The sequence below is a fragment of the Micromonospora sp. HUAS YX12 genome (assembly GCF_040215685.1).
Lineage (GTDB): Bacteria > Actinomycetota > Actinomycetes > Mycobacteriales > Micromonosporaceae > Micromonospora > Micromonospora tulbaghiae.
The window spans coordinates 681,677-905,582 of record NZ_CP157974.1 but is presented as its reverse complement, the minus strand read 5'-3'; the positions used below and the strand labels follow the sequence as shown (position 1 = coordinate 905,582).

The window sequence follows — 223,906 nt, the reverse complement described above, 5'->3', positions numbered from 1 at the left end:
CACTACGCCGAGTCCGCCTCGCAGTTCAAGCGCAACGTGGTGGTCGGCAACTACATCTACTCGCTGCTGCTGGGCATGTCCGTGCCGGACGTCAGCGGCAAGGCGATCGCCAACCTGGAGATCGAGTCGCTGCGGCACGTCGCGCCGACGTTCCACGGCGACACCATCTACGGCGAGACGACGGTGCTGGACAAGCGGGAGTCGGCCTCGAAGCCCGACCGTGGCGTGGTCGCTGTCGAGACCCGCGGCTACAACCAGGACGGAACGCTCGTCTGCGTGTTCCGCCGCAAGGTCATGGTGCCGAAGAAGGAGTACGCGGCCGCCGCCGTCCCGGACGGCGTCGACCCGGAGCGTCCCAGCTTCCCCGAGCCGCGCTGACCAGGCGTCCGTCCGGCCACCGGGCCTCGTTCTCCGTTCGGCGGGGACGGGGCCCGGACCTCGTCCGGGGGCATATGCTCGGGCTGGAGGTTCCCATGAGCCACTCCGTAGCCGGAGAGCCGCCTTCCGCCGGTCGCCGCGCCGCACCGCTCACCACCGCCGCCTACTCGGCGGCCGAGTGGGACCTGCTGACCGACCTGCCGGGCCGCGTCCTCGTCGCCGCCGCCTCGCCCGGGCCCGGGCGCCCGCCGCGCGGTGTCGCCGCCGGTCTGGCCGGCCTGGACGCGGTGGCCGCCGGCCGGGCCTTCGACAGCGATCTCGTCCGCGCCGTGGTGGCCGCGATCTACGCCCGCCACGACGGGACCACCGAGCGGGACGAGCGCCTGACCGACCTGGTCGACCTGCTGGCCGCCGCCCGGGCCGCGGCACGGGTGCTGCGCCGCCGGGCCGACCCGGCCGACTCGGCGGCGTACCGGCAGTGGGTGGAGTCGGTCGCCGCCCGGGTGTGCCGGGCCGGGGAGACCACGCCGAGCCCCGCCGACACGCGCTTCCTCGACCGGCTGGGCGGCGCGCTCGACCTGCGCTGACCGGTGACGCCGCCGGGCCGTACCCTCTGCAGACCGTGACCGACGACCAGCTCGACGTGGGTGTGGGGCCCTGGCCCGGTGACCCGCCGGACGACCCGCGCTACGACCCGGAGCTGCTCGCGACCGGGGACCGGCGCAACGTGGTGGACCGCTACCGCTACTGGCGGCGCGAGGCCGTGGTGGCCGACCTGGACCGGCGCCGGCACGACTTCCACGTGGCGATCGAGAACTGGCAGCACGACTTCAACATCGGCACCGTGGTCCGCAACGCCAACGCCTTCCTCGCCGCCGAGGTGCACATCGTCGGACGACGGCGGTGGAACCGGCGGGGCGCCATGGTGACCGATCGCTACCAGCACGTCCGGCACCATCCGACGATCGAGGAGTTCGTCGCGTGGGCGCGCGACGAACAACTGCCGGTGGTCGGGATCGACAACCTGCCCGGCTCCCGGCCGATGGAGACGGCGGTGCTGCCGCGCCGCTGCGTGCTCCTGTTCGGCCAGGAGGGGCCGGGGCTGTCGGCGGTGGCCCGGTCGGCCTGCGACGCGCTGTTCTCCATCGCCCAGTACGGCTCGACCCGGTCCATCAACGCGGGTGTGGCCAGCGGCATCGCCATGCACGCCTGGGTCCGGTCGTACGCCGGGCCGCCGCCGGACTGAACGCCGCGTGGGTCCACCACCGGACGGAAATCCCACACTCGTCCGCCCGCCCCGCTTGACGCCTCGCGAGTCCGGGGCGACGGTGAGGGTGTGACTGTCGCGGTGAGTTGTCCGAGATGCGCGGGCCCGGTGCGCGAGCCGGACCTGATGCACGCCGAGCACCGGTGCGTACGCTGCGGCCCGGTCGCGCCGCTGCACGTGCCGGAGCACATCAGCGCCGAGATCATGGCCAGCGTGGTGGACCGGGTGGCCGCCGACCCCGACCCGGCCGACCGGCTCCGGATGCCGCTGTGGTGCCCGTGGCCGCTCCCGCCGGGCTGGACGCTCACCGGCGTGGCCTGGGCGGGCGACGACCGCGCGGGCGTACGGGCGACGCTCGTCGCCTGCGCCGGACCGGCCCCCCTGGACGGTGGGCCGGCCGACCTGATCTTCGTCGCCGAGGAACCCGGCGTCGGCCTCGGATCCCGCTTCGCGGGACTGCCCGGACCCGACCCCGGCCCGCAGGTGGAGGAGGCGCTCACCGATCCCGGCCCTGGTCATCCCGAGCGGCTGCCGCACGCGAAGATCCGGGTGGGCGGCCATCCGACTCCACTGTGGCTCGTCCGCTCCGAAACGGATCGAAGCGCGTACGCCGGCGAGGCTCGGGGAATGTGGCTCCATGCGATAGCCTGGCCGGCGAGTGCGGGTCACCTCCTCGCGGAAGAAGTCGTGCTGCACGACCTCACCGAGTGGACACCGCCCGAACTCGTGTACGGCGCACCGTCTCCGTACCTGCACGGGCGGGCCTGACCGGCTCGCCACGGCGAGTCCGGGAGCGGACGCAGATATTCACGGTAAGACACCATGCTGATACTCTGGGTGCCGCTGCGGTAAACGGACCCGGCGCCGCGCGAGAGGATGGCCCGCTATGGTCAAGAAGGTCCTCACCTGGGCCGGCATCGCATTCTTGATCTTCTTTGTTGCGTACCGGCCCAACTCCGCCGCCGACGTCTTCAAGTCTCTCGGCGGCGGCATCATGGACATCGCGCAGGGCTTCGGCGACTTCTTCACCAACCTCGTCGCCTAGCCGCCCATGGGAAGCCCCTCCGGTCCACCCTTCGACCCGGACGACCCCGACCGGGCACGCCGGGAGCGCGACACCGAGCCGATTCCCCGGATCGACCCGGACGACCCGGCCGGTTACGGCCCCGGCCCGTACGCGGACGCGGACGACGCCGGCTACGGCAGCGCGTACGCCGGTGAAGGGCGGTCCGGCCGGGCCTGGGCGCGTGACCCGGACGGCTTCCCGGACCAGCCGATCTCCGAGGACGAGCTGGCCGGGCTGCGGTCCGACGCCTCTGGCATGGCACCCCGCCGGGTGCTGCCGCTGGAGGACGAGCCCAGCTCGCTGGTGGCGCGTTACCTCTTCCCCACCGAGCGCTACCGGGGCGAGTGGAAGCGGCACTGGATCCACCTCACCACCCCGATCATCGTCGGCGTGGCGGCCACGTTCGTGCTCGGCTACCTCTCCGGCTTCCTCGCCGGGCGGGACGTCGGCGCGTTGACCACCGTCGCCGTGCTGCTCTGGTTCGCCGTGATGGGCTGGGTCGCCTGGAGGGTCGCCGACTGGTGGTACGACCGGTTCATCCTGACCAACAAGCGGGTGATGGTGGTCAACGGGATCATCACCAGGCAGGTCGCCATGATGCCGCTCACCCGGGTCACCGACATGAAGTACGAGCAGAGCCCGACCGGCCGCGCCCTCAACTACGGCACGTTCGTGCTGGAGTCAGCCGGCCAGGAACAGGCGCTCCGGGTGATCAAGAACCTGCCCAACCCGAACGAGCTCTACCTGCGTGTGGTCGAGGAGATGTACGAGCCGCAGGCGGTCGAGGCGCGGCTGGGCAAGGAGGCCGACGAGGCCAAGGCCGACGACGGAGCCTGAAACTTTTCGTCCGAACATCGGATGAACTGCACACCTTCCGCCATCGACCCGACCGGCCCGGCCGTGGCATTCTGCCAGGCAGGACGGGGGGAGATGAGCGTGGTGAGCAGAGATCCGCTGGAGGAGGAGTTCCGCGAATTCGTCGCGGCCCGGTCCGGCGCACTGCTGCGCACCGCGTATCTGCTCGCCGGTGACTGGGCCACCGCCGAGGACCTGCTCCAGACCGCGCTGACCAAGACCTACCTCGCCTGGAAGCGGCTCGGCGGGATCGACGCCATCGAGCCGTACGCCCGCCGCGTCATGGTCAACACGTCCACCAGTTGGTGGCGGCGCCGCTGGCACGGCGAGCGCCCCACCGAGGTGCTGCCGGAGCGCGCCGGTGTCGACGAGATCGAGCAGCAACTCGACCGGGACGCGCTCTGGCGGCACCTCCAGGCGCTGCCGGCCCGGCAGCGAGCGGTGCTGGTGCTGCGCTTCTACGAGGACATGTCCGAGGCGCAGACCGCCGCGCTGCTGGAGATCTCCCCGGGCACGGTCAAGAGCCAGACCTCCCGGGCGCTGAACACGCTGCGCCGCCGGCTCGGCTCCGAGGCGGCCCTGAGCCTGCCCACGCCGGCCGACGCGACCCCGTCCGCCCCGACCGCGCCCGCCGCGGCCGGCCGGTCCGTCCCGCCGGCCCGGGGCGCCGAGCCGACGCGTACCCCGGCGCGCCGGCCTGCCGCCCGGGTGCCCCGACCGGTCCCACCCGCGACTCCGGTCCGGCCCGCCGTCCCGATCCCGGCGGAGAGCCGATGAGCGGCACCCGGCACGACGCTGACAACCGGACGGGCAGCCCGGAGCGTCAATTCCCCGTGAGCGACGACGAGCTGGAGCGGGCGCTGCGGGAGACCCTGACCCGCCGCGTCGCGACGTCCCGCCCGCTGCCCGTCGACCCGGCCGGGGAGATCCTGCGCCGGGCGCGGCGCACGGGCCGGCGGCGTACGCTCACCGGCCTGGCCCTGGCCGGGGTCGCCACCGTGTTCATCACGGCCGGGGTGGCCCAGTTCAGCGCGTCCGGCGGCGACGGCGGCACGCCCACAGTGGTGCTCGGTGATCCGCCCGTCCTCTTCCCGTCCCCGGCGCCCTCCGGGCCGTCCTCGATCACCCGTTTCGGGCCGGTCCGCGCCGAGCTCGACCTGCTCGTCGGTGACCGGCTGGACACCAGCGGCGGCGAACGGCGGCAGCTGACCGGTGTGAGCGGCGTCGAACGGGCGCAGCGGATCCACGACCAGGAGGGCTGGCTGCTCACCTCGGCGGCCACCGTCGCCGGCCGTACCCTCTGGTGGGTGCCGGTCGGTGGCGCCGCGCCGCAGGTCATGCTCGCCGCCGCGGACGCGGTGGCGGTCTCCGCGGACGGCCGCCAGGTCGCCTGGCGGGACGGCACGGACCTGATCGCCGCCGGTGTGGTCGCCGGCCAGCTCATCGCGCCGGTCCGGATCGCCGCGCCGGACGGCGCCGTGCCGGTCGGCTTCGCCGGCGACGCCGTGCTGATCCAGCAGCCCGGCGACGGCGGGATGAGCGTCTGGGACCGCGCGCTGGGCGGGCAGCCGGGCCCGGTGAACCCGGACGTACGCACCGTCTACGGCACCCGGCCCGACGGCCGGGTGGTCGCCCTGGTCGCCGCCGGCCGGGACCAGCAGCGCTGCCTGGCCCTGCTCGACCCGGCCCGCGACCTCGCCCCGGTGCGTACCGGATGCGGCCCGAAGCTGGCCATCGACGGACTCGGCGCCGTCTCCTTCGACGGCCGGTGGCTGCTCGCGAACGGCACGTCGCGCACCGCCCTCCTGGTGGACCTGACCGACCCGGCCGGCCCGGTCACCCACCCGGCCGGCCCGGTGCTGGCCGGCGGCGTGGCCTGGACCCGGGGCGGCGTGGCGCTGCACGTGGACGCGAGCGGCGGGCTGGTCCGGGTCAAGCCCGAGCGGGTGCTGGCCGGTGACCGGCCCACGGCCTCGAAGGTCGAAGGGCTGGCACCGGAGGACCACCCGGTGGTGGTGGCCGACGTCCCCACGGTGCCCGACGGGGCGTAGCGTCGGGCGGGTGAGCGTCCCCGCCCGCATCGACCTGCACACCCACTCCACCGCCAGCGACGGCACCCTGACCCCCGCCGAACTGGTCCGGGCCGCCGCCGAGGCCGGGCTCGACGTGGTGGCACTCACCGACCACGACACCACTGCGGGCTGGGCGCCGGCCGTCGCCGCCCTGCCGCCCGGCCTCACCCTGATCCGTGGCGCGGAGATCTCCTGCCGGTGGTTCGGCGCCGAACCGGCGATCCCGCTGCATCTCCTCGCCTACCTGTTCGACCCGGCCGAGCCGCACCTGGCCGCGGAGCTGGCCCGGGTCCGCCGGGCCCGCGAGGAACGCGGCGAGCGCATCGTCCGGCTGCTCCAGGCCGACGGCATCCCGGTGAGCCGGACGGAGATCCTGGCCGGCGCGGGCGGCGGCACCGTCGGCCGCCCGCACATCGCGCAGGCGCTGATCCGGGCCGGTCTGGTCGCCACCACCACCGAGGCGTTCGGGCCGGACTGGCTCGGCGAGCGGTACCGGTTGCCGAAGGACGACATCGAGGTGTTCCAGGCGGTGGCGCTGGTCCGGGCGGCCGGCGGAGTACCCGTCTTCGCCCACCCGAAGGCCAGCCGGCGCGGCCGGATCGTGCCGGACGAGCTGATCGCGGACCTGGCGGCGGCCGGCCTGGCCGGGCTGGAGGCCGACCACGAGGACCACGACCAGGCCGAGCGGGAGCACGTCCGCGGGCTCGCCGCCGACCTGGGACTGCTGGTCACCGGCTCGTCCGACTTCCACGGCACGCACAAGACCGTCCGGCTGGGCGCGCACACCACCGGGCCCGAGGCGTACGAGCGGATCGTCGCGCTGGCCCGCGGGGTGACCCCTGTCGCTTCAGGCTGAAGCGCTCCGGCGGCACGGCTACCGTGTCCGCGTGGATCTCAAGCTCTTCGGCGAGGTCTTCGTGACCCTGCTGGTGATCGTCGACCCGCCCGGAATGATGCCCATCTTCCTCGCGCTGACCGGGCCGCTGCCCGCGCGCGACCGGAACCGGGCCGCCTGGCAGGCCGTGGCGCTGGCGCTCGGGGTCATCGTGATCTTCGCGGTGGCGGGGCAGACGATCCTGGCGTACCTCCACGTCGATCTGCCCGCGCTCCAGGCGGCGGGCGGCCTGCTGCTGATCCTGGTCGCGCTGGAGCTGCTGACCGGCAAGGCGGACGACCCGAGCAACCAGGTCACCTCCAACATCGCGCTGGTGCCGCTCGGCACCCCGCTGCTCGCCGGGCCGGGCGCCATCGTGGCGACCATGCTGTTCGTGCAGCAGGCCGGCGGTGCCGTCGACTACCTCGCCATCGGGCTCGCCATCGTCGCGGTGATGGTGACCGTCTGGGTGGTGCTGCGCTTCTCCGGCGGGATCGTCAAGGTGCTGCGGCCCGGCGGCATCGAGGTGCTGACCCGGATCGCCGGCCTGCTGCTGGCCGCCATCGCCGTGCAGCTCATCGCCGACGCGATCGCCGCGTTCGTGACCCAGTACCTCAACAACGCCTGAGCGGGTCCGTCCGGTGTCGTACCCGGATGGCAGGATTCTCCGTGTGCGACGACCGTCAGCAGCCGGCCCCACCGGCTCCCGGGCTCCCCGACCCCGCGCCGAGCAGTCCGAGCAGCTCGGCTTCGAGGGCATGCCGGAACGCCTGTTCGTCTGCACCCCGAGCAAACTCGGCGCGTACGCGGACTGCCCACGCCGATACCGCTACGCCTACGTGGACCGGCCCGCGCCGCCGAAAGGCCCGCCGTGGGCGCACAACTCGCTCGGGGCGAGCGTCCACACCGCGTTGAAGAACTGGTACGCGCTGGCCCCCGACCGCCGCCGCCCCGAGGTGCTCGCCACCCTGCTCAAGGGCACCTGGGTCCGCGAGGGCTACCGCGACGACGAGCAGGAGCGCGACGCCTTCCGGCGGGCGCTGACCTGGCTGGAGAGCTACGTGGCGGGCCTCGACCCGGCCGACGAGCCGGTCGGCGTGGAGCGGGTCGTCGCGGTCAAGACCGCGGTGCTCGCGTTCAACGGCCGCACCGACCGGATCGACTTGCGTCCCGGCCCGGACGGGCGGCCCGAGCTGGTCATCGTCGACTACAAGACCGGCCGCGCCGGCCTCGACGCCGACGACGCGCGCGGCTCGCAGGCGCTCGCGCTCTACGCGTACGCGGCCGAGCGGGTGTTCCGCAAGCCGTGCCGCCGGGTCGAGCTGCACCACCTGCCCAGCGGCACCGTCGCCGTCCACGAGCACACGCCGGAGTCCCTGCACCGGCAACTCACCCGCGCGGAGGACACCGCCCGCGACATCATGGCCGCCGAGCGCGCGGTGGCCGACGGCACCGACCCCGACGCGGCGTTCCCCACCGAGCCAGGCCCGCGGTGCGGCTGGTGCGACTACCGGCGTACCTGCCCGACCGGCGCGCAGACCCCGGGCAAGGAGCCCTGGTCCGCGGTCGAGCGGTTCGCCGACCCGGAGTGAGTGTGCGGCACTGTCAGGCCGCGGCCAGGCGGGCGGCCCGCTCCTTGGCGGCCTGTTGCAACGGGCCCTCCCGGTAGCGCCGGGGCACCGCGGCCAGCGCCAGTCGCAGCGCCCGCGCGCTCAGGTCCGCCGACAGGGCGGTGGTGGGCAGGCCCAGCCCGCCGTAGAGCCGCAACGCCCACGGCGGCAGCATCCCCAGCGCGGTGGCGGCGATCCCGAAGTACGCCCAGCGCGGCGGCCCCAGGTTCAGGCCGACCCGCGCCGGCAGGCTGAGCTTCCACGGGATCGGCGGCGCGGTCAGGAACAGTGCGGTCTCGGCCGCCTCCCGGGTCATCCGCAACTGCGGGCGTACGTCCCGGTAGTAGTCAGCCACCTCGGCGGCGGTCCCCGGTACGTCGTCCGGGTCCAGCCCGACCAGGGCCGCCGACCGGCGCTGCTCGGCGTAGTAGCCGTCCACCTCGTCGTCGGTGAGCGCCAGACCGGCCCGCCGGGCGGTGCTGACGAACGACTCCACCTCGGTGACGTGCACCCAGCGCAGCAGCTCCGGATCGTCGACGCGGAACTCCGCACCGGTGAACGGGTCGGTCGCGCGCATCCGGGCCTGCCGCGTACGCAGCCGTCGCCCGGCCGCCTCCGCCTCGGCCGTGGTGCCGTAGATCGTCGTCGCCACGTACGTCGCCGTGCGGACCAGCCGCCCCCAGGCGTCGGTGCGGTAGGCGCTGTTCTGTGCGACGCCGGCCATCGCGCGGGGGTGCAGCGCCTGGAGGTAGAGCGAGCGCAGGCCGGCGACGATCAGGATCGGTTCCTCGTGCACCTTCCACGTGACCGATCCCGGACCGAAGAGGCCGAGGTCTTCGGTGTCCACCGATCAAGAGTGCCACGCCTCGTCGCCGGCCGTCGGCGGTGCGGCGGCCGTCCTCGGCGCTCGGGTCAGTCGTCGGCGGAGCGGCGGGACTGGCAGGCCGGGCAGAGGCCCCAGAAGGTCACTTCCGCCTCGTCCAGCTCGAAGCCGTGCGCCACGTTCGGGTCCAGGCAGGGGGCGCTGCCGACCGCGCAGTCCACGTCGGCGATCTCCCCGCAGCCCCGGCACACCACGTGGTGGTGGTTGTCGCCGACGCGGGCCTCGTACCGCGCGGGACTGCCGGCCGGCTCGATCCGGCGGGACAGCCCGGCCCGGGACAGGGCGCCGAGCACGTCGTAGACGGCCTGGGTGGAGACCGAGTCGATCCGCCGGCGGACCCGCCGGGTGATCTCGTCGACCTCCAGATGACCGCCGGCGGAGAGCACGTCCAGCACGGCGAGACGCGGCCGGGTGACCCGTAGGCCCCTCGACCGGAGCAGCTCCTCACCTGTGGACATGGGTCCATGACAGCACGGGGCGGGCGGGCCGACAAGCGAGCGTTGTTCACCCGTGGCCGGGGCCACAGATGAACCGGCGCCGCCGCGCGCGCGTGTATCGAGGAAGGCGGCGTCACGCCGTACGCTGAGCGCGCCAAACCACCCACTCGCCGGAGGTGTCGGTGTTCAGGGAAATCAACGGTCTGCCGGTCCACGTGCTCGTCATCCACGCGGCGGTGGTGCTGGTGCCGCTGCTGGCACTGCTCGCCGTCGGGTACGGGGTGCTGCCCCGCTGGCGGCACCGCCTCGACTGGGCGGTCGCGGCGCTCGCCGTGGTCACCCCGATCGTCGCCTGGGTGGCGACCGAGTCCGGCGAGGAGTTGGAGGCGGCCCTGCGCGCGAAGGGCTACCCGCCGGACCGGCTCCAGCAGATCAGCGAGCACGCCGAGTACGGCGACACGCTGTTCTGGTTCGCGCTCGGGCTCGGCGTCGCCGCGCTGCTGCTCGTGCTGTCGACGAGCCGCTTCGTCGCGGGCCGGAAGCTGCCCCGCTGGCTCCCGGTGGTGCTCACCGTCGTGGTGGCAGTGCTCGCGGTCTTCGCGCTCGTGTACGTCTACTGGACCGGGGACAGCGGCGCGAAGATGGTCTGGGACGGCGTCGTCTGACCGGTACGGCTCAGAACAGCACCCGCGAGCACAGCAGGCAGGTGAGCAGCACCAGCACCACGGCGACGGCCGCCCCGATGCCGTAGGTGAGCCGCTGCGCCCGCTGCTCCGCCTGGTCCATCGCGGCCATGTCCTGCGGCGGGAGCCGGCGGGGCGGTGACGGCTGCACGTGTACCGGTGGGCGCCAGCCGGGCGGCGGAGGCGTGCTCGGCGGCGGGCCGGCGTACCCCGAGGGAGGCGTGCCACCACCGGGCGGGCCACCACCGGGCGGGCCCGGCCATGCGCCGCCGGCCACCGTCCAGCCGTCGGCCGCCTCCGGCCGGGCCCACGGGCTGTCGGTGGCCGCCTCGCGTGACCACGGGCTGGCGTTCCCGGCCGCTTCCGGCGTCCCCGCTGTTCCGGCCGCCTCCGGAGTGTCCGCCGCTCCGGCGGCGCCGGTGGAGGCTCCGGCGGTGTCGATCCCGCCGGTGACGGCCGGGTCTGCTGCAGGAGTGCTCGGCTCCGGTTGGTCCGGGCGTCGCCAGGTCTCGTCGTCAGGGCTGCCACCGCTCGGCGTCGTCACGCCGTCCGACGCTACCAACGCCCCGGCCGGTCGGCCGCCCGACGCGTCGATCACCGCCACCCCGGCCCCTCGCGCCCGGTGGATGGCGTTCCGACGGCTTCCGGCCCGGTACGGCCGGGCCCGGGACGATCCGGCCGGTCCTGGGGAGCGAGCCGGCGGCCCGTTCGGCGGTATCGTTGCTGCTCGTGACCGACCCCGCCATCCGGACACCGCGCGACGACGACGATCGCGTGGTCGACCTCAGCGACGACCTCGTGGTGCTGCCCGAGCAGACCAGCGACGACACCGACCGCGGCTGGGGCGAGCGCCCCGGCGGCAACGACGACTGGCTGCTCGCCGAGCGCCCCCCGCACTGGGGCTGATCGCGTCAGCCGCGTACCACCACGGCGAAGCGACTGCCCTCCGGTAACCCGACCGCCCGCCGGGCCTGCTCGGGCGGCAGCGCCAGGTAGAGCGCCGAGGAGCCGTCGACCGCTCCGGTGGCGCCGACCACGTCGAGCACCAGCGCGCGCGGAGCCAGCAGCGTCGGGTCGGGCGAACCGCCGGCCGGCACGACGAGCAGGTCGACGCGGGCACCCGGGCGCAGCACCGCGAGCGCGGCCGGCTCGGCCAGCCGGATCGGGACGCCCACCGCGCCGGCCGGCAGGGCGCGGATACCGCCGGACGGGGAAGCCGTCGCCGGGGCGGACGGCAACACGCGGGGTGGCGGGCAGGACGGCGGCGTCTGGAGCACCGCCGCGGCCAGCCCCAGCAGCACCGCGACGAGCGTCACCCGGAGCAGCGTCCGGCGCCGGGGCAGCCCGCGCCAGCGGACCGGCCGCAACGTCGCCTCGCCACCCGTCACCGCTGCCTCCCACCGCCGGCCAACCGTCCGACCGCAGGCTAGGCCCGGCCTCCCACCGCTCGCCGCCCCGCGGCTCGCGCCTGTGGATAACCCGCCGTCCTGTGGAAAACAGCGAAAGTGGCCGCCCCCGAGCGGGGACGGCCACGTGTCGCGCAGAGAAGGCTGCGTCAGGAGGAGCTGGACGCCGCCGGCGCCTTGCCGGCAGCCGACCCGGACCCCGACCCGGAACCGGACGAAGAAGACGATCCGGACGACGAGGACGAGGACGACGAGGAGTCCGACGACGACGAGGACGAGGACGACTCGGACTTGGCCGGCTTGCTCGTGGTCGAGGTGCCGTTGTCGGAGCCGGACGAACGGGAGTCCGTGCGGTAGAAGCCGGAGCCCTTGAACACGATGCCCACCGAGTTGAAGAGCTTTCGCAGCCGCCCCTCACACGCCGGGCACTCGGTCAGCGGGTCGTCCGAGAAGGACTGCACCGCCTCGAGCTGGTGGCCGCACGCGGTGCAGGCGTACTGGTACGTGGGCACGTTCTCCTCCGGATCTTCGGCACGGCCTGTTGGCACTCGTGGTCTTCGAGTGCCAATGGTGCGTCATGACCCCCGGGTTCGTCCAGCGGAAGCGCCCGGGCCCACACCCGGGACCGCCACCAGCCCGTCCGCCGGGGTGATCACACAGTGCACCGGGTGGTCGTGCGGCAGGGCGGGCACCGCCTCGACCAGCTCGCCGTCGTGCAGCAGCGCCACCGTCGGCACGGTGGCGGGCAGCCGGGCCAGCGCGCGGTCGTACGAGCCGCCGCCCCGGCCCAGCCGCACTCCCCGGCGGTCCACCGCGACCGCCGGCACCACGACCAGGGCGGCTCCGGCCACTGCGGTACGCCCCCGGGGCGGTGCGGTCGGCTCGCGCAGCCCCCGGCCGGCGGCGCGCAACGACTCCGGGCCGGTGTACGGGGCCCAGTCCAGGTCCAGGTCGTCGCGGAGCACCGGCAGCAGCAACTCGGCGTCGGGCGGCAGCGCGGCGCGCAGCACGTCCGGCAGGTCGTCCCCGCCGGGCTCGGAGGCGACCGGCACGTACGCGCTCATCCTGGCCGGCCGCAGCCGGCGTACCAACGTCACCAGCTCGGCCTGGACGGCGGCCGCCGCCACCGCGCGGTCGGCCGCGGACAGCGACCGGCGCGCGGCGAGTAGCGCGATGCGCATCTCCCGCTTCGCATCGTGCGCTTCATCCGAAAATTCCGGCACGCAACACTCCTGACGCAACGCTTGCCTAATGGTCGCTCTGTGTCAGCATCGCACCAAGGGAGCGGAACTTCCGGGGGGAAGATTGACGCTACGCGGGCGGTTGACGGCGGCTTTCCTCGCGGTGGTCCTCGGCCCCGTCCTGCTCGGCGCGTTCTTCGCCGGGGCCACGCTCAGCGCCGTCGACCACAGCCGCGCCACCGAGCGGCTGGGCCTGGCCGCGGCCGGCGTCCGTACCTCGATCGACGCCCTCTGCCAGCAACTACGCGCGGCGGCCGACGCGGTCGCGCTGGTCGGCGAACCGGCGGCCCGGTCGCGCGCGGCCGACCAGGTGGTCGCCCGGGGCCTGGCCGCCGCCGTGCTGATCGCCGACGCCGCCGGCCGCACCACCTACGCCACGGCCGGCGAGCCGGCCGGGCGCTGGCAGGACTGCGCCGGCGCGCCCGCCACCGGAGTCGCGGCGCTCTCCGCCCAGGTCGGGCTCCGCGACCCGGCCGGCACCGACCTGGGGGCGGTCGCCGCCGCCCAGCCCGTCGACCGGGCCTTCGTGGCGCGGCTCGCCGCCGTGACGGGCGTCGGGGTCACCCTCCTCGACGACCCCGGCGGCATCACCCACACGACCGAGGACCAGGGGGTACGCGCAGCGGTGCTGGCCGCCGCCGGCAAGGCGGACGGGAATCGGGTGACCGGTACCGGCGACGGCCGGTACGTGCGGCGGGTCGGTCCGTCTCCCGGTCAGCCGCTGCCGCTGGTGCTGTCGGTACCGGGGGAACGTGCGCCCGGCCTGTACGGGGCGCTGATCGCCGCCGTCGCGCTGGCCGCCCTGCTCGCAGTGCTCGCGGCCTGGCGGCTGGCCCGGGTGACCACCCGGCCGCTCGGTGAGCTGGCCGGCGCGGTGGACCGGGTGGCGCGCGGCGACCTGACCGCCCGGGTGCCGGTGCGCAGCCGCGACGAGATCGGGCGGCTCGCCAGCGCCTTCAACCGGATGACCCGGGAGACCGGCACCTACGTGACGGCGCTGACCAGCAGCCGCGACCAGCTCCGCAACCACCTCGCGGTGCTCGGCGACACGCTCGCCAGCACGCACGACCTGCAACGCATCCTGCGGGTGATCCTGGACAGCGCGATCGCCGCCACCGGCGCCCGGGCCGGCGCGGTGCTGCTGGTCGACGGCGAGGGCGTCCTCGTCGGCCGGTGCGTGGAAGGGCTGACCGGGCGCTGGCCGACGGGCGACCCGGCCGACCCGGCGACGCTGCGGGTGCCGGTCGGCGCCGGGGTGCTCGGCGCGGTGGCCGCCACCGGCGAACCGCTGCGCGGACGGTGGGCGCCGCCGGACACGCCGACCGGGGAGCCGTCCTGCGAGACGTACGTGGCGGTGCCGTTCGCCACCCCCGGCGCCGCCGAACCGCGCGGCCCGGACCGGCCCGGCCACCCGCCCGCCGACGGCGACCCGCCCGGCTCGGCCTGCGCGGCGCTCGGCGTGCTCGTGCTCTACGACCGGCTCGGCGGGCACGAGTTCCACGACGACGACGTGGTCACGCTGCGGACGTTCGCCGGGCACGCGGCGGTCGCGGTGGAGAACGTCCGGGTGCACGAGGAGGCGCAGCGGCTCTCCCTCACCGACCCGCTGACCGGGCTGTGGAACTACCGCTACCTGCGCGAGTCGATCCGCCGCGAGGTGGAGCGGGCGAACCGGTTCGGCCGGATGCTCAGCGTGCTCGCGCTCGACCTGGACCGGTTCAAGAACGTCAACGACACCTGGGGGCACGCCGCCGGGGACGCCGTGCTGGTCGAGTTCGCCCGCCGGGTGCGCGGCGTGATCCGCGAGGTGGACCTGGCGTTCCGGCAGGGCGGCGAGGAGTTCGTGGTGCTGCTGCCGGAGACCGACGCCCGGGGCGCCACGATCGTCGCCGAGCGGCTCGGCGCTGTGGTACGCGACCAGCCGGTGGCGGTCGAGGGCAGCGGCGACGAGCCGGTGCGGGTGCCGGTGACCGTCTCCATCGGCATCGCCGTCTACCCGGACCACGCCGCCGGCGGCCAGCAGGTGCTCGACGCCGCCGACGACGCGTTGTACGCGGCCAAGGCCGCCGGACGTGACGGCTACCGGCTCGCCCCGGCGCCCGATCCGGTGCCCACCCAGGAGATCCCGGTGGTGGCCGCCGGTGCCGGCCCACCGGACGGGCTGCCCCGGGCCGGCGCGGCGGACCCGGCGGGCACCGTCCAGGGCGGCGCGTCTTCCGGTCCTCACCCGCCGCGGCAGAGCCGTGGCCGATAGTCTCGCGACATGTCGGAGCACTCAGCGAACCCCTCAGCGGCCCCCGGTCGCTCCCGTGCGGTCAAGGCCGTCATCCCGGCCGCCGGCCTGGCCACCCGGTTCCTGCCGGCCACCAAGGCGGTTCCCAAGGAACTGCTGCCGGTCGTCGACCGCCCGGTGCTGCAGTACATCGTCGAGGAGGCCGCGCAGGCCGGCATCGACGACATCCTGCTGATCACCGGGCGCGGCAAGACCTCGATGGTGGACCACTTCGACCGCCGGCCGGACCTGGAGGAACGGCTCGCCAAGAAGCCGGAGCTGCTGGCCGAGGTCAAGCGCACCGAGGAGCTGGCCGCGATCTACACGGTCCGCCAGCCGGAACAGCTCGGTCTCGGGCACGCCGTCGGGTACGCCGAGTCGCACGTCGGCGACGCGCCCTTCGCGGTGCTGCTCGGCGACGAGTTCGTCAAGCCCTCCGAGCCGCTGCTGCCGGCCATGCTGGAACTCCAGGCCCGCACCGGTGGCGTGGTGCTCGCGTTCTTCGAGGTCGACCCGGCCGAGACCAGCCGCTACGGCATCGCGTCGGTCGAGCCCGCCGAGTCGGAGTACGCCGACATCGCCGAGGTCGTCAAGGTCACCGGCATGGTGGAGAAGCCCAGCCCGGAGGACGCCCCGAGCAACCTCGCTGTCCTCGGCCGGTACGTGCTTCCCGGGAGGATCTTCGACGCGATCCGGCGTACCGAACCGGGCAGCGGCGGCGAGATCCAGCTGACCGACGCGATGGAGCTGCTGCGTACCGAGGGGGTGCCGGTGCACGCCATCGTCTACCGGGGCACCCGCTACGACACCGGCATGCCGCTCGGCTACCTCCAGACCGTGGTGCAGATCGCCGCCGAGCGGGAGGATCTGGGCGCCGAGTTCCGCAAGTGGCTGACCGAGTTCGTCAACAACGGCGACGAGACGGTCACCGCCGCCGTCCTCGACGGCATCCGCGGCGCGTCCGGCGGTGCCGATACATGACCGCGACGGCCGACGCCGAGGCGGCCGCGAACGAGTTGACGCCGCTCGCCGACTACCTGGGCAGTGTGCTGCGCAGGTTACGCGCGCTGCCTCCGCTCGACCTCGACCTGACCCAGGCGTACGGCAACGTGCTCGCCGAGGACGTGGTCGCCCCGCACTCGTACCCCGCCTTCGACCAGGCGGCGGTGGACGGGTACGCCGCGCGCTGGGAGGACATCTCCGGTGGGAGTCGGGGGCCGGGCTACGTCCCGGCCCCCTCCGGTATGCCCGGCGGCCGCAGCATCCGCCTCAACGTGGTGGGTGATCTGGGCGCGGCGAGCTGGCGGCCGGTGCGGCTCACCCCCGGCTCCTGCTTCTCGGTGGCGGCGGGGGCGCCGCTGCCGATCGGCGCGGACGTGGTCGTCCCGGTGGAGTGGACCGACCAGGGCATGGCCGCCGTCGAGATCTTCCGCGCCCCCAAACGGGGGTACGGCCTGCGCCGCGCCGGGGAGGAACTGGTCGCCGGCACGCTGCTCGCCCGCGCCGGCGCGTACGTCTCACCGGCCCTGGTCGCGGTGTTCGCCGCCACCGGCATCGGGCACGTGGTGGTACGGCCCAGCCCGCGCGTGGTCATCGTGGCCACCGGCGACGAACTGGTGGACGTGGGCCGGGGCAGCCAGCCCGGGCAGGTGGTGGACACCAACTCGCACGCGCTGACCGCGGCGGCGGCGGAGGCGGGCGCGCTCGCGTACCGGGTGGGGATCTGCGACGACGACCCGGAGGCGCTGCGCGGCCTGCTGGAGGACCAGACGCTGCGCGCCGACCTGATCATCACCACCGGCGGCACCGGCACCGGCCCCGGTGACATGGTCCGCCGCATCCTGTCCCGCCGCGACGGCGGGCGGGCCGGGCCGGTCGCCTTCACAGAGGTGGCCCTCTATCCCGGAACGGCCCTCGGGTTCGGTACGGTCGGCGCCGAGGAGGTGCCGGTGGTGTGTCTTCCCGGTGAGCCCGGCGCGGCGCTGATCGGCTTCGAGGTGCTGGCCCGGCCGGCCATCCAGCTGCTGGCCGGCGCCGAGCCGGTGTTCCGGCCGAGCGTCCGCGCGCACCTGCTGGAGACGGTCTCGTCCCCGGTGGGGCTGCGCGAGTTCCGGCCCGCGCACGTGGCCGAGCGGCGCGGCGGCGGGTACACGGTCCAGCCGCTCGCCGGTGGCCCGTACACGCTCTCCGGCCTGGCCGAGGCGAACGGCCTGCTGGTGCTCGGCGAGCGGGTCACCACCGCGGCTGCGGGGTCTACCGTGGATGTGCTCCTGCTGGACCGGCGCCGGTGAGCGCGAGGAGTGAGCTTGCGAGCCCCGCAGTCGCGAACGAAGGGCTGACTCGGTGAGGTTCCGGCGGGCGCCGGGGTGGCCGGCGGTGCTGGTGGACGGTCCGGTGGTGCTGCGGCCGTACCGGCGTTCGGACGCCACCGCCTGGTCGGAGATCCGGCGCGCCAACCGGGAGTGGCTGGCGCCGTGGGAGTCCCATGTGCCCGGCGGCTGGTACGAGACGAACTCGCCCTCCGCGTTCCGCCTGGTGCACGCCGACCAGCGCAAGTCCGCGCGTACCGGTGAGGGCATGCCGTTCGCGGTCTGCCTGCGCGAGAACGGGCAGGAGCGGCTGGTCGGCCACGTCAACATCGGCAGCATCGTGCGGCGGGCGTTCTGCTCCGGGTACGTGGGCTACTGGGTGGACTCCAGGGTGGCCGGTCGAGGCGTGATCCCGACGGCTGTGGCGCTCGCCGTGGACCACGCGTTCGGGCCGGGCGGCCTGCACCGGATCGAGGTGAACATCCGGCCGGAGAACCTGCCGTCCCGGCGGGTGGTGGAGAAGCTCGGCTTCCGCGAGGAGGCCTATCACGTGCGCTACATGCACATCGACGGCGCGTGGCGCGACCACATCGGATACGCGATGACCGGCGAGGAAGTGGTCGCCGAGGGCGGGCTGCTGGCGCGGTGGCACCGCGTACGTGACAACCGCCGCTGAGGCGAACGCCCGGCGCGGCGCACTGTGAACCGGGTCGGCGGCCCGTAACCTCAAGTAACTGCAAGCTGTGGCAAGCGCTGCCCGCCCGCACGAAGTGTGCCGTAAACGACGGTCGACGGAAGAAGTTGCGGCGGTGTGACGCTCGCCGGAGAACTTTGGTGACGGGAGGGGTGAGGGTGCCCACGTCGGTGCTCCTCGCCGTCCTCGCCGCCGCCGGTCTGCTCGCCCTCGCTCCGGCGCTGGTCCGCCGGTACGACGCCACCGAGCGGCTGGTGGCGGAGCGGGCGCAGTCGACGGCGCGGGTGCTCCAGCGCCGGCGTCGGCGGCGCACCGTGCCCGGGCGGCGACCGCTGCACCCGCCGCGCTCCCTCGTCGTGACCCTCAGTGAAGACTCCGACACGGGTAGTCTCGCCCGCCCGGTCTCCGCGCCACCGCTGCGCCGTCGCTCCGGGCGGCTCCGGCCGGTCTCCGCGGTGCCGGCCCAGTCCCGCCGACGGCACCCGCCCCGGCGGCGGCACACCCCGGCGATCTACCGCCGGCGCCGGGTGCTGGCCGCGCTGCTGCTGCTCAACCTGGTCGAGCTGGGCGGCGTGGTGCTCGTCGGACCCGGGTTCTGGATCAGCGTCTCGGTCACCGGCACGCTGCTCGTGGCGTACGTCGTACACCTGCGGCAGCGCGCCCTGGCCGAGCGCCGGCGGCGGCGCGCGGACGCCCGCGAGGCGGCCTGGCTCGCCGCCCGCCAGGCCGAGGTGCGCCGCGAGCAGGCCCGGCGCGCGGCGGCCCGCCGGGAGGCGCAGCGCCGGCTGGCCGCCCAGCGCGAGGCGGTCCGGCGTACGGCGATGGGGCTGGACCGTCCCGCGGACCTGCCGCCGGCGGCGAGCGGCGGCTCGGTGTCCTACCGGCGCGCGGGCGGCCTGCGCGGACGCCCCTACCAGTCCGGCCGAGGCGCCTGACCCGCTCGCCCGCCCCGCCGGCGCTCGGCTCGGTGGCGATCTTGGAAGAATCGGGCCCCTCCGAGGGCCGCCTTCTTCCAAGATCTACATGGGCGGTGGGGTGGTTCGCGTCGTGGGGGCGCGACCTGTTAGCCTTGTCGCCGACCCACCCGGTGAAAGCTGGGTGGGACCGACGCTGGTTCGCCAGCGGAGGGGCTGTGGCGCAGACCGGTAGCGCACCTCGTTCGCATCGAGGGGGTCAGGGGTTCAAATCCCCTCAGCTCCACCCAGTTCAAAGGCCGTCTCCGCCAGTCGGAGACGGCCTTTTTCGAACCCGCACGGCAGCCGCCGACGTCAGTCGAACAGGTCGTCGAGCGCCTTCTGTTCGAGGTCGCGCCAGCGCTGGGCGTCCTTCAGCGCCTTGGCGATCTCCTTCTCGTCGAGGTGGTGCGCGCCCTCCTCGCGGATGCACGCGACGCTGAACGGCCCGCCGACCGACGGCGAGGTCCGCTCCAGCGACTCCAGCACCCGTACCACGCCCACCACGCCGTACTCGACGGTGCGCGTGGTCATCCGGAAGTGGGACAGCAGCGCGCCGGCCTGCTGGGCCATGGGCGCGCCGGAGCCGATGGCGTGGAAGCCCACGTCCTCGTAGCGGCCGATGAGCCCGTTGGGGTTGATCTCCACGATCCACGGCCCGCCCTGGCTGAAGCCGGCCGCGAGCAGGTACGCCGACACCCCGCCGCCGGTGCCCTCGCCGGGCACGTCCGGGATGTAGTTCTCGTAGTGCTTCTTGAAGACGGGCAGGACGCGCTCCTGCAACTCGTCGCCGATGTCGGGTGCTTCGAGGATGGCGGTGGCCGAGTCCTGGAGGAGGGGGCGCAGGTCGTTGAGTACTCCCCGCGCGCCGCTGCCGCCCCAGGCGGCGCAGTCGCCCAGCGGGTGCAGCTTCTGGGCGGGGAAGCTCAGACCGCGGTCGCTCTCGGTGATCTGGGAGTCCGCGCCGATCACCACCCCGTCGCTGCAGACAACGGCGAGTACGACGGTCATTGGGGCCTCCTGGGCAGGGGGTACGGGGTCGGGCGCGAGGTACCCGGCACCCCGCCTGCCTACACCCCGACGAGGGTTGGCCCACTCGTGGAGTGGACTGTCGGAGGGCTGCGAAATGCGTCTGACTGGTGCGCGCACTTTCAGCGGTTGATACCGAGCGGGCGTCGGATCGGCATCAGACGGGTGGGCGGCTCCGATAAAGGCGCCATCCGACGAATCCGGCCGGCTGCAGCTCGTACACTCCGCGCTCAGGGTGCCGCCGCTATGAGGTGTGAACTCCACGGTGATCCTGGTGGTGCGTCCATGACGGTCGACGTCGACGACGGTGGCGTCAGTGGTGACGCCGCGGTTTGCGAGGCCAATCGCGGTCGTGTAGCACCGACGTCGACGGTGGTGGCTCCGCTCGGAACGGTTACTCGCTGAGGGCGGCCGGCGCGGTGACGATGTCGCCCAAGACGGCCAAGAGGCGCTCCTGCTCGTCGGCGGGTAGACCGAACCGTGCGGACGAGAGTTTCGCGGCGTACGGCGCGAGAGTGTCGAGATCGGCAAGCTGTTGCCGTACCTCCGCAAGCACCTCGGCGTCGGAGTCGACCGGCTCGGCACCGGTGTAGTCCTCAGACGCCAGCTCCATGCGGTATTCGACGGCGTCGATCGCCCGACCCGCGACGTACGCGGCGAAGACCGGCTCTCCGTGGAGGTAGCACTCAGCGGCGAAGAGGGTCGCCGCTGCGGGGTCGTCGTCGGCGTCGTCTGGGCCCTCCTGTCCGTCGTTGTGGCAGTACTCGCTCCGATAGAACTCGCCGAGAGTGATAGCGATCGGCTTGAAGGCGGTCCGATCGCCGGCGGCCGCGCGCCATATGAGGCCGAGGAGCGGCCGTAGGCTGCGTGTGAATGGCAGCCCTTGCGGGTCCAGTCGCATCAGCCGCTCCGCCGTTATGGCGGCGAACGCGACCGCCGTACCAGCGTCGGCCGCCAGCAGCCGCGACCGCACCTGCTGGCTCAGGATCTGCCAATCCGACACGCCAACCTCCGAACACCGATCCGGGCTAGGGTGCGACCGGAACCTGCGGCACCGGACGGTACGCGGACTCGGCGACTCGCGCTACGCGTAGAGATTGTTGTCGTAGCCGGACTACGGGAAGGCTGCCGCCCGTCGGCGGCGACGCGGTCGAGTGGCCGGCCGGATGCGTTACGGCGGCGGCTCGTGGAAGTAGACGGTGGCCGACCACCAGTCACCGTCGGCAGTGATCTCGTTCTGGACGACGACGTCCTGCACCTCGATGCCCGGCCGTTGTTCGATGCTGTCGGCGATGCGGCGTAGCAACGCCGGGACACTGTCCTGGCCCGGACCCACCGGGTTGGCCTGCGAGAAGTGCTTGATGGTCCACGACCGCGGTTCGGACGGCATGGCGGCAGTCTGCCAGTGCCTCCGTCTCAGATGACGCCGGCGGCGAACAGGCCGGCGTAGCGGTCCAGGTACAGCGGCCAGCCCTGGTCGTGGCCGACGCCGTCACGAACCGACTCCCAGCCCGGACCGTGCCGGTCCAGGTTGCGGTGCTCCAACTCGACCCGGGTCCGCTGCGGTGTCTCGGCGATGAACCGGACCTCGACCTCGCTGGCGTTGTCCAGATCCTGTTCGAGCTGCCACACCGGGCTGATGTCCCAGCTGAAGACGAGCCGGTCCGGCGGCTCGAAGACGAGGATTCGCGCCCAGGCGCACTCACTGCCGTCCTCGCTGCGGTCGTAGATGTGCCCACCGGCCTTCGGCTCGAACACCGTCTCCGCGATCGGCGACGGCAGCAGGTTGTGCTCCTTCGGCTTGAAGTCGCCGAACCGTTCCGTGAACACCGCGAAAGCCCGCTCGACCGGCGCGTCGACCACGATCTGCCTCCGCACGACCGCATCCGCTCCACTCATGATTCCTCCTCGTAAGGACGCTCGGCGACGTCCTTGAAGCCGTCCAACGCGCGGCTCCAGTAGGTGTCGAGCTGATCTCGTAAGGCGGCCACGCCGGCGGGATTGAGCCGGTAGACACGCTTCGTGCCCGCCGTACGGTCCGTCACGAGGCCGGCGTCCTTCAGCACCCGCAGATGCTGCGACACCGCCGGCCGGCTGACCGGCAGCACCGCGGCCAGCTCGCCGACCGCCCGTGGCTGCTCCGCGAGACACGCGATGATCGCCCGTCGCGTCGGGTCGCCCAGGGCGTCCCACCCGTCCTCGATTCGGTAAGTGGCCACGAACGGTAAGCTACGACTTACCCTTGGCCTCCGTCAAGCCCCTGAAAGGCGTTCCGGGCGCAGTGGTCACTGTTGCCACAGGAACGCTGCCGTAGCGCATGACCGGCAGCGGAACCCGTACCCGCAGCCACCGCCACCGAAGTTGAAACCGGTGCGGTGATCGTGGCCTTCCTCAAGCTGAACGACGAACGACATGGGCAGAGCGCAGGCGGGACAGGCAGGCGTCTGGTCGAACTGGAGCCACGCCGGCGCTCCGCCGAGCTGCCCGAGGACGTCTCGGAGCGGTCGGCCGGACTCGCTGCGCCAGTGCTCGCGCGCCTCGTCGTAGCCGGCGGAGTCCGTCACAGGCACGTAGGTGACGGCGGATGTCTCCGGCGCCAGGACGGTGTCGCCGGAGGGTGCGGCGGACGGGGTCAACTCCCCAAGGGGAAAGACGAACGCGCGATTGCCGCCGGCGGTCGCATCCCACTCGTCGCACAGGCCCGGATCGTTCTGGCACATGAAGATCGACAAGAGTGCGGCGTCGGCCGCGTCGATGTCGTCGAGTCGGACCTGGGCCAGGAACTGCATCGGTCCGTCGCACTCGTCGCACAGTGGCCAGTCGAAGCCCGCAGGCACGAGCGGAACACCGCCGGTACGTGTGCCGGGCGCATCCGGCGCCGTGTCACCGCTATGGATCATCAGAACCGTCACGCGGCGCAGCGTATGGGAGTGCCGCCATTTCGCGCCGCGCGGATGTGCCCGGGGCCGGCACCCGGCCGGGCGGCCGGCTGACATCGTGCCCGCTGGTAGCCTGACGCCTCCCCACGAGAGGCGGAGTCGGCCCGGTGCTCAGGATGGTGCTGCGGAGGTCGGTCGCGGCGGGCGCCGTCTGCGTGGTGGCCGCGTGCGGACCCTCGACCGCTGTTCCAGCGGATCGTTCGGCGGGCGAAGGTGTCCCCTCCACGGCCCAGGCGGCCGGCACGCCCGCCGCCGGGAAGCCGTCCGCGATTCCGGCGACCGGCGGATCCGGCTACTCCGCGACGTTGTCGGCGCGGCTGGTGACCACGGACGCGCTGCCACCAGGTTTCACTGTGGACGTCGCGACGGTCATGGCCTCGGATGCGGGCCGGCAGCGCCCCGGTCCCGAGGTGCCCTGTGCGGACATGATTCCGCTGCTGTCGGCCACCCGGCTGACCGGTACTCCGTCGGCGATGGCCGCTGCCACAGTCAGCTCGGCCGAGGGCCCCGACTACCCGTGGGTGGCGAACGAAGTCATCAGGACGTACGCCGACGACGGCGCCCGAGGGGCGATGGCGGACCTGCGGACGTTCATCGGCCGGTGCCCCACCGTCGCGTCACCGAGCCAGGACGGAGGAAGCTACCGTTTCGCGGTGGCACCGGGGCCGCGACTTGGTGACGAGAGCATGCGCGTCGTCTCCAGCACGACTTCCGGATCGATCACCCTGGAATGGGACAGCATCCTCGTCCGGATCGGCACCACCCTGGTGATCGTTCATGAGCAGGGCAACGAGCCCGGCGGCGACGACCACCTCACCCGGCTCGCCGAAGCCGCGCTTCGCAGCTACCAGACGACCGGACCCTGAACGCCCTCGGGCGATCGGCGGCAGCTCACCTGGTCGAATCGACCATAGCCTCCGTGCCGGAACGCGCGGGCCTCGAAGAACAGGCAGGCGCGCCAACTCGTCCACGTACCTGCTCCCGGTGGTCGGATGGCCGACGCCACAACCGCCGGGCATCCCGGTCAGCCGCGGCGGAACGTCCGGCGGTAGGTGTCCGGCGGCACGCCGACGGTGCGCTGGAAGTGCCGGCGCAGCGTCGTCGCCGTACCCATGCCGGACGCCTCGGCGACGGCGTCGATGCTGTCGCCGGTGTTCTCCAGCAGCTCCTGTGCCCGCCGGATGCGCTGCGTGGCCAGCCACTGCGACGGCGTGGCGCCGGTCGCGGCGGTGAAGTGCCGGACCAGGTTGCGGGTGCTCATGTTCGCCTGGCGGGCGAGGCCGGCGACGGTGAGCGGGCGGTCCAGCCGCGCCAACGCCCAGGGGAGCAGCGCGGCGAGCGGGTGGTCCTCACGGGCCGGGACCGGGGTGGTGACGTACTGGGCCTGGCCGCCCGCGCGGTGCGGCGGCACCACCAGGCGGCGGGCGACGGCGTTGGCGACTGTCGAGCCGTGGTCGCGGCGGATCAGGTGCAGGCACAGGTCGATCGCGGCGGCCTTGCCGGCGGAGGCGAGCACGTCGCCGTTGTCCACGTAGAGCACGTCCGGGTCGACCTGGACGCGCGGGTAGCGGGCGGCGAGCGCGCCGGTGTGCGCCCAGTGGGTGGTGGCGCGCAGCCCGTCGAGGATGCCGGCGGCGGCGAGCACGAACGCGCCGGTGCAGAACGAGACCATCCGGGCGCCCGCCGCGTGGGCGGCGCGGACCGCGTCGACCAGATCGGCGGGCGGCTCGGCGTCGGTGTCCTCGATCGCCGGGACGATCACCGTGTCGGCGCGGGCCAGGTGTTCCAGCCCGTGGTCGGGCGTGACGGCGAACCGGCCGACGCCGACCGGGCCGGGGCCGCAGACCACCAGGTCGTACCAGGGGTCGGCCAGGCCGGTCGGGTCGCGGACGAAGATCTCGCAGGCCGCTGCCAGCTCGAAGTGCAGCATCCCGTCGGTGGCGGCGAGCGCGATCAGGGTCATGTCCGAAACTGTACGGGCATTGGCGTTTGCGCCACTGGCCCGGCCCCGGGATCCCGGCGAGGATCGTCTCAGTCGATCTTCGAGGGGGAACATCATGCGGGTGGCGGTGTTCGGGGCGTACGGGCACACCGGGCGGTTCGTGGTGGCGGAGCTGCGGGAGCGGGGATACGAGCCGCTGCCGGTGGGGCGCGACGCGGGGAAGCTGGCGGCGGCGTTCCCGGGGGCGGAGCAGCGGGTGGCGTCGGTCGACGACCCGGGCTCGCTGGACCGGGCGCTGGCCGGGGCGGCGGCGGTGGTCAACTGCGCCGGGCCGTTCGCCTCGACCGCCGGCCCGCTGATCGAGGCCGCGTTGCGGGCCGGGATCCCCTACGTCGACGTGGCGGCCGAGATCGAGGCGAACCGGGACACGTTCGCCCGCTACGCCGAGCGTGCCGAGGCCGCCGGTGTCGCGGTGGTGCCCGCCATGGCGTTCTTCGGCGGGCTCGGTGACCTGCTGGTCACCGCCGCGATGGGGGACTGGACGGCGGCCGACGAGGCGCACGTCGCGTACGGGCTGAGCAGCTGGCACCCGACGGCCGGGACGGTCGCCTCCGGCGCCGTCTCGCGCGAGCGCCGCGACGGCCGGCGGGTCCGTTTCACCGACGGGCGCCTGGTGTACGCCGACGGCGACCTGCCCCGGCTGGACTGGGAGTTCCCGGCGCCGCTCGGTGTCCGGCCGGTGCTCGGCGAGTTCACCATGGCCGACGTGGTGACGGTGCCGAGCCACCTGGACATCCCGGAGGTGTGCACGTACATGACCGCGAACGCGGCGGGGGATCTGGCCGCCGGGGACGCGCCGGTCGCTGTGGACGAGCGTGGCCGGTCGGCGCAGACGTTCACGGTCGACGTGGTGGTACGCGCGGGTGACGTCCGGCGGCGGGTGGTGGCCCGCGGGCAGGACATCTACGCGATCAGCGCGCCGCTGGCGGTCGAGGCGGTCCACCGGATCCTGACCGGGCGGACGCGGGCGAAGGGCGTCGCCTCGGCCGGCCGGATCTTCGACGCGCCCGATCTCCTGCGCGCGCTGTCGGCGCACCTCACGGTCGGGACGCTGCCGGCCGCCTGATGCGCCCTCGACCTTCCGCATCCACACCTACCGATTGACAATGTTTGGAATCCAAACTTACTCTCGCGCTGGGCGGGTGCGCGCCCCGCCTTCCCCGTCCACGCGCCCCACCCACCACGAAGGAACCACCATGTTCCGCTCTCCCCGTACCGCCCGACTGCGGGTCGGCCTGGTCGCGGCGACCGCCGCCACGCTCGTGGCCGGCACCGCCGTGATGGCGACGAACGCCCAGGCGGCGGCCGGCTGCCGCGTCACCTACACGACCGCGAGCCAGTGGCCCGGCGGGTTCACCGCGAACGTCGACGTGACGAACCTCGGTGACCCGATCAACGGCTGGAACCTGCGCTGGACGTTCCCGTCCGGCCAGCGGGTCACCCAGGCGTGGAGCGCCACAGTCACCTCCTCCGGCGCCGACGTCACCGCCACGAACGTCGGCTACAACGGCGCCATCGCCACCAACGGCAGTGTCTCGTTCGGTTTCAACGGCTCCTGGTCCGGCGCGAACACCGCGCCCACCGCGTTCTCCCTCAACGGTGTGGCCTGCACCGGCGGCGTCGGCGGGACCACCCCGCCGCCGACCACCACGCCGCCGCCGACCACGCCGCCCCCGCCCACCACGCCACCGCCCACCACCCCGCCGCCGGCCGGCAACGCCATGGCCGCGGTCGCCGCCATGCAGCCCGGCTGGAACCTCGGCAACTCCTTCGACGCGGTCGGCGCGGACGAGACCGCCTGGGGCAACCCGCGGGTCACCGAGGCGCTGCTCGACAACGTTCGGGCGCAGGGCTTCAACAGCATCCGCATCCCGGTGACCTGGAGCAACCACCACGGCGCCGCGCCGAACTACACGATCGACGCGGCCTGGCTGAACCGGGTACGCGAGGTGGTCGGCTGGGCGCTCGCCGACGGCTTCTACGTGGTGCTCAACATCCACCACGACTCGTGGCAGTGGATCAACACGATGCCCACCGACCGCGCAGGCGTGCTGAACCGCTACAACGCCCTCTGGACCCAGATCGCCGCCGCGTTCAAGGACTCCTCCCCGAAGCTGACCTTCGAGAGCGTCAACGAGCCGCAGTTCACCGGCAGCTCCGGCGACGCGCAGAACGCCACGCTGCTCAACGAGCTGAACACCTCGTTCCACCGCATCGTCCGCCAGTCCGGCGGGAACAACGCCACCCGGCTGCTCGTCCTGCCGACCCTGCACACCTCCGCCGAGCAGGCCCGGGTGGACGAGCTGGTCAGCACGTTCAACACGCTCGACGACCCGAACCTGATCGCCACCGTCCACTTCTACGGGTACTGGCCGTTCAGCGTGAACGTCGCCGGGGGCACCCGGTTCGACGCGACCGTCCAGCAGGATCTGACCGACCAGTTCGACCAGGTCTACAACGCCTTCGTCACCCGCAACATCCCGGTGATCATCGGCGAGTACGGGCTGCTCGGCTTCGACCGCCACACCGGCACCATCGAGCAGGGCGAGAAGCTCAAGTTCTTCGAGTTCCTCGGCCACTACGCGCGCAGCCGCAAGCTGACCACCCAGCTCTGGGACAACGGCCAGCACTTCGACCGGACGTCCTTCGTCTGGAAGGACCCCGAGCTGTTCGCGCAGATCAAGTCGAGCTGGACCACCCGCTCCGGCACCGCGTCCAGCGACCAGGTGTACGTGCCGCGCACCGGCTCGATCACCGCCAAGAGCCTGACGCTCAACCTGAACGGCACCACGTTCCAGGGGCTGCGCCAGGGCACCACCGACCTGGTGAACGGCACCGACTACACGGTCTCCGGCAGCACCCTGACGCTCACCGCGTCGGCGCTGACCCGGCTGGTCGGCTCCCGCGCGTACGGGGTGAACGCCAACCTCCAGGCCCGCTTCTCCGCCGGCGTGCCGTGGCGGATCAGCGTCATCACGTACGACCCGCCGGTGCTGTCGAACGCGACCGGCACCACCGCCGCGTTCACGCTCCCGGCGCAGTTCCGCGGCGACCAGCTCGCCACGATGGAGGCGAAGTACGCCGACGGCAGCAACGCCGGGCCGCACAACTGGACCTCGTACAAGGAGTTCGACGTGACGTTCGCGCCGAACTACACGGGCAACACGATCGCGCTGAAGCCGGAGTTCTTCGCCGAGGTCAACGACGGCCAGCGGGTCACGCTCACGTTCCACTTCTGGAGCGGCACGAAGCTGACCTACTACGTGACCAGGTCCGGCAGCACGGTCACCGGCACGGTGAGCTGACCGCGACTGCACGGCTCGCGGCGGTGGGCATCGGCACCGCCGCGAGCCGCGCCTGGCACGGGTTTCCGCCGGACCGATGACTTCCGAGGCCGGCTCCGGTCGACAGAGGCATGAAGACGCTCACTCTCCAGACGCCCGAGGTCGACCTGGTCTACGACGTCCACGCCCCCACGGCGGCCGAGACCGGGCACCGCCCCCTGTTCATGATCGGCCAGCCCATGTGCGCCGACGGCTTCACCACGCTCGCGTCGTACTTCCCGGACCGCACAGTCATCACGTACGACCCGCGCGGGCTCGGCCGCAGCGTCCGCAAGGACGGCCGCAACGACTCGCTGCCCGAGGTGCAGGCCCGGGACGTACGCGATATCGTCGACGCCCTCGGCGCGGGCCCGGTCGACATGTTCGCCAGCAGCGGCGGCGCGGTGACCGCGCTCGCCCTGGTGGCCGCGTACCCGGACGTGGTGACCACGCTGGTGGCGCACGAGCCGCCGCTGGTCACGCTGCTCCCCGACGCCGAGGCCGCCGGCCGGGCCATGGCCGCCTGCCAGGAGGCGTACCGGAGGAACGGCTGGGGTGCCGGCATGGCGGCGTTCATCGCCATGACGTCGTGGCGGGGCGAGTTCACCGACGACTACTTCGCCCAGCCCGCGCCGGACCCCGCCGCGTTCGGGATGCCGGCCGAGGACGACGGCAGCCGGGACGACCCGCTGCTCTCCGACCGGTCCGCGGCGGTCACCGTCTACCGGCCGGACGTCGACGCGCTGCGCGCCGCGCCCACCCGGGTCGTGGTGGCGGTGGGCGAGGAGTCGGCGGACACGCTCACCGCGCGGACGTCGGTGGCCACCGCGGAGCTGCTGGGCGGACAGCCCGCGGTCTTCCCGAGCCACCACGGCGGATTCCTCGGCGAGGAGATGGGCCACGCCGGGCAGCCGGAGGCGTTCGCGCGCCGGCTGCGGGAGATCCTCGACGCCTGACCGCGGCGGCGCCGTGTCGCGGATGCCCGCGACGGCTCAGGCCCGGCACACCTCGGTGAGCATCGCGGGGTAGGGCCCGGCCGGTGTGCCGGGCCCGGCCTGGTCGGCGGGGACGACGTTCTCCATCCGCAGCCGCAGGAGGGCCGGGTCGGCGGTATCGAGGACGATCCGCCACCCCCAGCCGCCGCCGTACTCGGCGGTCAGCTCGACCGCCGACCCGTCCGCCGCGCCGGTGAGCGTCATCGGGGTCGGCTGCTGGTGCCACGAGTCGCCCCACCAGGCGACGAGCGAGCCCGGCCGGTCCCCCGCGGCGATCACCAGCAGGCCGTCCTGCGGGCCGTCGTCGGGGTGGCTCCACGAGTACGAGACGGTGGTGAGGTGCCCGCCGGCCGGGGTGGCGACTGTGAGCGCGGCCGGTGACTCGGCGAGCGGATCGGCGGGCATCAGCCGGAAGCCGTTGGTGCCGACCCAGGAGCCGGTGACGTCGGTGAGAACCATCGTCCCAGGATAGGAACCACCCCCGACACTGCTTCTCCACGCCGGTCGGGGAGATCTTGGAGGGATTTGGGCCCCCATGAGGGCCGTTTGCTTCCAAGATCTCTGGTTGGGCAGGATCAGGCGGAGAAGCTGTCGTCGGCGTCGCGGGCGTCCGCCTGGATGTGCTCGCCGGGGCGCCTGCCCCGGATCTCGTCCTGTTCGCGTACCCGGTCCGCTTCGGCGTGTTCGTCCCGGTTCAGGTCACCGAGTCGCGCCCGGGCCGGACCGGCCAGATCCTCCAGGTCGTTCTTCGCGCGTTCGACGCTCATGCCGCCTCCCCGGATCGTCGCGTGGCGGCCCTCGCCGCCTGCCGCGTCGCGTCCCCGCTGACCCGGCCGGCAAACCGACCGCCCCCGGACCGGTTGGGCCACGCGACCAGCCGCTGCGCCGCCGCGGCCCGAGCCGGCTGCGCCGCTTCGACCCGGGCCCGGCTGCGCCGGGTGGCTATGCGGGCGGCATGTTCGCGGTCAGGTCCTCGGCGTGCCGCAGCGTGTCGGCCAGCGCGTCGCGCGAACCGTCGTCCAGCGGGATCGAGCGGGCCTGCCGCACCAGCTCCCGCGCGGACTCCGGCTCGCCGAGTTGCAGCGCCAGCTCCGCCCGGTAGACCAGCGCCTCCACCTGGACGGCCGGGTCGTCGGCGGCCTCCGGGCGGGCCAGCGCGCCGTCGAGGATCCGCGCGGCCTGCTCGGGATTGCCGCGCGAGTCGGCCTGCACCACCGCGTTGCGCAGCGTGCGGGCCAGGCCGCCCCGGTCGTCGGTCTCCGGCGGGGTGGACCGGCCGACGAACCGGATCCAGTTGCCGCCGGGGTCGACGATGCTGAACCCGAAGTGGCCCTCCTGGTTGCTGCGGGGGCGGGGCCGGGTCATCCGGGGCACGCCGGACACGAGCATCTTTCCGTACGTGGCACGCATGCCGTCCGCGAAGGCCCGGTGGATGTCGACCAGGTCGTCCACCACCACCAGGCAGGAGCCGTAGGAGTCGGCGGGATCGAACTGCGGCATCCCGAAGAAGTGCAGATGGAGATCCTCCCGCCGCAGCGTCAGGTACGGGTTCGGGCGCTCCTGCCGGTACGTGACCTCGAAGCCGAGGGCCTGGTAGAAGGGCGCCACGTCGTCCAGGGAGCGGCAGGGCAGCAGCGGGATCGTCGTCTCGTTAGTCATGCTCCGAGCCTGGCGACCGGGGGCCGGCACGCGCACATGGAAATGTCCGATCGGCTGCCGGCGCTGCCCGAACGGACACGGGGCCGGTCCGCTGTGGACCGGCCCCCGTGCGGGGTATCGCGTGGGTCAGGGCTTCCAGGAGCCGGCGGAACGGAAGCGGTGCTTGTATTCGACGACGCCGTTCTGGTCCTTCACGTCGAAGATGAGCTGCCCGCTGCGCTTGGACCCCTCGGGCAGGTTGGTGCCCGAGGTCATCAGCTTGCCGCAACCGGAGAATGCGCCGCCGATGCCGCTCTCCTCGGTGCCGTCCGCGGCGACCCAGGTGAAGTAGAACGGGTTGATCGAGCCGGTGCCCTTGGTGATCTCGGCGGTCACGTCGGCGATCAGGAACATGCCGTTCTTCGGGCCGGGCATGACCTCGCTGCAGGCGGCGTTCTTGGTCCGGAAGTTGCCGACGGTGATCTCGATGGTGCCGCGGTCGTCGTTGACGACCAGCTTGTCGCCGGCCGGCATGTTGAACGTCTTGTCGTCGGTGTTGCCCGGCTGCGGCGTGCCGGTGGGAGCGCCCGTCGGGGTGTCACCTGTGGGCTGGCCGTAGGTGACGCCCGGGGTGGGCAGCGAGTCGATCGCCTCCTGGGTCTTCTTCGCGCCGCTGTAGATGGCGAAGATGCCGCCACCGCAGCACAGCAGCAGCAGGATCACCGCGATGACGCCGACGGTGATCCAGACGTTCTTGTTCGACTTCTTCGCCGGCGGACCGAACGGCGCTCCGGGCGGCGGCGGGTACGCGCCACCACCGGGCGGCGGGTAACCGCCCGGCGGCGGGTAGCCACCCGGGGGCTGGTACGTGGCACCCGGCTGCTGGTACTCCGCCCCCGGCGGCGGGTAGGCGGCACCCGGCGGCTGGTACGCCCCGCCCGGCGGCTGGTACTCGCTGCCCGGCGGCGGGTACGGCGCGCCGGAGGTGGGCGGCGCCGGCGGGAACGCCTCGGTGGGAGCGGGCGCGGGCGGGTACTGCTCGCCCGGACCCGGCTGCGGCGGGTAGGGCGCGCCCGAGGTCGGAGCGGGCGGCGGCGCGTACGGGCTGCCCGGCACCGGCGGCATCGGGGCGGTGGGGAACGCCTGCGTCGGCGGTTCCTGCGGCTGCTGGTTCGGGTCCGGTGACTCGGACGGAGGCTGAGGCTGGCTCACCGTACTCCTTGGGGCGCCTTCGGAATTTTCAGTCGGAACGACGGTACAAGCCGGGCACAACCCGCCCGGCAGTGCCTCATCGAGGTGGCAGGACGGCCGCGGTGCGGACCAGGTCGTCGTCCACGGCGAACCGTCCGGTCACCGCTGACGGCGGATCGGGCACCGGGGCGGCGGCGATCCGGGCCGGCGCGATCTCGGCGTGGAACGTGCCCGCCTCCGGGTCGAGCACGACGCGCGCGTCGGCGAAGCCCAGCCACGTTCCGACCAGCGGGTGCCAGACCTTGTAGACGGTCTCCTTCGCGCTGAACAGCACGGTCGGCCAGGGCGTGCCGGGCGGCAGCCGGGCCAGGTCCGCCTCCTCGTCGGGGCGGCACACCTTCCGGCGTACCCCCGGGGAGAGCGGCCGGAAACGCTCGGCGTCGATGCCGACGGCGCGGACGTCGGTGGTGCGGGCGGCTGCTGCCGCGCAGTAGTCGCGGGTGTGGGTGATCGCGCCGACCACGCCGGGCGGCCAGATCGGGGCCCGGTCGGCGCCGGCCGGCACCGGCGTGGCGGGCAGGCCGAGCGCGCTGAGCGCCCGGCGGGCGCAGACCCGCCCGGCGGTGAAGTCGCGGCGACGCCCGGGCACCGCGCGCTCACCCAGGGCGGCCAGCTCGGCCGGGAGCAGGTCACCGGCCCAGTCGGCCGGGCCGGCCACCGCCACGGCGACCTCGGCCGGAAGCAGATCACGCACGAGAGGTGGATGACGGGGACACGCGGTGAACGTACCGTAACGCTTGGGCGTGCCGCTGCGCTGAAGGAATGTTGCGGGGAGGCAACCGGTCCATCACCACCATTCCTGACTCGGAAGGAGCGGCCGATGACGCCTGGCGCGGAGGTTTCGGGAAGTACCGGCGGCGAGCACGTGCCGGTGACCCCCGACTGGACCTGCGGCTCGTGCGGTGACGACTGGCCCTGCGCCACGAAACGTCATCACCTGCTGCGCGAGTACCAGGTGGACCGGGCGTCGTTGAGCGTCTATCTCGGGTCCTGCCTCGCCGCGGCGACGCAGGATCTGCGCTCCGTGCCGGTCACCGCGCTCCAGGACCGGTTCATCGGCTGGGTGCCGCGCGGCCCGCGTACCGCTGAGGCGTGAGCGCGTCCGGTGGCCGCCGCGTCGGGTTCGCGGCGGCCACCGGCTGCGGTCCTCAGGGGCGGCGGGGCCGCCGGGTGAGCCCGAAGCCGGCCACGCCGGCCACGGCCGCGAGTACGCCGCCCACAGTGGTCCACACCCAGCGCGATCCGGCCTCGGGGAGCCAGCCGGTCAGGTCGATCTCCTCGTCGGCCACCGGCTCGGGTGCCGGCTCGGCGGTGAGCACGGTGCCGGCCCTGGTGTTGGGCACCAGTGGCGCGGCCAGTTCGCCGTCGTCGCCGGACGCGCCGCCGGAGTCGGTCGCGCCGACGAGCATCTCCACGTCGATCGGCAGACCCAGGTCGGGTTCGGGCAGGTCGGTGACGGAGAGCCGGATGTAGTAGGTGCCGGGCAGCGGGTCGCCCGACCACGGCTCGGCCCACGGCCGTACCCGGCGCAGCGTGCAGCCCAGCGCGACGCTCGTCGCCGACGCGTCGGCGGTGGGGGTCTGCGCGCCCGCGGTGCACGCCTGCCGGCGGCGCAGCCCGTCGAAGACCTCGACGGTCCAGGTGGACGCGCCGCTGCGTGGCTTCGGGAACGTGACGGTGGCGGTGACCTCGTGCACCTGCCCGGCGTCGGCGCGGAACGACCAGTACAGGTGGTCGCCGGTCGACGCGCCCACCTGCACCGGCTGACCGGCGGTGACGGTCGTGGCGGTGAGGAACGAGGTGCCGGCCTTGGTCACCGTGGTCGCGCCCGGTGACGGGCTGGGCGCGGCCAGGCCCGCCGCCGGGGTGAGGGCGAGTCCGACGGCGGTGGTCGCCGCCGCGGCGCGGATCAGCGTACGCATGCTCAGTTCGTCCTCCACGTGTGCACCCACCAGCGGGTGAGCAGTCCGGCGACCAGCCCGGTGAGCAGTCCGGCGAGCGTGAGCAGGAGCAGCAGCACCCAGCCGCGGCCGAGGTCCGGCCCGTCCGGCGCGGGGGAGGCGTCCACCACGTCGACGGTCAGCTCCACCGGCATGCCGGGACGGGCCTGGGTGCCGGGCTTGGCCGCGAACGAGTTGCTGACCACCAGGCAGACGGTCCGTACCGCCTGCTCCGCGCCCGGCGTCGGCTCGGCGCTCGGGCCGTCCTCCTCCTCCCCTTCGGCGGCCGACCAGCGCAGCCCGGCGGAGACCACGTCGGTACGCCCGCTGCCGGCGTCGACGCCCCGGACCAGTTCCCGCCCGTCCGGCGCGGTGGCGCGCAGCAGCACGCCGTAGTCCGGGTTGACCGGCCGGTCCAGCGCGACGCTCACCGAGGCGCGCAGCTCCTGCCCGGGACGCACCGGCACCCGGTACCAGCGGTGCTCGGAGAACGCCTCCCGGTCGCTGTAGACGCCGGGGGCGAGCATCGGGGCGCCCTCGCACGCGGTGCCGCCGCCGACCACCGCCGGGGCGGCCGTGTACGTGTCCCGGGCGCGGTCGACGAGCTGCTTGATCCGGCCGGTCAGCTCGTCGGCGCTCTGTGCGGCGGTGTAGGTGCCCCCGGTCGCGCCGGCGATGCAGAGCAACTGCCGGCGTACCTTCTCGTCCGGCGCCAGGCCGAGCGTGTCGACCACCAGGCGGGTGCCCTGGGCGGCCAGCTCACGGGCCACCTCGCACGGGTCGGGCGGCGCGCAGGTGTCCTCGCCGTCGGTGATCAGCACGATCCGGCGGGCGGTGCTGCCGGTGCCCAGGTCCTGTGCGGCGGAGCGCAGCGCCAGCCCGACCGGGGTGAAACCGGTCGGGCGCAGCCCGGCGACTGCGGCCTTGGCCTGGGTACGGTCCACCGGGCCGACCGGCACGATCTGCTGGGTGTCCAGGCAGCCCTGCTTCTTGTCCTTGCCCCGGTAGGTGGCGCCGAGCACCCGGATGCCGAGCTGTGTCTCGTCCGGCAGGGCGTCGACCACCTCGTTGAACGCCTGCTGCGCGACGGAGATCCGGCTGCGGCCGTCGATGTCGCGGGCCCGCATCGACCCGCTGACGTCGAGGACCAGCTCGACCTTGGGTGGTTCGGCGACGGGCTCGGTGGTCTCGTCGTCGGCCCCGGCGGGGCTCGGCCCGATCAGCGCGGCCGCCGCCAGCAGTCCGATGAGGACGGCCGTCGATCGTCTCTTGTTGATCACCGGGCGAAGTGTAGTGAGATCCACTTTGGAAGATCATCCGGGTCCGAGGTGCCCGCCGGGACGCCTTTCCGGCGTCGGCCCGACCCGTCATGTCGGCGCGCTGCCACCCACCGTTACCTGCACCATGTAAACCTTTCGGCCGGTGGTGCACTCGTCGGAAATCTGACCGGCCCGCACCCGTTGTGCCGTTGCCGGAGTGTGGTTAAGCTCTGTCTTGCGCGCCCCAATCGCCCGCTTCCCCCGTGGCAGGCGATCGGGGCGCGCTTCTTTGTGCCCGGCGCCGCGCAGCATCCCGCGCCCCGCGTCAGATCCAGCGGCCGTCCAGCCACATCCGCGCCGACCAGTCCGCGTACGGCAGCACCCGGCCCACGAAGATCGGGTAGAAGTACGCGAAACAGAGCGCCACGAGCAACACGTACGCGCCCGCGATGATCCCGCCCACCAGCCGGCGGTCGTGGACCTGTTGCGGGTCCGGTGGCGCGGCCGTGTTCGTCGCCGGCGCCGGGGTGGCGATCGCGCCGAGCACGTAGACCACCGCGAGCACCAGGAACGGCACCGCCGGCGCGGCGTAGAAGGAGAACATCGTCCGGCCGTCGAGGGCGAACCAGAACCAGGGCAGCAGGCCGGCGGCGACGCTGAGCAGGATCGCGCCCGCCCGCCAGTCACGCCGGGCCAGGCCGAGCCAGGCGGTCGCGGCGATCGCCGGCAGGAACGACCACCACAGCAGCGGCGTGCCCAGCAGCAGCACCTCCGAGGCGCAGCTCGGCGCGCCGCAACTGCCGTCCCCGGACCAGTGGAACGCCACCGGACGGCCGAGCAGCAGCCACTGCCAGGGCCAGGACTGGTACTTGTGCGGGTCGTCGAGCTGGGTGTGGAAGCCGTACGCGGCCTTGTGGTACTCCCACAGGTTGATCAGCGCCCCGATGAACGGGGTGTCGCTCAGCTCCGGGTTGTTCGGGTAGCGCTCCGCCAGGCGGTAGTAGCCGTCCTGCCCGAGCAGCCAGCCCGACCAGGTCGCGACGTAGGTAACGAGTATCAGCGCACCTGCGGCGAGCAGCCACGGCAGCTCGTCGAGCACCGCGTCGCGCCACGGCCGGCGTACCCCGGACGAGCGGCGGACGCCGACCTCCCAGAGCAGCACCAGCAACGCGAACGCCGGTACGAAGTAGAGCGCGCTCCACTTCACCGAGCAGGCGCAGCCGAGCAGCACCCCGGCCGCCAGCCGCCACCACGGCCAGTCCCGCCAGCCCGACGACGGCCGCCCGGCCTTACCCGGCTGGGTCGGGTCGAGCCCGTCCTCCAGCGCCCGGGCCCAGCGCCGCCGCCGGGCGTCCCGGTCGAGCACCAGCGCGCCGAACGCGGCGAGCACGAACAGCAGCAGGAAGATGTCGAGGATGGCCGTGCGGGACAGCACCAGGTGGTAGCCGTCGAGCGCGAGCAGCAGGCCGGCCGCGCAGCCGAGCACCGTGGAGCGGAACATCCGCCGCCCGATGCGGACCAGCAGCAGCACCGACAGCGTGCCGGCCACCGCCGCGCCGAAGCGCCAGCCGAACTCCGGCGACGTGGTCATCAGATGGCCCGGCACCGAGACGCCGCTGTCCGCGTCCTGGTAGCCGAAGGCCCACTCGCCGATGCCGATCATCCACTTGCCCAGCGGTGGATGCACCACGTACGAGGGGCCGTTGTCCTTGTAGTTCCACTCGAAGCCGCGGTCGATCAGCCCGTACGCGTCCTTGGCGTAGTAGGTCTCGTCGAAGATCTTCCCGGGCGGGAAACTGAGCCCCACGAAGCGCAGGATCGCCGCGATGGCCACCACCACCGCTGTCGCCAGCCACGCCTGACCTCGGCCGATGCGGTCGTCGACGGTGGCGAGGCGGCGCCGCACGGCGGCGGGGAGCCCGCGCCCGGCGCCGTCGCCCGGGTCGGTGGTGGAAGGGTCCGGGTTCGCGCTCTGTGCTGTCGACGCACTCGTCACCCGGCGATCGTAGGCTGCGAGGGTGCCCGGTGGCGTCCGTCGTCTCCGAAATTGGTACGACCATCGATGAGGGAGCGCACGCCGTGGGGGAAATGTCCGAGGTAGGACGGTTGGTGTTGCTCGGCGCGCCGCTCGGCAACCCGGCCGACGCGTCCGCCCGGTTCCGCGAGGTGCTGGCCGCCGCCGACGTGGTCGCCGCCGAGGACACCCGGCGGCTCACCCGGCTGGCCCGCGACCTGGACGTGACGGTGCCCGGCCGGATCGTCTCGTACTTCGAGGGCAACGAGGAGCGGCGTACCCCCGAACTGGCCGAGGTGCTCACCGCCGGCTACACGGTCGCGCTGGTCACCGACGGCGGTATGCCGAGCGTCTCCGACCCCGGGTACCGGCTGGTCCGGGCCGCGCTGGACGCCGGGGTGCCGGTCACCGCGGCGCCCGGGCCCAGCGCGGTGACCACCGCGCTGGCGCTGTCCGGGCTGCCCTGCGACAGGTTCTGCTTCGAGGGCTTCCTGCCCCGTACCCCCGGCGCCCGCCGCTCCCGGCTGCGGGCGCTCGCCGCCGAGGACCGCACGCTGGTGTTCTTCGAGGCGCCGCACCGCATCGCCGGGGCGCTCGCCGACCTGGCCGAGGCGTTCGGGCCGGACCGGCCCGCCGCGCTCTGCCGCGAGCTGACCAAGACCTACGAGGAGGTCGTCCGCCGGCCGCTCGGCGAACTGGCCGAGTGGGCCGCCGAGGGCGACCCCCGGGGCGAGATCACGCTCGTCGTGGCGGGCGCCCCGGCCACACCGGCGGTCCGGCCGGACGACGAGACGCTGCGCGCCGCGGTGGCCGAGCGCGAGGCGGCCGGACTGTCCCGCCGGGACGCGATCACCGAGGTCGCCACCGCGTACGGGCTGCGGCGGCGGGAGGTGTACGCGGTCGTGCACAGCTGAAAGGAAGGGCCCCTTCTTAACGCCTGCGGTAGAGGAAGGGCCCTCTCTTAACGCCTCACCTCACCAGGCGGCGGCGAGGAAGCCGACGGTGATCAACGCCGGACCGGCCAGTGCCAGGCCGACCGCCCAGCGCCGCTGTCGTTCGTCCGCGAGCCGGGTCGCCCCGGTCCACCTGGCGATCCCGGCGGCGCAGCCGGCCACCAGGGCCAGCCCCAGTAGCCAGCGCAGGTGCCGTCCGGCGCCGGTGTCCGCGTAGGCGGTGTACCCGTCCGGCCCGGTCATCCGCGCGCGCAGCGAACTGCCGGTGTCGGTGCGGCCGGCCGGTACGCCGCTGACGCGTACCCCATGGGCCTGGAACCGGTCTCCGTCGGCGGAGAAGATGCCCCGGCAGCGCTGGGTGAGCCCGCCGCCCGCGCACTCGGTGATCATCACGGTGCCGCCGGTCGAGTGCCCCACCGCCAGCCACAGCGGCCCGGCGCTCACCCAGGCGAAGAACGCGGCGAGCAGGCTCAGCGTCAGCAGCACCGCCAGGCCGGCAGGCGGGCTGGGCGGTGCGGCCGGGCGGGCGCGTTCCCGCCGCGCGGGCGCCCGGCCGGGACGTGGGCGCGGCTCGTCACGCAGCGGCGTGCCGTCCCAGTGCACCTCCTCGATCGGCGCCCAGCCGCCGGACGTGGCGGCCTCGCGCTGCCAGCGCGGCTGGCGTACCGGCACCCGGTTCGGCACCGCGTCCACCGGCGCGCCGGTGGTCGGCTCCACCTCCACCGGCGGGTCCGCCGGGTCGAGCCGTGGCTGCGGGGCGACGGGCCCGCCGGGCGGCGTCGGCCGCGCCGCCCGCCGGGTGGCGGCCGCCGACGGCTCGGGTGCCGCTGGTCTGCTGGTCACGATGTTCATTTCACACCGGTACGTCTGACTTGTCGGGCAGCTCACGCCGCGTGTCGGCGACAAATCGGACGTACGGTCGGAGCGCACACCCCGTTGGTTCGCGGCACGCCCGCGGCAATCACTAGGCTTGCTGCTCATGAGTCACGTTCTCGCCGCGGTCGCCTGGCCCTACGCCAACGGCCCGCGCCACATCGGCCACGTATCCGGATTCGGCGTTCCCTCCGACGTCTTCTCCCGGTACATGCGGATGGCCGGTCACGACGTGCTCATGGTCTCCGGCACCGACGAACACGGCACCCCGATCCAGGTGCAGGCCGACGCCGAGGGGGTCACCCCGCGCGAGCTGGCCGACCGCTACAACCGGGTGATCGCCGAGGACCTGCGGGCGCTGGGCCTGTCGTACGACCTGTTCACCCGCACCACCACGCGCAACCACTACGCGGTGGTGCAGGAGCTGTTCACCGGTCTGTACCGCAACGGCTACATCGTCCCGAAGGTCACCACCGGGGCGATCTCCCCGTCCACCGGCCGGACGCTGCCCGACCGCTACATCGAGGGCACCTGCCCGATCTGCGGCTACGACAGCGCGCGCGGCGACCAGTGCGACAACTGCGGCAACCAGCTCGACCCGATCGACCTGATCGACCCCAAGTCGAAGATCAACGGGGAGACGCCGGAGTTCGTCGAGACCGAGCACTTCTTCCTCGACCTGCCCGCCCTGGCCGACGCGCTGCGGCAGTGGCTGGACACCCGCGAGGGCTGGCGCCCGAACGTGCTGCGGTTCTCCCGCAACCTGCTCGACGACCTCCAGCCCCGGGCCATCACCCGGGACCTGGAGTGGGGCGTGCCGATCCCGCTCGACGGCTGGCGCGACCGCCAGGACAAGCGGATCTACGTCTGGTTCGACGCGGTCATCGGCTACCTGTCCGCGTCCATCGAGTGGGCCCGGCGCACCGGTGACCCCGAGGCGTGGCGCAGGTATTGGAACCCGAAGGACGGCGAGGGCCCGGCCGTCTCTGCCAGCGGAGCTGGCGGTGACGCCCGCTCCTACTACTTCATGGGCAAGGACAACATCGTCTTCCACTCGGTGATCTGGCCGGCGCTGCTCGGCGGCTACTCCGGTGCGGGCGCCCGCGACGGCGAGCCGGGCGAGCTGGGCCGGCTCAACCTGCCCACCGAGGTCGTCTCCAGCGAGTACCTGACCATGGAGGGGCGGAAGTTCTCCTCCTCCCGCAAGGTGGTCATCTACGTCCGGGACTTCCTGGAGCGCTACGACGCCGACGCGCTGCGCTACTTCATCGCGGTGGCCGGCCCGGAGAGCAACGACACCGACTTCACCTGGGCGGAGTTCCTGCGCCGCAACAACGACGAGCTGGTCGCCGGCTGGGGCAACCTGGTCAACCGGTCGGTGTCGATGGCGGCGAAGAACTTCGGCGCGATCCCGCCGGTCGACCCGGCCGGGCTCACCGAGGCCGACCAGGCGCTGCTGGACACCGCGAAGGCCGGCTTCGCCGTGGTCGGCGACCTGATCGCCCGGCACCGGCAGAAGCAGGCCATCGGCGAGGCCATGAAGGTCGTCGCCGAGGCCAACAAGTACCTCTCCGAGCAGGCACCCTGGAAGCTCAAGGGCGAGGACGACAAGCCCCGGATGGGCACCATCCTGCACGTCGCGCTCCAGGTGGTCAGCGACGCCAACACGCTGCTGACCCCGTTCCTGCCGCACTCCGCGCAGAAGATCCACGAGCTGCTCGGCGGCACCGGCGTGCACGCGCCGATGCCGGTCATCGAGGAGGTCGACGACCTCGACGGCGGGCCGTCGTACCCGGTGCTGACCGGTGACTACACGGTCGGGGCGCGCTGGGAGTCCGTACCGCTGGAGGTGGGCCGGCCGCTCGCGGCGCCGAAGCCGGTGTTCCGCAAGCTCGACCCGTCCATCGTCGAGGAGGAGCTGGCCCGCCTGGCCGGCTGAGCACACGCGCGAACCGCCGCCCGGGGTGAAGACCCCGGGCCGCGGTCGTCCGCCAGGTCAGGCCGTCGCCATGCTCGGCTTGCCGATGAACTCCATGATGGCCTTGTTGACCTCGGTGGGATGGGTCCACGGCGTGCCGTGCGGCGCGCCCTTCAACGTGACCAACGTGGCGTCGGACAGCATGTTCACCAGCCGCTGGCCCGTCACCGGGAACGGCAACACGTTGTCCTTGTCGCCCTGGATGATCAGCACCGGCACGTCGATGTTCGGCAGGTCACCGCGGAAGTCGGTCTGCCAGGCGTCCACCGAGTCGTGGGTGCCCTTGGCCGACGCCTGCGCGCCGATCTGCCAGTGCGCGCGGTACGCCTCGTCGCTGACCAGCTTCCCCCGGTTCTCGCTGGCGTTGAAGAACGCGTCGCAGAACTGGGTCAGGTAGGCGAACCGGTCCTGGATGATCGCCTTCTGGAACCCCTCGAACATGCTCTTGTCGACGCCCTCCGGGTCGTCGGGCGCCTTCAGCAGGTACGGCGCCAACGGGGCCATCATGACCGCCCGGTCCACCCGGTCCGACCCGTACGCGCCCAGGTAGCGCGTCACCTCACCGGTGCCCATGGAGTGCCCGACCAGGATCGCGTTGCGCAGGTCCAGCTCGGTCATCAGCACGTCCAGGTCCGCGGCGAACGTGTCGTAGTCGTAGCCCATGGCCGGCTGCGCGGAGTTGCCGAACCCGCGCCGGTCGTACGTGATCACCCGGTATCCGGCGTTCAGCAGCGGACCGCTCATCTTCTCCCAGGTCGCCCCGTTGAACGGGAAACCGTGGATCAGCACGATCGGCTGACCGGAACCGTGATCCTCGTAGTACAGGTCGATGGGTGCGGAGTTCTCCGTACCGACGGTGACGAAAGGCATCTCGGGATTCCCCCTCGCGCGGGTTTACGGACCCCCCACGCCTTCCCGACCTGCCCCCGCCTATTCGTGCCGGGCCGGATAGGGCAGGTCCACCACCCGGTCGTCGGTCAGCTCGGCGCCGGGCGCCCAGACCTCGTACACGCCGCGTTCCAGACACTGCGCGCCGGTGCCGGCCACCGCGTCCGGATCCGGACAGCGCAGCCGCAGTCGCAGCCAGCCGCCCTCCTCCCGCAGCACCAGGCACGGCACCCCGCGCCAGGCCGCCGTGCGCACCCGCCGGGCCGCCTCGTCCACCGGGTACCGGGCCGCCCGGGTCATCGCCAGCACCCGGAACCCGCCCGGCTGGTCGGCCACCGCCTCGTACTCCGAACCCGCGTACGTGCCGACGAGCCGGGTGGAGCGCGGCGCCTCGCCGGTCGGCACGTACTCCTGGTCGGCGGCCAGGCCGGGCACCGCGGCGAGCAGGTGCCGCCACTGCGGGCCGGCCAGGCGCAGCCAGCCCCGCTGCTCCGCCTGGTAGGTGTAGAGCACCACCTCCACCCCCTCGGCCGGGTAGGCCAGCAGCGTGGCGTTCGCCGGCATCGGCAGGTCGGCGAACTCCCGGGTGACGAACTCCGGTACGAGCTGCCCGTTGCTCGGCACGAACCCGGTACCCAGCACCGGCGGCCCCTGCCGGTCCCGGGGCGGCAACGCCATGAGCCCACGGTGCGCCGCGCCGACCGGCACGTCGTAGTCGGCCGGGTCGGCGGCCCGCCAGCGCAGCGCGTACGCCACGTCGCCGCCCTCCGAGTCGCCCCGCAGCACCGCCATCCCGGCCGGCGTCCGCAGGTGCGCCACGTCGTGCTCCCGGTAGCAGAAGCCGTGCGGCAGCACGCCCCGCACGTAGCCGGCGAGCTGCCGGGCGGAGAGCACCTTCACCATCCGGGTACCGGGCCGGATCACCGCCGACGCCCGTACCGCGGCGAGCGTCGGATCGGCAGCCGCACCCGGCTGCTGGCTGAGCTGGTGCACGTACGCCCAGCCCCGGTCCCGGTGCAGCGGCATCAGCAGCGGCGCGTCCGTGTCGTCGGCCGGCCCGGCGCCCCCGTGCACCGCGTCCACCTCGGTCGCGTGCACGAACCGGCGCCACGGATAGCCGTTGCCGGGCCGGGGACACCACTCGAACCCGGGCGCCTCGTCGGCGCTGCACAACTCGTACGCCGCGTCCCGGGCGATCTCCTCGGCCGGATGCACCCGGCCACCGTACGTCACGCGCAACCCGGCCCGGTCGGAGGCGGGCCCGCCGGCCTGGTCGGTGACGGTCACTCCCGGACGTTAAGCCCGCCAGATGTGGGGCACGTGAACAGCCGGTGGCGGTCCGGGAACGCCGCACCGGGCCGGTGTGTGATGCTGGCCGCGATGACCGAGCAGACCGAGACCCGCAAGCAGCGCGCCGCCCGCCGGGCCGGGGAGTTCCCGCCCGCCCCCGAGCCGCTGCCCGTACCCGTGCTGGACAGCCACACCCACCTCGACATCACCGTCGGCGAGTTCGGCACGCCTCCCGGCGGCGCCCCCGGCGACGACCCGGTGGCCGCCGCGATCGACGTCGCCGCCCGGGCCGGCGTGGACCGGCTCGTCCAGGTCGGGGTCGACGTCGACTCGTCCAGGTGGAGCGCCGACGTCGCCGACCGGTACGCCCCGGTGCTCGCCACCGTCGCGCTGCACCCGAACGAGGCGCCCCGGCTGGCCGACCTGGACGAGGCGCTGCGCGAGATCGAGACGCTCGCCGGCCGGGACCGCGTCCGGGGCGTCGGCGAGACCGGCATGGACTTCTTCCGTACCGGCGACGAGGGCCGGGCCGCGCAGGAGGAGAGCTTCCGGGCGCACATCGCCATCGCCAAGCGGCACGGCAAGGCGCTCGTCATCCACGACCGGGACGCGCACGCCGACGTGCTGCGCATCGTCGACGACGAGGGTGCCCCGGACGCCGTGGTCATGCACTGCTTCTCCGGCGACGCCGACTTCGCCCGCGAGTGCGTCCGGCGCGGCTTCCTGCTCAGCTTCGCCGGCACCGTCACGTTCGGCAGCGCCGCCGCGCTGCGCGAGGCCGCCGCCGTCACCCCGCCCGCGCAGATGCTCGTCGAGACCGACGCGCCCTACCTCACCCCGATGCCGTACCGGGGACGGCCCAACGCGTCGTACCTGATCCCGCTGACGGTCCGCTTCCTCGCCGAGACCACCGGCACCGACCTGGACGAACTCTGCGCCACCATCTCCGCGACCGGCGACCGCGCGTTCGGGCCGTGGTGAGAGGATGCCCGGCGTGACCGGACTCCTCGGCCCGGCGGAGATCCGGGAACTCGCCGCGCGCCTCGGCGTCACGCCGACCAAGAAGCTCGGCCAGAACTTCGTGCACGACCCGAACACCGTGCGCCGGATCGTCACCACCGCCGGGCTGACCCCGGACGACGTGGCGCTGGAGGTCGGCCCCGGGCTCGGCTCGCTCACGCTCGCCCTGCTCCCGGTCGCCGCGCACGTGCACGCGGTGGAACTCGACCCGGCGCTGGCAGCCGCGCTGCCGGAGACCGCCGCCCGCTTCGCCGGCGAGGCCGCCGGGAGGCTCACCGTCCACCCGGCCGACGCGCTGCGGGTCACCGCCGCCGACCTGGCCGGCCCGGCGCCGACCGCGCTGGTGGCGAACCTGCCCTACAACGTCGCCGTGCCGGTCGTGCTGTACCTGCTCGCCGAACTGCCCACGCTGCGCCACGGCCTGGTGATGGTGCAGAAGGAGGTCGCCGACCGGCTCGTCGCCGGTCCCGGCTCCAAGGTCTACGGCATCCCGTCGGTCAAACTCGCCTGGTACGCCCGCTCCCGCGCCGCCGGAAAGGTGCCGCCGAACGTGTTCTGGCCGGTGCCGAACGTCGACTCCGGCCTGGTCGCGTTCACCCGGCGGGAACCGCCCCGGCCGGACGTACCCCGGCAGGCGGTCTTCGCGGTGGTCGACGCCGCGTTCGCGCAGCGCCGCAAGACGCTGCGGGCCGCCCTGGCCGGCTGGGCCGGCGGCGCCGACCGGGCCGCCGCCGCGCTCACCGCCGCCGGTGTGGATCCGGGCGCCCGGGGCGAATCGCTCACCGTCGAGCAGTTCGCCGCCATCGCCGCGTCGGCCCCGGACGCCCTCGGCGGCGAGCAGTAGGCTGGCGCCGTTGCCCGACCCTGCGCCGAGGAGCTGACCGTGCCGAAGCCGTTCGACATCCGCCCACGTCCGGTGGAGTCCACCCGGTGACCGAGGCATGGCGACCGGAGGACGAGGACGGGCAGCGGCGCGGCGCCAGCGGGCCGGTCAAGGTGCGGGTGCCCGCCAAGGTCAACCTGCATCTCGGTGTCGGGCCGCTGCGGCGTGACGGCTACCACGAGCTGAACACCGTCTACCACGCGATCTCCATCTACGACGAGCTGACCGCCCGTCGCGGCGACACGCTCACCCTCACCATGGAGGGCGAGGGCGCCGGAGAGCTGGCACTGGACGACACCAACCTGGCGCTGCGCGCCGCGCACGCGCTCGCCGGCTACGCGGGTGTCGCCCCGCACGCCCGGCTGCACCTGCGCAAGCAGATCCCGCTCGCCGGCGGGCTCGCCGGTGGCAGCGCCGACGCCGCCGCCGCGCTCGTCGCCTGCGACACACTCTGGGGCACCGGGCTGTCCCGCGACGAACTGGCCGGCATCGCCGCCGACCTCGGCTCCGACGTGCCGTTCCTCATCCACGGCGGCACCGCGCTCGGCACCGGCCGGGGCGAGGCGGTCAGCCCCGTGCTGGCCCGCCCCACCTCCTGGCACTGGGTGGTGGCCATCGCCGACGGCGGCCTGTCCACCCCGGCCGCGTACCGGGAACTGGACCGGCTGCGCGACGCCGGAGCCGCCGGCACGCCGCTGGGCAGCACCGACGCGCTGCTCGCCGCGCTGCGCCAGCGCGACCCGCGGGTGCTCGCCGCCACGCTCGGCAACGACCTCCAGGACGCCGCGCTGACCATGCGCCCGTCGCTGGCCGAGACGCTCAAGGCCGGTGAGGCGGCCGGCGCGCTCGCCGGCATCGTCTCCGGCTCCGGTCCCACCTGCGTCTTCCTCGCCACCGGCGAGGCCGACGCGGTCCGGATCGCCGCCGAGATCACCGCCGCCGGGGTGTGCCGGGAGGCCCGTGTCGCGCACGGCCCGGTCGCCGGCGCCCGCGTCGTCTGACGCCCCGTACCCTTGACTCAGGCGTCCCGGGCCCCCGGGACGCCTGAGTCATGAAGGGTGGGTCAGTGGCCAACATCGTCAACCTGGACCGGGTGTCCAAGGGGTACGGCGCCGCCGGGCCGCTGCTCACCGACGTCTCGCTCGGCCTCGACGGCGCCGACCGGGTCGGTGTGGTCGGCCTCAACGGCGCCGGCAAGTCGACGCTGCTGCGGCTGCTCACCCGCACCGAGGAACCCGACGACGGCCGCGTCACCCACCGCCGCGACCTGCGGGTGGCCTGGCTGCCGCAGCGCCTCGACCTGGCCCCCGACCTCACCGTGCGGGACGTGGTGCTCGGCACCGCCTGGCTCGGCGAGAGCATGGGCGCCGAGCACGAGTGGGCCGGCGACGCGGGCGTGCGCGCCATCCTCGACGGCCTCGGCATGCCCCACCTCGGCCTGGACACGCCGGTCGGCCCGATGTCCGGCGGGGAACGCCGCCGCGTCGCGCTCGCCGCGCTGCTGGTCCGCGACGCCGACCTGCTCGTCCTCGACGAGCCCACCAACCACCTGGACGTCGGCGGCGTCGACTGGCTGGCCCGGCACCTCGTCACCCGCAAGGGCGCGCTCGTGGTGGTCACCCACGACCGCTGGTTCCTCGACGCCGTCTGCACCACCACCTGGGAGGTCGCCGACCAGACCGTCCGGGCGTACGAGGGCGGCTTCGCCGCGTGGACGCTCGCCCGCGTCGAGCGGCAACGCGTCGCCGCCGCCACCGAGGCCCGCCGGCAGAATCTGCTCCGCAAGGAGATCGCCTGGCTGCGCCGGGGCGCGCCGGCACGCACCTCCAAGCCCAAGTTCCGCATCGACGCCGCGAACGCGCTCATCGCCGACGTGCCGGAACCCCGCGACACCATGTCGCTGCAACGGCTCGCCACCGCCCGGCTCGGCAAGCAGGTGTACGACCTCGAACACGTCCGGCTGCACGCCGGCCCGAAGGAGATCCTGCACGACACCACCTGGCAGGTCGGCCCCGGCGACCGGGTCGCGATCCTCGGCCGCAACGGCGCCGGCAAGACCACCCTGCTGCGGATGCTCGCCGGGGTGACCGGCCCCGACGGCGGGCGCTTCGCCGCCGGGCAGACCGTCCGGCCCGCGTTCCTGTCCCAGGAACTCGCCGAACTCCCCGGCCACCTGCGTGTGCTGGAAGCGGTCGAGGAGGTGGCCCGCCGGGTGCAGTTCGGCGACCGGGAGATCAGCGCCTCCCAGCTCGCCGAGATCTTCGGCTTCGACGACAGGCGGCTCTGGACCCCGGTGAGCGACCTCTCCGGCGGCGAGCGCCGCCGCCTCCAGATGCTGCGGCTGCTCGCCGGGGAGCCGAACGTGCTCCTGCTCGACGAGCCCACGAACGACCTGGACACCGACACGCTCGCCGCGCTGGAGGACCTGCTCGACTCGTGGCCCGGCACGATCGTGGTGGCCAGCCACGACCGCTACCTGATCGAGCGGGTCACCGACGTCGCGTACGGCATGTTCGGTGACGGCCGGCTGGTGCACCTGCCCGGCGGCGTCGACGAGTACCTCGCGCGCGCCGCCGCGGTCGGCGGCCCGGCGCCCGCCGACCTCACCCCGGCCACGGCGGCGGCGGCGCGCGAGGGCATGTCCGCCGCCGAGGTACGCGTGGCGAAGAAGGAACTCAACCGGCTGGAGCGGCAGATCGCCAAGCTGGAACAGAAGGAGGCGGGCCTGCACGAGCAGCTCGCCGCGAACGCCACCGACTACGCCCGGGTCGCCGAGCTGGACGCCCAGCTCAAGGAGGTACGGGCCGAGCGGGACCGCACCGAGGAGACCTGGCTGGCTCTCGCCGAGGAGCTTCCGGCCGGCTGACCTGCCGCCGGGGTGGGGGGTGTGCGGCGTCACTGACCGGCGTACGGGACAATCACCGGTGGAACCCTCGTCCGAACGGTCTTTTGGAGACGCAGAGATGGCCCACACCCCCGTCAACCACCCCGCGCGGCCGATCTACCGGGCGATCGGCGGGCTCGTTGGTCTGTACTTCGTCGTCTTCGGCGGCCTCGGCATCATCGCCAGCGCCGGCAACGAATTCCTCGCCCAGGACGACACCAAGATCCTCGGCCAGGGCACCAACATGGCGTTCTCGCTGCTGTCGGTGCTGATCGGCGTCGTGATCCTGGTCGGCACCGCGATCGGCCGCAACCTCGACGTGGCGATCAACCAGTGGCTGGCCTACACGCTGATGGTGATCGGCCTGGCCGCGCTGGCGTTCCTGCAGACGGACGCCAACATCTTCAACTTCTCGATCATGACCGACGTCGTGGTCCTGACCCTGTCGCTGGTGCTCCTGATGGTCGGCATGTACGGCAAGGTCGGCTCCGACGACGAGCACGAGGCCTGGCAGAAGGCCCGCCTGGTGCTCTGATCCCGCCTCGTACCGAAGGCCCGGCGCAGCGCGCCGGGCCTTCGGTGTTCTCCGGACGCGAGCGGACACCCCGGGCGACAATTGCCCCGAATCAGTCACAGGGCTGGAGGGCATCATGGCGCACTTCCCGGTGAACCACCCCGCGCGGCCGCTCTACCGCGTGCTGTCCGGGCTCATCGGCCTCTACATCCTGGTCTTCGGCGTCTTCGGCGTCTTCCAGACCTGGGGCGAAGGACTGTTCGGCCGGGACGGCGACTGGGCGCTCGGCCTGCGCACCAACCTGGCCTTCTCGCTGGTCTCGGTGGTCTTCGGCGCGATCCTGCTGGTCGGCGCGTCCCGCCGCGACAACCTCGGCCACTACATGAACCTCACCGCCGGTGCGGTCTTCCTGGTCACCGGCATCCTCATGATGTCGGTGCTCCAGACCCCGGCGAACTTCCTCAACTTCTCGATGTCGACTGTCATCGTGTCGCTGCTGTTCGGGCTGGTCCTGCTCGCCACCGGCCTGTATGACAAGGTCGGCACACCCGAGCACGCCGAGGAGGAGCGGCAGCGCCGCTACCACCCCATCGGCGAGCGCTGAACGCGGCTGTCGTCGTGCGCTGAACGCGGGGGTCGTCGTGCGCTGAACCGGCGGTCGTCGTGCGCTGGACCGGCTTCAGCCCCGGGGGATCGGACCCGGCTTCGACTCCAGGTGCGACAACCCGTTCCAGGCCAGGTTCACCAGGTGGGCCGCCACCGTCTCCTTGCGCGGCTTGCGCACCTCCAGCCACCAGCGGCCGGTCAGCGCCACCATGCCCACCAGCGCCTGGGAGTACAGCTCCGCCAGCTTCGGGTCGTACCCCCGGATGGAGAACTCGCCCGCCAGGATGTGCTCCACCTGGTGCGCGACGTCGTTCATCACGCTGCTGAAGTTGCCCGTCGCCGACATCAGCGGCGACTCCCGGACCAGCACCCGGAACCCGCTGGTCTCCTCCTCGATGTAGGTCAGCAGCGTCAGCGCGGCCTGCTCCAGCAGCTCCCGCGGGTTGCCCGCGGTCAACGCCGTGGTGATCCGGTCCAGCAGGGCGCGGACCTCCCGGTCCACCACCACCGCGTAGAGCCCTTCCTTGCCACCGAAGTGCTCGTAGACCACCGGCTTGGAGACCTTGGCGCGCGCCGCCACCTCCTCGATCGAGGTCGCGTCGAAACCGCGCTCGGCGAAGATCTGCCGGGCGATCGAGATCAACTGCTCGCGCCGCTGCGTCGCGGACATCCGCACCCGGGAGGGCTTCGCCGCCGGCACGGTCCGCCGACGGGCGCGTTCGCTGCCGGAAACGTCGGTCACCCGTCCATCCTGCCAGGCGCGACGCTCGCGGTCAGACCGACCACTGTCGTACGTGTGTTCTAATCTACGCCGGTGACCGACCCCCTCGCCGCCGAGGCGCGGCGTCTACGTGTGGACGAGCAGCTTTCCGTCGCCGAGATTCGGGCTCGCCTGGGCATCGGCCGCGACCGGGTGTACGCGCTGCTGCGCGGCATCCCGCCGCCGGAGTGGACCCGCCGGCCGCGAGCCCGGGACGACGCCCGTGCCGAGGCCCTGCGGCTGCGCGCGGCGGGCCGGTCGGTCGACCAGATCGCGGCGCAGCTCGGGGTGGCGAAGTCGACCGCCTATCAGTGGGTGCGGCACCTGCCACTGAACCCGGACGACGCGACGGCGGAGCGGCGCCGCGAGCACTCGAAGGCGATGACGGAGGCGCGCTGGAGCGCGTACCGGGAGGCGCGGGACGCCGCTCAGGCCGCGGAGCACGCCCGCGCCGCCGGTGTGGTCGGCGGTCTCGGCGAGCGGGATCTGCTGATGCTGGGCGCCGCGATCTACTGGTGCGAGGGAGCCAAGTCCAAGCCCTGGCGGCCCCAGGGCCGGTTGGAGTTCGTCAACAGCGATCCCGGGCTGCTCGCCCTGTTCCTCGCGTTCCTGGCCTGCTGTGGGATCGAACGCGACGTGCCTGCCTATCGGCTCCTGATCCACGAGTCCGCCGATGTCGCGGCGGCGGAACGCTGGTGGGTGGAACGTCTGGCCCTTCCGCCGGAGCGGTTCGGCCGGGCGACCCTCAAACGGCACAATCCGGCGACGGTGCGGCGGAACAACGGCGCGGACTACCGGGGCTGCCTGGTGATCACCGTTCCGCGCAGCCGGTGGCTCTACTGGCGCATCGAGGGCGTGATGGCCGGGGTCGGGCGCGCGGTGGAGCAGGCGCGAGATGAGTGATCAGCCTGATGCCACCGGTGGCGCCGGCCGGCGTGCGGCGCTGAAGGGCGCGGCACATCGCCTGCGCGACGAGGGCTGCACCGTCGACGAGATCGCGGACCGGCTCGGCGTCGCCAAGTCGACCGCCTATCGCTGGGTGGGGCACATACCGCTCGACGTCTCCTCCGACGCCGCGGCGCAACGCCGTCGTGTGGCCGGCGCGCGGCGTGCGCTCAGTTGGGCGGAGAAGCGGGCGCTGCGCGAGGCGGCCGAATGCGAGGCGCGGAGGCGGGCGGCCGAGTGGGTCGGGGTGCTCGCGTCGCGGGAACTGCTACTCGTCGGCGCGGTGCTCTACATGTGCGAGGGCACGAAGAGCAAACCGGGCAACACCCGATACGACCTGACGTTCACCAACAGCGACATCCGCCTGGTGGAACTGTTCGTCCGCTTCGTCGAGACGACAGGGCGAAGCCGCCATGAGCTGAGATATCGCGTGGCCATCCACGAGAACGCGGACGCCGAGGCGGCCGGTCGATGGTGGGCGGCTGAGCTGGGCGTGGACGTCGGTTGCTTCCAGCGGCCGACGTGGAAGAGACACCATCCCCGGACCACGCGGACCAATGTCGGGGCGGAGTACCGGGGGTGTCTCGTCGTGAGAGTGCCGCGGTCGCGCGACCTGTACCTGTGGATGACCGGTGTGGTGGAGGGCATGGTCGCGGCGTCTGCCCCCGATCCGAGACCTCCCGAGGTGGACGGCACCCGCTAAGCTGTCTGCGTCCCTTCGGCCGTGGTGTAACTGGCAACACCCAAGATTTTGGTTCTTGTGTTTCAGGTTCGAATCCTGGCGGCCGAGCAATTCCAGGTATAGGTGCCCTTCTTGGGGTACGCGGCAACCTACGGGCTGCTCTGGTTAGCATGACCGCGAGACTGTCGCCGTCCCGACGGGAGCCACGTCGTGTCCCAGCCCCACCTCCGCACCGTTGTCGTGCTCGCCGCCGGTGAGGGCAAGCGGATGAAGTCGTCCCTGCCCAAGGTGCTGCACCCGCTGCTCGGCCGTACCCTGCTCGGTCACGTCCTCGCCGCGGCCGGCCCGCTGGGCGCGGACCGCACGGTGGTCGTCGTCGGCCACGGCGCCGACCAGGTCCGGGAGCACCTCTCCGAGATCGCCCCGGGCGCCACTCCGGTGCTCCAGGAGCGCCAGCTCGGCACCGGGCACGCGGTCCGCATCGCGCTGGACGCGGTGCCGGACGCCTCCGGCACCGTCGTGGTGATCAACGGGGACGTGCCGCTGCTGCGGCCGGAGACGGTCCAGGCGCTCGTCGAGGCGCACGAGGACGCCGCCGCCGCGGCGACGGTGCTCGCCGCCGAGGTACCCGACCCGACCGGCCTGGGCCGGATCGTGCGGGACGTGCAGGGGCAGCTGGAGCAGATCGTCGAGGAGCGCGACGCCACCCCCCAGCAGCGCGCGCTGCGGGAGATCAACGCGGGCATCTACGCGTTCGACGCGGCCCGCCTGCGGGAGGCCCTGGGCAAGCTCTCCACCGACAACGACCAGGGCGAGGAGTACCTGACCGACGTCTTCGCGCTGCTGCGCGACGCGGGCGAGCCGGTGGCTGTGCACTGCGCCGCCGACCACGTGGAGACGCTCGGCTGCAACGACCGGGTCGAGCTGGCCGCGCTGCGCCGGCTGCTGCGGGACCGGGTGAACGAGGGCTGGATGCGGACCGGGGTCAGCATCCTCGACCCGCACACGACCTGGATCGACGTGACGGTGACCGTCGAGCGGGACGCGGTGATCGACCAGAACACGCAGCTCCAGGGCGCGACGGTGGTCGGCGAGGGCGCGCTCGTCGGCCCGGACACCACGCTCGCCGACACGGTGGTGGGCGCGGGCGCGAGCATCGTGCGCAGCCACGCGCTCGGCGCCGAGGTGGGCCCGCAGGCGAGCGTCGGCCCGTACGCGTACCTGCGGCCGGAGTCGCGGCTGGGCCGCAAGGCGAAGGTCGGCACGTTCGTGGAGACCAAGAAGGCGTCGATCGGTGACGGGTCGAAGGTGCCGCACCTGTCGTACGTGGGCGACGCGACGATCGGCGAGCACAGCAACATCGGCGCGGCGACCGTCTTCGTCAACTACGACGGGGTACGCAAGCACCACACCACCATCGGCAGTCACGCCCGTACCGGAGCGGACAACATGTTCGTGGCGCCGGTGCGGGTCGGCGACGGCGCGTACACCGCTGCGGGTTCGGTGATCACCGGGGACGTGCCGCCGGGCGCGATGGCGGTGGCGCGTGGTCAGCAGCGCAACGTGGAGGGCTGGGTGCTGCGCAAGCGGGCCGGTACGGACGCCGCGGAGGCGGCGCGGCGGGCCGGTGAGGGTGCGTCGGACACGGGCGGCGCCGCAAGCGAAGGTGACTGAATCCACGGGGATCGGCGGGCCGTGGGTGGATCGCTGAACCGGGGGCATACTGCAACCGAACAGTCCCCGGCCCCACCGCCGCCGGGCACCACCGACATACGGGAGCAGACGGGCCCATGGGCAGCATCGTCGCCGAAAACCGCAAGAGCCTGATGCTCTTCTCCGGGAGGGGTTTTCCGGAGCTGGCCAAGGAGATCGGTGAGGTGCTCGGCGTCGCGCCGACGCCGGCCGACGCGTACGACTTCGCCAACGGCGAGATCTTCGTACGGTACAAGGACTCGGTCCGTGGTTCGGACGCCTTCGTGGTGCAGTCCGTGACGCACGGCGTGAACACCTGGGTCATGGAGACCTTGATCATGGTCGACGCGCTGAAGCGCGGTTCGGCCAAGCGGATCACCGTGGTGCTGCCGTTCTACCCGTACTCGCGGCAGGACAAGAAGCACCGTGGCCGGGAGCCGATCTCGGCGCGGCTGATCGCCGACCTGCTGAAGACCGCCGGCGCGAACCGGATTCTGACCGTGGACCTGCACACCGCGCAGATCCAGGGCTTCTTCGACGGCCCGGTGGACCACCTGTTCGCGATGGACGTGCTGGCCGAGTACGTGGAGCACAAGTACGCGGGCCGGCCGATGACGGTGGTCGCGCCGGACTCGGGCCGGGTACGTGTGGCCGAGCGCTGGACCGACCGGCTGGGCGGCTGCCCGCTGGCGTTCATCCACAAGACCCGCGATCCGCTCAAGCCGAACCAGGTGGTGGCGAACCGGGTGGTCGGTGAGGTCGAGGGCCGGGTGTGCCTGATCGTGGACGACATGATCGACACCGGTGGCACCATCACCAAGGCGGCGGACATCCTCAAGGAGCAGGGCGCGGCGGAGATCGTGGTCGCCTCGACCCACGCGCTGCTGTCCGACCCGGCGACGGAGCGGCTGAAGAACAGCCCGATCAGCGAGGTCGTGGTGACGAACACGCTGCCGCTGCCGTCGGAGAAGCAGCTGGACAAGCTGACCGTGCTGTCGATCGCCCCGCTGCTGGCGCGGGCGATCCGGGAGGTCTTCGACGACGGTTCGGTGACCACCCTGTTCGGTGGTCTGAGCTGAGCACGCCGGTCCGGTCGCCGGGGAGTCTCCGGCGGCCGGGCCGATGCCCTGCGTAACCGGCCCGGCGGTGATATGGGGGACTGCCGGAGAGCCGGGAATTCCCTCGGGTAGACTGGTGCGGTTGCCACGGCGAGGGTGCCCGGCGGGCTGCTGACAAGCACCGCACGGAGGCGCCGTCATCGACGCGGTGCTCCGGGCGGTCGTTCATGACCCTAGCCCCAGCGAGCCCCTCGCCCCAGCACCGCCAGACGACAAGCCGCCGCAGCGAAGCATCAGGAGTTTCCCCGTGTCCGAGGTAAAGATCAGCGCCGAGCCCCGTACCGAGTTCGGCAAGGGTGGTGCCCGTCGTACCCGCCGGGCCGGCAAGGTGCCCGCCGTGCTGTACGGCCACGGCGAGAAGCCCAAGCACATCGCGCTTCCGGCGCGGGAGTTCGCCGCGGCGATCCGTAAGGGTGGCGCGAACCAGCTCTTCGCGATCGAGGTCAGCGACGGCACCCAGGTGCTGGCGCTGCCGAAGGCGATCCAGCGTGACCCGATCAAGGACACCTTCGAGCACGTGGACCTGCTGCTGGTCCGCCGCGGCGAGAAGGTCACCGTCGAGGTCCCGGTCCAGCTGACCGGTGAGGCCGCGAAGGACACGCTGATCGTGCACGACCACGACACGCTGTCGGTGACCGCCGACGCGACCAAGGTGCCGGATCACCTGGAGGCGTCGATCGAGGGCGCCGAGCCGGGCACCACGATCACCGCCGCCGACGTCCAGCTGCCGTCCGGCGTCGAGCTGGCCACCGACGAGGAGACCGCTGTCGCCTCGGTGACCGCCGCTCCGACCGCCGAGCAGCTCGAGGCCACCCTCCCCGAGGTCGAGGAGGCCACCGAGGAGGCCGAGGCCGAGGTCGGCGAGGAGACCGCCGAGGGTGCCGAGGGCGCTCCGGCCGCCGAGGGCGAGGAGGCCCCGGCCGAGGCGAGGACCGAGGCCTGACCGGTCCGCAAGGCTGTGCGACAGGCGTCCCCGGTTCCCGGGGGCGCCTGTCGGCGTATCGGGACGGCTGGTCGGGCAAGCGAGCGGGAAGGGGCGTCGGGTGACGGACGAGGCGGGGCCGTGGCTGGTGGTCGGCCTGGGCAACCCCGGCCGGGAGTACGCGAACAACCGGCACAACGTCGGGTTCATGGTGGCGGACCTGCTGGCGGCCCGGGTGGGCGCGACGTTCGGGCGGCACAAGCGTGCGATGGCCGAGGTGGCCGAGGGGCGGCTGGGGTTCGGCGGCCCGAAGCTGGTGCTGCTGAAGCCGTTGACGTACATGAACCTCTCCGGTGGTCCGGTCGCCGGGCTGGCGCAGTTCCACAAGATCCCGCCGGCGCGCGTGATCGCGGTGCACGACGAGCTGGACATCCCGTACGGGCAGGTGCGGGTGAAGTGCGGCGGCGGCGAGGGCGGGCACAACGGCCTGCGCTCGATGTCGAAGTCGCTCGGCACCAAGGACTACGTGCGGGTGCGGTTCGGCATCGGCCGGCCGCCGGGCCGGCAGGATCCGGCTGACTACGTACTGTCGGATTTCTCCCCCGCGGAGCGCAAGGAGCTGGAGTTCCTGGTGGACCGCGCGGCGGACGTGGTGGAGTCGGTGGTTCTCAAGGGTGTGGAGCCGACGCAGAACCTCTACCACGGGGCCTGACGGGCGGTCGGTAGTCTGCGCCTGGGGTGACCGGGAGCGAAGGCGGGTGACGGGAGCATCATGGGCAGTCCTCCGATGATCGACGGCGGGTTCGCCCGGTGGCTGGCGTCCCGGGCCGGTCAGGCGCTGACGGCCCTGCGCGCGGAGATGGGCTTCGCCGACGCGGGCGCGCTCCGGTCGGCCGGCGACAAGGTCTCGCACGACCTGATCCGGACCGAGCTGGCGAAGTGGCGGCCGGCGGACGCGGTGCTGTCGGAGGAGGACGAGAGTTCGCGGCTGGCCTGGACGGCGGAGGTGACCGACGAGGCGCTGTCGCGCCTGACCGCGGACCGGGTCTGGATCGTCGACCCGCTGGACGGCACCCGGGAGTACGCGGAGGAGGGGCGCGCGGACTGGGCGGTGCACGTCGCGCTCTGGTCGCGTAACGCGTCGGCACCGCACGGCCTGGTGGCGGGCGCGGTGGCCCTGCCGGCCCAGCACCGGGTGCTCGGCACCGACCACCCGCCGGCGTACCCGCCGATGACTGTGGAGGCGGCCACCAGGGGCGGCGCGCGGGTCATCCGGTTGGCGGCCAGCCGTAGCCGTCCGCCGGTTTTCCTGACCGACCTGGCAGAGGACGTCGGCGCTCATCTGGTTCCGATGGGCTCGGCGGGCGCGAAGATCGCCGCCGTGGTCACCGGTGAGGTCGACGCGTACATCCACGCGGGCGGTCAGTACGAGTGGGATTCGGCCGCTCCGGTCGCTGTGGCGACGGCCACCGGTCTGCATGCTTCCCGGATCGACGGTTCTGCGCTGAAATACAACGGGGCCGACCCGCGCCTACCGGATCTGCTGGTCTGCCGCAAGGATCTCGCGAGTCGGTTGCTTGCAGCGTTGCAGCGGCATTCCGGGTAACCTGAGCGTTCTTCTTCACGAGTCCGACCTGAAAGGTCTGGAATCCGATGTACGGATCCGAGCGAATCGAGTTCGTGTCATGACGTCCCCCGTCGCGTACCAGGTGTCGCACCTCGACGCGCTCGAGGCGGAGAGCATCTTCGTGATGCGTGAGGTCGTCGCCGAGATGGAACGGCCGGTGCTGCTGTTCTCCGGCGGCAAGGACTCGATCGTGATGCTCCGGTTGGCCCAGAAGGCGTTCGCGCCGGCCAGCATCCCCTTCCCGGTGATGCACGTGGACACCGGGCACAACTTCCCCGAGGTGCTCGACTACCGCGACCGGCGGGTGGCCGAGCTGGGCCTGCAGCTCATCGTGGCGAGCGTGCCGGAGGCGCTGAACAAGGGCCTGGTCCGCGAGTCCGCCGACGGCATGCGCAACCGGATCCAGACGCCGGTGCTGCTCGACGCGGTGGAGAAGCACCGCTTCGACGCGCTGTTCGGCGGCGCCCGGCGCGACGAGGAGAAGGCGCGGGCCAAGGAGCGGGTGTTCAGCTTCCGCGACGAGTTCGGCCAGTGGGATCCGAAGAACCAGCGTCCGGAGCTGTGGGCGCTCTACAACGGCCGGCACCACCCGGGCGAGTCGATCCGGGTGTTCCCGCTGTCGAACTGGACCGAGCTGGACGTCTGGCACTACATCGCGCGGGAGCAGATCCCGCTGCCGTCGATCTACTACGCGCACGAGCGCGAGGTGATCGAGCGCGACGGCATGTTCTACGCGGTGAACGAGTTCTTCCGGGCCCGCGCCGGTGAGCAGCCGTTCAAGGCCCAGGTGCGGTACCGGACCGTGGGTGACGCCTCCTGCACCGCGGCGGTCCGCTCGGACGCCGACACGGTGGAGAAGGTGATCGAGGAGGTGGCCGCCACGCGGATCACCGAGCGCGGCGCGACCCGCGGCGACGACCGGGTCAGCGAGGCCGCCATGGAGGACCGCAAGCGAGAGGGCTACTTCTGATGAGCGTCGAGACCCTGGCCCCGGCCGAGAGCGAGACCGCGCGGCCGATGGACCTGCTGCGGTTCGCCACCGCGGGCAGCGTCGACGACGGCAAGTCGACGCTGATCGGCCGTCTGCTCTACGACACGAAGTCGCTGTTCAGCGACCAGCTCGCCGCCGTCGAGGCGGTCAGCGCGGCGCGGGGCGACGAGTACACGAACCTGGCGCTGCTCACCGACGGCCTGCGCGCCGAGCGGGAGCAGGGCATCACCATCGACGTGGCGTACCGCTACTTCGCCACGCCGCGGCGGAAGTTCATCATCGCCGACACCCCGGGGCACATCCAGTACACCCGGAACATGGTCACCGGCGCCTCCACCGCCGACCTGGCGCTGATCCTGGTGGACGCGCGCAAGGGCCTGGTGGAGCAGTCCCGCCGGCACGCGTTCCTCTGCTCGCTGCTGCGGGTGCCGCACCTGGTCCTGTGTGTGAACAAGATGGACCTGGTGGACTGGTCGCAGGAGGTCTACGAGCGGATCGCGGACGAGTTCACCGCGTTCGCCGCGAAGCTCGACGTGCCGGACCTGACCGTGGTGCCGGTCTCCGCGCTGCAGGGCGACAACATCGTCACCCGCTCGGAGAACATGCCCTGGTACGAGGGCCCGTCGCTGCTGCACCACCTGGAGCGGGTGCACATCGCCTCGGACCGCAACCTGGTCGACGTGCGGTTCCCGGTGCAGTACGTGATCCGGCCGCAGTCCACCACCGTCACCGACTACCGGGGCTACGCGGGCCAGGTGGCCTCGGGCGTGCTCAAGCCGGGCGACGAGGTGATGGTGCTGCCGTCGGGCTTCACCAGCCGGATCGCGGCGGTGGAGACCGCCGACGGTCCGGTGGACGAGGCGTTCCCGCCGATGTCGGTGACGGTCCGGCTGACCGACGAGCTGGACATCTCCCGCGGCGACATGATCTGCCGGCCGAACAACGCCCCGATGGCCGTGCAGGACATCGAGGCGATGGTCTGCTGGATGGACGAGACCCGGCCGTTGCAGGTCGGTGGCAAGTACGCGATCAAGCACACGACCCGTTCGGCGCGGGCGATCGTTCGCGGGCTGCACTACCGGCTGGACATCAACTCGCTGCACCGCGACGAGACGGCCGCCGAGCTGAAGCTCAACGAGATCGGCCGGGTCCGGCTGCGGACCACGGTTCCGCTGCTCGCCGACGAGTACCGCCGCAACCGCACCACGGGCGGCTTCGTGATCATCGACGAGTCGACGAACCGCACGGTCGGCGCCGGCATGATCGTCGAGGCCGGCTGACCCTGGTTGTAAGGAAGGGCCCCTTGTTAACAGTGAGCTGTTAACAAGGGGCCCTTCCTCTACCGCAGGCGTTAATAGGGGGCCCTTCCTTACACCTCAGCCCAGGCGGGTGACGCCGCCGGCCGGCAGGACGGTGAGCGTGCCGGGGGCGGTGAAGCCGCGCTCGGCGTACGCGTCGGCGACGGCGGCGGCCACCGCGTCGGCGGCGCCGGCGTCGACCAGGGCGAGCACGCAGCCGCCGAAACCGCCGCCGGTCATCCGCGCGCCGTACGCCCCGGCGGACAGCGCCGCCTCGACCGCGGTGTCGATCTCCGGCACGGTGATCTCGAAGTCGTCGCGCATGGAGGCGTGCGAGGCGGTCAGCAGCGGACCGGTGTCGCGGACCCGGCCGGCGCGCAGCAGTGCGACGGTGTCGAGCACCCGCTGGTTCTCGGTCACCACGTGCCGGACCCGGCGGCGGGTCTCGTCGTCGTCGAGGCGGGCCAGCGCGGCGTCGAGGCCGGCCACGTCGACGTCGCGCAGCGCGCTCACCCCGAGCGTCGCGGCCGCCCGCTCGCAGCTGCGGCGGCGGGCCGCGTACTCGCCGTCCGCGTGCCGGTGCGGCGCCCGGCTGTCGACCACCAGCACGGCCAGCCCGGCACCGTCCAGGTCGAACGGGATCTGCTCGATCTCCTCGGTGCGGCAGTCGAGGAACAGGGCGTGTCCCGCCCGGCCGCGGATCACCGCGGACTGGTCCATGATCCCGGTGGGCGCGCCGACGTAGTCGTTCTCGGCCCGCTGGGCGAGCCGCGGCCACCGCCCGGCGGGCAGGTCGAGACCGCCGAGGTCGACCAGCGCGGCCAGCACCGCCGACTCGATCGCCGCCGACGAGGAGAGCCCGGAGCCGACCGGCACGTCGGAGGCGACGGCGAGCCGCGCGCCCGGGACGTCGTGGCCGTCGGCGCGCAGCGCCCACACCACCCCGGCCACGTAGGCGGCCCAGCCGTCGACCCGGCCGGGCTCGTCGGCGTCCGCCGGTCCGAACTCGACCGGCTCGTCGTCCAGCTCCGACCAGACGGTCCAGCGTCCGCCGGGGGCGGGCGCGGCGGCGACCACGGTACGCAGCGGCAGCGCGAAGGGCAGCACGAAACCGTCGTTGTAGTCGGTGTGCTCGCCGATCAGGTTGACCCGTCCGGGAGCCGCCCAGCGGCCCGCCGGCTCGGCGCCGTACCGCTGCCGGAAGCCGGCCGTGGCGCGGTCGGCGACCGGCGTGCCCGGCTCACTCCTCGCGCTCACGCCGCCTGCCGCGTGACGTGCTCGCGGTAGAACGCCCAGGCGTCGCCGACCATGTCGTGCAGGGTCGGCTTGGCCGGCGTCCAGCCCAGCTCGTCGCGGGCCAGCGCGGAGGACGCGACCAGCTCGGCCGGGTCGCCCTCGCGGCGGGGGGCAACCTCGACCGGCACCGGGTGTCCGGTGACCTCGCGGACCACGTCGACCACCTGCCGGTTGGTGAAGCCGTTGCCGTTGCCGAGGTTGTAGATCCGGTGCCGGCCCGGGGTGGCCGCGTCCAGCGCGAGCAGGTGGGCGCGGGCCAGGTCCTCGACGTGGATGTAGTCGCGTACGCAGGTGCCGTCGACTGTGGGGTAGTCGTCGCCGAAGAGCTGGAGCTTCTCCCGCCGCCCGGCGGCCACGTCGAGCGCGATCGGGATGAGGTGCGTCTCCGGGTCGTGCCGTTCGCCGATGGCCAGCCCGTCGCGCAGGTACGCCCCGGCGACGTTGAAGTAGCGCAGCGAGACGGCGGCCAGGTCGTGCGCGATCGCCTCGGAGGTGAGCGCCATGTCGACGGCCAGCTTGGTCGCGCCGTAGGTGCTGGTGGGGGCCTTGACGGCGGTCTCCGGGATGGGCAGCTCGGTCGGGTTTCCGTAGACGGCGGCGGTGGAGGAGAAGACCACCCGGGGCACCCGGGCGGCGCGGACGGCGTCGATGAGCGCGATCGAGCCGACCGTGTTGGTGTGCCAGTACAGCTCGGGGCGGATCATCGACTCACCGGCGGCGATCAGGGCGGCGAAGTGCAGCACGCCGTCGAACCCGGCGTCGGGGGTCAGCACCCGGACGGCCTCGTGCACCGGCAGTTCGACGTGGGTGGCGTCGGGGGCGAGGGCTTCCCGGTGACCGGTGCGCAGGTCGTCCAGCACGGTCACCTGGTGGCCGTGGTCGAGCAGCATCCGGGTCACCACGCTGCCGATGTAGCCGGCGCCGCCGGTGACGAGCAGTTTCACGTCGGTCCTCCTGCCTGGGCCGCGTCCCGCGGCGGCCGTCACGTGATCACCCTACGGCCGGGGGCTGTGTCGCGGCTGTCGAGTCGAGCCCGCCTCTATTCCATCATAATCCTTCACGATTGAACAGATCCGCACATTGGGCCGAGCGTACGGTGACCGCTGTCTACCATCCTTCTCATGCGGGAGGGTGGTGGTCCCGGGCCCCGGCGGCGACCGTCGGGGCGGCCCCGACGCGAACCCGGCCCGCTGGCCCGTACCGTGGCCCGTCTCGTGGTGCGCGGCGCCGACGGCGCCACCCGCCTGGTCACCGCCCTGCTCGGGGCCAGCCCCACCGCCGGCCGGGAGCGGATCAGCGAGGCCGAGCTGCGTGACCTGGTCGCGGCGAACACGCTGCTCGACGCGGACGAACGGCGGATCATCGACGAGGTGCTGGTCGCCGGGGCCCGGCTCGTCCGCGAGGTGATGGTGCCCCGCACCGAGGTGGTCTTCCTCAGCGCGGCGCTCCCGCTGGCGCAGGCCCAGCGGCTGGTCCGGGCCGACCCGCACACGCGCTACCCGGTGGTCGACGGCACCCACGACGACGTGGTCGGCATGGTGCACCTGCGGGACGTGCTGCTTCGCCCGGAGGCGGACCGGCCGCTGCTGGTCGGCGACCTGGTCCGGGAGGTGAAGCGCCTGCCGGACAGCAAGCGCGTGCTGGCGGCGCTCACCGAGATGCGCCGGGAAGGCCACCACCTGGCCGTCGTCGTCGACGAGTACGGCGGCACCGCCGGCATCGTCACCTGCGAGGATCTGGTCGAGGAGTTGGTCGGGGAGATCCGGGACGACGAGCACGGCCCACTCGAACCGGAACCCGCCGGCCTGCCCGCCGTCGTCGACGGCCGGCTCAACCTGACCGACTTCGCCGAGCGCACCGGGGTGCCGCTGCCCGCCGGACCGTACGAGACGGTGGGCGGGTTCGTGATGGCCGCCCTGGGCCGGTTGCCGGTGGCGGGCGACGAGGTGCCGGTGGCGGTCGACCCGGCCGCCGGATCGGTTCCCGCCGATCCGGCGGGCTGGCTGCTGCGGGTGCTCACACTCGACGGCCGGCGGGTGTCCCGCCTGGCGGTCTCCGCCGCGCGGCTGCCCGAGCCCCGGCGTGAGGTGAACGGTCCGCTTCCGCCCGTACCCGCCCGATCCACCGGCCCGTCATGACGGACGCCGGGGCTTGCTGACAGAATTGCCGCCATGTCCGACGTACCCGCCCGCCCGCGTGTCTTCTCCGGCATCCAGCCGACGGCCGACTCGTTCCACCTCGGCAACTACCTGGGCGCGCTGCGGCACTGGGTGGCGTTGCAGGACAGCCACGACGCCTACTACTGCGTCGTCGACCTGCACGCGATCACCGCCGGGCACGACCCGAAGGTGCTCAAGCGCCGCAGCCGGGTGGCCGCCGCACAGTTGTTCGCGCTCGGCCTCGACCCGGAGCGCAGCACGCTGTTCGTGCAGTCGCAGGTGCCCGAGCACTCGCAACTGGCCTGGGTGCTCGGCTGCATCACCGGCTTCGGCGAGGCCGGCCGGATGACGCAGTTCAAGGACAAGTCGCAGAAGCAGGGCAGCGAGCGGGCCAGCGTCGGCCTGTTCACGTACCCGATCCTCCAGGCCGCGGACATCCTGCTCTACCAGGCGAACGCGGTGCCGGTCGGCGAGGACCAGCGGCAGCACCTGGAACTCTCCCGCGACCTGGCGCAGCGGTTCAACTCGCTGTTCGGCCGCACCTTCACCGTGCCCTCCCCGCACATCGTGAAGGACACCGCGAAGATCACCGACCTCCAGGATCCGACGGCCAAGATGTCGAAGTCGTCGTCCTCACCGGCCGGCATCATCGACCTGCTGGAGGATCCGGCCCGCTCGGCCAAGAAGATCCGCTCGGCGGTCACCGACACCGGCCGCGAGGTCGTCTTCGACGCCGAGGGCAAGCCCGGCATCACCAACCTGCTCACCATCTACTCCGCCCTCTCCGGCCGCTCCATCGACGACCTGGTCGCCGCGTACGACGGCAAGGGCTACGGCGACCTGAAGAAGGACCTCGCCGAGGTGGTGCGGGAGTTCGTCACGCCGATCCAGGAACGCACGAACGCCTACCTGAACGACCCGGCCCAGCTCGACAAGCTGCTCGTGCGGGGCGCGGAGAAGGCCCGGGCGGTGGCCGCCGGGACGCTGCGGGACGTGTACGAGCGGGTCGGCTTCTTCCCGCCGGTGCGGTCCGAGTAACGGCCCGGACGGGCGGGAACGGGTGACGCAGCCGGTGGCCGGAGGGGTGGCGCGCGACGTGGCGGGCAGTGACACGGCGCCGGGCGGCGCGGACACGATCCAGATCGGGATCGCTGTCGATGTCCCCGAGCCCTGGGGCGGGATGCTCACCCGCCGCCGGGTCGAGGCCGGTGACCCGCTCGCCGTCCCCGCGCACGTCACCCTCCTCGGGCCCACCGAGATCCCGGTACGCGCGCTGCCCGCCGTCGAGGAGCACCTGGCCCGGGTCGCCGCCGCGCACCTGCCGTTCACGCTGCACCTGCGCGGCACCGGCACGTTCCGCCCGGTCACCCAGGTGGTCTTCGTGGCGGTGGCGGCCGGGATCAGCGAGTGCGAACTGCTGGCCGCCGCGATCAACTCGGCCCCCGAGCTGCGGCGCGAGCTGCGCTTCCCGTACCACCCGCACGTCACTGTGGCGCAGGACGTGCCGCCCGAGGTGCTCGACAAGGCGTACGAGGATCTGGCCGACTTCTCCGCGTTGTTCCAGGTGGAGGCGTTCACGCTGTTCTCGCACAGCGGGGCGACCCGGTGGCGGCCCCGCCGCGACTTCCGGCTCGGCGGCCGGAGCTGAACATCCGACCGGCCGGGGCCCCTCCGCCACGGGCGGAGATCGGCGAGGATGACGGGGTGAACGTCTTCGGCCGGATCGAGGCGGCGGTGGGGCGCCGCATCGACGCGGCCCGGGGCCGCTCGTCGGTCTTCGACCACGTCTGGCGGGCCGGGACGCTCTACACCGACCTGCTCGCCGGGCGGCTCGCCGCCGCCATCGCGTACTACGGCTTCTTCGCCGTGTTCGCGCTCGCGCTCGTGGCGTACTGGATCTTCGGCGCGGTGCTGCGGGACAACGAGGAGGTCAGCCGCGGCGTGGCCCACTTCCTGGAGGAGAACCTGCCCTTCCTCGACCCGGCGCAGATCGCCGAGAGCAGCGGCACCGTCGGCGTGGTCGGCCTGGTCATCCTGGTCTTCACCGGCATCGGCTGGGTGGAGGCGATCCGCTCCTCGCAGCGGCTGATGTACGGCTTCAACCAGCAGCCCGGCAACCTGGTGGTGCGGCGGCTGGTCGACCTGGGCGTGCTGGTCGCGGTCTTCGTGCTGCTGTTCGTCTCGATCGCCGCCGTGGACGCGCTGGAGTCGCTGCTGCGCTTCCTGCTGCGCAGCACCGGCTCGGTGGGCCTGACCACGATCAGCGCGGTGCTGAGCGTGCTCGTCAACGCCGTGCTCGCCGCCGCGCTGCTGCTGGCCGTACCCCGGCTGCGGATGAGCCGGCGCCGGCTGCGCCCGGCGGTGCTGACCATCGCCGTCGGGATCACCCTGCTCAACACGGTGGGGCGCTACTACGTGGTACGCACCGAGCGGAACCCCGCGTACACGGTGGTCGCCACCGCCGTCGGCCTGCTGCTCTACCTCTACCTGCTCAACCAGCTGGTGCTCTTCGGCGCCGCGCTCGCCGCCACCAGCCGGTACGGCCGCGTGGTGGACCTGGCCGAGGGCGGCGCCCGGGAGGTGGACGTGGAGGCGGACGTGCTCGACGAGGAGACCGAACCGGGAACACCGGGGGGAGCGGGATGAGCGCGCGCATCCGGATCGACGCCGAGTCGGCGGTGCCGCCGTACGAGCAGGTGCGGGCGCAGTTCGCCGCGCGCATCGGCGACGGGCGGCTGCCGGTGGGCACCCGGCTTCCGGCGGTGCGGCAGCTCGCCGCCGACCTGGGGCTGGCGGTGAACACCGTGGCGCGGGCGTACCGGGAACTGGAGGGCGCCGGCCTGGTGGAGACGCGTGGCCGGCACGGCACCGTGGTCGCCCCCGGCCGGGACGACGCCACCGACCGGCTCCACCGGGCCGCCGCCGAGTACGCCGAGCAGGCGCGTCGCCTGGGCGTACCGCCGGAGCGGGCGGTCGCCCTGGTCCGTGCGGCGCTGGACGCCGGCACGCGTGGCTGAGCGTGGTCCCCGAAGCGGGGAGAGTCCGATGATTGCGTTCCCCGGGCCGATGCGCGACGACCATGATGGGCCGGTGGGCGCACTCGTGACACTGGACCTGCCGGACGACTCCCCGATCCGGGGCCTGCCGTGGATCATCACGTTCGGCCCGCTCGGCGCCGAGGACGACTGGGAGCCGGTGGTCTGCGGCCCGTACGAGCGACCGCACGCGCTGGCGCTGGCCGAGGCGGTGGTGGCCGACGAGCAGTTGATGGCGGTGGTGGAGCCGCTGCTCCCGGCGCTCACCCCGGAGGAGATCCGCAGCGAGATCGCGGCCGCGCAGATCGCCGCCGAGGACGAGGCGGCGCAGATCGACCAGGCGGACCTCTACGGCGACTTCGAGGACGTCATCGACGAGGAACTGGAACTGGCCGCCGAGCGCGAGCCGGAGCCCGAGCCGGCGAAGGCGCCCGACCGGGAGGAGATCCGGGCCGGGTTCGCCCGGATCGCCGCGCTGCTCACCGCCAAGGGCGGCTGAGAACGCGCTCGCTCCCCGATGGACTCCGGCCCCCCGGGAGCGCACTCCCGAGGGGCCGGGGCCACCTCACCCCCCACCACAAGGGGTCGGCAGCCCAGCCGCCCGTCGGCGCGGGGCACAACGGACGGCCAGGTCGTTGGCGGGTTACCCGGCTGAGCGCCGTTCGAACCACGCAGCCGCGTCCACCGGCAGGACGTGCCCGTCGCCCCGCTCGGTGAGTTCGGCGCTGGCGACCAGCGGGCGGCCGTAGCCGCTCACCGTCACGTCGGCGCCGCTGATGTTCACCACGCACGTCACCTCGGCGGCCCCGGCGGTGCGCCGGAACGCCAGGACACCGGGCTCGGTCTCCAGCCAGGTGATGCCGTCCAGGCCTGCCAGCGCCGGGTGCTCGTGCCGGATGCGCAGCGCGGTCCGGTACAGCTCCAGCGTCGAGCCGGGCACCCCGGCCTGGGCGGCCACCGACAGCGACCGCCAGGTCGCCGGCGCCGGCAGCCAGCTCAGCTCGCTGCCGTCCGGCCCGAAGCCGTACGGGGGCAGTTCGCCGCCCCACGGGATCGGCACGCGGCAGCCGTCCCGGCTCTCCCCGGTACGCCGGAACGCCGGATCCTGACGCAGCTCGTCGGGGAGGTCCAGCACCTCCGGCAGACCCAGTTCCTCGCCCTGGTAGACGTACGCGCAGCCGGGCAGCGCGAACATCAGCAGCGCGGCGGCGCGGGCGCGGCGCAGGCCCACCTCGCCGTCGCCGTACCGGGTGACGTGCCGCTGCCGGTCGTGGTTGGAGAGCACCCAGGTGGTCGGCGCGCCCACGATCGTGGACTCGGCCAGCGCCGTGTCGATCACCTTGCGGAACGAGTCGGCCGACCAGGTGGCGTCGAGGAAGTCGAAGCTGAACGCCTGGTGCAGCTCGTCCGGGCCGATGTAGCGGGCGAGGCGCTGCGGCGTCTCGGCCCACGCCTCGGCGACCGCCATCCGGCCGCCCGGGTAGCTGTCCAGGATCGGCCGCCAGGCGCGGTAGATGTCGTGCACCTCGTCCTGGTCGAAGTACGGCAGCCGGCCCTTGCCCAGCAGCTCGGACTGGCGCTGGCCGGTGGTCATCGAGTTGAAGCCGACGTCCGGCAGGCCCTCGGCCTTGATCATCCCGTGCGCCACGTCGATCCGGAAACCGTCCACGCCCCGGTCCAGCCAGAAGCGCAGCACGTCCTCGAACTCGGCCCGCACCTCCGGGTGGCGCCAGTTCAGGTCGGGCTGGGCCGGGTCGAACAGGTGCAGGTACCACTGGCCGTCCACCACGCGCGTCCAGGCCGGGCCGCCGAAGATGCTCTCCCAGTCGTTCGGCGGCAGCTCGCCCTGCTCGCCCTTGCCGTCGGCGAACAGGTAGCGCTCGCGCTCCGGCGAGCCCGGTCCGGCGGCGAGCGCGGCGGCGAACCACGGGTGCGCGCTGGAGGTGTGGTTCGGCACCATGTCGACGATGATCCGCAGGCCGAGCGCGTGCGCGTCGGTGATCATCTCGTCGAAGTCGGTCAGGTTGCCGAACAGCGGGTCGACGTCGCGGTAGTCGGCCACGTCGTAGCCGGCGTCGACCTGCGGCGAGGTGTAGAACGGCGTCAGCCAGAGCGCGTCCACGCCGAGGTCGCGCAGGTACGGCAGGCGCTGCCGGATGCCCTGGAGGTCACCCACACCGTCGGAGTTCGCGTCGGCGAAGCTGCGGACGTACACCTGGTAGACGACAGCGGACCGCCACCAGTCGTCGTCGGCGGTGCGTGGGGTGGTGCTGGGGGCGGAGGTCATCGCTGTCGATCCCGTTCTGTGGCGGCTTCTGGTGCGGCGCAGGGGTGTCTGAGCAGAATGCCGCCATCGCACTGCAAGAGTCAAGCATTCCTTGCGCAAGAAATGACAGCCATCACCCGCCACCGCCCCGGACCCCTCTCCCGAATCCCGGGACACCCACCCCCGCCCCCGCCCGCGAGCGGTGATCAAGGAGTTCGTGTCCCGGCTGGAGATCGACTCGGACACAAACTCCTTGATCAACGGAGGAGGGGCTGGAGGGGGCGCGGGGAGTGGGGAGTGGGGACGGCCGGGGGCGGCTCGCGTGATCATGAAGTTGGCGGCCTTCGCCGTCCGATTTGTCGCCGTCAACTTCATGATCGACGCGTCGGGAGGCGGCTGGCTCGGAGGGTGAGGGTGGGGGTGAGGGTGGGGGTGAGGGTGGGGGTGAGGGTGGGGCGGGGTGGGGGTCAGGCGGGGATGGGGAGGGAGGGGGTGGGGGAGGAAGGGGTGGCGGGGCGCTGGCGCTTCGGGGGGTCTACGGGGCGGGCCACCGCGGTCGAGCCGCGTACCACCAGTTCGGGCCGGAACAGGTACTCGGAGTTCGGGGAGGGGTGGCCGTTGATCTCGTCGACCAGGGCGCGCACCGCCGCCACGGCCATCGCGGCGACCGGCTGGCGCACCGTGGTCAGCGGCGGGTCGGTGAACGCCATGAGCGGGGAGTCGTCGTACCCGACCACGGAGATGTCGCCGGGGACCGACAGCCCGCGCTGCCGGGCGGCCCGGATCGCGCCGAGCGCCATCAGGTCCGAGCCGCAGACCAGTCCGGTGACGCCGCGCTCGATGAGCCGGCCGGCGGCCGCCTCGCCGCCCTCGACGCCGAACAGGGACAGCTCCGTCAGCTCGGTCAGCTCGTCCTCGCTGATGTCGGTCAGGCGCCCCATCGCGGCCTTGTAGCCGGCGACCTTGCGCTGCACCGGCACGAACCGGTCCGGGCCGGTGATCAGGCCGATCCGCCGGTGCCCGAGCGCGACCAGGTGGGCGACGGCGAGTTCGGCGGACTCCCGGTCGTCGCAGGAGACGAACGGCGCGGGGATGCCGGGCGCGTACCCGTTGATCATGACGATCGGCAGCGGCCGGGCCAGCAGCGTGCGGTAGCGGTCGTGGTCCGCGGCGGTGTCGGCGTGCAGGCCGGAGACGAAGACGATGCCGGAGACCTGACGGTCCAGCAGCATCTCCACGTACTCGTCCTCGCGTACCCCGCCCGGGGTCTGCGTGCAGAGCACCGGTGTGTAGCCGGTGGGGGCGAGCGCGGACTCGATGATCTGGGCGAACGCCGGGAAGATCGGGTTGTCCAGCTCCGGCACGACCAGGCCGACCAGCCCGGCGCTGCGCTTGCGCAGCCGGGCGGGGCGCTCGTAGCCGAGCACATCGAGGGCGGTGAGGACGGCCTGGCGGGTTTCGGGGGCCACGCCGGGGCGGTCGTTGAGCACCCGCGACACCGTGGCCTCGCTGACTTCAGCCTGTTGGGCGATGTCGGACAGTCGAGCGCGCATGTGCGGCACTTTAGCCCAACGGCAAAGTCTTGCGTACACTTCTGCAATCCCTTCCATTCTCTGCAACCTCTTGCTAACGTCCCCGCAACATGCGAGAGCAGCGGCGCAGCACCCTGGCGCCGGGAAGCAAGAAATTTCAGAGGTTTCCACTGGCGGGCCGCCCTTCCCCCGGCGGGCCGCCATGACGACAGGAGTACCGATGCGCATCCGTACCGCGGGTGTGGTCGCCGTCCTCGGCCTGGCGCTCGCCGCCTCCGGCTGTGGTGACAGCGGCAGCGACAAGCCGGCCGCCGACGAGTCCGCCAAGGCGACCGGCGGCAAGCTGGTCATCTGGGCCGACGACAAGCGCACGGCCGCCCTCAAGCCGTTCGCTGAGGAGTTCGGCAAGGAGAACGGCGTGACCGTCGAGGTCCAGGCCGTCTCCAAGGACCTGCAGACCAACTTCGTCACCGCCTCGCAGCAGGGCAGCGGCCCGGACGTCGTGGTCGGCGCGCACGACTGGATCGGCAACCTGGTCCAGAACGGCGCCATCGACCCGGTGCAGCTCCCGGCCGAGCAGAAGGCCGGCTTCAACGAGACCGCCGTCAAGGCCGTCACGTTCAACGGCCAGCTCTACGGCGTGCCCTACGCCACCGAGAACATCGCGCTGATCCGCAACACCGAGCTGGCCCCCGAGGCGCCGAAGACGATCGAGGACCTGGTCGCCGCCGGCAAGAAGCTCAAGGCGGAGAAGAAGGCCAGCGAGATCCTGTGCCTCCAGTCCGGCCAGAACGGCGACGCGTACCACATCTACCCGCTCTACACCTCGGGCGGCGGCTACCTGTTCGGCACCGCGGCGAACGGCGACTACGACCCGAAGGACCTGGGCGTGGGCAAGCCGGAGTCGATCGCGGCCTTCCAGAAGATCGCGAAGCTCGGTGAGAAGGGCGACGGCGCGCTGAAGCGTTCCATCACCCCGGAGAACGCCATCTCCACCTTCACCGGCAGGAAGTGCGCCTTCCTGGTCTCCGGCCCGTGGGCCGTGGCCGACGCCAAGAAGGCCGGCATCAAGTACGACATCTCCGCGGTCCCCGGCTTCGCCGGTGGCAAGGAGGCCCAGCCGTTCGTGGGCGTCCAGGCGTTCTACGTGGCTGCCAAGGGCAAGAACAAGGCCCTGGCCCAGGAGTTCGTCACCAACTACGTGACCAAGCCCGAGCTGGCCGTCGCGCTGTACAAGGCCGAGCCGCGCCCGCCGGCGCTGACCGCCGCCTTCGACCAGGTCAAGGGTGAGGACGCGGACCTGGCCAAGTTCTCCGAGGCCGGCAAGAACGGCCAGGTGCTCCCGGCGATCCCGGCCATGGCCGCGATCTGGGATCCGTTCGGCAAGGCGGAGGCCGCCATCATCGGCGGCGCCGACCCGGCCAAGACGATCACGGCCGCCGGCAAGACCATCCAGGGTCAGATCAAGTAATGAGCGCGCCGCTGTCCGGCCCGGGGTCTGCACCGCAGGCCCCGGGCCGGGAGCCCGTACGCCGTGGGCTCCCGCGCACGTCCCGTACCGCGCGGCAACACGCGCCGATCACCGCGACCGGCCTCGTCGTCAAGGTGGTCCTGCTCGGCCTGGTGGCCGGGATCGCGATCTGGGCGGCCTTCCCGCTCATCGAGGCCGGACACTGGATCGCGCTGGGCGTCCTGGCGGTCACCACCGCCGGCCTGTTCTACCTCTACCTGAGCCGCCGGCACATCCCGGCCAAGTACCTGGTCCCCGGCACGCTCTTCCTGATCGCGTTCCAGGTCTTCCCGGTGCTCTACACCGCGAGCACCGCGTTCACGAACTTCGGCGACGGCCACCGCGGCAGCAAGGACGACGCGATCGTCGCCGTGCAGACCGCCTCGGTGAAGCAGGTGCCCGGCTCGACCGAGTACAACCTCACCATCGCCACCAAGGGCGACCCGGCGACCGGCTCCCTGACCTTCCTGCTCAGCGACCCGAAGAGCAAGGAGGTCTTCGCCGGGGACGCGGACGGGCTGCGCAAGCTCGACGCCGCCGACGTCGAGGTGAGCAGCCTCAGCGGCAAGATCACCGCCGCGGACGGCTACACCCTGCTGAACATCGGGCAGGCCAGCAGCCGCAGCGACGCGGTCACCGCGCTCATCGTGCCCACCGACGAGGGCGCCATCCGCTCCAACGGCCTGACCCGCGCGTACGAGGGCAAGGCGATCCGGGCGTACGACGCCGTGTGCGACTGCGTCAAGGACAGCGAGACCGGCAAGACGTGGACCGCCGACGAGAGGTCCGGCTCCTTCGTCGCCGCCGACGGCGAGCGCCTCGCCCAGGGCTGGAAGGTCGACGTCGGGCTGAAGAACTTCGCCACGGTGCTCACCGACAGCAACATCTCCGGCCCGTTCTTCGGCACGCTGGCCTGGAACTTCGCGTTCGCGATCGGCTCCACCGGGCTGACGTTCCTGCTCGGCATGGGCATCGCGCTCGCGCTGCACTCACCCCGGATGCGCGGCACCAACCTCTACCGGATGGTGCTGATCCTGCCGTACGCCATGCCGTCGTTCGCCATGCTGCTGATCTGGCGGGACATGTTCAACACCGACTTCGGCCTGCTCAACGACCTGTTCGGGCTGAACGTCGACTGGTTCGGCGGCAACTGGTCGGCCCGGATCGCGGTGCTGCTGGTGCAGTTGTGGCTCGGCTACCCGTACATGTTCCTGGTCGCCACCGGCGCGTTGCAGGCCATCCCGCGGGAGCTGACCGAGGCGACCTCGGTCGACGGCGCGTCGCCCTGGCAGTCGTTCCGGGCGGTCACCCTGCCGCTGCTGCTGGTGGCGCTCTCGCCGCTGCTGATCGCGTCGTTCGCGTACAACTTCAACAACGTCAACGCGATCCTGTTCACCACCGAGGGCGGCCCGTTCGCGCCGGACAACCCGACGAACGGCGCCACCGACCTGCTGATCACCTACACGTACCGGCTCGCGTTCGGCGCACAGGGCGCCGAGTTCGGCCTGGCCGCCACCGTCTCGATCTTCATCTTCGCGATCGTGGCGACGGTGTCGGCGATCAGCTTCCGGCGGACCCGCAAGCAGGAGGAGGTGTACTCGTGACCATCATCGCGGAGACGCCCACGACCACCCGCAGGCCGGCCCGACGCTCGCGCGGCCGCTGGTTCGCGCAGGTCGGCTGGCGGCACCTGGTCGGACTGCTGGCGGTGGCGTTCAGCCTCTTCCCGATCCTGTTCGTGATCTCGGCGGCGTTCAACCCGCTCGGCACGCTCTCCTCCACCGAGCTGCTGCCGACCGGCGCGTCGCTGGAGAACTTCACCAGCCTGTTCGACAAGACGGCGTTCGGCCACTGGTTCCTCAACTCGCTGCTGCTGGCGGGCGTGGCCAGCTTCGCGTCGATCTTCCTGTCGTCGCTCGCGGCGTACGCGTTCTCCCGGATGCGCTTCGCCGGGCGCCGGGTGGGCCTGCTCGCGCTGCTGCTGATCCAGATGTTCCCGCAGTTCCTGGCGATCGTGGCGATCTTCCTGATCTTCACCACGCTCACCGACCTCTACCCGGCGATCGGGTTCAACACCCCGTGGGGCCTGTTCCTGCTCTACATGGGTGGCGCGCTGGGGGCGAACACCTGGCTGATTAAGGGCTTCTTCGACACGCTGCCGAAGGAGCTGGACGAGTCGGCGACCATGGACGGCGCGTCACACGTGCAGGTCTTCTTCCGGATCATGCTGCCGCTGGTGGCGCCGATCCTGGCGGTGACCGGCCTGCTCGCGTTCATCGGGTCGATCAACGAGTTCATCATCGCCAACGTGTTCCTCACCGAACCCGAGTCGAAGACCCTCGCGGTCGGCATGTTCGGCCTGGTCGCGGGCGAGCGCAACAACAACTTCGGGATGTTCGCGGCGGGCACGCTGCTCACCGCGATCCCGACGGTGCTGGTGTTCCAACTGCTCCAGCGCTACATCGTCTCCGGACTCACCTCCGGAGCGGTCAAAGGATAAGCCGGAGGGGTGGCCGCTCGCCGTCGTGGGCGAGGCAAGTGGTGCCACTCCGCACGCTGCGGCAAGGGCGTCGTTGACGTACACCGGAGCGGTTCTCGGGCGGACCGCCGCGGTCGGGTGAAACCGGCCGCGGCGGGTGCCCGCCCCCTCTCCCTGTCGGTACGACGCGAAAGGCAGCACCATGTCCCTTCAGCCGCACCACGACGGCTCCGCCACCTACGTCCCGGAGCAGGAGCCCGCACTCGGGCAGACCGTGCCGGTCTTCGTCCGGGTACCGGCCGGATCCGGCGTCTCCCAGGTGCACGTGCGCACCACCGGCGACGGCGAGCCGCGCTTCGCCGAGGCGCGGATCGACCGCACCGACGGCGGCGACGTGTGGTGGCGGGCCGACGTCGAGGTCCGCAACCCGGTCAGCAACTACCGCTTCCTGCTCGACGGCGAACGCGGCACCCCCCGCTGGCTCAACGCGGCCGGGCTGGCCGGCCACGACGTGCCGGACAACGGCGACTTCAAGCTGGTCAGCTACGCCCCGCCGCCGGCCTGGGCCCGCGACGCCGTGATCTACCAGATCTTCCCGGACCGGTTCGCCCGCTCGGCCGCCGCCGACGGCCGGACCGCGCCGGACTGGGCGATTCCGTGCGACTGGGACACCCCGGTCATCGGCCGCGGCCCGGAGACGCCCCGCCAGTTCTACGGCGGCGACCTCGACGGCGTCACCGACCACCTGGACCACCTGGACCGGCTCGGCGTCAACACCGTCTACCTCACTCCGGTCTTCCCGGCGCGCTCCAACCACAGGTACGACGCGTCGAGCTTCGACACCGTCGACCCGCTGCTCGGCGGCGACGCGGCGCTGGCCCGGCTCGCCGACGCGGTGCACGCCCGGGGCTGGCGGCTGCTCGGCGACATCACCAGCAACCACACCGGCGACGCCCACCACTGGTTCACCGCCGCCGTCTCCGACGTGAACGCGCCGGAACGCGAGCTGTACTACTTCGACCTGCCCGGCTACGACGACTCCAACTCGGCGCGTCTGACGCCGCGCGGCGACTTGGAGCCGTCGGACTACGAGTCGTGGAACGGGGTGAAGTCGCTGCCGAAGCTGAACTGGGGCAGCGCGGAGCTGCGCCGCCGGTTCGCCACCGCCGAGGACTCGCTGCTGCGCCGCTGGCTGCGCCCGCCGTACGGGCTGGACGGCTGGCGGGTCGACGTGGCGAACATGACCGGCCGGCGCGGCGCGGACGCGTACACCCACGAGGTGGCGCGGCTGCTGCGCGAGGTGGTGGCCGAAACCCGCCCGGACGGGCTGCTGCTCGCCGAGCACGGCCACGACCACACCGGAGACCTGGACCGCGACGGCTGGCACGGGACGATGAACTACGTCGGCTTCACCGACCCGGTCTGGTCCTGGCTGCGCCACGGCGACGACCCGGTGCCGAACTTCCTCGGCACCCCGGGCGGGGTACGGCGGCGCGACGCCGCCGCAGTGCTCGCCACCATGAACACCTATCGGTCGCTGGTGTCCTGGCGGTCGTACACGCACTCGTGGCAACTGCTCGGCTCGCACGACTCGGCCCGGATCCGCACCGTGGTCGGCGACGCGGCCCGGCAGGAGGTGGCGGCCGGACTGCTCGCCACCATGCCCGGCACGCCGGTGGTCTTCGCCGGGGACGAGCTGGGCCTGACCGGCACGAACGGGGAGGGCTCGCGTACCCCGATGCCGTGGCACCGGCCGGAGAGCTGGGACCGGCGCACGTTCGACGCGTACCGGTCGTTGCTGACGCTGCGCCGCGACGAGCCGGCGCTGCGGAACGGCGGCCTGCGGTGGGTGCACGCGGACGCGGACACGCTCGTCTTCCTGCGCGAGGCGCCCACGTCGACGGTGCTGGTGCTGGCGAGACGCGCCGCCGGCACTCCGGTCCGCCTGACCGGCGTGGGAGCCGGAGACAACGTCTACGGCAACGCCCCCGCCCTCCACCCCGACACCGAGGGCGCGGTAACCCTCCCCGCCGACGGCCCCACGTTCCAGATCTGGCGCCTGCGCTAGACCCGACGCCCTCCTCGCCCCGTCGATCTTGCGGTTCCGGCCCGTGTCGCGCGGCTTTCGTCCCGGATGCCGGGGCGGTAACTGCAAGATCACGAGTGAGGTCGGCGGGGCGACTACTACGGAGTGTCGTTGATGGGGGAGGATGGGCGCGTGGAAGCTCTTCGACTCATCCTTCTCTACGTCCATCTGGTCGGTTTCGCGCTGCTGCTCGGTGGTGCGATCGCCCAGTACGTCACCGGCCGGCTGCGGATCAACGCCGCCATGCTCTGGGGCGCGATCATCCAGATCCTCACCGGCATCGGGCTGTCCGCTCCGCTGCGGGACGGGGACGAGCCGGCCCCGGCGAAACTTGTTACCAAGTTGGTGCTCGCGCTGCTCATCTTCGTCATGGTCTTCTTCTCCCGTAAGCGGGAGACCGTCAACCGTGGCCACTTCCTCGCGATCATCGGGTTGACGCTGGTCAACGCGGCCGTCGCGGTGTTCTGGCGTTAGTTCGCCAGCAGCCGGGGAAGCTCGGGAAAACGGACGTTCGCGACACCACCGCGCGCGCCTACCGGCCGGATAAGTGACGTGCCCCACGCAAGGGTTACACCGGGGTAACGGACGCTCAACAGTCGTGCACGATTGTCGGCCGGTGGGTGGGCGCGGGCGTACGCTCCCGTCCGTAACGTGGGACGCCGGCGGCACACCGCAGGCCGGCGAAGGGCTGCACGCCGTGCACGACGCGGTGTGCAAGGGGAAGGAGACGTCTTGCGCTCTGTGCGTGGGATGCGGATCGCCTCCGTCATTGCGGCGGGTGGACTCGTGCTGGGCGCTGCCGCGTGTGGTGAGGCTCCGGACGACGACAACAACGCCGGCGGCGACGGCGGCAAGAAGTTCAGCGCCTGCATGGTGACCGACGTCGGCGGCGTCGACGACAAGTCCTTCAACGCCTCGGCCTGGAAGGGTCTGCAGGAGGCGCAGAAGGAGAACGACAAGATCGACATCAAGTACGTCCAGTCGAAGGCCGAGGCGGACTACGAGGTCAACCTGACCGGGTTCGTCAACCAGAAGTGCGACTTCATCCTGGCCGTCGGTGGCCTGATGTCGGACGCCACCAAGGCGGCGGCTGAGAAGAACCGGAACCAGCAGTTCGCCATCGTCGACGCCAACCCGGGTGTGTCGAACGTCTACCCGATGCAGTTCGACACCGCGCAGGCCGCGTTCCAGGCCGGCTACCTGGCCGCTGGCATGAGCAAGTCCGGCAAGGTCGGCACCTACGGCGGCCTGCCGATCCCGCCGGTCACCATCTTCATGGACGGCTTCGCCGACGGCGTGGCGTACTACAACAAGGCCAAGAGCAAGAACGTCCAGGTGCTGGGCTGGGACAAGGCCACCCAGAAGGGCTCCTTCGCGAACTCGTTCGAGAAGCAGGACGAGGGCAAGAAGGTCTCCGACGCGCTCGTCGCGCAGGGCGCCGACATCGTGATGCCGGTCGCCGGTGGCGCCGGCCTCGGCACCACCTCCGCGGCCAAGGCCTCGGGCGGCAAGTACTCGGTCGTCTGGGTGGACATCGACGGCTGCGAGAGCACCCCGGACTGCTCGGCGATCCTGACCACGGTCGTCAAGAACATCCCGGACGCCGTCAAGGAGGCCGCGCTGAAGGCCGCCGGTGGCGAGAAGCTCGAGTCCACCCCGGGCTTCGTCGGCACGCTGGCGAACAACGGCGTCTCCATCGCGCCGTACCACGACTTCGACAGCAAGGTCCCCGCGGACCTGAAGGCCGAGGTCGACAAGATCAAGGCGGACATCGCCGCCGGCACGATCACCGTCACCTCGAAGGCTCAGCCGACCAAGTGACAGTTCCGCCGGCCGCCGCGGTGCGATCATCGGCAGCGGGGGCCGGCGGGCACCAGGTTTGACGATCCGGCCGTCCCGGCGCAACGGGGGAAGGTACCCGAGCGCCGGGGCGGCCGATCACCTTGAATCCCCCGACCATCCCCCACCCGGCGTGGTGGCGGCGCGGCAGGTCGCTACGCTGCACCATCGCTCGCACTCCAGGAGGTTGCGCTGAGACTCGAACTGCGCGGCATCACTAAACGGTTCGGTGATCTGGTCGCCAACGACCACATCGACCTGACGGTGGAGCCTGGAGAGATTCACGCCCTGCTCGGCGAGAACGGCGCCGGCAAGTCGACCCTGATGAACGTGCTCTACGGCCTCTACCAGCCGGACGAGGGCGAGATCCTGGTCGACGGCAAGCCGCTGAAGCTGAAGGGCCCGTCCGACGCGATCGCCGCCGGAATCGGGATGGTGCACCAGCACTTCATGCTGGTGCCGGTCTTTACCGTGGCTGAGAACGTGATGCTCGGCGCCGAGCAGGTCAAGGGGCCCTTCGCCGGCATCCTCGACCGCCGGCGCGCCCGGCGCGAGGTCGCCGAGGTCTCCGAGCGGTACAACCTGCGGGTCGACCCGGACGCGGTGATCGAGGATCTGCCGGTCGGCATCCAGCAGCGGGTGGAGATCATCAAGGCCCTCACCCGCGACGTCGACCTGCTGATCCTCGACGAGCCCACGGCCGTGCTCACGCCGCAGGAGACCGAGGAACTGCTCACTGTCATGCGGTCGCTCAAGGCCGCCGGCAAGTCGATCGTGTTCATCACCCACAAGCTGGGCGAGGTGAAGGCGATCGCCGACCGGATCACAGTGATCCGGCGCGGCAAGACCGTCGGCACGGCCGAGCCGAGCGCCAGCCGGGACGAACTGGCCGCGCTGATGGTCGGACGCAGCGTCCGGCTGACCGTGGACAAGAAGCCGGCCACCCCTGGTAAGCCGATCCTGGAGATCTCCGGCCTGGTCGTGGACGACGACCGGCAGGTACGCGCGGTCGACGGCGTCGACCTGACCGTGCACGCCGGTGAGGTGCTCGGCGTGGCGGGCGTGCAGGGCAACGGCCAGACCGAGCTGATCGAGGCGATCATGGGCCTGCGCCCGGTGCTCGCCGGCACGATCAGCCTCGACGGCGAGCCGACGCACGGCTGGTCGACCAAGAAGGTGCTCCGCGCCGGCGTCGGCTACGTGCCGGAGGACCGCAGCGTGGACGGCCTGGTCAAGGAGTTCTCCGTGGCGGAGAACCTGGTGCTGGACATCTACGACCGGCCGCCGTTCGGCAAGGGCCTGTCGCTGAAGCCCGACGCCATCGCCAAGTCGGCGCGGGAGCGGATCGAGCAGTTCGACGTCCGTACCTCCTCGGCCGACGCGGCGGTCGGCACGCTCTCCGGCGGCAACCAGCAGAAGGTGATCGTGGCCCGGGAGCTGTCCCGGCCGCTGAAGCTCTTCATCGCCGCCCAGCCCACCCGGGGCGTGGACGTCGGCTCGATCGAGTTCATCCACAGCCGGGTCATCCGCGAGCGGGACATCGGCACCGCGGTCATGGTGGTCTCCAGCGAACTGGACGAGGTGATCGGCCTGGCCGACCGGATCGCGGTCATGTACCGCGGCCGGATCATCGGCATCGTCGGCCCGGACACCCCGCGCGAGGAGATCGGCCTGCTGATGGCCGGCATCACCCCGGACGCCGCCACCCCGGACGCCGCCACCGCGACCGAGGACGGCCCTGGCAACGAGGACGAGGCATGACCAACCCGAACCCCGTCTCGGGCTCACCGGACAAGGAGCCGGCGACCGAGGCGCAGGAGTCGCTGAGCGAGGCCCGGGCGACGCCGACGCAGCCGGCCGGTGACACCGAGCAGACGGTGCCCGCCACCGCGACCGCGGAGAAGCCGGCCCCGGGCGGAGAATCCCGCCCGAGCGCGGGCCGGATGTTCCTGGACAACCTCTGGGCGGCCAACACGCTCACCGTGACGGTGCTCGCGGTGCTGCTGGCCATGGTGGTCGGCGCGGTGCTGATCATCGTGTCCGACCCCGAGGTGCTCGCCACCTACGGCTACATCACCGCCCGTCCCACCGACGCGCTGAACGCCAGCTGGACGGTGGTCAGCGAGGCGTACGCGAACCTGTTCAAGGGCGCGATCTTCGACCCGGACGCGGTCGGCTTCACCGCCGCCCTGAGCCCGATCTCGGAGACCCTCACCTACGCCGCGCCGCTCGTCTTCACCGGCCTGTCGGTGGCGCTGGCCTTCCGCGGCGGCCTGTTCAACATCGGCGCCCAGGGCCAGGCGACGATCGCCGTCATCCTGGCCGCCGTGGCCGGCTTCGCGCTGCCGCTGCCGCCCGTCGTGCACCTGCTGGTGGCACTGATCGCCGGCGCGCTCGGCGGCGCGCTCTGGGGCTTCATCCCCGGCATCCTCAAGGCACGGGCCGGCGCGCACGAGGTGATCAACACGATCATGCTCAACTACGTGGCGGTCTACTTCCTGTCCTGGATCATCGTCCAGAACGGGGTGCAGAACCCGAACCGGTCGGACGCGATCAGCAAGCCGGTCGACTCCTCCGCGCAGCTGCCCCGCCTGCTCGGCGACGACCTGCGGGTGCACGCCGGCATCCTGCTCGCGGTGGCGGCCACCTGGTTCATCGCCTGGCTGCTCAACCGCTCCACGCTCGGCTTCGAACTGCGGGCCGTGGGCGCGAACCCGGACGCGGCCCGGACCGCCGGCATCAGCGTGACCAAGACGTACGTGCTGGTGATGGTGTTCGCGGGCATGCTGGCCGGTCTGGGCGGCTCGACCATGGTGCTCGGCACCACCGCGACCGCGCTGACCCCGCTGGTGATCGCGCAGATCGGCTTCGACGGCATCCTGGTCGCGCTGCTCGGCCGCGTGAAGCCGTGGGGCGTGCTGCTGGCCGCGCTGCTGTTCGGCGCGCTCCAGGCCGGCGGCAACCGGATGCAGTCGTACTCCGGCATCTCGCTGGAACTGGTTACCGTGCTCCAGGCGCTCATCGTCATCTTCATCGCCGCGCCTGCCCTGGTGAAGACGATCTTCCAGCTCCGGGCGGCCCGCGCCGCCCGGTTGCAGACGAGCCTCGCGAAGGGCTGGTGAGCATGTCCACCACCGCTGTCCCCGAGGTCGCCGTTACCGCGGTCGACGAGGGTTTCTGGACCCGTAACCGGAAGATCGGCGCGGTCCTGCTGGCGCTCGGCGTGCTCGCGGCGGTGCTGTTCGGCGCGCTCGCGACCGACCAGCACGCGCGCTTCACGCTCAGCGAGACCGAGGGCGGGGCCGCCCTGGAGATCAACGGTACGGTCGGCGCGATCCTGTTCGGGCTGATCACCGCCGGAGCCGGAGGCGCCCTGCTGGCCGGTGTGCCCAAGCGCTGGTTCACGCTGCTGCTCGGCGCCGGGCTGGTCGCCTTCGTGCTGAGCTTCCTGTGCTGGCAGGTCTCGGCCGCGCCCGAGGGCCGCAACTTCATGCCGCTGGTGAACGTCGTACGCGGCACGTTCATCCTGGCCCTGCCGCTGATCTTCGGTGCGCTCGCCGGTGTGCTCTGCGAGCGCTCCGGCGTGGTGAACGTGGCGATCGAGGGCCAGCTCCTGATGGGCGCCTTCTCCGGCGCGCTGTTCGGCAGCATGTCCGGCAGCGTCTGGGTCGGCCTGGTGGCCGCCGCCATCGGCGGCGCGTTCATCTCGCTGCTGCTGGCCGTGTTCTCCATCCGCTACCTGGTCGACCAGGTGGTCATGGGCATCGTGCTCAACCTGCTCGCGGTCGGCATCACCGGCTTCCTCTACGAGCGGCTGATGCAGACCGACGCGGCGAAGTACAACAGCGCGCCCCGGTTCAGCAACTGGGAGATCCCGCTGCTGTCCGACATCCCGCTGATCGGCCCGGCGCTGTTCCGGGGCAACATCTTCCTCTACCTCGGCCTGCTGCTGGTGCTCGTCATCCACCTGGCGCTGTTCCGTACCCGGTGGGGCCTGCGGACCCGCTCGGTCGGCGAGCACCCGACCGCCGCGGACACGCTGGGCGTGAAGGTGCTGCGGCTGCGCTACCGCAACGTGATCCTGGCCGGTCTGGTGGCCGGCGTCGGCGGCGCCTCGTACACCCTGGCGCTCTACTCGTTCACCAAGAACATGATCGGCGGTAAGGGCTTCATCGCCCTGGCCGCACTGATCTTCGGCCGGTGGAGCCCGACCGGCGCGCTGCTCGCGGCGCTGTTCTTCGGCTTCGCCGACCAGCTCGCCACCTACCTGGGCGCGATCGGCAGCAGCATCCCGAGCCAGTTCCTGGCGATGCTGCCGTACCTGGCGACGATCCTGGCCGTGGCCGGGCTGGTCGGCAAGGTCCGGGCGCCGGCCGCCGACGGCAAGCCGTACATCAAGGGCTGACCGCCCGCCGCGACACGGTGCCCGGCGGGGCGACCCGCCGGGCATCGTCGTCTCCGGCCGCGCTCGCGACCGATCGGCGTGAATTGGGCAGAATGGGAGTCGTGATGGAGATCGACTGGGAGCGGTTGCGTACCGCCGCCACCGAGGTCATGCGGCACGCGTACGTGCCGTACTCGAAGTTCCCGGTGGGTGCCGCCGCGCTCGTCGACGACGGCCGGGTCGTCGTCGGCTGCAACGTGGAGAACGCCGGCTACGGCGTCACGCTCTGCGCCGAGTGCGGCGTGGTCTCGCAGCTGCACGCGACCGGCGGCGGCCGGATCGTGGCGTTGTCCTGCGTCGACGCCACCGGTGAGCCGCTGATGCCGTGCGGCCGGTGCCGGCAGCTGCTCTGGGAGCAGGGCGGGCCGGAGTGCCTGGTCGAGGCGAAGGGCGGGCCGCTGCGGATGGCGGAGCTGCTGCCGCACGCCTTCGACGTGGCCGACATCGAGGCGGTGACCGGCGAGCATCCGGTGCCCGTGGTGCCGGACCGGCTGGCCGCCTGGCGGGGCCGGGGCACCGTGTTCGTGCACCCCGACCTGTCGGCCGGGCAGCAGGTCTGGACGGCGTACTGGGAGCGGTCGTCCGGTGACACCGCGGACGCCGAGACCGGCGTGCTGGAGGAGGGCTCGACCTGGGACGACCCGGCCGAGGCGATCGAGTGGGGGCTGGCGCGGACGCCGCGCGTGGTGGTGGTGGACGCCTCGGGCACGATCTTCTGGGCTGGTGAGGGTGAGCCCCCTTCGGAGATTCCGGTTCGTTGGGGTTGAGTCGGTTGACGTGGGGCTGAGGTGGGGGCCTGGGCCGACCGCGCCCGGCTCCGGGCGGTCAGGCTTGATCCCTCCGCCGGGCGCGGTCGGCCCAGGCCCGACGTGGGCACCGTTCGCGGCGAGTGCGCCCGGCGATTGTTGATCTATTGATGGGAACTCAAAGGTGAGTGCTTTCACGGCGGTTGACGTCATCCGGGCCAAGCGGGACGGGGGTGTGCTGAGCGACGGGCAGATCGACTGGGTGGTCGACGCGTACACCAAGGGCCTGGTCGCCGACGAGCAGATGTCGGCGCTGGCCATGGCGATCCTGCTGCGCGGCATGACCGCGCCGGAGATCGCCCGGTGGACGGCCGCCATGATCGCCAGCGGCGAGCGGCTCGACCTGTCGCCGGTGTCCCGGCCGACTGTGGACAAGCACTCCACCGGCGGCGTCGGTGACAAGATCACCCTGCCGCTGACCCCGCTGGTGGCCGCGTGCGGCGCGGCGGTGCCGCAGCTGTCCGGCCGGGGCCTGGGCCACACCGGCGGCACGCTGGACAAGCTGGAGTCGATCCCGGGCTGGCGGGCGGCGCTCACCAACGACGAGTTCATCGCCCAGCTCCGCGACGTGGGCGCGGTGATCTGCGCGGCCGGCGACGGGCTCGCCCCGGCCGACCGCAAGCTGTACGCGCTGCGCGACGTCACCGGCACGGTCGAGGCGATCCCGCTGATCGCCAGCTCGATCATGAGCAAGAAGATCGCCGAGGGGACCGGCGCGCTGGTGCTCGACGTGAAGGTCGGCTCCGGCGCGTTCATGAAGAACGCCGACGACGCCCGCGAGCTGGCCCGCACCATGGTCGATCTGGGCGGTGCGCACGGCGTACGGACGGTCGCCCTGCTCACCGACATGTCCACCCCGCTCGGCCTGGCCGTCGGCAACGCGGTCGAGGTGACCGAGTCGGTGGAGGTGCTCGCCGGTGGCGGTCCGGCCGACGTGGTGGAGCTGACGCTGGCGCTGGCCCGGGAGATGCTCGACGCGGCCGGCCTGCCGGACGCCGACCCGGCCGCGGCGCTGCGGGACGGCCGGGCGATGGACTCCTGGCGCACGATGATCCGGGCGCAGGGCGGTGACCCGGACGCCCCGATGCCCGTCGCGAACGAGGTCGAGGTGGTCACCGCCACCGAGGACGGGTGGGTCGCCGAGGTCGACGCGTACGCGATCGGGGTCGCCGCCTGGCGGCTCGGCGCGGGCCGGGCTCGCAAGGAGGATCCGGTGAGCATCCCGGCCGGCGTGGTGCTGCACCGGCGTCCCGGTGACCGGGTGCGCGCCGGTGACCCGCTGTTCGAGCTGCGTGCCGAGCACGCCGAGCGGATCCCGGCCGCGCTGGCCGAGGCACGCCGGGCGGTACGCGTCGCGCCGGCCGCGCCGGACACGGCGCCGCTGGTCGTCGAGCGGATCGGCTGACCGGGGACGGCCATGGTGCCGGCCCGCCCGGAGCCGCTATCCTCCCAGGCCAGGGGGGATCGGCCGGCGACGAGCCGAGGTGAGCAGACAGGGGCTTGACCGTGCGCGTACCCGCTCCCGATCCCCGGGCCGTCCGGGAGGCGAGCCTGGACGAGTTGTCCCGGCTGGGTCTTCCGCTGCCGCCACCGCAGTTCCCGCTGGTGTGGGAGCCGGGCGACGAGATCGAGCTGCGTCCGACCCCGGAGGTCGAGGCCCGGATCGCGGTGCTGCACGTGATCCTGGCCCGCTGCTTCGGGATGCCCGCGCAGGCGGCGACGGGCTGGCTGCTGGAGTCGCACCTGGTCGACTCGGTGACGCCGCCGGAGTGGCAGTTCGTGATGGGCGGCCGGGGCGACCACCGGTCGTTCGTGCTGCACCACGACGCCCTGTTCTCGCTGGCCTGGGTGCTCGGACTGGCCAAGGAACTGGACCCGACGGTGCCGGTGGACGAACGGCTGGTCGAGCGGATGCCGAACCTGGTCGCGGGGGAGACGTTCGGCCAGTGGCGGGCCCGGATCCTGGCCGCGCCACAGCATCCCGGTGACGCCGCGGCGCTGCTCGACCTGCACTACTGCCTCGACTGGGCGTACCTGGAGACCGAGAAGGCCGGCCGCGCGCTGCCGGGGCTGGTGGACGCGAACGCGATCGGGCAGCGCCGGTGGGCGCTGGAGTGGGCGGTGGTGCTGCGCGGGCCGTACCACGACGAGCCGCCGGGCTGGGAAGAGGTCGACCTCTCCACCTGAGGCGGGTCAGCGCGGGCGGTGCACGCCGAGCCGGACCGAGAGCGTCACCGGCACCGGCTCGGGCAGCGCGGCGATGCGCGCGGCGAGCCGTTGCGGGTCGGCGTGCCAGGCGCTCGGTCCCATCCCGACGAGCGTGGTGACCTCGGCGCGGGTCAGCGCGAGCCGGGCCCGGTGCCCGGTCGCGGACTCCTCGGCGAAGTGGGCGCCGAGGCTGCCGGCGACCCGGTCGGCCTTGTCCGGGTCCACCCGGAGCAGGTCCAGCGCGTCGACGAGTTCGGTCAGGTGGTCGGCGGCCGGGGTGACCACCAGCAGCGCGCCGCCGGGGTCGAGCACCCGGTGGAACTCCGGGCCGTTGCGCGGCGCGAACACGTTCAGCAGCACGGCGGTGGACCGGTCGGCCAGCGGCAGCCGCTGCCAGGTGTCGGCCAGCGCGGCGGCGGCCCGCGGGTGCGCCCGGGCCGCGCGGCGCAGCGCCGGCTTGGAGACGTCGAGGGCCAGGCCGGCGGCGTCCGGCAGCGCCGCCAGCACCGCCGCGAGGTAATGCCCGGTCCCGGCGCCGGCATCGACCACCAGGGGGTACGGGTCGAAGCCCGCGACGCGTACCGCTGTGCCGGCGAGCGCGGCGGCGACGGTGTCGTAGTGGCCGGCGGCGAGGAAGCCGGCGCGGGCGGCGACCATCTCGGCGCTGTCGCCGGTGTGCGGGGCGCGGCCGGCGAGCAGGTTCACGTATCCCTGCCGGGCGATGTCGAAGCTGTGCCCGCGCGGACAGCGCAGGGCGCGCGCGGTGCCGGCGGTGGTCTCGGTGAGCGGTTCGGCGCAGACCGGGCAGCGCAGCCGGGCGAGGATGTGATCGTCCACGGCTCAGCCCTCCGCTTCCGCGCGGCCGGTGGGGCGGCCGGTGAGGTGGCCGATCACCCGTTGGCTGAGCGTGCCGAGCGCGGACAGCTCGCCCGGGGTGAGCCGGTCGATCAGGTGCCGGCGGACGGCTGCCACGTGGCCCGGCGCGGCGGCCTCGACGGCCTGACGCCCGGCCGGGGTGAGTACGACGACGGAGCCGCGGCCGTCGGTGGCGCACTCCTCCCGGGTGACCAGGCCGCGTTGCTGCATCCGGGAGATGTGGTGGGACAGGCGGCTGCGGGACCAGAGCATCCGGTCGGCGAGTTCGCTGAGCCGGAGCCGTTGTTCCGGCGTCTCGGACAGGTCGCTGAGGACGTCGTAGTCCGGCTCGGAGAGACCGGCGTCCTGCATCAGCTCCCGCGCCAGTTCGAGGTCGAGCAGGCGGCGCATGCGGCGGTAGCCGCGCCAGGCGCGGTCCTCCTGCTCGTCGAGCCAGCGCGGTTCGTCCATGCGCCGATCCTACCGGTGTTGTTGACATGTCACCAAGTTGCGGCCTAGGTTGATGACATGTCAACCAAACTGCCGTCCCGGCTGGTGCGGCTGTTCGCCGGCCTGGCCCTGTTCGGCGTCAGCGTCGCGCTGATGGTCCGCGCCGATCTCGGGCTCGCGTCCTGGGACGTGCTGCACCAGGGCCTCGCCGACCGCACCGGCCTGCCGATGGGCCTGCTGGTCAACGGCGTGGCGCTGCTGGTGCTGCTGCTGTGGATCCCGCTGCGGCAGCGCCCGGGCGTCGGCACCGTCGCGAACGTCGCGCTCGTCGGCCTGGCCCTCGACGCGACGCTGGCCCTGCTGCCACCGGTCGACCCGCTCGCCGGCCGGATCGGCCTGCTGGTCGCGGGCGTCCTGCTCAACGGCCTCGCCACCGCGCTCTACCTCGGCGCCCGGCTCGGCCCGGGTCCGCGGGACGGGTTGATGACCGGCCTGGCCGCCCGCGGCCTGCCGCTCGGCCCGGCCCGCACCGGGATCGAGGTGACGGTGCTGGCGGCCGGGTGGCTGCTCGGCGGCGTCGTCGGCCCCGGCACCCTGCTCTACGCGATCGGCATCGGGCCGATCGTCGCCTGGTTCGTTCCCCGGCTCACCGCCCCGGCCGCCGCCCCGACAGGAGTGACCTCACCATGCCCCGCCTGAACGTCGTCGTCGCCAGCACCCGCCCCGGCCGGGTCGGCCGTCGCATCGGTGACTGGTTCACCGCGGCCGCCATCCGCCACGCCGGCTTCGACGAGGTACGCCTGGTCGACCTGGCCGAGATCGGGTTGCCCTTCCACGACGAGCCGCACCACCCGTCCGAGCGGGTCTACCTGCACGAGCACACCCGCGCCTGGAGCGCCGAGATCGACGCCGCGGACGCCTTCGTCCTGGTGATGCCGGAGTACAACTACGGCTTCAGCGCGCCGCTGAAGAACGCGATCGACTACCTCTACCACGAGTGGCAGCACAAGCCGGTGGGCTTCGTCAGCTACGGCATGACCTCCGGCGGCCTGCGCGCGGTGCAGATGATCAAGCAGGTGGTGACCACGCTGAACATGACCCCGGTCAACGACCAGGTGGTCGTCTTCCTGCGGCAGGCGCTGGACGAGTCGGGCGAGCTGCGACCCGACCCCGGTCGTGAGGAGGCCGCCGCGCAGATGCTGGACCAGCTCGCCCGGCTGGCCGCCGCGCTCGCGCCGCTGCGGGTCAACGCATGAGCGTCCGGCTCTGGGAGCTGTTCGGCGAGCGCGGGCGCGGGGTGCTCGTCACGCTGCGCCGGGACGGCCGTCCCCAGCTGTCCAACCTCGACTACCTGGCCGAACCGGGCCTGATCCGCTGCTCCACCACCGGCGACCGGGCCAAGGTGCGCAACCTGCGCCGCGACCCCCGGGCCGGCTTCCACGTGACCACCGCCGACGGCGGGGCGTACGCGGTCGCCGAGGGCACCGTGACGCTCACCCCGCCGGCCGCCGCCACCGACGACGCGACGGTCGGCGAGCTGGTCGAGGTCTACCGGCGGATCCGCGGCGAACACCCGGACTGGGCCGACTACCGGGCCGCCATGGTGGCCGACGGGCGGGTGGTCCTGCGGCTCGCGGTGGAGCGGGTGTACGGCTGGCGGCCCTGACCGGCCCGGTCCACCGCCGCGCCCGCACCGGGGGTGACTAGGGTCTGAGCATGGTCGCAATCTCGTACGAGGACATCGTCAAGGTCCCGAAGGCGCTGCTGCACGATCACCTCGACGGCGGCCTGCGGCCCGCGACGATCGTCGAGCTGGCCGCCGAGGTCGGCCACGAACTGCCCACCACCGACCCGGCGGCGCTCGGCGTCTGGTTCACCGAGGCGGCGAACTCCGGCTCGCTGGAGCGCTACCTGGAGACGTTCGCGCACACGGTGGCGGTCATGCAGACCGCCACCGCGTTGCGCCGGGTCGCCCGCGAGTGCGCGCTGGACCTGGCCGCCGACGGTGTGGTCTACGCCGAGGTCCGGTTCGCGCCGGAGCAGCACCTGGAACAGAACCTGACCCTGGACGAGGTGGTCGACGCGGTGGTCACCGGGTTCCGGGAGGGCAGCGCGCTGGCCGCCGAGGCGGGCACCCCGATCCGGATCGGCACGCTGCTGACCGCGATGCGGCACGCGGCCCGCTCGCAGGAGATCGCCGAGCTGGCCGTACGGCACCGCGACACCGGGGTGGTCGGCTTCGACATCGCCGGCGCCGAGGCGGGCTTCCCGCCCACCCGGCACCTGGACGCGTTCGAGTACCTCCAGCGGGAGAACTTCCACTTCACCATCCACGCCGGTGAGGCGTTCGGCCTGCCGTCCATCTGGCAGGCGATCCAGTGGTGCGGCGCCGACCGGCTCGGCCACGGCGTACGCATCGTCGACGACATCACACCGGGCAACCCGCCGGTGCTGGGCCGGCTGGCCGCGTACGTGCGGGACAAGCGCATCCCGCTGGAGCTGTGCCCGTCGTCGAACGTGCAGACCGGTGCGGCGGCCTCGATCGCCGACCACCCGATCGGTCTGCTGCGCGACCTGCGGTTCCGGGTGACGGTGAACACCGACAACCGGCTGATGAGCGGCACCTCGATGTCGCGGGAGATGGCGCTGCTGGTGGAGGCCTTCGGCTACGGCTGGAAGGAACTCCAGTGGTTCACCATCAACGCGATGAAGAGCGCGTTCATCCCGTTCGACGAGCGGCTGCGGATCATCGACGAGGTGATCAAGCCGGCGTACGCCGAGCTGATCGGCTGATCAGGACTGGCGGGGGTGGCCGGAGAGCAGGGCGGCCACCCCGCGCAGCACCTGCCCGGCCCGGGCCGCCTCGGCGCCCAGCCCGGTCTGCCGGCGCAGCACGGCCGGCTCGGCGCGCAGCAGCGCGACCCCGCGCCGGAGCAGCACCCGGGGCGCCTTGCGCTGCTCGGCGAGATCCCGGGCGAGGCGGCGCAGGAACGTCGCCCCGCGCGGGCGGCGCAGCGCGTACGCCCCGGCGAGCAGCCCGAGTCGCCGGCACTCGGCCACGATCTCGGCCGCGAAGATCCCCTCGGCGACGAAGATTGGCGATCCGTCGACATCGAATGGCCGGGTGGCTACCCGACGGTCTTCGCCGATCGCATAAACCGGCACTTCGGCCTTGCCCTCACGAGCCAGTCGGGCGATTGTTTGCACCGCCATGTCCGCATCCCAGGACAAGGAGGACTCCCAATCCACCTGTCCGTTCCGACGCGGACACGTAGGGTCATCGCCGTCCTTGTAGAAGTCGTCCAGGCAGAGCACCGGAAGTCCGGTTCGCTGGGCTATGTATGACTTTCCCGACCCGGAGGGGCCGGCGAGCAGGACGACGCGATGCGGATGTTCCATTACCTTCAGTGACTCCGGGCAGACGGATTGCTATCAAATTGCATCAACATCTCATCACACCTCCGGTGAGGGACAACCTGGTCTTTCTCTTTGCGGAGCGGCGTGATGGAATCTCGGAGGTCCGACCCGCCGGGTCGGTCGCTCGGCGTTGCCCTCAGGGTGGCGCGGGGCGCGGTAATGCGAGGGCGGTGACGTGAGCAAACGGCCAACGACGGCGGGCTCCTTCCTGTCGCGGCTGCGCCAGCCGATGAGTCGGCTGCGCGACATGCCGATCTGGTCCAAGCTCGGTCTGATCATGATCGTGCCGACCATCGCCACGGTCGTGGTGGGCACCAGTGGTCTGGTCGACCACCTGGAGACGCTCAACAATGCCAACCGGGCGGGGGATCTGGCCAATCTGATCGGCTACTCGGGTGACCTGGTCGACACCGTGCAGGACGAGCGGGTCGGCGCCGTGCTCTTCCTCGGCGCGAAGGAGTTCCAGACCCGGGCGCAGTACCAGGAGGGTTACAACCGCGCCAACCAGCGGGTGGATCAGGCGAAGTCGCCCTACCTGCGGCAGCGTGGCGAGATCGACGACCTGCCCCGCAACTTCGTCGGGCTGCTGGACACGATCGACACCCAGCTCAAGGATCTTCCGGCGACCCGCAGCCAGGTGATGAACGGCAAGCTCAAGATCAATGACGCCGACCAGGCGTACCGGCAGCTGATCGAGGACCTGCTGGCGATCCGCGACTCGGCCACCCAGCTCGCCGGCAACAACGACCTGAGCGACCGGATGCGCGCGGCGGCCGCCGTGGCCCGGCAGAAGGAATACCTGACCCAGCGCCGGGTCGTCGTCCACCAGGCGCTCACCCAGAACCAGTACACCGCCGCGCTGCGCGAGCAGTTCATCGCCAGCGGCACCGGCCAGTCGCAGTCGCTGGCGACCTTCCAGTCCGTCGCCACCGAGCCCGACAAGCTGTTCTACGAGCAGACCGTCTCCGGGCCCGACCTGCGCAAGGCCGACCGCTTCACCAGTTTCGTCTCGGGCAACAACAACGGCTCGATGGAGAACGCTCCGTTCGGGGCGGACCAGTGGGACCAGACCATGGTCGCCAACGCCAAGCTGATCCGGACCGTGGAGTCCCGGCTCGACGGCAACGTGGTCCGGCAGGCCGACGCGCTGCGCTCGGACACCCAGCGCCAGGTGTTCCTGGAGACCGGCCTGCTGCTCACCATGCTGCTGCTGGCCATCCTGTTCGCGTACCTGGTGGCCCGTTCGATGGCCCGCTCGCTGCGCGACCTGCGCCAGGGCGCCCTGGCGGTGGCCCAGTACGGGCTGCCACAGGCGGTCGCCCGCCTGCGCGACCCGCAGGTGACCGGCCAGCTCTCCCCGGTGCAACTGGCCAACCAGATCGCCGAGCCGCTGCCGGTGCGCAGCAAGGACGAGTTCGGCCAGGTGACCGAGGCGTTCAACGCCGTCCACCTGGAGGCCGTCCGGACCGCCGCCGAGCAGGCCGCCCTACGGGCGTCGGTCGCGACCATGTTCGTCAACCTGGCCCGCCGCTCGCAGATCCTGGTCGACCGGCTGATCGGCCACCTCGACCGGCTGGAGCGCGGCGAGGAGGACCCGGACCGCCTGGCCGAGCTGTTCCAGCTCGACCACCTGGCCACCCGGATGCGCCGCAACGACGAGAACCTGCTGGTCCTCGCCGGCGCGGACTCCACCCGTGTGCAGCGCGAGCCCGCCGCCCTGATCGACGTGCTCCGCGCCGCCCAGTCCGAGGTCGAGCACTACACCCGGATCGAGTTCGGCGTGATCGACCGGGACATCGAGGTCGCCGCCCACGCGGTCAACGACCTGGTGCACCTGGTCGCCGAGCTGTTCGACAACGCCACCGCCTTCTCCCCGCCGGACTCCCAGGTCATGGTGGAGGCCCGGCGGGTCGGTGACCGCGCCTCCCTCTACGTGGAGGACCGCGGCATCGGCATCAGCCCGGAGCAGCTCCGCGACCTCAACGAGCGGCTGGCCACGCCGCCGCAGGTGGACGTCGCGGTCTCCCGGATGATGGGCCTGGTCGTGGTCGCGCGGCTGGCCGCCCGGCACGGTGTCCGGGTCGAGCTGCGACCGGGCGCCGACCGGGGCACCGTCGCCGACGTGACGCTGCCCACCTCGGTCCTGGTGCCGCGCGCCCTGGCCGGCCGTGCCCAGGGTGCGCCGGCCCTGCCTCCCGCCGCCTCACAGCAGGGCGGACCGGCGCCCGCCTTCGGCGCCCTGGCCGCCTTCGGCAACAACAACCCGCCGAGCCTGCCGCCGGCGCCGCACCCGGGCTCCTCGGGCAACCAGGTCACGCTCGGTGGACGCGCCTTCGACCCGGCGCCGCGCAACGGCTCGGGCACCCCGGCGAACGCCGGTGGCGGCCGGGCGATGCCGGCCTGGTCCGACCTGACCGGCGCCAACCCGTCCGGTGGGGACGGCGGTTTCGGCTCCCGGACCTCGAACGGCCAGGGATTCGAGTCGCTGCCGCAGCGGCGCAACCCGGACGAGGGTGACCCGGGCACCAGCGGCCAGCAGCCGGCGATCCCGCGCCAGCTGCCGAGCAGCCCGGAGGCGCGGCCCTACAGCCCGCCGCCGGTCTCCGCGCCGCCGGTCCCGCCGGTGTCCGCGCCGCCGCTGCCCCCGGTCTCCGGCGCACCGGTCTCCGGCAACCCGCTGCCGTACCGCCCGGTCTCGGCCGCCCCGGTCTCCGGTGACCCGTTCTCGGGCCGTCCGGTCTCCGCGGCGCCGGTCTCCGGCGACCCGCTGCCGTACCGCCCGGTCTCGGCCGTGCCGGTCTCCGGGCACCCCGTGTCGGCCGCGCCGGTCTCCGGACAGCCCGCCGCCGGTCACCCGGCCTCCGCGCCGCCGGCCAACCAGCCGCAGGCGCGCCCGATGTCCGCGCCGGGTGTCAGCGCCCCGCCGGTCTGGCCCCCGGTCGCGCCGACGCCCGCTCCGGCGGCGCCGGAACGGCCGGCGAGCGGCATGGACATGACCACCGAGCTGCCCCGGGTGCCGCGCACGGAGATGCCGGCCACCCCGCAGCCGACGGCCGGCCAGCCGTCCGCCGCTCCGGCCGGCCAGCCGTCCGCCGCTCCGGCCGCGAACCGGCCGTCCGAGGCCCGGCCCGCCACCCCGGCGGCACCGGTGTCGCGGCCGGCCACGCCGCAGCAGCCGGGCAACCGCCAGCGGTACGCGGACGAGACGATGGAGCTGCCGATCTTCCGGGAGCTGGAGTCGGCGTGGTTCCGTACTCGCCGCCCCGGGCCGAACGAGGAGTCGGCGGCACCGGCCGCGACGACCAACGGTGGCGCCGCCGCCACCCAGCAGTTCGCCAAGGTGGACACGGCCGGCCGGCCCGTGCCGCAGACGACACCCGCAACGACAGGTAACACACCGATGGCACACACTCCGACGGCCGGCGGAGCACCGCGTGACAACGGCGCGGCGAACGGGAACGCCCGTCCCGCGTACACCGGCGGGTTGCCCACCCGGCAGCCGGCCGCGCCGCCGCAGCCCTCCTCCCCGTGGCAGACCGCGGCCGACGACGGCTGGCGTGCCGCCTCGGCGGCCACCGAGGTGCCGGTCGAGGAGACCACCCAGAAGGGCCTGCCGAAGCGGACGCCGATGGCGCAGCTCGTGCCGGGCAGCATCGACAAGCCTTCTGCGTCGGTGCAGCGGCGCACACCGGAGGGGGTCCGGGGCCTGCTCTCGGCCTACCATCGGGGCGTGCAGCGCGGGCGTAACACCGACAGCAACACGACCGGCCCGGAGGGCACTCCGGGCGGGCAGCAGTCCTCGCAGTCTGACTCAGGCCCGGTGGCCGGGAGCGGGCAGAAGGAGCAACAAGGATGACTACTACGCAGGATCTCGGATGGCTGCTCGCCAACTTCGCCGACCGGGTGCCCGGTGTGGCGCACGCGGTCGCGGTCTCGGCCGACGGCCTGCTTCTCGCCTCGTCCCGTGACCTTCCGCGGGACCGCGCCGACCAGCTCGCCGCGATCGCGTCCGGTCTGGTCAGCCTCACCCAGGGCGCGGCCCGCTGCTTCGAGGGCGGGGCGGTGTTGCAGACAGTCGTCGAGATGGACAACGGCTTCCTGTTCCTGATGTCCATCTCGGACGGCTCGTCGTTCGCGGTGCTGGCGGCGCGGAGCTGCGACGTCGGTCAGGTCGGGTACGAGATGGCCCTGCTCGTGGACCGGGTGGGCGACGCCCTGACGCCGCAGCCGCGTACGGCTGTGGGAATGATGGGCTGAATGACGCGCTGGCCGGTGGGTCAGGTGCGGGAACAACTACGACAGCGACGGATGTCACCGGGACGAGCCGGTGCCGGGTGCGAGGGAGGTGAGCGGCGAAATGGCGGATCGTGACGAGCCGACCGGCGCGTTGGTCCGACCGTACGCCGTTACCCGCGGTCGTACCCGTCCCCGGCTCGACATCGCCCTGGAGGCACTCGTCGAGACGACGGTGCGCGGCCGAGCAGTTGCCACTGGCAATGGTGGCGGTCGTGAACACCAGTACATCGCCGCGCTGTGTGACGGACGTGTGCAGTCGCTCGCCGAGATCGCGGCGCGGATGCAGCTTCCGCTCGGCGTGGCCCGGGTGCTCATCGCCGACATGGCGACGGACGGCCTGGTCGCGGTCCACGAGCCGACCATTTTGGACGACTCCGACGACGCGGTGGGCACTGAACTGCTGGAGAGGGTGCTGAGTGGACTTCGCAGGCTCTGACATGTCGCACCGGCCGCCGGCCCCGAGCGGCCGAGTGACGTCGGCGAAGATCGTTATCGCCGGTGGGTTCGGCGTCGGCAAGACGACGCTGGTCGGCTCGGTCTCCGAGATCACGCCGCTGACCACCGAGGCGATCATGACCTCCGCCGGTGTCGGCGTCGACGACACCCGGCAGGTGCCGGGCAAGACGACGACCACGGTGGCGATGGACTTCGGTCGTATCTCGATCGACCGGGATCTGATCCTGTACCTGTTCGGTACGCCGGGTCAGACGCGGTTCTGGTTCATGTGGGACGAGTTGGTCCGGGGTGCGATCGGCGCGGTGGTGCTCGTCGACACCCGGCGGCTCGCCGACTGCTTCGCCGCCATCGACTTCTTCGAGCACCGGCGGCTGCCGTACCTGGTGGCCATCAACTGCTTCGACGGCATGCAGTACCACGATCCGCAGGACGTCCGGGACGCGCTGGCGATCTCCCGCGACGTGCCGGTGGTGCCGTGTGACGCCCGGAACCGGGAGTCCACGAAGCACGTGCTGATCTCGCTGGTCGAGTATGTGCTCACCATGCGGCGCTCGCGGGCCGTCGCGCCCGCCTGACCGACGCGCGGAAGCGCCCGGCGGCCTCAGGGCCACCGGGCGCTTCCTGCCGTCTGAGGGCGGACACGGTACGCGATCGCCCGGTGACCCTCCACGCGGGACGATCGCCGGGCGACGCTCGCGGTCAGGCGTACCGGGTCCAGGTGCCCCGGAACACCCGGTACACGCCGAGCGAGTCGGGCTCCATGCCGCCGTGCCGGTCGGCGCGGAACGCGTACCCGCCGGCGATGCCCTCGACCGTCTGCGCCTGGAGGAGGGCCCGCAGCCGGCCCCGGTCGAGGCTCGTCGCCATCCGCGCCGACGTGGCGAGGAGCTGGAGCGCGTCCGAGGCGTACGGGGCGAAGTCCGGGCTGACGCCGTGCCGCTGCGTGTAGCGGTTGGCGAAGTCCCGGCGGGCCAGCTGCGCCGTCGTGGTGGCGGTGGCCGCTGAGACGTCCAGGCAGGCCGGGTGCACCGCGTACGCGCCCTCCACGGCGGCGGCGTTCGCCCCCTGGACGGTGTCGTCGGCGACCGCGCCGGCGTCGAAGAAGATCGGGCCGCGGTGACCGGCGGCGCGCAGCTCCCGTGCCGCGACACCGGAGTCGGGCGCGGTACCCCAGACCACCACGCCGTCCCGCTGGCTGCCGGCGACGCGCTCGGCGGCGGCACGGAAGCGGCGGCCGGTCGCCGGCAGGCGTACCGTGCGGGCCAGGTCGGTGCTGCTGTCGGCGAGCGCCTCCCGCATCGCCCGCACACCCGAGTCGCCGTGCACGCCGTCGGCGGCGAGCACCGACACCCGCCGGATCCGCTTGGACTCGAACAGCTCCGCCAGGCGGCGCGCCATGTCGACGGCGTCCGGGGTCAGCTTGTAGGTGAACGTGCGCTCGTCCAGCGGCAGCACGATGCGGTCACCGTAGCCGAGCGACAGGAAGGGCGTCTTGACCCGCTGGGCGGCCACCGCGAGGGCCATCGAGGTCTCGCCGAGCACGCCGCCGATGAGCGCCTGCGCGCCGGCCCGGGTAAGGTCGGCGGCGTGGCGGGCGGCGACCTCGGGATTGCTGCCGTTGTCCAGGACCTGGAGCCGGACCGACCGGACCAGGTTCCCGACCGGTACGCCGGTGCGGTTCAGCGAGTCGGCGGTGAGTTGCAGGGCCTGCCGCTGGGCGACGCCGAGCAGCGCCCCGGCGCCGGTCAGCTCCAGACTCGCGCCGACGATCAGATCCTGGTCGCTCGGCGCGCTGCTGGACGGGCCGTCGTCCGGCCGCTGGCCCTGCGGCGCGCAACCGGCGAGCAGCAGGCTCCCGGCAGCGGCGGCGAGGACGCCCCGCCGGGTGAGCACAGTGGAGTCGAACGCCGGTGTCGCCAATGGAATCGCCTTCCCACCCCGGCGAACAGGCGCCGCCGCTGGTCCGCCGGGTATGTTCCCGGCCGGTCCAGCTCAGCGTCAAATCGTCCCGGTGTGGGATGGAACACCCCGGCGGGCCCGGTCAGGAGCGGTAGCCCGCCGAGCGGTACTCGTACTCCCGGTCGTCGTCGCGGTCACCGGTGTCGCGGGTGAAGTCCCAGCCGCCGGCCGCCTCACGGCCCGGACGGCCGCCCACGGCGAAGCCGCCGATCTCCTGGCCGCGCCGCCAGCCCCGGAAGTATCCGGTGGTGTTCTCGGCGAGGCTCGCCGCGTTCCGCACGATCCGCAGCGGACGCTCCTCGCGCAGCGGGGAGCCCGGCACCAGGTTGGCCTGCGGCACGCGCTTCGGCAGCCCGGCCTTGGTCTCCGAGCCGACGGACGGGCGGGCCGCCTGCTCGGCCGCCTGCCAGCCGGTGTCGGCGGTGGTCGACCAGTCCAGGTCGGCCTCGTCGCCGTGCCCGACGAACCAGGCGGACTTGGCCTGCGCGAAGATCAGCAGGTCGCCGTCACCCTCGTCGGAGACCGGCGGCGGCCGGTGCTCCTTCGGGGCCGGACGCCGCTCGGCCGCGGCGGGAAGCGGGACGCGACCCGGGTCGCCCTGGTCGACCAGACGCAACGGCGGCGCGTCCAGGCCGGGGTCGGACGGCCGGCTCATCTCGTCGCGCAGCGCCCGGTCCGCCAGCGGCGGCGGCTCCACCAGCCGCAGCATCGGCGGCTCCTGCGGCAGGTCGTCGGCGAGCCACGGCGGCGTGACCCGGCCGGGGTCGCTCGGCGCGTCCACGCCCCGCCCGTACGAGTAGGTGGTGCCCTCCCGCTCCCGCGCGGTGTCGTCCTCGTTGTTCACCAGCGGCCAGTTCGCCCGGGAGCCCGGCGGCGCCTCCGGCGCGGGCGGACGCGGGGCCTGCACCGGGATGCTCAGGTCGGTGGCGCTGAACCCACCGGTCGGCGGTTCCGGGTTCTGGTTCGTCTTGGGCCGGGGCGGGATGACGGTGCGCTGGCGCTCGGCCCGCGCCTTGTTGATCGCCGCGGTGGTGAGCGTCGGGCGGAACGGCTCGCCGGCCTCGGCGGGCGGCACGGCGCCGCGCGGGGACGGGGCGATCGGTGTGATCCCGGGTGGCGGCGGGGGCGGCGCGGAGATCGGCCGGTTGGTGGGGCCGTCCACCCGCGACGGCAGCGGCGCGCCGGTCGGCTCGGGCCGCGCCGGGGGAGCCGAGGACGGCCGGCCCAGTGCGGCCGCCGGAGCGACGGGCGTGACCGGGGCCGGGGCGATCGGCGGCGGCGTGACCGGCGCGGGTGCGACCGGTGGCGGGCCGAGCGGCCGGGGCGTCGTCGTGGCGGCCGGACCGGACACCGGCTCCGGACGGCTGCGCCGCCCACCGGGGACCGGCTCGGGTCGGCCGCGACGACCGGCCGGCTCGGGTGCGCCGGCCGGCTCGGGACGACCACGGTGGGGCTCGGCGATCGGCTCCGGCTGGATCGAGCGCACCGGACGCAGGTCGGCCGCCGACGTCGGGGCCAGCTCGTCGACATGTTCGCCCCTTCGGGCGGCGGCCCGTCGGCCGGTCGCGGGGGCGGGAGCGGTGCGTTCGGCGAGCGCGCCGACGAGCGCGTCGCAGCCGGCGTCGCAGGTCCGGACCGAGGCGACGGCCTGGCGCACGGTCTCGGCGACGGCCGCGGTGAGCGTGCGGTTGACGGTGGCCCGCCGGGGCGTCTCGGAGATGGCGACGCGCAGCGCGGTCACCGCGTCGGAGACGGCGTCGGCGTCGGCCACGCCCTCGCCGGCCAGGTGCGCGACGACCGCGTCGGCGGTCAGCGCGCCGTCCCGGCCACCGCGGCCCGCGGGGCCGGTGAGCATCCCCGGCTCGGGCAGCGCGTCGAGGACCGCCAGGGCGACCCGGTCGGCAGGATCCGGGTAGGCCCGCAGCGCGGCCGGGTAGAGCTCGCGGAGCACCTCGCGCAGCGTCACCGCCGCCGAGTGCCGGCCGCTCGCCAGCGCCGCGTGCGCGGCCAGAACCTGCGTGTATCCGGCGAGTTCACGCGGCGCCGGGAGGGTCACCGCGGAGAGCGCGCCGGCCTGGAGCGCGCGGGCCAGCCCGACCGCCCGGCGCTCGGCGGGCGGGGACTGCATCTCCTCCAGGGAGTCGTCGTCGGCGAAGCGCTCGGCGAAGTCGTCGACCGAGTCGTCGTCCGCGATCGCCAGCGGCCGGCCGGCGGCGCTCAGCAGCGAGGTGACGATGTGGTCGTCGCTGTCCGCGGCGATGGCCGCGCCGCTCGGACCGCCGGACCGTTCCACCAGCAGCGCGACCAGCCGGGCGTAACCGGCGGGATCGTCACCGATCTCGCAGACGTACAGCAGACGGCCTGCGTCGTCGACCACAGCGGACGTCAGCGTCGTTCCGGCCGAAGCCGTTCGGTCGGCCGGATCTGCCGAGGCCAGACCGCAGTACACGCGCACGAGCGCCACGGCGTCGTCCTCCTCCCGGGACACAGGTCTTGCACTGCCAGAGACTGATGCTCCCCGCTCCGGGTCAGTCGCGCCAGTCCACAACCGCAGAGATCTTGCCGACAATGGTGCGCCAACCCAAACTTGCGGTTTGTGCCCCGATTTTCTTCAACCGGCGACGACCCAGGAAACCACCGACGCCACCGTTGACGGAAGCGCGCAGCGCCTCGTCCAGGTCGTCCAGGCTGGAACCGGCGGAGAGCATGTCGAGCACGGCGGGCAGCCGCAGGGCGTAGGCCAGGTCACGGGCGATCTCACCGGCTTCGATGAGCAGCTCGTGGTCCCACGCGTCGTGGCCGCCGCGCAGGTTCTCCACCACCAGGTCGAGCTCGTACGTGTCCTCGTCCAGCGGGGCGATGTCGGCCGGCTCCAGCCGTTCGGACAGTTCATTCCAGCTGTCCAGCTGGGACAGGTCGTTGGGCGCACCGGAACGGATGAAAGTGACCAATGACTCCGGGGTCTTGAACAGCAGGAGCCGGCCCTTGTGGGTGAGGAAGACCGGCACCTCCTCGTCGCCCGCCTCGTCCTCGTCGTCCTCGTCCTCGGCCTCGTCGGCCTTGTCGTCGTCCGAGGCGTCGGCCTTGTCCTTGCGGCGGGCCTTGGCGTCCTTCTCCTCGTCCTCGTCGTCCTCCTCGGCGGAGAGGGCGGCGAACTCCTCGTCGAGGATCACCACCTCCTCGTCCTCCTCGGTCTCGACGACCTGGCGACGGGCCAGGAACGGGTCGTCCTGGTCGCGCTCGGCGACGTCGGTCGGGGTCAGCTCGCGCGCCGGCCGGTACGCCCGCAGCGTGAATCCGGTGCCGGAGGGCAGAGCGATCTCCACCGGGTCGATCCGCACCTCGTCCCAGAGCGCGCGGTCGGCCGGCGGGCGGTCCTCCTCGACCTCGTCGGCCGCGGCGGCGGCGTCGGTGTCGTCGAGCTGGGGCTCGTCGGCGTCGGGCCGTTGGGGCGACTGGCGGGCCACGCTGACCTCCGTGTGCGTTCGGGTTGCCCACCCGGCGGCGTCGCGCCGTCGAGTGACTCTGCGCACATACCCTAGTGGGCGACGGTTCCGACCGGGAGTCGCACCCCTTGGCGTCGTGGCGGCGCGACAAGTAGCGTTGCTACGCATGAAGGCGCAGGCGCTGCACGGACACCTGGACGCGCTGCTGCTCGCCGTGCTGGAACGGGGCGCTCTGCACGGCTACGCGATCATCGAGGCGTTGCGTGCCCGCAGCGGCGGCACGCTGGATCTGCCCACCGGCACCATCTATCCGGCGCTGCGCCGGCTGGAGCGGGCCGGGCTGGTGGCGAGCACCTGGAGCACTGTGAACGGCCGGGAGCGCCGCACCTACGAGCTGACCGATGCCGGCGGCCGGGCGCTCGCCGGGGAGCGGGCCGGCTGGCGCGAGTTCAGCGCCACCGTCGGGCGGTTCCTCGGCGCGGACGAGCCACCCACCGCACCGGCCTGACCGGGCCCGGCCGGCAGCCCGGGGCCCGCACCGAGCCGCCCGAGGGCCGGCCAGTGGGCGGGCCGAGTCGCTCAGCCGGCCAGCCGGCGGTCGGCGAGCACCCAGCAGCGGGCCGCCCGGGCCAGGGCGAACCAGGCCGCCGAGACCACCACCATCCCGATGATCAGGGGAGGCCAGGTGAGCGCGGCGTCCCACAGCCCGATCGACCAGCCGAACAGCGCGCCCCCGGCGACCGCGCCGAGCAGCAGGCTGCCGGTCAGACCGAAACCGACCAGCCGCGCCGGGCGGACGAGCCGCGGTGACCCCCACCGGGCGACGAGCGGGCCGACCAGCAGCGCAGCCAGCGCCAGCGCGGCGACCACGCCCCAGATGCCGTTCAGCGCGGCGGAGAGCAGCAGGTAGCTCTGTGGCGGCGGCGGACCGCCGCTCCAGCTCGACCCCTGCCAGGTCAGGTCGCCGGCGGCGATGAGCACCACCGCCACCACGAGCGTGCGCAGCGCCAGCCCGCGCAGCGCGCCGACGGCCAGCTCGGCCTGGAAACCCGGCACGAGCTGGGCGTCGCTGCCGAACTCGGCGACCGCCCGCCGCTGCGCCTCCGCCCGCGGCAGGCCCCCTTCCCGGTACGCCTCGACGGCGTCCTCCAGCGCGTGCCGCGCCTCGGTCAGCAGGTCGGCCTTGAGCCGGTCCGGCCCGTGCAACCGCGTGGACAGTTCGTGCAGCCGGCGGTCGACCACTGCCTCCTCATGCACCCGCATGCGGGTAAGCCTGCCACCGACGGGCGACACCCGCGTCAGGGAAAACCCCGATCGGCCGGGCGTCAGGGCGTGATCGCCAGGTAGCCGCGCTCGGCCGCCTCCTGGCGCAGCCACTGCTCCCGGTACCAGCCGGGGCGTGCCACCAGCTCGTCGTGCCGGCCGCGCTGCACGACCCGGCCGCCTTCGAGCACCACGATCTCGTCCAGCCCGGCCAGACCGCTGAGCCGGTGGCTGATCAGCAGTACCGAGTGCCCGGCCGGGGTGGCGGCGAGCGTGGACTCCAGCACCGCGTCGGCCGCCGCCGGGTCGAGCCCTTCGGTCGGCTCGTCGAGCACCAGCACCGGCGGGGCGGCCAGCAGCGCGCGGGCCAGCGCGAGCCGCTGCCGCTGCCCGCCGGAGAGCTGCCCGCCCTGCTCGCCGACCACCGTCTCCCAGCCGTCGGGCTGCTCGCGTACCCAGTCGAGCAGGCCGGCCGCCCGGGCCGCGGCGGCCAGGTCCGCCTCGGTGGCGTCCGGCCGGCCGAGGAGCAGGTTCTCCTTGACCGTCGCGTGGAAGACGTACGCCTCGGCGAGCAGGCCGCCGACCACCCGGGGCAGGTGCTCGGCCGGGATCTCGGACACCGGCACGCCGCGGGCGGTGACGCGGCCGGCGTCGGGGCGTACCGCGCCGGTGAGCACTGCGGCGAGCGTGCTCTTGCCGGCGCCGCTCGGCCCCACCACCGCCACCCGGCGGCCGGCCGGCAGGTCGAGGTCGAACCCGGCCAGGGCGGGGGCGGCACCGGCCCGGTAGCGGACCGTCACGTCGGAGAACCGCACGTCGTGGCCGTCGTTCCCGGGCTCCGGCGTGGTCTGCGGCGTCGCCGTGGCCGGCTCGGTGAGCAGGTCGGCGACGCGGGCCAGCCCGGCCCGCAGCTGGGTGCGCTGGCGGGCCGCCGCGACGAGCGCGAGCGCCACCTCCACGGCGGCGAGCGAGCCGACCGCGAGGACGCCGACGAGCACGCCACCGACCTCGGCGCGCAGCGCCACGACCACCACGGCGGCGGCGGTGAGGCCACCGACGAGGACACCGAGCGCGTCCACCGCGAAGCCGGTCGCGGCGAGCCGGCGTTCCAGCCGGGCCAGCCGTCCGGCCCGCTGGTGGGCGGCGGCGAGCGCGGCGCCGGTCGCCCCGAACGCGGCCAGGTCGGCGGCGCCGTGGGTGAGGTCGACCGCGTCCACGGCGAGCGCGCCCCGCAGCGGGGCCACCTCGTCGGCGGCGCGGCGGGTGATCCGGGTGGCGAGCGCGGGCAGCGCCACGCCTGCCACGAGCAGGCCGATCGCGAGCACACCGGCGGCCGGTGGCGAGATCAGCGCGGCGATGCCGACCGCGAGCACGCTGACCAGTGCCGCCGCCGCTCCCGGCACGAGGACGCGCAGGAGCAGGTCCTGGGCGGCCTCCACGTCGGAGACCAGCCGGCTCAGCGCGTCCCCGGTACGCCGGCCGGTCTCGCGCCGGGCGGCGAGCGTGGCGAAGACGCGGGCCCGTACATCGGTGATCATGCGGAGTACGGCGTCGTGCCCGGCGAGCCGTTCGGTGTACCGGAACACGCCCCGGCTGACCGCGAGCGCCCGGACCGCGACGATGGCCACCGTCAGCCGGTCCAGCGGAGGCCGGCCGGCGGCGCTCATCAGCAGCCAGGTGGCGGTGGCCATCAGTGCCAGGCCGGCGAACTCGGTCGCGGCGGCGAGCAGTCCGGCGCCGAGCAGCCGGCTCAGGTACGGCCGGGCCAGGCGCAGCACCGCCCGCTCGGCGCCGGTACGGGCAGGTGCGGGCGGTTCCGGCGAGCCGGAGGGCGCGACCGGTACCCCGGTCGGCCCGGCCGGCTCGCGGCCCACCGGCGTCACGCCGTCGGCGGCGGTCACCGGGCCACCACCGGGCAGGCGGGGGAGACGGCGCTCATCGGGAGACTCCCGGGCCGGTGGCGGTCGCGTGCAGCTCGGTGACCCGGCCGTCCTCGACGCGCAGGATCCGGTCGGCGTCGGCGAGCAGCGCGGGCCGGTGCGCGACGAGCAGCGCGGTACGTCCGGCGACCAGCCGCCGGGTCGCGTCCAGCACCACCGCCTCGCTGGCGCTGTCCAGCCGCGCGGTCGGCTCGTCGAGCAGCACGATCGGGGCGTCCCGGAGGAACGCGCGGGCCAGCGCGACGCGCTGCCGCTGCCCGCTGGACAGCCCGTGGCCGCGCTCGCCGAGGCGGGTGTCCAGCCCGTCGGGCAGGGCGTCGACCACCTCGTCCAGCGCGGCGCCGGTGACCGCCGCGGCGAGCGCGGCATCGGGGGTGTCCGGTGCGCCGAGGCGGATGTTGTCGGCGAGCGACCCGGCGAACAGGTGCGCCCGCTGCGGCACCCAGGCCAGCTCGCGCCGCCAGGCGTCGAGGTCGGCCCCGGCCAGGTCCACCCCGTCGACGGTGACCCGGCCGGAGGTCGGGGCGACGAAGCCGAGCAGCAGGTTGAGCAGCGTGCTCTTGCCCGCGCCGCTGGGCCCGATGATGGCCACCCGGTCGCCGGGCCGGATGGTCAGCGTGACGTCGCGCAGCGCGGTCGTCCGGTCGTACGCGACCGTCACGTCCTCGAAGCGGATCTCGCCCCGGCCGCCCGGCGCCGGACCGCGGGGCCCGGTGGTGGTGGCGGGTGCGTCGCCGGCGGAGAGCGTGAGCGCCTCGTCCAGCGCGGTGAGCCCTTCCATGCTGGCGTGGAACCGGCTGCCCGCGGCCCGCAGCGGCAGGTACGCCTCCGGGGTGAGCAGCAGCACCAGCAGCGCGGTGGAGAGCGTGATGCCGCCGCCGAGCAGCCGGATGCCGATCGGCACCGCGACCAGCGCGACGGAGAGCGTGGCTACCAGTTCCAGCACCAGCGCGGACAGGAACGCGATCCGCAGCGTCTTCATGGTGGCCTGGCGGTGGCCGTCGGCCATCCGGCGTACCACGTCGACCTGGCCCCGGGACCGGCCGAACGCGCGCAGCGTGGGCAGCCCGGCCACCATGTCGAGGAAGTGCCCGCCGAGCAGCGACAGCCGGCGCCACTGCCGTTCGGTGGCGGCCTGCGCCTGCCAGCCGAGCAGCGCGCCGAAGATCGGGATGAGCGGGATGGTGAGCGCGATGATCAGCGCCGAGCTCCAGTCGGCGAACACGATCCGGGCCAGCACCGCCACTGGCACCGTGACGCTCAGCACGAGTTGCGGCAGGTAGCCGGTGAAGTAGGGGTCGAGCGCGTCCAGACCGCGCCCGGCCAGGGTGGCGAGCTGCCCCGCCCGCTGGCCGGCGACCCAGGTGGGGCCGTGCCGGCCGACCGCGCCGAGCAGATCGGCGCGCAGCGCCGCCTTGACCGTCGCGGCGGCCCGCGCCGCCACTGCGCCCTGCGCCCAGCTCACCAGCGCCCGCCCGGCGACCGCGGCCACGAACCCGGCCAGCGCCGGCCGGTGCAGCCGCCCGTCGAACGCCGTGGCCAGCAGCGTCGCCAGCGCGGTGGCCTGGGCGATCACCAGCAGCGCGGTGAGCCCGCCCAGTACCGCGAGCACGGCGAGGTCGCGCCGGGCCGCGGGGACCCGACGCAGCAGACGCGGGTCGAACGGGCGGCGGCTCACCAGTACACCGGTGCCCTGCCGTCGATCCGTCCCCGGAACACCCACCAGCACATCGCCTGAAAGCCTAGTAGGGCCGGCAGGAGCGGCAGCGCGAGCCATCCCAACAGCGCCAGCGTCGGGCGGCTGGCGGCCGCCTCGGCCACTGTGAGCGACGCCGCCGGGTCGGTCGTGGAGACCAGGATCCGGGGCCAGAGCGCGGCCCCGACCAGCGGCGCGGGCAGCGCCAGCGCCGTCGCGGTCGCCGCGAAGGCCACCCCGGCCCGGCCCCGCCGCAGCGCCGCGCGGGCCGCCAGCAGCGTCACCACGAGCGCCAACGGCAGGAGTACGGCCACAGCCGGGCGCGCCACCGCGGCGCGTACCCGATCGGAGAGCAGCCCCAGGACGGTGACCGAGGCGACAGCGGTGAGCGCGGCGGGTACCAGGCCGCTCGCCAGCCGGGCGAGCGCCGGGGCCTCGGCGGCGGGCAGCCGGAGCGTGAGGAACGTCGCACCGTGCACCGCGACCAGCGCGAGCAGCGCCAGCCCGGCGGCGGCGACGAACGGGGTGGCGAGATGACCGGCACCGGCCACGTGGCCGTCAGCGCTCAACGGCACGCCTTGGAGCAGCCCGGCGAGCACCGCGCCCCAGCCCAGCGCGGCGAGCACGCAGCCGGCCACCACCACCCGGTCCCAGCGGGCGCGAGCGGTGGCGGAGGCCGGGCGGCTGCGCAACTGCACCCCGGCGGTCACCAGCACCACCCCGGTCAGCGCGGCGAGCACGGCCGGGTAGAAGCCGGAGAGCAGCTCACCCTCCAGCCGGGGGAACGCGCCGAACAGGATGCCGACGGCGGCCACCAGCCAGACCTCGTTGCCGAGGAAGAACGGCCCGAGCGCGGTGAGCGTGGCCCGGCTGCCCGGTGCCGGGCCGCGCCGGGCCAGCAGCAGGCCGACGCCGTAGTCGTAGCCGCCGAGCACGAGGTAGGTGGCGAAGAAGAGGCCGAGCAGGGCGTACCAGGCGAGTTCCACGGCGGGCTCCCTCAGACGAACACGGGCTGGTGGTGGGCGTCGGTGTCGGGCGCGGGCGGTCGGCCGAGCGCGGGGTCGCGCGCCCCGCGGGCGGCGTGCCGGGCCAGCAGCACCCAGTTGGTCACCGCGAGCGCGCCGAGCAGCAGGCTGAACCCGATCAGCGAGGTGAGCATCAGCGCGGGCGAGACCGGTGAGACGGCCTGCGCGGTGGGCAGCAGCCCGTACGCGGCCCATGGCTGGCGGCCGACCTCGCGGGCGATCCAGCCGAGCAGCATCGCGACGAAGGGCAGCGGCAGGCCGAGCAGGATCAGCCAGAGCGGCACCTTCAGCCGGATGATCCAGTCGCGCCAGAGCAGCGGCAGCAGGAGCCAGAGGGCGCCGAGCGTGAAGCCGATCAGGATCATGAAGCCGAGGCCGACGTCGGAGAGCACCGGCGGTTCCCAGTCGCCGGGGCCGAACCGCGCGGTCCAGTCGGCGACGAGCGCGTCCCGGTCCGGCCCGCCGCCGAACTTGGTCGGCTGGAGCTGCCCGACCGGGCCGAACTGGGCGAAGCCGAAACCCTGGAGCAGGCTGACCGAGAGCGCCGCGGTGACCAGGCCTAGCCGCAGCGAGGTGCGGAAGAGCGCGTAGTCGGGGGTACGCCGGAGCAGGTGCCAGGCGCTCACCGCGGCCATCAGCAGGCCGCCGGTGACCAGGCTCGCCGAGACGACGTGGCCGAACGCCATGCCGAACGTGGGATTGGTGAGCAGCGCGCCGAAGTCGGTGAGGTGGGCCACGCCGTCGCGGACCTCGTACCCGACCGGGTTCTGGAGCCAGGCGTTCGCCACCATGATCCAGAAGGCCGAGGCGTACGCGGTGATCGCCACGCCCCAGAGCAGCGCCAGATGCACGCCGCGCCGCAGCCGGTGCCACCCGAAGATCCACATGCCGAGGAACGTGGACTCCAGGAAGAACGCCACGAGCGTCTCGATGGCCAGCGGCGCGCCGAACACGTTTCCGACGTAGCGCGACAGCCCGCTCCAGTTCAGCCCGAACTGGAACTCCATCACGATGCCGGTGGCGATGCCGAGCACGTAGTTGATCACGTAGAGCTGGCCCCAGAACCGGGTCAGCCGCTCGTACACCGGCTTGCCGGTCAGGTAGCCGGCCGTCTGCAGCCCGACCAGCAGCGTGACCAGGCCGAGCGTGACCGCCACGAACAGGAAGTGGATCGAGGTGGTGGTGGCGAACTGGAGGCGGGCGAGGAGCAGCGGGTCCACTGTCGTCCTCCCATGGGTTGGCTCTCTTGTCGTAGCCAACCTACACGTAGCCTAGCTACCTATAGGGGTGCGCGAACCCGGAGAAGTCCCGTAGGGGGCGAGGTCAGCTCAGGAACAGGGCGAACGGCAGGGAGACGAGCGTGCCCGCGACGGCCAGCGCCATCGCGCCGAGCACCCGCGGCGGGCGGTCCGCGACGAGCAGCCGCTGCACCCGTACGTCGAGGTCGCGGTCGCCGAGTCCGAGCGTGCCGGCCGGCTGGACCCGGTGCCCGGCGGCGGCGAACCGGCGCAGCGCACCGGCCAGCGGCGCCTCCGCGTGCAGCTCCCGGGCCTTGTCGTCGGCGCGCATCTCGACCAGCAGCGCCACCCGCGCGTGCGCGTCCCGCACCCACTGGAACCAGGGCAGCGCCCGGCACAGCGCGGTGAACGGCAGCAGCACCAGGTCGTGCCGCTCCTGGGCGTGCGCCCGCTCGTGGGTGAGCACCGCCGCCAGCTCGGCCGGGTCGAGCAGGTCGAGCGTGCCGGCGCTCACCACCACCCGGGGACGCACCCCGGGCAGGCAGTACGCCGCCGCGCTCGGGTGGTCGAGCACCAGCGCGCCGGGCACCGTGGGGTCACGCCGGGCCACCAGGTGCAGCAGCTCCCGGTGCCGGCGCTGGGCGCGGACCGCGCCGTGCAGGCTGCGTACCGTCGTGGTGAGCAGCACCGCGCCGATGCCGAGACCGACGCCGACCAGGCTGAGGTGCACCGCGCCCACCCCGGCCGGCAGCGTGCCGTGGGCCAGGTCGTCGGCCAGGGCCAGCAGCGCGTGCCCGGTCGCCCGGTCGTACGCGTCGAGCCCCAGCGCCATCGGCAGCCCCATGGCGGACAGGCCGAGCGCCAGCCCGACCGCCTGCCAGCAGATGATCGCCACCCGGGGCGCCCGCCAGGTCCAGCGCGCGGCGGCGAGGACCTGCGCGGTCAGCCAGCAGGCCAGGACGATCGCGGCGAAGTGCAGGGCGTACGCCACGGCAGCCGCCCTACCGGTCCGTCGCCTCGTCGAGCGCCGGCCGGCCGGGCCGGGGGTTCTCGACCCGGCCGGCCGGTCCGTCCTCGGCTGTCGCCCCGGCCTCGGCGCCGAGCGCGGCGCGGAGCACGTCCGCCTCCGTGCCGGTGACCGAGCGGGCGAAGCGCACGAGCGCGGCGTCCCGGCTGCCGCCGAGGTCGAGGGCTTCGAGCATGAGCTGGGCGATGTGCGCCTCGCGGGTGGCGGCCGGGCGGTAACGCCAGGCGCGCCCCTCCCGCTCGCGCTGCACCATGCCCTTGCCGGCGAGCCGGTCGAGCACTGTCATCACAGTGGTGTAGGCCAGTTCCCGGCCGTCCAGGGCGTCGGCGACCTCGCGCACCGTCACCCCGCCCGACGAGGCGGGCGCCGCGTCCCACAGCACGTCCATCACCGCACGCTCAAGGTCCCCCAGCCGAGTCACCCGGCAATCCTACCCCCGGTAGTAGATCCCTTCCGACCCCCGGGGACCGCCCGGGTCAGACGCCCTTCGGGTGCCAGACCGTCTTGATCTCCAGCAGCGTGGTCATCCGGGTGATGCCGGGGTCGGCGTACCAGTCGTGGTCGGCCGGAGCCGGCCGCAGCACCCGCTTGAGGTTCTCCGCGGCCCTGATCTCCAGGTCGGCCGCCAGCTCGGCGTCGGCGACGCCGGTCAGGTCGATCGCGTTGACGTCCATGTGCGCGGCGAGCGTCGGCACGGTCTCGGCCAGCCGGCCGGTGAGGATGTTGACCACCCCGCCGGGCAGGTCGGAGGTCGCGAGCACCTCGGCCAGCGTCACCGCCGCCAGCGGCGCCGCCGGGGAGGCGGCCACCACCACCGTGTTGCCGGTCACGATCGCCGGGGCGATCACGCTCACCAGGCCGAGCAGCGCGGGCTCCTCGGGGGCCACCACCGCCACCACGCCGCTGGGCTCCGGCGCGGACAGGTTGAAGTACGGGCCGGCCACCGGGTTCGCCCCGCCGTACACCTGGGCGATCTTGTCGGACCAGCCCGCGTACCAGACCCAGCGGTCGATCGCGGCGTCCACCTCGTCGGCCGGGACGCCCAGGGCCACGAACTGCTCGCGCCGGCCCTCCAGCATCTCGGCGACCCGGTAGAGGATCTGACCCCGGTTGTACGCGGTCGCCCCGGCCCAGCCCTTCACCGCGGCGCGGGCGGCCACGACCGCGTCCCGCGCGTCCTTCCGGGAGGCAAGAGACACGTTCGCGGATTGCACGAGATACGACCGTCCCGACTCGCTGCGCGGGAACTTCCCGCCGATGAAGAGCTTGTACGTCTTGCGTACCGCGACCCGCTCAGACATTGAGGTACCCCTCCAGCCCGTGCCGGCCGCCCTCGCGACCGTAGCCCGACTCCTTGTAGCCGCCGAACGGCGAGGTCGGGTCGAACTTGTTGAACGTGTTGGCCCACACCACGCCCGCGCGCAGCCGGTCGGCCAGCCACAGGATCCGGGAACCCTTGTCGGTCCAGATCCCGGCCGACAGCCCGTACGGCGTGTTGTTGGCCTTCTCGACGGCCTCCGCCGGGGTGCGGAACGTGAGCACCGACAGCACCGGGCCGAAGATCTCCTCGCGGGCGATCCGGTGCGCCTGGGTGACGCCGGTGAAGATGGTCGGCGCGAACCAGAAGCCGCGCTCGGGCAGCTCGCACGGCGGCGACCAGCGCTCGGCGCCCTCGGCGGACCCGGCGTCGGACAGCTCCCGGATCCGGGCGAGCTGTGCGGCCGAGTTGATCGCGCCGATGTCGGTGTTCTTGTCCAGCGGGTCGCCGACCCGGAGCTGGGCCATCCGGCGCTTGAGCGACTCCAGCACCCGGTCGGCGACCGACTCCTGGACCAGCAGCCGGGAACCGGCGCAGCAGACGTGGCCCTGGTTGAAGAAGATGCCGTTGACGATGCCCTCGACGGCCTGGTCGATCGGGGCGTCGTCGAAGACGATGTTGGCGGCCTTGCCGCCCAGCTCCAGCGTGAGCTTCTTGCGGGTGCCGGCGACCGCGCGGGCGATGGCGCGGCCGACCTCGGTGGAGCCGGTGAACGCGACCTTGTCCACGCCCGGGTGCTCGACCAGCGCCCGGCCGGTGTCACCGGCGCCGGTGACGATGTTCACCACGCCGGCCGGCAGGTCGGCCTGCTGGCAGATCTCGGCGAACAGCAGCGCGGTGAGCGGGGTGGTCTCGGCCGGCTTGAGCACCACCGTGTTGCCGGCGGCCAGCGCCGGGGCGATCTTCCACGCCAGCATGAGCAGCGGGAAGTTCCACGGGATGACCTGCGCGGCCACGCCAAGAGGCTGCGGAGTCGCGCCGCTGTGCTGGCTCGTCGGCCTCCGGCCGAACCCGGCGTGCTCCAGCTTGTCCGCCCAGCCCGCGTAGTAGAAGAAGTGCGCGGCGACCAGCGGCAGGTCGACGTCGCGGGACTCCTTGATCGGCTTGCCGTTGTCCAGCGACTCCAGCACGGCCAGCTCGCGCGAGCGCTCCTGGATGATCCGGGCGATCCGGAACAGGTACTTGGCCCGGTCCCGGCCCGGCATCGGACCCCAGACCTTCTCGTACGCGCTCCGGGCGGCCCGGACCGCGCGGTCCACGTCGTCGGCGCCGGCCTCGGCGATCTCGGCCAGCACCTCCTCGGAGGCCGGGTTCACCGACTTGAAGCTGCCGCCGGAGGCCGGGTCGACGAACGCGCCGTCGACGAAGAGCCCGTACGAGGGCTTGATGTCCACCACCGAGCGGGACTCGGGGGCGGGTGCGTATTCGAACATCGCGTTCAGTCCAGGGTGAAGTAGTCGGGGCCGGCGTAGACGCCGGTCGTCAGCTTGGTGCGCTGCATGAGCAGGTCGTTGAGCAGGCTGGACGCGCCGAACCGGAACCAGTCCGGGCTCAGCCAGTCGGCGCCGACGGTCTCGTTGACCATGACCAGGTACTTGATCGCGTCCTTGGTGGTCTTGATGCCGCCGGCCGGCTTGACGCCGACCTGACGCCCGGTGGCGGCGCGGAAGTCGCGCACCGCCTCCAGCATCACCAGCGTCACCGGCAGGGTGGCCGCGACCGGAACCTTGCCGGTGGAGGTCTTGATGAAGTCGCCGCCCGCCAGCATGGCGAGCCAGGACGCGCGCCGCACGTTGTCGTACGTGGCCAGCTCACCGGTCTCCAGGATGACCTTGAGGTGGGCGTCCCCGCAGGCTTCCTTGGTGGCCACGATCTCGTCGTAGACCTCGGAGTAGCGCCCGGCCAGGAACGCGCCCCGGTTGATCACCATGTCGATCTCGTCGGCGCCCGCCTCGACCGCCGCGCGCACGTCGGCGAGCTTGATCTCCAGCGGGGCCTGGCCGGACGGGAACGCGGTCGCCACGCTGGCCAGGTGCACGCCGCTGCCGCGCAGCACCTCGGCCACGTACGGGACCATCGACGGGTAGACGCAGACGGCGCCGACGTGCGGGCAGCTCGGGTCGGCCGGGTCGGGGCGCAGCGCCTTGGCGGCCAGCGCCCGCACCTTGCCCGGGGTGTCCGCCCCTTCGAGGGTGGTCAGGTCGACCATCCGGATCGCCAGGTCGATCGCCTCGGCCTTGGCCGTGGTCTTGATGGAGCGGGTGCCGAGTTGCGCCGCCCGCTGCTCCGCGCCGACCTGGTCCACGCCGGGCAGGCCGTGCAGGAAGGTCCGCAGAGCGGTCTCGGATCGTCCCAGCTCGGTGAGGTCCGACCGGGCCGACGTCGTTGTCGCCGTCATGCCCCGAATAGTACGCACCCAGGAGTCGAGTGATCTTGCCCACAGGCGACCAGTCGTGAGCGTCATACGTGAGCGGTGTCGCTGGTCGTACCGCACCCGCCGTGCGCCGGGCCGCCAAACGGTAGGTTGAGCGATCGTGGACGTACACGTCATTGACCATCCGCTCGCCCAGACGCGGCTGACCGCCATGCGGGACGCCCGGACCGACTCGTCGTCGTTCCGGGCCGCGCTGCGCGAACTCACCACCATGCTGGTGTACGAGGCCGCGCGCTCCTTCCCGGTCGAGAAGTACTCGATCCAGACTCCGGTCACCGCCACCGAGGGCACCCGGCTGGCGAACCCGCCGCTGCTGGTGCCGGTGCTGCGGGCCGGTCTCGGCATGGCCGACGCCGCGCTCGGCCTGCTGCCCGAGTCGTCGATGGGCTTCGTCGGCCTGGCCCGCGACGAGGAGACGTACGAGCCCCGCGCGTACATGGAGTCGCTGCCGCGCGACCTCAGCGGCCTGCCGGTGCTGGTGCTCGACCCGATGCTCGCCACCGGCGGCTCGCTGGAGCACTGCTGCCGGCTGCTCGCCGACCGCGGCTGCACCGACATCACAGTGCTGTGCGTGCTGGCCGCCCCGGTCGGCATCGAGCGGCTGGAGCGCTCCGGGCTGCCGCTGCGCCTGGTCACCGCCTCGATCGACGAGGGACTGAACGACTCGAAGTTCATCGTCCCCGGCCTGGGCGACGCCGGTGACCGCCAGTTCGGCGGCATGCCCCGCTTCTGACCCGGGTGTCCGGGGATCCGGTTCGACCCGGCGACCCCGGATCCGGCGATTCGGCGGAGAGGGCCCTTTCTCGCTGGGAAGGGGCCCTCTCGGCGTGAATCGGGCGGCCCCGGCGAGTCGATGCGCGGGGGTGCGGGGAGGCGCTAGCGTTCCGGGCCATGACTGGTGTTGCGCTCGCCGAGGAGCTGCTGCTCCTCGCGTATGACGACGAAACCGGCAAGGCCACCATGCCGCGGATCAGCCTGGACCTGGGCATGGCCGCCGCGGTGCTGGTCGAGCTGGCCCTGGCCGGACGGGTCGCGTACGCGGACGGGAACCTGGCGGTGGTCGACCCGGCCCCGACCGGCGAGCCGATCGCGGACGCCGTCCTCGCCAAGATCGCCGCGGACACCCCGCACACGCCGTCGTCCTGGGTGCAGCGACTGCGGCACGGGCTGCGCGACCGGATCCTCTCCGACCTCTGCGGCCGGGGCGTGGTGCGGGACGTGGACGAGACCGAGCTGGGCTTCATCCATGTGCATCGCTACCCGGTGGCCGACGCCTCGGTCGAGGCGGACATCCGGCGGCGGCTGGCCGACGCGCTGACCAGCGGGCAGCTCCCGGACGAGCGGACCGCCGCGCTGGCCACGCTCGTCGCGGTGCTGCGGATGGAACCGGCGCTGGGGCTGACCGGCCCGGCCGCCGAGGACGCCGGCCGGCGCCTGGAGGAGATCGCGGCCGGCGCCGGGTTCTCCGGCACGGTGAGCCTGGACGACAGCGTGGTACGCCCGTCGATCAGCCTGGTCGTCGCCGCGCTGGGCCAGGCCGTCGACGCCGCCCTCGGCAAGCGGTAAGGAAGGGCCCCCTCTTAACGCCTCAGGTAGAGGAAGGGCCCCTTGTTAACGCCAGGCGTTAACAAGGGGCCCTTCCTTGCATCGGTGGTCAGAGGCCCAGGGCGGCGGCGATCTCGTTGCGCAGCTCGGCCACGGCGGCCCGCGCGCGCTGCCGGGCCGCCGGCACGTCGCCGCCGCTCACCGGCTCCACCACCTCCAGGTACGCCTTGAGCTTCGGCTCCGTGCCCGAGGGCCGGATCACCACCCGGGCCGCGCTCGTGCGCAGGATCACCACGTCCGCGTCGGGGAGCAGGTCGGACGCCTCGGTCACCGGCTGCCCGAGCAGCGCGGTCGGGGTGGCCGCCCGGATCCGGGCCATCGAGTCCGCGATCACCCGCAGGTCCTCCACCCGGACCGAGAGCTGCTCGGTGTGGTGCACGCCGAACTCGGCGGCCAGCTCGTCGAGCCGGTCGAGGAGCGTACGGCCCTCGGCCTTGAGACCGGCGGCCAGCTCGGCGACAGTCAGCGCGGCGGTGATGCCGTCCTTGTCGCGTACGTGAGCCGGCGCGACGCAGTAGCCCAGCGCCTCCTCGTAGCCGTACACCAGCGGCTCCCGGCCGCCGCCGGCCCGGACGATCCACTTGAACCCGGTGAGCGTCTCGTCGTAGGGCAGGCCCCGGGCCGCCGCCATGGCCCGCAGCAGCGCCGACGACACGATCGTGGTGGCGTACAGGCCGGTCACGCCACGGCGCATCAGGTGGTCGGCGAGCAGCGCGCCCACCTCGTCGCCGCGCAGCATCCGCCAGGATCCGGCGTCGCGTACCGCCACCGCGCAGCGGTCCGCGTCCGGGTCGTTGGCGATCGCCAGGTCCGCGCCGGTGCGGTCGGCGAGCGCGACCAGCAGGTCCACCGCGCCCGGCTCCTCCGGGTTGGGGAAGCTCACGGTCGGGAACGCCGGGTCCGGCTCGGCCTGCTCGGGCACCATGCCGGGCACGCCGAAACCGGCGCGGGCGAACGCGGCGGTCAGCACCGCGCCGCCCACCCCGTGCAGCGGCGTGTACGCCACCTTGAGGTCCCGTGGTCCGGCCGGGTCCACCACCGCGGCGGCCCGCTCGACGTACGCGGTCACCAGGTCGTCGCCGAGCACCTGACCGGCCGGGCCGAGCGGCACCGCCGCGAGCGGGCCGACCGCCCGGATGGCCGCCTCGATCCCGGCGTCGGCGGGCGGCACGATCTGCGCGCCCGCGCCCAGCTCACCGCCGAGCTGCGCGCCCAGGTAGACCTTGTAGCCGTTGTCCTGCGGCGGGTTGTGGCTGGCGGTGACCATCACCCCGGCGACCGCGCCGAGGTGCCGGACCGCGAACGCCAGCACGGGCGTGGGCAGCGGCCGGGGCAGCAGCAGCGCCGGGCGGCCCGCACCGGTCGCCACCTGCGCGGTGCGCTCGGCGAACGCACGGGAGCCGTACCGGGCGTCGTACCCGATCACCAGCGGACCCTCGCCGCCCTGGGCGGCGAGCCAGCCGACGAGCCCGGCGGCGGCCTGGGTGACCACGGCGAGGTTCATGCCGTTCGGCCCGGCCCGCAGCGGGCCGCGCAGCCCGGCGGTGCCGAAGGTCAGCGGGCCGGCGAACCGGTCGGCCAGGTCGGCCGCCGTGCCGGGCAGCCCGTCGAGGACCGCGCGCAGCGCGTCGCGGTCGGCCGGGTCGGGGTCGTCGGCGAGCCAGCGCTCGGCTCGTACGCGAAGGTCGTCAAGGTCAGTGGGTTCCGCCGCCATTGCCTCATGAAAGCACGGCGGCGGATCACCACTGGCCGTCGGCCTCGACTCAGTTGGCCGCCGTGAGCTGGAACGAGCCGGCCATCGCGTCGAAGATCGGCTTGCTCTCGGCGAACGTGGCGTCGCTGGACGAGAGGTAGAACGAGTAGACCTTGCCGCCCTGGACCACGCCCCGCCACACGCCGTGCCGCTTCTCGTCGCCCTCGCCGCAGGTGTACTCGAACTCGGCAGCCGGCTTGCCGGCCAGCGTCGTCTCGGTCATCGCGAGCTGTTCGTAGGGCTTGGCGCACGACTTGCTCTTGTCGCGGAGGTTGCGGGAGGCGAACTCGGCCCAGCTGACCGATGTACCGCCCCAGTTCTCGGCCAGCAGCCGCACCTTGCGGCTCTCGTCCTGCGGGTCGACGTAGTCGACGAAGACGCCACCGGTCTTGCGGTCCCAGCCCTTCGGCACCTGGACGGTGATGCCCTTGACGGTCTGCTCCTGCATCTCCACCGGCGAGGCGGCGGCCGAGTTCGACGGCAGCGCGCCCACGATCGGCGGGGGAGCGTCGTCGCCGCCGCTGGTCAGCGCGATCACGCTCACCAGCAGCACCACGGCGAGGCCACCGGCGGCGGCGAGCTGGACCTTGCGCGGCCACGCCTTCACCCGGCCCAGCAGGCCCTTGCCGGTGCCGAGTGCGCCGCCACCACCGGCGGCGGCCGGTGCGGTGGCCGGGGTGGTCCACGCCTGGCCGGTGCCGGGCACCGACCACTGGTTGCCGCCGTACACCGGCTGGGTGGCGTCGACGGTGCGGCCGTAAGCGGCCGGTACCGCCTGGGTCGCGTCCGCTCCGGCGCCCTGGCCGAGCCGGACCGTGGCGTCCGGAGAGATGCGCTGGGTGGCCTCCGGCGTGCCCGGCCCGGACATCGCGCCGGTCGGGGTGTGCAGCGGGCCGGCCAGCGCGTCGGCGCTGGTCTCGTCGAGCGCGGCGGCGCCCGCCGCGGCCTTCTCGGCCTTGGGCCGCCCGCCGCGGCGCAGCGCGGCGAGGCGGTCGGTGAGCGACTCGTCCGGGCCGATCATCGCCCGGCCGCCGATCTGCCCGCTCGGCTTCGGCTCCGCCGCGATGGCCGGCGGCGTGGTCGGGCGCGGAACCGGCACCACCGCGTACGGGTCGGTGACGGAGTTGACAGCGGTAGCGGTGCTGGTCAGCGGCCCGGCGAGCAGCTCGCGCAGGTTGGCCCGGGCCCGGTGCACGTCCATCCGGCGGGCCGGATCCTTCTCCAGCAGCCCCATCAGCACGCCGGTCAGCGGGCCGCTGCGCTGCGGCGTGGCGGGCGGATCCTCGACGACGGCGTGCATGGTCTCGATCGGGTCGCCCTTGTCGAACGGGGGCCGGCCCTCGACCGCCGTGTAGAGCGTCACGCCGAGCGAGAACAGGTCGCTCGGCGGCCCGAACTCCTGGCCCATGGCCCGCTCGGGCGAGATGAAGTGCGGCGAGCCGAGCACCATGCCGGGCGTGGTGAGCTGCACGTCGGTGGGCATCCGGGCGACGCCGAAGTCGGTCAGCACGCAGCGGCCGTCGGTGCAGATCAGCACGTTCGCCGGCTTGACGTCGCGGTGCAGCACGCCGATGGCGTGCGCCACCTCCAGCGCGCCGAGCAGCGCGATCCCGATCTTGGCGACGGCGCGCGGTGCGACCGGCCCGTCCTCGATCACCATGTCGGCCAGGCTGCGGGCGTCCAGCAGCTCCATCACGATCCACGGGCGGCCACCCTCGGTGACCACGTCGTAGACCTGCACCACTGCCGGGTGCTGGATCGCGGCGGCGGCGCGGGCCTCCCGCAGCGTCCGTTCGTAGAGCGCGTCGCGGTCGCTCGGGGCGAGCCCCGGCGGGAGGACGACCTCCTTGACCGCCACATCACGGCGCAGCAACGTGTCTGTGGCCCGCCAGACCGTGCCCATGCCTCCGTTGCCCACGGGGGAGCGCAGCGAGTAGCGACCACCGATGGTGGTGCCGGGCGCCGCGCGTCCAGTGGGGGGACTGGCCGGTCCGCCGCTCCACGTCGGAATCTGAGTCACAGAAAAGCCACCGGGGGATATCGAGGGGGCTGGGACACAACCCCTCTATCTTGCTGGTTCCGACGCCCGATGCGAAACCCGACGCGGCGGACGTTTACCTACTCGACCGTATGTGGTCGGCCGCTCACCTCCGGTGGGTCGCCGCCGTGAGGTGTGCGGTATCCCTCACCCACCTGGCGGTCTGCGCGTCCTACCATCCGGTAATGAGTGATGCGCGGTCAAGCGAGTCGGGTTTCCCGATCCAGGGCGTCTACACGGCGGCCGACCTTCCGGCGGACCTGGACGCCCGGCTGGGCGAGCCGGGCGAGTTCCCGTACACCCGCGGGGTCTACCCGACGATGTACACGTCCCGGCCCTGGACCATGCGACAGTACGCCGGCTTCGGCACCGCGACCGAGAGCAACGCTCGCTACCACCAGCTGCTGCGCGCCGGCACCATGGGCCTGTCCGTCGCGTTCGACCTGCCCACCCAGATGGGGTACGACTCGGACGACCCGATCGCGCACGGCGAGGTGGGCAAGGTCGGTGTCGCCATCGACTCCATTGAGGACATGCGCACGCTGTTCGGCGGCATCCCGCTGGACAAGGTCTCCACCTCGATGACCATCAACGCGCCCGGCTCGGTGCTGCTGCTGCTCTACCAGCTCGTGGCCGAGGAGAACGGCGTGCCCGGCGCGGCGCTCAACGGCACCATCCAGAACGACATCCTCAAGGAGTACATCGCCCGGGGGACGTACATCTTCCCGCCGAAGCCCTCGCTGCGGCTGGTCGCCGACACCTTCGCCTACTGCCGGGCCGAGGTGCCGAAGTGGAACACCATCTCCATCTCCGGCTACCACATGGCCGAGGCCGGCGCGTCGCCCGCGCAGGAGGTCGCGTTCACGCTCGCCAACGGCGTCGAGTACGTCCGTGCGGCGCTCGCCGCCGGGCTGGCCGTGGACGACTTCGCGCCCCGGCTGTCGTTCTTCTTCGTGGCCCGCACCACGCTGCTCGAGGAGGTCGCCAAGTTCCGCGCGGCCCGGCGCATCTGGGCCCGGCTGATGCGCGACGAGTTCGGCGCGAAGAACCCGAAGTCGATGATGCTGCGGTTCCACACCCAGACCGCGGGCGTCCAGCTCACCGCCCAGCAGCCGGAGGTGAACCTGGTCCGGGTGGCGGTGCAGGGCCTCGGCGCCGTCCTCGGCGGCACCCAGTCGCTGCACACCAACAGCTTCGACGAGGCCATCGCGCTGCCCACCGAGAAGGCGGCCCGGCTGGCGCTGCGGACCCAGCAGGTGCTGGCGTACGAGACGGACCTGACCGCCACCGTCGACCCGTTCGCCGGGTCGTACGTGGTGGAGGCGATGACCGCCGAGGTGGAGGCGGCGGCCACCGAGCTGATGGACCGGGTCTTCGACCACGGTTCGGCGGTGGACGCGATCGAGGCCGGGTTCCAGAAGCGGGAGATCGAGCAGTCCGCGTACCGGATCGCCCAGGAGATCGACTCGGGTGAGCGGGTGGTGGTCGGGCTCAACCGGTTCCGGATCGACGAGGAGGAGCCGTACGAGCCGCTGCGGGTCGACCCGTCGATCGAGGCGGCGCAGGGGGAGCGGCTGGCCCGGCTGCGCGCCGAGCGGGACTCGGGCGCGGTCGAGCGGGCCCTGGCCGAGCTGCGTGCCGCCGCCGAGGGGGACGCCAACGTGCTCTACCCGATGAAGGAGGCGCTGCGCGCCCGCGCCACAGTCGGCGAGGTCTGCGGAACGCTGCGCGAGGTGTGGGGGATCTACCGGCCCACCGACCGGTTCTGAGTCGTCCGGAGGCGGCCCCGCCGCGCACCCTGAGTGCGCGGCGCGGGCCGCCTTCGCGTGTGCGATTCGGCGTTTCGGGTAACCGGATCGGGTGAACGGGACGGACAGCCTGTGCGGTCGGCGGTCGGGCGCTCGTGTCACCGTCGGGAGTCTTCCGGCAGCCGACGGTTGTCGTGCAATTGTCGGAGCGGCAGTTAATTGCCGCGACTAATGCGACAATTCGGAACGACGGGTCGTTATTTGTGACCGATGAAACGGTTACGCGTTGTAGGAGGTGGGAGGCGGATGACGGCGTTCGACCGCGATCTACCTGCTGTCCCGCAGATATTCGAGCCCTCTCACCAGGGCATTCGTGACGCTGCGCGGTCCGACCGCTACGCGAAAGATGTTGCGCAGCGTCACCGCCGGAGGTCTAGGCTGTCTGCTGTCCGACCCGAAGATCCATCCACTTCTAGTGATCGAGAATTCGACGTGACGAGTGCGTTGACGCTGCCTTCCGGCGGCCTGCTGTCGTCGTCCCGGCCCGAGGCGCCGACCGGTTACCAGCCCCTGCCCTTCGAGCTCGACCATCTGCTCGCGCTGCGCGTACCCGGCCTCATCGCCACCCGCCGTCACATCCACTCCCACCCGGAGTTGTCCGGCGAGGAGTTCGAGACGGCCGCCCTGGTACACCGCGAGCTGTCCCTCGCCGGTCTCAGGCCGCGCCTGCTGCCCAAGGGCAACGGCGTCATCTGCGACATCGACGGACGCCCGGACGGCCCGGTGATCGCGCTCCGCGCCGACATCGACGCGCTGCCGCTGAGCGACCCGAAGGACGTGCCGTACCGCTCGACGGTGGAGGGTGTCTGCCACGCCTGCGGCCACGACGTGCACACGTCGGTGATGCTCGGCGTCGGCATGCTGCTGGCCCAGCTCGCCGACACGGGCCGGCTCGACGGCCGGGTCCGGCTGATCTTCCAGCCGGCCGAGGAGATCCTGCCCTGCGGCTCGCTGGAGGTCATCGAGGCCGGTGGCCTGGACGACGTGGTGCAGATCTTCGCGCTGCACTGCGACCCCAACCTGCCGGTGGGCAAGGTCGGCCTGCGGGTCGGCCCGATCACCGCCGCCGCCGACAACGTCACCGTCCGGCTCACCGGGCCGGGCGGCCACACCGCCCGCCCGCACCTGACCGTCGACCTGGTGGACGCGCTCGGCCGCCTGGTCACCGAGGTGCCGACGCTGATCAGCCGCCGGGTGCCGGCCAACAGCGGGCTGCTGCTGGTGTTCGGCCACGCCTCGGCCGGCACCCGTTACAACGTCATCCCGTCCGAGGCGTGCGCGGCCGGCACGCTGCGGGTGATGGACCGCGACACCTGGGACCAGGCGCCCAAGATCGTGGCTCAGGTGGTGCGGGACGTGCTCGCGCCCACCGGCGCCACAGTCGACCTGGAATACCTGCGTGGCCGGCCCCCGGTGACGAACGACGCCCGTGCCATCGGCGTACTCACCGCAGCCACCGCCGCGGCGCTCGGCCCCGACGGCATCGCCGAGACGCCGCAGAGCATGGGCGGCGAGGACTTCTCCTGGTACCTGGAGCACGTGCCGGGCGCGCTCGCCCGCCTCGGCGTCGGCCGCAGCGGGCCCAACGTGGACCTGCACCGGGCGTCGTTCGACGTGGACGAGCGCGCCATCGAGGCCGGCGTACGCCTCATGGTCCAGACCGCGCTGCGGGCACTGGCGGCGGCGCGCTGACCGGTCCCGGCGGTCCCGGCTGCATCGGCGCCGCCGGGTCCGGGCCGGTCGGCGGCGTCCGCCGGGCCCGCGCCCGGCGCCGCCACAGGAGCAGCAACCACAGCGGTACGCCGATCACCACCGCGAAGGGCAGCACCGCGCCGAGCACTGTGAGCAGAACCCGGGCCGAGGCCAGGAACGCCGTCCAGCCGCCGCCCAGCCCGGCCAGGAATCCGAGGTCGGCCTCCTCCTCGGCGGTGCTGGCGTCCTGACCGAGGAACGTCACGGTGATGGTGGAGAGCGCGGTCAGGTCCGCCAGCCGGCGCTTGCGGGCCTCCAGCGAGGCCAGGTCCGCCTGCCGGGTGCCCACCTCGTTCTCCAGCCGGACCAACTCGTCCACCGACGTGGCTCGCGCGAGCAGCTTGCGGGCGCTCTCCACCCGCGCCCGCTGGGTGGCGATCCGGGCGTCCAGGTCGACCACCTGCTCGGTGACGTCCTCGGTGCCGATCTCCCGGCGCTCCTGCCGGCCGAGCCCGGCGAGCTGTTCGATCACCGCGGTGAACCGTTCCGCGGGCACCCGCAGCGTCAGCGCCGCCCGCGCCTCGGCGGCCCGGCTCGACCGCCGGTCCGCGCCGACGAACCCGCCGGCCGCCGTCACCGCGGTGGTCGCCTCCCGCGCGGCGGCCTCCACGTCGTCCACCCGTACCTGCATGGTCCCGGTGTAGATGATGGACCGCTGGTCGACCCGCAGGTCCGCGCCGCCGGTGCCGCCGGGAGCGGCCTGGTCGCGGTCCGCGCCGCCGACCACCTGCCCGCCGTCCGCACCGCCCTCGGCGGCCTGCTCGCGGCCCGCGCCTCCGTCGGCCGCCGGCGCGGCCGAGTCGCTGCCGGTGTCCCCGCCCGCGCCGCACGCGCCCACGCTCAGCGCTGCTATCAGACCCACAGCCACCAGGGCCACGCCCCGGAGTCGTCGTCCGCCCATACCCCGTACTCCGATCGTCGACGGCCCCGCCCACCGGGACCGATACCTCGGACGTGACGCGTGGTCGCGCCGGTTCCGGCAGACTGCGCTGAGGACATCACGATTCGATAATCGAGGAGTCACGATGCAGGTGACCAAGTACGCCCACTCCTGCCTCCGGCTGGAGCACGACGGTGCGGTGCTCGTCGTCGACCCGGGTGTCTTCAGCGATCCGGCGGCGCTGGACGGGGCGGACGCGGTGCTGATCACCCACGAGCACCCGGACCATGTGGACGTCGGCGCGCTGACCCGGGCGCTGGAACGGCGGCCGATGCCGGTGCACGGCCCGTCCTCGCTCGCCGGGGTGCTCGGCGACGCCGCCGAGGCGCTGGTGACGGTCGAGCCGGGACAGTCGTTCACCGTCGCCGGAGTGCCGGTGCGGGCGTACGGCGGGCAGCACGCGGTCATCCACCCGGACATCCCGGTGATCCAGAACGTCGGCTACCTCTTCGCCGACGTGGTGTACCACCCGGGCGACGCGTTGTTCGTGCCCGACGACGTGCAGGTGGACACGCTGTTCGCCCCGATCCACGCGCCCTGGTCGAAGTTCTCCGAGGTGGTCGACTTCATCCGCGCGGTCGCGCCGCGCCGGGCGTACGCGCTGCACGACGGGCTGCTCAACGACAACGGCTTCGGCGTGCTGGACCGGCAGTACACGGCGCTGTCCAAGACCGACTACCGCCGTCTGGAGCCGGGCACCCGGATCGACGCCTGAACATGGCCGAGGTGCCCGCGGAGGTGATCCGGCAGCTCTACGCCACGCCGCCGGACCGGTTCGTCGCGGCCCGGGACGCCGCCGTCGCGCAGGCGCGGCAGTCCGGCGATCCGCGTACCGCCCGGGAGATCGGCAAGCTGCGCCGCCCCACCGTGGCGGCCTGGCTGGTCAACCTGCTGGCGATCCGCCGGCCCGAGCTGGTCGCCGACCTCACCCGGCTCGCCGAGTCGCTGCGCGCCGCGCAGCGCGACCTGCGCGGCGGCAAGCTCCGGGAACTCTCCGCGCAGCGGCGCGCCGTCGTGGGCGCGCTGGTGGCGGAGGTACGCCGGCTCGCCGCCGCCGAGCCCGCCGCGCCCCCGGCCGGGAAGCTGCCGCTGGGCGAGGTGGAGGCGACGCTCAACGCCGCGCTCTCCGACACCGAGGTGGCCGAGCAGGTACGCGCCGGACGCCTGGTGCGGGCCAGCCACTACGCCGGGTTCGGCGAGGTGCCCCGCCCCCAGCTGCGGCTCGTGACAGGGGGCGAGGAGAAGCCGGTCGTACCGGATCGGGCGGCCGAGCGGGCCGACGCGCGCCGGGCCCGCGACGAGCGCGCGGCGCGGGCCGAACGGGCCGGGCGGCGGCGGACCGCGACCCGGGAGCTGACCCGGGCCCGCGCGGACCTGGACCGGGCCGAGAAGGAGCTGGCCACGGCCGACGCGGCCGAGCGGGACGGCGCCGCCACGCTGGACCGGATCGAGACCGAACTGGCCGAGTTGGAACGTCGCCGGGCCGTGGCCGAGCAGGAGCTGAGCCGGGCGCGGCTGGCCCGCCGGGGCGCGGAGCGGGCGCTCACCGCGGCCCGGCGCCGGGCCGGTGAGGTGGAGGCCGTGTTGGAGGCGCTCGACGCCGAAGAGGGGGATGCCGACGCCGGTGATCACGCGGCAGACTGAGCGTGATGAACGGCTACGGTGGAGTGACGGTGACGGGCCGCCGATGACCCCGGAACAACTCGCCGCCGCCTGCAAACCGCTCGTGCTCGAACTCGGGGAGGCGTTCGCCCGCTGCCCGTCGACGCTGCGCCGGGCGCGGCTGCTCGGCATCTCCGGGTGGGCCTTCTACATCACCGGGCGGGCCGGTGCGCTCGGTGACGTCCGCGCCGAGACGGTCGCAGCGGCGCTCGGCTTCATCGCCCCGGAGGCGGTCACGGACGGCTGGGACGCCGCCGCGCGGACCGTCCCACCGCTGGAGGTGGCCACCGCCAACCTGGCCGAGTGCTGCCGGTGGGGCACCGCCCGGCTGGGCGACGGCGCCGAGTCGTCCCGGCTCGCCGCGCTGCTGGGCCGGGCGGTCGACGCGGCGGACGGCAGCGGCATGCCGCTGTTCGCCGCCTGGCGGGCCATGCCGGTGCCCGATCCGTCGCCCGGTGCGCTGGCGGCTGTCGGCATGCTGCTGCTGCGCGAGCACTTCGCCGGGGCGTACCTGCTGGCGGTGCGTGCGGCCGGGCTGACGCCGCTGGAGGCGGTGCTGGCCGGGCCGGAGGGCGAGACGGGCGCGGCCGCGTGCGGCTGGGTGCCCCCGTACCCGCCGGTCGGGCCGCTGGTGCGGCGACGGCTGTGGGCCGAGGCGGTGACCGACCGGCTGGCGTCGGCGGCGTTCCGCGCGTTGAGCACCGCCGAGGGCGCGGAGCTGCTGGGTCTGCTCGGCGCCGCGCGGCAGCGCGCCCGCGGCGGATAAATGGGAGGCGACGCGGCCGGTCCGGCTGCCAGGATCTGGCCCGTGACGCTTCCCGCCGGCTGGTCGGCCCGCCGCCCGACCCTCGACGACGTGCCCGCGATCCTGGCGGTGGTGCACGCCGCCGACACGTTCGCCGTGGGCTACCCCGACTTCGACGACGAGGACGTGCGGTCCGCGCTGACCGCGCCCTTCGTCGACCCGGCCCGGGACTCCTGGCTGGTCACCGACCCGGACGGCACGGCGGTGGCCTGGTCGATCCTGGCCAACCCGAGCGGCGTGGGCCGGGAGTGGGTGGACGTCCTCGTCGACCCCGACCGGGGCGCCGACCTGCGCGCGCCGCTGCTGGCGCGGCTGCTGGAGCGCGTCGCCGAACGGGCCGCCGAGCGCGGCCTGCCCGCGCTGACCGCCCGCACCGGCGTGTACGCGCCGGAGACCCGCTGGGCCGGTGAGCTGACCGAGGCCGGGTTCACCCGGATCAAGCGCTACATCCGGATGAGCCGTTCGCTCTCCGGCCTGCCCGCCGAGCCGGCGCCCCCGCCCGGGGTGACCGTCCGGCCGCTGCGCGCCGACGACGAGAGCGACCTGCGGCTGTTCCACCGGATCTACGACACGGCGTTCCGGGACACCCCCGACCACGACCCGCTCGACTTCGAGCAGTGGCGGGAACTGCTGCCGTCGTACGGGAAGGTCTGGGACGAGTGGTTCCTGGCCGAGGTCGACGGCGAGCCGGCCGGTGCGCTCCAGTCCTCCGACCAGGCACTCGACCAGGACCTGGGGTGGGTGCGGACGCTGTCGGTGCTGCCCGCGTACCGGCGTCGCGGGGTGGGTGCGGCGCTGCTGCGCCGGGCCTTCGCGGTCTACGCGGCGAAGGGCCGCGCCGGAGCCGGGCTCGGCGTCGACCTGGCCAACCCGACCGCGCCGGTCACGCTCTACCGCTCCGTCGGGCTGGTGGAGGAGCGCTGGACCGACATGTACGAGCGGAGCGTGCCCGCCTCGCGGGTGTGACCCGGCACCCCCGTACCGGGGTCGCCGAGCGACCGGCAGGCCGCGCGGCGCACACTGTGAGTGTGGGAGACGCGCTACGCGGATGCGGTGCCGGTGGGGCGGGATCGCAGCTCGGTGACGTAGTCGTCCGGCGCGCCCGCCTTCTCCGCGGCGTTCGCGATCTCCGACAGGTACCACGCGGTGGGCAGCCCGCCCTCGTACCCGTCGAACACGTAGACCCACGCGGTCACGTCGCCGTCGAGCGTCGAGACACGGACGGTCAGCCTGCGGTACGTCTCGGCGGTCACGCCCTCGATCTCGTCGAGCTGCGCGGCGTCGTACGGGTGGATGTCGTAGAGCGCCACGAACACCCGGTCACCGGGGGACTCGACCACGGTGCTGACCGAGCCCTCCCACCCGATGACGTCCTCGCCGGCGAAGGTGAGCCGCCACCCCTCGAGCCAGCCGGTGCCCACCATCGGCGAATGCGGGCAGTAGGCGCGCATGCGGGCGGGGTCCAGGTTCGAGCCGTAGGCAGCGTAGAGACGCACGGCGACGACGATAGCCCGGCTGGCGGGTGGGGGAGAATACGACAGTGCGTGTCGGACGGGACGGGGAGAAGAAAGTCACTGTGAGCACCGACGGAAGGACGGCTCTGTGAGCGCGAGGAGTGCAGCGAAGCGGAGCCCCGCAGTCGCGAACGAAGGGATGGCTCTGTGAGCCAGATCGTGATCATCGGCGGCGGGCCGGCCGGGTACGAGGCGGCTCTGGTCGCCGCGCAGTTGGACGCCGATGTCACGGTGGTCGAGGCGGAGGGTGCCGGCGGCGCCTGCGTGCTCTCCGACTGCGTGCCCTCCAAGACGTTCATCGCCAGCTCCGAGGTGGTCACCGGCTACCGGGACACCGAGGAGTTCGGGGTGCACTCCGACGGCCTGGAGGCGGTCACCGTCGACGCCCGGGCGGTGCACGAGCGGGTCAAGCGGCTCGCGCTGGCCCAGTCCGCCGACATCCACACCAAGCTGGTCAAGGCGGGCGTCGAGTTCGTCGCCGGCACCGCCCGGCTCGGCGAGGACACGCTCGGCCACACCCACCGGGTGATCGTCACGCCGGCCGACGGCGGCGCGGAATACTCGATCGCCGCGTCGACGGTGCTCGTCGCGACCGGCGCGACCCCCCGCCAGTTGCCCACCGCCGTACCCGACGGCGAGCGCATCCTGACCTGGCGTCAGGTGTACGACCTGCCCGAGCTGCCCGAGCACCTGATCGTGGTCGGCTCCGGCGTGACCGGCGCCGAGTTCGCCAGCGCGTACCTCGCCATGGGCGTCAAGGTCACGCTGGTGTCCAGCCGCGACCGGGTCATGCCGCACGAGGACGCCGACGCCGCGTCGGCGATCGAGCGGGTGTTCCGCAACCGGGGCATGAGCATCCTGAACAACTCCCGCGCCGAGGCGGTCCGCCGCGTCGGTGACGGGGTGGAGGTGGTGCTCTCCGACGGTCGGCAGGTCACCGGATCGCACGCGCTGATCGCGGTCGGCTCGATCCCGAACACCGCCGACCTGGGCCTGGCCGAGTACGGCGTGGAGCTGGCCCGGGGCGGTTACGTGACGGTGGACCGGGTCTCCCGTACCAATGTGCCGGGCATCTACGCGGCGGGCGACTGCACCGGCGTGCTGCCGCTCGCGAGCGTCGCGGCGATGCAGGGCCGCATCGCCATGTGGCACGCGCTGGGCGAGGCGGTCCGGCCGCTGCGGCTGCGTACCGTCGCGGCGAACGTCTTCACCGACCCGGAGCTGGCCACCGTCGGCGTCTCCCAGGACGAGGTGGACGCCGGCAAGACCCCGGCCCGCCAGGTGATGCTGCCGCTGTCCGGCAACGCCCGCGCGAAGATGGACGACCTGGCCGACGGCTTCGTCAAGCTGTTCTGCCGGCCGGCGAGCGGCCAGGTGATCGGCGGCGTGGTGGTGGCGCCGAAGGCCAGCGAGCTGATCCTGCCGATCACGATGGCGGTGGAGAACAACCTCACCGTCAACGAGCTGGCCCACACCATCACCATCTACCCGAGCCTGTCCGGCTCCATCACCGAGGCCGCCCGCCAGCTCATGCTCCACGAGCTGGAGTAGTCCCGTCCCCGCACCTTCTTTCGTCGATCATGGAGTTGCGGCCCCCGATCCGACCGGTATGCCCGGTCTGTGTGGGGTCACAACTCCATGATCGACGACTCTGGTCAGGGTGAGGTGCAGGGCGAGGGTGGTGAGGAGGGCCGTCTCCGTCAGGATGAGCAGGCGCTCGATCAGGCCCAGCAGGGCCCGGTCGCCGGGGTAGGCGGACCAGATCATCGCGGCCGCGAGCACCAGGCTGGCCAGGGTCAGGCCGCGCAGCCAGGCGGCCGCTCCGGCGACCGGGTGGCGGGCCAGCAACCAGCCGGCCACCGGCAGGGCCAGAAACGACAGCACCGAGGCGTACCGGTGCACGTACGCGGCGATGTCCATGGGCGTACCCGGCTCGTTCGTGGGCACCACGGCGGCGGCCAGCAACCCGGCCGACCAGGCGGTCAGCAGCACGAGCGGCACCGGGCCCGCACCGGCCCGGCGCAGCGCCGGCAGCAGGACGAGGCTGGCCGCCGCGAGCACCGCCATCGCGGTGTCGATGACGCCGCCCCGATCGGAGACGGCGAAGTCGCTGACGGTCAGCGACCAGGGGTCCAGGTCGTCGCTCACCTCGAGGTGACCGATCATCGCGAGCACCGCCGCCAGGACGATCCCGCCGAGGGCCAGCAGGCCGATTCTCCGCGTTCCAGGCATACGGCCAGCCTGTCGCCGGAACCGCCCCAGACGGATCCGGGACCACCACCCACTTCGGTCCCCGGGTCGTCCCCTACCGGCCCCCGGAGAACCGCGTCAGGCTACGTCGAGGCGGATGTTCCCGATTCGGGCGACCACATCAAGGTGTCCGCCCAGTCCGGTCACGTAGGCGCGCAGGATCTCCAGGTTGACGCTCTCGCCGTTCTCGATCTGGCTGATCCGCGCCTGAGACAAGCCTGCCGCTTCCGCTAGTTGAGCCTGGGTCATGCCCAGCTGCTTGCGGATCTCCGCCAGTTGCGCGCCGCTGACCGAAGCCAGCATCTGCTCTCGGAACTGTCCTCGCCGGGCCACACGCTCGCTGTCGTCCCATGAGGGATCGATACTTCGGGCCTTCGCCTTGACGTCGCGCCAGTTCGCCCCACCACTCATGGCTGCTCTTCCTTCAAGTTGATCAGGTGCTCCTGGAACCGCTCGTCCGCCAACGGAATGGCGAGCCGGTACCAACTCTGCCACTGCCCCGCCTTGTCCCCGGCCACCAGGAAGATGGCTTCACGGGAGGGATCGAACGCGAAGATCATTCGAACCGCCGAGGTGCCGCTCGAACCTGGTCTCAGTTCCTTCATGTGGTGATATGCGCTGCCCTTGAGCCGGTCAACCAGTGGCCGGCCCAGTGCGGGACCGTGCTCTGCCAGTAGGTCGAGCGCCTCGCTAACGAGGTCAGCGGTGCTCGGCTCACTCGTGCACAGGTCCAGGAACCAAAGCTCGACCTCGGGGTGAAGCCTGATCTCCCACACATGGGCAATATAAACGAAACTTATATGCGGTGGGGGTCAACGCTCCGGACTGCGCGTCAACTGCCGGTTGAGTCGGCGGTGGCCTTGGGGCGGGTCTGGCGGGTGCTGCTGATCCAGGTCATCGCCCACCCGGCCAGCGCGAACCCGGCCGCGGCCACGCCACCGATCAGCAGCAGCCGCCACGCCGAGTGGGTCAGCGCCGTACCGCCCAGGTGGCCGACGAGCGTGCCGTAGCTGGACCAGGCGAGGGCCGCCGCCGCCTCGTAGGGCAGGAACAGGCGGTACGGGTAGCGGCTGCGCCCGGCCGAGAAGCAGGCCGCCATCCGGCCGCCGGGCACGAAACGGCAGAGCAGGATCACCAGTGGCCCCGGTTCGCGCAGTCCGCGGGTGACCCGGGTGACGGCCCGGCGTGCCCGTCCGGGCGTGGTGGCGCGCGCCGCGCGGCGGGTCGGCGTGCTGCGGCCGATCAGGTAGCAGGCCAGGTCACCGATGAACACACCGGCCGTGCCGACCGCGATGGTGAGCGGCAGGCTGAGCCCGCCGTACACGGTCAGCGCCCCACTGGTGATCATCAAGAGCTGGGTCGGCACCACCGGGACGAAGGCGTCGGCGATCAGCAGGATCAGCAGCAGCGCGTACGCCCACACGGGCGACGCGACGTCAGAGATGAGTTCGGCCACGACCGCCACCTCGCCGGAGTTCTCCGTTCGACCGGATCGAGCCTGACGCCGTGTCCGGCGTCACCACCACCGGCCCCACCGCACGGTGACAGCCGACACCGGCAGGCCGTAGATATGAAACGAGGCGGCCCGCCCGCGAGTGACGGGACACCGGGGCGTACGCGCCGGGGCGGGGCGGCGCATCGTCGATTCCCGGCGTACCGTTGGCGGAACGCGGCACCGGCGCCGTCGGGTCCCCCGTTCCCGATGCCCGGGCCGCCGCGGGTCGCCGGCAGGTCCTGTGCCGGCGACCCGCACCCACTCTCCGAAACTCAGGTGCGCCGATGGCGTTCCCGCGCCTACGGTCGCGGTATGCGCAGCGCGGTAGTGACCACGACGCCGGGTGTTCCCGGCGCGCCGCACTGACGTTTCCGTCGACGAGGCCCCGGGGCGATCCGCTCCGGGGCCTCGCGGCGTTCCGGGCCTGCTCGCCTCCGGGTCGTACCCGATCAAGGAGAGCGACATGATCGACCATCGCAGGCTCGGCCGGGAGCTGGAGCTGTTCGTCTCCGACCCGCTCGCGGGCGCCGGGCTGCCGATCTGGCTGCCGGCCGGCGCCGCCGCCCGGCACGCCGTCGAGGAGTACGTCCGGGAACTGGAGCGCCGGGCCGGCTACCGGCACGTCTACTCCCCGCCGCTGGGCAAGCGGGAGCTGTTCGAGCTCTCCGGGCACCTGGGCTACTTCGCCGACGACATGTTCCCGCCGATGCGGCTGAGCGCCGACGACGAGTTCGTGCTGCGCCCGGCGCTCTGCCCGCACCACGCGCTCGTGTTCCGCGCCCGCGGCCGCTCCTACCGGGAACTGCCGCTGCGGGTCGCCGAGCTGGGCGGGATGTACCGGGCGGAGCGCTCCGGGGTGCTCGGCGGGCTGTCCCGGGTGCGCGCCATCTCGCTCAACGACGCGCACAACTTCTGCGTACTGGAGCAGGTCGGCGACGAGGTCCGCGAGATCCTGCGGCTGATCGGCGAGGCGCACGCCGCGCTCGGCGTCCGTCCCGCCGGGTTCCGGTTGTCGCTGCGCGGGCCGGGCCGGCGGTACGTGGGTGACGACGCCGGCTGGGCGCGGGCCGAGGAACTGCTCCGCGCGGCGCTCGACGGGGTGGACGTCGTCGAGGCGCCGGGCGAGGCCGCGTTCTACGGCCCGAAGATCGACATTCAGATCGTAGACGCGGCCGGCCGGGAGTCGACCATCTCCACCGTCCAGCTCGACTTCGACAAGCCGGAGCGGTTCGACCTGTCGTACACCGACTCGGACGGCCGGCGGAAACGGCCGGTGATGGTGCACCGGAGCCTGGTCGGCAGCATGGAGCGGCTGTTCGCGTACCTGATCGAGGTGCACGAGGGCGCGTTCCCCGCCTGGTACGCCCCGGTGCAGTTGCTGCTGCTCCCGGTGGACGCGGCGCAGGCCGGCGCGGCCGCCGGGCTGGCCCGCCGGGCCGAGGCGGCCGGGCTGCGAGCCGAGGTGGACCACGCCGGTTCGCTCGGCGCCCGGATCCGGGACGCGTCCCGCCGCCGCGTCCCGTACACCGGGGTGGTCGGTCCCCGGGAGGCGGCCGACGGTTCGGTCTCGCTGCGGCTGCGCGACGGCCGGGTGCTCGACCCGATGCCCGCCGCGCAGGCGCTGGGCCTGGTCGGCGCGGTGGTCGCGAGCCGGTCGGCGGGGCTGCTCCCGCCGGCCTGACTCCGGCCCGTCCGGGTGCCGCGGAGGCACCCGGACGGGGACCGGTGCCGGACCTGTGGCCGGGTCCATGTCAGTTCCCGACCGGCATACCGGCGCCGGCACGCGTTCCAGGGGGACCGGCCGGGGCGGGCGCCGGCACCTCGTCGGAGATCACCGCGCCGCTGAACTGCGCCCGGTACAGCCGGGCGTACGCGCCACCGGCGGTGACGAGCTGGTCGTGCGTGCCCTGCTCCACGATCCGGCCCTGCTCCATCATCAGGATCAGGTCGGCGTCACGGATGGTGGACAGCCGGTGCGCGATGACGAAGCTCGTCCGGTCCGAGCGCAGCGCCGCCATGGCGCGCTGGAGCAGCACCTCGGTCCGGGTGTCCACCGAGCTGGTCGCCTCGTCCAGGATCAGCAGCGACGGCTCGGCCAGGAACGCGCGGGCGATGGTGATGAGCTGCTTCTCCCCGGCGCTGACGTTGCTGCCCTCCTCGTCGATCACCGTGTCGTAGCCGTCCGGCAGGCTGCGGACGAACCGGTCCACGAACGTCGCCCGGGCGGCGGCGAGGATCTCCTCCTCGGTGGCGTCCGGCCGGCCGTAGGCGATGTTGTCCCGGATGGTGCCGCCGAACAGCCAGGTGTCCTGGAGCACCATGCCGATCCGGCCGCGCAGGTCGTCGCGGCGCATCGTGGAGATGTCCACCCCGTCCAGCGTGATCCGCCCGGCGTCCAGCTCGTAGAACCGCATGACCAGGTTGACCAGCGTGGTCTTGCCGGCGCCGGTGGGGCCGACGATGGCGACCGTGTGACCCGGTTCGGCGACCAGCGACAGGTCGTCGATGAGCGGCTTCTCCGGGTCGTACCGGAAGGAGACGTGCTCGAACTCGACCCGCCCGTGCGGGTCGGCGACCCGGGCCGGCTCGGCCGGGTCGGGGCTCTGCTCGTTCGCGTCGAGCACCGCGAAGACGCGCTCGGCCGAGGCCACCCCGGACTGCAGCAGGTTGGCCATCGACGCGACCTGGGTGAGCGGCTGGGTGAACTGCCGCGAGTACTGGATGAACGCCTGCACGTCGCCGAGGCTCATCGAGCCCGACGCCACCCGCAGGCCGCCGACCACGGCGATCGCGACGTAGCTGAGGTTCCCGATGAAGAACATCGCCGGCATGATCAGCCCGGAGACGAACTGCGCGCCGAAGCCGGCCCGGAACAGCTCCTCGTTCTTGGCGTGGAAGGCGGCCTCGACCTCCTTCTGCCGGCCGAAGACCTTGACCAGCTCGTGCCCGGTGTACGCCTCCTCGATCTGGCCGTTCAGCTCGCCGGTGTGTTTCCACTGGGCGATGAACTTGCCCTGCGACCGCTTGGCGATCTGGCCGGTGACCACCACCGACAGCGGCACCGCGACGAGCGCGACGACCGCCAGCAGCGGCGAGATCCAGAACATCATCCCGAGTACGCCGACGACGGTGAGCAGCGACGTGAGCAACTGGCTCAGCGTCTGCTGGAGCGTCTGCGACACGTTGTCGATGTCGTTGGTGACGCGGCTGAGCAGCTCACCGCGGGGCTGCTTGTCGAAGTAGGGCAGCGGCAGCCGGTTGAGCTTGTCCTCCACGTCGGCGCGCAGCGTCAGCACGGTGCGCTGCACGACCCCGTTGAGCACCCAGCCCTGCGCCCACTGGAGCATGCTCGCGCCGATGTAGAGCACGACCGCGAACGCCAGCACCCGGCCCAGCGCGTCGAAGTCGATGCCGGCGCCCGGGATCACGTCCATCCGGGCCAGCATGTCGGCGAAGTTGCCGTTGCCCTCGGCGCGGGCGGCCTCCGCCGCCGCCTCGGTGGTGGTGCCGGGCGGCAACTGCCGCCCGATCACGCCGCTGAAGATCAGGTCGGTGGCGTGGCCGAGCACCTTCGGCCCGATGACGCTGAGCCCGACGCTGGCCAGGGCCAGCGCGAGCACGCCGGTGAGCTGGAGCCGGTACGGCCGCAGCCGCCCCAGCAGCCGGCGTGCCGACGGCCCGAAGTTCATCGCCTTCTCGGCCGGCATGCCCATGTTCATGTGCGGCGGGCCACCGCTGGGACGGCGCCCGGCCGGAGGTAGCCGCGTCGGCTCGTTCTTCTGCTGCGGTACCGAGGGCGTCATCAGGCGGCCACCTCCGCCGTCTGCTGCGACGCGACGATCTCGGCGTACGTGGGGCAGCTCTCCAGCAGTTCCTCATGTCGTCCCATCCCGACGACACCCCCGTCCTCGAGCACGATGATCTGGTCGGCGTCGACGATCGTGGAGACCCGCTGGGCCACGATCACCACCGCCGCGTCCGCGGTGACCGGCTTGAGGGCGGCCCGCAGCCGGGCGTCCGTACCGAGGTCCAGCGCGGAGAAGGAGTCGTCGAAGAGGTAGATCTCCGGTTTGCGGACGAGCGCGCGGGCGATGGCCAGGCGTTGCCGTTGGCCGCCGGAGACGTTGGTGCCGCCCTGCGCGATCGGCGCCTCCAGCCCGCCCGGCATCTCGGCGACGAAGTCACGCGCCTGGGCGATCTCCAGCGCGGCCCACAGGTCGGCGTCGGTGGCGTCCGGGTTGCCGTAGCGCAGGTTGCTGGCGACGGTGCCGGTGAACAGGTACGGCCGCTGGGGCACCAGCCCGATCCGCCGCCACAGTTCGTCCGGGGCCAGGTCCCGTACGTCCACGCCGTCCACCAGGACCGCGCCGGCGGTCGGGTCGACCAGCCGGGGGATGAGCGTCAGCAGCGTGGTCTTGCCGGCGCCGGTGGAACCGATGATCGCTGTGGTCCGGCCCGGCTCGGCCCGGAACGAGATGTCGTGCAGCACCGGGGCGCTCGCGCCCGGGTACTGGAATCCGGCGCCGCGCAACTCCAGCTCGCCCCGGCCGGTGACCTCGGTGACCGGGTCGGTCGACGGCACCACCGACGAGTCGGTGTCCAGCACCTCCTCGATGCGCTCGGCGCAGACCGCCGCCCGGGGCACCATCATCAGCATGAAGGTGGCCATCATGACGGCCATCAGGATCTGCATCAGGTACTGCAGGAACGCGGTGAGCGCGCCGACCTGGATCTGACCGGAGTCGACCCGCGCCGCGCCGAACCAGAGCACCGCGACGCTGGAGACGTTCAGCACCAGCATCACGATCGGGAAGATCAGCGCCTGGAGCCGCCCGATCCGCAGCGCGGTGGTGGTCAGGTCGGTGTTCGCGACCCGGAACCGGTCGGTCTCGTACGGCTCGCGGACGAACGCCCGGACCACCCGGATGCCGGTGATCTGCTCGCGCAGCACCCGGTTGACGGTGTCGATCCGGGTCTGCATGAGCCGGAAGCCCGGCACCATCCGGCGGATGATCAGACCGAGCGCGACGGCCAGCACCGGTACGCAGACCAGCATCAGCCAGGAGAGCCCGACGTCCTCGCGCAGCGCCATCACCACGCCGCCGACGCTCATGATCGGCGCGGCCACCAGCATGGTGCAGCTCAGCAGCACCAGCATCTGCACCTGCTGGACGTCGTTGGTGTTGCGGGTGATCAGGGACGGCGCCCCGAACCGGGCGACCTCGCGGGCGGAGAAGCTGTTGACACGCCGGAAGATCGAGCCGCGTACGTCGCGGCCGAACGCCATCGCGGTCTTCGCGCCGAAGTAGACGGCGGCGATCGAGCAGGCGATCTGGAGCAGGCTGACCACCAGCATCCACCCGCCCGTACGCAGGATCTGGTCGGTGTCGCCGACGGCGACGCCCCGGTCGATGATGTCGGCGTTCAGGCTGGGCAGGTAGAGCGAGGCGATGGTGCCGACGAACTGGAGCGCCACCACGGCGGCCAGCCATCGTCGGTACGGGCGCAGATGTGTGCGGAGCAGGCGGATCAGCACGGATGGCTCCCCGTTGGCGGCTCGGTGTCGGACTCGCTGTCCCGGTTCAACCGACGGAGGTCCCCGTCGGACATGCCGGTGATGATTTCGGTCAGGAAATCGCGGATCACCGCCCGCTTGGCCGGGTCGGCGTCGACCGACGTCAAGGGCCGGTCGCTGTGGATCATGTCGATGATGGCGCGGGCGTGCTCGCCGCCCTTGTCGGTCAGGGTGAGCCGGACCGTGCGGCGGTCCTCGGGCGCGCGACGGCGGCTGACGAAGCCGTCGCGTTCCAGCGTGTCCACGATGCCGGTGAGCGTCGCCGGCCGGACGAAGCACAACTCGGCCATTTCTCGGTGGCTGACCTCGCCGGACCGCAGGAGGATCATCAGAACCCGCATGCCGGCTGAGGTGAGGCCGTGGTGCTCGGCCAGGTAGCGCCCCCAGTGCTGCTCGACGACGTGACCGGCGATGGAGACGAGCCGGCCGAGCGGCGCGTGGTGCAGCGCGTCGGGAAAGCGGACGAGCGGGCCAGGATTCACGGCTGTCAGGTTAGCCCCCGAACCATCAGGGCCCAAACTATTTTCTGAGAAGGTCCTCAGCCTGGGTCGGCACGTGCCCATGGCTGCTGGTCGGCCGCTTCGCCGACCGGTCCGGGCTGCCGCCCGCCTGCGCCTGAGGCCGCCGGCTCATCCGCCGAGGGCGACAGCCAGCGCGGCGGCCACGAAGACGAACTGGAGCACCGTACGCACACCGAGCGGCGTCACCGGGCGGCCGGCGAGTGTGCGGCGACGCCGCGCGGCGGACACGTTCGCCGGGAACATGGCGAGCATCAGCAGCGCCAGTCCGGCCGCCGCCCAGCGCGCGGTGGCCGGGAACAGCAGCGCGAGCGCGCCGGCCAGTTCCAGCACACCGGTGACGGTGACCAGCAGGCCGGGCCGGGGCAGCGACGGCGGGACCATCGCGATCAGGTCGGCCCGGCGGGACGCGAAGTGGGCCACGCCGGTCAGCGCGAACATCAGCGCCAGCCCGGCCCGCAGCGCGGGGTGCCACCCGTCCAGGGCGTCCACGCCGAGCAGGCCGGCGATCCGGGCCAGCGCGGTGCCGGCGAGTAGTGCGATCAGGGGTGCCATTGCCGATCCCTCCGACGAGCATCTTGTCGATGACAAGATTGCGCGGCGGGTGTCATCTTGTCAATGACAAGTTAGGGTGACGGCATGGCCTCGTACCACCACGGCGACCTTCGCCGAGTCCTGCTGAGCACCGCGGCCGAGGCGATCGCCGAGTCCGGGCCGGCCGCGCTGAGCCTGCGTGACCTGGCCCGGCGCGCCGGGGTCTCGCACGCCGCGCCCGCGCACCACTTCGGCGACAAGGCCGGGCTGCTCACCGCGTTCGCCGCGCAGGGCTTCGACCTGCTCGCCGACGCCCTGCGGCAGGCCGGGGACGACCTGCTCGACACCGGGGTGGCCTACGTCGGGTTCGCCGTGCGGCACCGGGCGCACTTCGACGTCATGTTCCGGCCCGAGCTGTACCGGGCCGACGACCCGGAGCTGGTCGCCGCCCGCGCACGGTCGGGTGAGCTGCTGCGGGACGGCGTGGCCCGGCACACCGGGCGGGAGCCGGACGCGGACGCGCTGGCCGCCTGGTCGATCGTGCACGGCTTCGCCACGCTCTGGCTCTCCGGCGCGCTGCCGCCCCGGGCGGGCGACGACCCGGAGGCCGCCGCCCGCACCGTGATCAAGCGGTTGTTCGACTGAGCCGGGCGTCACCAGCTCGTCGGCAGCGGCATCCCCTCGGTGTACCCGGCGGCGCTCTGCACGCCGACGAGCGCCCGCTCGTGGAACTCCTCCAGGCTGCGCGCGCCCGCGTACGTGAACGCGCTGCGCACGCCCGAGATGATCTCGTCGATCAGGTCCTCGACGCCGGGCCGGTTCGGGTCCAGATACATCCGTGCCGACGAGATGCCCTCCTCGAAGATCGCCTTCCGGGCCCTGTCGAACGCGCTGTCCTCGGCCGTACGGGCGCTCACCGCGCGCGACGACGCCATCCCGAAGCTCTCCTTGTAGCGCCGCCCGTCGGCGTCGGTGTAGAGGTCGCCGGGGGACTCGTAGGTGCCCGCGAACCAGGAGCCGATCATCACGTTCGAGGCGCCCGCGGCGAGCGCCAGCGCCACGTCCCGCGGGTGGCGTACGCCGCCGTCGGCCCAGACGTGCCGGCCCAGCGAACGGGCCGCCGCGGCGCAGTCGAGCACCGCGGAGAACTGCGGACGGCCCACGCCGGTCATCATCCGGGTGGTGCACATCGCGCCCGGCCCGACGCCCACCTTGACGATGTCCGCGCCCGCGTCGACCAGGTCGCGTACGCCGTCGGCGGTCACCACGTTCCCGGCCGCCACCGGCACCGGCGGGTCCAGCCGGCGGACCGCCCGCAACGCCTGGAGCATCCGCTCCTGGTGCCCGTGCGCGGTGTCCACGACGAGCGTGTCCACCCCCGCCTCCAGCAGCGCGGCGGCCTTGCCGGTGACGTCGCCGTTGATGCCCACGGCGGCGGCGATCCGCAGCCGGCCCCGGTCGTCCACCGCGGGCTTGTAGAGCGTGGCGCGCAGCGCGCCCTGCCGGGTCAGCACCCCGACCAGGCGGCCGTCGCCGTCCACCACCGGCGCGAGCCGCCGCCGGCCCGCCGACAGCCGGTCGAATCCGGTACGCGGATCCGCGTCCGCCCCGACGGTGTGCAGCTCGGTCGACATCACGTGCCGGAGCTGGGCGAAGCGGTCCACCCCGACGGTGTCCGCCTCGGTCACCACGCCCATCGGGCGCCCGTCGGCGTCGACCACGATCACCGCGCCGTGCGAGCGCTTCGGCAGCAGGTGGATGGCGTCGCCGACGGTGTCGGTCGGGCCGAGCGTGATCGCAGTGTCGTGCACCAGGTGCCGCCGCTTGACCCAGCCGACCACGTTGGCGACGACCTCGATCGGGATGTCCTGCGGGATCACCGCCACCGCGCCGCGCCGGGCCACGGTCTCGGCCATCCGCCGGCCCGCGACGGCTGTCATGTTCGCCACCACCAGCGGGATCGTGGTGCCGGTCCCGTCGGTGGCGGCCAGGTCGACGTCGAGCCGGGAGCCCACCTCGGAACGGTTGGGCGCCATGAAGACGTCGTTGTAGGTCAGGTCGTGCGCGGGGACCGCGCCGTGAAGGAACCGCACCCGGCCATCATTCCCGCCCGAGCGCCGTCCCGCCGCCGGTGGTGGCCCAGACCACCCAGCCCGGCGCTGTTAAGAAGGGGCCCTTTCTCTACCGCACGCGTTAAGAAGGGGCCCTTCCTTACACCTCAGGCGATGGTGCAGATCGCCGCGCCGGCGGTGATCACCGCGCCGACCTCGGCGGCGAGCCCGCTCACCGTCCCCGCCTTGTGCGCGTGCAGCGGCTGCTCCATCTTCATCGCCTCCAGCACCACGACCAGGTCGCCCTCGGCCACCTCGTCGCCGTCCGCGACGGCGATCTTCACGATCGTGCCCTGCATCGGGGAGGTGAGCGTGTCACCGCTGACCGCGGCGCCCGCCTTGCCCCCGCCACCCCGGCGGGCCGGCTTCTTCGCGGCGGGCGCGGCTGCCGCCGTACCCGCGCCGAGCCCGGCGGGGAGGACGACCTCCAGCCGCTTGCCGCCCACCTCGACCACGACGGTCTCGCGCTCGGCCGGCTCGCCGGCGGCGCCGGCGCCGGCGGTGAAGGCCGGGACGGTGTTGTCCCACTCGGTCTCGATCCACCGGGTGTGCACCGTGAACGGCTCGGCGGTGAACGCCTGGTCGCGGATCACCAGGCGGTGGAAGGGCAGCGCGGTGGCCATGCCGTCGACCACCATCTCGTCGAGCGCGCGGCGGGCCCGCTCCAGCGCCTCGGTACGCGTCTCGCCGACGATGATCACCTTGGCCAGCAGCGAGTCGAAGTTGCCGCCGATCACGTCGCCGGCCGAGATGCCGGTGTCCACCCGCACGCCCGGCCCGGAGGGCAGGCGCAGGGCGGTGACGGTGCCCGGTGCGGGCAGGAAGTTGCGGCCCGGATCCTCGCCGTTGATCCGGAACTCGATGGCGTGCCCGCGCGGCGTCGGATCCTCGGTGAAGCGCAGCTTCTCCCCGTCGGCGATGCGGAACTGCTCGCGCACCAGGTCGATGCCGGCGGTCTCCTCGGTGACCGGGTGCTCGACCTGGAGCCGCGTGTTGACCTCCAGGAACGAGATCGTGCCGTCCACGCCGACCAGGTATTCCACGGTGCCGGCGCCGTGGTAGCCGGCCTCCCGGCAGATGGCCTTGGCGCTGTCGTGGATCTGGGCCCGCTGGGCCTCGGTGAGGAACGGCGCGGGCGCCTCCTCGACCAGCTTCTGGTGGCGGCGCTGCAACGAGCAGTCCCGGGTGCCCACCACGATCACGTTGCCGTGCTGGTCGGCCAGCACCTGCGCCTCGACGTGGCGCGGCTTGTCCAGGTAGCGCTCGACGAAGCACTCGCCCCGGCCGAACGCGGCGACCGCCTCGCGGGTGGCCGACTCGAACAGGTGCGGGATCTCCTCCATGGTGCGGGCGACCTTGAGACCGCGCCCGCCACCGCCGAAGGCGGCCTTGATGGCGACCGGCAGGCCGTGGTCGACGGCGAACGCCATCACCTCGTCCGCGTTGCCCACCGGGTCCGGGGTGCCGGGCACCAGCGGCGCGCCGGCGCGCTGCGCGATGTGCCGGGCGGTCACCTTGTCGCCCAGGTCGCGGATCGCCTGCGGGGTGGGACCGATCCAGGTCAGCCCGGCGTCGATGACGGCCTGGGCGAAGTCGGCGTTCTCGGAGAGGAAGCCGTAGCCGGGGTGCACCGCGTCCGCGCCGGAGCGGGCCGCCACGTCGATCAGCTTGTCGATGCGCAGGTAGCTGTCGGCGGCGGTGTCGCCGCCGAGGGCGTACGCCTCGTCGGCGAGCGTGGCGTGCAGGGCGTCCCGGTCGGAGTCCGCGTAGACGGCGACGCTGGCCAGCCCGGCGTCGCGGCAGGCGCGGATGACGCGGACGGCGATCTCGCCGCGGTTGGCGATGAGAACCTTGCGCACCTTGTGGCTCCTCCCGGGAGGTCGTTGCCGGGAGTTTAGCGGCCGAGCTGCGGGGCCTAACGATCGCTCAGTGTGGGATGCGGCACTGTAGTCAAACTTGGTTATTACGCTTGTCCCGTGTCGGCGACGCGGATGATGATTCTCGGCCTGGTCAGGTGGATGCAGCCGGTGCACGGCTACGACGTGCGCCGCGAGCTGCTCAGTTGGAGCGCGGACAAGTGGGCGAACGTGCAGCCCGGCTCGATCTACCACGCGCTGCGCAAGCTCACCGACGAGGGCCTGCTGCGGACCGTCTCGGTCGAGCAGGTGGGCGCCCGTCCGGCGCGCACCACGTACGAGGTGACGCCGAAGGGGGAGGACGAGTTCGAGACGTTGCTGCGGGCGCAGTGGTGGCAGGTCCAGGAGCCGCCGGACCCGTTCGTCGCGGCGTTCTCGTTCCTGCCGGCGATGCCGCGCGAGGAGGCCGCGGCGGCGCTGCGCAACCGGGCGAACCTGCTGCGCGCCGGGGTCGAGTCGATGCGTGCCTCGCTCGACTCGGACTGGGTACGCAACCGCAAACCGGTGCACGTCGGGTGGATGTTCGAGCTGTGGCTGGCCCGCGCCGAGGCGGAGACGGCCTGGTGCGAGCGGATCGCGGAGCGGATCGAGTCCGGAGTGTCGTACCTGCCCGATGGGATGGAGCGGGCCGAGGGCTGGTCGGGCTGGTCCGACGGATCACGATGACACGACATAATCAACGTTGACCATAAGAGTTATATCGCGTTAGCCTCAGCGGGAATCGCGGGGGATTCGTGCGTCCTCGCGGACGATCGGCGGCCGCTCAGGTCCGCCCGGACGACCAGGAGCAGAAATGATCGAGACCAGGGGGTTGCGGAAGTCGTACCGCTCCCGCGCGGGTCGCGAGACGAAGACAGTGGACGCGGTCCGCGGCGTCAACCTCGACGTCGCAGCGGGGGAGATCTTCGGCTTCCTCGGGCCCAACGGCGCCGGCAAGACCACCACGCTGCGGATGCTCGCCACCCTCATCGAGCCGGACGGCGGCGAGGCCACGGTGGCCGGCGCCGACCTGCGCAAGGATCCGGCCGAGGTGCGCCGCCGGATCGGGTACGTGGCCCAGGGCGGCAGCACCTGGGACGAGTCGAGCGCCCGCGAGGAGCTGGTGCTCCAGGCCCGCCTCTACGGCATCGGCAAGGCCGAGGCGCACCGCCGTGCCGAGCGCGCGCTCGAAGCGTTCCAGCTCACCGAGTACGCCGACCGCAAGTGCAAGACCTACTCCGGCGGCCAGCGCCGGCGCGTCGAGATCGCGCTCGGCATCATCCACGAGCCGAAGATCGTCTTCCTGGACGAGCCGACCACCGGCCTCGACCCGCAGAGCCGCGCGCACATGTGGGACGAGATCCGCCGGCTGCGTACCGAGGGGATGACCGTCTTCATCACCACGCACTACCTGGACGAGGCGGACGCGCTCTGCGACCGCATCGCGATCATGGACCACGGCGAGGTCGTCGCCGAGGGCACACCGGCCGAGCTGAAGCGGGAGATCTCCGGCGAGGTGGTGATCGTCGGCCTGGACGCCGCCACCACCCCGCGCGCCGCCGACCTGCTCGACGCCGAGGTGTACGTGAGCAAGCTGGAGACCGTCGACGAGGGCGGGCTGCGCCTCTACGTCGACGAGGGCGCCACCGCCATCCCGCAGGTGCTGCGCCGCCTCGACCACGCCGGGCTGGACCTGCGCTCGATCGAGCTGCACCGCCCCAGCCTCGACGACGTCTTCCTCACCAAGACCGGCCGCTCGCTGCGCGAGTCCTGACCCCCGGAGAAGCTGTCATGAAACTCGCCCGCGACACCTGGCTGATCTTCCAGCGCCAGACGCAACTGCTGCTGCGCAACCCGGTATGGATCTTCGTCGGCGTCTTCCAGCCGGTGATGTACCTGCTCCTGTTCGCCCCGCTGCTCAAGCCGGCGCTGAACGCGCCCACCCAGGCCGACGCGTACAAGATCTTCGTGCCCGGCCTGCTCGTGCTGCTGGCCATCTTCGGCGGCCTGTTCCAGGGCTTCGGCCTGATCGCCGAGCTGCGGGCCGGCGTGATCGAACGCTCCCGGGTCACCCCGGTCAGCCGGCTCGCCCTGCTGCTCGGCCGCTCGCTGCGCGACGTCGTCTCGCTCATCGCGCAGGCGATCATCATCACGCTGCTGGCGCTCGCGTTCGACCTGCGCGTGTTCATCGGCAACCTGCTCCTGGCGTACCTGATGCTCGCCCTCATCGCGCTGATGACCTCGGCCGTCTCGTACGGCATCGCGCTCAAGGTCAAGAGCGAGGACGCGCTCGCCCCGCTGATGAACACCGTCGCGCAGCCGGTGCTGCTGCTCTCCGGCATCCTGCTGCCGCTCACCTTCGCCCCCGGCTGGCTCCAGGGCGTGGCCAAGTGGAACCCGTTCTCCTGGGCGGTCGAGGGCACCCGCGCGCTGTTCAACGGCGACCTCGGCAACGACCGCGTCTGGCAGGGCCTCGGCATCATCGCGGTGCTCGCCGCCGCAGGCGTGTTCTGGGCCGCCCGCCAGTTCGCCCGCAGCGTCCGCTGAGCAGGGGAGACGTACCTCTCAGCAGGCAGGGGCCACCGGTGTCACGCGCGTAACGTGGGCCGGTGCCCCGCCTCACCCGTGACCGGATCACCTGGCTGACCTACGCCCAGCTCGGTCTCTGGGGCTTCTTCCTCTACGGGTTCGGCCCCGTCGTACCCCTGCTCCGCGACGAACAGGGCACCAGCGCCGCCGTCGCCGGCCTGCACAGCACCGGCATCGCTGTCGGCGCGCTCGCCGGTGGCGCGCTGTTCGCCCCGGTCGCCCGCCGCCTCGGCCGCGGCCCCGCCATCTGGCTCGGCCTCGGCGGCGTCGCCGCCGGTGTCACCGCGCTCGGCCTGCTCCACCCGCTACCCGCCACGCTCGCCGCCGTAGCGGTCATCGCCACCTTCGGCATGATGGTCGTCAGCGGCGTCAGCGTGGTGCTCACCGCCCGGCACGGACCCGCCGCCCCCGCCGCACTCACCGAGGCGAACGCGGCCTGCGCCGGCATGGGCATCCTGGCGCCGCTGACCATCGGCGCCACAGTCGACGCCGGTCTCGGCTGGCGACCGCTGATGGCCGTCGAGGTCGGGCTGATCACGCTCGTCGCGCTCGCGGCCCTGACTCTCCGGGTACGCGTGCCGCAACGCGCCCCCGCTGCCGCGGCTGCCGGCGCACCGGTCCCCGTCGCCGCCTCCACCCGGGTGCCCGCCGTCCCCGCCTCCGGGGTGGCCGAGGCCGCCGTGTCCGCTCCCTCCGTCTCCGCTTCGGCCGTCCCTCCTGCGGCCGTCCCTGCTTCGGCCGTCCCTGCTTCGGCCGTCCCCGCGTCGGGCGTTCCCGACTCCGGTGCGGCGGGGCGGCTGCCGCGTGCGTACTGGATCGCCTGGGTCTTGATGTCCGTCACCGGGTCGATCGAGGTGTGCCTGTCGTTGTGGACCGCCGACGTGCTGCGGACCCATGCCGGGCTGAGCGCGGGCGGAGCGTCGGCGGCGGTCGCCGCGATCGTCTGCGGCATGTTCGCCGGGCGGATCGCCGGTGGCCGGGCCGCGCTGCGCTGGGCGCCGGTACCGCTGCTGCTCGGCGCGCTCACCGTCTCGCTGGCCGGGTTCGCGCTGTTCTGGGGCAGTACGGTCGGCTGGCTCGCGGTCACCGGGCTGGTCGTGCTCGGGCTCGGCAACGCGCTGCACTACCCGCTGGCGATCTCGATCGCGCTGGCCGTGGCCGGTCCGGCTGCGGACAAGGCGGCGGGCTGGTCCGCGTACTCGATGGGTGTGGGTTTCGGGATCGCGCCGGTGGCGCTCGGGTGGGTGGCCGACGGCGTCGGCCCGCACCCGGCGTTCCTGCTGTTGCCCGTCTTCATCGCGGTCGCGGTGCTGCTGACGGTGCGGCTGGGGCGTGCCCTGCGCCCGGCGGCCCTTCCGGCCTGACCGCCGTCGGGCTTCAGAGCACCCGGGCGAGCGTGACGCCGTCGGCGATCGGCAGCATGACCGCCTCGACGCGGACGTCCGCGATGACCGCGTCGTTGAAGGCGGCGATCGCCCGGTCGTCGGCGTTGCGCGGGGCCAGCACCCGGCCGTCGCGCAGCGTGTTGTCGACCGCGATGACCGCGCCGGGACGCATGCGGGGCACCAGCTCGTCCCAGTAGACCGGGTAGCCGACCTTGTCCGCGTCGATGAACGCGAAGTCCAGGTAACGCTCGCGGGGCAACTCGCGCAGCGTCTCCGCGGCCGGGCCGATGCGCAGCTCGATCCGGTCCTGCACACCGGCGCGCTCCCAGTAGCGCCGGGCCACGCCCGTGTACTCCTCCGAGATGTCGAAGCAGGTCAGCCGGCCGCCCTCGGCCAGCCCGCGGGCGATCGCCAGCGAGGAGAGGCCGGTGAACGTGCCCACCTCGACCGCCTGCCGTACGCCGAGCAGCCGGGTCAGGAAGGTCAGGAACGCCGCCTGTTCCGGTGCGACCTGCATGACCGCCTCGGCGGGCAGGGCCGCCCGGGTCTCCTCGGCCAGCTCCCGGACGATCTCGTCCGGCGCGGACCCGTGGGCCACCAGGTAGGCGTGCAGTTCCGGGGTGAGCGGCAGCGGCTTCGTGGTCATGTCCGGACGTTAGCCGAGATGTTCGATCTCCTGGCCCCCGGGCGCGACCTTCGTCCACAGGTCGACGATGCTCAGGTCCACCTCGGCGAGCAGCCGGCGCAGCAGCGGCAGGGACAACCCCACCACAGTCCCCGGGTCGCCCTCGATCCCGGTCAGGAACGCCCCGCCCAGCCCGTCGATGGTGAACGCGCCGGCCACCGCCAGCGGCTCGCCCGTCGCCACGTACGCGGCGATCTCGTCGTCGCTGATGTCGGCGAAGTGCACGGTGGTCGAGGCGACCGCCTCGGCCCGGGACTCGTGCGTCACGTCGATCAGGCAGTGCCCGGTGTGCAGGACGCCGCTGCGCCCGCGCATCCGCTGCCACCGCCGGGTGGCGTCCGCCGCGTCGTCCGGCTTGCCGAAGATCTCGCCGTCGAAGGCGAGCACCGAGTCACACCCGAGGACCAGCGTGCGCTCGTCCGGCGAGGGCCGCAGCCGATCGCGTACGGCCTGCGCCTTCAGCCGGGCCAGTTCCAGGCACAGATCCTCGGCCCGATCGCTCACCACCTGCGACTCGTCCACGCCGCTGACCAGCACGTCGGGCTCGATCCCGGCGGCCTGGAGCAGCTTGCGGCGGGCGGGGGACTGCGAGGCGAGCACGAGGCGCACCGATACGGAGGTCGACACCCCGCCGACGCTACCGGCTGACCCTCGGTGGCGGGTCGTCGGCACGTCGGCGGCGCCGCCAGAACAGGTACCCGCCGCCCGCCGCCACCAGCACACCCAGGGTGGCGATCCCGCGTACCGTGCCGGCGCTGTCGCCCTTCTCGGGTGCCGCCTCCGCCGATGCCGGTGGCGTGACGTTCGAGGATTCGAAGCCGAGCGGGGGTACGTCGGCGGTGAGCGCGGCGACGAGGTCGATGACGCCGTAGCCGTACTGGTCGTCGCGCCCGGGTGGTCCCTTGTCGACGGCGGTGGCAGTCAGCCGGTGGGCGACTTCCTGGGCGGGGAGGTTGGGGTACTTGGAGCGGATCAGAGCAGCAGCCCCGGCAACGATCGCGGTGGCATCCGACGTGCCGGTGCTGCGGCGGTATCGGCCTGCGAGGCTTGTGGTGTAGATGTCGACTGCAGGTGCGAGGATATCCACATCCGTCCCCTCAACCGAGAATTCGGCCTTGTTGCCCTGCCTATCAACGCCGCCTACGGCGATCACGCCCTGCTCGGATGCCGGATAGCTAATCGATGTTTCGCTTGGGATATTCCCGACGGCTGCTACAACTACGATATTCGCTTCAAGTGCAGCCTTTATCGCAGATTGCAGGCGAGGGGTTGGGGTGCTGGCCGCGGAGATGCTAATTACATCCGCATGTTGAGCTGTTGCATACTCAACGCTGGCCGCTAAATCATCGGGTTGGCCCAATCCGTTGGTCGGCGTGTCGAGAATCGGGAGGATCTTGGACTTTGGTGCCACCCCGAGCGCCCCACGAGTGCCTCCCCGCCCATGCGCCGCAATGAGGCCAGCCATGCCGGTACCGTGGCTATTTGTGTCCCGAAGGCCGTCTCCGCTTCCTCCCGCAATCACGTCTGTTCCTGGAAGCAAGTTCTTCTCTAGATCCGGGTGAGCCTCTACTCCAGTGTCTGGAACTGCTACAACGATCCCTTCGCCCTGACTAATACCGTGGGCTTCTGCAGCCCTCAAAAAGCCTAGGTGCCACTGGTCGCCCCTTACCCGCTCCGACCCGTCCCCGGCAGGTAGCAAGGCCGATGTTGGCACGACAGGGCTGAGCGAGATTGCGAGTAACGCGGCTAGGCCTCGCGCCACCAGCAGTCCGTGGGGAATCACCGATTGAAGCCTATGGCGGGTCCCGGGTCGATCGGCCCCTCGTCAGGTGGCTCCAATATTGGATCCACACCGCGTTCGACTTCCCAGGGGTTGTCCGGATCCCAGCGCCGTTCCAAGTCTCTATCTAAGCTCTTGCTGTTCTGTCTCCCGTGCGTGGGAGACAGGCCGGGAGCGCCGCCGAGGGGGGTCAACCCGGGTGTACCAATGTGTGGGCCTCTCCCCGTATTCGGTCGAGATCCTGCAGCACCTGTCGGCGCAGTGCCAGCCGCGCCTCCCCCGATAACTCCACCCGGAGGATTGACGCGCCTAGTGGGGCCGCCCGTGGCGGGCTGGCCGAGGGGAACTCCCGGCATCACCCCGTTCGGTCCGGTCGGACGCGGCGGAAGCGGTCGGCTAGTGCTCTTTCCGGCAACTGGATCATTCCCGAGCGGACCCAAGCTGGTGCCGCGCTTGGGTGCCGAGGGAAGGGGGATGCCGTGAGTGCCAGAGGGCGTATTAGGAGTAGCAGGGGATACACCTCCAGCCGGCATCGCTTGGACGGGCGTTCCTGAACCTGCATTGCCTAGGATCGGACCTCCGCCTATAACGCCGCTCGTAGAGGGGCTGCTTGGCTGAACTGGCGGGTTCGTTGCGACTTTCGGCGGACGCCCATTGATCGGCGCGGGTGGCGTAATCGGAACCGCGACGATAGGAGGGATGACTGGTGCCGGATCTGGGCCAAAGTACGGGTCAGACGAATGTGGGTCGGCCCGCGGCGCTGGCCGGACTGGTGCGGGCGGGCGCTGGAGCATGACCTGGGCGTGCTGGAGTTCGCCGCTCAACCCCGTCATCAACCCGCGAGCCCGTACGTTCAACTGCTCCAGGTCGTCGTCCGTCACCGGGGGCCGTTCCGGCAACCGGCTGCCGGCCACCGCCTTCGGGTCGGCGATCGTCGCCTCGTACGCCTGCTTCTGCCGCAGCTTCTTCGCGTACTCCTCGTGCAGCGGTTGCAGCTCGGCCCGCGCGCTGCCGATGGCGCGGGCGGCGGCTGCCAGCGCGTCGTAGTTCGCGGCGGCGGCGTCGTGGGTGCGCTGCACGCGGTCGATGAGCTGGTCGAGTTCGCCGATGTACGCCCGCGCGGCGGCGTTGGTCTCGGGTGGCCACGCCTCGGCCAGGCCGCGCCGGTATTCCCGCAGGCGGCTCAGGTGGGCCAGGGCGAGGTCGCACACCTTGCGCCAGCCGGCGACCTGCTTCCACTGGCCGGCGGTGTCCTGGTCCTGCACGCACGCCCACATGCTGAGGACGTCCATCAGCCGCCAGTCGGTCAGCCCGGAGGTGCGTCCGCTGCCCCGTTCGATCACGGCAGGATCACCCGGCTCTGTTCGGGGGCGGTGGGGTCGGCCAGTGGCGGCATCGGGCGGGCGACAGTGGCGGAGGGGCCGGCGAGTGCTCGTTCCACGTCGGCCACTCGGGCGGAGGAGAACGCGTCGGCGTCGCCGTAGCGGGCGGCGATCCGTCCGGCGGCGTCGGCGAGCCGCCCGGTCGCCGGTGCGAGATCCCACACGGCGCTCACCGCTGCGGTCTGGGTGTCGTGGTGGGCCTGGAGGAACTGGACCAGCTCGATGAAGGCGTCGGCCGGGTTGGGCACCGGGGCCTTCATGTCGTCGGCGATGTAGGACAGGTGCGGCGCGTAGTTGCGTGTCACCTCGTCCTGGAGGCGGTCGGCGAACTCCCGCATCTGCCGGATGTCGGCCTCGATGCCGCCGTAGCCGCGCAGCCAGCCGGCTGGCTGGTTGTCCTCCGGGATCATCGGAGCCTCCTGCCCGTCACCACACGGTTTCCCTGAGTGAGGTTAATGGCTCGACGTGGATCCCGGCAGCCCCCGCCCGGGCGTGAGCGGGACGAGACGTCAGCGGGGCAGGCCGGAGGCCCGCCAGGCGCCGGGGCCAGCGATCGGCCCGGCCGGCGCGGGCCGCGCGCTGCGCGCCCACAGCGACACGGGGGCCGGCGCGGCGGCCTGGGCCGGGCGGGTGCGCACCACGATCGCGCCGACCAGAGCGGCGAGCTCCTCGGCGGTGGGCACGCCACGGACGATCCGGAACAGCGGCTCCTCGGCAGACATGACCCAAGGGTACGCGTCGCGAATTCGACCTTCGCCGTACAGTGGCGTGCCGACGGTGTGGGCGTCGCAGCGGCCGGGTACGGTTTCTGCGATGTCGAACGCGCTCCCCCAACTCGTCGCCGACCGGTACCGGCTTCTCACGCCGCTCGGTCAAGGCGGCATGGGCCGCGTCTGGAAGGCGCGGGACGAGGTGCTGCACCGGGACGTGGCCATCAAGGAACTGGTCCCGCCCCCCGGCCTCACCCCGGAGGAGCGCCGCGAGATGCGCGAGCGCTCGCTGCGTGAGGCGCGGGCGATCGCCCGCCTCAACAACGTCAACGTGGTCCGCATCTTCGACGTGCTGCGCACCGACGGCGATCCGTGGATCGTCATGGAGTACGTGGCGTCGAAGTCGTTGCAGGACACCATCGCCGAGGACGGCCCGGTCACCACGGCCAAGGCGGTCGAGATCGGCCTCGGCGTGCTCAACGCGCTGAAGGCCGCGCACAAGGCCGGCATCATGCACCGCGACGTCAAGCCGGGCAACGTGCTGCTCGGCGAGGACGGCCGTGTGGTGCTCACCGACTTCGGCCTGGCCACCATCCCCGGCGACCCGAACGTGACGCGCACCGGCATGGTGCTGGGTTCGCCCGCGTACATCTCGCCGGAGCGCGCCCGCGACGGCACGGCCGGCCCGGAGGCGGACCTCTGGTCGCTCGGCGCCACGCTCTACGCGGCGGTCGAGGGCAAGTCGCCGTACGCGCGCCCGTCGGCGATCGCCACGCTCGCCGCGCTCGCCACCGAGCCGATGCCGCCGCCGCGCAACGCCGGGCCGCTCAAGCCGGTGCTCCAGGGCCTGCTGCGCAAGGATCCGGACGAGCGGATCACCGCCGAGGTGGCGGAGCGCATGCTGCGCAAGGCCGCGGGCCGGCGGGCCAAGAGCATCTCGCTGCTGGACGGCGTACGCCGGCCGGGGCCGAACGGTCCGCGCGTGCCGCGCCCGCCGCTGGTGCCCGCGCCGCGCCCGGCCGGCCAGGCCGAACGCGCCGCGTCCGGGGCCGCCGCCTCCGGGGGTACGGCGGCAGCCGCCGACCCGGCGGCGAAGGTGCCGGCGACCACCTCGGACGCCGGTCCCACCGCGAAGGTGACCCCGCCGGTCGCCGATCCGACGGCGAAGCTCGACCCGGCGCCCTCGGCCGACGCCACGCGCGTGGACGACGAGACGCGCGTGGACGACGAGACGCGCGTGGACGACGAGGCCCGGGTGGACGCCGTCGACCCGGCGCTGGACGAGACGCGGCTCGACGGCGAGCGCGTCACCGACACCCCGGCGCCGGTGAGCCCGGCCGTGACCGGCTCCGCGCCGGTCAGCCCGGCCTCGGCCGATCCGGCGCCGTCGACCGGCCGGGCCACCGTGCTGCCGGTCGAGAAGTCCGCGCCCAACCGGCGCAACCTGCTGATCGGCGCGCTGGTCCTGCTGCTGCTCGTCGGCCTGGTGGTGGCCGTGCCGCTGCTGAACAACGGTGACGACGGCGACGGCGGTGAGCCGACGGCCGGCACCTCGGCGTCGGCGGCGCCGCCCGCGCCGAGCGAGAGCGCGTCGCCGAGCGCCCCGGCGACCAGTGCGTCGGCCAGCCCCACGCCGTCGGCCAGCCCGTCGGCCTCGGGGTTCACGCTGCCGGCCGGGTGGCGTCTCTACACCGGTCCGAACGGCTTCAAGGTGCCGATCCCGGAGAACTTCCAGGCCCGGGTCGGCGGCGACAACGTCGTGCTCTACGAGGTCGGCGGCAGCCGGCGGGTGCTGTTCATCCAGTGGACATCGAGCCCGAAGGACGACGCGTACACCGACTGGCAGAACCAGGAGCCGTACCGCGCATCGCGTGTGCGGGGCTACAAGCTGGTCGGCATCACCAAGTGCGACGGTTACTACCGCACCTGCGCCGACTGGGACTGGCTGGAGACGCGCAACGGCGACACCCGCTTCCACGTCCGCAACCGGGGTGTGGCGACCGCCAGCAACCGGGGTTTCGCGCTGCGCTGGGAGGTGCCGGCGAAGGACTGGGACGCCAACCTGGCGAACTGGGAGACCATCACCAAGGGCTTCGTGCCGGACCGCAAGAACTGACCGGGAATCCCGCCGGTCACGAAACTCGCTCGCATGGCTTTCCGTCCTCGGGGGTATGAATCCCTCCGACGACGGAAGGAGGCGCGACATGGGTTACCGACGGAGGTACACCGGCCCGCGGCTGGCACTGTGGATGCTCGTTGCGCTCGGCGACGTCGTACTGCTCCTGATCAGCGCCGGCCTGTCCGCGCCGGTCGCGGTTCTCGGCGTGCTGACGCTCACGGTCGTGGGCGTGGCGGTGTGGCGCCTGACGCGCCGCACGCCGGTGCCCGTCCCGGCCACCGCGCGCCGCCGAGCCTGACCCGCGTACGACACAAGTGGGACCGCCCCTGACGAGGCGGTCCCACTTGTGTCGCCCGTACGTCAGGCGGTGTTGTTCGCCAGCGCGATCAACCGGCTGCGGTCACCGTTCCAGTAGTTGCGGTCGACGTTGCCGCTGATCCCGGAGACGGCACCCGAGTCGGTGTACTGCCAGAAGCTCCACACCGGGGCGCCGGCCGGCAGCGTGCCGGGCGAGCTGGCCCAGCGGGCGAGCCACAGCGGGTGGTTGGCCCACGGGCCGGTCCAGCTCCCGGTGCACTGGTTCCACCAGCTCGTGGTGGTGTAGATGACCGCGTACCGGCCGGTGCGGGAGCGGTAGGTGTTCAGGAAGTCCTGGATCCAGTTGCGCATGCCGGTCGTGCTCAGGCCGTAGCAGTAGCCGCCGCTGTACGGGTTGCCCTCGATGTCCAGCGCGGCGGGAAGCGTACGGCTGTCCGCCGACCAGGCGCCACCGTTGCTCGCCAGGTAGTTGGCCTGGGTGGAACCGGCGGAGATGTTCGGCCGGGCGAAGTGGTACGCCCCGCGGATCACCCCGGCGTTGTACGCGTTGACGTAGTTCGCGTTGAAGTTCGGGTCCTTGTAGCTCGTGCCCTCGGTGGCCTTGATGAAGGCGAACTGGATGCCCGCGTTGCGCACGCTGGTCCAGTTGATGCTGCCCTGGTAGCGGGAGACGTCGATCCCGGGGGTGGTCGCGGCGGCGGCCGGTCCGGCGGTCGCCACGAGGGCCGCGGCCGCGGTGGCGGCGGCGGCCAGGCCGGCGGCGAGAAGCCGGCGTACGGAGAGTCTGGTACGGGCCATGGTTGCCTCCAGAGGGACGTCCGTTGATTGATGCCCATCTTTGGAGGTTAGTGCCCTAGATCGCAATAGGAAGAAGGAAATTTTCATATACGACCGTCGTTCGCCCAGGTGGGCGCGGCAGTTGCGGATCAGCGCAGAGCGCTCGGGTCCATCGCCCAGCGGAACGGCTCGGTGACAGTGAGCGTCTCGCCCGCCTTGGCCACGGCGTCCTCGACGTAGTGCGCGCCGTCGAGCCGGTGCAGCCGCAGCGAGTGGCTGTCGCCGTCCTGCTCGACCAGCAGGTACCACGGAATCCGGGCGATCGCGTAGAGCTGCATTTTGACCAGCCGGTCAGCGGCGGCGTTGCCGGGTGAGACGATCTCGCCGACCAGCGCCACGCGATCGGCGTCGAGGATCACGCCGTCGTCGTCGGCGTCGGTGACGACGAGGTCCGGGATCACGATTCGGTCCACGCCCAGCCGCACGTTGATGGCGTCGTAGACGAACAGGCCGGACGGCTCGGCCGCCAGCTCCACGGAGTTCGCCAGTCGTCGCGCCACCCGCTGGTGCCGTCGGCTCGGGGCAGGGCTCACGATCAGGCTCGCGTCGAGCAGTTCGATGCGGTCGTGGCTGTCGCCCAACGCGAGGTAGTCGGCCTCGGTCCACGGACCGACGTGCGAGCTGTAGGGCTCCAAGGGAGCTGCGCTCACCGACCTCACCTCCGCTCCGGCGCCTCGTCCGATCAGTCTCACACTCTATGAGACTCGCCCGGTCGAGCGACACGGCTCGGGCCGGTAGGCTCCCCGCCCATGCCCCTGATCGACGGTCTCACCACGCTCTGGGACACGCTGACCAGCGCCCAGCCGGACCCGCCGCCGCTGCTCGTGGTGGTCACCGCCGCCGTCGCGCTCGCGGTGGTCGTGGCCCGGTTGCCCTGGCGGATCGCCCGTAACGCGGTGACCATCGCGCACGAGGGCGGCCACGCGCTCGTCGCGTTGCTCACCGGCCGGCGGCTGCACGGCATCCGGCTGCACTCGGACACCTCCGGGCTCACGCTCTCCGCCGGCCGTCCCACCGGGCCCGGCATGATCCTCACGCTGCTCGCCGGGTACGTCGCGCCGTCCCTGCTCGGTCTCGGCGGCGCGTGGCTGCTGGCCGGTAACCGGATCACGCTGCTGCTGTGGCTCGCGGTGGCACTGCTGCTGGCCATGCTGGTGATGATCCGCAACCTGTTCGGCGTGCTGTCGCTACTCGTCACCGGCGGCGTGGTGCTCGCCGTCTCCTGGTACACCTCGCCCGAGGTGCAGGCCGCGTTCGCGTGGACGTCGGTCTGGTTCCTGCTGATCGGCGGCGTACGGCCGGTGTTCGAGCTGCACCGGCAACGCGCCCGGGGCCGGATGCCGCAGTCCGACGCCGACCAGCTCGCCCGGATCACGCCGTTCCCGGCGCTGTTCTGGGTGGGCGTGTTCCTGCTGGTGAGCGTGGGCGCGCTGGCCGCCGGAGCGCTGCTGCTGGCCGGCCCGATCCTGGCCGACGCGGGGCTCACCGGCTGACCGTGCCGAGCCGCACCGCTGCGGGCCGCGCCGAGCCGGCCCGCAGCGCGCCGTATCGCGTCGCGGAGCGGGCCGCTACGCGGCAGGGCAGAATCGGGCCGTGCGATACGTGATCATCGGAGCGGGCGCGGTCGGCGGCACCATCGGCGTACTCCTGGCCGACACCGGCCACGACGTGACGCTCGTGGCCCGTGGCGCGCACCTGGACGCGCTGCGGGAGCGGGGTCTGACGCTGCGCACACCGGACCGTGACGTGACGGGCCGGCTCCCCGCGGTGGCCGGTCCGGACGGGCCGCCGCTGCCGGCGGACACCGTGCTGCTCCTCACCGTGAAGTCGCAGGACACCGTGACGGCGCTCGACGCCTGGGCGGACGCCCCGGTCGAGGGCGGCGGGACGGCGGGCGAACGGCTGCCGGTCGTGCTGGCCCAGAACGGCGTCGCGAACGAGCCGGCCGCGCTACGGCGCTTCGCCCGCGTACACCCGGTGTGCGTGTGGCTGCCCGCCACCCACCTGGAGCCGGGCGTGGTGGTCGCCAACGGCCATCCGCATCCGGGCATGCTGCACATCGGCCGCTACCCGAGCGGCGCCGACGACACCAGCCGCGCGGTCGCCGCCGACCTGACCGCAGCCGGGTTCGTCGCGCCGGTCCGCGACGACGTGATGCGCTGGAAGTACGGCAAGCTGCTCGCCAACCTCGGCAACGGCCTCCAGGCGCTGCTCGGACGGGACGTGCCGGAAGCCCTGTCGAAGCGGGTACGCGCCGAGGGCGAGGCGGCGCTCGCCGCCGCAGGCATCGCCCACACCACAGTCGAGGAGGAGGCCGCCGAACGCGGCGACCGGGTGTCGCACCGGCCGGTGGGCGGCGAGGAACGCTCCGGCGGCTCCACCTGGCAGAGCCTGGCCCGTGGCGCGGGCACGGTCGAGACGGACCACCTCAACGGCGAGATCGTGCTGCTCGGGCGCCTGCACGGTGTGCCCACCCCGGCCAACGCGGCGGTGCAGACCGCGGTACGCCGGGCGGTCCGCGACCGGATCCCGGCCGGCGGCTTCCCGCTCGTCGAACTGGAGAAATTGGTCGGCTGAGCGGGCAACCCGCGCCGCGCCGCCAGGCGTGTCCCCTGACGAACACGGGGAGGTGGCAGGTGCCCGACAGCGACGGCTTCGACGAGTTCTACCGGGGCAGCCGGCAGCGGCTGCTCGGCTTCGTCTACGTGCTCACCGGCGACCTCGCCGAGGCGCAGGACGCCCTGCAGGAGGCGTTCATCCGGGCCTGGCAGCGGTGGTCCACGGTGCGCGGGTACGACGACCCGGAGGCATGGGTACGGGTGGTGGCCAGCCGGATCGCGGTGAGCCGCTGGCGCAGCCTGCGCAGCCGGGCGCGCGCCTACCTGCGGCACGGCGCGGTGGCGGACGTGCCGGCGCCGAGCACCGAGACGCTGGAGGTGGTCGCCGCGCTGCGCCGGCTGCCCGAGGCCCAGCGCACCGCGATCGCCCTGCACTACCTGCTCGGCATGCCGGTCGCCGAGGTGGCGCGGGAGACCGAGGCGCCGATCGGCACCGTGAAGGCCCGGCTGTCCCGGGGGCGGACCGCGCTCGCCGAGCTGCTCGCCGTGGTCGACCTGGAAGAGGAGGCGGCAGATGCCTGACGACGTCGCGCTCGTGGAGTTGCTGCACCGGGATCTGCGCAACGTCACCTGGCCGGAGCCGGAGTCCATCCGGGCCACGGCCCGGCGGCGCAGCCGGCGCTCTGCCGCGCTCGTCGCGGTCGCGGTGGTGGTCGTGGCGGCGCTCACCGCGACCCTGGTGGACCGGACCGGTGCGCCGCCACCGCCCGCCGCTGCCGTCGACGGGCCGGGGGAGATCGTGGCCGAGGCGATGCTGGAACCGGCCGACATACCCGCTCCGACCGGCGAGCGGCTCAGTGAGACCGGCATCGCCAAGCCGGTCCGGGTCGACGATTTCCTCCAGGTCTGCGCCCGGGAGCAAGGGCGGCCGGCCGAGGAACCGCGCTCGCGCTACTCCCGGTCGCAGACCCTGCTCGAACCGCCGACCGAGCCCGCGACCACCGTCGCATCGGTTCTCACCCAGGACGTCTACCGGATGGAGCCCGGGGCGGCGGGCCGGTTCATCACCGACCTGGAGGGCACGGTCGCGGCCTGCGGCGCGTGGCGGACGACCGGCCGGGTCTACACCGAGCGGGGGATGGTCAGCGCCGAGGTGGTGCACCGGTGGTCCGTCGCCGCGAGCGGCTTCGCCGGGGACCAGGCGGTGCTGCTGCGGCACGAGGCGAGCGTGCCGCCGGACGAGGCGACCGGCCGGCCGCCCGGCTATGCGCCGTCGTTCGAGGACCGGCTGGTCGTACGAGTGGGTGACCTGGTGACGGTGCTCATCCCGTCGGGAGGGCTGCGGACCGACGTCCCGGGCGCCCAGGTGACCGAGGCGCAGGTACGGCAGATGGCCCGGGTCGCCGCCGAGCGGATGTGCGTCGCCGCGAACCCGGCTTGCTGACGCCGATGCCCCCGCCGCGGGAACGGCGGGGGCATCGGGGCGGCTACAGCGGGATGTTGCCGTGCTTCTTCGGCGGCAGCGTCTCGCGCTTGGTGCACAGCACCCGCAGCGCCCGCACGATCTGGGTACGCGTCTCGTGCGGCGGGATCACCCCGTCGACGTAGCCGCGCTCGGCGGCGATGTACGGGTTGGCGAGCGTGTCCTCGTACTCGGCGATCTTCTCGGCGCGGACGGCGGCCGGATCCTCGGCGTTCGCCAGCTCCGAGCGGTAGAGGATGTTCACCGCGCCCTGCGCGCCCATCACCGCGATCTGCGCGGTCGGCCAGGCGAAGTTCAGGTCCGCGCCGAGGTGCTTGGAGCCCATCACGTCGTACGCGCCGCCGTACGCCTTGCGGGTGATGACGGTGACCTTCGGGACGGTGGCCTCGGCGTACGCGTAGATGAGCTTCGCGCCGCGACGGATGATGCCGTCCCACTCCTGGCCGGTGCCGGGCAGGAAGCCGGGCACGTCCACGAAGGTGAGCACCGGGACGTTGAACGCGTCGCAGGTGCGCACGAACCGGGCGGCCTTCTCGGAGGCGGCGATGTCGAGCGTGCCGGCGAAGTGCATGGGCTGGTTGGCGACCACGCCCACCGGGCGCCCCTCGACGCGGCCGAAGCCGACCACCATGTTCTGCGCGTACAGCGGCTGCACCTCGAGGAACTCGCCGTCGTCGAGGACGTGCTCGATGACCCGGTGCATGTCGTACGGCTGGTTGGCCGAGTCCGGGATCAGCGTGTCCAGCTCCCGATCGGAGTCGGTGATGTCGAGGATGGCCGGCGCGTCGAAGACCGGCGGCTCGTCCAGGTTGTTCGACGGCAGGTACGACAGCAGCGCCTTGACGTACTCGATCGCGTCCTCCTCGTCGGTGCCGAGGTAGTGCGCGTTGCCGCTGCGGGCGTTGTGGGTGCGGGCGCCGCCCAGCTCCTCCATGCCGACGTCCTCGCCGGTGACCGTCTTGATGACGTCGGGACCGGTGATGAACATGTGCGAGGTCTGGTCGACCATGACGGTGAAGTCGGTGACCGCCGGGGAGTAGACGGCCCCGCCCGCGCACGGGCCCATGATGAGCGAGATCTGCGGGATGACGCCGCTGGCCCGTACGTTGCGGAAGAAGATCTCGCCGTAGAGGCCGAGGGACGCGACGCCCTCCTGGATCCGCGCGCCACCGGAGTCGTTGATGCCGACGACCGGGCAGCCGATCTTCATGGCCAGGTCCATCAGCTTGACGATCTTCTCGCCGAAGACCTCGCCGAGGGAGCCGCCGAAGACGGTGAAGTCCTGCGCGAAGACGCAGATCTGCCGGCCGTCCACGGTGCCGTAGCCGGTCACCACGCCGTCGCCGTACGGGCGGGTCCTCTCCAGCCCGAAGTTGGTCGAGCGGTGCCGGGCGAACTCGTCCAGCTCGACGAACGAGCCCTCGTCGAGGAGCATCTCGATCCGCTCGCGGGCGGTCTTCTTGCCCCGCGCGTGCTGCTTCTCGACCGCGCGTGCCGACCCGGCGTGCACCGCCTCGTCGAGCCGTCGCTCCAGGTCCGCCAGCTTGCCGGCGGTCGTGTGGATGTTGATCCCGGTCTCGGTAGTCACCCGTGGAATATAACGATGGTTCAGGTGTCTGAGGCTGTGCAGTGCGCCTCACCGCTTCGCGGCGACCGGCGAGCCGGGTGGCCGTAGGCTGGCGGGATGCCCGGCTCGCCGTACACCGATCTGGACCGACCGCCGCTGTCGGCGGCCCGGCTGCGGCGCGCGCTCGTCGCGCCGCACGGGCCCTGGCGCCGGTTGGAGCTGCTGGCCGAGACCGGCTCGACGAACGCGGACGCGGTGGCCGCGGCGCGGGCCGGGGAGCCGGAGGGCCTGGTGGTGGTCGCCGAGCGGCAGACCGCCGGCCGCGGCCGCCGGGGCCGCGTCTGGCAGTCGCCGCCGCGCGCCGGTCTCGCGGCGAGCGTGCTGCTGCGGCCCGGCGAGGCGGTCGCGGAGCGCGGCTGGTCGCCCGTGCCCGCCACCGGGTACGGCTGGCTGCCGCTGCTCGCCGGCGTCGCGCTGGTCGAGGCGGTACGCCTGCTGGCCGAGCTGGACGCGCGGCTGAAGTGGCCCAACGACCTGCTGGTGGACGGCGCGAAGTGCGCCGGGGTGCTGGCCGAGGCGGTGCCGGGGGAGAACGACAGGCCCCCCGCCGTCGTGGTCGGTGTCGGGCTGAACGTGACGCTGCGCGCCGACGAGCTGCCGGAGAACCCGACCGGGCTGCCCGCCACCTCGCTCCAGCTCGCCGGCGCCACCGCCACCGACCGGGATCCGCTGCTGCGGGCGCTGCTGCGCTCGCTCGCCGAGTGGTACGAGCGGTGGCGTGACGCCGGAGGCGACGCGGAGGCCAGCGGGCTGCGCGAGGCGTACCTGGCGGGGTGCGCCACCGTCGGCCGCCGGGTGCGGGTGCTGCTGCCCGACGGCCGGGAGGCGCACGGCACCGCCACCGGCGTGGACGCCGACGGGCAGCTCCTGGTCGAGACGGACGGCGAGACGCTGCGCCTCGCCGCGGGCGACGTGCTGCACCTGCGGTGAAAGGAAGGGGCCCTTGTTAACGCCTCCGGTAGAGGAAGGGCCCCCTCTTAACAACCACGGGTAGCCGCCCGCGCGGCCGATGCCGGCCGGATGCGCCGACCGGTTACGGTCAGCGCGTCCGGTTCTGCGAGGAGGTTCCGCCGTGGCGTTCCCCGAAGACGTGCTCACCGAGGACGAGCACGTCGTGTTGCACCTGCACCCGCACTGGAAGGCCCTGATCCGGCCGGTCCTGGTGCTCGTGCTCGCCGTCGCGGCGGTCGTCGCCGGGTGGCTCCTGCTGTCCGACGGCAGCGGCGGCACGATCGCGCTCTACGCGATCGCGGTGGTCGGCCTGGCGCTGGTGCTGTGGCTGGGGCTGTGGCCGTTCCTGGTCTGGCGCACCACGCACTACCTGTTCACCAACGAGCGGGTGCTGCTCCAGCAGGGGGTGCTGTCGCGTAACCGGCGGGATCTGCCGCTGACCCGGATCAACGACCACGCCATGCACCAGCGTTTCGTGGAGCGGCTGCTCGGCTGCGGCACGCTGACCATCGAGTCGGCGGGTGAGCGCGGCCAGTCGGTGCTGCACGACGTGCCGGGCGTGGACAGGGTGCAGACGAAGCTCTACGAGCTGGTCGAGGCGCACCACGACAAGCACAGCCTGGGTGACGGCGAGATGCGCGAGATCCTGGCCGACATGACCGAGGGCAAGTCCCTGCGCGACCAGCCCTGACCCGCCGACGGAGAAGGCCGGCACCCCGGGTCGGGGGTGCCGGCCTCTTGTCGTTCAGCGGCGGGCGCGGCGGGGCTGGAGTTCCGCGGCGAGTTCGGCGTCCAGGTCGGCGTCGAGCGCGCCACCGAGTCCGGCGTCCGCCGGTGCGGGGCGGCCCCGTGGTGGCGGGAAGCCGGCCGCCCGGCCGGCGCCCGGAGGCGGTTCCTCCTCCTCCAGCTCGCTGACCGACTCGGCCAGCTCGGCCACCGGGTCCATCTCGGCGACGTTGTCCCACTCGTCACGTGGCACCGAGTGCCAGGTCTCCTCGGCGTGCTTGGGGACGGGCTGGAAGACGAACGTCCGGTAGGACCAGAAGCGGAACAGCGTGGCCAGCAGGACACCGATGGTCTTGGCGACGTTCAGCGCGAGCAGGCCGTGTACGCCGAGGCCGTACTTGGCCAGGGCCAGGACGCCGAGTTCGATGAGCAGACCCGCGCCGTTGAAGAGGAAGAACAGGACGTATTCGCGCCGGAGTGCCGATTTCGGTCGATCACGGTACGTCCAGTGACGATTCATCAGATGCGACGTGATCGTGGCGACAATCGTCGCGATCACTGTCGCCTTGAGCTGGCCGTCACGGAAAACCGTGAGTGCCAGAGCATTGAACACCGCGTAATTGATGACGGTGTTGATGCCGCCGACGATGCCGAATTTGAGCGCCTCGTGGATGAACTTCTGCCAGCGCTCGGGCAGCAGACGGACTCCAGGCATGCGGAACACCTTAGGCAGTTGGCTGGGCCGGCTGGGCCCGGCGGGTCGGGATGGGCGGTTCGTCACGCCCCGGACTCTCGGTCGTGGCTCGTTGCCGGAACGGGAGGTGTTCCCGCCTCGACGAAGACGAACCGTCGGTACGACCAGAACCGGAAGAGCGTTCCCAGGCCGGTGCCGACGATGAAGCTGGCGATGTTGTCGGCCAGGGGGGTCTGGAACACCGCGGGCCAGATCGCTCCCAGCCCGTAGTGGCTGATCGCCAGGCAGGCCACCGCGATGCCGAGGCCGACCGCGTTGAAGAAGAAGAACAGCGCGTATTCGCGGGCCGGGTTCGACCGCTGCCGGTGCCGCCATGTCCAGAACCGGTTGCCGACGAAGGCGACGGTCGCGGCGATCACCGTGGAGATGGTCTTCGCGGCCAGCGGGGGCATGTCCCGCCCGCTGGACAGGTAGTTGAAGAGAATGAAGTCCACGACGAAGGCCAGGCCGCCGACGGTGGCGAACTTGCTCAGCTCGTGGATGAGGTGACCGAAACGGTCGAGCAGTGCTCCGATCGGACCCCGGCGGGTCTGCGGAGCCCCCGGTTGGTCTCCGGTCATCGTCGCGGCCACCCGCCGAGAGTACCGGTTGTGCGGTAACCGGGCGGACTGCAACGGCGAGTCGGCCACGACGGCTTCGCCGCGGCCGTCGCCCTCGGGCCGCCCGGGTCGGAGAGGCGTCGCCCGTTCTCGATGTCCGTGAGCAGAGCGTAACGCGCTGTGCGAATCTGTGGAGCGCATCACGGAATCGTCTTTCGCGACATGCTCGTACGCTTCCCCGCGATCGGGCGTCGCGGGGACTCCGCTGCCGGACCCGGCCTTCGAAGGTTCACCGCAGGATTTGCGTGAAACTGCGCGCGAAAGCGGGTATCAGATCGTGATGCCGCAGCGTGGCCGTACCTTGTGCAGTTCTTCACAACCAGTCCCACTGACTGGCGGGGCAGTCCGGTTTACGCTGAGCCCAATCCCAGGTTTCCACGAGGCGGCGTTCCAGCCCGCCGGAACTCGTGCACCCCATAGATCGGTCAGCGTCGACCACAAGGAGAAGTGACATGGTTGCTCCGGCTGCTGTTCGGGGTATCGATCAGGCCCCGACGTCCCACCCCAAGCTGCTCGCCTGGGTACGTGAGGTCGCGGAACTGACCACCCCGGACCGCGTGGTCTGGGTGGACGGGTCTGATGAGGAGTGGCGCCGCCTCACCGACGAACTCGTCGCCAGCGGCACCCTGATCCGCCTGAATCCCGAGAAGAAGCCCAACTCGTTCTACGCGCGTACCGACCCCACGGACGTCGCACGGGTGGAGGAGCGCACCTACATCTGCTCCGTCGACGAGGCGGACGCCGGCCCCACCAACAACTGGATGGCGCCGGCCGAGATGAAGCGGACGATGACGGAGCTGTACCGCGGCAGCATGCGCGGGCGCACCATGTACGTCATCCCCTTCGTCATGGGCCCGGTCGAGGCCGAGAGCCCCATGTTCGGCGTCGAGATCACCGACAGCCCGTACGTGGTCGCCTCGATGCGGATCATGACCCGGATGGGCGCCCGGATCCTCGAGGCGATGGGTGACGACGCCGACTTCGTGCACGCGCTGCACTCGATCGGCGCCCCGCTCGCTCCCGGCCAGCAGGACGTCCCCTGGCCGTGCAACGAGACCAAGTACATCTCGCACTTCCCGGAGACGCGGGAGATCTGGTCCTTCGGCTCCGGCTACGGCGGCAACTCGCTGCTCGGGAAGAAGTGCTACTCGCTGCGTATCGCCAGCGTGATGGGGCGCGACGAGGGCTGGCTCGCCGAGCACATGCTGATCCTCAAGATCACCTCGCCGGAGGGCAAGGTCTACCACATCGCCGGCGCGTTCCCGTCCGCCTGCGGCAAGACCAACCTCGCCATGGTGGAGCCGACCATCCCGGGCTGGAAGGTCGAGACCATCGGCGACGACATCGCCTGGATGCGCTTCGGCTCCGACGGTCGGCTCTACGCGGTGAACCCCGAGTACGGCCTGTTCGGCGTCGCTCCCGGCACCGACTGGAAGACCAACGCCAACGCCATGCGGACCCTGGAGCGGGGCAACTCCGTCTTCACCAACGTGGCCCTCACCGACGACGGTGATGTCTGGTGGGAGGGCCTGGGCGAGCCGCCGGCGCACCTCATCGACTGGAAGGGCAACGACTGGACGCCGGAGAGCGACAGCCTCTCCTCGCACGCGAACAGCCGGTTCTGCACCCCGATCACCCAGTGCCCGATCCTGGCCGAGGACTACTACGACCCGAACGGCGTGCCGATCGACGCGATCCTCTTCGGCGGCCGCCGTAGGGACACCATCCCGTTGGTGACCGAGGCCCGCGACTGGGTCCACGGCGTCTACATGGGCGCGACCCTCTCCTCGGAGACCACCGCCGCCGCCTCCGGCGCGGTCGGCGTGGTCCGCCGCGACCCGATGGCCATGCTGCCGTTCATCGGCTACCACGCCGGCGACTACTTCCGGCACTGGATCGAGATGGGCAAGGGCGCCGACGGCGACGAGGCCAAGCTGCCCAAGATCTACTACGTGAACTGGTTCCGCAAGGATCCGGAGGGCAACTTCCTCTGGCCCGGCTTCGGCGAGAACTCCCGCGTGCTCAAGTGGGTCGTCGAGCGGATCGAGGGCACCGCCGACGCGGTGGAGACCCCGATCGGCATGGTCCCGGCCCAGGACGCGCTGGACGTGGAGGGTCTGGACATGACCCCGGAGGACGTCCGGATCGCGCTCAAGGTCGACGTCGACGAGTGGCGCAACGAGCTGCCGCTGGTCACCGAGTGGTTCGAGAAGTTCGGCGACAAGCTGCCGGGTGTCCTCTGGGCCGAGCTGGACGCGCTGCGCGCCCGGCTGGACGCGGAGCCGCAGAAGTAACAGGTGTGCCTGTTGCCCCTGCCGGGCAACATCGGATGCCATGAGGACGGCCGCTGAACCTGTCGAGGTCCGGCGGCCGTCCGCCGTCCGGGCGCTCACCACGCTGCTCGCCGTGACCGCGGCGGCCACCGTCGTGGTCGAGCTGCTCAACTACTGGTACGCCCCGGAGCAGGAGTTCGGCCTGGCCGTACGCACCGGCTGGGCGATGCTCCGATCGCTCGGCTTCCTGCTGCTGATCGGGCAGGTGAACAAGGGCCGCGTGGGCGCCCGGCCGTTCGGGCTGATCCTGGCGGTGACCACGATCTTCGCGGTCGGGCGGCTGATCGTGCCCCGGGAAGGGGTGCCCGCGCTGCCCGGCCTGGCCGGGTTCGCCGTGCTCACCGCGCTCTGCGTCGCCGTGGTGGTGCTGCTCTACCGCTCCGAGACGATCCGCGCGCACCTGGTCCGGCACCGCAAGGGCCTGGTCGTCGAGGGCGGGACGATCGCCTGGCGGGAGATGGCGCCGAAGCGCCCCCAGGCGAACGGGTGGCTGCTCACCGCCCGGGTCGCGGCCTTCACCTACAGCCCGCTGATGCTGGTGCCGGCGCTCGTCGCGACCGGCGCCGTGCTGGACGGGCGGCTGGCCGCCGTACCGGCCCTGGTCCTCTGGTTCGGCGCGGGCATCGCGGTCAGCTACGCCGTGCTGTTCTGCACCGCCTTCCTGCTGCGCGACCGCCCGTGGGCGCGGAAGGCCCTGGTAGTGGTCACACTCGGCGTCCTCGCGCTCGACCTGCCCCTGTGCTGGTGGCTGCTCGGCACCGACGGCCTGATCCGAGACGGCGCCCCCCTGGTAACGGCCGCCGCCCTCACCCTCTGGTCCCTGAACCGAGCCACCCGCACCCCCACCCCCACCCCCGCCACACCACCTCGTTGACCATGAAGTTGACGGCGATTTCGATCTCCGTTGATGCCGTCAACCTCATGATCGTCGCCCGTGGCGGGGCGTGGCGGGGCAGGATGAGGGGGTGTGGGACGTCGTGGTGGTGGGGGCGGGGCCGGCGGGAGCGGCCGCCGCGCTCGGTGCGCGGCGTGCGGGAGCCGCCCGGGTGCTGCTGCTCGACCGGTCCGACTTTCCCCGCGACAAGGCGTGCGGGGACGGCATCGCCGCGCACGCGCTGGACGTCCTCGCCGAGTTGGGCGTGACCGGGGCGGTCGACGGCTACGCGCCGCTGCCCGCGCTGCGCCTGGCCGGCCCCGGCGGCGGTACCGTCGCCCGGACGCTGCCCCGGCCCGCGTACACGGTGCCCCGCCAGGTGTTCGACGCACGCCTGGTCGCGGCGGCGGTGGCCGCAGGCGCGGAGTTGCGACGGCACACCGTACGCCGGGTGGAGATCGCCGCCGACCGGGTGCTGCTCGACGGAGAGCTGTCCGCGCGGGCGGTGGTCGGCGCGGACGGCGCCGGATCGGTGGTACGGCGCGCGCTCGACCACCCGGTCAACCCGGACCGGCACCTGGCGCTGGCCATCCGGGGCTACGCGCCCGCGCCGGCCGGGCCGCACGAACAACTCATCGTCACCTCGGCGGCGCGCTGGCCCGCGTACGCCTGGGCCTTTCCGATCGGCGACGGGCGCGCGAACGTCGGGTACGGGGAGGTGCTGCGCGGCGAACCGCTGACCCGCGCGCACCTGCTGGACCGGATGGCCGCGGTGCTCCCAGGCGTCGACCCGGCGACGGTGACCGACCTGCGGGCGCACCACCTGCCGCTGTCCACCCACCGCCCGGCCCCCGGCCGGGGGAGGGTGCTGCTGGCCGGGGACGCGCTGTCGCTGATCAACCCGTTCACCGGCGAGGGCATCTTCTACGCGCTGCGCTCCGGGGCGCTGGCCGGCGCGGCGGCGGCCGGCTCTCCCGCCGAGGCCGCCCGGGCGTACGCCGCCGCGCTGCGCGCCCGGCTCGGCACCCACCTGCGGCACAGCTCGGTGGCCGCGTGGCTGGCCCGGCGGCGCCGGGTGGTCGACGCGGTGGTCGGCGCGGCCCGGCGGGACGAGCGCGTCTACCGCGTCGTGGTGGAACTGGGACTCGGCGACGGCCGGCTGGACGCGCGCACCCTGATGGCGATCGGGGCGGACCTGCCGCGACCGCGCCGGACCGTCTCACCGTCAGGTGATATGCCACCGAGACACTGATCTCTCCCGCGGGTCGCTACCCTGCAAGGTGATGACTCTGCGGAAACTCCTCTACTCCGTGTACGAGCGCCGCCTGACGGCGAAGCTCGCGGGCAAGCCCGTACCGGCGCACGTCGGCGTGATGTGCGACGGCAACCGCAGATGGGCCCGGGAGATGGGCCTCGTCGACCCGAACGACGGCCACCGGATGGGCGCCGAGCGGATCAAGGAGCTGCTCCGCTGGTGCGACGCGGCCGGCGTCGGGCACGTCACACTCTGGCTGCTCTCCACCGACAACCTCTCCCGCCCGGCCGCCGAGCTGGACCCGCTGCTTCAGATCATCGAGGACCTCACGACCGAGCTGGCCGAGGAGGGCAACCCCTGGCGGCTGCGGATGGTCGGCGCGCTCGACGTGCTGCCGGCGCAGCTCGCCGCCGCGCTCAAGGCCGCCGAGGAACGCACCCGCGACCGCGACGGCGGGGCTCAGGTCAACATCGCGGTCGGGTACGGCGGGCGGCGCGAGATCGCCGACGCGGTCCGCTCGCTGCTGCTGGAGCACGCGGCCAACGGCGGCACGATCGAGGAGCTGGCCACCTCGATCGACGTCGACCACATCTCCGAGCACCTCTACACGAAGGGGCTGCCGGACCCGGATCTGATCATCCGGACCAGTGGCGAGCAGCGGCTCTCCGGCTTCATGCTCTGGCAGAGCGCGCACTCGGAGTTCTACTTCTGCGAGCTGAACTGGCCCGACTTCCGCAAGGTCGACTTCCTGCGGGCCCTGCGCTCCTACGCCACCCGCCAACGCCGCTTCGGCACCTGAGACCAGCGCCGCCCGCGCCCCACGCCCTTCGCCCCACGCCCCGGCGATCTTGCAGTTTCGGCCCCGAGGGTGGAGTTATTGCCCTTTTTGTCGGGGCGGCAAGTGCAAGATCGCGGGGGAAGGGGCGGCGGGGGCCGTCAGCGGAGGTGGGGGAGGGCGGCGGTGAGGAAGTCGGCCAGGGCCGCCGGGGAGTCCAGGGTCAGGTCGGCGGCGTCGGCCACCTCGTGACCGGTCTCCGGGTTGGCGACCGCGACGCAGACACCGAGGAAGTCGGGATCGGCGGCGGCGCGGGCGCGCAGCGCGGCGAACGCCTTGATGTCGGAGACGTCGTCGCCGAAGTACCAGGCGCCACCGGCGTCCCGGACCGTCTCGCCGATCACCATGCCCTTGTCCCGGTCGACCGGGGGCTTGAGTTCCAGCACCATCCGGCCCGGCTGGGCGCGCAGGCCCAGTCGCTCGGCCTGGGCCCGGCCCCACTCCTGCACCAGGTCGCCGAGCTGCGGGGCGGTACGCCAGTGCAGCGCGACGGAGAGCCGCTTGTACTCGACGAGCGCGCCGGGCGGCAGTTCGGCGCGGGCCTGCTCGGCCAGCTCGGACATGGTCGGCACCCACGGCAGGGCGGCCGGCTCGGTGACCGTCTCGCCGCCGGAGTGGCTGTGCTCCAGGCCGTAGAGCCCGTACAGGTCGATGCCGGCGAGGCCGCCGAGGTGGTCGCGGAGGAAGTCCACCGGGCGGGCGGAGACGATGGCGATCCGGCGGACGTGCGGGGCGAGCGCCTCCAGCGCGCTGAGCACGTTGGGCGCGGGCCGGACGGCCGTGGGGTCGTCGTCGACGGGCGCCAGGGTGCCGTCGAAGTCGAAGAAGAGGACGACGTCACCCGCGCGGTCGGCGGTCGCACGCCAGGCGTGCTCCGCGTTCAACGGGGTCTTCGGCTGCTGGTTGCCCAGATTCAACGGCGGCACGCGCGTCAGCGTACCCCGCGCCGGGCGGCGTATTCGTGGCCGAGATGTGACGTCGGAACGACGTGGGGATCAGCGTTCGGCGGCTCCTCGTCCCCGGCGACCGAACGGCACCACGGCCGCCTCCTGCCCGTGGCTGAGCAGGTAGCCCTCCACGAAGCCGGTGTTGCGGTCGCCGGTGTGCGCCTCGATCTCGTTGAGCCGCGCCACCAGGAACTCGGTGAGCGCGCTGACCCGGTCGTTGAGCCGATCGTGCAGCTCGGCGACGACGGCGAGGATCACCGCGGTGCCGGCCGTGGTGATCGCGAAGAGGTTGACGAGCAGGGGAAGCTGCCCGCCGTCCAGTACGCCGACCACCACGTTGCCGGTCACGCACGATGTCAGCGACACCACCGCGACCACGACTGCCAACCATTTCAGGGTCATGGACAGACCCCTCCTTCTGTCCCGCAGGGCTGGGTTCGGCTGTGTCCCGTCCCCCCGCCGATGACGAGCCCTTAGCAGTACAAACGTGGACGCTAGCGGGTCCGATCCGTCCCCGCGGCGAAACGATCGGGTCCGACCTTCCGTTCTTTCGCCATCTGAGGAACTACCCGGCCTGTTTACCCCTATTCCGGACATCGCCCGGCAGAGTCGGGCGGTATGCGAGGTAACGAATGGTTTCTCGAATGTGGAACTTCTCCGCGTCGGACACGTTCGGGTCGACCAGCCGGCGCAGCAGCGCCTCCACGTCCGGGTCCATCGGGGGCGGGGTCGGCGCGGTGCGTGGCCCCGCGGCCCGGTCCCAGCCGAGTGCGGTGAACGCGGCGGCCGGGTCGAGCCCGAGCCCTTCGCAGAAGGCGACCACCCGCTCCGCCTCCGGATCGCTGGCCCAGTCGCCGCGTACCCATCGGTTGATGGTCTGGCGGGAGACGCCGGTGCGCCGGGAGACCTCGGTGCCGCTCCAGGCCCGTAGCGCGCGGGCGTCGTCGAGCGCGCGCCGGACGAAGGTGGCGAACGCGATCTTCCGTGCGTTGGTCGTCTCGGTCACCCCGTGACGGTACGGCCAGTCGGTCTCGACGGGGCGGCTCGGCGCGCTGCTGTCACGCCGACGTGACGCTGATCCGGGACTTCCGGTAAACGATCCAGTCCTGCTCCTGAGGGGTATCACCCGGGCAGAATAGATGGACGCCAGTACGGCGGCAAAGGTCTGAAAAGCTGATACTGTCACGCTCATGAGACAACTTACGGTGTGTCACGTGCTTGAGACGACGAGTGCTCACATGCGTCACTCCGCGGGTGCCGAGGGGGTCTCGTGACCGAGCTCGCGACCCGTGCCCAGGCCTTCGGGCTGATCGCGGACGGAGTGTCAGCCGGGCTCAGCGCCCCCTGGCGTCTCTATCTCGCCCGCGGGTGCCGGTACCTCTCACTCAGCGTCGGCGACCGGGGGGAGTGGGACGCCTGGCGGACCCACCTCGGCTGCCCCGAGCTGAGCGTGCGGGTCTACGACTCCGGCGGGGAGATCCGCCGGGCGTCGGTGGCCGAGGTGATCCTCGACGGATGCCGGATCAGCGTCGAGCTGGTCGAGGAGGTCAGCACCGACGACCTGGAGCGGCTGCTGGTGGTCGACCCACTGCCCGGGACGGACGAGCGATGACCCCCTTTCTCGCCGTGGTCCTGGTCCTCGTGCTCGGCTCCACCTGCTACGCGGCCGGCCGCCTGCACGGCCAGCTCAGCTACCGCATCGGTTACCGGTTCGGCTACCGCCAGGGCTACTTCGACGGCGACCGGGGCGCCTGGAACCGCCGTCGGCGCGACGCCCAGGCGGCGATCGCCTCGGCGCTGTCCGGTCCCGGCCCGACTGTGGTGACCTCGGCCGGGCGCTCGGCCGTGCCGTTCGCCGGCACCTCCGTACCCGCGGCGGTCGCCGCCCGGCCCGGCTCGGCCCCGGCCGTACGCGTCACCGCCACCGCCCAGCTCGGCGCCGTCGGCCGGGTGGGCACCACGTACACCGGATCGTCGTTCGGCGCGGCCGGCGCCGGACCGAGGGCCGGCACGCTGGTGCGCCGGCAGGGCTGAGGCCCGCGCCGCCGTGGACGACCGGCCGGGGTGCGCGCAGGGGGCATGCATCCCGGCCGGTTCCGGTCCGGCCGGCCACTCGAACGGGTGTACGTCCGGCGAAGACCGAACGATGATCCACGCGCACCTCTAGCCCAGCGGCCCCGCGGCGATTAGCGTCTAGGCATGGCGCGGGGTTTTCCCGGGCCAGCCGGACAGCCCGGACCTGCGTCCTCGCGCACGGGGCCCGCATCCGACCCCGTGTCCTCCGGGCACCGGAAGAGGCGGAACTCGGGTGGCCGGGTGCCCATCCGCGGAGCAGGCCTGTGACCACTCGCCGTACCCCCGCCGGAGCCGAGCAGACCCCGGCCCCGACCCGCCGGACCACCCGCAGCCGCCGCGCCGCCGCCGGCGAGGCCGAGGAGCCCCGACCAGCCGGCCCGGCCTTCGTCCTGGACACCTCGGTCCTGCTGTCCGACCCGGCGGCGTTCCACCGCTTCGCCGAGCACGAGGTGGTGCTGCCGCTGGTGGTGATCTCCGAGCTGGAGGGCAAGCGACACCACCCCGAGCTGGGCTGGTTCGCCCGCCAGTCGCTGCGCATGCTGGACGAGCTGCGCGTGCGGTACGGCCGGCTGGACCGTCCGGTGCCCGCCAACGACCAGGGCGGCACGCTGCGGGTGGAGCTGAACCACACCGACGACGGAGTGCTGCCGCCGGGCTTCCGCAACGAGTCGAACGACGCCCGCATCCTGTCCGTGGCGCTCAACCTGGCCGCCGAGGGGCGTGAGGTCACGCTCGTCAGCAAGGACATGCCGCTGCGGGTGAAGGCGGCCTCGGTGGGCCTGCGCGCCGACGAGTACCGGCACGGCCAGGCCAGCGACCCGACCTGGACCGGGATGGCCGAGCTGGACCTGGCCGAGGAGGAGATCGGCCGGCTGTACGCGGGCGAGACGCTCGACGTCGACGACGCGGCGGGCCTGCCCTGCCACACCGGCCTGGTGCTGCACTCGGCGCGGGGCTCGGCGCTGGGCCGGGTGCTGCCGGACAAGACGATCCGGCTGGTCCGGGGCGACCGGGAGGCGTTCGGCGTGCACGGCCGCTCGGCGGAGCAGCGGGTCGCGCTCGACCTGCTGCTGGACGAGTCCATCGGCATCGTGTCGCTGGGCGGGCGGGCCGGCACCGGCAAGTCCGCGCTGGCGCTCTGCGCCGGCCTGGAGGCGGTGATGGAGCGGCGCCGGCACAAGAAGGTGATCGTGTTCCGCCCCCTGTACGCGGTCGGCGGCCAGGAACTCGGCTACCTGCCCGGGTCGGAGTCGGAGAAGATGTCGCCCTGGGCGCAGGCCGTCTTCGACACGCTCGGCTCGGTGGTGCACGAGAACGTGCTGGAGGAGGTCACCTCGCGCGGGCTGCTGGAGGTGCTGCCGCTGACCCACATCCGCGGTCGCAGCCTGCACGACGCGTTCGTCATCGTGGACGAGGCGCAGTCGCTGGAGCGGGGCGTACTGCTCACCGTGCTGTCGCGCATCGGCCAGGGGTCGCGGGTTGTGCTCACCCACGATGTGGCCCAGCGGGACAATCTGCGGGTCGGCCGGCACGACGGGGTGACCGCGGTGATCGAGGCGTTGAAGGGGCATCCCCTCTTCGCGCACGTCACGCTCAGCCGATCGGAGCGTTCTCCGATCGCCGCCATGGTCACCGATCTGCTGGAGGACATCCCCGGCTGACCGCCGCTTTTGCCCCACTCTGTCCGCATTTTTAGGGTGACGCAGATCACTTTTAGGCCCGACCATTTCCCACCGGCCTCACTGTGCGCAATGGTGTCCATCGAGCGTCACCTACCACTCGGGAGCCGGACACGGCCCGGAGTCACACCGGTACCGGTGCGCTCACGGCACCCGGCGTGACCCGACCCGGCCATGCGCGTGCCGTGTCCCTGCCCCCGACGAAGGGAAACTTCGTGAGTCGGCTCTGGAGCCGGTTCGGCGCCCGTACGGCCGCTGTCGCGCTGCTCTCCGTGGGCGTCGCCGGCGGCTTCTATCTGGGTGAGGACCGACAAGCCCAGCAGCAGGGCCTGACCGCGCAGGTCGGTCTGGAGGTCGACCAGGCGGAGTACGCGTACCAGCGCGACCGGCTGTCCGACCAGCGCGTGGACTCGTCCCGGCAGCGTGCCGCCGAGTACCAGGCGAAGCTGCGTGCCGCCGCGGCGGCGAAGGAGGCCGCCGAGCGGGCCAGGAAGGCCGAGGCGGCCGCCGCCACCCGCAAGAAGGAGCGGGCCGCGGCGGAGGAGGAAACGAAGATCAAGCCGTACGACGGCCCGATCCCGTCCTCGTGCGCGGAGTACAGCGGCAACCGGAAGATCGGTTGCGCGGTCATGCTCGACAAGGGCTTCGGCATCGACCAGTTCCCGTGCTTGGACAAGCTCTGGACCAAGGAGAGCGGGTGGAACCCGAAGGCGTCCAACAGTTCCTCCGGGGCGTACGGGATCCCGCAGGCGGTGCCGGGCAGCAAGATGGCCTCGGTGGCCGACGACTGGAAGACCAACCCGGCGACCCAGATCACCTGGGGTCTCGGCTACATCAAGGGCCGGTACGACACGCCCTGCGGCGCCTGGCAGAAGTCGCAGAGTTCGGGCTGGTACTGACATCACCACGACGGCGGGACACGCGGGGAGACCCGGTGTCCCGCCGTCGTCGTACCGCCGCCCGACTGGCGGCCCGCCGCATTTGCTGATAGCTCTTGGTAGGTGACCTGGTACGGCCCTAGTGGCGACCCCCACCGGTTCGGCACCGACGCGTTCTACGCGGCGCTCGGCCGGGCCTTCGTCGCCATGTGCGCGGCCGTGCCGGTGCTGTTCCTCATCGAGGCGCTCGACGTCGGCCTGCGACTCGGCCTCGACGTCACCGCCGGCATCATCCCGCAGCGGCTCCAGGGCCTGGACGGCGTCTTCTTCTCGCCGTTCCTGCACGCCGGCTGGAACCACCTCTACAGCAACAGCATCCCGCTGATCCTGCTCGGCACGTTCGTGCTCGCCGCGGGCACCCGCCGGTTCCTCTGGTCCACCGGAGTCATCATCCTGGTCAGCGGCCTGGGCGTCTGGTTCACCGGCTCGCCCGACTCGGTGGTGGTCGGCGCCAGCGGCGTGATCTTCGGCTACCTCGGCATCCTGCTCACCCGGGGCGTGGTGGAGCGGAGCTGGTGGAACTTCGCCGTCGGCCTGCTGGTCGGGTTGCTCTACGGCTGGCAACTGCTCGGCATCCTGCCGACCGACGAGCGCATCTCCTGGCAGGGTCACCTGTTCGGGCTGCTCGGCGGCGTGGTCGCGGCGATCCTGTTCCGCCGCCGCAACGACACCGGCGAGTCCGACCGCCTCGGGTCACCGAGGATCACGCTGCCGTGACGGCGCGTTGATCGAACCGCGGGACGTGCTTGCCCGCGGCCACCCGCCCGCCTACCGTTTCCGCATCAGCACGGGTGATCCCGAAGCGGAAAGTGACGGTGCGCCATGCGCGAGGTCGATGTCGCCGTGATCGGGGCCGGTCCCGCCGGGCTCTTCGCCGCCTACTACGCCGGTTTCCGTGGACTCTCCGTGTCGGTGATCGACGCGCTGCCCGAACCGGGCGGTCAGGTCACCGCCATGTACCCGGAGAAGCTGATCCTCGACGTCGCCGGCTTCCCCGCGATCAAGGGCCGCGAGCTGGTCACGAACCTGGTCGCCCAGGCCGCGCCGTTCCACCCCGACTACCGGCTCGGCGTACGCGCGGAGAAGCTGTCCTACCTCGACGGCCGGCCGGTGCTCGGCCTCGCCGGCGGTGAGCAGCTCAGCTGCGGCGCGGTGCTGGTCACCGGCGGGCTCGGCAGCTTCACGCCCCGGCCGCTGCCGGTCGCGGAGACCTTCACCGGCGGCGGGATCGTCTACTTCGTGCCGCAGCCGGCCGAGCTGACCGACCGGCACGTGCTCATCGTCGGCGGCGGCGACTCGGCGTTCGACTGGGCGGCCACGCTCGCCCCGCTGGCCCGGTCGGTGACGCTGGTGCACCGGCGGGACCGATTCCGGGCGCACGCGGCCACCATCGAGCGCGTCCGCGCGCTGCCGGTGCGGATCGTGGTCAACGCCGAGGTGAGCCGGCTGTACGGCGAGGAGGCGGTCACCGGCGCCGAGCTGACCGTACGCGGCGGCGAGGTGGAGACGCTGCCGGTGGACACCGTGGTGGCCGCGCTGGGCTTCACCGCCGATCTCGGCCCGCTCGCCGAGTGGGGGCTGAACCTCGACCGGCGGCACATCGTGGTGGACAGCGCGATGGCCACCAACCTGCCCCGGGTGTTCGCGGCCGGGGACATCACCGAGTACCCGGGCAAGGTCCGCCTGATCGCCACCGGCTTCGGCGAGGCCGCGACCGCCGTCAACAACGCGGCTGTCGTCATCGACCCGACCGCGCACCTGTTCCCCGGCCACTCCTCCGACGGCACCTGACGCCGATCGGCGTCAGGGCAGGCCGGCCAGGTCGGCCATCAGGCCGATCTGGTGGTCGAAGTACTCGTCGCGGTGCGGCAGCGCCCGGTTGATCCGGCCGAACAGCTCGAAGCTGATCAGCCCGAACAACTGGGTCCACCCGGCCATGCCGCGAGCCAGCAGCGCGGGCGGGACGTCCATGCCGAGCAGCTCGACGAGCTCGGCCACGTCGCCGCGCAGCGGCTCGGGCAGTTCCTCGTCGGGCGGGGTGAGCCGGCCGGAGGCCAGTCCGTCGCGCAGGATGCCGACCAGGGTCACCGGGGGACGCTGGGCCGGGGCGACCGTGTCGTCCGGTGCCGCGTACCCGGGCACCGGGCTGCCGTAGAGCAGCGCGTACTCGGCGGGGTGGGCCAGCGCCCACGCGCGGGCGGCCCGGCAGACGGCGAGCCAGCGTCCGCGCAGGTCGGCCTGGTCGGCGGCGGCGTCGGCCGCCTCCACCGCGTCGCCGAGCGCGTCGTACGCCTCCAGGATCAGCGCGGTGAGCAGGTCGTCGCGGCTCGGGAAGTAGCGGTAGATCGCCGAGGAGACCATGCCGAGGTCGCGGGCCACCGCGCGCAGCGAGAGGTTCGCGCCGTCGGTGTCCAGGTGGCGGCGGGCGACCGTCTTGATCTCTTCGATCATCCCGGCGCGGACCCGGGCGCGGAGCGAGGGAGCGACCATGTCCTCACTCTGCCACGGATGAGAGCAGCAATCAAAAGAGAGAGCACTGCTCTTGACGCGGCCTGTCCGCATGAGTCATGCTCTGTTTCGAGAGCGGTGCTCTCGATTCGGACGACTGCTTCAGTGAAGGTGGACCTGTCATGGCACTGCACGTGATCGTCGGCGCCGGCCCCGTCGGCACCGCCACCGCCCGCCTCCTCGCCGAGCGCGGCGAGCGGGTGCGGGTGGTCACCCGGCGCGGCACCGGCCCCGAGCACCCGGCGATCGAGCGGGTGGCCACCGACGCCGGCGACGCGGACCGGCTCGCCGCGCTCACCGAGGGCGCGGACGCGCTCTACAACTGCGCCAACCCGGAGTACCACAGGTGGCCGACGGACTGGCCGCCGCTGGCCGCCGCCCTGCTCACCGCCGCCGAGCGCAGCGGCGCCGTGCTCGCCACGGTCGGCAACCTCTACGGGTACGGCCCGGTCGGCGCACCCATGACCGAGGCGACCCCGCTCGCCGCCACCGGCGTCAAGGGCCGGGTCCGCAACCGGATGTGGGCCGACGCCCTCGCCGCCCACCATGCCGGCCGGGCCCGGATCACCGAGGTACGCGGCTCCGACTACATCGGCCTCGGCGGCAACTCGCTGCCCATGATGGTGCTGCCCAAGGTGCTCGCCGGGCAGCGGGTGTTCCTGCCGGTCGCCTGGGACGCGCCGCACACCTGGACGTACGTGGGAGACGTCGCCCGTACCCTCGTCGCCGCCGCCACCGACCCGCGGGCCTGGGGACGGGCCTGGCACGTGCCCAGCGCGCCCCCGATGTCCATGCGGGCGCTCGCCGTCCGGGCGGCGGAGCGGGCCGGGGCGCCGGCACCCCGGCTGACCCGGATGCCCTACCCGCTGCTCTGGCTCGGTGGCCTGGCCGACCCGTTCGCCCGGGAGATGCGGGAGACCGCGCACCAGTTCGCCGGGCCGTTCGTGATGGACTCCACCGCCGCCGGCGAGACGTTCGGGATCGCGGGGACGCCGCTGGACCGGGTCGTCGACGAGATGGTCACCGGCCTGCGTGCCGCCTCCGCCGCCGCCGGTTAGGGGCGGCGGCTCGGACCGAAGGCGGCGACGAGCACGGCGACCATGGTCAGCGCCGCGCCGAGCAGCGTGTCCAGCCCGGGGTGCGAAGCGGCGGTCGGCAGCACCAGGTCCAGCAGCACCGCGCCGACGATCTGCCCGGCGATCGTGGCCAGGCCGAGCAGCAGCACCCCGGTGAACCGGACGAGGGCAGCGGCCAGCGCGATGAACACGATCCCGAGCGGGCCGCCGAGATAGAGCCACGGCTCGTCCGGGAACGCGCCGGCCGGCCGGCCGCGTACCGCCAGGTCCACCGCGAAGGTCACGAGCAGCGCCGCCGTGCCGACTGTGAAGTTCACGAGCGTGGCGGTCATGGCGCTGCCCGAGGCCGCCCGGACCCGCCCGTTGACCGCCTGCTGCCAGGCGATGCCCACCCCGGCCGCCAGCGGCAGCAGGGCCAGCACCAGCGCGTCCGGGTCGCCGAGCCGGTCGCCCACCGCCAGCAGGACGGCGAGCACTGTGAGCACCGCGCCGATCAGCCGGTTCGGGGTGACCGGCTGCCGGCCGGTCGGGCCGATGCCGGCCCGGTCGACGAGCAGGCTGCTGCCGGACTGCCCGGCCACCACCGCGACGGTGAAGACCGCGACGCCGAGCGCGCCGATGGTCAGCCCCTGCGTCGCCACCAGGAACGCGCCGCACACCCCGCCCAGGCACTGCCACGGCCGCAGCGTGCCGGCCCGCAGCGCGCCGCGCAGGGCGGCCAGTCCCCGCCGGCCACCGGGGGTGGCGGGGACCAGCACCAGCAGGATCAGCAGGCCCACACCGAACGAGACCACCGCGGCGGCGATCCCGTCGGCCAGGCGTACGCCCAGCTCGCCGTTGATCCGGGACTGGACGGCGACCATCACGCCCGAGGCGGTGGCCAACCCGACACCGGCGACTCGTCGCCCGGTCGACAGCGTCGGCGGTGCAGGTGGTGCCGCCGTCCCGGCCGTGCTCACTCCTGCTCGGCCAGCGGACGCCCGTCGAAGTCGACAGCCGAGTAGAGGGCGAGCTTCTCCAAGCGGTGGTACGAGTCGATCACCCGGATCGTGCCGCTCTTCGAACGCATCACGATCGACTGCGTGTACGCCCCGCCGGAGCGGTACCGCACGCCGCGCAGCAGGTCGCCGGAGGTGACGCCGGTGGCCACGAAGAAACAGTTGTCACCGGTGACCAGGTCGTCGGTGAACAGCACCCGGTCCAGGTCGTGCCCGGCGTCCAGCGCCTTGCGGCGCTCGTCGTCGTCCTTCGGCCAGAGCTTGGCCTGCATCATGCCGCCCATGCACTTGAGCGCGCACGCCGCGGTGATGCCCTCCGGGGTGCCGCCGATGCCCATCAACACGTCCACGTCCGACTCGCCGCGGGCCGCCGCGATGGCGCCCGCGATGTCGCCGTCGGAGATGAACCGGATCCCGGCGCCGGTACGACGGATCTGCTTGACCAGGTCGTCGTGGCGCGACCGGTCCAGCACGCACACGGTCACCTCGGCGGCGTCGGTGCCCTTGACCTTGGCGATCCGGTTGATGTTCTCGGCCACCCCGGCGTTGATGTCCACCACGTCGGCGTACATCGGGCCGACCGCCAGCTTCTCCATGTAGAAGACCGCGCTCGGGTCGAACATCGCGCCGCGCTCGGCCACCGCGAGCACCGCCAGCGCGTTCGGCATGCCCTTGCTCATCAGCGTGGTGCCGTCGATCGGGTCGACCGCCACGTCCACCTCGGGACCGGTCCCGTCGCCGACCTCCTCGCCGTTGAACAGCATCGGGGCGTTGTCCTTCTCGCCCTCGCCGATCACCACGACACCGCGCATCGGGATCGAGTTGATCAGCTTTCGCATGGCGTCGACTGCTGCGCCGTCGCCGCCTTCCTTGTCGCCCCGGCCGACCCAGCGGCCGGCGGCCATCGCCGCGGCCTCGGTGACCCGGACCAGATCGAGGGCGAGGTTGCGGTCGAGATCCTGGGGCGTCCGCGTCCTGGTGGTTGTCATGGCGGCCTCCTCGCGACGTTGCGGGGTGGGACCGGCGGTCACCGCCGCCGGTTTTGTCGCTGATCCTCACACGATCTCAGGTCCGCCGTCCCGGCGGGGCGGAGGAGGCCAGGATCACGTCACCCGGTGGACTGCGACAATGGCCGGGTGGAAGCCGCACAGCCTGCCGACCGCACCCCGACCGACGCCACCCCGCCGGAGGGCCAGCCGCCGGTCCGACCGGACGACGGCCCGGCCCCGTCCGAGGGTCAGCCCGCGCTCGTCGCGGACCGGGGCGAGCCGGCCGCCGCGGCGGACACCCCCGCGCTGCCCGCCGGCAAGGAGAAGGCCCGCTCCGAGCGGTCGCCGAAGGACATGGCGCTGTCCCTGCTGATCCTGCTGGTCCCGATCGCGCTGCTGCTCGCCTTCTACCGGGGCTTCCTCGGCGGCGACTCGCCGGTCACCGTCGACCCGGCGCCCGCGCTGGAGCAGGCCCGCTCCGCGAACGCCTTTCCGGTGAGCGAGCCGACCGGGCTGGGCGACGACTGGCGTACGGTCAACGCCCGCTTCCGGACCGAGGCGGACGGCTCGACGCTGCGGATCGGGTACGTGACCCCGGAGGGCCGGGGCGCGCAGCTCGTGGAGAGCAACGTCCCGGCGGAGAAGCTGCTGCCGGCCGAGCTGACCGAGGGGCAGCCGCAGGGGGCGGCCGACCTGCCCGGCGGGCTCAGCTGGCAGCGCTACACCGCACGCGGCAACGAGCAGGCGCTCGTCCTGCTGGAGCCGAACCGCACGGTCATCGTGGTGGGTGACGCGGGCGAGACGGAGCTGCGCAAGCTCGCCACATCGCTGCGCTGACGTCCTCCCTCCGGGTGACGCGGGATTGCGGAACCCCGCTTCCGGGAACAGAAGGGACATCGAGCCCGGACGACCCACCTGGAGAGGTTGACGTGAAGATTCGACGCTTCAGCGCCACCGCGTTCGCCGCGGCGCTGCTCATTCCCGGCCTGGCGGCCTGCAACGGCAACGGGACGACGTCCGATGCCTCCGCGACCCCGAGCGCCTCCGGCAGCGTCGCACCGAGCGCCACGGCGTCCAGCAGTGCGGCCAAGCAGGCTCTGCTCGACTCCACGAACGCGATCCGCGAGGGGAACTTCAAGTTCTCCATGACCGGCGCGGGTTCCACCGCCGAAGGGCAGGTGCACGAGCCGAGCCAGAGCGCCGACATGCGGATGACCATCGGCGACCCGTCGTCGGACCTGATGATGAAGCTGGACCTGATCCACGCCAAGCCGGACAGCTGGGTCAAGCTGGAACTCGGCGGCACGGCGGCCTCGCAGATCCCCGGCGTGAAGAACCTCAACACCGGCAAGTACCACCACCTCGACCAGAACCGGATCAAGGGCAACCGGGCGCTGGGCTTCGACTTCGAGAAGCTCGACCCGGCCGGCAGCGCCGTGCTCACCCAGGGCATCACCGAGGTACGGCAGACCGGCGAGGGTGCGTACGAGGGCACCGTCGACGTGTCGAAGGCCGCCGAGGCGGGCTCGCTCGACCCGGCCGTGATCACCGCGCTCGGGGCGCAGGCCCAGTCGGTGCCGTTCACCGCCAAGGTCGACACGCAGGGCCGGCTCAGCGAGATGGTGCTCAAGATCCCGGCCGCCGGCCAGAGCGCCGCGCAGGATCTGAAGATCACCTACACCGACTACGGCAACGCGTCGGCGGCCCAGAAGCCCCCGGCCGACCAGGTCGTCGAGGCCCCCGCCGAGCTGTACAACCTGTTCAACTGAGGTCCGCGGTGGGGTTCGGCGATCGCGCCGAACCCCACCGTCAGTCCTCGGCGCGCTGGCGGGCGGCGTCGATGCGGGCGCGGGCGCCGTCCAGCCAGCGCTGGCACACCCCGGCGAGCTGCTCGCCGCGCTCCCAGAGGGCCAGCGACTCCTCCAGCGAGGTGCCGCCCGCCTCCAGCCGCTCCACCACCGAGGCCAGCTCGGCGCGGGCCTGCTCGTAGCTGAGTTGTTCGTCCTGCTTCGTCCCGGTCATCGTCTCTCTTTCCTCAGCCGTCGACGGTGGCGGTTAGCTCGCCCTCGGCGAGGCGTACCCGCAGTGGATCGCCCTTGGCCACCTCGGAGGCCGCGCAGACCACGTGGCCGTCGCCGCGCTGCACGATCGCGTAGCCGCGCTCCAGCGTGGCCGCGGGGGAGAGCGCGCGCAGCCGGGCCAGCGTGTGCCGCAGGTCGTCGGTCGCGCCCCGCAGCCGGTGCTCCAGGGACCGGCCGGCGCGGTCGCGCAGCGCGGACACGTCCACCGCCCGCTGCTCGACCATGACCTGCGGCCGGGCCAGCACCGGACGGGACCGCACCTGGTCGATCCGGTGCTGCTCCCGGTCGACGAGGTGACGAACTGCTCGTTCGAGCCGGGACCGGGCCTGGCCGATCAGCCGGACCTCCTCGGTCAGGTCCGGCACGATGCGCTTCGCCGCGTCGGTGGGGGTGGAGGCGCGGACGTCGGCCACGTAGTCGAGCAGCGGCGCGTCCGTCTCGTGGCCGATCGCGCTGACCACGGGCGTGCGGCAGGCGAAGACCGCCCGGCACAGCGCCTCGTCGGAGAAGGGCAGCAGATCCTCGATGCCGCCACCGCCCCGGGCGATGACGATCACGTCGACGGCCGGGTCGGCGTCGAGCACCTTGAGCGCGCCGACGATGTCCGGCACGGCGCTCGCCCCCTGCACCGCCACGTTGATCGTGCGGAAGTCGACAGCGGGCCAGCGGCGGCGGGCGTTGGTCAGCACGTCCCGTTCGGCCGCGGAGGCGCGGCCGGTGATCAGGCCGACCCGGCCCGGCAGGAACGGCAGCCGGCGCTTGCGGGCCCGGTCGAACAGGCCCTCGGCGGCGAGCAGCTTCTTGAGCTTCTCCAGCCGGGCCAGCAGCTCACCGAGGCCGACCTGGCGGATCTCGTCGGCCCGCAGGCTGAGCGTGCCCCGCGCGGCGTAGAACTCGGGCTTGGCGTGCAGCACCACCCGGGCGCCCTCGCGCAGCTCCGGCGCGCCCGCGTCCAGCACGTCACGGTTGGTGGTGACGGTCAGGCTGAGGTCGGCCGACGGATCGCGCAGCGTGAGGAAGACGGTGCTCGCGCCGGGCCGGCGGCTGATCTGCGCCACCTGGCCGTCGACCCACACCCAGCCCAGGCGGGCGATCCAGGCGCCGACCTTCTGGCTGACCACACGGACCGGCCACGGCTCCTCGGCCGTGCTCCGCCCGTCCGGCGCCCCCCGGCCGTCTTCTCCCGCGCTCACCCGCCCACCCTACGGCCCGGGACCGACAGCGCCCGCGTGCGCCTCGCGGCCGCTGCCCCACGGGAGGGCGGCACGTACGATGGGCGGGTGACTGACGCTGAGACGACTCCCCGGACCGGCAAGCGCGTGCTCCTGGCCAACCCCCGCGGCTACTGCGCGGGCGTCGACCGGGCGGTGCAGACCGTCGAGGAGGCGCTGAAGCTCTACGGCGCGCCGATCTACGTGCGTAAGCAGATCGTGCACAACAAGCACGTGGTGCGCACGCTGGAGGCCCAGGGCGCGATCTTCGTGGAGGAGAACGAGGAGGTGCCGGAGGGCGCCACCGTCATCTTCTCCGCCCACGGCGTGGCCCCCGAGGTCTACGAGCAGGCCAGGCAGCGCTCGCTGCGGGCGATCGACGCCACCTGCCCGCTGGTGACGAAGGTGCACCACGAGGCCCGCCGCTTCGCCGCGCAGGACTACGACATCCTGCTCATCGGCCACGAGGGGCACGAGGAGGTCATCGGCACCGCCGGTGAGGCGCCCGCCCACATCCAGCTCGTCGACGGCCCGGACGGGGTCGACAAGGTCACCGTGCGCGACCCGGAGAAGGTGGTCTGGCTGTCGCAGACCACGCTGTCGGTGGACGAGACGCTGGAGACCGTGGCCCGGCTCAAGAAGCGGCTGCCGCTGCTCCAGTCGCCGCCCAGCGACGACATCTGCTACGCGACCTCCAACCGCCAGCACGTGGTCAAGGAGATCGCCCCCGAGTGCGACGTGGTGATCGTGGTCGGCTCGCGCAACTCCTCGAACTCGGTCCGGCTGGTCGAGGTGGCGCTCGACGCCGGGGCCCGCGCCGGCTACCTGGTCGACTTCGCGCACGAGATCGAGGACGCCTGGCTGACCGGTGCCCAGACCGTGGGTGTGACCTCCGGCGCGAGCGTGCCGGACGAACTGGTCCAGCAGGTGCTCGCGCACCTGGCCGAGCGCGGCTTCGGCGACGTCGACGAGATCACCACCGCCGACGAGCGGCTGACGTTCTCGCTGCCGCAGGAGCTCAAGCGCGACATGAAGGCCGCCGCCGCGGCCCGCGGCTGACCGGGAACGGATCGGCCGTCCGCCGCGTCCAACCGACCATGAAGACTCCTCGTACGGTGCTCGTCGCACTGCTCGCCGGTCTCGCGCTGACCGCCTGCGCCGCACCCGGCGACGGGTCCGCCGATCCCAGCCCCAGCCCGAGTACGACGGGAGCCGCCCCGGTGACCAGCCAGCCCGATCCCGGCACCAGCCCGAGCCGTCCGGACCCCTCCTGGAAGGGCGGCCCCTCGACCCCGCCGGGTGTCGGCGGCACCGTCATCAGCGGCACCGTGCAGGCCGGCGTCGAGCCGAACTGCCTGCTGCTCGACGGCCACCTGCTCGTCGGTGGCCCGCGCGACGTGCTCAAGGCCGGCGCCCGGGTCGAGGTCACCGGCCGCCCCGAGCCGGGCATGATGACCACCTGCCAGCAGGGCACCCCGTTCGTGGTCGAGTCCGCCCGCCCCGCCTGACGGCGCTAAGTCGCACACAACTCGCCCCTGTCGGTGCCGTCATCGACAGGGGCGAGCCTGCAGCTACTGAAAAGTGCCAGCCGACAGGTCCGAGAAGCGTCGAACCACCGGTTGTCAGACCGGGCGGCTCTGCGTCACCTGTCTGGCATCGTCCAGCCCCGGACGTCTCCATATCGTCAGAACGGCAATCGTGAGAAGCCCAGCGCCGATCCACGCACCGAGCCGCAGAAAGACGAATCCGAACCCCAGCCAGACCGGGATCGGCTCCGCCGGCGCGCTGAGGGCCTGGCCGAGCGCCAACGCGCTCACTGCCGTGGCCGGCAGCAACGCGACGCTGCCGATCACGAAAAGCACCACAGCCGGCAGGGTCTCAGCGGCCGGCCGACGCCGGATGTGGTGTGCGATGCCAGCGACCATCCACCAGCCCGCAATTGCCCCCAACGCCGCACCGGCCACGGCCGCGGGCAACGCCAGCGCGGGGGCGGCACGAGTTACCGAGGCTTGAACGCCGACACGATCAGCGTCGACGACACCCTGTGAACCCACCTCGATCCGCCAACCATCGCGATACGCCACGAAGGTCGGGCAGCATGTCTCGTCCAGGACAGGCCCGACGTCCCATCCCGCCTGCCGTAGCGGACCGCGGGCGTCGCTGACGGCAGAGGCTGCGGCCGACCGGTCCGACCAAGTGCTCAACCAGCTCACCGAGCCGGGACGATAGCCGTCGGTCCCGAGTAACAGAGCCTTCCATCCTTGCTCACCGTCCGGAGCGAAAACCGCCTCGAACCGATGAGGTCCCTCGGAGTGCGCCGGCAGGGCCGGTGCGATCATCTTTTGAGCTTCCCTGTCGGTCGGCAGGCCCGTTATTCCCTGAGGGGCAGCGCGCATCGCGGCAGTCCGGCAGAATGCGATTTCGTCTCGACTCGGGCGGGCTGGTGCGGCTGGCGTGTGCTCATTGACGAGCCGGGAAGCGGCCTCAGAATTCGTGGTGGCGAAGCTCGGGTGCCTGCGGCTGCCTCGGCGCCAGCTCGACCTGCGCCGGCGCGGCCAGTTCGTCGTCCGAGACGCCCAGCTCGGCCAGCTTGCGGGCGCTCACGAGCACCCGCGCCTCCAGCGAGCCCACCGCCCGGTTGTACGCCGTCACCGCCCCGCTCAGCGAACTACCGAGCTTGCCGACGTGGTCGCCCAGTGTGGACAGCCGCCCGTACAGCTCGCGGGCCAGCGAGTGGACGGTGGCGGCGTTGCGCGCCAGCGCCTCCTGCCGCCACGAGTAGGCGACGGTGCGCAGCAGCGCCACCAGCGTGGCCGGCGTGGCGAGCACCACGTTGCGGGCGAAGGCGTGCTCCAGCAGGGACGGGTCGCGTTGCAGTGCCACGTCGAGGAACGGGTCCGCCGGCACGAACAGCACCACGAACTCGGGCGTCTGGTCGAACGCCGACCAGTAGGACTTGGCGGCCAGGCCGTCCACGTGCGCACGCAGGTGCCGGGCGTGCGCGTCCAGGTGGGTGTCGCGCCCCCGCTCGTCGCGCGCCTCCATCGCGGTCAGGTACGCGTCGAACGGCGCCTTCGCGTCCACCACCACCGTCCGGCCGCCGTGCAGGCGCACCACCAGGTCGGGGCGTACCCCCTGGTGGTCGGTCGCGGCGGTGACCTGCTCGCTGAAGTCGCAGTGTTCGAGCATGCCGGCGGCCTCGACGATCCGGCGGAGCTGGTGCTCGCCCCAGCGGCCCCGCACCTGCGGCGCGCGCAGCGCGGCGACCAGCTGCTTGGTCTCGGTGCGCAGCTCGCCGGAGACCGTGCTCATCGCGCGCACCTGCTCGCGCAGCTCGGCGTACGCGTCGACCCGGTCCCGCTCCAACTCGGCCACCCGCTGCTCGTAGCGGCGCAGCGTGTCGTGCAGCGGCGCGACGGCGCGGGCCACCGCCTCCTGGGACTGCGCGGTCGCCTCGTAGCTGAGCGCCCGCATGGACTGCTCCAGCCGGCCCTCGCCGGCCTGGGTGGCGGCCAGTGTCGCCTCCAGGCGGGCGATGTCCGCCGCGGCGCGCGCCCGGGCGGCCAGCCAGCCCACCGCACCGCCCGCGGCGAGGCAGAGCACCACCACGGCCAGCGTCGCAAAGCTCATGGCCAAGAGCTTGCCAAACGGGTACGACGAGCGCCCGGTGGGTACGTTCGAGTCATGGAGTTCGCGTTGTGGCTGGTCCTGATCCTGCTGCTCGGAGGTGCGTTCGTGCTCTGGCAAAGGGGGAGCAGATCGCGGCGGTCCAACGAGCTGGCCGACGCCCGCGCCGAGGCGCAGCGCTGGTACGAGCGGCTCGGCGGCCAGCTGATGAATCTGCACGGCGACGCCCCGGCGGTCCGGCAGGCGCTCGCCGACGCGGGTGAGCGGTACAACGCGGCCGGTTCGCAGCTGGAGCAGGCGACCACGCCGCGCCAGTTCGGGCTGGCCCGGGAGACCGCGCTGGAAGGGCTGGCGTACATCCGGGCGGCGCGGACCGCGATGGGCATCGACCCGGGTCCGGAGCTGCCGCCGCTCGCCGCCGCCCAGGGCGCGGGCGCGCTCACCAAGGAGCGCCAGGTCGACGTGCAGGGGCAGACGTTCCGGGCCGGCCCGCAGCCGGGGAACGCGACGCCCTACTACTACCCGGGTGGCCGGTTCCAGGGGCGGCCGGTGCCGGCCGGCTGGTACTCCACGCCGTGGTGGAAGACCGCGCTCGGCGCGGGCGTCGGTGTGGTCGGCGGTCTCCTGATCGCGGACGCGCTGTTCTCACCCGCGTTCGCCGACCCCGGATACGACGCCGGCTACCAGGAGGGCTTCGGCGACGGCCAGGACTTCGGCGACCAGGGCGGTGACATGGGCGGCGGCGACCAGGGTGGTGGCGACTACGCGGGCGGCGACTTCGGCGGCGGGGACTTCGGTGGTGACTTCGGCGGCGGCGACTTCTAGCCGGCGCCGCCGCGTCGGGCGCCGCTCGCCGCCGCGTCGGGCGCCGCTCGCCGCGCGTCGGGCGCTGCTCGCGGCGCGCCGGGCGCACGCGTTAAGAAGGGCCCCTTCTTATGCACGAGGCGTTAAGAGGGGGCCCTTCCTTACACGTCAGCCGGTGTTGCGCATGCCGGCGGCGATGCCGTTGACGGTGGTCAGCAGTGCCCGCTCCAGCGCCGTGCCGTCGTTCGGGGCACGCCGGCCGCCCGGCGCGGTCGCCACCGCCCGCCCGGCGGCGCCGGATTCGCGGTACTGCCGCAGCAACGCCACCTGGAGGTGGTGCAGCGGCTCCAGGTAGGTGTCCCGCACGGCGAGCGTGCGCTGGAGTACCGGCGAGTTGTCCAGCAACGCCGGTGCGGCGGTGATCGCCAGCACCTCCTGCTTGGTCAGCTCGTACTCCTGCTCGATCTTGTCGAAGATCGGGTGCAGTTTCTTCGGCACCAGCGTCTCCACGTAGCGCCGGGCGATGGTCAGGTCGGTCTTGGTCAGCATCATCTCGACGTTCGACAGGAACGTGCGGAAGAAGTGCCAGTTCCGGTTCATCTCGGCGAGCACGTCGGCCAGCCCGGCCGCCCGCGCGGCGGCCAGCCCGGAACCCACGCCGAACCAGCCCGGCACGATCTGCCGGGTCTGCGTCCAGCCGAACACCCACGGGATGGCCCGCAGGCCGGACAGGCCGGCGCCGGTGTTCGGGCGCTTCGCCGGCCGGGAGCCGATGTTCAGCGCGCCGAGCAGCTCGGTCGGGGTGGAGGCCCAGAAGTACGCGGGCAGGTCCGGGTCCTCGACCAGCGACCGGTACGACCGGAACGCCGACTCGGATACCACGTCCATCGCCGCGTCCCAGCGCTCCAGCATCTCGGCCGGCTGCCGGGGAGCGGTGTGCAGCAGCGTGGCCTGGAGCACCGCCGCCACGGTCAGTTCCAGGTTCTCCCGGGCCAGCGCCGGCAGCGTGTACTTGTCGGAGATGACCTCGCCCTGCTCGGTCACCTTGATCGCGCCGTCCAGCGTGCCGTACGGCTGGGCCAGGATCGCGTCGTGCGTGGGGCCGCCACCCCGGCCGACGGTGCCGCCCCGGCCGTGGAACAACCGCAGGTGTACGCCGTGCCGCGCGGCCACGTCCCGCAGCGCGCGCTGCGCCCGGTGGATCGACCACTGGCTGGTGGTGATGCCCGCCTCCTTGTTGGAGTCGGAGTAGCCGAGCATGACCTCCTGCACGTCGCCCCGGGCCGCGACGAGCGCCCGGTACGCGGGCAGCGACAGCAGCTCGTCCAGCAGCTCACCACCGGCGTTCAGCTCGGCCGGGGTCTCCAGCAGCGGCACGATGCCGATGCGGGCGCGGCCGGAGTGCACGTCCACCAGGCCGGCCTCGCGGGCCAGCACCACGGCGGCGAGCACGTCGTCCACGCCGAGCGTCATCGAGATGATGTACGACTCGATGACCTCCGGGCCGAACCGGTCCTGCGCCTCGCGGATGGCCGCGAACACGTCGAACGTCTTGCGGGCCGACTCAGTGAGCGGGCTGTCCTGGGTGGAGAGCGGACGCCGGCCGGTCAGCTCGTCGGCGAGCAGCTTGGTGCGCTCCAGCCGGGACAGCGCCGGGTAGTCGGAGACCTCGCCGACCGCCTCGTAGAGCTGGGCCAGCACCTCGTGGTGCTTCTCCGCGTGCTCGCGGATGTCCATGGTGGCCAGGTGCAGGCCGAACGCGGACACCGTACGGATGGTCGAGGCGAGCCGCCCGACGGCGGTGAGCTGGCCGGAGTTGCGGGCCAGCGACGCGCGCAGCAGTTCCAGGTCGGCGATCAACTCGGTCGAGCCCCGGTAGTCCCGCCCCGGCACGTGCGGGGTGCCGGCCCGCAGCCGCTCCCGGGTGTTGGCGAGCTTCGCCTTCACGCACCGGGCCTTGAGCCGGTACGGCTCCTCCGCGTTGACCCGGCGGAACCGGGGCGCCACCTCGGGCAGCGCGTCCAGGTCCTTGGCCAGGCTGGCGGACAGGTCGAGCGACACCGCGCGCAGCCGCCGGGAGACGCTGACCTCGCTGATCAGCTCGTCCATCGCCTTCTCGGTGGCGGCGATGCCGTGCTCGTGCTGGATGCGCAGCACCTCGCGGGTGACCACCGGCGTGACGAACGGGTTGCCGTCGCGGTCGCCGCCGATCCAGGTGCCGAAGCTCAGTGGGCGGGACGTCGGCGAGGTCTCCACGCCGAGCGTGCGCAGCGTGTCGGCGAGGTCGTCGAGGACCTGCGGCGCGGCCTCGGCGTACAGGTCCCGCAGGTAGTAGATCGCGTTGCGCGCCTCGTCGGTCGGGTCCGGCCGGTCCAGCCGCAGCTCGTCGGTCTGCCACATGAGATCGAGCAGTTCGGCCAGGCGGCGGTTCGCCGGGCCCTCGTCGCTGGCGCCGTAGAGGATCGCGTTCGCGGTCTCGGCGTCCAGCTCGTCGGCGACCGCACGCAGCTTGGACAGGATGGACCGGCGGGCCGCCTCGGTGGGGTGGGCGGTGAAGACCGGGCGTACGGCCAGGCGGCGGGCCGCCGCGGCGATCTCCTCGGCCGGTACGCCCCGCTCGGCGATCATCTTGGCCGCCTGGTCCAGCCACCCGCCGTGGGTGGCGCGGCGGCGGCGCAGGTCCCGGGCGCGGTGCACCTGCTCGGTGATGTTCGCCAGGTGGAAGTAGGTGGAGAAGGCGCGGGCCAGCTTCGTGCCGGTGGTGACGTCGAGCCCGGCGAGGCGCTGGGCCGCGGCCGGCACGTCGGAGCGGACCTGGGCGCGGATCTCCTCGACCAGGTCGAGCAGCGGGCGGCCCTCCTGACGGGCAAGGGTCTGCCCGAGCAGCGTGCCGAGGCGGCGGATGTCGGCCCGGAGAGCGGCGTCGGGGCCGTCGTGGTCGTGCTGGTCGGTCACGGTTGCGCTCCTTACGCGAGGACGAAGGACAGCGCTGTCCGACTCCTCTGGATGGTATCCGCGCGGCCCCGGCGGACAGGAGGGGGACGGCGTGATGATCTGCACTCTGGGACGGCCCGCGGGTCAGCCCCGCTCGGCGGCGTGCCGATCCGGCTCCGGCCGGCGGCGCGCGCGGAACATCGTCGCGGTGAGCAGACCGGCCAGGCCGGCGACCACCCAGACCAGCAGCCCGGTCAGCGCCCAGCCACCGCCGCGCCAGTCGAAGTAGATCGCCGACTTGAACAGGTCGGTGGCCAGGCCGGGCACGTTCCAGCGGTGCATCCCGCGCAGGAACGGCGGCAGGAACTCGGGCGCGTAGATGCCGCCGGAGCCGGGGTTGCCGAGCACCACGAGCAGCAGGATCACGATGCCGGTGCCGAGCAGCCCGAGCCAGCCCTGCACGGCGGCGGCCACCATCCCGGCCGCGAACGCGGCGAGCGCCCCGACCACCGCGACCGTCGCCACGCGATCTTCGAACACGCCGAGGACCGGCCCGACCAGGATCGCGCCGATGACGCCGAGCAGGATCGCGTGCACCGCGAGCGTGGCGATCCGCAGCCCGGCCCGGCGCAGGTCGCGCGGGCTGGTGCCGAGCGAGATGCCGAGCGCCGTGGACGCCAGGTAGCCGCCGAGCACCACGCCGACGGCCAGGTAGAACGGGACCAGGCCGCGCGGGTCGTCGGCGGAGACCGGCACGTCGTCGGTGACCTGGAGCGGCACCCCGGCCTGCCGGGCCGCCTCGGTGAACACCTCGGTGACGAGTTCGGTGGCGGCGGGCGCGCCCGCGCTGGCGGTGGCGAGCGTCAGGCCGCCCTCCGGGGCGGAGCTGAGCACCGCGTACACCGACCGGTCGTTGAGGCCGTCGGAGGCGGCGCCGCGGCTGTCGTACCCGACGGGTTTGATCACGTCGGTGCGGGCGCGGACGGCGGACATCACGGCCTGGGCCTGCTGGTCGCCGGCGACGACGGCGACCGGCACGTCGCGCGGGTCCGGCTTGTGCAGCGCGCCGACGTAGGCGGCGATGAACGCGCTGGCCAGCGCCAGGGTGCCGAGGATCAGCGCCGCCGTGCGGGGCAGCCAGTCCCGGGTACGCAGCTCCGGCTCGTCGTCCACGGCCTCAGCCTATTGCGGGCATATGCCCGGCTCGTGATGTTTCGTCGGGCGAAAACCGCTGGTCCGGGCCGATAGCGTCGGGCCATGACGGTGCCTGTCTATCCCGCCAAACCGCAGCCGGGCGACCGGGTCGCGGTCGTCTCACCCTCCGCCGGCCTGCCGGGTCTCTTCCCCCACGTGTACGAGCTGGGGCTGCGCCGGCTCCGCGACGAGCTGGGGCTGGAACCGGTGGAGTATTCGACCACCCGGGTCATGGGCGCCGGCCCGCGCGACCGGGCGCGTGACCTGACCGCCGCGTTCGCCGACCCGACGATCACCGCCGTGCTGGCCACCGTCGGCGGGGACGATCTGATCACCGTCACCCCGTACCTGGACGACGACGTGCTGCGGGCCAACCCGAAGCCGTACTTCGGCTACTCGGACAACACCAACGTGCTCAACCACCTGTACCGGCTGGGTGTCGTCGGCTACCACGGCGGCTCGGTGCTGGTGCACCTCGGGCGCTCCGGCAAGCCGCACCCGCTCACGCTCGACTCGCTGCGCGCCGCGCTGTTCACCTCCGGCTGGTACGACCTGAACCCGGCCCGCGAGTGGGGCGACGAGCCGTGCGACTGGCGTGACCCGGCCACGCTGGCGGAGGAGCCGCCGATGTACCCGTCCGAGGGCTGGCGCTGGCACGGCCCGGCCCGGGTGGTGCGGGGCCGGACGTGGGGCGGCTGCCTGGAGATCGTGCACTGGCTGATGGCGACCGACCGGGTTCCGTCCGCCGCCGAGCTGGCCGGGTCGGTGCTGGTGCTGGAGACGTCCAACGAGCTGCCGTCCGCGCAGGAGGTCTTCCGGATGGTGCGGAACCTGGGTGAGCGCGGGCTGCTCGCCGGCTTCCCGGCGATCGTGGTCGGCCGCCCCAAGGCGTGGGACTTCGACCGGCCGCACTCCGTCGCGGAGCGGCTGGCCTGGGCCGCCGACCAGCGGGAGGCGATCCTGTCGGCGCTCGTCCCCTATGCCGACGACCCAGTGGTGGTCTTCGACGTCGACCTGGGTCACACCGACCCGCAGGTGATCATCCCGTACGGCGGCGAGATCCGGGTCGACGCGGTCGAGCGGCGGATCGCGGTGCGCTACTGACCCCGCACGAATACCCCTGCGCCGCTACTCACCCGCCGCTCCATCCGGCTGGGTGGAACGTCATGGGTGTCTCCGGCCTGGTTTGGCACCCGTGGTGTTCCACCCACCGCCTTGCTGGGCCGACCCGCTGGCGGGGTGTGTGCGGGCGGCCGGCGGCGCGGGCGAGATAGGAAAGATCCACTCCGCTTCGCCGAGGTGGCGGCATCGGCGGGCGCTGGACCCCGCCACTTCGGCGAACTGGAGTGGATCTTGCGGAGGGGGATCAGACGATCGCGAAGGCCCGGACCGGGAACGTGCCCATGCCGGCCACCCGCGGCGGGGCGGCGGTGAACCGGAAGCCGGTCGGGGGCAGCGCGTCCAGGCCGGTCAGGTGCTCCACGATCGGCACCCCGGAGGCCAGCAGACCGGTGTGCGCCGGGCGCCGGCCGGCCGCCGCCGGAGTCATGTCGTCGATGTTGATCGAGTCGATGCCGACGAGCGCGGCGCCCGACTCGGCCAGCCACTGCGCGCCGTCGCCGGTCAGGTAGGGCGCCTCCGGGGCGGCGTACGCGTCGGTGCCGAAGTGCGCGTCCCAGCCGGTGTGCAGCAGCACCGCGCACCCGGCCACGTCGTACGGGGCGAGCATCAGCCGGTCCACCGCCCGCGTACCGGCCGGCACGCGGACCACCAGGCCGGGCAGGTCGGCGAGGCGGTCCAGCGGCACCCCGGTCAGGTCCGGTCCGTCGGCGAAGCGGTGCGACGGCGTGTCCACGTACGTGCCGGTGTTGGCGATCATGTCGATCCGCGCGACGTGGAACTCGACACCCGGCGCGTACCGCTTCCGGGACGCCTCCCGGGTCAGCCACTCGGTGATCGCCGGTGCGGGCCATCCGGGCAGCGTGACCAGGCCGTCGGTGATCACGTGACTCAGTTCGACGAGCTTCCGCCCGCCGCCGGTGGCCGGGGCGGCCACCCCGCGCCCGCCCTTGTGCGGCTCCTCGACGACGGTCCGGTTGGTGATCCGTACCTCGCCGACCATGAGCAGCCCCAGGTGCCGGACCAGTAGAGCGGCCACCTCGTCGTCGGTGACGTCCGGGTGCGGCACGTCCAGCCGGAACCCGTCGGTGCGCAGGCCACCACCGTTGGAGAAAACCACCTCGGCGTCGAAGACCGTCCGATACTCGACCATCCGCCCACCGCACCACGCCCGGTCGCGGCCGGTCAAGATCCAACAGCGGGCGGCCCCGGATCGTCGGTGGAGGGGGATAGGCTCGAACGGTGCACCCCCCGTCCGGCTGGACGCGGGGTCGTCGTCGTGTGCCGAGCCGCTGGAAGTGATCACTGATGCTCACCGGACTCTTCTCCGCCGCCCTGGCCGACCCGGGGCTGGCCCGGGCGCGTGACCTGGCGCGCTCCGGTGCCGCGCAGGTCGACGGGCTCGACCTCACCGCCCCGGCCGCGCTGCGCCCGTTCGCGGTGGCAGCGGTCGCCGCCGACGAGCCGGCCGGCGGCGCGGGCCGCCCGGTGCTCGCGGTCACCGCCACCACCCGCGAGGCCGACGACCTGGCCTCCGCGCTGGGCAGCCTGCTGCCGCCGGAGCAGGTGGCGGTCTTCCCGTCCTGGGAGACGCTGCCGCACGAGCGCCTGTCGCCCCGCTCCGACACGGTCGGGCGGCGCCTCGCCGTGCTGCGCCGGCTGGCCCACCCGGACGCCGCCGACGCGCACGGCCGCACCGGGCCGCTGCGGGTCGTCGTCGCGCCGGTCCGGTCACTGCTCCAGCCGCAGCTCAAGGGCCTCGGCGACCTGGAACCGGTGCAGCTCGCCGCCGGGGACGAGGCCGACCTGGAGGAGGTCGCCCGCCGGCTCACCGACATGGCGTACGCCCGGGTCGACCTGGTCACCAAGCGCGGCGAGTTCGCGGTACGCGGCGGCATCCTGGACGTCTTCCCGCCCACCGACGAGCACCCGTCCCGGGTCGAGTTCTGGGGCGACGAGGTGGAGGAGATCCGCACGTTCGCGGTCGCCGACCAGCGCACCATCGAGGGGGTCGCGCAGCTCTGGGCGCCGCCGTGCCGGGAGCTGCTGCTGACCCCGGCGGTGCGGGAGCGGGCCGCCGCGCTCGCCGCCGAGCACCCCGAGCTGGCCGAGATCCTGGACAAGCTGGCCGAGGGCATCCCGGTCGAGGGCATGGAGTCGCTCGCTCCGGCCCTGATCGGCGCCGACGCGCTGGAGCTGCTCGTCGACTGCATGCCGGCCGGCACCTACGTACTCCTCTGCGACCCCGAGCGCATCCGCACCCGCGCGCACGACCTGGTCCGTACCTCGGAGGAGTTCCTCCAGGCCAGCTGGGCCGCGGCCGCCGTCGGCGGCCAGGCCCCGATCGACCTCGGCGCCGCCGCCTTCAAGACCCTGGCCGAGGTACGCACGGCGGCCCGCGCCCTGCGCCAGCCGTGGTGGACGCTCGCGCCGTTCGGCCTGGTGGAGGCGGACGCGGCGCCGGCCCGGCAGCCCTGGGAGGACGAGCCCACCGAGGTCGACGTCACCCCCGACGACGCCATCGCGGTGAGCCTCGCCGCCCAGCCGGCCCCGCTCTACCACGGCGAGACCGCCCGGGTGGTCGACGATCTGAAGCGCTGGGCCGGTGAGGGCTGGTCGATCGCGCTCGTGTTCGAGGGGCACGGTCCCGCCCAGCGCGCCGTCGAGGTGCTCCGCGACGCCGGTCTCGGCGCCCGGCTCACCGAGGAGGTTCCGGCCGCGCCCGCGCCGGGCGAGCTGCTGGTGTCCTGCGGCTGCCTCACCGCCGGGTTCGTCGACGAGGCGTCGAAGTTCGTGCTGCTCACCGGCAACGACGTCACCGGCGGCCGGGGCACCTCGACCCGCGACATGCGCAAGATGCCCAGCCGGCGGCGCAACACCATCGACCCGCTGGAGCTGAAGGCCGGCGACTTCGTGGTGCACGAGCAGCACGGCATCGGCCGGTACGTCGAGCTGGTGCAGCGCACCGTCAACGGCGCCAGCCGCGAATACCTGGTCATCGAGTACGCGCCGAGCAAGCGCGGCCAGCCCGGCGACCGCCTGTTCGTCCCCACCGACCAGCTCGACCAGCTCTCCCGCTACGTCGGCGGCGAGCAGCCCACGCTGCACAAGATGGGCGGCTCGGACTGGCAGAAGTCCAAGGCCCGGGCCCGAAAGGCGGTCCGGGAGATCGCCGCGCAGCTCATCCAGCTCTACGCCGCGCGCAAGGCGTCCAAGGGGCACAACTTCGGCCCCGACACCCCGTGGCAGCGGGAGCTGGAGGACGCGTTCCCCTGGCAGGAGACGCCCGACCAGCTGGCCGCCATCGAGGAGGTCAAGCGGGACATGGAGCAGACCGTCCCGATGGACCGGCTGATCTGCGGCGACGTCGGCTACGGCAAGACCGAGATCGCGGTACGGGCGGCGTTCAAGGCGGTGCAGGACGGCAAGCAGGTGGCCGTGCTGGTGCCGACCACGCTGCTGGTGCAGCAGCACTACAACACGTTCGCCGAGCGGATGAGCCAGTTCCCGGTGTCGATCCGGCAGCTGTCCCGGTTCCAGACGCCGAAGGAGACCGAGCAGACGCTGGAGATGGCCGCCGCCGGCACCGTCGACATCGTCATCGGCACCCACCGGCTGCTCCAGGCGTCCACCCGGTTCAAGCAACTCGGGCTGGTGATCATCGACGAGGAGCAGCGGTTCGGCGTCGAGCACAAGGAGCACCTGAAGACGCTGCGCGCCTCGGTCGACGTGCTGGCCATGTCGGCCACCCCGATCCCGCGCACGCTGGAGATGGCGATCACCGGCATCCGGGAGATGTCCACCATCGCCACCCCGCCCGAGGAGCGGCACCCGGTGCTCACGTTCGTCGGCGCGTACGACGACCGGCAGGTGGCCGCGTCCATCCACCGTGAGCTGCTGCGCGACGGTCAGGTCTTCTACCTGCACAACCGGGTCGAGTCGATCGAGAAGACGGCCCGCAGGCTCCGGGAGCTGGTGCCGGAGGCCCGGGTCGCGGTGGCGCACGGCCAGATGGGCGAGGAAGCGCTGGAGAAGGTGATGGTCGGCTTCTGGGAGAAGGAGTTCGACGTCCTGGTCTGCACCACGATCGTCGAGTCCGGCATCGACATCCCGAACGCCAACACGCTCATCGTGGAGCGGGCCGACCTGCTCGGCCTGGCCCAGCTGCACCAGATCCGCGGCCGGGTCGGCCGGGGCCGGGAGCGGGCGTACGCGTACTTCCTCTACCCGCCGGAGAAGCCGCTCACCGAGAACGCGCACGAGCGGCTGGCCACCATCGCCCAGCACACCGAACTCGGCGCGGGCATGTACGTGGCGATGAAGGACCTGGAGATCCGCGGCGCCGGCAACCTGCTCGGCGGCGAGCAGTCCGGCCACATCGAGGGCGTCGGCTTCGACCTGTACGTCCGGATGGTCGGCGAGGCGGTCTCCGCCTTCAAGGGCGAGAGCACGGAGTCCGGCGATTTGGCGACGGAGGTTCGTATTGATCTGCCGATCGACGCGCACCTGCCGCACGACTACGTCGCGGTGGAGCGGCTGCGCCTGGAGATGTACCGCAAGCTCGCCGAGGCCCGCGACGAGGAGAGGCTGCGCGAGGTGGTCGCCGAGATGACCGACCGGTACGGCGAGCCGCCCGCGCCCGTACAGAACCTGGTCGCGGTGGCGCGGTTCCGGCTGCTGGCCCGCCGCTACGGCCTGACCGACGTGTCGATGCAGGGCAAGCACATCCGGTTCGGCCCGCTGCCGCTGCCCGACTCGAAGCAGATGCGCCTCAAGCGCTACCACCCGGACTCGGTCTACAAGCAGGCGCTCGACCAGGTCAGCGTGCCCCGGCCGAGCACCCGGCGGATCGGCGGCGAGCCGCTGCGCGACCAGGCGCTGCTGGAGTGGTGCGGGCAGCTCCTGTCCGACGTCCTCGGCAAGCCCGAGGAGCTGGCCGGTTCTGCCAGCCCCGCAGTGGCGAGCGGACGATGACGCGGCAAGCCCGAGGAGCTGGCCGGTTCTGCCGGCCGTACGGTCGGTGCGCGATGAGGTGGGCGGAGTCACAGGCCGGTACGGGGCGTGAGAGAGTGACCCTCATGCGTGCTCGCCGTTCCCTCGTCGCCGTCAGCGTCGCGGCCCTCGCCGCGCTCTCTCTCGCCGCCTGTGGCCGCTCCGCCCCGGACGTCGCCGCGTACGTCGGCGACACCCGGTACTCCGTCGACCGGGTCGACGGGATCTACGAGGACGCGCAGCGGCAGTACGCGGACGCGGTCCGCACCCAGGCGCCGCAGACGCCGTCGCCGGAGGAGCTGCGGTCCCCGGTGACCCGGCAGGACGTACTGAACCTGCTGGTCGCGCTCGACCTGGGCAAGCGCGTGGCGGCCGACAAGGGTCTCCAGGTCACCGACCAGGTCTCCCCGGAGCAGCTCCAGCAGCAACTGCGCATGCCGGCGAGCACCGAGTACACGAAGCTGTGGGGCGAGTGGGTCGACCTCTCCGCCACGCTCCAGCAGAGCCTGCCCCCGGCCGACCTCAGCGACGAGTCCCTGATGGCCGTCTACCAGGCCATCGAGAAGACCGGGGCGATCCAGCCGGGCCTGAGCGTCGCCGAGGTCCGGCAGGCGTTCGGCGAGGCCGGGTTCGTCCGCAGCGCCACCGCGCTGAGCAACGCGCTTCAGGAGCAGGCCGAGAAGTCGGACGTCCGCGTCAACCCCCGGTTCGGGGTGACCGGCGTGCCGTCGCTGGTCAACACCGGCCAGTCGCTCGTCTTCTACTCCCTGCCGTACGTCGACCAGGACGGCCCGGTCACCGACATCTCGACGCCGGAGGCGCCGGCCGGTGACTCGCCGGCTCCCGGAGCCGTATGACCGCGCGCATCGTCCTGCTCGTCACCTCACCCCGGCTGCCCGCCGGCCTGCTGACCTCGGCCGCCTGGGACGCCGTACGCTCCGCGCCGGTCCTCGCCGGTGCGGAGAGCGAGCTGACCCGCGCGGTCCGGATGGCCGGCGCCGAGGTGAGCGTGGTGACCGAGGGTGCGACCCAGGCGCTGCTCGACGCGTCCGCCGCGCACGGCGGCGCGGTGTGGCTGGCCGGCCCGGCCGGCGACGAGACGCTGGCCCGTGAGCTGGGGCTGCGGCTGGCGCGCGAGCCCGGCCTGGCCGAACTGGAGCTGATGTACGGCTCGTGGGATCCGCCCGGCGCCCGGCTGCTCGACGCGGTCGAGGTGATGGACCGGCTGGCCTCCCCCGGTGGCGATCCGTGGAAGCGGGCGCAGACCCACCGCACCCTGGCCGGTTTCCTGCTGGAGGAGTGCTACGAGGCGTACGACGCGATCAGCGCCGACGACACCGACGCGCTCCGCGAGGAACTGGGCGACGTGCTGCTCCAGGTGCTGCTGCACGCCCGGCTGGCGGAGAACCTGCCGGAGGGCAAGAGCTGGACCGTCGACGACGTCGCGGGCACCCTCGTCGACAAGATGGTGCGGCGCAACCCGCACGTGTTCTCCGGCGAGCCGGCCGGCTCGATCGAGGAGATCGAGGCGAACTGGGAACGGATCAAGCGGGCCGAGAAGACCCGCGACTCCGTGCTGGACGGCATCGCGCTGAGTCAGCCCGCGCTGTCGCTGGCCGCGAAGATCCTGGACCGGGCCGGACGGGTCGGCCTCGCCGTACCGCCCCCGCTGGCCGAGTCGCAGGTGGACCCGGAGGCCCGGCTCGGCGCGAGCCTGCTGGCCACTGTCGCCGCCGCCCGCCAGGCCGGCATCGATCCCGAGGCCGCGCTGAGGCGGGCCACCGTGGCGTACGCCGAAGCGATCCGAGCCGCCGAACGCACCACCCCGAACCACCCCACCTGACCAAGCCGCCCCCCTCCGCCCTCGGCGCCGCACCCCGCACCCCCGTACCCCGCGGCGGGCTCCGCCCGGCCCCCGGCCCGGCGCCCACCCAGGTCCGCGATCTTGCACTTGCTGCCCCATCGATGTCGTGAATGCCCCATCTGCCCGGCGCAAAGTGCAAGGTCGCCGCAGACGGATGCCCCGCATCCCGACGGGTGAGATGTGCAGTCCACATTGCGAGCGCTGCTGTAGATCTTGGTAGGAAAGTGCCCTCATAGGGGCCTTTTCGTACCAAGATCTACAGCCGCCCGGGCGTGGTGCTCGTCGAGACAACCGCCTCCGGGTGCCTCGCGGGCGGTGATCAAGGAGTTTGCGTCGGGATTGGACGCTGACGAGGACACAAACTCCTTGATCAACGCGACGGGGGGGAGGAGGGGGAAGGGGCGGCGGGAGGGGGAGGGGGAAGGGTGGGGCGGTCGGTAGGGTCGGGGGATGGAAGCGTTCGGGCCGCTGGCGGAGCGGATCGTGGAGGCGTTGCTCGAGAGCCGGCCCGGGCTGGCCACCTCCGCCGGAGACCACCGGTACGACGACCGGCTGCCCGATCTCTCCGCCGACGCCCTCGCCGCCGACCAGGCGATGCTGAAGGACGCGGCCGACGCGCTCGCGGAGATCGACCCGGACGCGCTGGACGTGGCGGAGGGCGTCGACCACGCGCTGCTCACCAGCCTCGTCGACCGGGGCCTGTTCGAGGCTACCGAGATCCGCAGCCACGAGTGGGATCCGCTGCGCCACAATCCGGGGCCGCTGCTGCACGCCCTGCTGGCCCGTCCCTTCGCCCCGGCCGAGGAGCGCCTCACCAGCCTGGCCGGGCGTCTGTCGGCCGTACCCGATGCGCTGTCGACAGCGCGCGCGACGCTGCGGGACATGCCGCGGGTCCACGCGGAGACGGCGGTCGGGCAGTTCACCGGTACGGCGGCGCTGATCCGCGACGAGGTGCCCGGGCTGCTGGCCGAGGCGCCGGCGTTGCGCGACCGGGTCGGCCCGGCGGCCACCGAGGCGATCGCCGCGCTGGAGGAGTTCGTGGCCTGGCTGCGGCAGGGCCTGGCCGCCGACGCCGGCCCGGGGCGTGACCCGCGGCTGGGCCGGCGGCGGTGGGAGGCGCGGCTGTGGCACACGCTCGACACCGAGCTGAGCGCCGCCGAGGTGCAGCGCCGTGCCTGGGCCAACCTCGACCGGGTCACCGAGGAGATCCGCGCGGCGTCGGTCGAGCTGGTCGGTGGTCCGGCCGACGACGAGACGGTACGCCGGGCGCTGGACCTCCTGGCCGCCGAGCACCCGGACGACGCCACGATCGTCGACCTCGCCTCGGTCACGCTGGACGAGGCGAGTGACTTCGTCCGCCACCACGATCTGGTCAGCACGGTCGGCGACCCGTGCGTCATCCAGGAGATGCCGGAGTTCGCGCGGGGCGTGGCGGTGGCCTACTGCGACTCGCCGGGCCCACTGGAGACGGCCGACGTGCCGACGTTCTACTGCATCTCGCCGACCCCGGCGGACTGGCCGGCGCAGCGGGTCGAGTCGTTCTACCGCGAGTACAACGACCACATGATCCGCAACCTGACCGTGCACGAGGCGATGCCCGGGCACTTCCTCCAGCTCGCCCACGCCCGCCGCTACGACGGCCCGACCCGGGTACGCGCGCTCACCGAGTCGGGTGTGTTCGTCGAGGGCTGGGCGGTCTACGCGGAGGAGCTGATGGCCGGGCTCGGCTTCGGCGGGCTGCCGGTGCGGTTGCAGCAGCTCAAGATGCAGCTCCGGATGACCATCAACGCGCTGCTGGACCAGCTCGTGCACTGCGACGACCTGCCCGAGTCCGAGGCGATGGCGCTGATGACCGGGCGTGGCTTCCAGGAGGAGGGCGAGGCAGCCGGCAAGTGGCGGCGGGCGTTGCTCACCTCGACGCAGCTCTCCACGTACTTCGTCGGCTACAGCGAGATGGCCGGCATCGCCGCAGCCCGGCCGGACGGGGTGCCGCTGCGCGACTGGCACGACGCCATGCTGGCGCACGACTGCCCGCCGCCGCGCCACCTGCGGACGCTGCTCGGGGTGTGACGGCCGCCGCCCAGGCGGCAACCCGGCCTGCGGTCACCGCCCGGCGGCGACCGCGTCGATCAGCCAGCGCGACAGCGAGTACGCGGGCGGCAGCTCGGCGGGCAGCGCGTCCACCGGGAACCAGCGCGCCTCGGTCAGCTCGGTGCCGTCGGCAAGCGGTTCGGCGGCCGGGTCGGTGACCTCGGCGGTGAAACCGGCGAGCAGCGTGCCGGGCCCGGACAGCGCCCACGGCTGGCTGTCCACGTAGGCCGGTCGTCGCAGCGTCAGGCCGACCTCCTCGGCGACCTCGCGGTGCACGGCCGCCTCCAGCGACTCGCCGGCCTCGACGAACCCGGCGACGAGCGCCCAGAGCTGCGTCGGCCCCTGCGCGTGGCGGACGAGCAGCAGTTCGTCGGGGCCACCGGCCGGGCCGGGGCGGGTGATCGCGGTCAGGACCGCGACTGACAGCGGTACGAACACGGTGAGGTCGCAGTCCGGGCAGCGGCGCGCGGTTTCGCCCGGCACGTCGGCCAGCTCGGCCCGGCACGCGCCGCACCACCTGTGGGTACGCCGCCAGGTGACCACGGCGAGCGCCCGCCCGGCGAGGTCCGCCTGGGGTGCGGGCAGCTCGGCGGCGAGGCCGCGCCAGCTACGCCACCGGCCGGGCGTCGACTCCGGATCGCTCACCTCGGCCGCCCAGGCCGGGATGCCGTCGAGCGTGCCGACCGGGGTCCAGGCGAGGTCGCCGGGCAGCACGCCGATCCGCAGCGGCTGTGCGTCGTCGGGTCCGGTCAGCAGCTTCCGGCCGGAAACCGGCAACGCCAGGTCGTCCGGCCGCGGCGGCCGCCGGTGATCGGCGGCGGGCCGGAATCCGGAACCGGACGAGTGAGCGACGGCGGCCCCAGCCCCGGCGCCGGACGCGGAACCGCCGGGCGGGGTCACGACGTGGACGGGCGGCGGTCCACCACGCCGGCGCCGGCCGGCACGGCGAACGCGGCGGCCTCGACGCTCTCGGTGTAGCGGCTCAGCGTCACCTCGGCGGGCTTGCCGTCGAGCGTGCCGGAGAAGCTGCCCAGCACGCCCTCGTTCGTCACGCAGGCGCTGAAGCGCTCCCCGTCGTGGGTGACGTCGACGCAGGTGGCGTGGCGGCCGGCGAGTGTGGTGTCGCTCTGCTCGATGACCGCCTCCGGCGCCAGCGCCGCGTCGGTGAGCAGCCGGATCACCGCGGGCGGCGTGACCAGGCCCTGCTTGCGGGCCTCGTCGTAGACGACCACCGACGGCTTCCCGGCGGTGAGCACGGGCGGCGAGACGGTGCAGGAGGTACGGGCGGCGGTGCTCGCGCACCGGGTCACCGACTCCTGGGTCACCGTGATCTTGCCGCCGGGCCAGGTGTACGTGGACCGCAGCGGCTTCTTGGTCTGCGCGATCGAGGCGGTCCGGCCGCCGTCGATCTGGTAGTCGGCGGCCCAGGTCTGCTCCAGCGCCCGGTCCATCCGCGCGGCGAGGTCGTTGACCAGGTCGGCGCGACCGAGCGCGACGTTCGCGTCGTCCAGGGCCTGACAGCCGGTGACCGAGAGCGACGCGATGACCGAGGCGGCGAGCACGCGGAGAGTCGTCGAGGCGGCAGGCATGATGCCCAGCCTTGTCGATCGACGCAACGTCTCGCAAACCGGTTGCCGGTTGACGACCGGTAATCCGGGAATGTCCGTCTCAGCAAGCGCCTCGGGGGCCGCCCCGAGCGGGGTGCGGCAGGGCGGGGACCGATACGCTGCGTTCAACACCTGCCTCAGCCGCACCGTCGCGGCCCATACCGGACCGGAACCACACAAACGAGGAGCGACTCAGTGGCAACCATCGAGGGAATCGTCGCCCGGGAGATCCTGGACTCGCGGGGCAACCCGACGGTCGAGGTCGAGGTCGGGCTCGACGACGGCACGATCGCCCGCGCCGCGGTGCCGTCCGGCGCCTCCACCGGCGCCTTCGAGGCGGTCGAGCTGCGCGACGGTGACAAGGATCGCTACCTGGGCAAGGGTGTCGAGAAGGCGGTCGCGAACATCGAGGACCGGATCGTCGACCAGCTCATCGGCTACGAGGCCAGCGAGCAGCGGCTGATCGACCAGAAGATGATCGACATCGACGGCTCGGACAACAAGGGCGAGCTGGGCGCGAACGCCATCCTCGGCGTCTCCCTGGCCGTGGCCAAGGCCGCCGCCGGCAGCGCCGAGCTGAGCCTGTTCCGCTACCTGGGCGGCCCGAACGCGCACCTGCTCCCGGTGCCGATGATGAACATCCTCAACGGCGGCGCTCACGCCGACTCCAACGTCGACATCCAGGAGTTCATGATCGCGCCGATCGGCGCGCCGACGTTCCGGGACGCGCTGCGCTCGGGCGCCGAGGTCTACCACGCGCTGAAGTCGGTGCTGAAGAAGAAGGACCTGTCGACCGGCCTGGGTGACGAGGGCGGCTTCGCCCCGAACCTGCCCACGAACGCCGCCGCGCTGGACCTGATCGCCGAGGCGGTGGAGAAGGCCGGCTACCGGCTGGGCACCGACATCGTCTTCGCGCTCGACGTGGCCGCCACCGAGTTCTTCGACAACGGCACCTACACGTTCGAGGGCAGCGCCAAGAGCGCCGAGGAGATGAGCAACTACTACACCAAGCTCGCCGGCGACTACCCGATCGTGTCGATCGAGGATCCGCTGGCCGAGGACGACTGGAGCGGCTGGGCCACCCTCACCGCCGCGCTCGGCGACCGCATCCAGATCGTCGGCGACGACCTGTTCGTGACCAACCCGCAGCGCATCGCCCGGGGCATCGCCGAGCGGGCCGCCAACGCGGTGCTCGTCAAGGTCAACCAGATCGGCTCGCTCACCGAGACGCTCGACGCCGTCGACCTGGCCCACCGGGCCGGCTTCAGGTGCATGATGAGCCACCGCTCCGGCGAGACCGAGGACACCACCATCGCCGACCTGGCCGTCGCCACCGGCTGCGGGCAGATCAAGACCGGCGCGCCGGCCCGTTCGGACCGGGTGGCCAAGTACAACCAGCTCCTGCGGATCGAGGAGGAGCTGGCCGACGCGGCGCGGTACGCCGGAGCGGGCGCCTTCCCGCGCTACCGTTCGGCCTGAGCGAGCGCTCCGGGGGAGGGGTGTGACGATGCAGCAGCGCCGCACACCGGGTGGCCAGCGGCCCGCCCGTCGGCCGGGTCAGCCCGGCCGGGCGGGCGGCGCCCGGGTCCGGTCCACGGCACGCGACAACGGCGTCCGCGCGGAGGCGCGCGCCGCCGGCCGGTCACCCGGCGCGTCTCGTGCCACCGACGGCGTACGCTCCGCGAGCCGCCCCGCCGCGGCTCGGCGTACCGCCGCCGGTGGTCCGGTCAAGCGGCTCACCGCACCCCAACCCCGGCGCTTCACCGGGCGCGCCACGGTGCTGTTCGCGGTGCTGATCGCGCTCGCCCTGGCGTACACCTATCCGGTCCGGGTCTACCTGGACCAGCAGGCCGACATCGAGCGGATGGAGGCCGCGCAGGCCGCCCAGCGGGCCGAGATCGACCGGCTCACCGCCGAGGCGGCCAAGTGGAAGGATCCGGAGTACGTCAAGACGCAGGCCCGGGAGCGGTTCTTCATGGGCAAGCCGGGCGAGACGCTGCTCGTGGTGCTCTCCGACCCGGAGGGCGCCGCGAAGGACGCCGGCAAGGACGCGAGGCCGGGGGCGCCGAAGGCACCCGAGCCCTGGTACGACACCCTGTGGGGGAGCGTGCGGGCGGCCAACGCCGAGCGCCCCGACAAGTGAGCTTTGATTCGAGAGGCACTTCCTTGAGCGTCGTACCACCGCAGGAGCCGGCGGCGGACTCCGTACCCCCGCCGGAACGCCAGCCGGCCACCGAGGCCGACCTGGCCGCGGTGGCCGCGCAGCTCGGACGCCCGCCGCGCGGCACCCGCGCGGTGGCCCACAGGTGCCCCTGCGGCCTGCCCGACGTGGTGGAGACGACGCCCCGGCTGGCCGACGGCACGCCGTTCCCGACGCTGTTCTACCTGACCTGCCCGCGCGCCACCGCGGCGTGCAGCCGGCTGGAGTCGGCCGGGCTGATGAAGGAGATGGCCGAGCGGCTCGCGGAGGATCCGGAGCTGGCGGCGCGGTACCGGGCGGCGCACGAGGACTACCTGACCCGCCGGGAGGCGATCGGGGAGGTGCCGGAGATCGCCGGCATCTCGGCCGGTGGCATGCCGGGGCGGGTGAAGTGCCTGCACGTGCACCTCGGGCACGCGCTCGCGGCCGGGCCGGGGGTCAACCCGTTCGGTGACGAGACGCTGGCGCTGGTGGAGAAGTGGTGGGCGGCCGGCCCCTGTGTGGACGTGCCCGCGGCGGAGTGAGATGAGCGCCGACCAGATCACGGTCCGCCGGGCCCGCACCACCGACGTACGCGGGATCCGTCGGCTGGTGGACACCTACACCGACGACCGCCGGCTGCTGAGCAAGGCGACTGTGACGCTGTACGAGGACGTGCAGGAGTTCCGGGTCGCGGTGACGTCGGACGGCACAGTGGTCGGGTGCGGCGCGCTGCACGTCATGTGGGAGGACCTGGCCGAGATCCGGACGGTGGCGGTCGACCCGTCCTGCCGGGGCCACCGGATCGGGCACCGGATCGTCGGTGAGCTGATCGACTCGGCGCGCGAGCTGGGCATCGCCCGGATCTTCGTGCTGACGTTCGAGACCGGCTTCTTCGGCTCGTTCGGCTTCCGCGAGATCGACGGCGCCCCCGTCCCGCAGCCCGTCTACGAGCAGCTCCTGCGCTCGTACGACGAGGGCGTGGCCGAGTTCCTGGACCTGGAGCGGGTCAAGCCCAACACGCTGGGCAACACCCGCATGCTGCTGCGCCTCTGACCTAGCCCGCCCCGCCTCGTCGATCATGAAGTTGGCGGCGTTCCGGGTCCGGTTCGTCGCCGTCAACCTCATGATCGCGCGGGCGTGGGGGCGGGCTGCCGTAGGGTGGGCGCCGTGAGTGCGCGTGTGGCCGCCATCGACTGCGGGACCAACTCGATCCGACTGCTGATCGCCGACCTGCCGGAGGCGTCGGCCGGGGAGGCGGCGCCGCTGCGCGACGTCACGCGGCGGATGGAGATCGTCCGGCTGGGGCAGGGCGTCGACCAGACCGGCATGCTCGCCCCGGAGGCGATCGAGCGGACCCGGGTGGCGCTCGCCGACTACGCGGCGGAGATCGAGAAGTCCGGCGCCGAGCGGGTACGCATGTGCGCCACCTCGGCCTCCCGCGACGCCTCCAACGCCGCCGACTTCCGCGCCATGGTCGAGCGCACGCTCGGCGTACCGCCCGAGGTGGTGACCGGCGACGAGGAGGCACGGCTGTCGTTCACCGGGGCGGTGCGCGGCCTGCCCGCCGAAGCCGAACCGCCGTACCTGGTGGTCGACATCGGCGGCGGCTCGACCGAGTTCGTCGTCGGCACCCGCGCCGAGGGCGTGCGGGGCGCGATCTCGGTGGACATCGGCTGCGTCCGGATGACCGAACGGCACCTGCACGGCGACCCGCCGACCCCGGCGCAGATCGCCGCCGCCGAGGCAGACATCGCCGCCGCCGTCGACCGGGCGCTCGCCGCCGTACCCGGCCGCGAGGCCGCCACGCTGGTCGGGCTCGCCGGTTCGGTCACCACAGTGGTCGCCCTGGCCGAAGGGCTCCGGGAGTACGACCCCAGCCGCATCCACCACGCCCGGGTCTCGTACGAGCAGGTGGCCGAGGTGACCGCCGACCTGCTCGGCAAGAGCAGCGAGCAGCGGCTGGCGTACCCGGTGATGCACCCGGGACGGGCCGACGTGATCGGCGCGGGCGCGCTGGTGCTGCGGGTGATCATGGAACGGGCCGGGATGCCCTCGGTGGTCGCCTCCGAGCACGACATCCTCGACGGCATCGCCTGGAGTCTGGCGGCGGCCTCGAGATAGGTGGTTTCCCTGCGTGCGGCCGGTATGATTTCCATATGGTCACCACGGTCAATCTTCCTGACGGACTGCACGAACGGCTCAAGCAGCTTGCCGAGCAGGAGCACCGGTCGATGAACGCCACCATCGTTGTGGCCGTCGAGGAGTACGTGTCGGCGCGCAATCATCGTGCCCGCGTGCGGGATCTTGCGCGGGAGGTTGCCGAGCGTGACGCTGAGCTGCTGCGGCGGTTGGCGGAGTGATCAACTATCTCGAGGTCGACGACCTCGTGGAGATCGCCTCGATCGTGTTGGGTGAGACGCCGCAGGTCCGTGATTTCGGTCTGCTCTCTTCGGCGGTGGTCCGCCCGGCCACCGTGGCGTTCGGCCAGGAGGCTTATCCCGATCTCTGGACCAAGGCCGCCGCGCTGCTGCACTCGGTCTGCATGAACCGCGCGCTGATCGACGGGAACAAGCGTCTCGCCTGGGCGGCGGGGCGGGTGTTTCTGGCCCTCAACGAGGTGCCGATCCAGGATGTCGACGTTGATCAGGCCGAGGCTCTCGTGATGTCGGTGGCCAGCGGCACCCTGACCGAGGTCTCGGACATCGCCCGCGAACTCCGCAAGCTCTATGTCTGAGCCATCGACGGAAATGTTGTCGCAGATGCCGGAGAGCTTCGCCTAGGTGTACTGCCTCCTCGCCCCGCCTCCTCCGGCGGTGATCAAGGAGTTTGTGTCCGATCCGGGCGCCTCCGAGGACGCCAACTCCTTGATCAACGGGGGGAGCAGGCGTCAGTCCGACGCCAGGTCGGGGCGGTGTTCCTTGATCCACTTCTCGACGTCCGACTTCCGCCAGACCTTGCCCATCGCCAGCACGGCGATCGGCTCCGGGAAGTTGCGTTGGTTGGCGATCACGGATGCGCGCTGACGCGACACGTTGCCGAGCATCGCCCGGATCTCCGACACGCCCACCAGCTCCACACGTTGACGATGGCAGCGTCGGCGTCGCCAGACGGCGACAACTACGCAGTCTATTGACGCAGACAACAGAAGGCGACACCATCGGGGGATGACCGTGAGGAACTGTTCTCCCGTACCCGATCGCAGTCGCCGGGTCGTGCGGCCGCACGTACCGATGCGGCCCCTGTGGTTGTGCCGGGTGTGCGCGGCCCCCTGGCCGTGCCAGCCGGCCCGCCTGTTGCTGCTGCTGGACTACCGGCGTGACCGCGTCGCCCTGTCGATCCACATGGCGGGTTGTCTGTTCGACGCGACCGCCGACCTGCTCGCGACCAACCCGAATCCGGCCGACCTGTTCGACCGTTTCATCGGATGGACCGCTCGCCTGTAGGTGCTGTGTCGTTGACGGTAGTGCGCATTGCGCACTAGTGTGCTGAGCGTGGATACCACGCAGCTCCTCAAGGGCGTGCTCGACCTGGCGGTGCTCGCCGTGCTCAAGGACGAGGACGGATACGGCTACGACATCCTGCGGCGGCTGCGCGAGGCGGGCCTCACCGAGGTCGGCGACGCCTCGGTCTACGGCACGCTGCGCCGGCTGTTCGCGGCGGGCCTGCTCACCACATACGTGGTGCCCAGCGAGTCCGGGCCGCACCGCAAGTACTACTCGCTGAACGCCGCCGGGCGTGACCAGCTCACCCGCTCCGGCAAGACCTGGCGCTCGTTCGCCACCACCATGGACGCACTGCTCGACGATCGGGGGATGGCGGCATGACCGTCACTGGGCAGGAGATCACGGACTACGTCGACCGGGTACGCGCCGCGCTCGCCGACCTGCCGCCGACGGTCCGCGACGAGCTGACCGAGGACCTGCCGGAACACCTCGCCGAGGTGGCCGCCGAGGGCGAGGGCGCGCTCGTGGACCGGCTGGGCACCCCCGAGGCGTACGCGGCCGAGCTGCGCGCCGCCGCCGGCGCCGAGGCGGGGCGGCGACCGGCGCGCTTCCACCGCCTGGCCGAGGCGCGGGCTCAGGCGGCCACTCAGGTGCGTCTGCTGGACCGCCAGCTCGGCCCGCTGCTCGGGCACGGGACGGTCAGCGACTTCCTGCGTCCGCTGCGCCCGGCCTGGTGGCTGCTCCGGGCCTGGCTGGCCGCGCTGCTGATCAGCGTCATGGTGGACGGTGCCCGGCCCGGTCTGCTGCCCCGGCCGAACGACAACGCGTCGGCCGGGCTGCTGCTGCTCATCGGCGCGGTGGTCGCGTCGCTGTGGCTCGGCCGCCGTTCCGCGGGCTTCACCGGCTGGCCGCGCCGCCTGCACCGGCTGGGTACGGCCGTGCTGCTGGTCTTCGGCTTCGCGGTGCTCGTCGACGTGGACCGGAACGCCGGCTCCGACGTCTACAGCGGCTACGAGCAGACGTCGGTGGACCGGCGGTACGACCGGATCGAGGACGTCTTCGTCTACGACCAGCAGGGGCGGCTGATCCGCGACGCGCAGCTCTTCGACCAGAACGGCGTACCGATCCGGCTCGGCTGGCCGAACTGCCTGGACTCGTCCGGCGCCGTGCCCGCACCCCGCAACGCCTACCCGTACTGCCCGGAACTGGCCCCGTTCGGCGCACCGGCCCCGCCGTCGATCGCCCCGCCCGCACCCGCGCCCACGGACAGCACCACCCCCACCGCGACCCCGACGCCCAGTGCTTCCGCGCAACCCACGTCAACCCCCTGAGCGCACTTCACCCCGCGAGATCTTGGTAGGAAACGGCCCATTGGGCCCGGAATCCTCCAAGATCTCGCGGGGGATTCGCTGTCACGCGATGGGGGCGATGTCACCGTCGTCGAAGTAGATCGCCTGGTGGAGTCGGCCACCCAACGCTGCGGCGAACCGGGCCACCACCTCCTGACCGGAGATCTTTCCCTGCTCGATCTGGGAGACCCGTCCCTTGGTTACGCCCATCCGGTCGGCGACCTGCTGCTGGGTCAGGCCGCGCGCTCGCCGCACCTCCGCGAGGCGGTGACCGATGACCTCGGCGAGGAGTTCCTGCTTGCCCGCGTCGATCGCGCGGTGCTCGGCTACCGGAATGGCCTCCTGATACCACGTCTTCCAGCGGCCGGACTGTTTAGCAATCGCTATACCTGGTGTGTGTACCTGTCCGGCAGGTCGACAGGAGGTGAATGCCACTGTTGTTCCGTCTTCCCCGGGCCGGTGACCGCGTGGCACGCTACCGGCACGTAGCAGCCAACTGGGCGACCAGCCAATGATGACTGACCGCTAGGAGGACGGGCCCATGGGCGAGATGGTGAGCTTCACCGGCAACGGAGGGACGAGCGAAGGGTATCTCGCGATACCCTCCGGCGGTGCGGCCAGCCCGGCGGTCATCGTCATCCAGGACTGGTGGGGACTGGTGCCCCACGTCCGGGCCGTGGTCGACCGCTTCGCCGAGGCCGGCTTCGTCGCCCTCGCGCCGGACTTCCGGCACGGCGGGCCGGCCGTGAAGCCGACCGAGCCGCGGCTGATGCTGAACAGCTCCCAGATGGACGAGGCGGCGAGCGACATCGCCGCCGCCGCTGAATACCTGGCGAGCAGGCCCGAGGTCGCCGGCAAGGTGGGCTGTGCCGGGTTCTGCGCGGGCGCCAGCCTGGCCCTGTGGTCCGGCACGTTCTCCGAGCGCATCGTGGCCACCGCCGGGTTCTACCCGCGCCTGCCCTGGGAGGGCATGGCCGTCGGCGCGGCGGACAACGCCGGCCGCACCGGCTGGGCCGGCTACGCCGGGAAGGCCGCGCTCATCCACTGCTCCGAGGCCGACGGCCTGTCCGCCGCCGACGGGGTGCAGAGCGTACGCCGGTCCATCGAGTCCGCCGGTGGCACCTGCCAGACGTTCGACTACCCGGGCACCGCGCACGCGTTCTTCAACGAGGACCGGCCCGAGCACTTCGACCAGCGGGCGGCCGCCACCGCCTGGGCCCGCACGCTGGAACTGTTCCGGGCGAAGCTTGGCTGAGTCGCGTACCCCGCAGGACGTGGCCGCCCGCGCCGCGCGGGCGGCCGACCTGGCCGACCTCGACGGCGCGGTCAGCGACTGCTTCGCCTGCCCGCGCCTGGTGGCGTGGCGGGAGGAGGTCGCCCGGGTCAAGCGGGCGGCGTTCCGCGACCAGGACTACTGGGGACGGCCGGTGCCCGGCCTCGGGCCGCCGGGCGCGCGCATCGCGATCCTCGGCCTGGCGCCCGCGGCGCACGGCGGCAACCGCACCGGCCGGATCTTCACCGGGGACCGGTCCGGCGACGTGCTGTTCGCCGCGCTGCACCGGGCCGGGCTGGCCAACCAGCCGACGAGCGTCGCCGCCGACGACGGCCTGACGCTGCGCGACACCCGCATCTTCGCCGCCGTGCGGTGCGCGCCACCGGACAACAAACCCACCCCGGCCGAGCGGGACACCTGCGCGCCGTGGCTGCACCGCGAGGTCGAGTTGATCCGGCCCACGCTGCGCGTCGTGGTCGCGCTGGGCGCGTTCGCGTGGGCCGCGTGGTGGCCGGTGCTACGCCGGGTGTACGGGCAGCGACCGCCCACGCCGCGACCGGTGTTCGGCCATGGGGCACACTGGTCCGGCGAGTCGGTGCCGGCGTTGCTGGGCTGCTATCACGTCAGCCAGCAGAACACGTTCACCGGACGGCTCACACCGGCGATGCTGGACGACGTGTTCACCCGGGCGAAGGACCTGGCCGGGGTGGACTGAGGAGCACCTGAGGCGGTGGGATGGATTTCGGCGTACTGCGTAGGTGGTGGCCGGTCGCCGCGGTGACGGTGCTGCTCGTGCTCGCCGCGTTCGCCGCCGGTCACTCCGCCATCGGGGCCAGCCGGATCCCGCCCGCCGCCGACACCATCCCGTACGTGCCGGACTACCCGTCGCCCGAGGCGGTGCCCTCGATCCCGGTCGAACCCCGCGACGTCGGTGAGTCCACCTCGGGCGGTGTGCCCGGCTGGCTGGCGACCGCCGCCGTGGTGTTGCTGTCCGCGGTGGTGCTGGGCGCCGTCGGGTACGTCCTGTGGAACGTGCTCCGGGGCGCGTTGCGGCGTACGACTCGTGCGGTGCCGGTGCGGCGCTCCCGGCGTACCGCCGAGGGGACCGCCCGCGAGGTGGTGGCCGCGCTCGACGCCGGACTCGTCGAACTGGACGACCGCTCCACCGACCCCCGGACCGCTGTCATCGCCTGCTGGGTACGCCTGGAGGAGGCCGCCGAGGACGCGGGCGTGCCCCGGCACACCGGCGACACCCCGACCGACCTGGTCGGCCGGCTGCTGCGCGGCGACCCGGCAGCCGGCATCCCGGCGATCGCCAGCGCCGACGTGCTCGACGGTTTCGCGCACGTCTACCGGGAGGCCCGGTACGCCACGCACCCGGTCGACGAGCACACCCGGGACCAGGCCCGCGCCGCGTTGCGGCGGCTGCGCGGCGAGCTGACCAGTCTGGCGGGGGAGGTGTCGTGAGCACCAGCATCGACGACCTGCTCTCGTTCGGCGAGGAGCCGGCCGGGGAGGACGTCCGGCCCTCGGACGGTGGCCGGGTGCGCGCGCTGCTGCGGACCGCCGCGGTCACCGCCGCCGTCGTCGTGGTGATCGTGGTCGGGCTGCGCGCGGTCGGCCTGAAGGTGCCGATCTGGATCATCGTGGCGGGGGTGCTCGCCGTGCTCGCCGTACGCCGGGTCACCACCGCGCTCTCACCCCCGCCGCCGCCCCGCGCGGGCGCCCGGGCGCCCGCCGGTGAGGAGCCCGGCACCTGGAACTGGTCCGCCCGGGACGCGCTGCGTACCGCGATCAACGGCTGGGAGCGCCCGCTGGACTGGTCCGCCGACAACCGGGAGCGGTTCACCGAACGCATCCTGCCCCGTCTCGGCGAGCTGGCCGACGAGCGGCTGCGCCAACGGCACGGCGTCACCCGTGAGTCCGACCCGGCCCGCGCCCGGGTGGTACTCGGCGAGCCACTGTGGACGTTCCTCGCCACCCCCGTCCGCCGCCCTCCGTCGCCGCGCGACCTCGCGGCGATCGTCGCCGAACTGGAGAAGATCTGATGAACGACGTGGACCGGAGCATGCCCCCCGCCGAGGTGGGCCGGCTCGCCCGGGCCGTCCTGGACGCGGTCGGCACCGTCGTGGTCGGCAAGCGGGACTCGCTGGAGCTGGTGCTGGCCGGCATCCTCGCCGGTGGTCACGTGCTGCTGGAGGATCTGCCCGGTCTGGGTAAGACGCTCACCGCGCGCTGTTTCGCGCAGGCGCTCGGGCTGGACTTCCGGCGGCTCCAGTTCACGCCGGACCTGCTGCCCGCCGACGTGACCGGCTCGTTCCTCTACGACCAGAGCAGCGGCGACTTCGCCTTCCGGGCCGGGCCGGTGTTCACCAACCTGCTGCTCGCCGACGAGATCAACCGGACGCCGCCGAAGACGCAGTCGGCGCTGCTGGAGGCGATGCAGGAGAAGCAGGTCTCGGTGGAGGGCGTGACCTACCGGCTGGACGAGCCGTTCCACGTGCTCGCCACCGCCAACCCGATCGAGTACGAGGGCACGTACCCGCTGCCGGAGGCGCAGCTCGACCGGTTCCTGCTGCGGGTGTCGTTCGGCTACCCCACCCACGACGAGGAGTGGGACGTGCTGCGCCGCCGGATCGCCCGCCGCCGCGAGGAGGCGGAGATCAAGCCGGTGGTGGACGCGGCCACGCTGCGGGCCATGCAGGCCGCGCTGGAGGACGTGGTGGTGGAGGACTCGGTCGGCCGGTACATCGTGGCGCTCACCGCGGCCACCCGGGAGCACCCGTCGGTGCTGGTCGGCGCGTCCCCGCGCGGCTCGCTGGCGCTGCTGCTGCTGTCCCGGGTGCGGGCGGTGCTCGCCAACCGCGACTACGTCGTGCCGGAGGACGTCAAGGCGGTGGCGGCGCCCGCGCTGGCGCACCGGATCACGCTGCGGCCGGAGATGTGGCTGCGCCGCGTCGACCCGTCGTTCGTCGTCGGTGAGGTGCTGGAGTCGACGCCCGCCCCGGCCAGCGGCGCGCTGCCGAGCTACGCCGCCGGACGCTGATGGACCGGGCCGACGCGGCGAGCGGCTGGGCGCCCACCTGGGCGCTCGGCCGGGCCGTGCTGCTCACCGGCGTGCTGCTCGTGGCCGCCGTCCTGCTCGGCCGCATCGACCTGGTGGTGCTCGCCACGCCGTTCGCGCTCGGGACCGCGTACGCGCTGCGCCGCCGCCCCGCCGCGCTGCCCGAGCTGGAACTCGGCGTCGGGGACACCCACCTGGTCGAGGGCGCGCCGCTGGCCGCCACCGTCGCGGTGGCCAACCCCGACCTGGTCGGGTACGACCTGGCGGTGGTCCGGACCCGGATGTCGCGCTGGCTGCGGGTGGAGCAGGTCGGCTTCGGCGGCGCCGGGCTGGACGTGAGCCGCTCCGGCGGCGCCGACCGCCCGTTCGTCACCTCCGTACCCCGGGGCAGCGCCGTCGACCTGGAGCTGACCGGCACCGCCCTGCGGTGGGGACGGCACCCGATCGGCCCGGCCGGTGTGCGGGTCGCCGCCGCCGACGGGCTGCTGGTCTCCCGCGCGGTGATCACCGAGCCGATCCGGGCCCGGGTCTATCCGCGTACCGAGCCGTTCGACGCGGTCGAGGCGATGCCCCGGGCCGCCGGGCTGGTCGGCGCGCACCGCTCGCGGCGGCCGGGCGAGGGCGGCGAACTGGCCGGCGTACGGGTGTTCGCGCCCGGTGACCGGCTGCGCCGGATCGACTGGCGGGTGTCGCTGCGGGCCCGTCAACTGCACGTCGCGGCGACGCTCTCGGACCGGGACGCCGAGGTGGTGGTGCTGCTGGACGTGCTGGCCGAGGCGGGCCGCTCCGGTGGTGTGAACGGGACCGCGTCGGTGCTGGACACCACGGTCCGGGCCGCCGCCGCGATCGCCGAGCACTACCTGCACCGCGGCGACCGGGTGTCGATGCTGGAGTACGGACCGGCCGCCCGGCGGCTGCGTCCGGCCACCGGGCGGCGGCAGTACCTGACCGTGCTGGAGTGGCTGCTCGACGTGCAGGCCGAGTCGTCCCCGCACGAGCCGTACGACCAGGTCTTCGGCCCGCAGGTGCTCTCCTCCGACGCGCTCGTGGTGGTGCTCACCCCGCTGCTCGACGAGCGGTCCGCGCAGATGCTGGCCCGGCTGGCCCGTGGCGGGCGGTTCGTGGTGGCGGTGGACACGCTCCCGGCGGAGCTGCCGATGCCGAAGGAACGGGGCTGGGCCGAGGTGGCGTACCGGCTGTGGCGGCTGGACCGGGACACGATGATCGGCCAGCTCCGCGAGCACGGGGTGCCGGTGGTGCGCTGGGCCGGCGCCGGCAGCCTGGACGAGGTGCTGCGCGACGTGGCCCGGCTGGCGACCGCCCCGAAGGCGGGGTTGCGGTGAGCGCGAGGAACGCAGCGAAGCGGAGTCCCGCAGTCGCGAACGAAAGGCCGGCAACCGTGAGCGCGAGGAACGCAGCGAAGCGGAGTCCCGCAGTCGCGAACGAAAGGCCGGCCCGATGAATGCGGTGGTGGAGCGGGTGCGGGCGCTGCGGTACGCCGCCGCCCGGGTCAGCCCGCTGCCGCTGCTCGTACGCGGCGGCATCTTCCTCACCGTGCTGGCCGGCTTTCTTCTCGCGTACCCGGTGCAGGCCCTCACCCCGCGCTCGCTGCTCGCCCTGACGGTGGCCGCGGTGCTCCCGGCGGTCGGGCCGCGCCGGATCTGGCCGACGTTCACCGCGCTGGTGACCGTCGGCGGCTGGCTGCTGGCCACGCTCGGCTTCGACCGGCCGCCGGCGCTGTGGCGGCTGCTCGCCGTGGCGACGCTGCTCTACCTGGCGCACTCGCTGTGCGCGCTCGCGGCGCTGCTGCCGTACGACGGGCTGATCGACCCGGACGTGGTGCTGCGGTGGCTGGGCCGCGCGGGCGGCGTGGTGCTCGCCGGTGCCGTGCTCGGCGTGGTGCTGGCGTGGCTCGGGGGAGCGGGCGGTACGGCCGGCTCGCAGGCGGCGACAGTGGCGGGACTGCTGGTGGCGGTGGGGTTGAGCGGGCTGCTGGGCTGGCTGCTCCGGCGCAGGTGACCCAGCGCTCTGCGGACGTTGCGCAGGTCACACCGGTTGTGCTCCGTCACAGAAGGGGGTCTCGCGCGGGATTACCCGAGGCACCCGGGGAAAGATAGATGACGTGAACCCGAAGCGGATCCTTGTCGTGGGTGCCGGTCACGTGGGCCTGTACGCCGCCCTGCGCCTGTCCAAGAAGCTGAGCAGGCGTGAGGCCGAGGTCATCGTCGTCGACCCGCAGCCGCACATGACGTACCAGCCGTTCCTCCCGGAGGCATCGGCGGGCAACATCTCCCCTCGGCACGCCGTGGTGCCGCTGCGGCGGGAGTTGCGTAAGTGCACCGTGGTGGCGGGCACCGTCACCCGGATCGACCACGACCGCAGGACCGCCGTGGTGCAGCCGATCAGCGGCCCGGCTCGGGAGATCCAGTACGACCACGTGGTCGTCGCCCCCGGTTCGGTCTCCCGCACCCTGCCGATCCCCGGCCTGCACGAGAACGGCATCGGGTTCAAGACCATCGGCGAGGCCATCTTCCTGCGCAACCACGTGCTGGACCGGCTCGACGTGGCGGCCTCCACCACCGACCCGGCGGTCCGCAGCCGGGCGCTGACGTTCGTCTTCGTGGGCGGCGGCTACGCCGGCATCGAGGCGCTCGCCGAGATGGAGGACATGGCCCGTGACGCGCTGCGCTACTACCCGGAGCTGAAGCCGGAGGACATGCGCTGGGTGCTCGTCGAGGCGACCCAGCGGGTGCTGCCCGAGGTCGACCGGGACATGGGTGCCTACACGGTGCAGCAGCTGATGAAGCGGGACATGGACATCCGCCTGGACACCCGGCTGGAGTCCTGCGTCGACGGCGTGGTGAAGCTCTCCGACGGCGACAGCTTCCCGTCCGACACCATCGTCTGGACCGCCGGTGTGAAGCCGTCGCCGATGCTCGACGCGACGGACTTCCCGCGCGACGAGCGTCGCCGGGTCACCTGCCGGCCGACGCTGCAGGTCGTGGACGGCGACCGGGTGGTCGAGGGCGCGTGGAGCGCCGGTGACTGCGCCGCCGTACCGGACCTGACCAAGGAGCCGGGCAACTTCTGCTCCCCGAGCGCCCAGCACGCGGTGCGGCAGGCGGCGCGGATGGCCGACAACATCGCGAACGTGATCCGCGAGCGCGAGCCGGTCGACTACAAGCACAAGCACGCCGGCAGCGTGGCGAGCCTCGGCCTGCACAAGGGCGTGGCGCAGGTCTACGGCATCAAGATGACCGGCTGGCCGGCCTGGTTCATGCACCGGACGTACCACATGTCGCGGATCCCCTCGTTCAACCGCAAGGTGCGCGTGGTGGTCGACTGGACTCTCGCGTTCTTCCTCAAGCGTGAGGTGGTCGCGCTGGGCCAGCTGCACGACCCGCGCGAGGAGTTCGCCGAGGCGTCCGCCCCGCCGGTCGCCGCGCGCGTCTGACGCCTTTCGCGACAGGGCCCTTTCCGTACGGGAGGGGCCCTGTCGCCGTGTCCGGGCTCTGAACCGCTGCCCGAGGTCAGAACCGCCAGGTCCAGGCGTCGGCGAGCCGTACCCCCGGCCGCCCGTAGAGCTGCTCCAGCGTCCGCCGCAGCATCTCCGCGTGCGGCGTGCCGTCGGTCACCGCGACGCACGAGGCGTGCCAGAACTCGACGTCGCGGGCGGCCTGGCGGCGTTGCCGGTCACCGACCGCCGGCGCCACACCTCGGCGGGCCACGTCGGCGAGCAGCGCCGAGGTGGGCCGCTGCCAGGTGCCCATGGTGGCCGAGCCGTCCGGGCCGTACGGGCCGATGAAGAAGCCCTCCGGCATGCCGAAGGCGACACCGGTGGCGGTGGCCCAGCGCATCGGCCAGGGGTCCTGCGGGGTGGCGGTGGGCACCGGCACCAGCACCCCGCCGGGGCGTACGCACTGCCGCCAGTGGCCGCCGGTGACGAACTCGGGCAGCGGCGGCCGGTCCATCGTGGGCAGCGGCGTGGGGAAGACGCTGAGCAGCGCCGCGCCGACCGCGAACGGGACGACCCGGCGGGCCCGGCCGGATTCGCCGAGCGCCCGGTGCACGGCGAGCGTCAGCACGGTGCCGGCGAGCGGCAGCACCGCCAGCGCGAAACGCGTCGGCAGCGCGCCGTCCACCACCGGCAGCCCGGCCAGCACCGCGTACGGGCCGGGGATCCCGGTCCGCTCACCACCGGCCACCACCTCCGGGCCGAGCGCGAGCGCGGCCATCGCCAGCGCGCCGGCCACGAGCGCCACCACCGGGGCGCGACGGCCCAGCCAGACCGCGCAGCCCACGGCGACCAGCAGCAGCGGCCAGCCCAGGAACGTGGTGAACTCGGCCGGGCCGGTGGTGAGCCGCACCGCCTCCGGGCTGCCGAACACCGACAGCGCGGAGAGACGGGTCCAGGCGATCAGGTCGGCGGAGAAGTACGCGGGCGGGAACATCCCGTCGGCGACGCCCTGCGGGCCGGCGAACTGGACCCACAGCGGGTACGCCAGCACCGGCAGCGCCAGCCCCGCGGCGGCGAGCAGCCCACCGGCGAAGCCGGAACCGGCCCGGCGCAGCAGCTCCCGGTCGGCCAGCCCGTACGCGACAGCGGTCACCGCCAGGGTCAGCGCGGCGAGGAAGAGCACCTCCTCGCCGACGAAGACCTGCACGGTGACGACCGCGGCGAGCCCGGCCGCGGAGGAGGCCGTCCGGCGGCGGTCCGGGCCGTCCGGGCGACCGGCCGGGTCGGCGGCGCGCAGCAGCCGGAGCACGAGCCAGACCAGCACCGGGACCAGCCACTGCGCGGTCATGTGCAGGTGGCCGTTGCTCTGCGAGACCATGCCCGGCCCGAAGCCGCAGAGCGCCGAGCCCAGCCCGGCCGCGAGCCGGCGGGCCCGCAGGACGCGGGTGAACAGCAGGTACCAGGCGAGCGCCGTACCGGCCATGTTCGCGGCGACGAGCAGGGCGAACGTCACGGGCGCCCCGAACGCCAGCGTGACCGGGGCGAGCAGCACGCCGAGCGCCACGACCGAGGTGTTCGCCATCAGGTTGACCCCGTCCGGCGCGTTCAGCCGGCCGGTGACCAGGCTCAGCTCGCCGCGCAGGGCGCGCGCGTCCAGCGCCAGGAACCACTCGTACAGCGTCTGGTCGGCCGGGTTGAGCGCGAGCACCCGCGTGCCCGGCGCCGGCCAGAGGCCGTGGGTGAGCCATCCGGCGAGCGCGACGAACGCCAGCCCGACGAGCAGGTCCGCGCGGTGCCGCCGGAGGGCGGCCGTCACCCGCCGCGTGACCGCTGCCGGGCGGGCCGCCCGGGCGTGGTCGGGCCCCCGGGTCGTGCGGGCGGCGCTGGTCACGGCCTCGACCATAACGGCCGCACCCGTCGGGGTACGCCGCGTCGCGGCCGAGCCGCTACGGTGAGATCTGCACCGCCGCGTGTCGACGCGCCGGTGTCACCCGCCCGGGTGGTGGAACGGCAGACACGGCCGCCTTAAAAGCGGCTGCCGCAAGGCGTGCGGGTTCGACCCCCGCCCCGGGCACGTGAACTCTCAGCTTTCCCACAGGTAGCCGTCGCACGCGCGGTTGCGGCCACGTCTACCCTGGAGTAGCACGTCTACGTGCGATCGACCCCCTGAGGGAGGCCTGAGAAGTGAAGACCTCGAACCCGGTGCTCGCCCGGCTCGGCCAGGCGGCAGAGCGTGAGCGGGCGGCCGGGTACGCCCAGCCCGGGCCGTACGGTCAGCCCGGATACCCCCAGCAGCACCCGCAGCAGCAGTACCCCCAGCAGCCCTACCCGGGTGGCTACGGGCAGCCGGTGGCCCCGCCCACCGTGACCCCGATGACCCTCGACGACGTGGTCGTCAAGACGGTCCTCATGCTCGCCATCCTCGGCGCCTCGGCCGCGGCGGCCTGGGTGCTCGTGCCGGATTCCCTGGTCGGCGTCGCGTGGATCGGCGCCGCGGTGGTCGGCCTGGTGCTCGGCCTGATCATCTCGTTCTCGCGGATGGCCAACCCGGCGCTCGTCGTGGCGTACTCGATCATCGAGGGCGTCTTCGTCGGCATGGTCAGCAAGGCGTTCGAGTCGCTCTACGACGGCATCGTGCTCCAGGCGGTCGTGGCCACGTTCGGCGTCTTCTTCCTGATGGCGATGATCTACAAGGCGCGGATCATCCGGGCCACCCCGAAGTTCGCCCGGATCATGGTGGCGGTCATGGCCGGCCTGTTCGGCGTGATGCTGGTCAACCTGGTGCTGGCGCTGTTCGGCGTGAACACGCACCTGCGTGACGGCAGCCCGCTCGCGATCGGTTTCAGCCTGGTCTGCATCGTGGTGGCGTCGCTGAGCTTCGTGCTCAACTTCGCCGACATCGAGGAGGGGGTCCGGATGGGCCTCCCGCAGCGCTACTCCTGGACCGCCGCCTTCGGCATCGTGGTCGGCCTGGTCTGGCTCTACATCGAGATCCTGCGGCTGCTCAGCTACTTCCAGGGCGACGACTGACATCACGCCCTCCCCGACGACGCCCGCCTGCCGCATCCGCGGCGGCGGGCGTCGCCGTTTCCCCGTCCCTGCCGGGCCGCCCGGGGCAGAGTGGGATCCGGGTACGTCGGCGGGAGGTGGTCACGGTGCGCAGTGCCAACCCGGTGCTGGACCGGCTGGACGACGTCGGCCGCACCGAGCGGCAGGTGCTCGGGGTCGGGACCGCCGACACGATGACGGTGGCCGACGTGGTCAGCCGGACCGTGGGGCTGCTGCTGGTCACCGGTGTCACGGCGGCGGTGTCCTGGGTGGTGGTGCCGCAGGCCGCGTGGATCTCCGCCGCGCTCGCCGGAAGCGCGCTGGCCGGCCTGGCCCTGGTGCTCGTCATCTCGCTGAAGCAGATCACCAGCCCGCCGGTCATCGTCGGGTACGCGGTGCTCCAGGGGTTGCTGCTCGGCGTGGCCAGCCGCGCCTTCGAACTGGTCTATCCGGGCATCGTGGCGCAGGCGGTGGTCGGCACGTTCGGCGTCTTCCTCGGCATGGCGGTGCTCTACCGGGCCCGGCTGGTACGCGCCACCCCGCGCCTGGCCCGGCTGGTCATCGGCACGCTCGTCGGGATCGTGGCGATCGGCCTGGTCAACCTGGTCGCGTACCTGTTCACCGGGCGGCAGGGGGCGGTCGTCTACAGCCTCAGCGACCGGGTGGGCTGGCTGCCGTACCTGTTCTCGGTGGTGGCGATCATCGCGGGCGCGCTCAGCTTCATCCTCGACTTCGATCTGGTCGAGCGGTCGGCCGCGAACCGGCTGCCCCGCCGCTACGCCTGGTACTGCGCCTTCGGTCTGCTGGTCGGGCTGATCTTCCTGTACTGGCAGATCCTCCGCCTGCTCAGCTACGTGCGCCGCTGACGGTTCCGGCTGACCGCGCCGCGGCCCGGAACCGCCGTAGACTCGGCGGTGATGAGCGCAGCGGAACTGGACCGGGCCGTGACCCTGCTGGTCCGACAGGTCGGGCACTGGCAGCAGCCCCGCTGGTCGGCCAAGGCCGACGGCGGCAACGTCTCCCGCGCCGACCTGGTGCACAAGCTGGTTCAGGAGATCGCCAACCTGGCCGCCGACGCGGCCGGTGAGCCGCGCCGCGAGGTGCCCCGCCTCCCCAGCGACCTGGCCCTGCCCGACCAGCTCCGCGTGGTGACCGCCGACCTGACCCTCGCCGACCCGCCGGACCAGGTCCTGGCCGGGGCCGCTGAAGCCGTAACCCGAACCCGCACCGCCCTCTGAACCCCCGCCCCAGTCCCCGTTGATCATGAGGTTGGCGGCGACGAAACGGACGCGGATCGCCGTCAACCTCATGATCGACCGAGTGGGGATCGGTCAGGGCTTGAGCCAGCGGCGTACCTTGCGGTTTCTTGAGCGGTCGCGCGCCCGCAGGACCGCCGGGCGGTCGTGGCCGGCGGCCTCGGCCTGCCTCGCGTGCAGCAGGCCGTAGGTGAACGTGTTCTCGCCGTCGGCGTACGCCTGGAGCGCCTGCCGCCGGAGCACCTCCCGGGTGACCACCGAGTCCTGGTGGGTGCCGAGCAGATCCTGGAGCGCCTTGAATCGCTTCACCAGGCGGGCGGCCCGCTTGCCGGCGGCCGGCTCGCGTACCTCCACCGCGTAGCGGGCCGCCTTGAGCTTCTTGCGTGCCTCGTGCAGCGCGGCGTCCCTGTCCGGCCCGGTGGTGGCGAGCGCCCGGTCCAGCCGGATGTCGGCGCGGCGTACCGCCTCACGGATCCGGCGGTCCACCCAGCGCCGGCCGACGTCGGCGGGCGGGGCATCGGCCAGCCGGTCCAGGCGGGCCAGCAGTTCGGGATAGCGGTCGGAGTCCAGCGCGGACCGCAGCGCGCCGGTCGCCTCGGCCAGGTCGGCGGCGAACCGTTCGCCGATCCGCGCGGCCACCGGGCCGAGCACCAGCTCGTCCGGCAGCTCGTGCACCGCCTCGGTGAGCCGGGCGGCCATCACCTGGGTGTCGCGGACCCGGCCCAGCTCCCCGCCGAGGCGGCGCAGCTCGGCCCGGACCGCCTCGCTCTCCCGGCGGTCCCACAGGCCCCGGAAGGTACGCAGCGTCGCCCGCAACCGGCGGGTCGCGACGCGCATGTCGTGGACCGCGTCCTCGTCGCCCTCGTACGCGGCCGCGTGGTTGCCGACGATCGCGTCCCGCTGCGCCCGGACGTACCCGAGAACAGGCCCCGCCGGGCCGTCCGGTGCCCGGTCGTCGAAGCGCTCGATCCGGCCGGCGACGGCCCGGTGCGACTTGCTGACCGCCACCTCGCGGGCGCCGGCCGCGCGCATCCGCTCACCGAGCGCGTCGAGCAGCCCTTCGTCGCCCTCGACCAGTTCGATCTCGATCTCGTGCCAGGTGCGCCCGGTGCCGTCCACCAGGTCCTCGGACCGGACGTCGTCCTCGGCCACCTCGGCCAGCACCCGGCCGTCCGCGTCCCGCAGCCGGTGTTCCCGGCGGTGGTTGACGACCCGGGCCGCCGGGGCCACCGGGCGACCGCGCGACGCGGCCCGGATCAGCGCGACCAGCTCGGGCGGCGGGCCGTCGTCGGACGCCCCGGCCGGGAACTGGTGCTCGACCCGGGCGCCACCGACAGCGCCCACCTTGAGATGCCAGCCCGCGTCCTGCCCGCCGGTACGCCGGCGCAGCGCGTGCCCGCTGCGCAGCAGGAGCAGGTCGTCGGTGTCCCAGTAGACGGCGTCCAGATCCGAGACGGTGGCGTCGGACATGGTCACGACGCCACCGCACCCGGTCAGGTCGGGCAGCCGGAAACCCTCGTCGCCGGAGTACTTGCGCTCACGTTCCACGACGGTCGCCATGCGGCCTCCCGTACCCGGCCCGCCCTCCGGCGAACCGGTCTCAGCTCAGTCGTTCGAGCACCATCGCCATGCCCTGGCCACCGCCGACGCACATGGTCTCCAGACCGATGGTCTTGTCGTGCCACTCCAGCGCGTTGAGCAGCGTGCCGGTGATCCGGGCGCCGGTCATGCCGAACGGGTGGCCGACCGCGATCGCGCCACCGGCGACGTTCAGCTTCTCCTCCGGGATGCCGAGCTGCCGGTACGAGGGGATCACCTGGGCGGCGAACGCCTCGTTGATCTCGACCAGGTCGACGTCGTCGATGGTCATGCCGGCCCGCTTGAGCGCCTGCTTCGACGCCTCGACCGGGCCCAGGCCCATGATCTCGGGGGAGAGCGCGGTGACACCGGTGGAGACGATCCGGGCCAGCGGGGTGAGCCCCAGCTCGGACGCGCGCTCGGCGCTCATGATCACGACGGCGGCGGCGCCGTCGTTGAGCGGGCAACAGTTGCCGGCGGTGATCCGGCCGTCCGGGCGGAACACCGGCTTCAGACCGGCCACCGCCTCCAGGGTCACCCCGGCACGCGGGCCGTCGTCGGTGCTGACCACTGTGCCGTCCGGCGTGGTGACCGGGGTGATCTCGCGGGCCCAGAAGCCGTCAGCGATCGCCTTCTCGGCCAGGTTCTGGCTGCGGACGCCGAACGCGTCCATGTCCTCGCGGGTCACGTCGTACGCCTGGGCCAGGTTCTCCGCGGTCTGCCCCATGGTGAGGTAGATGTCGGGGAGCTGCCCGGCCTCGCGCGGGTCGGTCCACACCTCGGCGCCGCCCTGGGCGCGGGCCGCGGAACGCTCCCGCGCCTCGGCGAAGCGGGGGTTCTCCCAGCCGCCGCCGACGAGCGCCTGCGCCTCCGGCGGCAGCGTGTCCGAGTTGCCCCGGGCGTACCGGGAGACCATCTCCACACCGGCGGAGACGAACACGTCACCCTCACCGGCCCGGATCGCGTGCATCGCCATCCGGGTGGTCTGGAGCGAGGACGCGCAGTAGCGGGTCAGCGTGGCGCCGGGCAGGCCGTCGAGACCCATCAGGGTGGCGACCACCCGGGCCATGTTGAAGCCCTGCTCGCCGCCGGGCAGACCGCACCCGAGGTAGAGGTCGTCGATGGTGGTGGGATCGAGCGCCGGAACCTTGTCGAGGGCGGCCTGGACGATGGTGGCGGCGAGGTCGTCCGGGCGGACCTCGCGGAGGGAACCCTTGAACGCGCGGCCGATGGGGGACCGGGCGGTGGCGACGATGACGGCGTCGCGGGGCGACTCAATCGGCATGAACCAACGTTAACGCGCGAGTAACATGCGCGGGAAGCCGCGAGGCGGGCGGGAAATGTCACCCCGTGGGCGGCTGCCGGTGGTGCCGGAACGCGACAGCCGCGGCGGCCTCGACCGCCGGGAGCAGGGCGTGCGCCCACACCCGGTAGCCGTCGGCCGACGGGTGGAAGCCGTCGTGGCAGAGCGTCCCCGCGTCCGCGCGGAACAGCGGACCGGTCTCGGTGCCCAAGTCGACGACGGTGCCGCCGGCGTCCAGCACGGCCGCCGTCTGGGCCCGCGCCATCCGCCGCCCGGACCAGCCGAGCACCTGGCGCAGCGGTGCGGCGACCGCGCGTACCGCGCCGAGGTCGGGACACGTGCCCACGACCACCTCGACGTGCGCCTCCCGCAGCCGGCGTACCGCCGAGCCGAGATAGGCCGCCGCGTCACCGGGCCGGACCATCGCGGTGGCGTCGTTCGCCCCGATCAGCACCACCGCCACGTCCGGCCGCTCGCCGAGTAGCGCCCGGGCCACCTGGGTGGCCAGATCGGTGGCGCGCGAGCCGGAGACCCCGACGCTGGAGAGCTGCACCCGCCGGCCGGCCGGCCCCTCGGCGAGCAGGTTGGCGAGCTGACCGCCGATGGTGTCCTCGAACCGGTCGACGCCCACGCCGAGCGCCGACGAGTCGCCCAGCAGCACCAGCCGCAGCGGCGGCGCGTCCGCACGGCCGACCGTCGCCCGCAGCACCAGACCCAGCTCGGGCTGGGCGTACTCGCGGCTGCGGGCGGCGATGGCCTGGCCGGCGAGGACCGCTGCACCGCCCACCGTGCCGGCCAGCAGCGACAGGGCCGCCGCCCGACCCCACCGGGCCACCTCACCGCGCTCGCTCATGACAGCACTCCGCTTCGCTGCGTGCCGTCATGAGGCACCTTTGCGCTGAGCCGGCCGATTCGCTCGCTGCGCTCGCTCATGACAGCACTCCGCTTCGCTCCGTGCCGTCATGAGGCACCTTTGCGCTGAGCCGGCCGATTCGCTCGCTGCGCTCGCTCATGACAGCACTCCGCTTCGCTCCGTGCCGTCATGAGGCACCTTTGCGCTGAGCCGGCCGATTCGCTCGCTGCGCTCGCTCATGACAGCACTCCGCTTCGCTCCGTGCCGTCATGAGGCACCTTTGCGCTGAGCCGGCCGATTCGCTCGCTGCGCTCGCTCATGACAGCACTCCGCTTCGCTCCGTGCCGTCATGAGGCACCTTTGCGCTGAGCCGGCCGATTCGCTCGCTGCGCTCGCTCATGCCGTTCCCTCCAGCGTTGCCGAGTCGGCGGCGCTGCCGGTCGGGGGCACCGCGCCGACGCCGAAGAAGGCCCGCCGGCGAAGCTGCGCCCACCGCCCGCCCGGCCCGCGGTCGCG

224 protein-coding genes, 3 tRNA genes and 1 pseudogene (2 of these 228 cut by a window edge) are annotated in these 223,906 nt (G+C 72.9%); 137 read left to right on the top strand and 91 right to left on the bottom strand.

Going from position 1 to position 223,906, the window contains the following annotated elements; genetic code table 11:
• The 11 genes from ABIH81_RS04450 to ABIH81_RS04400 form a co-directional block, all read left to right on the top strand.
• Positions 1-378: the 3' portion of a MaoC family dehydratase gene (locus tag ABIH81_RS04450; protein ID WP_013283894.1), read on the top strand. Its footprint begins 138 nt before the window's first position; only the last 378 of its 516 coding nucleotides appear in the window; the start codon falls outside the window, past its left edge; it ends in the stop codon at positions 376-378.
• A gap of 95 nt (positions 379-473) precedes the next feature.
• The gene (locus tag ABIH81_RS04445; protein ID WP_349879141.1) at positions 474-965 is read left to right on the top strand and encodes a hypothetical protein; all 492 of its coding nucleotides are present in this window, start codon (positions 474-476) and stop codon (positions 963-965) included.
• Between the two features lie 35 nt (positions 966-1,000).
• Entirely contained in the window at positions 1,001-1,624 is a 624-nt protein-coding gene (locus ABIH81_RS04440) for an RNA methyltransferase (protein WP_349879140.1), read from the top strand.
• Between the two features lie 129 nt (positions 1,625-1,753).
• Positions 1,754-2,413 (top strand): DUF6758 family protein, encoded by a 660-nt coding sequence (locus tag ABIH81_RS04435; RefSeq protein ID WP_349879139.1) that lies wholly within the window; start codon positions 1,754-1,756, stop codon positions 2,411-2,413.
• A gap of 118 nt (positions 2,414-2,531) precedes the next feature.
• Positions 2,532-2,690 (top strand): hypothetical protein, encoded by a 159-nt coding sequence (locus ABIH81_RS04430; protein WP_013283898.1) that lies wholly within the window; start codon positions 2,532-2,534, stop codon positions 2,688-2,690.
• 6 nt (positions 2,691-2,696) lie between these two features.
• Positions 2,697-3,548, top strand: coding sequence for a PH domain-containing protein (locus tag ABIH81_RS04425; protein WP_349879138.1), 852 nt, complete (start codon positions 2,697-2,699; stop codon positions 3,546-3,548).
• A 93-nt stretch (positions 3,549-3,641) separates the two neighbouring features.
• Complete coding sequence (locus ABIH81_RS04420; protein ID WP_349879137.1) at positions 3,642-4,343, top strand: SigE family RNA polymerase sigma factor; 702 nt, start codon at positions 3,642-3,644, stop codon at positions 4,341-4,343.
• Between the two features lie 56 nt (positions 4,344-4,399).
• Positions 4,400-5,617 carry a hypothetical protein gene (locus ABIH81_RS04415; RefSeq protein WP_349879136.1) on the top strand — a complete coding sequence of 406 codons (1,218 nt, stop codon included), beginning with the start codon at positions 4,400-4,402 and terminating at the stop codon, positions 5,615-5,617.
• A gap of 10 nt (positions 5,618-5,627) precedes the next feature.
• Entirely contained in the window at positions 5,628-6,494 is an 867-nt protein-coding gene (locus tag ABIH81_RS04410) for a PHP domain-containing protein (RefSeq protein ID WP_349879135.1), read from the top strand.
• A 31-nt stretch (positions 6,495-6,525) separates the two neighbouring features.
• On the top strand, positions 6,526-7,140 hold the full coding sequence (locus tag ABIH81_RS04405; RefSeq protein ID WP_013283903.1) for a MarC family protein: 615 nt from the start codon (positions 6,526-6,528) through the stop codon (positions 7,138-7,140).
• A gap of 130 nt (positions 7,141-7,270) precedes the next feature.
• Positions 7,271-8,104, top strand: a complete 834-nt coding sequence (locus ABIH81_RS04400) for a PD-(D/E)XK nuclease family protein (protein WP_349881008.1) — start codon at positions 7,271-7,273, stop codon at positions 8,102-8,104.
• 13 nt (positions 8,105-8,117) lie between these two features.
• On the opposite strand, the gene ABIH81_RS04395 is transcribed toward ABIH81_RS04400, so the two are convergent.
• Both ABIH81_RS04395 and ABIH81_RS04390 read right to left on the bottom strand, forming a co-directional pair.
• A complete protein-coding gene (locus ABIH81_RS04395) occupies positions 8,118-8,969 on the bottom strand; it encodes an oxygenase MpaB family protein (protein ID WP_349879134.1) in 852 nt (283 codons plus the stop codon).
• A gap of 65 nt (positions 8,970-9,034) precedes the next feature.
• On the bottom strand, positions 9,035-9,463 hold the full coding sequence (locus tag ABIH81_RS04390; protein WP_194798708.1) for a Fur family transcriptional regulator: 429 nt from the start codon (positions 9,461-9,463) through the stop codon (positions 9,035-9,037).
• A gap of 161 nt (positions 9,464-9,624) precedes the next feature.
• Between ABIH81_RS04390 and ABIH81_RS04385 the strand changes: the two genes are divergently transcribed.
• Complete coding sequence (locus ABIH81_RS04385) at positions 9,625-10,107, top strand: DUF2231 domain-containing protein (RefSeq protein ID WP_349879133.1); 483 nt, start codon at positions 9,625-9,627, stop codon at positions 10,105-10,107.
• Positions 10,108-10,117: 10 nt separating this feature from the next.
• Here the strand turns inward: ABIH81_RS04385 and ABIH81_RS04380 are convergent, their stop codons facing one another.
• Positions 10,118-10,669 (bottom strand): hypothetical protein, encoded by a 552-nt coding sequence (locus tag ABIH81_RS04380; protein WP_349879132.1) that lies wholly within the window; start codon positions 10,667-10,669, stop codon positions 10,118-10,120.
• A 185-nt stretch (positions 10,670-10,854) separates the two neighbouring features.
• On the opposite strand from ABIH81_RS04380, the gene ABIH81_RS04375 reads away from it, so the two are divergent.
• A complete protein-coding gene (locus ABIH81_RS04375) occupies positions 10,855-11,031 on the top strand; it encodes a hypothetical protein (protein WP_349879131.1) in 177 nt (58 codons plus the stop codon).
• A 5-nt stretch (positions 11,032-11,036) separates the two neighbouring features.
• On the opposite strand, the gene ABIH81_RS04370 is transcribed toward ABIH81_RS04375, so the two are convergent.
• A complete protein-coding gene (locus ABIH81_RS04370; RefSeq protein ID WP_349879130.1) occupies positions 11,037-11,513 on the bottom strand; it encodes a flagellar biosynthesis protein FlgA in 477 nt (158 codons plus the stop codon).
• A 117-nt stretch (positions 11,514-11,630) separates the two neighbouring features.
• Between ABIH81_RS04370 and ABIH81_RS04365 the strand changes: the two genes are divergently transcribed.
• A complete protein-coding gene (locus tag ABIH81_RS04365; protein WP_349881284.1) occupies positions 11,631-11,888 on the top strand; it encodes a hypothetical protein in 258 nt (85 codons plus the stop codon).
• 218 nt (positions 11,889-12,106) lie between these two features.
• Here the strand turns inward: ABIH81_RS04365 and ABIH81_RS04360 are convergent, their stop codons facing one another.
• The gene (locus tag ABIH81_RS04360) at positions 12,107-12,712 is read right to left on the bottom strand and encodes a 5-formyltetrahydrofolate cyclo-ligase (protein ID WP_349879129.1); all 606 of its coding nucleotides are present in this window, start codon (positions 12,710-12,712) and stop codon (positions 12,107-12,109) included.
• 124 nt (positions 12,713-12,836) lie between these two features.
• On the opposite strand from ABIH81_RS04360, the gene ABIH81_RS04355 reads away from it, so the two are divergent.
• From ABIH81_RS04355 to ABIH81_RS04330, 6 genes are all read left to right on the top strand, one after another.
• A complete protein-coding gene (locus ABIH81_RS04355) occupies positions 12,837-15,026 on the top strand; it encodes a diguanylate cyclase (RefSeq protein ID WP_349879128.1) in 2,190 nt (729 codons plus the stop codon).
• 9 nt (positions 15,027-15,035) lie between these two features.
• Positions 15,036-16,025 (top strand): UTP--glucose-1-phosphate uridylyltransferase, encoded by a 990-nt coding sequence (locus tag ABIH81_RS04350; protein WP_349879127.1) that lies wholly within the window; start codon positions 15,036-15,038, stop codon positions 16,023-16,025.
• Positions 16,022-17,335, top strand: coding sequence for a gephyrin-like molybdotransferase Glp (gene glp / locus ABIH81_RS04345; protein ID WP_349879126.1), 1,314 nt, complete (start codon positions 16,022-16,024; stop codon positions 17,333-17,335). The genes ABIH81_RS04350 and glp overlap by 4 nt, the downstream gene beginning before the upstream one ends.
• Positions 17,336-17,387: 52 nt before the next feature.
• The gene (locus ABIH81_RS04340; RefSeq protein ID WP_349879125.1) at positions 17,388-18,029 is read left to right on the top strand and encodes a GNAT family protein; all 642 of its coding nucleotides are present in this window, start codon (positions 17,388-17,390) and stop codon (positions 18,027-18,029) included.
• Positions 18,030-18,199: 170 nt separating this feature from the next.
• On the top strand, positions 18,200-18,982 hold the full coding sequence (locus ABIH81_RS04335; RefSeq protein WP_269696085.1) for a hypothetical protein: 783 nt from the start codon (positions 18,200-18,202) through the stop codon (positions 18,980-18,982).
• Between the two features lie 191 nt (positions 18,983-19,173).
• Positions 19,174-19,247, top strand: a tRNA-Ala gene (locus ABIH81_RS04330).
• A 68-nt stretch (positions 19,248-19,315) separates the two neighbouring features.
• Here ABIH81_RS04330 and ABIH81_RS04325 read toward each other — a convergent pair.
• The 6 genes from ABIH81_RS04325 to ABIH81_RS04300 all read right to left on the bottom strand — a co-directional run bounded on the left by ABIH81_RS04325 (position 19,316) and on the right by ABIH81_RS04300 (position 22,941).
• Positions 19,316-20,011, bottom strand: coding sequence for a proteasome protein (locus ABIH81_RS04325; RefSeq protein ID WP_349879124.1), 696 nt, complete (start codon positions 20,009-20,011; stop codon positions 19,316-19,318).
• A 412-nt stretch (positions 20,012-20,423) separates the two neighbouring features.
• On the bottom strand, positions 20,424-21,032 hold the full coding sequence (locus tag ABIH81_RS04320; protein WP_349879123.1) for a hypothetical protein: 609 nt from the start codon (positions 21,030-21,032) through the stop codon (positions 20,424-20,426).
• A 168-nt stretch (positions 21,033-21,200) separates the two neighbouring features.
• Positions 21,201-21,419, bottom strand: coding sequence for a hypothetical protein (locus tag ABIH81_RS04315; protein ID WP_349879122.1), 219 nt, complete (start codon positions 21,417-21,419; stop codon positions 21,201-21,203).
• Positions 21,420-21,445: 26 nt separating this feature from the next.
• Positions 21,446-21,928 carry an SRPBCC family protein gene (locus ABIH81_RS04310; protein WP_349879121.1) on the bottom strand — a complete coding sequence of 161 codons (483 nt, stop codon included), beginning with the start codon at positions 21,926-21,928 and terminating at the stop codon, positions 21,446-21,448.
• Positions 21,925-22,248: a metalloregulator ArsR/SmtB family transcription factor gene (locus ABIH81_RS04305; RefSeq protein ID WP_349879120.1), complete on the bottom strand. Its 324-nt coding sequence runs from the start codon at positions 22,246-22,248 to the stop codon at positions 21,925-21,927. The genes ABIH81_RS04310 and ABIH81_RS04305 overlap by 4 nt, the downstream gene beginning before the upstream one ends.
• A 66-nt stretch (positions 22,249-22,314) precedes the next feature.
• Positions 22,315-22,941, bottom strand: a complete 627-nt coding sequence (locus tag ABIH81_RS04300) for a DUF1963 domain-containing protein (RefSeq protein WP_349879119.1) — start codon at positions 22,939-22,941, stop codon at positions 22,315-22,317.
• 380 nt (positions 22,942-23,321) lie between these two features.
• Between ABIH81_RS04300 and ABIH81_RS04295 the strand changes: the two genes are divergently transcribed.
• Positions 23,322-23,834, top strand: a complete 513-nt coding sequence (locus tag ABIH81_RS04295) for a hypothetical protein (RefSeq protein ID WP_349879118.1) — start codon at positions 23,322-23,324, stop codon at positions 23,832-23,834.
• A gap of 158 nt (positions 23,835-23,992) precedes the next feature.
• On the opposite strand, the gene ABIH81_RS04290 is transcribed toward ABIH81_RS04295, so the two are convergent.
• A complete protein-coding gene (locus ABIH81_RS04290) occupies positions 23,993-24,931 on the bottom strand; it encodes a helix-turn-helix domain-containing protein (protein ID WP_349879117.1) in 939 nt (312 codons plus the stop codon).
• 94 nt (positions 24,932-25,025) lie between these two features.
• Here ABIH81_RS04290 and ABIH81_RS04285 point away from each other — a divergent pair, with 94 nt between their 5' ends.
• From ABIH81_RS04285 to ABIH81_RS04275, 3 genes are all read left to right on the top strand, one after another.
• On the top strand, positions 25,026-26,036 hold the full coding sequence (locus ABIH81_RS04285; protein ID WP_349879116.1) for a saccharopine dehydrogenase NADP-binding domain-containing protein: 1,011 nt from the start codon (positions 25,026-25,028) through the stop codon (positions 26,034-26,036).
• 130 nt (positions 26,037-26,166) lie between these two features.
• Entirely contained in the window at positions 26,167-28,275 is a 2,109-nt protein-coding gene (locus ABIH81_RS04280; RefSeq protein ID WP_349879115.1) for a cellulase family glycosylhydrolase, read from the top strand.
• A 110-nt stretch (positions 28,276-28,385) separates the two neighbouring features.
• On the top strand, positions 28,386-29,249 hold the full coding sequence (locus tag ABIH81_RS04275; RefSeq protein ID WP_349879114.1) for an alpha/beta hydrolase: 864 nt from the start codon (positions 28,386-28,388) through the stop codon (positions 29,247-29,249).
• Positions 29,250-29,285: 36 nt separating this feature from the next.
• Here ABIH81_RS04275 and ABIH81_RS04270 read toward each other — a convergent pair whose 3' ends face one another.
• From ABIH81_RS04270 to ABIH81_RS04250, 5 genes are all read right to left on the bottom strand, one after another.
• On the bottom strand, positions 29,286-29,747 hold the full coding sequence (locus ABIH81_RS04270) for a hypothetical protein (protein ID WP_349879113.1): 462 nt from the start codon (positions 29,745-29,747) through the stop codon (positions 29,286-29,288).
• A 116-nt stretch (positions 29,748-29,863) separates the two neighbouring features.
• Entirely contained in the window at positions 29,864-30,055 is a 192-nt protein-coding gene (locus ABIH81_RS04265) for a general stress protein CsbD (RefSeq protein WP_349879112.1), read from the bottom strand.
• Positions 30,056-30,230: 175 nt separating this feature from the next.
• The gene (locus ABIH81_RS04260) at positions 30,231-30,947 is read right to left on the bottom strand and encodes a VOC family protein (RefSeq protein ID WP_349879111.1); all 717 of its coding nucleotides are present in this window, start codon (positions 30,945-30,947) and stop codon (positions 30,231-30,233) included.
• A 126-nt stretch (positions 30,948-31,073) separates the two neighbouring features.
• Positions 31,074-32,138, bottom strand: a complete 1,065-nt coding sequence (locus tag ABIH81_RS04255) for a hypothetical protein (RefSeq protein ID WP_349879110.1) — start codon at positions 32,136-32,138, stop codon at positions 31,074-31,076.
• Positions 32,139-32,214: 76 nt separating this feature from the next.
• The gene (locus ABIH81_RS04250) at positions 32,215-32,871 is read right to left on the bottom strand and encodes a 4'-phosphopantetheinyl transferase superfamily protein (protein ID WP_349879109.1); all 657 of its coding nucleotides are present in this window, start codon (positions 32,869-32,871) and stop codon (positions 32,215-32,217) included.
• Positions 32,872-32,997: 126 nt separating this feature from the next.
• On the opposite strand from ABIH81_RS04250, the gene ABIH81_RS04245 reads away from it, so the two are divergent.
• Entirely contained in the window at positions 32,998-33,273 is a 276-nt protein-coding gene (locus ABIH81_RS04245) for a hypothetical protein (RefSeq protein WP_349879108.1), read from the top strand.
• A 52-nt stretch (positions 33,274-33,325) separates the two neighbouring features.
• On the opposite strand, the gene ABIH81_RS04240 is transcribed toward ABIH81_RS04245, so the two are convergent.
• The 3 genes from ABIH81_RS04240 to ABIH81_RS04230 form a co-directional block, all read right to left on the bottom strand.
• Entirely contained in the window at positions 33,326-34,099 is a 774-nt protein-coding gene (locus ABIH81_RS04240) for a peptidase (RefSeq protein ID WP_349881007.1), read from the bottom strand.
• Positions 34,100-34,101: 2 nt separating this feature from the next.
• Positions 34,102-35,397, bottom strand: a complete 1,296-nt coding sequence (locus ABIH81_RS04235) for a VWA domain-containing protein (protein WP_349879107.1) — start codon at positions 35,395-35,397, stop codon at positions 34,102-34,104.
• A gap of 304 nt (positions 35,398-35,701) precedes the next feature.
• Positions 35,702-37,372, bottom strand: a complete 1,671-nt coding sequence (locus tag ABIH81_RS04230; protein WP_349879106.1) for a phospholipid carrier-dependent glycosyltransferase — start codon at positions 37,370-37,372, stop codon at positions 35,702-35,704.
• Between the two features lie 83 nt (positions 37,373-37,455).
• On the opposite strand from ABIH81_RS04230, the gene rsmI reads away from it, so the two are divergent.
• Positions 37,456-38,304 (top strand): 16S rRNA (cytidine(1402)-2'-O)-methyltransferase, encoded by an 849-nt coding sequence (gene rsmI, locus ABIH81_RS04225; RefSeq protein WP_349879105.1) that lies wholly within the window; start codon positions 37,456-37,458, stop codon positions 38,302-38,304.
• Between the two features lie 60 nt (positions 38,305-38,364).
• Here rsmI and ABIH81_RS04220 read toward each other — a convergent pair whose 3' ends face one another.
• On the bottom strand, positions 38,365-39,195 hold the full coding sequence (locus ABIH81_RS04220) for a hypothetical protein (RefSeq protein WP_349879104.1): 831 nt from the start codon (positions 39,193-39,195) through the stop codon (positions 38,365-38,367).
• A gap of 127 nt (positions 39,196-39,322) precedes the next feature.
• Between ABIH81_RS04220 and metG the strand changes: the two genes are divergently transcribed.
• Positions 39,323-41,155: a methionine--tRNA ligase gene (gene metG / locus ABIH81_RS04215; RefSeq protein WP_349879103.1), complete on the top strand. Its 1,833-nt coding sequence runs from the start codon at positions 39,323-39,325 to the stop codon at positions 41,153-41,155.
• Between the two features lie 57 nt (positions 41,156-41,212).
• Here the strand turns inward: metG and ABIH81_RS04210 are convergent, their stop codons facing one another.
• Together ABIH81_RS04210 and ABIH81_RS04205 are read right to left on the bottom strand one after the other, a co-directional pair.
• Positions 41,213-42,064, bottom strand: a complete 852-nt coding sequence (locus tag ABIH81_RS04210) for an alpha/beta hydrolase (RefSeq protein ID WP_349879102.1) — start codon at positions 42,062-42,064, stop codon at positions 41,213-41,215.
• A 60-nt stretch (positions 42,065-42,124) separates the two neighbouring features.
• Positions 42,125-43,369, bottom strand: a complete 1,245-nt coding sequence (locus tag ABIH81_RS04205) for a hypothetical protein (protein WP_349879101.1) — start codon at positions 43,367-43,369, stop codon at positions 42,125-42,127.
• Between the two features lie 81 nt (positions 43,370-43,450).
• Between ABIH81_RS04205 and ABIH81_RS04200 the strand changes: the two genes are divergently transcribed.
• From ABIH81_RS04200 to ABIH81_RS04175, 6 genes are all read left to right on the top strand, one after another.
• Entirely contained in the window at positions 43,451-44,353 is a 903-nt protein-coding gene (locus ABIH81_RS04200; RefSeq protein WP_349881006.1) for a TatD family hydrolase, read from the top strand.
• A 13-nt stretch (positions 44,354-44,366) separates the two neighbouring features.
• On the top strand, positions 44,367-45,236 hold the full coding sequence (rsmA, locus tag ABIH81_RS04195) for a 16S rRNA (adenine(1518)-N(6)/adenine(1519)-N(6))-dimethyltransferase RsmA (RefSeq protein ID WP_349879100.1): 870 nt from the start codon (positions 44,367-44,369) through the stop codon (positions 45,234-45,236).
• 86 nt (positions 45,237-45,322) lie between these two features.
• Positions 45,323-46,276 carry a 4-(cytidine 5'-diphospho)-2-C-methyl-D-erythritol kinase gene (locus ABIH81_RS04190; RefSeq protein WP_349879099.1) on the top strand — a complete coding sequence of 318 codons (954 nt, stop codon included), beginning with the start codon at positions 45,323-45,325 and terminating at the stop codon, positions 46,274-46,276.
• A gap of 65 nt (positions 46,277-46,341) precedes the next feature.
• Positions 46,342-48,141: an ABC-F family ATP-binding cassette domain-containing protein gene (locus ABIH81_RS04185; RefSeq protein ID WP_349879098.1), complete on the top strand. Its 1,800-nt coding sequence runs from the start codon at positions 46,342-46,344 to the stop codon at positions 48,139-48,141.
• Between the two features lie 97 nt (positions 48,142-48,238).
• Positions 48,239-48,694, top strand: a complete 456-nt coding sequence (locus tag ABIH81_RS04180) for a DUF4383 domain-containing protein (RefSeq protein WP_349879097.1) — start codon at positions 48,239-48,241, stop codon at positions 48,692-48,694.
• 115 nt (positions 48,695-48,809) lie between these two features.
• Complete coding sequence (locus ABIH81_RS04175) at positions 48,810-49,277, top strand: DUF4383 domain-containing protein (RefSeq protein WP_349879096.1); 468 nt, start codon at positions 48,810-48,812, stop codon at positions 49,275-49,277.
• Positions 49,278-49,352: 75 nt separating this feature from the next.
• Here the strand turns inward: ABIH81_RS04175 and ABIH81_RS04170 are convergent, their stop codons facing one another.
• Positions 49,353-50,021 carry a TetR/AcrR family transcriptional regulator gene (locus tag ABIH81_RS04170; RefSeq protein WP_349879095.1) on the bottom strand — a complete coding sequence of 223 codons (669 nt, stop codon included), beginning with the start codon at positions 50,019-50,021 and terminating at the stop codon, positions 49,353-49,355.
• A 72-nt stretch (positions 50,022-50,093) separates the two neighbouring features.
• Here ABIH81_RS04170 and ABIH81_RS04165 point away from each other — a divergent pair, with 72 nt between their 5' ends.
• The 10 genes from ABIH81_RS04165 (at position 50,094) to ABIH81_RS04120 (ending at position 59,296) form a co-directional block, all read left to right on the top strand.
• Positions 50,094-50,942, top strand: coding sequence for a helix-turn-helix domain-containing protein (locus tag ABIH81_RS04165; RefSeq protein ID WP_349879094.1), 849 nt, complete (start codon positions 50,094-50,096; stop codon positions 50,940-50,942).
• The gene (locus ABIH81_RS04160) at positions 50,935-51,687 is read left to right on the top strand and encodes a resolvase (protein WP_349879093.1); all 753 of its coding nucleotides are present in this window, start codon (positions 50,935-50,937) and stop codon (positions 51,685-51,687) included. The genes ABIH81_RS04165 and ABIH81_RS04160 overlap by 8 nt, the downstream gene beginning before the upstream one ends.
• Before the next feature lie 15 nt (positions 51,688-51,702).
• Positions 51,703-51,774, top strand: a tRNA-Gln gene (locus tag ABIH81_RS04155).
• A 159-nt stretch (positions 51,775-51,933) separates the two neighbouring features.
• Positions 51,934-53,340 carry a bifunctional UDP-N-acetylglucosamine diphosphorylase/glucosamine-1-phosphate N-acetyltransferase GlmU gene (glmU, locus tag ABIH81_RS04150; RefSeq protein WP_349881005.1) on the top strand — a complete coding sequence of 469 codons (1,407 nt, stop codon included), beginning with the start codon at positions 51,934-51,936 and terminating at the stop codon, positions 53,338-53,340.
• Between the two features lie 116 nt (positions 53,341-53,456).
• Positions 53,457-54,437 (top strand): ribose-phosphate diphosphokinase, encoded by a 981-nt coding sequence (locus ABIH81_RS04145; protein ID WP_013283956.1) that lies wholly within the window; start codon positions 53,457-53,459, stop codon positions 54,435-54,437.
• 286 nt (positions 54,438-54,723) lie between these two features.
• The gene (locus ABIH81_RS04140; RefSeq protein ID WP_349879092.1) at positions 54,724-55,419 is read left to right on the top strand and encodes a 50S ribosomal protein L25/general stress protein Ctc; all 696 of its coding nucleotides are present in this window, start codon (positions 54,724-54,726) and stop codon (positions 55,417-55,419) included.
• Positions 55,420-55,519: 100 nt separating this feature from the next.
• Positions 55,520-56,110, top strand: coding sequence for an aminoacyl-tRNA hydrolase (gene pth / locus ABIH81_RS04135; RefSeq protein ID WP_349879091.1), 591 nt, complete (start codon positions 55,520-55,522; stop codon positions 56,108-56,110).
• Between the two features lie 60 nt (positions 56,111-56,170).
• Entirely contained in the window at positions 56,171-57,004 is an 834-nt protein-coding gene (locus tag ABIH81_RS04130; protein ID WP_349879090.1) for an inositol monophosphatase family protein, read from the top strand.
• A 79-nt stretch (positions 57,005-57,083) separates the two neighbouring features.
• Positions 57,084-57,995, top strand: a complete 912-nt coding sequence (gene cysD / locus ABIH81_RS04125) for a sulfate adenylyltransferase subunit CysD (protein ID WP_349879089.1) — start codon at positions 57,084-57,086, stop codon at positions 57,993-57,995.
• Entirely contained in the window at positions 57,995-59,296 is a 1,302-nt protein-coding gene (locus ABIH81_RS04120) for a GTP-binding protein (RefSeq protein WP_120571714.1), read from the top strand. The genes cysD and ABIH81_RS04120 overlap by 1 nt, the downstream gene beginning before the upstream one ends.
• Before the next feature lie 96 nt (positions 59,297-59,392).
• On the opposite strand, the gene galK is transcribed toward ABIH81_RS04120, so the two are convergent.
• Together galK and galE are read right to left on the bottom strand one after the other, a co-directional pair.
• Complete coding sequence (galK, locus tag ABIH81_RS04115; RefSeq protein ID WP_349879088.1) at positions 59,393-60,571, bottom strand: galactokinase; 1,179 nt, start codon at positions 60,569-60,571, stop codon at positions 59,393-59,395.
• A complete protein-coding gene (gene galE, locus ABIH81_RS04110) occupies positions 60,568-61,500 on the bottom strand; it encodes a UDP-glucose 4-epimerase GalE (RefSeq protein WP_349881004.1) in 933 nt (310 codons plus the stop codon). The genes galK and galE overlap by 4 nt, the downstream gene beginning before the upstream one ends.
• Positions 61,501-61,731: 231 nt before the next feature.
• Between galE and ABIH81_RS04105 the strand changes: the two genes are divergently transcribed.
• The 6 genes from ABIH81_RS04105 (at position 61,732) to ABIH81_RS04080 (ending at position 66,303) form a co-directional block, all read left to right on the top strand.
• Entirely contained in the window at positions 61,732-62,748 is a 1,017-nt protein-coding gene (locus ABIH81_RS04105) for a hemolysin family protein (protein ID WP_349879087.1), read from the top strand.
• 33 nt (positions 62,749-62,781) lie between these two features.
• Entirely contained in the window at positions 62,782-63,807 is a 1,026-nt protein-coding gene (gene trpS, locus ABIH81_RS04100) for a tryptophan--tRNA ligase (protein ID WP_349879086.1), read from the top strand.
• A gap of 34 nt (positions 63,808-63,841) precedes the next feature.
• On the top strand, positions 63,842-64,417 hold the full coding sequence (locus ABIH81_RS04095) for a 2'-5' RNA ligase family protein (protein WP_349881003.1): 576 nt from the start codon (positions 63,842-63,844) through the stop codon (positions 64,415-64,417).
• Between the two features lie 56 nt (positions 64,418-64,473).
• Positions 64,474-65,415 carry a YhjD/YihY/BrkB family envelope integrity protein gene (locus tag ABIH81_RS04090; RefSeq protein WP_349879085.1) on the top strand — a complete coding sequence of 314 codons (942 nt, stop codon included), beginning with the start codon at positions 64,474-64,476 and terminating at the stop codon, positions 65,413-65,415.
• Entirely contained in the window at positions 65,412-65,786 is a 375-nt protein-coding gene (locus tag ABIH81_RS04085) for a GntR family transcriptional regulator (RefSeq protein ID WP_120571706.1), read from the top strand. The genes ABIH81_RS04090 and ABIH81_RS04085 overlap by 4 nt, the downstream gene beginning before the upstream one ends.
• A 73-nt stretch (positions 65,787-65,859) precedes the next feature.
• A complete protein-coding gene (locus ABIH81_RS04080; RefSeq protein ID WP_349879084.1) occupies positions 65,860-66,303 on the top strand; it encodes a hypothetical protein in 444 nt (147 codons plus the stop codon).
• A gap of 144 nt (positions 66,304-66,447) precedes the next feature.
• On the opposite strand, the gene ABIH81_RS04075 is transcribed toward ABIH81_RS04080, so the two are convergent.
• On the bottom strand, positions 66,448-68,091 hold the full coding sequence (locus ABIH81_RS04075; protein ID WP_349879083.1) for a glycoside hydrolase family 13 protein: 1,644 nt from the start codon (positions 68,089-68,091) through the stop codon (positions 66,448-66,450).
• A gap of 446 nt (positions 68,092-68,537) precedes the next feature.
• Complete coding sequence (locus tag ABIH81_RS04070; RefSeq protein ID WP_349879082.1) at positions 68,538-69,623, bottom strand: LacI family DNA-binding transcriptional regulator; 1,086 nt, start codon at positions 69,621-69,623, stop codon at positions 68,538-68,540.
• A gap of 199 nt (positions 69,624-69,822) precedes the next feature.
• Here ABIH81_RS04070 and ABIH81_RS04065 point away from each other — a divergent pair, with 199 nt between their 5' ends.
• The 12 genes from ABIH81_RS04065 to ABIH81_RS04010 all read left to right on the top strand — a co-directional run bounded on the left by ABIH81_RS04065 (position 69,823) and on the right by ABIH81_RS04010 (position 84,953).
• Positions 69,823-71,073: a maltose ABC transporter substrate-binding protein gene (locus ABIH81_RS04065; RefSeq protein WP_349879081.1), complete on the top strand. Its 1,251-nt coding sequence runs from the start codon at positions 69,823-69,825 to the stop codon at positions 71,071-71,073.
• Positions 71,073-72,716, top strand: coding sequence for an ABC transporter permease subunit (locus ABIH81_RS04060; protein WP_349879080.1), 1,644 nt, complete (start codon positions 71,073-71,075; stop codon positions 72,714-72,716). Before ABIH81_RS04065 ends, ABIH81_RS04060 begins: the two co-directional genes overlap by 1 nt.
• Positions 72,713-73,612: a sugar ABC transporter permease gene (locus tag ABIH81_RS04055; RefSeq protein WP_349879079.1), complete on the top strand. Its 900-nt coding sequence runs from the start codon at positions 72,713-72,715 to the stop codon at positions 73,610-73,612. The genes ABIH81_RS04060 and ABIH81_RS04055 overlap by 4 nt, the downstream gene beginning before the upstream one ends.
• A gap of 181 nt (positions 73,613-73,793) precedes the next feature.
• Positions 73,794-75,659: a glycoside hydrolase family 13 protein gene (locus tag ABIH81_RS04050; protein WP_349879078.1), complete on the top strand. Its 1,866-nt coding sequence runs from the start codon at positions 73,794-73,796 to the stop codon at positions 75,657-75,659.
• 150 nt (positions 75,660-75,809) lie between these two features.
• Positions 75,810-76,151, top strand: a complete 342-nt coding sequence (locus ABIH81_RS04045; protein WP_349879077.1) for a hypothetical protein — start codon at positions 75,810-75,812, stop codon at positions 76,149-76,151.
• A gap of 276 nt (positions 76,152-76,427) precedes the next feature.
• Positions 76,428-77,498: a BMP family ABC transporter substrate-binding protein gene (locus ABIH81_RS04040; RefSeq protein ID WP_349881002.1), complete on the top strand. Its 1,071-nt coding sequence runs from the start codon at positions 76,428-76,430 to the stop codon at positions 77,496-77,498.
• 282 nt (positions 77,499-77,780) lie between these two features.
• Positions 77,781-79,277: an ABC transporter ATP-binding protein gene (locus ABIH81_RS04035; protein ID WP_349879076.1), complete on the top strand. Its 1,497-nt coding sequence runs from the start codon at positions 77,781-77,783 to the stop codon at positions 79,275-79,277.
• On the top strand, positions 79,274-80,638 hold the full coding sequence (locus ABIH81_RS04030; RefSeq protein ID WP_349879075.1) for an ABC transporter permease: 1,365 nt from the start codon (positions 79,274-79,276) through the stop codon (positions 80,636-80,638). The genes ABIH81_RS04035 and ABIH81_RS04030 overlap by 4 nt, the downstream gene beginning before the upstream one ends.
• Positions 80,639-80,640: 2 nt before the next feature.
• Positions 80,641-81,921 (top strand): ABC transporter permease, encoded by a 1,281-nt coding sequence (locus ABIH81_RS04025; RefSeq protein ID WP_349879074.1) that lies wholly within the window; start codon positions 80,641-80,643, stop codon positions 81,919-81,921.
• Between the two features lie 104 nt (positions 81,922-82,025).
• Positions 82,026-82,727: a cytidine deaminase gene (locus ABIH81_RS04020; RefSeq protein ID WP_349881001.1), complete on the top strand. Its 702-nt coding sequence runs from the start codon at positions 82,026-82,028 to the stop codon at positions 82,725-82,727.
• A gap of 163 nt (positions 82,728-82,890) precedes the next feature.
• On the top strand, positions 82,891-84,171 hold the full coding sequence (locus ABIH81_RS04015; RefSeq protein ID WP_349879073.1) for a thymidine phosphorylase: 1,281 nt from the start codon (positions 82,891-82,893) through the stop codon (positions 84,169-84,171).
• A gap of 101 nt (positions 84,172-84,272) precedes the next feature.
• Positions 84,273-84,953: a DUF4272 domain-containing protein gene (locus ABIH81_RS04010; protein ID WP_349879072.1), complete on the top strand. Its 681-nt coding sequence runs from the start codon at positions 84,273-84,275 to the stop codon at positions 84,951-84,953.
• 6 nt (positions 84,954-84,959) lie between these two features.
• Here ABIH81_RS04010 and ABIH81_RS04005 read toward each other — a convergent pair whose 3' ends face one another.
• Both ABIH81_RS04005 and ABIH81_RS04000 read right to left on the bottom strand, forming a co-directional pair.
• The gene (locus ABIH81_RS04005) at positions 84,960-85,811 is read right to left on the bottom strand and encodes a putative RNA methyltransferase (protein ID WP_349879071.1); all 852 of its coding nucleotides are present in this window, start codon (positions 85,809-85,811) and stop codon (positions 84,960-84,962) included.
• Positions 85,812-85,814: 3 nt separating this feature from the next.
• The gene (locus ABIH81_RS04000) at positions 85,815-86,300 is read right to left on the bottom strand and encodes a MarR family transcriptional regulator (protein ID WP_349879070.1); all 486 of its coding nucleotides are present in this window, start codon (positions 86,298-86,300) and stop codon (positions 85,815-85,817) included.
• A gap of 57 nt (positions 86,301-86,357) precedes the next feature.
• Between ABIH81_RS04000 and ABIH81_RS03995 the strand changes: the two genes are divergently transcribed.
• Genes ABIH81_RS03995 through ABIH81_RS03980 form a run of 4 tightly spaced genes read left to right on the top strand, consistent with a single transcriptional unit; the run spans position 86,358 to position 89,072 of the window.
• A complete protein-coding gene (locus ABIH81_RS03995) occupies positions 86,358-86,978 on the top strand; it encodes a hypothetical protein (protein ID WP_349879069.1) in 621 nt (206 codons plus the stop codon).
• Positions 86,966-87,535, top strand: coding sequence for an NAD(P)H-dependent oxidoreductase (locus ABIH81_RS03990; protein ID WP_349879068.1), 570 nt, complete (start codon positions 86,966-86,968; stop codon positions 87,533-87,535). The genes ABIH81_RS03995 and ABIH81_RS03990 overlap by 13 nt, the downstream gene beginning before the upstream one ends.
• Positions 87,532-87,945 carry a PPOX class F420-dependent oxidoreductase gene (locus ABIH81_RS03985; RefSeq protein WP_349879067.1) on the top strand — a complete coding sequence of 138 codons (414 nt, stop codon included), beginning with the start codon at positions 87,532-87,534 and terminating at the stop codon, positions 87,943-87,945. Before ABIH81_RS03990 ends, ABIH81_RS03985 begins: the two co-directional genes overlap by 4 nt.
• A 50-nt stretch (positions 87,946-87,995) precedes the next feature.
• Positions 87,996-89,072: an adenosine deaminase gene (locus ABIH81_RS03980; protein ID WP_128139094.1), complete on the top strand. Its 1,077-nt coding sequence runs from the start codon at positions 87,996-87,998 to the stop codon at positions 89,070-89,072.
• On the opposite strand, the gene ABIH81_RS03975 is transcribed toward ABIH81_RS03980, so the two are convergent.
• Positions 89,073-89,492, bottom strand: coding sequence for a hypothetical protein (locus tag ABIH81_RS03975; RefSeq protein WP_349879066.1), 420 nt, complete (start codon positions 89,490-89,492; stop codon positions 89,073-89,075).
• 379 nt (positions 89,493-89,871) lie between these two features.
• Here ABIH81_RS03975 and ABIH81_RS03970 point away from each other — a divergent pair, with 379 nt between their 5' ends.
• From ABIH81_RS03970 to ABIH81_RS03955, 4 genes are all read left to right on the top strand, one after another.
• Positions 89,872-93,552 carry a nitrate- and nitrite sensing domain-containing protein gene (locus ABIH81_RS03970; RefSeq protein ID WP_349879065.1) on the top strand — a complete coding sequence of 1,227 codons (3,681 nt, stop codon included), beginning with the start codon at positions 89,872-89,874 and terminating at the stop codon, positions 93,550-93,552.
• Positions 93,549-93,953: a roadblock/LC7 domain-containing protein gene (locus tag ABIH81_RS03965; protein WP_013283992.1), complete on the top strand. Its 405-nt coding sequence runs from the start codon at positions 93,549-93,551 to the stop codon at positions 93,951-93,953. Before ABIH81_RS03970 ends, ABIH81_RS03965 begins: the two co-directional genes overlap by 4 nt.
• Before the next feature lie 100 nt (positions 93,954-94,053).
• The gene (locus ABIH81_RS03960; RefSeq protein ID WP_349881000.1) at positions 94,054-94,428 is read left to right on the top strand and encodes a DUF742 domain-containing protein; all 375 of its coding nucleotides are present in this window, start codon (positions 94,054-94,056) and stop codon (positions 94,426-94,428) included.
• Position 94,429: 1 nt separating this feature from the next.
• A complete protein-coding gene (locus ABIH81_RS03955; protein ID WP_030501201.1) occupies positions 94,430-95,023 on the top strand; it encodes an ATP/GTP-binding protein in 594 nt (197 codons plus the stop codon).
• 124 nt (positions 95,024-95,147) lie between these two features.
• Here ABIH81_RS03955 and ABIH81_RS03950 read toward each other — a convergent pair whose 3' ends face one another.
• From ABIH81_RS03950 to ABIH81_RS03940, 3 genes are all read right to left on the bottom strand, one after another.
• Entirely contained in the window at positions 95,148-96,368 is a 1,221-nt protein-coding gene (locus ABIH81_RS03950) for an ABC transporter substrate-binding protein (protein ID WP_349879064.1), read from the bottom strand.
• Between the two features lie 121 nt (positions 96,369-96,489).
• Entirely contained in the window at positions 96,490-98,895 is a 2,406-nt protein-coding gene (locus ABIH81_RS03945; RefSeq protein WP_349879063.1) for a transposase, read from the bottom strand.
• A 40-nt stretch (positions 98,896-98,935) separates the two neighbouring features.
• On the bottom strand, positions 98,936-99,874 hold the full coding sequence (locus tag ABIH81_RS03940) for a DNA primase (RefSeq protein ID WP_349879062.1): 939 nt from the start codon (positions 99,872-99,874) through the stop codon (positions 98,936-98,938).
• A 145-nt stretch (positions 99,875-100,019) separates the two neighbouring features.
• Here ABIH81_RS03940 and ABIH81_RS03935 point away from each other — a divergent pair, with 145 nt between their 5' ends.
• Positions 100,020-100,361, top strand: coding sequence for a helix-turn-helix transcriptional regulator (locus ABIH81_RS03935; protein ID WP_013473973.1), 342 nt, complete (start codon positions 100,020-100,022; stop codon positions 100,359-100,361).
• A gap of 71 nt (positions 100,362-100,432) precedes the next feature.
• Here ABIH81_RS03935 and ABIH81_RS03930 read toward each other — a convergent pair whose 3' ends face one another.
• The 10 genes from ABIH81_RS03930 to deoC form a co-directional block, all read right to left on the bottom strand.
• Complete coding sequence (locus ABIH81_RS03930) at positions 100,433-101,116, bottom strand: permease prefix domain 1-containing protein (protein ID WP_349879061.1); 684 nt, start codon at positions 101,114-101,116, stop codon at positions 100,433-100,435.
• A 62-nt stretch (positions 101,117-101,178) separates the two neighbouring features.
• Positions 101,179-103,017, bottom strand: coding sequence for a thiol reductant ABC exporter subunit CydC (cydC, locus tag ABIH81_RS03925; RefSeq protein WP_349879060.1), 1,839 nt, complete (start codon positions 103,015-103,017; stop codon positions 101,179-101,181).
• A gap of 34 nt (positions 103,018-103,051) precedes the next feature.
• A complete protein-coding gene (cydD, locus tag ABIH81_RS03920) occupies positions 103,052-104,734 on the bottom strand; it encodes a thiol reductant ABC exporter subunit CydD (protein ID WP_349879059.1) in 1,683 nt (560 codons plus the stop codon).
• Positions 104,731-105,738: a cytochrome d ubiquinol oxidase subunit II gene (locus tag ABIH81_RS03915; protein ID WP_349879058.1), complete on the bottom strand. Its 1,008-nt coding sequence runs from the start codon at positions 105,736-105,738 to the stop codon at positions 104,731-104,733. The genes cydD and ABIH81_RS03915 overlap by 4 nt, the downstream gene beginning before the upstream one ends.
• An 11-nt stretch (positions 105,739-105,749) precedes the next feature.
• Entirely contained in the window at positions 105,750-106,997 is a 1,248-nt protein-coding gene (locus tag ABIH81_RS03910; RefSeq protein ID WP_349879057.1) for a cytochrome ubiquinol oxidase subunit I, read from the bottom strand.
• A 103-nt stretch (positions 106,998-107,100) separates the two neighbouring features.
• Positions 107,101-108,006 carry a M56 family metallopeptidase gene (locus tag ABIH81_RS03905; protein ID WP_349879056.1) on the bottom strand — a complete coding sequence of 302 codons (906 nt, stop codon included), beginning with the start codon at positions 108,004-108,006 and terminating at the stop codon, positions 107,101-107,103.
• A 10-nt stretch (positions 108,007-108,016) separates the two neighbouring features.
• Positions 108,017-108,463: a BlaI/MecI/CopY family transcriptional regulator gene (locus tag ABIH81_RS03900; RefSeq protein WP_349879055.1), complete on the bottom strand. Its 447-nt coding sequence runs from the start codon at positions 108,461-108,463 to the stop codon at positions 108,017-108,019.
• 55 nt (positions 108,464-108,518) lie between these two features.
• Positions 108,519-109,343, bottom strand: a complete 825-nt coding sequence (locus tag ABIH81_RS03895; protein WP_349879054.1) for an aldehyde dehydrogenase family protein — start codon at positions 109,341-109,343, stop codon at positions 108,519-108,521.
• A complete protein-coding gene (locus ABIH81_RS03890; protein ID WP_349879053.1) occupies positions 109,336-110,793 on the bottom strand; it encodes an aldehyde dehydrogenase family protein in 1,458 nt (485 codons plus the stop codon). The genes ABIH81_RS03895 and ABIH81_RS03890 overlap by 8 nt, the downstream gene beginning before the upstream one ends.
• 5 nt (positions 110,794-110,798) lie before the next feature.
• On the bottom strand, positions 110,799-111,758 hold the full coding sequence (gene deoC / locus ABIH81_RS03885) for a deoxyribose-phosphate aldolase (RefSeq protein WP_047893661.1): 960 nt from the start codon (positions 111,756-111,758) through the stop codon (positions 110,799-110,801).
• Between the two features lie 136 nt (positions 111,759-111,894).
• On the opposite strand from deoC, the gene upp reads away from it, so the two are divergent.
• Complete coding sequence (upp, locus tag ABIH81_RS03880; RefSeq protein WP_349879052.1) at positions 111,895-112,527, top strand: uracil phosphoribosyltransferase; 633 nt, start codon at positions 111,895-111,897, stop codon at positions 112,525-112,527.
• A 158-nt stretch (positions 112,528-112,685) separates the two neighbouring features.
• Positions 112,686-113,360 carry a GPP34 family phosphoprotein gene (locus ABIH81_RS03875; RefSeq protein WP_349879051.1) on the top strand — a complete coding sequence of 225 codons (675 nt, stop codon included), beginning with the start codon at positions 112,686-112,688 and terminating at the stop codon, positions 113,358-113,360.
• Positions 113,361-113,448: 88 nt separating this feature from the next.
• Here the strand turns inward: ABIH81_RS03875 and ABIH81_RS03870 are convergent, their stop codons facing one another.
• Both ABIH81_RS03870 and ABIH81_RS03865 read right to left on the bottom strand, forming a co-directional pair.
• Entirely contained in the window at positions 113,449-115,113 is a 1,665-nt protein-coding gene (locus ABIH81_RS03870; protein ID WP_349879050.1) for a phospho-sugar mutase, read from the bottom strand.
• 49 nt (positions 115,114-115,162) lie between these two features.
• Positions 115,163-117,172, bottom strand: a complete 2,010-nt coding sequence (locus tag ABIH81_RS03865; protein WP_349879049.1) for a serine/threonine-protein kinase — start codon at positions 117,170-117,172, stop codon at positions 115,163-115,165.
• Positions 117,173-117,375: 203 nt separating this feature from the next.
• Between ABIH81_RS03865 and ABIH81_RS03860 the strand changes: the two genes are divergently transcribed.
• Together ABIH81_RS03860 and ABIH81_RS03855 are read left to right on the top strand one after the other, a co-directional pair.
• Positions 117,376-118,959 (top strand): methylmalonyl-CoA mutase family protein, encoded by a 1,584-nt coding sequence (locus ABIH81_RS03860; protein WP_349879048.1) that lies wholly within the window; start codon positions 117,376-117,378, stop codon positions 118,957-118,959.
• Positions 118,960-119,430: 471 nt separating this feature from the next.
• Positions 119,431-120,690 carry an amidohydrolase gene (locus ABIH81_RS03855; RefSeq protein ID WP_349879047.1) on the top strand — a complete coding sequence of 420 codons (1,260 nt, stop codon included), beginning with the start codon at positions 119,431-119,433 and terminating at the stop codon, positions 120,688-120,690.
• On the opposite strand, the gene ABIH81_RS03850 is transcribed toward ABIH81_RS03855, so the two are convergent.
• Positions 120,647-121,651 (bottom strand): DUF4349 domain-containing protein, encoded by a 1,005-nt coding sequence (locus ABIH81_RS03850; RefSeq protein WP_349879046.1) that lies wholly within the window; start codon positions 121,649-121,651, stop codon positions 120,647-120,649. The two genes, ABIH81_RS03855 and ABIH81_RS03850, sit on opposite strands and share 44 nt — an antisense overlap.
• 124 nt (positions 121,652-121,775) lie before the next feature.
• On the opposite strand from ABIH81_RS03850, the gene ABIH81_RS03845 reads away from it, so the two are divergent.
• The 4 genes from ABIH81_RS03845 to ABIH81_RS03830 are packed head-to-tail and all read left to right on the top strand — an operon-like array spanning position 121,776 to position 125,123.
• Positions 121,776-122,405 carry an MBL fold metallo-hydrolase gene (locus tag ABIH81_RS03845; RefSeq protein WP_349879045.1) on the top strand — a complete coding sequence of 210 codons (630 nt, stop codon included), beginning with the start codon at positions 121,776-121,778 and terminating at the stop codon, positions 122,403-122,405.
• A 2-nt stretch (positions 122,406-122,407) separates the two neighbouring features.
• Complete coding sequence (locus ABIH81_RS03840) at positions 122,408-123,334, top strand: hypothetical protein (protein WP_349879044.1); 927 nt, start codon at positions 122,408-122,410, stop codon at positions 123,332-123,334.
• A gap of 43 nt (positions 123,335-123,377) precedes the next feature.
• Positions 123,378-124,118, top strand: a complete 741-nt coding sequence (locus ABIH81_RS03835; protein ID WP_349879043.1) for a hypothetical protein — start codon at positions 123,378-123,380, stop codon at positions 124,116-124,118.
• Between the two features lie 42 nt (positions 124,119-124,160).
• Positions 124,161-125,123: a GNAT family N-acetyltransferase gene (locus ABIH81_RS03830; protein ID WP_349879042.1), complete on the top strand. Its 963-nt coding sequence runs from the start codon at positions 124,161-124,163 to the stop codon at positions 125,121-125,123.
• A 74-nt stretch (positions 125,124-125,197) separates the two neighbouring features.
• Here the strand turns inward: ABIH81_RS03830 and ABIH81_RS03825 are convergent, their stop codons facing one another.
• Positions 125,198-125,653, bottom strand: a complete 456-nt coding sequence (locus ABIH81_RS03825) for a gamma-glutamylcyclotransferase (RefSeq protein ID WP_013284020.1) — start codon at positions 125,651-125,653, stop codon at positions 125,198-125,200.
• Between the two features lie 165 nt (positions 125,654-125,818).
• Between ABIH81_RS03825 and ABIH81_RS03820 the strand changes: the two genes are divergently transcribed.
• Positions 125,819-127,222, top strand: coding sequence for an NAD(P)H-quinone dehydrogenase (locus tag ABIH81_RS03820; RefSeq protein WP_013284021.1), 1,404 nt, complete (start codon positions 125,819-125,821; stop codon positions 127,220-127,222).
• Positions 127,223-127,249: 27 nt separating this feature from the next.
• Here the strand turns inward: ABIH81_RS03820 and ABIH81_RS03815 are convergent, their stop codons facing one another.
• The 4 genes from ABIH81_RS03815 to ABIH81_RS03800 form a co-directional block, all read right to left on the bottom strand.
• Positions 127,250-127,903 carry a DUF998 domain-containing protein gene (locus tag ABIH81_RS03815; protein WP_349879041.1) on the bottom strand — a complete coding sequence of 218 codons (654 nt, stop codon included), beginning with the start codon at positions 127,901-127,903 and terminating at the stop codon, positions 127,250-127,252.
• Between the two features lie 96 nt (positions 127,904-127,999).
• A complete protein-coding gene (locus ABIH81_RS03810) occupies positions 128,000-128,332 on the bottom strand; it encodes a helix-turn-helix transcriptional regulator (protein ID WP_349879040.1) in 333 nt (110 codons plus the stop codon).
• Entirely contained in the window at positions 128,329-128,655 is a 327-nt protein-coding gene (locus ABIH81_RS03805; protein ID WP_349880999.1) for a type II toxin-antitoxin system RelE/ParE family toxin, read from the bottom strand. The genes ABIH81_RS03810 and ABIH81_RS03805 overlap by 4 nt, the downstream gene beginning before the upstream one ends.
• A gap of 98 nt (positions 128,656-128,753) precedes the next feature.
• Positions 128,754-129,377 (bottom strand): DedA family protein, encoded by a 624-nt coding sequence (locus tag ABIH81_RS03800; RefSeq protein ID WP_349879039.1) that lies wholly within the window; start codon positions 129,375-129,377, stop codon positions 128,754-128,756.
• 502 nt (positions 129,378-129,879) lie between these two features.
• Between ABIH81_RS03800 and thrS the strand changes: the two genes are divergently transcribed.
• A complete protein-coding gene (gene thrS, locus ABIH81_RS03795) occupies positions 129,880-131,097 on the top strand; it encodes a threonine--tRNA ligase (RefSeq protein WP_349879038.1) in 1,218 nt (405 codons plus the stop codon).
• 70 nt (positions 131,098-131,167) lie between these two features.
• Here thrS and ABIH81_RS03790 read toward each other — a convergent pair whose 3' ends face one another.
• The 4 genes from ABIH81_RS03790 to ABIH81_RS03775 all read right to left on the bottom strand — a co-directional run bounded on the left by ABIH81_RS03790 (position 131,168) and on the right by ABIH81_RS03775 (position 136,064).
• Positions 131,168-133,219, bottom strand: a complete 2,052-nt coding sequence (locus tag ABIH81_RS03790) for an ABC transporter ATP-binding protein (RefSeq protein WP_349879037.1) — start codon at positions 133,217-133,219, stop codon at positions 131,168-131,170.
• Entirely contained in the window at positions 133,219-134,952 is a 1,734-nt protein-coding gene (locus tag ABIH81_RS03785; RefSeq protein WP_349879036.1) for an ABC transporter ATP-binding protein, read from the bottom strand. The genes ABIH81_RS03790 and ABIH81_RS03785 overlap by 1 nt, the downstream gene beginning before the upstream one ends.
• Entirely contained in the window at positions 134,946-135,473 is a 528-nt protein-coding gene (locus ABIH81_RS03780; protein WP_349879035.1) for a MarR family transcriptional regulator, read from the bottom strand. The genes ABIH81_RS03785 and ABIH81_RS03780 overlap by 7 nt, the downstream gene beginning before the upstream one ends.
• Before the next feature lie 147 nt (positions 135,474-135,620).
• Positions 135,621-136,064, bottom strand: a complete 444-nt coding sequence (locus ABIH81_RS03775) for a DoxX family protein (RefSeq protein WP_349879034.1) — start codon at positions 136,062-136,064, stop codon at positions 135,621-135,623.
• A gap of 84 nt (positions 136,065-136,148) precedes the next feature.
• On the opposite strand from ABIH81_RS03775, the gene ABIH81_RS03770 reads away from it, so the two are divergent.
• Positions 136,149-136,688 (top strand): TetR/AcrR family transcriptional regulator, encoded by a 540-nt coding sequence (locus ABIH81_RS03770; protein WP_349879033.1) that lies wholly within the window; start codon positions 136,149-136,151, stop codon positions 136,686-136,688.
• An 8-nt stretch (positions 136,689-136,696) separates the two neighbouring features.
• Here ABIH81_RS03770 and ABIH81_RS03765 read toward each other — a convergent pair whose 3' ends face one another.
• Both ABIH81_RS03765 and ABIH81_RS03760 read right to left on the bottom strand, forming a co-directional pair.
• Positions 136,697-138,136 carry a GuaB1 family IMP dehydrogenase-related protein gene (locus ABIH81_RS03765; RefSeq protein ID WP_349879032.1) on the bottom strand — a complete coding sequence of 480 codons (1,440 nt, stop codon included), beginning with the start codon at positions 138,134-138,136 and terminating at the stop codon, positions 136,697-136,699.
• Between the two features lie 125 nt (positions 138,137-138,261).
• On the bottom strand, positions 138,262-140,013 hold the full coding sequence (locus tag ABIH81_RS03760; RefSeq protein ID WP_349879031.1) for a biotin carboxylase N-terminal domain-containing protein: 1,752 nt from the start codon (positions 140,011-140,013) through the stop codon (positions 138,262-138,264).
• A gap of 132 nt (positions 140,014-140,145) precedes the next feature.
• On the opposite strand from ABIH81_RS03760, the gene ABIH81_RS03755 reads away from it, so the two are divergent.
• From ABIH81_RS03755 to ABIH81_RS03740, 4 genes are all read left to right on the top strand, one after another.
• A complete protein-coding gene (locus ABIH81_RS03755) occupies positions 140,146-140,736 on the top strand; it encodes a PadR family transcriptional regulator (protein WP_349880998.1) in 591 nt (196 codons plus the stop codon).
• Between the two features lie 127 nt (positions 140,737-140,863).
• On the top strand, positions 140,864-141,823 hold the full coding sequence (locus ABIH81_RS03750; protein WP_349879030.1) for an ATP-binding cassette domain-containing protein: 960 nt from the start codon (positions 140,864-140,866) through the stop codon (positions 141,821-141,823).
• Between the two features lie 17 nt (positions 141,824-141,840).
• Entirely contained in the window at positions 141,841-142,596 is a 756-nt protein-coding gene (locus ABIH81_RS03745) for an ABC transporter permease (RefSeq protein ID WP_349879029.1), read from the top strand.
• A 62-nt stretch (positions 142,597-142,658) separates the two neighbouring features.
• On the top strand, positions 142,659-144,002 hold the full coding sequence (locus ABIH81_RS03740) for an MFS transporter (protein WP_349879028.1): 1,344 nt from the start codon (positions 142,659-142,661) through the stop codon (positions 144,000-144,002).
• A gap of 13 nt (positions 144,003-144,015) precedes the next feature.
• Here the strand turns inward: ABIH81_RS03740 and ABIH81_RS03735 are convergent, their stop codons facing one another.
• From ABIH81_RS03735 to ABIH81_RS03725, 3 genes are read right to left on the bottom strand one after another with little or no spacing between them, the layout of a single operon-like run.
• Positions 144,016-144,669: an O-methyltransferase gene (locus tag ABIH81_RS03735; protein WP_349879027.1), complete on the bottom strand. Its 654-nt coding sequence runs from the start codon at positions 144,667-144,669 to the stop codon at positions 144,016-144,018.
• Positions 144,670-144,678: 9 nt separating this feature from the next.
• Positions 144,679-145,335, bottom strand: a complete 657-nt coding sequence (locus ABIH81_RS03730) for a Maf family protein (protein WP_349879026.1) — start codon at positions 145,333-145,335, stop codon at positions 144,679-144,681.
• Positions 145,336-145,345: 10 nt separating this feature from the next.
• On the bottom strand, positions 145,346-146,440 hold the full coding sequence (locus ABIH81_RS03725) for a S8 family serine peptidase (RefSeq protein WP_349880997.1): 1,095 nt from the start codon (positions 146,438-146,440) through the stop codon (positions 145,346-145,348).
• 840 nt (positions 146,441-147,280) lie between these two features.
• Here ABIH81_RS03725 and ABIH81_RS03720 point away from each other — a divergent pair.
• Complete coding sequence (locus ABIH81_RS03720) at positions 147,281-147,535, top strand: hypothetical protein (RefSeq protein ID WP_308212780.1); 255 nt, start codon at positions 147,281-147,283, stop codon at positions 147,533-147,535.
• Between the two features lie 292 nt (positions 147,536-147,827).
• On the opposite strand, the gene ABIH81_RS03715 is transcribed toward ABIH81_RS03720, so the two are convergent.
• On the bottom strand, positions 147,828-148,280 hold the full coding sequence (locus ABIH81_RS03715; protein ID WP_302904160.1) for a hypothetical protein: 453 nt from the start codon (positions 148,278-148,280) through the stop codon (positions 147,828-147,830).
• A 99-nt stretch (positions 148,281-148,379) separates the two neighbouring features.
• Positions 148,380-148,592 carry an acyl-CoA carboxylase subunit epsilon gene (locus tag ABIH81_RS03710; RefSeq protein WP_349879025.1) on the bottom strand — a complete coding sequence of 71 codons (213 nt, stop codon included), beginning with the start codon at positions 148,590-148,592 and terminating at the stop codon, positions 148,380-148,382.
• Between the two features lie 91 nt (positions 148,593-148,683).
• On the opposite strand from ABIH81_RS03710, the gene ABIH81_RS03705 reads away from it, so the two are divergent.
• Together ABIH81_RS03705 and ABIH81_RS03700 are read left to right on the top strand one after the other, a co-directional pair.
• A complete protein-coding gene (locus ABIH81_RS03705; RefSeq protein ID WP_349879024.1) occupies positions 148,684-150,696 on the top strand; it encodes a serine/threonine-protein kinase in 2,013 nt (670 codons plus the stop codon).
• Between the two features lie 88 nt (positions 150,697-150,784).
• Positions 150,785-150,997 (top strand): hypothetical protein, encoded by a 213-nt coding sequence (locus ABIH81_RS03700; protein WP_349879023.1) that lies wholly within the window; start codon positions 150,785-150,787, stop codon positions 150,995-150,997.
• Between the two features lie 62 nt (positions 150,998-151,059).
• Here ABIH81_RS03700 and ABIH81_RS03695 read toward each other — a convergent pair whose 3' ends face one another.
• Both ABIH81_RS03695 and ABIH81_RS03690 read right to left on the bottom strand, forming a co-directional pair.
• Positions 151,060-151,815 (bottom strand): GH25 family lysozyme, encoded by a 756-nt coding sequence (locus ABIH81_RS03695; protein WP_349879022.1) that lies wholly within the window; start codon positions 151,813-151,815, stop codon positions 151,060-151,062.
• A 128-nt stretch (positions 151,816-151,943) separates the two neighbouring features.
• Positions 151,944-152,504 carry a Uma2 family endonuclease gene (locus ABIH81_RS03690; protein ID WP_349879021.1) on the bottom strand — a complete coding sequence of 187 codons (561 nt, stop codon included), beginning with the start codon at positions 152,502-152,504 and terminating at the stop codon, positions 151,944-151,946.
• Between the two features lie 99 nt (positions 152,505-152,603).
• Here ABIH81_RS03690 and ABIH81_RS03685 point away from each other — a divergent pair, with 99 nt between their 5' ends.
• The 4 genes from ABIH81_RS03685 to ABIH81_RS03670 all read left to right on the top strand — a co-directional run bounded on the left by ABIH81_RS03685 (position 152,604) and on the right by ABIH81_RS03670 (position 155,856).
• Complete coding sequence (locus ABIH81_RS03685) at positions 152,604-153,347, top strand: M50 family metallopeptidase (RefSeq protein WP_135243321.1); 744 nt, start codon at positions 152,604-152,606, stop codon at positions 153,345-153,347.
• A 100-nt stretch (positions 153,348-153,447) separates the two neighbouring features.
• Positions 153,448-154,431 carry a 2-dehydropantoate 2-reductase N-terminal domain-containing protein gene (locus ABIH81_RS03680; RefSeq protein ID WP_349879020.1) on the top strand — a complete coding sequence of 328 codons (984 nt, stop codon included), beginning with the start codon at positions 153,448-153,450 and terminating at the stop codon, positions 154,429-154,431.
• A gap of 59 nt (positions 154,432-154,490) precedes the next feature.
• Positions 154,491-154,994, top strand: coding sequence for a SigE family RNA polymerase sigma factor (locus ABIH81_RS03675; RefSeq protein WP_349879019.1), 504 nt, complete (start codon positions 154,491-154,493; stop codon positions 154,992-154,994).
• Positions 154,987-155,856: a hypothetical protein gene (locus tag ABIH81_RS03670; RefSeq protein WP_349879018.1), complete on the top strand. Its 870-nt coding sequence runs from the start codon at positions 154,987-154,989 to the stop codon at positions 155,854-155,856. Before ABIH81_RS03675 ends, ABIH81_RS03670 begins: the two co-directional genes overlap by 8 nt.
• Positions 155,857-155,899: 43 nt before the next feature.
• On the opposite strand, the gene ABIH81_RS03665 is transcribed toward ABIH81_RS03670, so the two are convergent.
• Entirely contained in the window at positions 155,900-157,483 is a 1,584-nt protein-coding gene (locus ABIH81_RS03665; RefSeq protein WP_349879017.1) for an acyl-CoA carboxylase subunit beta, read from the bottom strand.
• Positions 157,484-157,579: 96 nt separating this feature from the next.
• Here ABIH81_RS03665 and ABIH81_RS03660 point away from each other — a divergent pair, with 96 nt between their 5' ends.
• Together ABIH81_RS03660 and ABIH81_RS03655 are read left to right on the top strand one after the other, a co-directional pair.
• A complete protein-coding gene (locus ABIH81_RS03660) occupies positions 157,580-158,452 on the top strand; it encodes a biotin--[acetyl-CoA-carboxylase] ligase (protein WP_349879016.1) in 873 nt (290 codons plus the stop codon).
• Between the two features lie 142 nt (positions 158,453-158,594).
• Complete coding sequence (locus ABIH81_RS03655) at positions 158,595-159,164, top strand: PH domain-containing protein (protein ID WP_349879015.1); 570 nt, start codon at positions 158,595-158,597, stop codon at positions 159,162-159,164.
• Positions 159,165-159,218: 54 nt separating this feature from the next.
• Here ABIH81_RS03655 and ABIH81_RS03650 read toward each other — a convergent pair whose 3' ends face one another.
• The 3 genes and pseudogenes from ABIH81_RS03650 to ABIH81_RS03640 form a co-directional block, all read right to left on the bottom strand.
• Positions 159,219-159,914 (bottom strand): GtrA family protein, encoded by a 696-nt coding sequence (locus tag ABIH81_RS03650; RefSeq protein ID WP_349879014.1) that lies wholly within the window; start codon positions 159,912-159,914, stop codon positions 159,219-159,221.
• A 62-nt stretch (positions 159,915-159,976) separates the two neighbouring features.
• Positions 159,977-160,513: a GtrA family protein gene (locus tag ABIH81_RS03645; RefSeq protein WP_349880996.1), complete on the bottom strand. Its 537-nt coding sequence runs from the start codon at positions 160,511-160,513 to the stop codon at positions 159,977-159,979.
• A gap of 260 nt (positions 160,514-160,773) precedes the next feature.
• Positions 160,774-160,869 (bottom strand): annotated as a pseudogene (locus ABIH81_RS03640) (GtrA family protein); the annotation flags it as partial.
• A gap of 135 nt (positions 160,870-161,004) precedes the next feature.
• Between ABIH81_RS03640 and ABIH81_RS03635 the strand changes: the two are divergent.
• From ABIH81_RS03635 to ABIH81_RS03620, 4 genes are all read left to right on the top strand, one after another.
• Complete coding sequence (locus tag ABIH81_RS03635) at positions 161,005-162,846, top strand: phosphoenolpyruvate carboxykinase (GTP) (RefSeq protein WP_349879013.1); 1,842 nt, start codon at positions 161,005-161,007, stop codon at positions 162,844-162,846.
• Between the two features lie 40 nt (positions 162,847-162,886).
• Positions 162,887-163,759, top strand: a complete 873-nt coding sequence (locus tag ABIH81_RS03630; RefSeq protein WP_349879012.1) for a hypothetical protein — start codon at positions 162,887-162,889, stop codon at positions 163,757-163,759.
• 70 nt (positions 163,760-163,829) lie between these two features.
• Positions 163,830-165,011, top strand: coding sequence for a geranylgeranyl reductase family protein (locus ABIH81_RS03625; RefSeq protein WP_349879011.1), 1,182 nt, complete (start codon positions 163,830-163,832; stop codon positions 165,009-165,011).
• A gap of 31 nt (positions 165,012-165,042) precedes the next feature.
• Positions 165,043-165,813: an isoprenyl transferase gene (locus ABIH81_RS03620; RefSeq protein WP_349879010.1), complete on the top strand. Its 771-nt coding sequence runs from the start codon at positions 165,043-165,045 to the stop codon at positions 165,811-165,813.
• 137 nt (positions 165,814-165,950) lie between these two features.
• On the opposite strand, the gene otsB is transcribed toward ABIH81_RS03620, so the two are convergent.
• The 3 genes from otsB to ABIH81_RS03605 form a co-directional block, all read right to left on the bottom strand.
• Positions 165,951-166,775, bottom strand: coding sequence for a trehalose-phosphatase (gene otsB, locus ABIH81_RS03615; RefSeq protein ID WP_252453122.1), 825 nt, complete (start codon positions 166,773-166,775; stop codon positions 165,951-165,953).
• A gap of 69 nt (positions 166,776-166,844) precedes the next feature.
• Positions 166,845-167,198: a hypothetical protein gene (locus tag ABIH81_RS03610; protein WP_349879009.1), complete on the bottom strand. Its 354-nt coding sequence runs from the start codon at positions 167,196-167,198 to the stop codon at positions 166,845-166,847.
• Positions 167,199-167,361: 163 nt separating this feature from the next.
• Complete coding sequence (locus ABIH81_RS03605; RefSeq protein WP_349879008.1) at positions 167,362-167,802, bottom strand: XRE family transcriptional regulator; 441 nt, start codon at positions 167,800-167,802, stop codon at positions 167,362-167,364.
• Between the two features lie 264 nt (positions 167,803-168,066).
• On the opposite strand from ABIH81_RS03605, the gene ABIH81_RS03600 reads away from it, so the two are divergent.
• The 6 genes from ABIH81_RS03600 to ABIH81_RS03575 all read left to right on the top strand — a co-directional run bounded on the left by ABIH81_RS03600 (position 168,067) and on the right by ABIH81_RS03575 (position 173,280).
• Positions 168,067-168,408: a hypothetical protein gene (locus ABIH81_RS03600; RefSeq protein WP_064447658.1), complete on the top strand. Its 342-nt coding sequence runs from the start codon at positions 168,067-168,069 to the stop codon at positions 168,406-168,408.
• Complete coding sequence (locus ABIH81_RS03595; protein ID WP_334460093.1) at positions 168,405-168,830, top strand: hypothetical protein; 426 nt, start codon at positions 168,405-168,407, stop codon at positions 168,828-168,830. Before ABIH81_RS03600 ends, ABIH81_RS03595 begins: the two co-directional genes overlap by 4 nt.
• A 305-nt stretch (positions 168,831-169,135) precedes the next feature.
• A complete protein-coding gene (locus ABIH81_RS03590) occupies positions 169,136-170,533 on the top strand; it encodes a PhoH family protein (protein WP_349879007.1) in 1,398 nt (465 codons plus the stop codon).
• A gap of 233 nt (positions 170,534-170,766) precedes the next feature.
• Positions 170,767-171,450 carry a transglycosylase SLT domain-containing protein gene (locus ABIH81_RS03585; RefSeq protein WP_349879006.1) on the top strand — a complete coding sequence of 228 codons (684 nt, stop codon included), beginning with the start codon at positions 170,767-170,769 and terminating at the stop codon, positions 171,448-171,450.
• A 102-nt stretch (positions 171,451-171,552) separates the two neighbouring features.
• Positions 171,553-172,206 (top strand): rhomboid family intramembrane serine protease, encoded by a 654-nt coding sequence (locus ABIH81_RS03580; protein ID WP_349879005.1) that lies wholly within the window; start codon positions 171,553-171,555, stop codon positions 172,204-172,206.
• A gap of 105 nt (positions 172,207-172,311) precedes the next feature.
• Positions 172,312-173,280 carry an NAD(P)/FAD-dependent oxidoreductase gene (locus ABIH81_RS03575; protein ID WP_349879004.1) on the top strand — a complete coding sequence of 323 codons (969 nt, stop codon included), beginning with the start codon at positions 172,312-172,314 and terminating at the stop codon, positions 173,278-173,280.
• Between the two features lie 12 nt (positions 173,281-173,292).
• Here ABIH81_RS03575 and ABIH81_RS03570 read toward each other — a convergent pair whose 3' ends face one another.
• Positions 173,293-173,979 carry a TetR/AcrR family transcriptional regulator gene (locus ABIH81_RS03570; RefSeq protein WP_349879003.1) on the bottom strand — a complete coding sequence of 229 codons (687 nt, stop codon included), beginning with the start codon at positions 173,977-173,979 and terminating at the stop codon, positions 173,293-173,295.
• Positions 173,980-174,119: 140 nt separating this feature from the next.
• Between ABIH81_RS03570 and ABIH81_RS03565 the strand changes: the two genes are divergently transcribed.
• Positions 174,120-175,055, top strand: a complete 936-nt coding sequence (locus ABIH81_RS03565) for an NAD-dependent epimerase/dehydratase family protein (RefSeq protein ID WP_349879002.1) — start codon at positions 174,120-174,122, stop codon at positions 175,053-175,055.
• Here the strand turns inward: ABIH81_RS03565 and ABIH81_RS03560 are convergent.
• Together ABIH81_RS03560 and glpX are read right to left on the bottom strand one after the other, a co-directional pair.
• Positions 175,052-175,936, bottom strand: coding sequence for a DMT family transporter (locus ABIH81_RS03560; protein WP_349880995.1), 885 nt, complete (start codon positions 175,934-175,936; stop codon positions 175,052-175,054). The two genes, ABIH81_RS03565 and ABIH81_RS03560, sit on opposite strands and share 4 nt — an antisense overlap.
• A gap of 92 nt (positions 175,937-176,028) precedes the next feature.
• A complete protein-coding gene (gene glpX / locus ABIH81_RS03555; RefSeq protein ID WP_349879001.1) occupies positions 176,029-177,060 on the bottom strand; it encodes a class II fructose-bisphosphatase in 1,032 nt (343 codons plus the stop codon).
• Positions 177,061-177,207: 147 nt separating this feature from the next.
• Between glpX and ABIH81_RS03550 the strand changes: the two genes are divergently transcribed.
• Positions 177,208-177,897, top strand: coding sequence for a DUF4245 family protein (locus tag ABIH81_RS03550; RefSeq protein WP_349879000.1), 690 nt, complete (start codon positions 177,208-177,210; stop codon positions 177,895-177,897).
• A 92-nt stretch (positions 177,898-177,989) separates the two neighbouring features.
• On the top strand, positions 177,990-178,829 hold the full coding sequence (locus ABIH81_RS03545) for a hypothetical protein (RefSeq protein WP_128136700.1): 840 nt from the start codon (positions 177,990-177,992) through the stop codon (positions 178,827-178,829).
• Positions 178,830-178,869: 40 nt separating this feature from the next.
• Here the strand turns inward: ABIH81_RS03545 and ABIH81_RS03540 are convergent, their stop codons facing one another.
• Positions 178,870-179,082 carry an exodeoxyribonuclease VII small subunit gene (locus ABIH81_RS03540; RefSeq protein ID WP_128136699.1) on the bottom strand — a complete coding sequence of 71 codons (213 nt, stop codon included), beginning with the start codon at positions 179,080-179,082 and terminating at the stop codon, positions 178,870-178,872.
• Between the two features lie 13 nt (positions 179,083-179,095).
• Positions 179,096-180,334 carry an exodeoxyribonuclease VII large subunit gene (gene xseA / locus ABIH81_RS03535; protein WP_349878999.1) on the bottom strand — a complete coding sequence of 413 codons (1,239 nt, stop codon included), beginning with the start codon at positions 180,332-180,334 and terminating at the stop codon, positions 179,096-179,098.
• An 87-nt stretch (positions 180,335-180,421) separates the two neighbouring features.
• Between xseA and ABIH81_RS03530 the strand changes: the two genes are divergently transcribed.
• Both ABIH81_RS03530 and ABIH81_RS03525 read left to right on the top strand, forming a co-directional pair.
• Positions 180,422-181,411, top strand: a complete 990-nt coding sequence (locus ABIH81_RS03530) for a 4-hydroxy-3-methylbut-2-enyl diphosphate reductase (protein WP_349878998.1) — start codon at positions 180,422-180,424, stop codon at positions 181,409-181,411.
• Between the two features lie 38 nt (positions 181,412-181,449).
• Entirely contained in the window at positions 181,450-181,860 is a 411-nt protein-coding gene (locus ABIH81_RS03525; protein WP_210899923.1) for a hypothetical protein, read from the top strand.
• A gap of 114 nt (positions 181,861-181,974) precedes the next feature.
• On the opposite strand, the gene ABIH81_RS03520 is transcribed toward ABIH81_RS03525, so the two are convergent.
• Positions 181,975-182,691 (bottom strand): hypothetical protein, encoded by a 717-nt coding sequence (locus ABIH81_RS03520; protein ID WP_349878997.1) that lies wholly within the window; start codon positions 182,689-182,691, stop codon positions 181,975-181,977.
• A 145-nt stretch (positions 182,692-182,836) separates the two neighbouring features.
• Entirely contained in the window at positions 182,837-183,982 is a 1,146-nt protein-coding gene (locus ABIH81_RS03515) for a DNA recombination protein RmuC (protein WP_349878996.1), read from the bottom strand.
• A 54-nt stretch (positions 183,983-184,036) separates the two neighbouring features.
• On the opposite strand from ABIH81_RS03515, the gene ABIH81_RS03510 reads away from it, so the two are divergent.
• Positions 184,037-184,804, top strand: coding sequence for a hypothetical protein (locus ABIH81_RS03510; protein ID WP_349878995.1), 768 nt, complete (start codon positions 184,037-184,039; stop codon positions 184,802-184,804).
• A gap of 147 nt (positions 184,805-184,951) precedes the next feature.
• Here ABIH81_RS03510 and ppc read toward each other — a convergent pair whose 3' ends face one another.
• Together ppc and ABIH81_RS03500 are read right to left on the bottom strand one after the other, a co-directional pair.
• A complete protein-coding gene (gene ppc, locus ABIH81_RS03505) occupies positions 184,952-187,738 on the bottom strand; it encodes a phosphoenolpyruvate carboxylase (protein WP_349878994.1) in 2,787 nt (928 codons plus the stop codon).
• Positions 187,739-187,861: 123 nt separating this feature from the next.
• Positions 187,862-188,890 carry a hypothetical protein gene (locus ABIH81_RS03500; RefSeq protein WP_349878993.1) on the bottom strand — a complete coding sequence of 343 codons (1,029 nt, stop codon included), beginning with the start codon at positions 188,888-188,890 and terminating at the stop codon, positions 187,862-187,864.
• An 84-nt stretch (positions 188,891-188,974) separates the two neighbouring features.
• Between ABIH81_RS03500 and ABIH81_RS03495 the strand changes: the two genes are divergently transcribed.
• Positions 188,975-190,015, top strand: coding sequence for a S66 peptidase family protein (locus ABIH81_RS03495; protein WP_349878992.1), 1,041 nt, complete (start codon positions 188,975-188,977; stop codon positions 190,013-190,015).
• 262 nt (positions 190,016-190,277) lie between these two features.
• On the opposite strand, the gene ABIH81_RS03490 is transcribed toward ABIH81_RS03495, so the two are convergent.
• Positions 190,278-191,183: a cyclase family protein gene (locus tag ABIH81_RS03490; RefSeq protein ID WP_349878991.1), complete on the bottom strand. Its 906-nt coding sequence runs from the start codon at positions 191,181-191,183 to the stop codon at positions 190,278-190,280.
• A gap of 155 nt (positions 191,184-191,338) precedes the next feature.
• On the opposite strand from ABIH81_RS03490, the gene mfd reads away from it, so the two are divergent.
• The 4 genes from mfd (at position 191,339) to ABIH81_RS03470 (ending at position 198,956) form a co-directional block, all read left to right on the top strand.
• A complete protein-coding gene (gene mfd / locus ABIH81_RS03485) occupies positions 191,339-195,004 on the top strand; it encodes a transcription-repair coupling factor (RefSeq protein ID WP_349878990.1) in 3,666 nt (1,221 codons plus the stop codon).
• 104 nt (positions 195,005-195,108) lie between these two features.
• Positions 195,109-195,879 (top strand): SurA N-terminal domain-containing protein, encoded by a 771-nt coding sequence (locus ABIH81_RS03480; protein WP_349878989.1) that lies wholly within the window; start codon positions 195,109-195,111, stop codon positions 195,877-195,879.
• Positions 195,876-196,865 carry a nucleoside triphosphate pyrophosphohydrolase gene (locus ABIH81_RS03475; protein WP_349878988.1) on the top strand — a complete coding sequence of 330 codons (990 nt, stop codon included), beginning with the start codon at positions 195,876-195,878 and terminating at the stop codon, positions 196,863-196,865. Before ABIH81_RS03480 ends, ABIH81_RS03475 begins: the two co-directional genes overlap by 4 nt.
• A gap of 471 nt (positions 196,866-197,336) precedes the next feature.
• Complete coding sequence (locus tag ABIH81_RS03470; RefSeq protein ID WP_349878987.1) at positions 197,337-198,956, top strand: DUF885 domain-containing protein; 1,620 nt, start codon at positions 197,337-197,339, stop codon at positions 198,954-198,956.
• Positions 198,957-198,989: 33 nt separating this feature from the next.
• On the opposite strand, the gene ABIH81_RS03465 is transcribed toward ABIH81_RS03470, so the two are convergent.
• Positions 198,990-199,754, bottom strand: coding sequence for an NUDIX domain-containing protein (locus ABIH81_RS03465; RefSeq protein ID WP_349878986.1), 765 nt, complete (start codon positions 199,752-199,754; stop codon positions 198,990-198,992).
• Between the two features lie 119 nt (positions 199,755-199,873).
• Positions 199,874-200,566, bottom strand: coding sequence for a hypothetical protein (locus ABIH81_RS03460; protein ID WP_349878985.1), 693 nt, complete (start codon positions 200,564-200,566; stop codon positions 199,874-199,876).
• Between the two features lie 213 nt (positions 200,567-200,779).
• Here ABIH81_RS03460 and eno point away from each other — a divergent pair, with 213 nt between their 5' ends.
• From eno to ABIH81_RS03425, 7 genes are all read left to right on the top strand, one after another.
• Complete coding sequence (gene eno / locus ABIH81_RS03455) at positions 200,780-202,063, top strand: phosphopyruvate hydratase (protein ID WP_349878984.1); 1,284 nt, start codon at positions 200,780-200,782, stop codon at positions 202,061-202,063.
• 28 nt (positions 202,064-202,091) lie between these two features.
• The gene (locus tag ABIH81_RS03450) at positions 202,092-202,727 is read left to right on the top strand and encodes a septum formation initiator family protein (RefSeq protein WP_349880994.1); all 636 of its coding nucleotides are present in this window, start codon (positions 202,092-202,094) and stop codon (positions 202,725-202,727) included.
• Positions 202,728-202,750: 23 nt separating this feature from the next.
• Complete coding sequence (locus ABIH81_RS03445; RefSeq protein WP_128138795.1) at positions 202,751-203,308, top strand: DUF501 domain-containing protein; 558 nt, start codon at positions 202,751-202,753, stop codon at positions 203,306-203,308.
• 1 nt (position 203,309) lies between these two features.
• Positions 203,310-203,819 (top strand): amino-acid N-acetyltransferase, encoded by a 510-nt coding sequence (locus ABIH81_RS03440; RefSeq protein ID WP_349878983.1) that lies wholly within the window; start codon positions 203,310-203,312, stop codon positions 203,817-203,819.
• A 126-nt stretch (positions 203,820-203,945) separates the two neighbouring features.
• Complete coding sequence (locus ABIH81_RS03435) at positions 203,946-204,887, top strand: Ppx/GppA phosphatase family protein (RefSeq protein WP_349880993.1); 942 nt, start codon at positions 203,946-203,948, stop codon at positions 204,885-204,887.
• Positions 204,888-204,922: 35 nt separating this feature from the next.
• Positions 204,923-205,126 carry an Arc family DNA-binding protein gene (locus ABIH81_RS03430; RefSeq protein WP_013731632.1) on the top strand — a complete coding sequence of 68 codons (204 nt, stop codon included), beginning with the start codon at positions 204,923-204,925 and terminating at the stop codon, positions 205,124-205,126.
• Entirely contained in the window at positions 205,123-205,500 is a 378-nt protein-coding gene (locus ABIH81_RS03425; protein ID WP_349878982.1) for a Fic family protein, read from the top strand. The genes ABIH81_RS03430 and ABIH81_RS03425 overlap by 4 nt, the downstream gene beginning before the upstream one ends.
• A gap of 153 nt (positions 205,501-205,653) precedes the next feature.
• Here the strand turns inward: ABIH81_RS03425 and ABIH81_RS03420 are convergent, their stop codons facing one another.
• A complete protein-coding gene (locus ABIH81_RS03420; RefSeq protein WP_349878981.1) occupies positions 205,654-205,842 on the bottom strand; it encodes a hypothetical protein in 189 nt (62 codons plus the stop codon).
• A gap of 217 nt (positions 205,843-206,059) precedes the next feature.
• On the opposite strand from ABIH81_RS03420, the gene ABIH81_RS03415 reads away from it, so the two are divergent.
• From ABIH81_RS03415 to ABIH81_RS03405, 3 genes are read left to right on the top strand one after another with little or no spacing between them, the layout of a single operon-like run.
• Positions 206,060-206,209 (top strand): hypothetical protein, encoded by a 150-nt coding sequence (locus tag ABIH81_RS03415; protein WP_349878980.1) that lies wholly within the window; start codon positions 206,060-206,062, stop codon positions 206,207-206,209.
• 48 nt (positions 206,210-206,257) lie between these two features.
• Positions 206,258-206,590, top strand: a complete 333-nt coding sequence (locus ABIH81_RS03410; protein WP_030271259.1) for a PadR family transcriptional regulator — start codon at positions 206,258-206,260, stop codon at positions 206,588-206,590.
• Positions 206,587-207,540, top strand: coding sequence for a hypothetical protein (locus ABIH81_RS03405; protein WP_349878979.1), 954 nt, complete (start codon positions 206,587-206,589; stop codon positions 207,538-207,540). The genes ABIH81_RS03410 and ABIH81_RS03405 overlap by 4 nt, the downstream gene beginning before the upstream one ends.
• 81 nt (positions 207,541-207,621) lie before the next feature.
• On the opposite strand, the gene ABIH81_RS03400 is transcribed toward ABIH81_RS03405, so the two are convergent.
• A complete protein-coding gene (locus ABIH81_RS03400) occupies positions 207,622-207,894 on the bottom strand; it encodes a helix-turn-helix transcriptional regulator (RefSeq protein ID WP_349880992.1) in 273 nt (90 codons plus the stop codon).
• Between the two features lie 205 nt (positions 207,895-208,099).
• On the opposite strand from ABIH81_RS03400, the gene ABIH81_RS03395 reads away from it, so the two are divergent.
• The 8 genes from ABIH81_RS03395 (at position 208,100) to ABIH81_RS03360 (ending at position 215,349) form a co-directional block, all read left to right on the top strand.
• Positions 208,100-208,813, top strand: coding sequence for a dienelactone hydrolase family protein (locus tag ABIH81_RS03395; protein WP_349878978.1), 714 nt, complete (start codon positions 208,100-208,102; stop codon positions 208,811-208,813).
• Positions 208,814-208,832: 19 nt separating this feature from the next.
• A complete protein-coding gene (locus tag ABIH81_RS03390; RefSeq protein ID WP_349880991.1) occupies positions 208,833-209,546 on the top strand; it encodes a uracil-DNA glycosylase in 714 nt (237 codons plus the stop codon).
• A 20-nt stretch (positions 209,547-209,566) separates the two neighbouring features.
• Positions 209,567-210,298, top strand: coding sequence for a DUF4129 domain-containing protein (locus ABIH81_RS03385; RefSeq protein ID WP_349878977.1), 732 nt, complete (start codon positions 209,567-209,569; stop codon positions 210,296-210,298).
• A complete protein-coding gene (locus tag ABIH81_RS03380; protein WP_349878976.1) occupies positions 210,295-210,879 on the top strand; it encodes a hypothetical protein in 585 nt (194 codons plus the stop codon). The genes ABIH81_RS03385 and ABIH81_RS03380 overlap by 4 nt, the downstream gene beginning before the upstream one ends.
• Positions 210,879-211,877 (top strand): MoxR family ATPase, encoded by a 999-nt coding sequence (locus ABIH81_RS03375; RefSeq protein WP_349878975.1) that lies wholly within the window; start codon positions 210,879-210,881, stop codon positions 211,875-211,877. The genes ABIH81_RS03380 and ABIH81_RS03375 overlap by 1 nt, the downstream gene beginning before the upstream one ends.
• Positions 211,877-213,238 carry a DUF58 domain-containing protein gene (locus tag ABIH81_RS03370; protein WP_349878974.1) on the top strand — a complete coding sequence of 454 codons (1,362 nt, stop codon included), beginning with the start codon at positions 211,877-211,879 and terminating at the stop codon, positions 213,236-213,238. The genes ABIH81_RS03375 and ABIH81_RS03370 overlap by 1 nt, the downstream gene beginning before the upstream one ends.
• 115 nt (positions 213,239-213,353) lie before the next feature.
• The gene (locus ABIH81_RS03365) at positions 213,354-213,914 is read left to right on the top strand and encodes a hypothetical protein (protein ID WP_349878973.1); all 561 of its coding nucleotides are present in this window, start codon (positions 213,354-213,356) and stop codon (positions 213,912-213,914) included.
• 103 nt (positions 213,915-214,017) lie between these two features.
• Positions 214,018-215,349 (top strand): NAD(P)/FAD-dependent oxidoreductase, encoded by a 1,332-nt coding sequence (locus ABIH81_RS03360; protein ID WP_349878972.1) that lies wholly within the window; start codon positions 214,018-214,020, stop codon positions 215,347-215,349.
• A gap of 76 nt (positions 215,350-215,425) precedes the next feature.
• Here the strand turns inward: ABIH81_RS03360 and ABIH81_RS03355 are convergent, their stop codons facing one another.
• Positions 215,426-217,255 (bottom strand): hypothetical protein, encoded by a 1,830-nt coding sequence (locus ABIH81_RS03355; protein ID WP_349878971.1) that lies wholly within the window; start codon positions 217,253-217,255, stop codon positions 215,426-215,428.
• A 90-nt stretch (positions 217,256-217,345) separates the two neighbouring features.
• On the opposite strand from ABIH81_RS03355, the gene ABIH81_RS03350 reads away from it, so the two are divergent.
• The 4 genes from ABIH81_RS03350 (at position 217,346) to ABIH81_RS03335 (ending at position 219,638) form a co-directional block, all read left to right on the top strand.
• Positions 217,346-217,426 (top strand) — tRNA-Leu (locus ABIH81_RS03350).
• Between the two features lie 110 nt (positions 217,427-217,536).
• Positions 217,537-218,382 carry a Bax inhibitor-1/YccA family protein gene (locus ABIH81_RS03345; protein ID WP_349878970.1) on the top strand — a complete coding sequence of 282 codons (846 nt, stop codon included), beginning with the start codon at positions 217,537-217,539 and terminating at the stop codon, positions 218,380-218,382.
• Positions 218,383-218,507: 125 nt separating this feature from the next.
• On the top strand, positions 218,508-219,266 hold the full coding sequence (locus ABIH81_RS03340) for a Bax inhibitor-1/YccA family protein (protein ID WP_349878969.1): 759 nt from the start codon (positions 218,508-218,510) through the stop codon (positions 219,264-219,266).
• A 51-nt stretch (positions 219,267-219,317) separates the two neighbouring features.
• Positions 219,318-219,638, top strand: coding sequence for a hypothetical protein (locus ABIH81_RS03335; protein ID WP_349878968.1), 321 nt, complete (start codon positions 219,318-219,320; stop codon positions 219,636-219,638).
• 93 nt (positions 219,639-219,731) lie between these two features.
• Here the strand turns inward: ABIH81_RS03335 and ABIH81_RS03330 are convergent, their stop codons facing one another.
• From ABIH81_RS03330 to ABIH81_RS03315, 4 genes are all read right to left on the bottom strand, one after another.
• A complete protein-coding gene (locus ABIH81_RS03330) occupies positions 219,732-221,216 on the bottom strand; it encodes a CYTH and CHAD domain-containing protein (protein WP_349878967.1) in 1,485 nt (494 codons plus the stop codon).
• Positions 221,217-221,256: 40 nt separating this feature from the next.
• The gene (locus tag ABIH81_RS03325; RefSeq protein ID WP_349878966.1) at positions 221,257-222,519 is read right to left on the bottom strand and encodes an acetyl-CoA C-acetyltransferase; all 1,263 of its coding nucleotides are present in this window, start codon (positions 222,517-222,519) and stop codon (positions 221,257-221,259) included.
• Between the two features lie 58 nt (positions 222,520-222,577).
• Positions 222,578-223,390, bottom strand: coding sequence for an SGNH/GDSL hydrolase family protein (locus ABIH81_RS03320; RefSeq protein WP_349878965.1), 813 nt, complete (start codon positions 223,388-223,390; stop codon positions 222,578-222,580).
• 396 nt (positions 223,391-223,786) lie between these two features.
• A protein-coding gene (locus tag ABIH81_RS03315; protein WP_349878964.1) for an SGNH/GDSL hydrolase family protein crosses the window boundary here: on the bottom strand, positions 223,787-223,906 show its final stretch. It continues 927 nt past the right edge of the window; the window shows 120 of its 1,047 coding nt (coding positions 928-1,047); its start codon lies off the right edge, out of view — the gene reads right to left on this strand; its stop codon occupies positions 223,787-223,789.

What these genes read in the sequence shown, in the direction of transcription:
- ABIH81_RS03775 (WP_349879034.1), bottom strand. Translation starts at nt 136,064, where the DNA reads ATGGCACCCCTGATCGCACTACTCGCCGGCACCGCGCTGGCCCGGATC.
- ABIH81_RS03575 (WP_349879004.1), top strand. Translation starts at nt 172,312, where the DNA reads ATGCGCGAGGTCGATGTCGCCGTGATCGGGGCCGGTCCCGCCGGGCTC.
- ABIH81_RS04040 (WP_349881002.1), top strand. Translation starts at nt 76,428, where the DNA reads ATGCGGATCGCCTCCGTCATTGCGGCGGGTGGACTCGTGCTGGGCGCT.
- glpX (WP_349879001.1), bottom strand. Translation starts at nt 177,060, where the DNA reads ATGACAACCACCAGGACGCGGACGCCCCAGGATCTCGACCGCAACCTC.
- ABIH81_RS03520 (WP_349878997.1), bottom strand. Translation starts at nt 182,691, where the DNA reads ATGATCGCACCGGCCCTGCCGGCGCACTCCGAGGGACCTCATCGGTTC.
- ABIH81_RS03480 (WP_349878989.1), top strand. Translation starts at nt 195,109, where the DNA reads ATGCGTGCTCGCCGTTCCCTCGTCGCCGTCAGCGTCGCGGCCCTCGCC.
- ABIH81_RS03705 (WP_349879024.1), top strand. Translation starts at nt 148,684, where the DNA reads ATGTCGAACGCGCTCCCCCAACTCGTCGCCGACCGGTACCGGCTTCTC.
- ABIH81_RS03720 (WP_308212780.1), top strand. Translation starts at nt 147,281, where the DNA reads ATGACCTGGGCGTGCTGGAGTTCGCCGCTCAACCCCGTCATCAACCCG.
- cysD (WP_349879089.1), top strand. Translation starts at nt 57,084, where the DNA reads ATGACGTCCCCCGTCGCGTACCAGGTGTCGCACCTCGACGCGCTCGAG.
- ABIH81_RS03975 (WP_349879066.1), bottom strand. Translation starts at nt 89,492, where the DNA reads ATGGCGGTGCAAACAATCGCCCGACTGGCTCGTGAGGGCAAGGCCGAA.
- ABIH81_RS03670 (WP_349879018.1), top strand. Translation starts at nt 154,987, where the DNA reads ATGCCTGACGACGTCGCGCTCGTGGAGTTGCTGCACCGGGATCTGCGC.
- ABIH81_RS04290 (WP_349879117.1), bottom strand. Translation starts at nt 24,931, where the DNA reads ATGACCCTGATCGCGCTCGCCGCCACCGACGGGATGCTGCACTTCGAG.
- ABIH81_RS03405 (WP_349878979.1), top strand. Translation starts at nt 206,587, where the DNA reads ATGACCGTCACTGGGCAGGAGATCACGGACTACGTCGACCGGGTACGC.
- ABIH81_RS03325 (WP_349878966.1), bottom strand. Translation starts at nt 222,519, where the DNA reads ATGCCGATTGAGTCGCCCCGCGACGCCGTCATCGTCGCCACCGCCCGG.
- ABIH81_RS03610 (WP_349879009.1), bottom strand. Translation starts at nt 167,198, where the DNA reads ATGACCCTGAAATGGTTGGCAGTCGTGGTCGCGGTGGTGTCGCTGACA.
- ABIH81_RS03490 (WP_349878991.1), bottom strand. Translation starts at nt 191,183, where the DNA reads ATGGTCGAGTATCGGACGGTCTTCGACGCCGAGGTGGTTTTCTCCAAC.
- ABIH81_RS04400 (WP_349881008.1), top strand. Translation starts at nt 7,271, where the DNA reads ATGCCGGAACGCCTGTTCGTCTGCACCCCGAGCAAACTCGGCGCGTAC.
- ABIH81_RS03660 (WP_349879016.1), top strand. Translation starts at nt 157,580, where the DNA reads ATGCCCGGCTCGCCGTACACCGATCTGGACCGACCGCCGCTGTCGGCG.
- ABIH81_RS03955 (WP_030501201.1), top strand. Translation starts at nt 94,430, where the DNA reads ATGTCGCACCGGCCGCCGGCCCCGAGCGGCCGAGTGACGTCGGCGAAG.
- ABIH81_RS03645 (WP_349880996.1), bottom strand. Translation starts at nt 160,513, where the DNA reads ATGACCGGAGACCAACCGGGGGCTCCGCAGACCCGCCGGGGTCCGATC.
- ABIH81_RS04260 (WP_349879111.1), bottom strand. Translation starts at nt 30,947, where the DNA reads ATGACTAACGAGACGACGATCCCGCTGCTGCCCTGCCGCTCCCTGGAC.
- ABIH81_RS04420 (WP_349879137.1), top strand. Translation starts at nt 3,642, where the DNA reads ATGAGCGTGGTGAGCAGAGATCCGCTGGAGGAGGAGTTCCGCGAATTC.
- ABIH81_RS03735 (WP_349879027.1), bottom strand. Translation starts at nt 144,669, where the DNA reads ATGACCACGAAGCCGCTGCCGCTCACCCCGGAACTGCACGCCTACCTG.
- ABIH81_RS03620 (WP_349879010.1), top strand. Translation starts at nt 165,043, where the DNA reads ATGACTCTGCGGAAACTCCTCTACTCCGTGTACGAGCGCCGCCTGACG.
- trpS (WP_349879086.1), top strand. Translation starts at nt 62,782, where the DNA reads ATGTCCGACGTACCCGCCCGCCCGCGTGTCTTCTCCGGCATCCAGCCG.
- mfd (WP_349878990.1), top strand. Translation starts at nt 191,339, where the DNA reads ATGCTCACCGGACTCTTCTCCGCCGCCCTGGCCGACCCGGGGCTGGCC.
- ABIH81_RS03815 (WP_349879041.1), bottom strand. Translation starts at nt 127,903, where the DNA reads ATGCCTGGAACGCGGAGAATCGGCCTGCTGGCCCTCGGCGGGATCGTC.
- ABIH81_RS03385 (WP_349878977.1), top strand. Translation starts at nt 209,567, where the DNA reads ATGGATTTCGGCGTACTGCGTAGGTGGTGGCCGGTCGCCGCGGTGACG.
- ABIH81_RS03860 (WP_349879048.1), top strand. Translation starts at nt 117,376, where the DNA reads ATGAGTGATGCGCGGTCAAGCGAGTCGGGTTTCCCGATCCAGGGCGTC.
- ABIH81_RS04240 (WP_349881007.1), bottom strand. Translation starts at nt 34,099, where the DNA reads ATGCGTACGCTGATCCGCGCCGCGGCGGCGACCACCGCCGTCGGACTC.
- ABIH81_RS04285 (WP_349879116.1), top strand. Translation starts at nt 25,026, where the DNA reads ATGCGGGTGGCGGTGTTCGGGGCGTACGGGCACACCGGGCGGTTCGTG.
- ABIH81_RS04275 (WP_349879114.1), top strand. Translation starts at nt 28,386, where the DNA reads ATGAAGACGCTCACTCTCCAGACGCCCGAGGTCGACCTGGTCTACGAC.
- ABIH81_RS04220 (WP_349879104.1), bottom strand. Translation starts at nt 39,195, where the DNA reads ATGAACATCGTGACCAGCAGACCAGCGGCACCCGAGCCGTCGGCGGCC.
- ABIH81_RS04060 (WP_349879080.1), top strand. Translation starts at nt 71,073, where the DNA reads ATGAGCGCGCCGCTGTCCGGCCCGGGGTCTGCACCGCAGGCCCCGGGC.
- ABIH81_RS04160 (WP_349879093.1), top strand. Translation starts at nt 50,935, where the DNA reads ATGAGTGATCAGCCTGATGCCACCGGTGGCGCCGGCCGGCGTGCGGCG.
- ABIH81_RS04075 (WP_349879083.1), bottom strand. Translation starts at nt 68,091, where the DNA reads ATGACCTCCGCCCCCAGCACCACCCCACGCACCGCCGACGACGACTGG.
- ABIH81_RS03695 (WP_349879022.1), bottom strand. Translation starts at nt 151,815, where the DNA reads ATGGCCCGTACCAGACTCTCCGTACGCCGGCTTCTCGCCGCCGGCCTG.
- ABIH81_RS03875 (WP_349879051.1), top strand. Translation starts at nt 112,686, where the DNA reads ATGACTGGTGTTGCGCTCGCCGAGGAGCTGCTGCTCCTCGCGTATGAC.
- glp (WP_349879126.1), top strand. Translation starts at nt 16,022, where the DNA reads ATGACCGCGACGGCCGACGCCGAGGCGGCCGCGAACGAGTTGACGCCG.
- ABIH81_RS03985 (WP_349879067.1), top strand. Translation starts at nt 87,532, where the DNA reads ATGAGCGTCCGGCTCTGGGAGCTGTTCGGCGAGCGCGGGCGCGGGGTG.
- ABIH81_RS03770 (WP_349879033.1), top strand. Translation starts at nt 136,149, where the DNA reads ATGGCCTCGTACCACCACGGCGACCTTCGCCGAGTCCTGCTGAGCACC.
- ABIH81_RS04315 (WP_349879122.1), bottom strand. Translation starts at nt 21,419, where the DNA reads ATGCCGTCCGAACCGCGGTCGTGGACCATCAAGCACTTCTCGCAGGCC.
- ABIH81_RS03540 (WP_128136699.1), bottom strand. Translation starts at nt 179,082, where the DNA reads ATGACCGGGACGAAGCAGGACGAACAACTCAGCTACGAGCAGGCCCGC.
- ABIH81_RS04265 (WP_349879112.1), bottom strand. Translation starts at nt 30,055, where the DNA reads ATGAGCGTCGAACGCGCGAAGAACGACCTGGAGGATCTGGCCGGTCCG.
- ABIH81_RS03470 (WP_349878987.1), top strand. Translation starts at nt 197,337, where the DNA reads ATGGAAGCGTTCGGGCCGCTGGCGGAGCGGATCGTGGAGGCGTTGCTC.
- ABIH81_RS04425 (WP_349879138.1), top strand. Translation starts at nt 2,697, where the DNA reads ATGGGAAGCCCCTCCGGTCCACCCTTCGACCCGGACGACCCCGACCGG.
- ABIH81_RS03840 (WP_349879044.1), top strand. Translation starts at nt 122,408, where the DNA reads ATGGCCGAGGTGCCCGCGGAGGTGATCCGGCAGCTCTACGCCACGCCG.
- ABIH81_RS03895 (WP_349879054.1), bottom strand. Translation starts at nt 109,343, where the DNA reads ATGTCTGAGCGGGTCGCGGTACGCAAGACGTACAAGCTCTTCATCGGC.
- ABIH81_RS03560 (WP_349880995.1), bottom strand. Translation starts at nt 175,936, where the DNA reads ATGGTCGCCGTCCAGTCCCGGATCAACGGCGAGCTGGGCGTACGCCTG.
- ABIH81_RS04445 (WP_349879141.1), top strand. Translation starts at nt 474, where the DNA reads ATGAGCCACTCCGTAGCCGGAGAGCCGCCTTCCGCCGGTCGCCGCGCC.
- ABIH81_RS03335 (WP_349878968.1), top strand. Translation starts at nt 219,318, where the DNA reads ATGAGCGCAGCGGAACTGGACCGGGCCGTGACCCTGCTGGTCCGACAG.
- ABIH81_RS03810 (WP_349879040.1), bottom strand. Translation starts at nt 128,332, where the DNA reads ATGAGTGGTGGGGCGAACTGGCGCGACGTCAAGGCGAAGGCCCGAAGT.
- ABIH81_RS04390 (WP_194798708.1), bottom strand. Translation starts at nt 9,463, where the DNA reads ATGTCCACAGGTGAGGAGCTGCTCCGGTCGAGGGGCCTACGGGTCACC.
- ABIH81_RS03395 (WP_349878978.1), top strand. Translation starts at nt 208,100, where the DNA reads ATGGGCGAGATGGTGAGCTTCACCGGCAACGGAGGGACGAGCGAAGGG.
- ABIH81_RS03960 (WP_349881000.1), top strand. Translation starts at nt 94,054, where the DNA reads ATGGCGGATCGTGACGAGCCGACCGGCGCGTTGGTCCGACCGTACGCC.
- ABIH81_RS03565 (WP_349879002.1), top strand. Translation starts at nt 174,120, where the DNA reads ATGGCACTGCACGTGATCGTCGGCGCCGGCCCCGTCGGCACCGCCACC.
- ABIH81_RS03450 (WP_349880994.1), top strand. Translation starts at nt 202,092, where the DNA reads ATGCAGCAGCGCCGCACACCGGGTGGCCAGCGGCCCGCCCGTCGGCCG.
- ABIH81_RS03890 (WP_349879053.1), bottom strand. Translation starts at nt 110,793, where the DNA reads ATGTTCGAATACGCACCCGCCCCCGAGTCCCGCTCGGTGGTGGACATC.
- ABIH81_RS04145 (WP_013283956.1), top strand. Translation starts at nt 53,457, where the DNA reads ATGGGCAGCATCGTCGCCGAAAACCGCAAGAGCCTGATGCTCTTCTCC.
- ABIH81_RS03685 (WP_135243321.1), top strand. Translation starts at nt 152,604, where the DNA reads ATGCCCCTGATCGACGGTCTCACCACGCTCTGGGACACGCTGACCAGC.
- ABIH81_RS03460 (WP_349878985.1), bottom strand. Translation starts at nt 200,566, where the DNA reads ATGCCTGCCGCCTCGACGACTCTCCGCGTGCTCGCCGCCTCGGTCATC.
- ABIH81_RS03570 (WP_349879003.1), bottom strand. Translation starts at nt 173,979, where the DNA reads ATGGTCGCTCCCTCGCTCCGCGCCCGGGTCCGCGCCGGGATGATCGAA.
- ABIH81_RS03495 (WP_349878992.1), top strand. Translation starts at nt 188,975, where the DNA reads ATGACGGTGCCTGTCTATCCCGCCAAACCGCAGCCGGGCGACCGGGTC.
- ABIH81_RS03790 (WP_349879037.1), bottom strand. Translation starts at nt 133,219, where the DNA reads ATGACGCCCTCGGTACCGCAGCAGAAGAACGAGCCGACGCGGCTACCT.
- ABIH81_RS04120 (WP_120571714.1), top strand. Translation starts at nt 57,995, where the DNA reads ATGAGCGTCGAGACCCTGGCCCCGGCCGAGAGCGAGACCGCGCGGCCG.
- ABIH81_RS03475 (WP_349878988.1), top strand. Translation starts at nt 195,876, where the DNA reads ATGACCGCGCGCATCGTCCTGCTCGTCACCTCACCCCGGCTGCCCGCC.
- glmU (WP_349881005.1), top strand. Translation starts at nt 51,934, where the DNA reads ATGAAGTCGTCCCTGCCCAAGGTGCTGCACCCGCTGCTCGGCCGTACC.
- ABIH81_RS03630 (WP_349879012.1), top strand. Translation starts at nt 162,887, where the DNA reads ATGAGGACGGCCGCTGAACCTGTCGAGGTCCGGCGGCCGTCCGCCGTC.
- ABIH81_RS03595 (WP_334460093.1), top strand. Translation starts at nt 168,405, where the DNA reads ATGACCCCCTTTCTCGCCGTGGTCCTGGTCCTCGTGCTCGGCTCCACC.
- ABIH81_RS03510 (WP_349878995.1), top strand. Translation starts at nt 184,037, where the DNA reads ATGGAGTTCGCGTTGTGGCTGGTCCTGATCCTGCTGCTCGGAGGTGCG.
- ABIH81_RS04310 (WP_349879121.1), bottom strand. Translation starts at nt 21,928, where the DNA reads ATGAGTGGAGCGGATGCGGTCGTGCGGAGGCAGATCGTGGTCGACGCG.
- ABIH81_RS03370 (WP_349878974.1), top strand. Translation starts at nt 211,877, where the DNA reads ATGGACCGGGCCGACGCGGCGAGCGGCTGGGCGCCCACCTGGGCGCTC.
- ABIH81_RS03870 (WP_349879050.1), bottom strand. Translation starts at nt 115,113, where the DNA reads ATGGCGGCGGAACCCACTGACCTTGACGACCTTCGCGTACGAGCCGAG.
- ABIH81_RS04360 (WP_349879129.1), bottom strand. Translation starts at nt 12,712, where the DNA reads ATGCGCATCGCGCTACTCGCCGCGCGCCGGTCGCTGTCCGCGGCCGAC.
- ABIH81_RS04065 (WP_349879081.1), top strand. Translation starts at nt 69,823, where the DNA reads ATGCGCATCCGTACCGCGGGTGTGGTCGCCGTCCTCGGCCTGGCGCTC.
- ABIH81_RS03965 (WP_013283992.1), top strand. Translation starts at nt 93,549, where the DNA reads ATGACTACTACGCAGGATCTCGGATGGCTGCTCGCCAACTTCGCCGAC.
- ABIH81_RS04325 (WP_349879124.1), bottom strand. Translation starts at nt 20,011, where the DNA reads ATGACCGTCGTACTCGCCGTTGTCTGCAGCGACGGGGTGGTGATCGGC.
- ABIH81_RS03710 (WP_349879025.1), bottom strand. Translation starts at nt 148,592, where the DNA reads ATGTCTGCCGAGGAGCCGCTGTTCCGGATCGTCCGTGGCGTGCCCACC.
- ABIH81_RS03980 (WP_128139094.1), top strand. Translation starts at nt 87,996, where the DNA reads ATGGTCGCAATCTCGTACGAGGACATCGTCAAGGTCCCGAAGGCGCTG.
- ABIH81_RS04025 (WP_349879074.1), top strand. Translation starts at nt 80,641, where the DNA reads ATGTCCACCACCGCTGTCCCCGAGGTCGCCGTTACCGCGGTCGACGAG.
- ABIH81_RS03700 (WP_349879023.1), top strand. Translation starts at nt 150,785, where the DNA reads ATGGGTTACCGACGGAGGTACACCGGCCCGCGGCTGGCACTGTGGATG.
- ABIH81_RS04180 (WP_349879097.1), top strand. Translation starts at nt 48,239, where the DNA reads ATGGCCCACACCCCCGTCAACCACCCCGCGCGGCCGATCTACCGGGCG.
- ABIH81_RS04085 (WP_120571706.1), top strand. Translation starts at nt 65,412, where the DNA reads ATGAGCGCGCGCATCCGGATCGACGCCGAGTCGGCGGTGCCGCCGTAC.
- ABIH81_RS03755 (WP_349880998.1), top strand. Translation starts at nt 140,146, where the DNA reads ATGATGATTCTCGGCCTGGTCAGGTGGATGCAGCCGGTGCACGGCTAC.
- ABIH81_RS03995 (WP_349879069.1), top strand. Translation starts at nt 86,358, where the DNA reads ATGTCAACCAAACTGCCGTCCCGGCTGGTGCGGCTGTTCGCCGGCCTG.
- ABIH81_RS03635 (WP_349879013.1), top strand. Translation starts at nt 161,005, where the DNA reads ATGGTTGCTCCGGCTGCTGTTCGGGGTATCGATCAGGCCCCGACGTCC.
- ABIH81_RS03365 (WP_349878973.1), top strand. Translation starts at nt 213,354, where the DNA reads ATGAATGCGGTGGTGGAGCGGGTGCGGGCGCTGCGGTACGCCGCCGCC.
- ABIH81_RS03990 (WP_349879068.1), top strand. Translation starts at nt 86,966, where the DNA reads ATGCCCCGCCTGAACGTCGTCGTCGCCAGCACCCGCCCCGGCCGGGTC.
- ABIH81_RS03440 (WP_349878983.1), top strand. Translation starts at nt 203,310, where the DNA reads ATGAGCGCCGACCAGATCACGGTCCGCCGGGCCCGCACCACCGACGTA.
- ABIH81_RS03320 (WP_349878965.1), bottom strand. Translation starts at nt 223,390, where the DNA reads ATGAGCGAGCGCGGTGAGGTGGCCCGGTGGGGTCGGGCGGCGGCCCTG.
- ABIH81_RS04105 (WP_349879087.1), top strand. Translation starts at nt 61,732, where the DNA reads ATGCGGGAGGGTGGTGGTCCCGGGCCCCGGCGGCGACCGTCGGGGCGG.
- ABIH81_RS03515 (WP_349878996.1), bottom strand. Translation starts at nt 183,982, where the DNA reads ATGAGCTTTGCGACGCTGGCCGTGGTGGTGCTCTGCCTCGCCGCGGGC.
- ABIH81_RS03430 (WP_013731632.1), top strand. Translation starts at nt 204,923, where the DNA reads ATGGTCACCACGGTCAATCTTCCTGACGGACTGCACGAACGGCTCAAG.
- deoC (WP_047893661.1), bottom strand. Translation starts at nt 111,758, where the DNA reads ATGACGGCGACAACGACGTCGGCCCGGTCGGACCTCACCGAGCTGGGA.
- ABIH81_RS04000 (WP_349879070.1), bottom strand. Translation starts at nt 86,300, where the DNA reads ATGGACGAACCGCGCTGGCTCGACGAGCAGGAGGACCGCGCCTGGCGC.
- ABIH81_RS04350 (WP_349879127.1), top strand. Translation starts at nt 15,036, where the DNA reads ATGTCGGAGCACTCAGCGAACCCCTCAGCGGCCCCCGGTCGCTCCCGT.
- ABIH81_RS04130 (WP_349879090.1), top strand. Translation starts at nt 56,171, where the DNA reads ATGGGCAGTCCTCCGATGATCGACGGCGGGTTCGCCCGGTGGCTGGCG.
- ABIH81_RS03835 (WP_349879043.1), top strand. Translation starts at nt 123,378, where the DNA reads ATGACCCCGGAACAACTCGCCGCCGCCTGCAAACCGCTCGTGCTCGAA.
- ABIH81_RS04175 (WP_349879096.1), top strand. Translation starts at nt 48,810, where the DNA reads ATGGCGCACTTCCCGGTGAACCACCCCGCGCGGCCGCTCTACCGCGTG.
- thrS (WP_349879038.1), top strand. Translation starts at nt 129,880, where the DNA reads ATGATCGACCATCGCAGGCTCGGCCGGGAGCTGGAGCTGTTCGTCTCC.
- ABIH81_RS03935 (WP_013473973.1), top strand. Translation starts at nt 100,020, where the DNA reads ATGAAGGCGCAGGCGCTGCACGGACACCTGGACGCGCTGCTGCTCGCC.
- ABIH81_RS03750 (WP_349879030.1), top strand. Translation starts at nt 140,864, where the DNA reads ATGATCGAGACCAGGGGGTTGCGGAAGTCGTACCGCTCCCGCGCGGGT.
- galE (WP_349881004.1), bottom strand. Translation starts at nt 61,500, where the DNA reads ATGCTGCTCGACCACGGCCACCAGGTGACCGTGCTGGACGACCTGCGC.
- ABIH81_RS03525 (WP_210899923.1), top strand. Translation starts at nt 181,450, where the DNA reads ATGAAGACTCCTCGTACGGTGCTCGTCGCACTGCTCGCCGGTCTCGCG.
- ABIH81_RS03650 (WP_349879014.1), bottom strand. Translation starts at nt 159,914, where the DNA reads ATGCCTGGAGTCCGTCTGCTGCCCGAGCGCTGGCAGAAGTTCATCCAC.
- ABIH81_RS04020 (WP_349881001.1), top strand. Translation starts at nt 82,026, where the DNA reads ATGGAGATCGACTGGGAGCGGTTGCGTACCGCCGCCACCGAGGTCATG.
- ABIH81_RS04245 (WP_349879108.1), top strand. Translation starts at nt 32,998, where the DNA reads ATGACGCCTGGCGCGGAGGTTTCGGGAAGTACCGGCGGCGAGCACGTG.
- ABIH81_RS04280 (WP_349879115.1), top strand. Translation starts at nt 26,167, where the DNA reads ATGTTCCGCTCTCCCCGTACCGCCCGACTGCGGGTCGGCCTGGTCGCG.
- ABIH81_RS04050 (WP_349879078.1), top strand. Translation starts at nt 73,794, where the DNA reads ATGTCCCTTCAGCCGCACCACGACGGCTCCGCCACCTACGTCCCGGAG.
- ABIH81_RS03355 (WP_349878971.1), bottom strand. Translation starts at nt 217,255, where the DNA reads ATGGTCGAGGCCGTGACCAGCGCCGCCCGCACGACCCGGGGGCCCGAC.
- ABIH81_RS03850 (WP_349879046.1), bottom strand. Translation starts at nt 121,651, where the DNA reads ATGGGCGGACGACGACTCCGGGGCGTGGCCCTGGTGGCTGTGGGTCTG.
- ABIH81_RS04200 (WP_349881006.1), top strand. Translation starts at nt 43,451, where the DNA reads ATGCTGGCCGCGATGACCGAGCAGACCGAGACCCGCAAGCAGCGCGCC.
- ABIH81_RS03845 (WP_349879045.1), top strand. Translation starts at nt 121,776, where the DNA reads ATGCAGGTGACCAAGTACGCCCACTCCTGCCTCCGGCTGGAGCACGAC.
- ABIH81_RS04070 (WP_349879082.1), bottom strand. Translation starts at nt 69,623, where the DNA reads ATGCGCGCTCGACTGTCCGACATCGCCCAACAGGCTGAAGTCAGCGAG.
- ABIH81_RS03715 (WP_302904160.1), bottom strand. Translation starts at nt 148,280, where the DNA reads ATGATCCCGGAGGACAACCAGCCAGCCGGCTGGCTGCGCGGCTACGGC.
- ABIH81_RS04030 (WP_349879075.1), top strand. Translation starts at nt 79,274, where the DNA reads ATGACCAACCCGAACCCCGTCTCGGGCTCACCGGACAAGGAGCCGGCG.
- ABIH81_RS03930 (WP_349879061.1), bottom strand. Translation starts at nt 101,116, where the DNA reads ATGCGGGTGCATGAGGAGGCAGTGGTCGACCGCCGGCTGCACGAACTG.
- ABIH81_RS03745 (WP_349879029.1), top strand. Translation starts at nt 141,841, where the DNA reads ATGAAACTCGCCCGCGACACCTGGCTGATCTTCCAGCGCCAGACGCAA.
- ABIH81_RS03375 (WP_349878975.1), top strand. Translation starts at nt 210,879, where the DNA reads ATGAACGACGTGGACCGGAGCATGCCCCCCGCCGAGGTGGGCCGGCTC.
- ABIH81_RS03330 (WP_349878967.1), bottom strand. Translation starts at nt 221,216, where the DNA reads ATGGCGACCGTCGTGGAACGTGAGCGCAAGTACTCCGGCGACGAGGGT.
- ABIH81_RS04430 (WP_013283898.1), top strand. Translation starts at nt 2,532, where the DNA reads ATGGTCAAGAAGGTCCTCACCTGGGCCGGCATCGCATTCTTGATCTTC.
- ABIH81_RS04210 (WP_349879102.1), bottom strand. Translation starts at nt 42,064, where the DNA reads ATGCCTTTCGTCACCGTCGGTACGGAGAACTCCGCACCCATCGACCTG.
- metG (WP_349879103.1), top strand. Translation starts at nt 39,323, where the DNA reads ATGAGTCACGTTCTCGCCGCGGTCGCCTGGCCCTACGCCAACGGCCCG.
- ABIH81_RS04270 (WP_349879113.1), bottom strand. Translation starts at nt 29,747, where the DNA reads ATGGTTCTCACCGACGTCACCGGCTCCTGGGTCGGCACCAACGGCTTC.